Origin of the sequence: Streptomyces sp. NPDC086835 (assembly GCF_044745705.1) — a bacterium.
GTDB lineage: Bacteria > Actinomycetota > Actinomycetes > Streptomycetales > Streptomycetaceae > Streptomyces.
Genome location: NZ_JBIVAU010000003.1, coordinates 402,040 through 622,142, shown reverse-complemented (window position 1 = coordinate 622,142; position 220,103 = coordinate 402,040). Strand labels below are relative to the sequence as shown.

Annotated in this window: 168 protein-coding genes and 16 pseudogenes (1 of these 184 running past the window's edge); 94 read left to right on the top strand and 90 right to left on the bottom strand. The window is 70.9% G+C overall.

Translation table 11 applies throughout. From position 1 onward, the window contains the following. From ACIPJI_RS14240 to ACIPJI_RS14185, 12 genes and pseudogenes are all read right to left on the bottom strand, one after another. Positions 1–473: pseudogene (locus ACIPJI_RS14240) on the bottom strand (hypothetical protein); the annotation flags it as partial. 46 nt (positions 474–519) lie between these two features. Further along, positions 520–1,296, bottom strand: coding sequence for a polyketide synthase (locus ACIPJI_RS14235; RefSeq protein ID WP_356622829.1), 777 nt, complete (start codon positions 1,294–1,296; stop codon positions 520–522). Beyond that, positions 1,293–2,045: an enoyl-CoA hydratase/isomerase family protein gene (locus ACIPJI_RS14230; protein WP_356622830.1), complete on the bottom strand. Its 753-nt coding sequence runs from the start codon at positions 2,043–2,045 to the stop codon at positions 1,293–1,295. Before ACIPJI_RS14230 ends, ACIPJI_RS14235 begins: the two co-directional genes overlap by 4 nt. Then, on the bottom strand, positions 2,042–3,292 hold the full coding sequence (locus ACIPJI_RS14225; RefSeq protein WP_307710994.1) for a hydroxymethylglutaryl-CoA synthase family protein: 1,251 nt from the start codon (positions 3,290–3,292) through the stop codon (positions 2,042–2,044). Before ACIPJI_RS14225 ends, ACIPJI_RS14230 begins: the two co-directional genes overlap by 4 nt. Positions 3,293–3,326: 34 nt before the next feature. After that, entirely contained in the window at positions 3,327–4,595 is a 1,269-nt protein-coding gene (locus ACIPJI_RS14220) for a beta-ketoacyl synthase N-terminal-like domain-containing protein (RefSeq protein WP_307710993.1), read from the bottom strand. Then, positions 4,592–4,843 carry an acyl carrier protein gene (locus ACIPJI_RS14215; protein ID WP_005321585.1) on the bottom strand — a complete coding sequence of 84 codons (252 nt, stop codon included), beginning with the start codon at positions 4,841–4,843 and terminating at the stop codon, positions 4,592–4,594. The genes ACIPJI_RS14220 and ACIPJI_RS14215 overlap by 4 nt, the downstream gene beginning before the upstream one ends. Positions 4,844–4,860: 17 nt before the next feature. After that, positions 4,861–12,351: a beta-ketoacyl synthase N-terminal-like domain-containing protein gene (locus ACIPJI_RS14210; RefSeq protein ID WP_402246405.1), complete on the bottom strand. Its 7,491-nt coding sequence runs from the start codon at positions 12,349–12,351 to the stop codon at positions 4,861–4,863. After that, positions 12,348–27,779, bottom strand: coding sequence for an amino acid adenylation domain-containing protein (locus ACIPJI_RS14205; protein ID WP_402246403.1), 15,432 nt, complete (start codon positions 27,777–27,779; stop codon positions 12,348–12,350). The genes ACIPJI_RS14210 and ACIPJI_RS14205 overlap by 4 nt, the downstream gene beginning before the upstream one ends. A 21-nt stretch (positions 27,780–27,800) precedes the next feature. Beyond that, a complete protein-coding gene (locus tag ACIPJI_RS14200) occupies positions 27,801–29,801 on the bottom strand; it encodes a thiamine pyrophosphate-dependent enzyme (RefSeq protein ID WP_402246401.1) in 2,001 nt (666 codons plus the stop codon). A gap of 175 nt (positions 29,802–29,976) precedes the next feature. Next, positions 29,977–30,834, bottom strand: a complete 858-nt coding sequence (locus ACIPJI_RS14195) for a BTAD domain-containing putative transcriptional regulator (protein ID WP_402246399.1) — start codon at positions 30,832–30,834, stop codon at positions 29,977–29,979. A gap of 177 nt (positions 30,835–31,011) precedes the next feature. After that, complete coding sequence (locus ACIPJI_RS14190; protein WP_307710988.1) at positions 31,012–31,890, bottom strand: HemK/PrmC family methyltransferase; 879 nt, start codon at positions 31,888–31,890, stop codon at positions 31,012–31,014. Further along, entirely contained in the window at positions 31,887–32,258 is a 372-nt protein-coding gene (locus ACIPJI_RS14185) for a chorismate mutase family protein (protein WP_307710987.1), read from the bottom strand. The genes ACIPJI_RS14190 and ACIPJI_RS14185 overlap by 4 nt, the downstream gene beginning before the upstream one ends. A 51-nt stretch (positions 32,259–32,309) precedes the next feature. On the opposite strand from ACIPJI_RS14185, the gene ACIPJI_RS14180 reads away from it, so the two are divergent. Further along, complete coding sequence (locus ACIPJI_RS14180; protein ID WP_402246395.1) at positions 32,310–33,191, top strand: prephenate dehydrogenase/arogenate dehydrogenase family protein; 882 nt, start codon at positions 32,310–32,312, stop codon at positions 33,189–33,191. 83 nt (positions 33,192–33,274) lie between these two features. Here ACIPJI_RS14180 and pabB read toward each other — a convergent pair whose 3' ends face one another. From pabB to ACIPJI_RS14165, 3 genes are all read right to left on the bottom strand, one after another. Beyond that, a complete protein-coding gene (gene pabB / locus ACIPJI_RS14175) occupies positions 33,275–35,425 on the bottom strand; it encodes an aminodeoxychorismate synthase component I (protein WP_402246393.1) in 2,151 nt (716 codons plus the stop codon). Positions 35,426–35,446: 21 nt separating this feature from the next. Then, positions 35,447–36,646 (bottom strand): cytochrome P450, encoded by a 1,200-nt coding sequence (locus ACIPJI_RS14170; protein WP_402246391.1) that lies wholly within the window; start codon positions 36,644–36,646, stop codon positions 35,447–35,449. A gap of 113 nt (positions 36,647–36,759) precedes the next feature. Further along, positions 36,760–37,815 (bottom strand): ornithine cyclodeaminase family protein, encoded by a 1,056-nt coding sequence (locus ACIPJI_RS14165; RefSeq protein WP_307710983.1) that lies wholly within the window; start codon positions 37,813–37,815, stop codon positions 36,760–36,762. Between the two features lie 238 nt (positions 37,816–38,053). Between ACIPJI_RS14165 and ACIPJI_RS14160 the strand changes: the two genes are divergently transcribed. Genes ACIPJI_RS14160 through ACIPJI_RS14150 form a run of 3 tightly spaced genes read left to right on the top strand, consistent with a single transcriptional unit; the run spans position 38,054 to position 41,299 of the window. Continuing rightward, on the top strand, positions 38,054–39,805 hold the full coding sequence (locus ACIPJI_RS14160) for a (2,3-dihydroxybenzoyl)adenylate synthase (protein WP_307710982.1): 1,752 nt from the start codon (positions 38,054–38,056) through the stop codon (positions 39,803–39,805). Continuing rightward, positions 39,802–41,070 carry a DegT/DnrJ/EryC1/StrS aminotransferase family protein gene (locus ACIPJI_RS14155; RefSeq protein ID WP_307710981.1) on the top strand — a complete coding sequence of 423 codons (1,269 nt, stop codon included), beginning with the start codon at positions 39,802–39,804 and terminating at the stop codon, positions 41,068–41,070. Before ACIPJI_RS14160 ends, ACIPJI_RS14155 begins: the two co-directional genes overlap by 4 nt. Before the next feature lie 43 nt (positions 41,071–41,113). Next, a complete protein-coding gene (locus tag ACIPJI_RS14150) occupies positions 41,114–41,299 on the top strand; it encodes a 4-oxalocrotonate tautomerase family protein (protein ID WP_307710980.1) in 186 nt (61 codons plus the stop codon). 665 nt (positions 41,300–41,964) lie between these two features. Here ACIPJI_RS14150 and ACIPJI_RS14145 read toward each other — a convergent pair. The 9 genes from ACIPJI_RS14145 to ACIPJI_RS14105 all read right to left on the bottom strand — a co-directional run bounded on the left by ACIPJI_RS14145 (position 41,965) and on the right by ACIPJI_RS14105 (position 53,557). Continuing rightward, positions 41,965–43,503: an MFS transporter gene (locus ACIPJI_RS14145; protein ID WP_402246388.1), complete on the bottom strand. Its 1,539-nt coding sequence runs from the start codon at positions 43,501–43,503 to the stop codon at positions 41,965–41,967. A gap of 306 nt (positions 43,504–43,809) precedes the next feature. Next, the gene (locus tag ACIPJI_RS14140) at positions 43,810–45,393 is read right to left on the bottom strand and encodes an acyl-CoA carboxylase subunit beta (protein WP_402246386.1); all 1,584 of its coding nucleotides are present in this window, start codon (positions 45,391–45,393) and stop codon (positions 43,810–43,812) included. 142 nt (positions 45,394–45,535) lie between these two features. Continuing rightward, a complete protein-coding gene (locus tag ACIPJI_RS14135; protein WP_307710977.1) occupies positions 45,536–45,742 on the bottom strand; it encodes an acyl-CoA carboxylase subunit epsilon in 207 nt (68 codons plus the stop codon). A gap of 479 nt (positions 45,743–46,221) precedes the next feature. Continuing rightward, positions 46,222–46,392 (bottom strand): DUF5302 family protein, encoded by a 171-nt coding sequence (locus ACIPJI_RS14130; protein WP_402246384.1) that lies wholly within the window; start codon positions 46,390–46,392, stop codon positions 46,222–46,224. 343 nt (positions 46,393–46,735) lie between these two features. Further along, positions 46,736–47,380 (bottom strand): ScbR family autoregulator-binding transcription factor, encoded by a 645-nt coding sequence (locus tag ACIPJI_RS14125; RefSeq protein WP_356625567.1) that lies wholly within the window; start codon positions 47,378–47,380, stop codon positions 46,736–46,738. A gap of 335 nt (positions 47,381–47,715) precedes the next feature. Further along, on the bottom strand, positions 47,716–48,606 hold the full coding sequence (locus tag ACIPJI_RS14120) for a BTAD domain-containing putative transcriptional regulator (RefSeq protein WP_402246382.1): 891 nt from the start codon (positions 48,604–48,606) through the stop codon (positions 47,716–47,718). Between the two features lie 270 nt (positions 48,607–48,876). Further along, a complete protein-coding gene (locus tag ACIPJI_RS14115; protein WP_356625564.1) occupies positions 48,877–49,494 on the bottom strand; it encodes a ScbR family autoregulator-binding transcription factor in 618 nt (205 codons plus the stop codon). A gap of 449 nt (positions 49,495–49,943) precedes the next feature. Next, complete coding sequence (locus tag ACIPJI_RS14110) at positions 49,944–51,245, bottom strand: cytochrome P450 (protein ID WP_402246380.1); 1,302 nt, start codon at positions 51,243–51,245, stop codon at positions 49,944–49,946. Positions 51,246–52,870: 1,625 nt separating this feature from the next. Further along, positions 52,871–53,557 (bottom strand): ScbR family autoregulator-binding transcription factor, encoded by a 687-nt coding sequence (locus ACIPJI_RS14105; RefSeq protein ID WP_307711198.1) that lies wholly within the window; start codon positions 53,555–53,557, stop codon positions 52,871–52,873. Positions 53,558–53,923: 366 nt separating this feature from the next. Between ACIPJI_RS14105 and ACIPJI_RS14100 the strand changes: the two genes are divergently transcribed. Continuing rightward, a complete protein-coding gene (locus tag ACIPJI_RS14100) occupies positions 53,924–56,230 on the top strand; it encodes an acyl-CoA dehydrogenase (RefSeq protein ID WP_402246378.1) in 2,307 nt (768 codons plus the stop codon). A gap of 422 nt (positions 56,231–56,652) precedes the next feature. Here the strand turns inward: ACIPJI_RS14100 and ACIPJI_RS14095 are convergent, their stop codons facing one another. Beyond that, positions 56,653–57,258 (bottom strand): hypothetical protein, encoded by a 606-nt coding sequence (locus tag ACIPJI_RS14095; RefSeq protein WP_402246376.1) that lies wholly within the window; start codon positions 57,256–57,258, stop codon positions 56,653–56,655. Positions 57,259–57,423: 165 nt separating this feature from the next. Between ACIPJI_RS14095 and ACIPJI_RS14090 the strand changes: the two are divergent. Beyond that, positions 57,424–57,686, top strand: a pseudogene (locus ACIPJI_RS14090) (transposase); the annotation flags it as partial. A gap of 206 nt (positions 57,687–57,892) precedes the next feature. Here the strand turns inward: ACIPJI_RS14090 and ACIPJI_RS14085 are convergent. The 6 genes and pseudogenes from ACIPJI_RS14085 to ACIPJI_RS14060 form a co-directional block, all read right to left on the bottom strand. Then, positions 57,893–58,645: a hypothetical protein gene (locus ACIPJI_RS14085; RefSeq protein ID WP_402246375.1), complete on the bottom strand. Its 753-nt coding sequence runs from the start codon at positions 58,643–58,645 to the stop codon at positions 57,893–57,895. Between the two features lie 242 nt (positions 58,646–58,887). Continuing rightward, entirely contained in the window at positions 58,888–59,328 is a 441-nt protein-coding gene (locus ACIPJI_RS14080) for a hypothetical protein (protein ID WP_402246373.1), read from the bottom strand. A 382-nt stretch (positions 59,329–59,710) separates the two neighbouring features. Continuing rightward, positions 59,711–59,950 (bottom strand): annotated as a pseudogene (locus ACIPJI_RS14075) (transposase); the annotation flags it as partial. 9 nt (positions 59,951–59,959) lie between these two features. Next, a pseudogene (locus ACIPJI_RS14070) lies at positions 59,960–60,280 on the bottom strand (histidine phosphatase family protein); the annotation flags it as partial. A 143-nt stretch (positions 60,281–60,423) separates the two neighbouring features. Then, a complete protein-coding gene (locus ACIPJI_RS14065) occupies positions 60,424–60,765 on the bottom strand; it encodes a hypothetical protein (RefSeq protein ID WP_402246372.1) in 342 nt (113 codons plus the stop codon). A gap of 892 nt (positions 60,766–61,657) precedes the next feature. Then, positions 61,658–61,891 carry a hypothetical protein gene (locus ACIPJI_RS14060; protein ID WP_402246371.1) on the bottom strand — a complete coding sequence of 78 codons (234 nt, stop codon included), beginning with the start codon at positions 61,889–61,891 and terminating at the stop codon, positions 61,658–61,660. An 817-nt stretch (positions 61,892–62,708) separates the two neighbouring features. Here ACIPJI_RS14060 and ACIPJI_RS14055 point away from each other — a divergent pair. The 5 genes from ACIPJI_RS14055 (at position 62,709) to ACIPJI_RS14035 (ending at position 72,135) form a co-directional block, all read left to right on the top strand. Beyond that, a complete protein-coding gene (locus ACIPJI_RS14055) occupies positions 62,709–62,939 on the top strand; it encodes a hypothetical protein (RefSeq protein WP_402246369.1) in 231 nt (76 codons plus the stop codon). A 235-nt stretch (positions 62,940–63,174) separates the two neighbouring features. Beyond that, complete coding sequence (locus tag ACIPJI_RS14050) at positions 63,175–65,982, top strand: hypothetical protein (RefSeq protein WP_402246367.1); 2,808 nt, start codon at positions 63,175–63,177, stop codon at positions 65,980–65,982. Then, positions 65,979–68,114 (top strand): WD40 repeat domain-containing protein, encoded by a 2,136-nt coding sequence (locus ACIPJI_RS14045; RefSeq protein WP_402246365.1) that lies wholly within the window; start codon positions 65,979–65,981, stop codon positions 68,112–68,114. Before ACIPJI_RS14050 ends, ACIPJI_RS14045 begins: the two co-directional genes overlap by 4 nt. After that, the gene (locus ACIPJI_RS14040) at positions 68,111–71,596 is read left to right on the top strand and encodes a hypothetical protein (protein WP_402246363.1); all 3,486 of its coding nucleotides are present in this window, start codon (positions 68,111–68,113) and stop codon (positions 71,594–71,596) included. The genes ACIPJI_RS14045 and ACIPJI_RS14040 overlap by 4 nt, the downstream gene beginning before the upstream one ends. Before the next feature lie 137 nt (positions 71,597–71,733). Continuing rightward, a complete protein-coding gene (locus ACIPJI_RS14035; RefSeq protein ID WP_402246361.1) occupies positions 71,734–72,135 on the top strand; it encodes a transposase in 402 nt (133 codons plus the stop codon). A 928-nt stretch (positions 72,136–73,063) separates the two neighbouring features. Here the strand turns inward: ACIPJI_RS14035 and ACIPJI_RS14030 are convergent. Beyond that, positions 73,064–73,701, bottom strand: a pseudogene (locus ACIPJI_RS14030) (transposase family protein); the annotation flags it as partial. An 848-nt stretch (positions 73,702–74,549) separates the two neighbouring features. On the opposite strand from ACIPJI_RS14030, the gene ACIPJI_RS14025 reads away from it, so the two are divergent. The 3 genes and pseudogenes from ACIPJI_RS14025 to ACIPJI_RS14015 form a co-directional block, all read left to right on the top strand. Beyond that, positions 74,550–74,951, top strand: a complete 402-nt coding sequence (locus tag ACIPJI_RS14025) for an ester cyclase (RefSeq protein ID WP_356624158.1) — start codon at positions 74,550–74,552, stop codon at positions 74,949–74,951. A gap of 14 nt (positions 74,952–74,965) precedes the next feature. Further along, a complete protein-coding gene (locus ACIPJI_RS14020; protein ID WP_356943113.1) occupies positions 74,966–75,592 on the top strand; it encodes a hypothetical protein in 627 nt (208 codons plus the stop codon). Between the two features lie 101 nt (positions 75,593–75,693). Then, positions 75,694–75,801: pseudogene (locus ACIPJI_RS14015) on the top strand (IS5/IS1182 family transposase); the annotation flags it as partial. A gap of 9 nt (positions 75,802–75,810) precedes the next feature. On the opposite strand, the gene ACIPJI_RS14010 reads toward ACIPJI_RS14015, so the two are convergent. From ACIPJI_RS14010 to ACIPJI_RS13980, 7 genes are all read right to left on the bottom strand, one after another. After that, a complete protein-coding gene (locus ACIPJI_RS14010; RefSeq protein WP_402246359.1) occupies positions 75,811–76,542 on the bottom strand; it encodes a hypothetical protein in 732 nt (243 codons plus the stop codon). A 679-nt stretch (positions 76,543–77,221) separates the two neighbouring features. Beyond that, complete coding sequence (locus ACIPJI_RS14005; protein ID WP_402246358.1) at positions 77,222–79,081, bottom strand: peroxidase family protein; 1,860 nt, start codon at positions 79,079–79,081, stop codon at positions 77,222–77,224. A 65-nt stretch (positions 79,082–79,146) separates the two neighbouring features. After that, positions 79,147–79,518, bottom strand: coding sequence for a hypothetical protein (locus ACIPJI_RS14000; RefSeq protein ID WP_402246356.1), 372 nt, complete (start codon positions 79,516–79,518; stop codon positions 79,147–79,149). 108 nt (positions 79,519–79,626) lie between these two features. Continuing rightward, positions 79,627–80,037, bottom strand: coding sequence for a hypothetical protein (locus ACIPJI_RS13995; protein WP_402246355.1), 411 nt, complete (start codon positions 80,035–80,037; stop codon positions 79,627–79,629). 991 nt (positions 80,038–81,028) lie between these two features. Then, positions 81,029–81,487, bottom strand: a complete 459-nt coding sequence (locus tag ACIPJI_RS13990; protein WP_402246352.1) for a hypothetical protein — start codon at positions 81,485–81,487, stop codon at positions 81,029–81,031. A gap of 433 nt (positions 81,488–81,920) precedes the next feature. Continuing rightward, positions 81,921–86,000 (bottom strand): trypsin-like peptidase domain-containing protein, encoded by a 4,080-nt coding sequence (locus ACIPJI_RS13985; protein WP_402246350.1) that lies wholly within the window; start codon positions 85,998–86,000, stop codon positions 81,921–81,923. Next, on the bottom strand, positions 85,949–86,296 hold the full coding sequence (locus ACIPJI_RS13980; protein ID WP_402246349.1) for a CU044_2847 family protein: 348 nt from the start codon (positions 86,294–86,296) through the stop codon (positions 85,949–85,951). The genes ACIPJI_RS13985 and ACIPJI_RS13980 overlap by 52 nt, the downstream gene beginning before the upstream one ends. Before the next feature lie 375 nt (positions 86,297–86,671). Between ACIPJI_RS13980 and ACIPJI_RS13975 the strand changes: the two genes are divergently transcribed. Both ACIPJI_RS13975 and ACIPJI_RS13970 read left to right on the top strand, forming a co-directional pair. Then, entirely contained in the window at positions 86,672–87,136 is a 465-nt protein-coding gene (locus ACIPJI_RS13975) for a group II truncated hemoglobin (protein ID WP_402246348.1), read from the top strand. Positions 87,137–87,398: 262 nt separating this feature from the next. Continuing rightward, positions 87,399–87,650, top strand: coding sequence for a VOC family protein (locus ACIPJI_RS13970; RefSeq protein ID WP_402246346.1), 252 nt, complete (start codon positions 87,399–87,401; stop codon positions 87,648–87,650). A gap of 4 nt (positions 87,651–87,654) precedes the next feature. Here the strand turns inward: ACIPJI_RS13970 and ACIPJI_RS13965 are convergent. Together ACIPJI_RS13965 and ACIPJI_RS13960 are read right to left on the bottom strand one after the other, a co-directional pair. Then, positions 87,655–87,747: pseudogene (locus tag ACIPJI_RS13965) on the bottom strand (transposase); the annotation flags it as partial. Between the two features lie 57 nt (positions 87,748–87,804). Beyond that, on the bottom strand, positions 87,805–88,656 hold the full coding sequence (locus tag ACIPJI_RS13960) for a (2Fe-2S)-binding protein (RefSeq protein ID WP_402246345.1): 852 nt from the start codon (positions 88,654–88,656) through the stop codon (positions 87,805–87,807). A gap of 246 nt (positions 88,657–88,902) precedes the next feature. Here ACIPJI_RS13960 and ACIPJI_RS13955 point away from each other — a divergent pair, with 246 nt between their 5' ends. The 4 genes from ACIPJI_RS13955 (at position 88,903) to ACIPJI_RS13940 (ending at position 94,960) form a co-directional block, all read left to right on the top strand. Next, entirely contained in the window at positions 88,903–90,093 is a 1,191-nt protein-coding gene (locus tag ACIPJI_RS13955) for an acetyl-CoA carboxylase biotin carboxylase subunit family protein (RefSeq protein ID WP_402246343.1), read from the top strand. Then, a complete protein-coding gene (locus ACIPJI_RS13950) occupies positions 90,090–91,868 on the top strand; it encodes an IucA/IucC family siderophore biosynthesis protein (RefSeq protein ID WP_356624142.1) in 1,779 nt (592 codons plus the stop codon). The genes ACIPJI_RS13955 and ACIPJI_RS13950 overlap by 4 nt, the downstream gene beginning before the upstream one ends. A gap of 93 nt (positions 91,869–91,961) precedes the next feature. Beyond that, complete coding sequence (locus ACIPJI_RS13945; RefSeq protein ID WP_402246341.1) at positions 91,962–93,731, top strand: IucA/IucC family protein; 1,770 nt, start codon at positions 91,962–91,964, stop codon at positions 93,729–93,731. Next, positions 93,728–94,960, top strand: a complete 1,233-nt coding sequence (locus ACIPJI_RS13940) for a type III PLP-dependent enzyme (RefSeq protein ID WP_402246339.1) — start codon at positions 93,728–93,730, stop codon at positions 94,958–94,960. Before ACIPJI_RS13945 ends, ACIPJI_RS13940 begins: the two co-directional genes overlap by 4 nt. A 2-nt stretch (positions 94,961–94,962) precedes the next feature. Here ACIPJI_RS13940 and ACIPJI_RS13935 read toward each other — a convergent pair whose 3' ends face one another. Next, positions 94,963–95,397, bottom strand: a complete 435-nt coding sequence (locus ACIPJI_RS13935; RefSeq protein WP_402246337.1) for an ATP-binding protein — start codon at positions 95,395–95,397, stop codon at positions 94,963–94,965. A 141-nt stretch (positions 95,398–95,538) separates the two neighbouring features. Between ACIPJI_RS13935 and ACIPJI_RS13930 the strand changes: the two genes are divergently transcribed. Together ACIPJI_RS13930 and glpK are read left to right on the top strand one after the other, a co-directional pair. Further along, positions 95,539–96,303 carry an IclR family transcriptional regulator gene (locus tag ACIPJI_RS13930; protein WP_356624137.1) on the top strand — a complete coding sequence of 255 codons (765 nt, stop codon included), beginning with the start codon at positions 95,539–95,541 and terminating at the stop codon, positions 96,301–96,303. A 41-nt stretch (positions 96,304–96,344) separates the two neighbouring features. Beyond that, a complete protein-coding gene (gene glpK / locus ACIPJI_RS13925) occupies positions 96,345–97,859 on the top strand; it encodes a glycerol kinase GlpK (RefSeq protein WP_402246335.1) in 1,515 nt (504 codons plus the stop codon). Between the two features lie 515 nt (positions 97,860–98,374). On the opposite strand, the gene ACIPJI_RS13920 is transcribed toward glpK, so the two are convergent. Continuing rightward, positions 98,375–99,085, bottom strand: coding sequence for a TetR/AcrR family transcriptional regulator (locus tag ACIPJI_RS13920; protein ID WP_402246333.1), 711 nt, complete (start codon positions 99,083–99,085; stop codon positions 98,375–98,377). 119 nt (positions 99,086–99,204) lie between these two features. Here ACIPJI_RS13920 and ACIPJI_RS13915 point away from each other — a divergent pair, with 119 nt between their 5' ends. From ACIPJI_RS13915 to ACIPJI_RS13900, 4 genes are all read left to right on the top strand, one after another. Then, positions 99,205–99,948: a DUF4386 domain-containing protein gene (locus ACIPJI_RS13915; protein WP_402246331.1), complete on the top strand. Its 744-nt coding sequence runs from the start codon at positions 99,205–99,207 to the stop codon at positions 99,946–99,948. Positions 99,949–100,443: 495 nt separating this feature from the next. Further along, complete coding sequence (locus ACIPJI_RS13910) at positions 100,444–102,843, top strand: FHA domain-containing protein (RefSeq protein ID WP_402246329.1); 2,400 nt, start codon at positions 100,444–100,446, stop codon at positions 102,841–102,843. Positions 102,844–103,003: 160 nt separating this feature from the next. Then, positions 103,004–104,653 (top strand): zinc ribbon domain-containing protein, encoded by a 1,650-nt coding sequence (locus ACIPJI_RS13905; protein WP_402246327.1) that lies wholly within the window; start codon positions 103,004–103,006, stop codon positions 104,651–104,653. A gap of 13 nt (positions 104,654–104,666) precedes the next feature. Then, positions 104,667–106,337 (top strand): serine/threonine-protein kinase, encoded by a 1,671-nt coding sequence (locus tag ACIPJI_RS13900; protein ID WP_402246324.1) that lies wholly within the window; start codon positions 104,667–104,669, stop codon positions 106,335–106,337. Between the two features lie 240 nt (positions 106,338–106,577). Here the strand turns inward: ACIPJI_RS13900 and ACIPJI_RS13895 are convergent, their stop codons facing one another. After that, positions 106,578–109,367 (bottom strand): SpoIIE family protein phosphatase, encoded by a 2,790-nt coding sequence (locus tag ACIPJI_RS13895; protein WP_402246322.1) that lies wholly within the window; start codon positions 109,365–109,367, stop codon positions 106,578–106,580. 326 nt (positions 109,368–109,693) lie between these two features. Here ACIPJI_RS13895 and ACIPJI_RS13890 point away from each other — a divergent pair, with 326 nt between their 5' ends. Together ACIPJI_RS13890 and ACIPJI_RS13885 are read left to right on the top strand one after the other, a co-directional pair. After that, positions 109,694–109,996, top strand: a complete 303-nt coding sequence (locus ACIPJI_RS13890) for a hypothetical protein (RefSeq protein ID WP_402246320.1) — start codon at positions 109,694–109,696, stop codon at positions 109,994–109,996. 166 nt (positions 109,997–110,162) lie between these two features. Beyond that, the gene (locus tag ACIPJI_RS13885; protein WP_402246318.1) at positions 110,163–112,268 is read left to right on the top strand and encodes a SpoIIE family protein phosphatase; all 2,106 of its coding nucleotides are present in this window, start codon (positions 110,163–110,165) and stop codon (positions 112,266–112,268) included. 352 nt (positions 112,269–112,620) lie between these two features. Here ACIPJI_RS13885 and ACIPJI_RS13880 read toward each other — a convergent pair whose 3' ends face one another. Together ACIPJI_RS13880 and ACIPJI_RS13875 are read right to left on the bottom strand one after the other, a co-directional pair. Continuing rightward, positions 112,621–112,833 (bottom strand): hypothetical protein, encoded by a 213-nt coding sequence (locus tag ACIPJI_RS13880; RefSeq protein WP_402246316.1) that lies wholly within the window; start codon positions 112,831–112,833, stop codon positions 112,621–112,623. A 67-nt stretch (positions 112,834–112,900) separates the two neighbouring features. Next, on the bottom strand, positions 112,901–113,221 hold the full coding sequence (locus ACIPJI_RS13875; RefSeq protein ID WP_402246314.1) for a hypothetical protein: 321 nt from the start codon (positions 113,219–113,221) through the stop codon (positions 112,901–112,903). Positions 113,222–113,758: 537 nt separating this feature from the next. On the opposite strand from ACIPJI_RS13875, the gene ACIPJI_RS13870 reads away from it, so the two are divergent. The 3 genes from ACIPJI_RS13870 (at position 113,759) to ACIPJI_RS13860 (ending at position 117,184) form a co-directional block, all read left to right on the top strand. After that, the gene (locus ACIPJI_RS13870) at positions 113,759–114,025 is read left to right on the top strand and encodes a hypothetical protein (RefSeq protein ID WP_356624127.1); all 267 of its coding nucleotides are present in this window, start codon (positions 113,759–113,761) and stop codon (positions 114,023–114,025) included. Between the two features lie 3 nt (positions 114,026–114,028). Continuing rightward, positions 114,029–115,546: a SpoIIE family protein phosphatase gene (locus ACIPJI_RS13865; protein ID WP_402246312.1), complete on the top strand. Its 1,518-nt coding sequence runs from the start codon at positions 114,029–114,031 to the stop codon at positions 115,544–115,546. Positions 115,547–115,720: 174 nt separating this feature from the next. Then, positions 115,721–117,184, top strand: a complete 1,464-nt coding sequence (locus ACIPJI_RS13860) for an MFS transporter (protein WP_356624125.1) — start codon at positions 115,721–115,723, stop codon at positions 117,182–117,184. A 615-nt stretch (positions 117,185–117,799) separates the two neighbouring features. On the opposite strand, the gene ACIPJI_RS13855 is transcribed toward ACIPJI_RS13860, so the two are convergent. Together ACIPJI_RS13855 and ACIPJI_RS13850 are read right to left on the bottom strand one after the other, a co-directional pair. Next, entirely contained in the window at positions 117,800–118,423 is a 624-nt protein-coding gene (locus ACIPJI_RS13855; RefSeq protein ID WP_402246310.1) for a hypothetical protein, read from the bottom strand. Between the two features lie 18 nt (positions 118,424–118,441). Further along, positions 118,442–119,440 carry an inorganic phosphate transporter gene (locus tag ACIPJI_RS13850; RefSeq protein ID WP_356624121.1) on the bottom strand — a complete coding sequence of 333 codons (999 nt, stop codon included), beginning with the start codon at positions 119,438–119,440 and terminating at the stop codon, positions 118,442–118,444. Positions 119,441–119,680: 240 nt separating this feature from the next. On the opposite strand from ACIPJI_RS13850, the gene ACIPJI_RS13845 reads away from it, so the two are divergent. Next, a complete protein-coding gene (locus ACIPJI_RS13845) occupies positions 119,681–120,169 on the top strand; it encodes a group II intron maturase-specific domain-containing protein (protein ID WP_402246308.1) in 489 nt (162 codons plus the stop codon). Positions 120,170–120,410: 241 nt separating this feature from the next. Here ACIPJI_RS13845 and ACIPJI_RS13840 read toward each other — a convergent pair whose 3' ends face one another. Then, complete coding sequence (locus tag ACIPJI_RS13840; protein WP_356624120.1) at positions 120,411–120,923, bottom strand: GNAT family N-acetyltransferase; 513 nt, start codon at positions 120,921–120,923, stop codon at positions 120,411–120,413. A gap of 186 nt (positions 120,924–121,109) precedes the next feature. Next, positions 121,110–121,489 (bottom strand): annotated as a pseudogene (locus tag ACIPJI_RS13835) (helix-turn-helix domain-containing protein); the annotation flags it as partial. A 567-nt stretch (positions 121,490–122,056) separates the two neighbouring features. On the opposite strand from ACIPJI_RS13835, the gene ACIPJI_RS13830 reads away from it, so the two are divergent. The 4 genes and pseudogenes from ACIPJI_RS13830 to ACIPJI_RS13815 all read left to right on the top strand — a co-directional run bounded on the left by ACIPJI_RS13830 (position 122,057) and on the right by ACIPJI_RS13815 (position 123,783). After that, on the top strand, positions 122,057–122,350 hold the full coding sequence (locus tag ACIPJI_RS13830) for a hypothetical protein (RefSeq protein ID WP_402246306.1): 294 nt from the start codon (positions 122,057–122,059) through the stop codon (positions 122,348–122,350). Between the two features lie 147 nt (positions 122,351–122,497). After that, positions 122,498–122,620 (top strand): annotated as a pseudogene (locus ACIPJI_RS13825) (transposase family protein); the annotation flags it as partial. Between the two features lie 49 nt (positions 122,621–122,669). Then, a pseudogene (locus ACIPJI_RS13820) lies at positions 122,670–123,130 on the top strand (transposase). Between the two features lie 68 nt (positions 123,131–123,198). Next, complete coding sequence (locus tag ACIPJI_RS13815) at positions 123,199–123,783, top strand: hypothetical protein (RefSeq protein ID WP_402246611.1); 585 nt, start codon at positions 123,199–123,201, stop codon at positions 123,781–123,783. 219 nt (positions 123,784–124,002) lie between these two features. Here the strand turns inward: ACIPJI_RS13815 and ACIPJI_RS13810 are convergent, their stop codons facing one another. Further along, the gene (locus ACIPJI_RS13810; RefSeq protein WP_402246304.1) at positions 124,003–124,566 is read right to left on the bottom strand and encodes a hypothetical protein; all 564 of its coding nucleotides are present in this window, start codon (positions 124,564–124,566) and stop codon (positions 124,003–124,005) included. A 178-nt stretch (positions 124,567–124,744) separates the two neighbouring features. On the opposite strand from ACIPJI_RS13810, the pseudogene ACIPJI_RS13805 reads away from it, so the two are divergent. Together ACIPJI_RS13805 and ACIPJI_RS13800 are read left to right on the top strand one after the other, a co-directional pair. After that, a pseudogene (locus ACIPJI_RS13805) lies at positions 124,745–125,041 on the top strand (hypothetical protein); the annotation flags it as partial. Between the two features lie 69 nt (positions 125,042–125,110). Beyond that, entirely contained in the window at positions 125,111–125,611 is a 501-nt protein-coding gene (locus ACIPJI_RS13800; RefSeq protein WP_402246302.1) for a hypothetical protein, read from the top strand. Positions 125,612–126,107: 496 nt separating this feature from the next. Here ACIPJI_RS13800 and ACIPJI_RS13795 read toward each other — a convergent pair whose 3' ends face one another. Next, positions 126,108–127,154, bottom strand: coding sequence for a GlxA family transcriptional regulator (locus tag ACIPJI_RS13795; protein WP_402246300.1), 1,047 nt, complete (start codon positions 127,152–127,154; stop codon positions 126,108–126,110). A gap of 135 nt (positions 127,155–127,289) precedes the next feature. Between ACIPJI_RS13795 and ACIPJI_RS13790 the strand changes: the two genes are divergently transcribed. The 3 genes and pseudogenes from ACIPJI_RS13790 to ACIPJI_RS13780 all read left to right on the top strand — a co-directional run bounded on the left by ACIPJI_RS13790 (position 127,290) and on the right by ACIPJI_RS13780 (position 130,556). Then, positions 127,290–128,120, top strand: coding sequence for a dienelactone hydrolase family protein (locus ACIPJI_RS13790; protein WP_402246298.1), 831 nt, complete (start codon positions 127,290–127,292; stop codon positions 128,118–128,120). A gap of 525 nt (positions 128,121–128,645) precedes the next feature. Then, positions 128,646–128,820, top strand: a pseudogene (locus ACIPJI_RS13785) (MarR family transcriptional regulator); the annotation flags it as partial. 173 nt (positions 128,821–128,993) lie between these two features. Beyond that, complete coding sequence (locus tag ACIPJI_RS13780; RefSeq protein WP_356624116.1) at positions 128,994–130,556, top strand: FAD-dependent monooxygenase; 1,563 nt, start codon at positions 128,994–128,996, stop codon at positions 130,554–130,556. A gap of 207 nt (positions 130,557–130,763) precedes the next feature. On the opposite strand, the gene ACIPJI_RS13775 is transcribed toward ACIPJI_RS13780, so the two are convergent. Then, entirely contained in the window at positions 130,764–131,453 is a 690-nt protein-coding gene (locus tag ACIPJI_RS13775) for a helix-turn-helix domain-containing protein (RefSeq protein WP_402246296.1), read from the bottom strand. 198 nt (positions 131,454–131,651) lie between these two features. Here ACIPJI_RS13775 and ACIPJI_RS13770 point away from each other — a divergent pair, with 198 nt between their 5' ends. The 3 genes from ACIPJI_RS13770 to ACIPJI_RS13760 all read left to right on the top strand — a co-directional run bounded on the left by ACIPJI_RS13770 (position 131,652) and on the right by ACIPJI_RS13760 (position 133,667). Continuing rightward, positions 131,652–131,819, top strand: coding sequence for a hypothetical protein (locus tag ACIPJI_RS13770; RefSeq protein ID WP_402246294.1), 168 nt, complete (start codon positions 131,652–131,654; stop codon positions 131,817–131,819). 210 nt (positions 131,820–132,029) lie between these two features. Next, positions 132,030–132,887: a phosphotransferase enzyme family protein gene (locus ACIPJI_RS13765; RefSeq protein ID WP_402246292.1), complete on the top strand. Its 858-nt coding sequence runs from the start codon at positions 132,030–132,032 to the stop codon at positions 132,885–132,887. Positions 132,888–133,058: 171 nt separating this feature from the next. Beyond that, on the top strand, positions 133,059–133,667 hold the full coding sequence (locus ACIPJI_RS13760; protein WP_402246290.1) for a DUF6461 domain-containing protein: 609 nt from the start codon (positions 133,059–133,061) through the stop codon (positions 133,665–133,667). Here the strand turns inward: ACIPJI_RS13760 and ACIPJI_RS13755 are convergent. Beyond that, positions 133,660–133,896, bottom strand: coding sequence for a hypothetical protein (locus ACIPJI_RS13755; protein WP_402246288.1), 237 nt, complete (start codon positions 133,894–133,896; stop codon positions 133,660–133,662). The genes ACIPJI_RS13760 and ACIPJI_RS13755 overlap by 8 nt on opposite strands. Before the next feature lie 180 nt (positions 133,897–134,076). Here ACIPJI_RS13755 and ACIPJI_RS13750 point away from each other — a divergent pair. After that, a pseudogene (locus ACIPJI_RS13750) lies at positions 134,077–134,831 on the top strand (transposase); the annotation flags it as partial. Here ACIPJI_RS13750 and ACIPJI_RS13745 read toward each other — a convergent pair. Beyond that, positions 134,828–135,250: a hypothetical protein gene (locus ACIPJI_RS13745; protein ID WP_402246286.1), complete on the bottom strand. Its 423-nt coding sequence runs from the start codon at positions 135,248–135,250 to the stop codon at positions 134,828–134,830. The pseudogene ACIPJI_RS13750 and the gene ACIPJI_RS13745 overlap by 4 nt on opposite strands. 184 nt (positions 135,251–135,434) lie before the next feature. Here ACIPJI_RS13745 and ACIPJI_RS13740 point away from each other — a divergent pair, with 184 nt between their 5' ends. Continuing rightward, on the top strand, positions 135,435–136,970 hold the full coding sequence (locus tag ACIPJI_RS13740; protein WP_402246285.1) for a fused MFS/spermidine synthase: 1,536 nt from the start codon (positions 135,435–135,437) through the stop codon (positions 136,968–136,970). A 10-nt stretch (positions 136,971–136,980) separates the two neighbouring features. Here ACIPJI_RS13740 and ACIPJI_RS13735 read toward each other — a convergent pair whose 3' ends face one another. After that, positions 136,981–137,187 carry a hypothetical protein gene (locus ACIPJI_RS13735; RefSeq protein ID WP_402246283.1) on the bottom strand — a complete coding sequence of 69 codons (207 nt, stop codon included), beginning with the start codon at positions 137,185–137,187 and terminating at the stop codon, positions 136,981–136,983. Positions 137,188–137,303: 116 nt separating this feature from the next. Between ACIPJI_RS13735 and ACIPJI_RS13730 the strand changes: the two genes are divergently transcribed. Then, positions 137,304–137,720: a hypothetical protein gene (locus ACIPJI_RS13730; protein ID WP_402246282.1), complete on the top strand. Its 417-nt coding sequence runs from the start codon at positions 137,304–137,306 to the stop codon at positions 137,718–137,720. Between the two features lie 265 nt (positions 137,721–137,985). Here ACIPJI_RS13730 and ACIPJI_RS13725 read toward each other — a convergent pair. The 4 genes and pseudogenes from ACIPJI_RS13725 to ACIPJI_RS13710 form a co-directional block, all read right to left on the bottom strand. After that, a pseudogene (locus ACIPJI_RS13725) lies at positions 137,986–138,234 on the bottom strand (transposase); the annotation flags it as partial. Positions 138,235–138,370: 136 nt separating this feature from the next. Beyond that, positions 138,371–138,781: a RidA family protein gene (locus ACIPJI_RS13720; RefSeq protein ID WP_356624110.1), complete on the bottom strand. Its 411-nt coding sequence runs from the start codon at positions 138,779–138,781 to the stop codon at positions 138,371–138,373. Positions 138,782–138,872: 91 nt separating this feature from the next. Then, entirely contained in the window at positions 138,873–139,337 is a 465-nt protein-coding gene (locus ACIPJI_RS13715) for a GNAT family N-acetyltransferase (RefSeq protein WP_356624109.1), read from the bottom strand. A 155-nt stretch (positions 139,338–139,492) separates the two neighbouring features. After that, positions 139,493–139,801 carry a hypothetical protein gene (locus ACIPJI_RS13710; RefSeq protein WP_402246280.1) on the bottom strand — a complete coding sequence of 103 codons (309 nt, stop codon included), beginning with the start codon at positions 139,799–139,801 and terminating at the stop codon, positions 139,493–139,495. Positions 139,802–140,204: 403 nt separating this feature from the next. Here ACIPJI_RS13710 and ACIPJI_RS13705 point away from each other — a divergent pair, with 403 nt between their 5' ends. The 9 genes and pseudogenes from ACIPJI_RS13705 (at position 140,205) to ACIPJI_RS13665 (ending at position 148,381) form a co-directional block, all read left to right on the top strand. After that, a complete protein-coding gene (locus tag ACIPJI_RS13705; protein WP_402246278.1) occupies positions 140,205–141,101 on the top strand; it encodes an alpha/beta hydrolase in 897 nt (298 codons plus the stop codon). A gap of 208 nt (positions 141,102–141,309) precedes the next feature. Further along, the gene (locus ACIPJI_RS13700) at positions 141,310–142,455 is read left to right on the top strand and encodes a serine hydrolase domain-containing protein (protein WP_402246276.1); all 1,146 of its coding nucleotides are present in this window, start codon (positions 141,310–141,312) and stop codon (positions 142,453–142,455) included. 465 nt (positions 142,456–142,920) lie between these two features. Beyond that, on the top strand, positions 142,921–143,499 hold the full coding sequence (locus ACIPJI_RS13695) for a dienelactone hydrolase family protein (protein ID WP_402246275.1): 579 nt from the start codon (positions 142,921–142,923) through the stop codon (positions 143,497–143,499). A 299-nt stretch (positions 143,500–143,798) separates the two neighbouring features. Next, a pseudogene (locus tag ACIPJI_RS13690) lies at positions 143,799–143,951 on the top strand (helix-turn-helix domain-containing protein); the annotation flags it as partial. Between the two features lie 225 nt (positions 143,952–144,176). Beyond that, positions 144,177–144,977: a TetR/AcrR family transcriptional regulator gene (locus ACIPJI_RS13685; protein ID WP_402246273.1), complete on the top strand. Its 801-nt coding sequence runs from the start codon at positions 144,177–144,179 to the stop codon at positions 144,975–144,977. After that, positions 144,974–145,351, top strand: coding sequence for a hypothetical protein (locus tag ACIPJI_RS13680; protein WP_356624103.1), 378 nt, complete (start codon positions 144,974–144,976; stop codon positions 145,349–145,351). The genes ACIPJI_RS13685 and ACIPJI_RS13680 overlap by 4 nt, the downstream gene beginning before the upstream one ends. 441 nt (positions 145,352–145,792) lie before the next feature. Continuing rightward, positions 145,793–146,509 carry a hypothetical protein gene (locus ACIPJI_RS13675; protein WP_402246272.1) on the top strand — a complete coding sequence of 239 codons (717 nt, stop codon included), beginning with the start codon at positions 145,793–145,795 and terminating at the stop codon, positions 146,507–146,509. 122 nt (positions 146,510–146,631) lie between these two features. Continuing rightward, a complete protein-coding gene (locus ACIPJI_RS13670) occupies positions 146,632–147,126 on the top strand; it encodes a hypothetical protein (protein ID WP_402246270.1) in 495 nt (164 codons plus the stop codon). 370 nt (positions 147,127–147,496) lie between these two features. Continuing rightward, positions 147,497–148,381: a serine protease gene (locus ACIPJI_RS13665; RefSeq protein WP_356625544.1), complete on the top strand. Its 885-nt coding sequence runs from the start codon at positions 147,497–147,499 to the stop codon at positions 148,379–148,381. A 398-nt stretch (positions 148,382–148,779) separates the two neighbouring features. Here the strand turns inward: ACIPJI_RS13665 and gap are convergent, their stop codons facing one another. Together gap and ACIPJI_RS13655 are read right to left on the bottom strand one after the other, a co-directional pair. Next, positions 148,780–149,778, bottom strand: coding sequence for a type I glyceraldehyde-3-phosphate dehydrogenase (gene gap / locus ACIPJI_RS13660; protein WP_356625546.1), 999 nt, complete (start codon positions 149,776–149,778; stop codon positions 148,780–148,782). Positions 149,779–149,885: 107 nt separating this feature from the next. Continuing rightward, positions 149,886–150,842, bottom strand: a complete 957-nt coding sequence (locus ACIPJI_RS13655) for a GlxA family transcriptional regulator (protein WP_402246267.1) — start codon at positions 150,840–150,842, stop codon at positions 149,886–149,888. A 310-nt stretch (positions 150,843–151,152) separates the two neighbouring features. Between ACIPJI_RS13655 and ACIPJI_RS13650 the strand changes: the two genes are divergently transcribed. Beyond that, positions 151,153–152,265, top strand: a complete 1,113-nt coding sequence (locus ACIPJI_RS13650; protein WP_402246265.1) for a DUF6183 family protein — start codon at positions 151,153–151,155, stop codon at positions 152,263–152,265. A gap of 7 nt (positions 152,266–152,272) precedes the next feature. Here ACIPJI_RS13650 and ACIPJI_RS13645 read toward each other — a convergent pair. After that, a pseudogene (locus tag ACIPJI_RS13645) lies at positions 152,273–153,133 on the bottom strand (IS630 family transposase); the annotation flags it as partial. A gap of 70 nt (positions 153,134–153,203) precedes the next feature. Between ACIPJI_RS13645 and ACIPJI_RS13640 the strand changes: the two are divergent. Beyond that, entirely contained in the window at positions 153,204–154,655 is a 1,452-nt protein-coding gene (locus ACIPJI_RS13640) for a membrane-associated oxidoreductase (RefSeq protein ID WP_402246264.1), read from the top strand. A gap of 183 nt (positions 154,656–154,838) precedes the next feature. Then, positions 154,839–155,698, top strand: a protein-coding gene (locus ACIPJI_RS13635) for an IS5 family transposase (protein ID WP_402246609.1) whose coding sequence is annotated in 2 segments (ribosomal slippage) — positions 154,839–155,184 and positions 155,184–155,698 — 861 coding nt in all. Because the reading frame shifts where the segments join, the coding sequence is not laid out codon by codon here. A 127-nt stretch (positions 155,699–155,825) separates the two neighbouring features. Here the strand turns inward: ACIPJI_RS13635 and ACIPJI_RS13630 are convergent. Beyond that, entirely contained in the window at positions 155,826–156,338 is a 513-nt protein-coding gene (locus tag ACIPJI_RS13630; protein ID WP_402246262.1) for a hypothetical protein, read from the bottom strand. 379 nt (positions 156,339–156,717) lie between these two features. Between ACIPJI_RS13630 and ACIPJI_RS13625 the strand changes: the two genes are divergently transcribed. The 7 genes from ACIPJI_RS13625 (at position 156,718) to ACIPJI_RS13595 (ending at position 164,173) form a co-directional block, all read left to right on the top strand. Further along, positions 156,718–157,221 (top strand): GNAT family N-acetyltransferase, encoded by a 504-nt coding sequence (locus ACIPJI_RS13625; RefSeq protein WP_307704561.1) that lies wholly within the window; start codon positions 156,718–156,720, stop codon positions 157,219–157,221. A 1,661-nt stretch (positions 157,222–158,882) separates the two neighbouring features. Next, a complete protein-coding gene (locus tag ACIPJI_RS13620) occupies positions 158,883–160,013 on the top strand; it encodes a hypothetical protein (RefSeq protein ID WP_402246260.1) in 1,131 nt (376 codons plus the stop codon). Positions 160,014–160,301: 288 nt separating this feature from the next. Beyond that, positions 160,302–160,796, top strand: a complete 495-nt coding sequence (locus ACIPJI_RS13615; protein WP_402246258.1) for a transposase — start codon at positions 160,302–160,304, stop codon at positions 160,794–160,796. 31 nt (positions 160,797–160,827) lie between these two features. Next, positions 160,828–162,294, top strand: coding sequence for a membrane-associated oxidoreductase (locus ACIPJI_RS13610; protein ID WP_402246256.1), 1,467 nt, complete (start codon positions 160,828–160,830; stop codon positions 162,292–162,294). 69 nt (positions 162,295–162,363) lie between these two features. Further along, positions 162,364–162,927 carry a GNAT family N-acetyltransferase gene (locus ACIPJI_RS13605; protein WP_402246254.1) on the top strand — a complete coding sequence of 188 codons (564 nt, stop codon included), beginning with the start codon at positions 162,364–162,366 and terminating at the stop codon, positions 162,925–162,927. Positions 162,928–162,993: 66 nt separating this feature from the next. After that, positions 162,994–163,530 carry a GNAT family N-acetyltransferase gene (locus ACIPJI_RS13600; RefSeq protein WP_402246252.1) on the top strand — a complete coding sequence of 179 codons (537 nt, stop codon included), beginning with the start codon at positions 162,994–162,996 and terminating at the stop codon, positions 163,528–163,530. 451 nt (positions 163,531–163,981) lie between these two features. Further along, on the top strand, positions 163,982–164,173 hold the full coding sequence (locus ACIPJI_RS13595; RefSeq protein WP_307704566.1) for a DUF6381 family protein: 192 nt from the start codon (positions 163,982–163,984) through the stop codon (positions 164,171–164,173). Positions 164,174–164,431: 258 nt separating this feature from the next. On the opposite strand, the gene ACIPJI_RS13590 is transcribed toward ACIPJI_RS13595, so the two are convergent. Then, positions 164,432–165,034, bottom strand: coding sequence for a hypothetical protein (locus ACIPJI_RS13590; RefSeq protein WP_356621612.1), 603 nt, complete (start codon positions 165,032–165,034; stop codon positions 164,432–164,434). Between the two features lie 179 nt (positions 165,035–165,213). On the opposite strand from ACIPJI_RS13590, the gene ACIPJI_RS13585 reads away from it, so the two are divergent. Next, positions 165,214–166,608, top strand: a complete 1,395-nt coding sequence (locus tag ACIPJI_RS13585) for a helix-turn-helix domain-containing protein (RefSeq protein ID WP_402246251.1) — start codon at positions 165,214–165,216, stop codon at positions 166,606–166,608. Here the strand turns inward: ACIPJI_RS13585 and ACIPJI_RS13580 are convergent. Genes ACIPJI_RS13580 through ACIPJI_RS13570 form a run of 3 tightly spaced genes read right to left on the bottom strand, consistent with a single transcriptional unit; the run spans position 166,557 to position 168,541 of the window. After that, the gene (locus tag ACIPJI_RS13580) at positions 166,557–167,294 is read right to left on the bottom strand and encodes a DUF3618 domain-containing protein (protein WP_356621616.1); all 738 of its coding nucleotides are present in this window, start codon (positions 167,292–167,294) and stop codon (positions 166,557–166,559) included. The genes ACIPJI_RS13585 and ACIPJI_RS13580 overlap by 52 nt on opposite strands. Then, a complete protein-coding gene (locus ACIPJI_RS13575) occupies positions 167,270–167,740 on the bottom strand; it encodes a phage holin family protein (protein ID WP_307704570.1) in 471 nt (156 codons plus the stop codon). Before ACIPJI_RS13575 ends, ACIPJI_RS13580 begins: the two co-directional genes overlap by 25 nt. 3 nt (positions 167,741–167,743) lie before the next feature. Continuing rightward, positions 167,744–168,541: a hypothetical protein gene (locus ACIPJI_RS13570; protein ID WP_402246249.1), complete on the bottom strand. Its 798-nt coding sequence runs from the start codon at positions 168,539–168,541 to the stop codon at positions 167,744–167,746. 280 nt (positions 168,542–168,821) lie between these two features. On the opposite strand from ACIPJI_RS13570, the gene ACIPJI_RS13565 reads away from it, so the two are divergent. The 9 genes from ACIPJI_RS13565 (at position 168,822) to ACIPJI_RS13525 (ending at position 173,630) form a co-directional block, all read left to right on the top strand. Continuing rightward, positions 168,822–169,199, top strand: coding sequence for a gas vesicle protein (locus tag ACIPJI_RS13565; RefSeq protein WP_402246247.1), 378 nt, complete (start codon positions 168,822–168,824; stop codon positions 169,197–169,199). 108 nt (positions 169,200–169,307) lie between these two features. Next, positions 169,308–169,748 (top strand): gas vesicle structural protein GvpA, encoded by a 441-nt coding sequence (locus tag ACIPJI_RS13560; protein WP_356621621.1) that lies wholly within the window; start codon positions 169,308–169,310, stop codon positions 169,746–169,748. Then, positions 169,745–170,464 carry a GvpL/GvpF family gas vesicle protein gene (locus ACIPJI_RS13555; RefSeq protein ID WP_402246245.1) on the top strand — a complete coding sequence of 240 codons (720 nt, stop codon included), beginning with the start codon at positions 169,745–169,747 and terminating at the stop codon, positions 170,462–170,464. The genes ACIPJI_RS13560 and ACIPJI_RS13555 overlap by 4 nt, the downstream gene beginning before the upstream one ends. Positions 170,465–170,467: 3 nt before the next feature. Then, a complete protein-coding gene (locus tag ACIPJI_RS13550; RefSeq protein WP_159694737.1) occupies positions 170,468–170,704 on the top strand; it encodes a gas vesicle protein GvpG in 237 nt (78 codons plus the stop codon). After that, a complete protein-coding gene (locus tag ACIPJI_RS13545) occupies positions 170,701–171,087 on the top strand; it encodes a gas vesicle protein (RefSeq protein WP_402246243.1) in 387 nt (128 codons plus the stop codon). Before ACIPJI_RS13550 ends, ACIPJI_RS13545 begins: the two co-directional genes overlap by 4 nt. Further along, positions 171,084–171,938 carry a GvpL/GvpF family gas vesicle protein gene (locus ACIPJI_RS13540; protein ID WP_356621624.1) on the top strand — a complete coding sequence of 285 codons (855 nt, stop codon included), beginning with the start codon at positions 171,084–171,086 and terminating at the stop codon, positions 171,936–171,938. Before ACIPJI_RS13545 ends, ACIPJI_RS13540 begins: the two co-directional genes overlap by 4 nt. After that, positions 171,935–172,159 carry a gas vesicle protein gene (locus tag ACIPJI_RS13535; RefSeq protein ID WP_307704577.1) on the top strand — a complete coding sequence of 75 codons (225 nt, stop codon included), beginning with the start codon at positions 171,935–171,937 and terminating at the stop codon, positions 172,157–172,159. The genes ACIPJI_RS13540 and ACIPJI_RS13535 overlap by 4 nt, the downstream gene beginning before the upstream one ends. Beyond that, positions 172,156–172,464 (top strand): gas vesicle protein K, encoded by a 309-nt coding sequence (locus ACIPJI_RS13530; RefSeq protein WP_356621625.1) that lies wholly within the window; start codon positions 172,156–172,158, stop codon positions 172,462–172,464. Before ACIPJI_RS13535 ends, ACIPJI_RS13530 begins: the two co-directional genes overlap by 4 nt. A gap of 104 nt (positions 172,465–172,568) precedes the next feature. Continuing rightward, positions 172,569–173,630 (top strand): NAD(P)/FAD-dependent oxidoreductase, encoded by a 1,062-nt coding sequence (locus ACIPJI_RS13525; protein ID WP_402246240.1) that lies wholly within the window; start codon positions 172,569–172,571, stop codon positions 173,628–173,630. A gap of 104 nt (positions 173,631–173,734) precedes the next feature. Here the strand turns inward: ACIPJI_RS13525 and ACIPJI_RS13520 are convergent, their stop codons facing one another. Together ACIPJI_RS13520 and ACIPJI_RS13515 are read right to left on the bottom strand one after the other, a co-directional pair. Continuing rightward, positions 173,735–174,325: a hypothetical protein gene (locus ACIPJI_RS13520; RefSeq protein WP_307704580.1), complete on the bottom strand. Its 591-nt coding sequence runs from the start codon at positions 174,323–174,325 to the stop codon at positions 173,735–173,737. A gap of 153 nt (positions 174,326–174,478) precedes the next feature. After that, positions 174,479–175,324: a UdgX family uracil-DNA binding protein gene (locus tag ACIPJI_RS13515; protein ID WP_402246238.1), complete on the bottom strand. Its 846-nt coding sequence runs from the start codon at positions 175,322–175,324 to the stop codon at positions 174,479–174,481. Between the two features lie 34 nt (positions 175,325–175,358). On the opposite strand from ACIPJI_RS13515, the gene ACIPJI_RS13510 reads away from it, so the two are divergent. The 6 genes from ACIPJI_RS13510 to ACIPJI_RS13485 all read left to right on the top strand — a co-directional run bounded on the left by ACIPJI_RS13510 (position 175,359) and on the right by ACIPJI_RS13485 (position 181,343). Next, positions 175,359–175,697 carry a DUF3140 domain-containing protein gene (locus ACIPJI_RS13510; protein ID WP_356621630.1) on the top strand — a complete coding sequence of 113 codons (339 nt, stop codon included), beginning with the start codon at positions 175,359–175,361 and terminating at the stop codon, positions 175,695–175,697. A gap of 72 nt (positions 175,698–175,769) precedes the next feature. Further along, entirely contained in the window at positions 175,770–176,000 is a 231-nt protein-coding gene (locus ACIPJI_RS13505; protein ID WP_356621631.1) for a DUF6480 family protein, read from the top strand. An 82-nt stretch (positions 176,001–176,082) separates the two neighbouring features. Continuing rightward, positions 176,083–176,571, top strand: a complete 489-nt coding sequence (locus ACIPJI_RS13500) for a DUF5709 domain-containing protein (RefSeq protein ID WP_356621632.1) — start codon at positions 176,083–176,085, stop codon at positions 176,569–176,571. An 87-nt stretch (positions 176,572–176,658) separates the two neighbouring features. Next, positions 176,659–177,309: a phosphoribosyltransferase family protein gene (locus ACIPJI_RS13495; protein WP_356621633.1), complete on the top strand. Its 651-nt coding sequence runs from the start codon at positions 176,659–176,661 to the stop codon at positions 177,307–177,309. Between the two features lie 289 nt (positions 177,310–177,598). Next, complete coding sequence (locus ACIPJI_RS13490) at positions 177,599–180,259, top strand: SpoIIE family protein phosphatase (RefSeq protein ID WP_402246235.1); 2,661 nt, start codon at positions 177,599–177,601, stop codon at positions 180,257–180,259. 436 nt (positions 180,260–180,695) lie between these two features. After that, positions 180,696–181,343 (top strand): hypothetical protein, encoded by a 648-nt coding sequence (locus tag ACIPJI_RS13485; protein ID WP_402246234.1) that lies wholly within the window; start codon positions 180,696–180,698, stop codon positions 181,341–181,343. A gap of 72 nt (positions 181,344–181,415) precedes the next feature. Here ACIPJI_RS13485 and ACIPJI_RS13480 read toward each other — a convergent pair whose 3' ends face one another. Next, positions 181,416–182,498, bottom strand: a complete 1,083-nt coding sequence (locus ACIPJI_RS13480; protein ID WP_402246232.1) for a class I SAM-dependent methyltransferase — start codon at positions 182,496–182,498, stop codon at positions 181,416–181,418. 245 nt (positions 182,499–182,743) lie between these two features. Then, complete coding sequence (locus ACIPJI_RS13475) at positions 182,744–183,259, bottom strand: GNAT family N-acetyltransferase (protein ID WP_402246230.1); 516 nt, start codon at positions 183,257–183,259, stop codon at positions 182,744–182,746. A 129-nt stretch (positions 183,260–183,388) separates the two neighbouring features. Between ACIPJI_RS13475 and ACIPJI_RS13470 the strand changes: the two genes are divergently transcribed. Further along, entirely contained in the window at positions 183,389–185,440 is a 2,052-nt protein-coding gene (locus ACIPJI_RS13470) for a penicillin acylase family protein (RefSeq protein WP_402246229.1), read from the top strand. Further along, entirely contained in the window at positions 185,430–186,023 is a 594-nt protein-coding gene (locus ACIPJI_RS13465) for a GNAT family N-acetyltransferase (RefSeq protein WP_402246227.1), read from the top strand. The genes ACIPJI_RS13470 and ACIPJI_RS13465 overlap by 11 nt, the downstream gene beginning before the upstream one ends. A 46-nt stretch (positions 186,024–186,069) precedes the next feature. Here ACIPJI_RS13465 and ligA read toward each other — a convergent pair whose 3' ends face one another. Then, entirely contained in the window at positions 186,070–188,211 is a 2,142-nt protein-coding gene (gene ligA, locus ACIPJI_RS13460; RefSeq protein ID WP_402246225.1) for an NAD-dependent DNA ligase LigA, read from the bottom strand. 278 nt (positions 188,212–188,489) lie between these two features. Between ligA and ACIPJI_RS13455 the strand changes: the two genes are divergently transcribed. Beyond that, positions 188,490–189,929 (top strand): SpoIIE family protein phosphatase, encoded by a 1,440-nt coding sequence (locus tag ACIPJI_RS13455; RefSeq protein ID WP_356621815.1) that lies wholly within the window; start codon positions 188,490–188,492, stop codon positions 189,927–189,929. A 146-nt stretch (positions 189,930–190,075) separates the two neighbouring features. Here the strand turns inward: ACIPJI_RS13455 and ACIPJI_RS13450 are convergent, their stop codons facing one another. Further along, a complete protein-coding gene (locus ACIPJI_RS13450; protein WP_402246222.1) occupies positions 190,076–191,569 on the bottom strand; it encodes a hypothetical protein in 1,494 nt (497 codons plus the stop codon). A gap of 232 nt (positions 191,570–191,801) precedes the next feature. Between ACIPJI_RS13450 and ACIPJI_RS13445 the strand changes: the two genes are divergently transcribed. Beyond that, positions 191,802–192,929, top strand: coding sequence for an aminoglycoside phosphotransferase family protein (locus ACIPJI_RS13445; RefSeq protein ID WP_356621645.1), 1,128 nt, complete (start codon positions 191,802–191,804; stop codon positions 192,927–192,929). Positions 192,930–193,110: 181 nt separating this feature from the next. On the opposite strand, the gene ACIPJI_RS13440 is transcribed toward ACIPJI_RS13445, so the two are convergent. Beyond that, positions 193,111–193,497 carry a VOC family protein gene (locus ACIPJI_RS13440; RefSeq protein WP_307704596.1) on the bottom strand — a complete coding sequence of 129 codons (387 nt, stop codon included), beginning with the start codon at positions 193,495–193,497 and terminating at the stop codon, positions 193,111–193,113. Positions 193,498–193,807: 310 nt separating this feature from the next. On the opposite strand from ACIPJI_RS13440, the gene ACIPJI_RS13435 reads away from it, so the two are divergent. Both ACIPJI_RS13435 and ACIPJI_RS13430 read left to right on the top strand, forming a co-directional pair. Next, positions 193,808–195,730: an N-acetylmuramoyl-L-alanine amidase gene (locus ACIPJI_RS13435; RefSeq protein WP_356621816.1), complete on the top strand. Its 1,923-nt coding sequence runs from the start codon at positions 193,808–193,810 to the stop codon at positions 195,728–195,730. Between the two features lie 209 nt (positions 195,731–195,939). Beyond that, positions 195,940–198,144, top strand: a complete 2,205-nt coding sequence (locus ACIPJI_RS13430; protein ID WP_402246220.1) for a germacradienol/geosmin synthase — start codon at positions 195,940–195,942, stop codon at positions 198,142–198,144. A 103-nt stretch (positions 198,145–198,247) separates the two neighbouring features. Here the strand turns inward: ACIPJI_RS13430 and ACIPJI_RS13425 are convergent, their stop codons facing one another. Further along, positions 198,248–198,748: a hypothetical protein gene (locus tag ACIPJI_RS13425; RefSeq protein ID WP_189472805.1), complete on the bottom strand. Its 501-nt coding sequence runs from the start codon at positions 198,746–198,748 to the stop codon at positions 198,248–198,250. 166 nt (positions 198,749–198,914) lie between these two features. Between ACIPJI_RS13425 and ACIPJI_RS13420 the strand changes: the two genes are divergently transcribed. Continuing rightward, entirely contained in the window at positions 198,915–199,274 is a 360-nt protein-coding gene (locus ACIPJI_RS13420; RefSeq protein WP_307704598.1) for a hypothetical protein, read from the top strand. Positions 199,275–199,382: 108 nt separating this feature from the next. Here ACIPJI_RS13420 and ACIPJI_RS13415 read toward each other — a convergent pair whose 3' ends face one another. The 5 genes from ACIPJI_RS13415 to ACIPJI_RS13395 all read right to left on the bottom strand — a co-directional run bounded on the left by ACIPJI_RS13415 (position 199,383) and on the right by ACIPJI_RS13395 (position 203,761). After that, positions 199,383–199,598, bottom strand: a complete 216-nt coding sequence (locus tag ACIPJI_RS13415) for a DUF397 domain-containing protein (RefSeq protein ID WP_402246607.1) — start codon at positions 199,596–199,598, stop codon at positions 199,383–199,385. Between the two features lie 134 nt (positions 199,599–199,732). Continuing rightward, positions 199,733–200,899 (bottom strand): thiolase domain-containing protein, encoded by a 1,167-nt coding sequence (locus tag ACIPJI_RS13410; RefSeq protein WP_307704599.1) that lies wholly within the window; start codon positions 200,897–200,899, stop codon positions 199,733–199,735. After that, the gene (locus tag ACIPJI_RS13405; RefSeq protein ID WP_402246605.1) at positions 200,889–201,881 is read right to left on the bottom strand and encodes a thiolase domain-containing protein; all 993 of its coding nucleotides are present in this window, start codon (positions 201,879–201,881) and stop codon (positions 200,889–200,891) included. The genes ACIPJI_RS13410 and ACIPJI_RS13405 overlap by 11 nt, the downstream gene beginning before the upstream one ends. 101 nt (positions 201,882–201,982) lie before the next feature. Then, positions 201,983–202,927, bottom strand: a complete 945-nt coding sequence (locus ACIPJI_RS13400) for a Zn-ribbon domain-containing OB-fold protein (protein WP_402246218.1) — start codon at positions 202,925–202,927, stop codon at positions 201,983–201,985. Between the two features lie 12 nt (positions 202,928–202,939). Continuing rightward, positions 202,940–203,761, bottom strand: a complete 822-nt coding sequence (locus ACIPJI_RS13395) for a crotonase/enoyl-CoA hydratase family protein (RefSeq protein ID WP_307704602.1) — start codon at positions 203,759–203,761, stop codon at positions 202,940–202,942. A gap of 224 nt (positions 203,762–203,985) precedes the next feature. Here ACIPJI_RS13395 and ACIPJI_RS13390 point away from each other — a divergent pair, with 224 nt between their 5' ends. Next, positions 203,986–205,641 carry an acyl-CoA synthetase gene (locus tag ACIPJI_RS13390; RefSeq protein ID WP_402246216.1) on the top strand — a complete coding sequence of 552 codons (1,656 nt, stop codon included), beginning with the start codon at positions 203,986–203,988 and terminating at the stop codon, positions 205,639–205,641. 125 nt (positions 205,642–205,766) lie between these two features. Further along, a complete protein-coding gene (locus ACIPJI_RS13385) occupies positions 205,767–206,558 on the top strand; it encodes an inositol monophosphatase family protein (protein ID WP_402246214.1) in 792 nt (263 codons plus the stop codon). Between the two features lie 40 nt (positions 206,559–206,598). Here the strand turns inward: ACIPJI_RS13385 and ACIPJI_RS13380 are convergent, their stop codons facing one another. Continuing rightward, entirely contained in the window at positions 206,599–207,129 is a 531-nt protein-coding gene (locus ACIPJI_RS13380; RefSeq protein ID WP_402246212.1) for a VOC family protein, read from the bottom strand. A gap of 151 nt (positions 207,130–207,280) precedes the next feature. Then, complete coding sequence (locus ACIPJI_RS13375) at positions 207,281–208,801, bottom strand: alpha/beta fold hydrolase (protein ID WP_402246211.1); 1,521 nt, start codon at positions 208,799–208,801, stop codon at positions 207,281–207,283. 264 nt (positions 208,802–209,065) lie between these two features. On the opposite strand from ACIPJI_RS13375, the gene ACIPJI_RS13370 reads away from it, so the two are divergent. Beyond that, positions 209,066–210,298, top strand: a complete 1,233-nt coding sequence (locus tag ACIPJI_RS13370) for an MFS transporter (protein WP_402246209.1) — start codon at positions 209,066–209,068, stop codon at positions 210,296–210,298. Positions 210,299–210,502: 204 nt separating this feature from the next. Here the strand turns inward: ACIPJI_RS13370 and ACIPJI_RS13365 are convergent, their stop codons facing one another. The 5 genes from ACIPJI_RS13365 to ACIPJI_RS13345 all read right to left on the bottom strand — a co-directional run bounded on the left by ACIPJI_RS13365 (position 210,503) and on the right by ACIPJI_RS13345 (position 216,144). Then, positions 210,503–212,938, bottom strand: a complete 2,436-nt coding sequence (locus tag ACIPJI_RS13365; RefSeq protein WP_356621659.1) for a hypothetical protein — start codon at positions 212,936–212,938, stop codon at positions 210,503–210,505. A 39-nt stretch (positions 212,939–212,977) separates the two neighbouring features. Then, complete coding sequence (locus ACIPJI_RS13360; protein WP_356621660.1) at positions 212,978–213,694, bottom strand: PQQ-binding-like beta-propeller repeat protein; 717 nt, start codon at positions 213,692–213,694, stop codon at positions 212,978–212,980. Positions 213,695–214,055: 361 nt separating this feature from the next. Next, positions 214,056–214,283, bottom strand: coding sequence for a hypothetical protein (locus ACIPJI_RS13355; protein ID WP_402246207.1), 228 nt, complete (start codon positions 214,281–214,283; stop codon positions 214,056–214,058). A 307-nt stretch (positions 214,284–214,590) separates the two neighbouring features. Beyond that, positions 214,591–215,823: a hypothetical protein gene (locus ACIPJI_RS13350; protein ID WP_402246205.1), complete on the bottom strand. Its 1,233-nt coding sequence runs from the start codon at positions 215,821–215,823 to the stop codon at positions 214,591–214,593. A gap of 39 nt (positions 215,824–215,862) precedes the next feature. Then, complete coding sequence (locus ACIPJI_RS13345) at positions 215,863–216,144, bottom strand: hypothetical protein (RefSeq protein ID WP_356621665.1); 282 nt, start codon at positions 216,142–216,144, stop codon at positions 215,863–215,865. A 564-nt stretch (positions 216,145–216,708) separates the two neighbouring features. On the opposite strand from ACIPJI_RS13345, the gene ACIPJI_RS13340 reads away from it, so the two are divergent. Continuing rightward, the gene (locus tag ACIPJI_RS13340; RefSeq protein ID WP_356621666.1) at positions 216,709–217,425 is read left to right on the top strand and encodes a sulfite exporter TauE/SafE family protein; all 717 of its coding nucleotides are present in this window, start codon (positions 216,709–216,711) and stop codon (positions 217,423–217,425) included. A 361-nt stretch (positions 217,426–217,786) separates the two neighbouring features. On the opposite strand, the gene ACIPJI_RS13335 is transcribed toward ACIPJI_RS13340, so the two are convergent. Both ACIPJI_RS13335 and ACIPJI_RS13330 read right to left on the bottom strand, forming a co-directional pair. Continuing rightward, positions 217,787–218,473, bottom strand: coding sequence for a response regulator (locus ACIPJI_RS13335; protein ID WP_402246203.1), 687 nt, complete (start codon positions 218,471–218,473; stop codon positions 217,787–217,789). Continuing rightward, a complete protein-coding gene (locus ACIPJI_RS13330; RefSeq protein WP_402246201.1) occupies positions 218,470–219,774 on the bottom strand; it encodes a sensor histidine kinase in 1,305 nt (434 codons plus the stop codon). Before ACIPJI_RS13330 ends, ACIPJI_RS13335 begins: the two co-directional genes overlap by 4 nt. Before the next feature lie 214 nt (positions 219,775–219,988). Between ACIPJI_RS13330 and ACIPJI_RS13325 the strand changes: the two genes are divergently transcribed. Continuing rightward, positions 219,989–220,103: the start of an ABC transporter ATP-binding protein gene (locus tag ACIPJI_RS13325; protein ID WP_307704618.1), read on the top strand. 593 nt of this gene lie beyond the right edge of the window; only the first 115 of its 708 coding nucleotides appear in the window; it begins with the start codon at positions 219,989–219,991; the stop codon falls past the right edge of the window.

The window sequence follows — 220,103 nt, the reverse complement described above, 5'->3', positions numbered from 1 at the left end:
GACGACGCGTCCGCCACGCCGGGCGCCGCAGGCACGGGACGCGACGGTGCGTCGGCGGCACGGGCCACCGGCACGCCGCCGTCGCCCGCAGGCGCCGGGCCGCCCGTACCGGGACGCCCCTCCCCCGCCGCCGCCCGCAACAACGCGGCAGCACGGTCACGGTCCACGGCGCCGGCCGCCCCAGGCAGAGAATGTGACGACGCGTCCGCCACGCCGGGCGCCGCAGGCACGGGACGCGACGGTGCGTCGGCGGCACGGGCCACCGGCACGCCGCCGTCGCCCGCAGGCGCGGGGCCGTCCCCATCGGGACGCCCCTCCCCCGCTGCCGCCCGCAACAACGCGGCGGCGCGGTCACGGTCCACGGCGCCGGCCGCCGCGGGCGCGGGGGCCGGGGTGGGGTGGAGGAGGGCGGTGGCGGACGCGGTGTCCAGGGTGCCGTTCTTGTATCGGGTCAGGATCTCTTTCGCGTCCATCGGTTCCCTCGGGTCCTCGCGTGGCAGGGGGCGGGCGGTCGTACGGTCAGCGGCCGGTGTCGCCGTATGCGGCTTCGATGCGGTCGAGCACCTCGGGCAGCCGGAAGCTGGTGCGGTGCAGGTCGGCCTCGCGGGCTATCGCCTCGGTGGTGGCGGCCAGCAGCGGCGCGGCCAGTTCCTGTTTGAGGAGTTCGACGGAGGTGCGCGGCGGCCCGCACACCGAGCGGGCCACCTCCCGTGCGGTGCGCGGGACGTCCGCGTGGGGCACCACGCGGACGGGGGCGCCGCGTTCGCGGAGTTCGGCGCCGCGGTAGTTGCGGGCGGTGTAGAGCATCTCGGTGCCCAGTTCGCGGCCGAAGCGGGCGGGGAAGAGGTGGGTGGCGCCCATGCCGGGGGTGAATCCGTAGCGCATGAAGTTGCCCGCGTACAGGGAGCGTTCGCTGAAGACGGCGAAGTCGGCGTAGAGGGCGAGGACGAGGCCGCCGCCGATGGCGTGGCCCTGGAGGGAGGCGATCACCGGCAGGGGGCAGCGGGCGAAGACGCGGAAGAAGTCGTCGGTGTCGAAGCTGCCGTGGCCGCGGGCGAAGTTGACGAGTTCGCGTTGGGTGCCGCCGGCGCAGAACAGTTCGGGGCGGCCTTCGACGAGGACGGCGCGGGTGTCGGGGTCGGCGGCGGCGCGTTCGACGCAGTCGACGAGTTGTGCGGTCAGGGCGGGCGAGAAGGTGTTGCGGCCCTCGGCGTCGTCGAGGGTGACGACGGCCACCGGTCCTTCCCGGGTCAGCCGTACGACGGGCGCGGCGGCGCTGGTCGCGGGGGTGGTCATGCGGCACGCTCCGGGGCGGTGACGCGGCCGAGGAGCCGGTGGACGTGGGGGTCGGTGAGGCGGCTGAGGAAGGTGTGCGCGGCGTCGGCGCCGAGGTGTTCGTCGCGGGGGAACAGCCGTGTCCGCCAGGTCTTGAGCGCGCCGGTGGTGGACCGGTCGACGCGGCTGAGGTGGACCAGGGTGCGGCGCAGTGCGCCTTCGGCGTCGTCGGTGGCCTCGTCGGCCAGGCCGCAGGCGTGGGCGGCGGCCGCGTCGAGGTCCTCGGCGAGCAGGGTCGCGGTGAAGGCGCGCTGCTCGCCGGTGCGGCGGGCCACGAACGGCAATGCCATGGCGGGCACGAGGCCGACCAGGGCCTCGGTGAGCCGGAAGCGGGCGCGGGGGCCGGCGATGACCAGGTCGCAGGCGGCGGCCAGTCCCACGCCGCCGGCGTGGGCGTGGCCGTCGACGACGGCGACGGTGACGACGGGGGTGCTGGTGAGGCGCTCCAGCAGCCGCCAGTACGGGAGTTCGCCGGTGTCACCCGGGGCGGGCAGGGTGTCGGGCACGCCGCCCGACAGGTCGGTCCCGGCGCAGAAGTCGTCGCCGCCGGCGGACAGGACCAGGACGCGGCAGCCGGTGTCGGCCTCTGCGGCGTCGAGGGCGGCGTGGAGGTTGTCCAGGAGCAGGGGGGTGATGGCGTTGCGGCGTTCGGGCGCGTCGAGGCGGGCGCGGATGACGCCGCGGGCGCGGGTGAGGGTCACGGCGGTCATCGGGCGCCTCCGTCGAGCCACACGTACTCGCGGTGGTAGTCGCGTACGGCGGCGAGCACCAGGCGGCGTCCGCCGGTGAAGCGTTCCTTGGTGATCTGCGGGAAGCGGTCGAGGTCGAAGGTGAACTCCCGCATGCCGAATTTGAGTTCGGCGGTGGCGGTGAGCAGCGCGTCGTACTCGTCCATGCTCAGCTCGTAGCGTGCGTCGAGTGCTTCGCGGATGCCCATGGCGCGGACGGCGGCCTGGGAGGCGGGGGTGATGGTGACGCTGTAGAACTCGGAGGCGCAGCCGGAGCCGTAGGAGAAGACGCCGACGCGGTGTTCGCGGTCGATGACGGCGTTGTCGATGGTGGAGGCGAGGGCGAGGTGGACGGTGCCGGCGTAGATGTTGCCGACCTGCTGGGGATAGCGGATCGCCGGGCCGAGGCGGGTGGTGAAGTCGTCCTCGACGGCCTGGGGGGCCAGACCCTTCTTCAGTTTCCGCAGGGCGGCCCGGTGGGCGCCCTTGACCATGCCGGGGAAGGGGGTGTGCATGGCGAGCAGGTCGAAGGTGTCGAGGAAGTCGGCGCCCTCGACCTTGCGGGCGTAGTCGGTGAAGGAGCCCTTGAGGCAGTCGATGTAGGTGAGCAGGGACAGGTCGGTGTCGCCGGCCTCGGCCTCGGGGTCGGGGCGGCAGGTGTCCATGACCTCGTAGGAGTGGAAGCCGTTGGCGCCCGGGTCGAAGGCGGCGACGACGGGACGGTCGCCGACGAGCATGGCCACCGCTCCGGCGCCCTGGCTGGGTTCGACATAGGTGTGCGGGACGGGGCGGGCCACGTCGCTGCTGATGACCAGGGCCTTGGTGCCCTCGAAGGGGCTGGCGGCGACGGTGGCGGCGGCCATCTGGAGGGCGGCGGTGCCGCTGTAGCAGGCCTGTTTGGTCTCGAACAGGCGGCAGCTGCGCGGCAGTCCGAGGTGGTCGTGGACGTAGGTGGCCAGCGACTTGCCGAAGTCGACGCCCGACTCGGTGCCGACGATGAGCAGTTCGATCGCGTCGCGTTCGCTGTCGGTGAGGGCGTCGATGATGGGTTTGGCGGCGTTGACGGCGAAGGACACGGCGTCCTCGCAGTGCAGTGCGACGCTCTTGCGGGCCATCATCAGGTTGCCGATCCGGCTGTCGTCGAGGCCGCGGGCCGCGAACAGGGTCGGCACGTCGATGTAGGTCTCACCGCAGTAGGCGTTGATGGCTTCGATGCCGACCTGCTTCATGGTCTTCTCTCCGTAACTACAGGTTCTGGTGGCTTCAGGGCCGGGGGTCGGGGAGGCGGATCACCACGGAGGCGTTGATGCCGCCGAAGGCGAAGCTGTTGCTGAGTGCGGTGCGCAGCGGCAGGTGTTCGGCGGTGCGGCCGGCCAGCGGCACGGTGGTGTCGGGCTGTTCCAGGTTCACGTTGGGGTGGACGGTGCCCGCCCGCAGTTGCGCGACGGTGGCGGCGGCCTCGATCAGGCCGGCCGCCGACAGGCAGTGGCCGGTCAGCGGTTTGGTGGAGTTGACGCGCAGCGAGGTGCGGGCGCCGAACACCTTGGTGAGGGAGGCCGCTTCTGTGGTGTCGCCCAGGACGGAGCCGGTGCCGTGCGCGTTGACGTAGTCGATGTCGTCGGGCTCGAGGCCGGCGGTGGCGAGGGCGGCGCGCATGGCGGCCGCCTGGCCGTCGGCGTCGGGCTCGGTGCCGCGCCGGGCGTCCAGGCGCTGGCCGTGCCCGGTGATCTCGGCCAGGACCGGGGCTGCGCGGCGGCGGGCGGCGTGCGGGTGTTCCAGGACGAGCGCGGCGGCGCCCTCGCCGCGGACGAAGCCCTGGCGTGCGGCGTCGAAGGGCCGGCACATCCGGGCGGGTTCGTCACGGAAGTGCTCGTGGGCCATCGCCCCGGTGCGGCGCAGCGCCTCGGTCTCCACCGGGGACAGTTCGGCGACCGGGGCGACGACCAGGACGCGTTCGGCCCAGCCGGCGGCGACGGTACGGGCGGCCTGGATGAGGGCGAGGGTGCCGCTGGCCGAAGCGCCGCCCAGCGCCCAGCCCTCGCCGCGGATGCCGGTGAGCTCGCTGACCGCGCCGACCGTGTCCACGTCGAGGTGGGTCAGCGCGTAGGAGGCGCGCAGCCGGCCGGGGGCCCGGTCGTGGCCCAGGACGGTCGCCGCCTGGTGGGCGAGGGCGAGGTTGCTGCCGGCGACGATCAGCGCGGTGCCGTCGGCGAGTTGCTCCCCGGTCAGCCGCGCGTCGCGCACGGCGCGCAGCGCGACGCAGGCGGCGGTGCGGGCGGGCAGCGCGGCCCGGCCGGCGACCTTGCGCAGCCGGGCCGCGGTGGCGTCCTCGCCGGGCAGGTGCCGGTCGGCCCAGGCGGACAGGTCGAAGCCGTCGAGGGCGGCGACGGGCAGGGCGCCGGTGTCCTCGCCGCCGAGGGTCACCGCGCTGCGGCCGGCGAGCAGGGCGGCGGTGAAGCCGTCCAGGTCCTCGGCGAGCGGGGTGAGGACCGCGGCGGCGGTGACGGCCACGGGGCCGGGCAGCGCTTTCACGCGTGGGTGCTCAGGTGCGAGCGGAAGACGGCGACGAGCGAGCGCAGGTCCTCGGCCCGGGTCAGGGCGGCGCCCGGCACGGTGATGCCGAGCTCGTCCTGGGCCGCGATCACCACGTCCATGCGGTCGATGGAGTTGGCGCCGAGGTCGCGCATGCTGTGGTCGAGGGTGATGTCGATGCCGGCCGTCTCGGGCAGTACGTCGACGATCTGGGCGCGGATGACCGCGAAGATCTCTTCCTCTGTCATGGTCTGTGGTCGTCCTCTCAGGTGTGCTGGGGCAGGAGGGCAAGGGCCTGCTCGACGGTGAGCCGGTTGTCGCGTACGGCGGCCAGCAGCGCGTCGAGGTCGGCCGCGCTGACGCTGCCGGCCGGGACGGCGCCGGCCGTCTGCGAGGTGGTGCGGGAGGTGATGTGGGCGGCGAGGGCGGCCAGGCTCGGGTGGTCGTAGAGGACGCCGGCCTTCTCGTCGAGGCCGTAGGCGTTGTTGAGGAACGCGACGAACTCGACGCCGAGGATCGAGTCCAGGCCCAGGCTGTTGAACGTGGCGTCGGTGTCGATGTCCCACACGTCGCAGTACAGGGTCTGGGCCAGCTGCTCGCGCAGGGTCTCCAGGACGGCCGCCGTCCGCTCCCCCGCCGGGACGGGCGCCGCCGGAGCCGGAGCCGGGACGGGCGCCGCCGGGGCCACCGGCGCCGGGGCGGGGGTGGTCGCGTGGGGTGCCGGGGCCGGGGCGGACGGTGGTGTGCCGCCCAGCGTCGCGGCGACATGGCGGGCGAACGCGGCGGGCGTCGGGTGGTCGTACAGCTCGGTGGCCTTGATGTCGGTGGCGTACTTGGCATTGACCAGGGCGATGAACTCGACGCTGAGGATCGAGTCGACGCCGAGCATCTGGAAGCTCTGTTCCGGGTCGAGATCGGCGGGCTCCATGTAGAGCACCCCGGCAAGCACTTCGCCGACCTCCTCTGCGACCCGGTCCGCCACCGCCGGGTCGACCGCGACAGCGACCGGGGCGGGCGCCGGGGCGACGGGGGCCGGGGCGACGGGGGCCGGGGCGACGGGCGCGGCGGGGGCAGCGGGCGCTGGTGCGGGGGCGGGAGCCGCCGCGGACGCCGGGGTGGGCGCCGTGCCCAGCGGCCGGAGGGAGATCTTGCGGTCACGGGTCATGGGTGGAATCTCCTGTGGGTCGGGCCGGTCGGTCGCGGGCAGCGGCACGGGGCCCGGCGCCGCCGGCGGGGACGCCGGGGCCGGGCGGGGCACGAGGGCGGGTGCGGGACGGGTCGCGGGCTCCGGCGCGCGGCGCGGCGCAGGCGCCGGCTCCGGTGCACGGCGCGGTGCAGGCGCGGGGTCCGGCGCGGGTGCGGAGTGCGGTGCGGGTGCGGAGTGCGGTGCGGGTGCGGTATCCGGTGTGTGGGGGCGGCCGAAGTCGCGCAAGTGGGGGCGGGACAGGGCCGGTTCGCCCGTGACGGTGCCCAGGCCCTTGTGGTGCAGGTGCTCGATCTGCAGGTCGTACCAGCAGCGGATGCGTTCGAAGGGGTAGTGCGGCAGCGGGATGCGGCGGGCGCCGGGCCCGGCGCCGCTGACCGTGGCGCGGTCGATGCGGCCCCCGTCGAGCCACACCCGTACCGGGTCGTCGGCGGCGGCCTCGGTGCGCCGCCAGGGGCGGGGGCGGCCCGCCGCGAGGGCTTCGAGCGCGGCGAGCAGCGCGTCGAGGGAGTCGGCGGCGAGGGCGGCCCGGCGTTCCAGGGCGGGGCGTCCGACGGCGTAGGTGTGGGCGATGTCGGCCAGGCGCGGCTCCTGGCCAAAGGCGCGGGCGCCGGTGAGGTGGCGGTGCAGGCGGCGTGCGGTGTCGGCCAGGGCCTGGTCGGTGCGGGCGGACAGGAACACCACGACCTGCTGGGGCCCGCTCGGCGGGCGGGGCGCGGTGGGGGGCGGGGACTCGACGACGATGTGCGCGTTGGCGCCGCCGGCGCCGAAGGAGCTGATGCCCGCCCGCAGCGGGCGCGGTGACCCGTCGCGGGTGTGCCACGGTGCGGTGCTCTGCTGCACGGTGAACGGGACCCGGCCGAAGTCGATCTCGGGGTTGGCGGGGGTGGCGTGCAGGGAGGGCACCAGGGTGCGGTGCCGCATCTGCAGCAGGACCTTCGCCAGCGCCACCGCGCCGGCCGCCGACTCCAGGTGGCCGACGTTCGACTTCACGGACCCGATCGGCACGTCGCCGGGGCCCTTGACGCCGTCGCGGGCGAACGCGGAGACCAGGCCGCGGATCTCGATGGGGTCGCCGAGCGCGGTGCCGGTGCCGTGCGCCTCGACGTAGTCGAGATCGCCGGCCGCCAGGCCCGCGTCGCGCAGCGCCTTGGTGACCAGGTCGGCCTGGGCGCGCGGGTTGGGCACGGTGTAGCCGTTGGTGCGGCCGCCGTGGTTGGCGGCGGTACCGCGGATGACGGCGTGGATGTGGTCGCCGTCGCGCAGCGCGTCGCCGAGCGGTTTGAGCACGAACGCGCCGACGCCCTCGCCGGGGACGTAGCCGTCGCCGCCCGCGCCGAAGCTGCGGCAGCGTCCGTCGCCGGCGGCGAACCTGCCCTGGCCGAGCATGAAGTACTTGTTGGGGTGGATCAGGACGTTGACGCCGCCGGCGACGGCGACCTTCGAACTGCCGGCGCGCAGCGACTCCACCGCGAGGTGGATCGCGGTGAGCGCCGAGGAGCAGGCGGTGTCGACGGCCGTGCTGGGGCCCTGGAAGTCGAAGAAGTACGAGACACGGTTGGCGATGGACCAATAGGCGCTGTTGGCCAGGACCGGGTTGCCGCGCAGCCGCTCCTCCGCCTCGTGCAGCTGGTACTCGCCGTACATGGCGCCGACGAACACGCCGACGTCCTTGCGGTGCACGGGGTCGCCGGTGTTCACGAGGGTGTCGGGGGTGTATCCGGCATCGTCCAGCGCGGCCCAGCAGGCCTCCAGGAAGAGCCGGGCCTGCGGGTCGACGGTGCCGGCCTCGCGGGGCGAGATGCTGAACAGCGGTGCGTCGAAGTTCTCCACGCCCTGAAGGAAGCCGCCCCACTTGGTGTAGGTGCGGTCCACGCGTGAGCGGTCGGGGTCGTAGAGGGCCTCGGCGTCCCAGCGTTCGCGCGGCACCTCGGTGATGCTGTCGCGTCCGGCGAGGAGGTTGGCCCACAGTTCGTCCAGGCCCTCGGCCTCGGGGAATCGTCCGGCGACGCCGATGATCGCAACAGCCCGCGGGTCGATGTCCCCGCTTGCGTCGGGCAGTTCGGCCCGCCCGGTGGAACCGGCCGGCGAGGCGGGCGCGGGCGTGGTGTCCAGCGGGGCGGTGGAGGAGGCGGGCGGTTCCGCTGCCGGCGGCGGGCCGGCGGGCGCGGGGGCCGGCCCGGTACCACCGGCGGTCGTGGTGTCGGTGGTGGTGCCGGTGAGTTCGGCACACCGCTCGGGGAACTCCTCGAGGAGGTGCTCGGTGAGTTCGGCGACCGAACGGCACTCGAAGAGCAGCGTCTTGGAGAGCCGGCCGAAGTCCTTCTCCAGCAATTCGACGACGCGGATGGCGAGCAGGGAGTCGATGCCGAGGTCGTCGAAGGGCCTGTCGGGGGTCACGTCGGCGACGGGGGTACGGGTGGCCTCGGCGACGGCGGCCCGCAGCCGGTCCTCCAGCGCCCCCGCCCCGGCGGCCACGACAGCCACCGGTACGGCCGCGGCAGCCACGGGTACGGCCGGGGCAGGGGTCGCCGGTGTCTGGGCGGCGGGGGCCGGTGTGGGCTCGGGGCCGGTCAGGAGCGGGAAGGAGGCCCGCAGTTGGGGCAGGTCCCCGTACAGGACGACGGGCGCGGGTGCCAGGTCCTGGTCCTGGTCCTGCGGGGTGCCGAGGAGCATCTCGAGGACGGCCAGGCCCACGTCGGCGGGCATCGGGCGCATGCCGAACGCGCCGAGGATCTGTTCGGCGTCGCCGCCGGTGCGCATGGAGCCGTCGGTCCAGTAGGGCCAGGCGATGGAGAGCGAACGCCCGTGCCGGGTGCCGGCGGTGACGCGGCGGGCGCGGCGGGTGAGCAGTTCGTCGGCGGCGGCGTTGGCGAAGGCGTAGTCGGCCTGGCCGGGGCTGCCGAGGGCGCCGGAGACGGACGAGTAGACGACGAAGCAGTCCAGCGGCCAGTGGGCGGTGGCCTCGTCCAGTGCGGCGGCCGAGGTGAGTTTGGCGGCGATCACGGCGTCGGCGTCGGCGCTGTCCTTGCGCAGGACGAAGGAGTCGCGCAGTGTGCCGGCGCAGTGCAGGACGCCGTGGACGGTGCCCTCGCCGTGCAGGCGGTCGGCGAGGGCGCGTACGGCCGCCGCATCGGTGCTGTCGAGCCGGTAATAGGTCACCGATCCGCCGGTGCGGGCCGCGCGCCGGGACAGGCGGGCGATCTCGGCGGCGCGTTCGCCCTCGGCCGGGGAGCGGCCGGTCACGACGATGTGCGCGGCGTAGGTGTCGGCGAGGTGGCCGGCCAGCAGCGCGGCCAGGGCTCCCATGCCGTTGATCCAGTAGCGGCCGCCGTGGCGGAACGCCGGTCGGGCGGGTGCCGGGACGGCCAGGGGGCGCAGCACCGGCTCGGTGAGGGCGCCTTCGTGGCCGGTGCTCAGCCGGCGTGCGGCGGGCGGGTGGGCCGCCGCTGCCCGCACGGCGCGGGTCAGGGCGGCGGGCGTGGTGCCGGGGTCGAGGGCCAGGGCGGTGAGGTGGAAGCGCGGGTTCTCCCCGGCGAGTGAACGGCCCAGGGCGGCCAGGCCGTTGCCGGTGACGGCGGCCGCGTCGTCGAAGGCGCCCGCGGGGTGGGGGACGACGATCCGGGCGCCGCGCCTGGCGAGCGGGCCCAGCAGGGCGCGCAGCAGGGCCAGCACGCGCAGCGCGTCGGATCCCGGGCCGGGGGCGGGGGTGGTGGCGGGCAGTGGCCAGACGATGACCGGCACGCCGCCGTCGGGCAGGCGGGCGGCGAGGTCGGCGCCGGTGGCCGCGGCGGCGTCGGCGTCGGGCGGGTCGGGCAGGCGCAGGTCGGCGCCCTCCAGGGGGGTCTCGCCGATGACGACGAGCGGCCCGCCCCACCCGGCCGCCCCGGCGGCCGGGTCGGTGTCGGGGGTGAAGGGCACGTCGGCGGGCGTGAACAGGTGCACCCCGGCGGGCAGTCCGGTGCCGGCCGGCACCGCAGACCCGGCGGAAACGACGGACCCGACAGGCCCGGCGGATGCGGTGGGTGCGGTGGGTGCGGGTCCGGTGGGGCGCAGGGCGAGTCCGGTGAGGGTGAGGGCCGGTGTCCCGTCCGGTGCGCTGACCGTCACGTCGTACTTGCGGACCTGGCGGCCGCCGCCGGCCAGGCGCCGGGGGCGTACCTGCACCCACACCTCGTCGGGCAGCGGGCCGTGGACGCTCAGCGCGTCGACGGCGAACGGGATGAACGTCTGCCCGCCGAGGTCCTCGCGCAGCACGCAGCCGATCACGGTCTGCAGGGCGCCGTCGAGGACGTACGGCGAAAGGATCTGCCCGTCCACGTCGGGGGCGGCCGCGGTCGCGGTGACCCTGGCGAGGGCGCCGCCGGGGCCGTGCCGCAGTTCGCGCAGCACCTGGAAGGCGGGGCCGTAGCAAACGCCGTTGTCCTCGAAGTAGCGGTACAGCTCGGCCGGTTCTGCACTGTCGGGGTAGGCGGCGGACAGGGCGGCCACATCGAGCGGTGCGGGCGGCGCGGCGGGGGCGGTGACGACGCGGGCCTGGGTGTGGGTGTGGTCGGAGACGATGCGCAGGGTGTCGCCGTCGGCGACGGTGCGCAGGGTCACCGGGGCGGTGACCTCCACCGGGCGGTGGAAGGCGATGTCGGCCAGTCCGGTGGCCTCGGGGGTGCTGCGGCGGGCGGCCCTGAGGGCGAGGTCGAGCTGGGCGGCGGCGGGCAGCACGGGCCGGCCGGCCACCACATGGTCGGCGGCCACCGGTTCGTCGGGCCGTACGGTGCGTGTCTGTCCGTCGTCGCCGGGGCGCGGCCAGCGGGTGCGGGCGAAGGGGTAGCCGGGCAGCCGGACGCGGCGGGCGGGGCGGCTCTCCGGTCCGGCGTCGGGCAGCGGCCCCTGGCCGGTGAGCCAGGGGTGCAGGTCCTTCGGCGCCTCGTCGGCGGCCAGGTCCCCGCCGTCGGCCACGGTGCGGAGTTTGGCGGCGAGTTCGCCGGGGGTCGCGGCGGACAGGGCGCAGCGCACGCGCCGGTGGCTGCGGCCGGTGCGCAGGGTGTGCACGACGTCGGCGAGCGGCAGCCGGCCGGCCGGGCCGGCCAGCGCGCCGGCCCAGGTGCGCAGCGCGGTCTCGGTGTGGGCGGACAGCAGGGCCCAGCGCACCGGGCCGTCACCGGCGTCCTGCCCGGCGTGCTCCATCTGTTGCGGCTGTGCTGTCTGTCCGGTGTGCGGGGGCTGTTGCGGGTGGGTGGTGGGTGGGGCCTGTTCGAGGACGGCGTGGGCGTTGGTGCCGCCGATGCCGAAGGAGCTGACGGCGGCGCGGCGCGGCCCGTCGGGCACCGGCCAGCCGTCGGCGGTGGCGTCCTGGGAGGCGATGCGCAGGCTGCCGGTGCCGCCGAGGGCGCGGTTGGGTGCGGTGAAGGGGACCTGGCGGGGCACGGTGGCGTGTTCGAGGGCCAGGACGGCCTTGATGACGCCGGCGACGCCGGCGGCGGTGTTGAGGTGGCCGAGGACGGACTTGACCGAGCCGACGGCCGCCGGGTGCGGGCGGTCGCCGCCGTAGACCCGTTCCAGGGCGGCGAATTCGATCGGGTCGCCCATCGGGGTGCCGGTGCCGTGGGTCTCCAGGCAGCCCACCGAGTGCGGGTCGACGCCCGCGACGGCCAGCGCCTCGCGGATCACCGCCTCCTGCCCCTCGGGGGAGGGTGCGTGGTAGTCCATCTTGCGGGCGCCGTCGTTGCCGACGGCGCTGCCGCGCAGCACGGCGCGCACCGGGTCGCCGTCGCGCAGCGCGTCGGCGAGGCGGCGCAGGACGAGCGCGCCGCCGCCGTTGCCGAACACGGTGCCGTCGGCGGTGTCGTCGAAGGGCCGGCACTCGCCGCTCGGCGAGAGGATCATGCCGGGGGCGGCGAGGTAGCCGGCCTGCGGGAAGTGCAGCGACGCGCCGGCCACCACCGCGAGGTCGCACTCCTCCGCGAGGAGGCCCTCGGCGGCCAGGTGCAGGCCGACCAGGGTGCTGGAGCAGGCGGACTGCACACTCATGCTCGGTCCGGTCAGGCCGAGTTTGTAGGAGATGCGGCCGGCCGCGAAGTCCTTGTCGGTGGAGGAGAAGCGCATCATCCCGGCGGCGTCGAGCTCGGTGATCCGGACCGGGGGGTGGACGGGCTGGCCGACGGAGGCGTACACGCCGGTGCGCAGCCCGGTGGCGTCGGGGGCGAACCCGGCGTCCTCCAGGGCGTGCCAGGCGACCTCCAGCAGCAGCCGCTGCTGGGGGTCGAGCCATTCGGCGTGCTGGGCGCTGTAGCCGAAGAACTCGGCGTCGAAGGCGTCGGCGTCCTCAAGGACGGCCCCGGCCGGCACGAACGCCTCGTGCCGCACGGTCCGCGGGTCGTGGCCGAGGGCGATCAGCTCGTCGGCGCTGTAGCGGCGGATACCGGTGCGCTGCTGCTCGAGCAGTTCCCACAGCCGTTCGACGGAGGTGGCGGGCCCGAACCGGCAGGCCATGCCGACGACGGCGACGGCGTTCGGGTCCTGCCCGAGGTCGGGGCCGCTGGGCGGTGTGGTCATCGTTCGTCTCCGAGTCGAAACGCGCGCCGCAGCTCACGGCGGGAGGGGCGGGCGGGCACCGGGGCGGTTCCCGGCCGGTCGGCGGGGGCCGGACCCGTGTCGCCGCCCAGGCGGGCGGTGAGCAGGCCGACGAGGTCGTCGAGGGTCGGCCGGGCGAACAGGTCGGCGAGCTCGAGCGCGGCGCCGGGATAGGCGTCGTCGAGGCGGGCGAAGAGCCGCCCCAGCAGCAGGGAGTTGCCGCCCAGGTCGAAGAACCTCCGGTCGCCCGGTACGTCGTCGAGTTCGAGGAGCTCCCGCCACAGGGCGCCGACACGGTCCGCGATCTCCGCACGCCCGACGGGCGCCGGTGCGGCAGCGGGTGCGGCAGCGGGTGCGGGCGCGGCGTCGGCCGGGGCGGATGCCGTGACGGGTGCGGTGAGGGGCGCGGCGTCGGCCGGGGCCGGCGTGGGTGCGGGTTCGGGTTCGGGTGCGGGTGGTGGTGTGGTGGTGTCGGCGAGGCGTGCTGCCGCCTGCCGGTCGACCTTGCGGTTGGGTGTGAGCGGGAGTTGTTCCGCGGCGACGAGGCGGTCGGGCAGCATCCACGGCGGCAGCGCCGCGGAGGCGTACTCGCGCAGTGCGCCGATGTCGGGCAGGGCGGTGCCGGCGCGCGGTACGGCGATGGCCAGCAGCCGGGCGGAGGGGCCCTCACCGTGCACGGTGACGACGACGCGGGCGAGCGCCGGGTGGCCGCCCAGCACGGTCTCGATCTCGCCCAGTTCCATGCGGTGGCCGCGGACCTTGACCTGGCTGTCGGCCCGGCCGAGGAAGGTCAGCCGGCCCTTGTCGTCGCGGCGTACGAGATCGCCGGTGCGGAACCAGCGGCCGCCGCCCTCGGGCCGCAGCGGGTGACCGGTGAACCGTTCGGCCGTCAGCTGCGGCCGCTGCCAGTAGCCGCGGGCCACGCCGGGCCCGCCGATCCACAGTTCACCGCTCTCCCCCACCGCCGCCTCGCGGGTCACGGCGGTGTCGGTGACGAGCAGGTCCGTGGCGCCGACCGGCTCGCCCAGATGGACGGGACCGCCGGCCGTGACCGGTCCGATGGTGGACCAGATGGTCGCTTCGGTGGGGCCGTAGACGTTCCACAGGCTGCCGGTGCGTTCGGCGAGCGCGGCGGCGAGGTTGGGCGGCAGGGCTTCCCCGCCGCACAGTGCGGTCAGTTCACGCCGGCCGCTCCAGCCGCCGTCCACGAGCAGCTGCCAGCCGGCGGGGGTGGCCTGCATGGCGGTGACGGCCCGCTGCTCGAGCAGCCGGCCCAGCCGGCGGGCGTCGATGACGTCCGCGCGTTCGGCGATCACGACGGTGCCGCCGGCCAGGAGCGGGAGGAACAGTTCGAGGACGGAGATGTCGAAGCACAGGGTGGTGACCGCCAGCAGCCGCCCGGGGGCGTCCTGCGTGATGCCGACCGTGCGGGCGATCGCCTCCAGGGTGTGCACGACGTTGGCGTGGGTGACCGGGACGCCCTTGGGCCGTCCGGTGCTGCCCGAGGTGAACATCACGTAGGCGAGGTCGTCCGGCGCGCACACCGCCGCGGCCCGCGCCCGCCCCTGTCCCGCCGGCGCCCCGGCGCCGACGAGGGCGGCGGTGGGGGCGGTGGGGTCGACGATCCGCAGCCGCTGCGGCAGCAGCCAGGTCAGCTCGCGGTCGGCGACGGCCACCTCGCATCCCGCGTCGCCGACGACCAGCTTCAGCCGTTCGCTCGGGTAGGAGTCGTCCAGCGGCACATAGGGGCGTCCGCTCTTGAGGATGCCCAGCAGGACGGCCGGCAGCCGCATGCTGCGGTGCATCAGGACGGCTACGGGGGCGCCGGGCTCGGCCAGTTCGGACACCCGGTGCGCGATGTCGTCGGAGAGCGCGTCGAGTTCGGCGTAGCTGAGGCTGCCGTGCGCGTCCTCGACGGCCGTCGCCTGGGCGCAGCGGGCCACGGTGGCCGCGAAGCGTCCGACGAGGGTCCCGGCCGCGGGGTCGAGCAGCTCCCCCACCGTGGCGGGGCGGCGGGCCAGTTCGGCCGCCGTGCGCCGCAGGTCCTCGACGAAGGCGTCGACCTGCGCGGCGTCCAGGACGGCGGTGCGGTGGTTGGCGAGGATCTCCGTGCCGGCCGGGGTGTCGGTCACCTCCAGGCCGAGGTCGAAGTGCCCGCGCTGCCCGCGCCGGTACACCGGCTCCCAGCCGTCCGGTGTCCGGGCGCCGCCGGTGCGCTCCCAGTTCTGGTAGGCGAGCGTGACGGTGGGCACGGCGTCCTCGCCGCCCGCCGCCCGGCACAGTTCGACCAGGCGCGGGTAGGGCAGCCGGGCGTGCCCGAGCGCGCCGCGTACCTCCTGGTTCAGGTCCTTCAGCCAGTCGGCGACCGGCCGGCCGGGATCGAGGTCGATCCGCAGCGGCACGGTGCTGACGAAGCAGCCGACGCTGGTCTCCTCCTCGCGCGAGGTGCGCCCGTAGGTGGGGACGGCGACGAGGAACGAGCGGTGCCCGGTGGTGCGGGACAGCGCCGCGGCGAACGCGGCGAGCAGCGCCGTGAACGGCGGCACGCCGGCGCTCTGCGCGACCTGCGCGAGGCTCTGCGACAGGGCGGGCGGCATCCGGTACTCGCGGTGCGCTCCCGCGGCCCCGGCCCGCTCGCCGCCGCCGGGGAACAGCACGCCCTTGGCCGCGCCGCCGGCCAGCCGCTGTGTCCAGTACCGCTCGTCCTCCTGGGCGTCGGTCGGGCCGGCCTCGAGCTCGCGGCGCAGCGCGCGGGCGAAGGGGACGGCCGGCGCCGGCGCGGGGCCGCCGTGCGCGGCGGCGGCGTAGAGGGCGGCGAGGTCGTCGCGCAGCAGCTCGGCGGAGCGGCCGTCGACGGCGATGTGATGGGTGGTCAGCTGCAGGACGGGGCCCTGCCCGCCGCCGTCCTGCGGCTCCCACAGGACGGCGCGCAGCAGCGGCCCGGCGGAGGTGTCGAGCCGCCGGTCCGCCTCGTCCCTGACGGCCTGGCCGACAGCGTCCTCGGCGACCACGCGGGTGACGAGAGCGGCCGTGTCCGGGGCGGCGGGGACAAAGGCGGGGGCGCCGTCGTGGGGCCGTACGCGGCAGCCGAGCACCGGGTGCCGGCGTACCAGGGCGGCGACGGCGTCCCGCAGGGCCTCGCGGTCGGTGGTGGCGGGCAGCCGCCACGCCAGGCTGATGTTGTACGGGGCGTGGGGCGCGGCGCCCTGGTCGGCGGCCCACATGCCCACCAGGCGGTCGGGAAGCACGGCGGTCCGCTCGTCGTCGACACCGGCCGCGGCCGCGGCCGCGGGTGCTTGCGGGGCGGCCGCCGTGGCAGGGGCGGGTGCAGCGGTGGGGGCCGCGGCGGCCGGCACCGGGGCGGCGGGGGCGGTGTCCGCGGCGACGGCGGCGGTCAGCTGCGGGCCCCTGTCGGTGAGCAGACGGTCGGTCAGTTCCCGCAGGCTGGCGCTGTCGAGCAGGACGGACAGGGGGATGCGGCCCAGGTCGTCCTCGAGCATGCGGCTCAGCCGCATCAGGGAGATGGAGTCGACGCCGTAGTCGGTGAGCGGGGCGTGCGGGTCGATCACCTCCGGCCGTACGCCGACGGCCTCGGCGACGCGTTCGCTCAGCCAGCGCAGGGCGGCCTGCGCCGGAGCGGCCTGCACGGGAGCGGCCTGCGCCGGGGCGGCAGCGGGCGTGGCTGGCGTGACCGGCGCGGGCGCGGCGGCGGTTGCCTCGACGGCGGCGGCGCTGGTGGTGGACAGGGCCTGGTCCCAGACGGTGTGGTCGCCGGCGACGAGGGCGATGTAGGCGGTGTCCGGGGTGGTCGCCGCGGCGAGCCGGGGCCACAGGGCCGCCACCGCGTCGCGGGTGGCGACCGGCTTGAGGCCGTAGGCCTGTTCGAGGTAGCGCAGGGTGTCGGGGGCGGGGGCCGTGCCCGCGTCGGCGAGGACGGGCCAGCCGGCGGTCAGGGTGCGGCCGGGGCGCAGGCCGCGTGCGGCCCACCGGGCGCGCTGATGGGCGAACTGGTCGAGGAAGCCGTTGGCGAAGGCGTAGTCGCTCTGGCCCTGGTTGCCGACGAGGGAGGCGAGGGAGGAGGCGAGGAGGAAGAAGTCCAGCGGGTGGTCGGCGAGGGCGGCGTCGAGGTGGAGCGCGCCGAGTATTTTGCTGCGGCACACGGCCTGGACCGCTTCGGGTGTCTTGCCGCGCAGGAACTGGTCGCGCAGTACGCCGGCCGCGTGGACGACGCCGTGCAGGCGGATGCGGCTGTCGGCGAGGTGGGTGGCGAGGTCGGCGACCTGCCGGGGGTCGGTGGCGTCGCAGCGGCGGTAGACGATCCGGTCGTCGCCGGCGGCGGCGCGGCGCAGGGCCTCGAGGGCTGTCCCGTCGGGTTGTTCGGAGCGGCCGATCAGGACGAGCCGTGCGGTGGGGGCCCGGTGCAGGATGCCGGCGGCGATGTGCCGTCCCAGTCCGCCCAGTCCGCCGGTGATCAGGTAGCTGCCGGCCGGGTCCAGCAGGGCGGTGTCGGTGTCGGGGGCCGGCTCGGGTGCGCGGGTGAGGACGGCGGTGCGGCGCAGGCCGGCGGGGCCCAGGCGGGTCCAGTCGCCGTCGTCGGCGGCCGTTTCCGTCAGGAGGGCGGTGTGGGCGGCCTGCGGGTGCGCCGACGCCCAGGCGGCGTCGAGGGTGACCAGCCGCAGGGTGAACCGGCCGGTCTCCCCCGCGGCGGTGCGCATCAGGCTGTGCAGGGCGCGCACGAGGGGGGTGAGGTGGCCGTCGGTGCCGGTACGGGTGACCAGCAGGATGCGGGCGCCGTCCAGGGCGCGGCTGCGTACGAGGGTGCGCAGCAGGGTGAACAGGGGGGTGAGTGCGGTGGTGGTGAAGTGTTCCCAGGCGGCCGCGGTCTGTTCGAGGCGCAGCGGGGTGGTGCCGAGGCCGGGGTGGTGGGGGTCGGTGAGGTGGGTGAGGTCGATGAGGACGGTCGCCGGTGTGCCGGTGCGGGCGGCTGTCTGTTCGAGCTGCTTCTCGTCGAGGCCGGGGCCCGGTTCGAGCAGGGCGGCGGCCGGGATGCGGCTGCGGGTGTGGGCGGCGAGGGTGGTGGAGCCGTCGCCGATCAGCCACAGCGGCCCGTCGGTGCCGGCGCGGGTGTCGTCGCCGACGGGGACGGTGTGCCAGCCCAGGCGGTAGCCGGCCAGCGGCACGGGCGCCGGGTGGGGCGGTGCCGGGGCAAATTCGGGGCGTGCGGTGGTGGCGGCGGAAGGGGCGACGGTGTCCACGCGGACGCGGAAGCCGTCGATCTCGGCGAGGACTTCGCCGCTGCCGGGGTCGATCAGGCACAGGTCGAAGACGTGGACGCCGGCGGCGTCGTCGCGCCTCACGCGGCGTGTGTGGACGTAGGCGCCGGTGGTGGCGGGCTGGTGGACGGTGAGCCGGCCGATGGTCAGGGGGCGCAGCCGGCGGGGTCCGGGCGCCTCGGTGAGCAGCAGGTACGCGGCGCTCTGGCAGGCGCCGTCGAGGAGGGCGGGGTGCAGCACATGGCGTCCGTCCGTGTCCTCGCCCGGCGGCAGGCGCAGTTCGGCGGTGGTCTCCTCGCCGTGCACGGCGGCCCGCCGTACGGTGCGGTACAGCGGCCCGTAGGTGAAGTGGTGGGCGGCGAAGGCCTGGTAGAAGGCGTCGGTGCCGGTGTCGTGGCCCTCCAGGCGGGCGTCGAGGTCGGCGGGCCGGTAGACGAGGTGGGGGCGCAGGGGGGCGGTGGCGCCGGGGGCCGGCCGGGGGCGGGTGGTGCCCTGGGCGACGACGGTGCCGTCGACGGTGGTGGTGAAGCGGCGGCCGCCGTGGGTGTCGGGTTCTTCGAGGTGGGTGGTGACGGTCATGGGCAGCCCGGTGGCGGGCTGCGGCCAGGCGAGGTCGCAGATCTCGGTGCGGTAGGGGTTCTCGTCGGCGGCGATCAGCGCTTCGTGGACGAGTTCGGGGTGGAACGCGCCGGGCAGCAGCATCTGTTCGTCGACGATGTGGTCGCGTACCCAGCGGGAGGCGCCGCCGAGGCGGGCGGTGACGGTGCGGGCGGCGGGCACGCGGACGGTGTCGGTGAGCGGCATGTGGGAGGGCCGCTCGGCCGCCGGGCGGCCGGCGCCGGGGACGGTGCAGGGGATGCGGGCGAAGGGGGTGGGGGGCAGCGGCACCCGCCGTGCCGGGCCCGCGGGGGCCCGGTAGGTGCCGTGCGTGACCCAGGCCCGCGCGGCACTGTGTCCGCCGTCGCCCTCGACTTCGTCCGCGTGGCCGGCTGTGTCGGGGCCCAGGTGGTCGGCGGTGGTGAGGGCGGGGTGGGGGGTGTCCTCGGCCAGGGCGCGCAGCGCGGCGCGCAGTTCGGCGTGGTCGTGGGCGGTGACGGCGGCGCGGTGGGGGCCCACGTCACGGCCGGTGGCCAGGGTGTGGGCGATGTCGGCGAGTGTGGCGCCGGCGGCGTCGACGGTGTCGGCGAGTCGGCGGGCGACGGTGCGCAGCCGGTCGGCGTCCGGCGCGGCGAGCGGCACGAGCACAGGAGAGGGGGTGGCGGCGGGCCGCGGCGGCATCCGGTACTCCTCCAGCACGGCGTGGGCGCCTGCGCCGCCGGCGCCGAAGGAGCTGACGGCGCAGCGGCGCGGCCGTTCACCGCTCCAGGGTTCGGTGGCCCGCTGGATGTGCAGGGGGGCGTCGTCCAGGTCGAGTTTCGGGTTGAGCTGTTCGGCGTTGAGGGTGGGCACGAAGCGGTGGTGGCGCAGTTGGAGGATCGCCTTGGTCAGTCCGGCGATGCCGGCGGCGGCCTCCGTGTGGCCGATGTTCGACTTGACGGAGCCGATGCGCAGCGGTTCCCGGGCGGGCCGGGTCTCTGCGAACGCCAGGGCCAGGGCGCGTAGTTCGACGGGGTCGCCGAGTTCGGTGCCGGTGCCGTGGGCCTCGAGGTAGCCGATGCCGGCCGCATCGAGGCCGGCGTCCTTGAGGGTGGCGTCGATGAGGGCGGCCTGGGCGCGCGGGTTGGGGACGGTGTAGCCGCCGGTGCCGCCGCCGTGGTTGAGGCCGGTGCCGCGGATGACGGCGTGGATGGTGTCGCCGTCCGCTTCGGCGCGGTCCAGGCGTTTGAGGACGACCGCGCCGGCGCCTTCGCCGGGCACGAAGCCGTCGCCGCCGGCGCCGAAGCTGCGGGTGCGGTCGCCGCGCGAGGGCATGCCGAGCGCGCACAGGCCGGTGAACCGGTCGGGGTGCAGATAGAGGTTGACTCCCCCGGCCAGGGCGAGGTCGGCCTCGCCGTCGCGCAGGGCGCGGCACGCCAGGTGCAGCGCGGTCAGCGAGGAGGAGCACATGGTGTCGACGCTCAGGCTCGGGCCGCTGAGGTCGAAGGCGTGGGAGACGCGGTTGGCGACGGAGGCGGCGGCGGTGACCGCGTACTCGGGGTTGTCGGCGCCGGCGGTGCGGGCGTCGCGCTGGGCCAGCAGGTGGCTGTTGGCGGTGACGCCGGCGAACACGCCCACCCGCGGGCCGCCGTGATGGCCGGTCAGGGTGGGGCGGGCGTAGCCGGCGTGTTCGAACGCCTCGCGGGCCACTTCCAGGAACAGCCGCTCCTGGGGGTCCATCAGGGCCGCGTCCCTGGGGGTGATCCGGAACAGGGCCGGGTCGAAGGTGTCGATGTCGTCGAGGAAGCAGCCGAAGCGGGCGTAGCCGCCGCCGGCGGTGCGGGCGGTGCGCCAGTCCCAGCGCTCGGCGGGCACTTCGCGTACCGGGGTGCGGCCCGAACTCAGCAGTTCCCAGAAGGCGTCGAGGTCCTGGGCGCCGGGATAGCGGCCGGCGAGCCCGACCACGGCGATCGGCGCGCCGGGCGCGGGGGCAGGCGTACCGGCCGGCGGCGCGGAAGGTACGGCGGGGGCGGTGGTGAGCGGGGCGGCGGGCAGGTCGGCCCGGGCGGTCACGGATGCGGCCGGCACCACGTTCCCGGGCGGCGCGGGCGGTGCGGTGGGTGCGGGGGCGAGGTGGCGGGCCAGGGCGCGGGGGGTGGGGTGTTCGAAGATCAGGGTGGCGGGCACCGGCCGGTCGGGGAACATCTCGCGCAGCCGCTGGGTGAGTTCCTCGTGGAGCAGCGAGTCGACCCCCAGGGCGGGGAAGTCGCTGTCCGCGTCGAGCAGGGCGGCGTCCTGGGCGGTGAGTTCGGCGACCAGGGCCGTCAGCTGTGCCGCTGTCCGATCCCAAGCGCCGTCCTCGTTCCCGGGGGTCTCGCGCCCGGTGTCGCCGTGCGGGGTGTTGCCGAGGGGGGTGTCGTCGTGCGGGGTGTCGCCGAGGGGGGTGTCGTCGTGCGGGGTGTCGCCGAGGGGGCGGGGGCCGGGGCGGGTGGAGTCCTCGTGGGGTGTGGGGGTGTCCGGGGCGGCGCGGCGGGCGAGCATCCGGGCGAGGTCGTCGACCGTGCGGTGCTCGAACAGGGCGGTCGCGGGGACCGGGCCGTGGCTGCGGGAGACGGCCTGGACCAGTTCCATGTTGAGGAGCGAGTCGATGCCCAGCTCCTGCCAGGGCAGATAGCCGGGGACGGTGGCCGACGGGTCGCCGAGCAGGTCGCGCACGATCCGGCGCAGCCCCTCGGCGATCTCCTCGGTGCGGTCGGTGCCGGCGGCGGGCGGCCGGCAGGTGAGCAGGGCGACGCAGCCGGGCGCGTCGCGCAGGTGGGCGGTGTCCGTCAGGCTCCAGCCGCGCGCCGTGAGCAGCGAGCGCCAGCGGGCCACGTCCAGCAGCGGGCCGTGGGGCATGCGCCGGTCGGTGTCGACGTAGCGCCACCAGCCGTCGGTGAGGCCGAAGGTGAGGGTGTAGACGGCGGCCGGGGCGACCATCTCGACGAGCAGCAGCCGCCCGCCGGGGGCGAGGAGTTCCTCGATGTGGGCGAGGGTGCGGGACAGGTCGCGGGTGGCGTGCAGCACGTTGCTCGCCACGACCAGGTCGAAGGTGTGCGCGGCGAACTGCTGGGTGCGGGGGTTCTTCTCGATGTCCAGCAGCCGGGGGGTGATCCGGTCGCCGAAGCGGCGGCGGCCGTGCTGCAGGAAGGCCGGTGACAGGTCCGTGTACACGTACTCGAAGCGGGTGACGCCGCGGGCGTCGAGGGCGTCGAGCGCGGCGGCGGTGGTGCCGCCCACGCCGGCGCCGATCTCCAGGATGCGGGCGGCGTCGGGCACCTGGGCCGCGGCGTCGGCCAGGGCGTGGGCGGCGGCGGTGTTGACCGGGTCGAAGAGCTGGTTGCCGCTGTAGACGGCGCTGACGGGTCCGAGGTCGCCGCCGGGGAACAGGACGGCGGTGGCGGGCACGTCGCCGCGCAGCACCGGGCCGTAGGACTCCAGGGCACGGTCCAGGAGCGTGAGGTGGCCGGCAAGGTCGGGGTGGTCGGCGAGCAGCGCCCGGCGGGTGCGGGCGAGTTCGGCGGGCCGGGGCACCGGCCGGCCGGCGCGGTGGCGGCCGGCGAGGAGGTCGAGGACGGCGGCCAGCAGCAGCCGGTGCTCGGGGACGGCCGCCAGCGACTGGGCGGCGCTGTGCACGGTGGTGGCGGGGTCGGCGGCGAGCGCCGGAGTGAGGCCCAGTTCGCTCATCCGGTGGGCGAGCGCACCGCCGGCGTAGTCCTCGAGCCGGTGCGCCGCGTCGTCGGCGGCGGCCGACGGTGCGGGCGCCGCGGGGGCCGCGGGGGTGGCGGGGGGTGCGGTGAGCGGGCGCAGCGGTTGTGGGTCGCCGGCTACGGCGACGATCTGAGGTCGGTTGCCGGACATGCCCGCTTCCAAGGCGGCCACTCCCCTTTCCGGGTCGAATGCGGTGAGGCCGGGGTACTCGCGCCGGACGTGGGCGCTGTAGCGGCGGGCGAGGCCGGTGTCGCGCCACAGGCCCCAGTCGAAGGCGCGGACGGTCAGCCCGGCGTGGTCGGTGGCGGCGGCGTAGTGGCCGAGGAAGGCGTTGGCGGCGGCGTAGTTGAGGCCGCCGGTGCTGCCGAAGAGGCCGGCGACGGAGGAGAACAGGACGAGCGAGCGGGGCGGCGTGCCCGGGGCGTGTTCGTGTGCGCGCAGGGCGCGGGCGAGGCCGATGACCGCGCTCACCTTGGTCGCCAGGACCTCGTCGAGGTCGTGGGCGGTCAGCTCGTGCAGGGGGGCGGCGCTCACCGAGCCGATGCTGTGCACGATGCCGTCGAGGCGGCCGTAGGCGTCCTGGCAGTCGGCGAGGACGCGGGCGACGTCGTCGTCGCGGGTGATGTCGGCGCTGCGGTAGCGGGCGTGGCCGCCTGCCGCGGTGAGGTCGGCGAGCAGGGCGCGGGTGTCCTCGCCGGCCGGTGAGCGGCCGACGAGGAGCAGGCGGGCGCCGTAGTGGGCGGCCAGGTGGCGGGCGACGGCGGCGCCGATGCCGCCGGTGCCGCCGAACAGGACGTAGCTGCCGCCGTGGACGAAACCTTCCCGCTGCCCGGCGGCGGGCGGCGGGGCCTGTTCGGTGTACACCTGGCGCAGCCGCCGGCCGTCGCGCAGGGCGGTCAGCGCGACGGTGTCCGCGCACGGTTCGCGCAGCGCCGCGGCCAGGTCGCCGGGTGCGGGTGCGGTGTCCAGGTCGACGGCCGCGCAGGTGAGGTGGCCGGCTTCGCGGGGCAGGGTGCGCAGGGCTCCCAGGAGGGCGCCCTGCAGGGCGGCGCCCGGTTGCGGGGCGCCGGAGGCGGGCGCGGCAAGACCGGTGGTGATCAGGGTGATGCGTGCCGGGCTGTCGCCGCGGGCCAGGACCTGGCCCACCGTCAGCAGTGTTTCGAGCCAGCCGCGCAGGGCCAGGGCGCCGGTGCGGTCCTCGCTCCAGGACGAGCCGTCGACGAGCAGCGCGATGTGCGGCGGCCGCCGGTTGTCGAGGCTGTGCAGGGCCCGGGTGAAGGTGTCCGTGTCGAGCCGTCCGCCGCTCAGCGCGCACCGCACGGCCCCGGCCCCGGTGGGGTCGGTGAGGTCGGCGAGGTGGGTGCTGGCGTCGTCGTGGACGAGCAGGAGCGGGCCGCCGGGGCCGTCGTCGGGCGCGGTCGGCGGCTCGGGCATCCACTGCGGGGCGAGGAGCCGTACGCCGGAGTCGGCGGGCACGCCGGAGTCGGGCGGCACGGGAGCCGGCGCGGCGGCGGACTGCGGTGCGGGGGCGGGCTGCGGTGCGGGGGTGTCCCATTCGGGTACGAGGACGCGCAGGGAGGCGACGGCGTCGGCGACGGCCTGTGCGTGGGCGTCGTCGGCGGGTTCGCCGGCGGCCGGTGCCGTTTCGCGGGCTGCCGCCGCGCGTCCGGATGCGTCCGGCACCGCCTCGTCGGCGGGGCCGTGCCCGGGGGTGGGGGCGGCGGGGTGCAGGCGCAGTCCGGTGACCCGCAGGACGGGGGTGCCGTCGGGGTCGGTGGCCTGCAGGTCGAGGACCGCGTGGGTCGGGCCGGTGCCGACCCGGTGGACGGTGAGCTGCGCGGTGGGCGGGATGTGGCCGCTCCACTCGATGTGGTCGGCGGCGGCCGCCACGCGGGGTCCTTCGCCGTCCAGCAGGGCGCACGAGACCTGCAGTGCGGCGTCCAGCCAGGCCACACGGCGGGTGCGCGGGTCCGTGGCGGCGGGGGCGGTGATCCGGGCGGTGACACGGGCGCCGGTGCGGCGCACCTCGTGCAGCAGCCGGTAGACGGGGCCCACTTCGACGCTGTTGCGGGCCAGGACGGCGTCGAGGTCGACGTCCTGGCCCGGCCCCTCGGCGGTGTCGGCCTCCCGGGGCCGGGCGGCGGGCGCGGTGGCGGGGACGGCGGTGGCGCAGATGTGGCCGTCGTGCTCCAGGTGCAGGCGCGCCCCGGCGTCCGCGGGGGTGGTGCGGCGGGTCAGGTGCACCGTGCTGCCGGCCGGTACGGGCACGGGCCGCAGCAGCCGCAGGCGGCTCAGGGCGACGGGTCCGCCGTCGGCGAGGGCGTCGATCACGGCGGCGCCGGGCAGCACGGTGCGACCGGCGACGCGGTGGCGCGTCAGCGGGTGCCCGTCGTCGAGGGTGTAGCGGGGCGTGCCGGGCCCCTCGCCGGGGGCGGTGCCGGGCTGCGCGGACAGGGCGGCGGGCCGGGGCACGGGGGCGGGGGTGGGCAGCCAGTAGGACTGCCGCTCGAAGGGGTAGGGCACCAGCGGCACCCGGCGGGGTGGGGCGCCCTGCGGCCACTGTGCGGCCCAGTCGGCGGTGGTGAGGTCGCTGCCGTCGAGCCAGTCGCGCAGCCGGGGGTCGGCGGGCCGGGGGTGGTGGCCGTCGGCGGCGAAGCGGTGGGCCTGTTCGGCGAGTTGGGCGAGGTCGGTGACGCTGAAGAGGGCCCGGTGGGCGAAGTGGCGGCGGCCGCTCTGCAGGGTCCAGGCCAGGGCGTCGAGCGGGGGTGCGTCGTCGCGGGCGGCCAGGCGCGCGATGCCTTCGGCGAGACGGGCCAGGGCGGTGGGGGTGGCGGCCGACAGCGGCACCACCCGCGGGACGGCGCCCCGGTCGGCGGCGGGGGCGGGGCGGGTGGCCGGCGGTGCTTCTTCCAGGACGACGTGGGCGTTGCTGCCGCCGAACCCGAACGCGCTGACCGCCGCCCGCCGTGGTGCCCGGCCGGGTTCGGCGGGCCAGGGCACCGCGTGCTCGGCGACGGCGAGCGGGGTGTCCTCGAGGGCGATGTGCGGGTTGAGGCGGGTGAAGCCGGGGGTGGCGGGGATGAGTTCGTGGCGCAGCACCTGGACGGCCTTGACGAGTCCGGCGAGTCCCGAAGCGCCTTCGAGGTGGCCGATGTTGGCCTTGGCCGATCCGACCCACAGGCGGCCGCCGGGTCCGGCGGCCCGCCGGGGCATGCCCTGCGGATCGTGGGCCAGCACCTCGCGTACGGCGTCGAGTTCGATCGGGTCGCCCAGCGGGGTGCCGGTGCCGTGCGCCTCGAGGAAGCCGAGGTCGGCGGCGTCGAGGCCGGCCGCCTGGAGCGCGCCGCGGATCAGGGCGCTCTGGGCCTTGGGGCTGGGGGCGGTGAGCGAGGCGGCCCGACCGCCGTGGTTGACGGCGCCGGCGCGGACGACGGCCAGGACCGGGTCGCCGTCGGCGACGGCGCGGCGCAGCGATTTCAGCACGACCCAGCCGGCGCCCTCTCCCCGCACGAAGCCGTCGGCGCCCTGGTCGAAGACTTTGCTGGTGCCCTTCGGGGAGAGCATGCCGGCGGTGCGGTAGGCGCGGGCGTTGAAGCCGTTGCTGATCAGGTTCGCGGCGCCGGCCAGGGCGATCTCGCAGGTGCCGGCGCGGATCGCGGCCTCGGCGAGGCTGAGCGCGGTCAGGGCGCCGGAACAGGCCGTGTCGAGGGTGATGCTGGGGCCGGTGAAGTCGTAGAGGTGGGAGACGCGGTTGGCGAGGAAGGCGGGGAAGGTGCCGGTGGTGGCGTAGCCGTCGGCGGCCGCCTCGTGCTGGACCAGCTGCTCACGGTAGTCGTAGCTGCAGGCGGCGGCGTAGACGCCGACGCCGGTCCCGGCGAGGGTGTCGGGGCTGAGGCCGGCGTGTTCGAGGGCGTGCCAGCTCAGTTCGAGCAGGGCCCGCTGCTGGGGGTCCATGGAGGCGGCCTGGCGCGGTGTCATGTCGAAGAACGCGGCGTCGAAGAGGTCGGTCCCCTCCAGCAGTGCGGCCCGCAGTCCTTCGGGCACGGCTCCGGCGAGGCGGCCGGGCGGCACGTCGTCGATCCGGCACTCGCCGGCGGCGAGCAGCGACCAGAAGGCGTCGACGTCGTCGGCGCCGGGCACGCGTACGGCCATCCCGATGACGGCCACCTCGTCCCCGCCCGCCGGCCCCTCCACGGCGGCGTCCGTCCGAGCGCGCACCACCGCTGCCGGGGCGCTCACCGATGCCGGGGCCGGGTCCGACGCGGCATCCGGTGCGGGGGCGGGTGCGGGTGCGGGGAGTACGGCGGCCAGGGCGCGCAGGGTGGGGTGGCGCCAGACGGCGGTGGCGGGCAGGTCGGTGCCGAAGGCGGTGCGTATGTCGCGGACCAGGCGCAGGGCGCGCGCGGAGTCCAGGCCCTGTTCGCCCAGGGGCCGTTCGGCGTCGACGGGGTGTCCGAGGATGTCGGAGGCGAGGGCGGTGAGCCGGTCGGTCACCTGCGCCCGGTCGGGTGCCGGCCGTGGCGGGGCGGCGGGGGCGTCCGGCAGTTGTGCCGGGCCGGCGGCCCGGCGGATCGCGTCGTGCAGGGCGTCGAGGTAGGCGGCCGCGTCGCTTCCGTTGAGCACGGTGTGGTCGAAGGCGAGGACCATGCGCCGCACGGGGGTGGTGCCGGTGTCCTCGACGGCGCCGAGGAACAAGGTGGCCACGGCGGGCGGTACGACGACCGGCACGGCCAGGGTGGTGCCCGTGCCGCCGAGGTGGGACAGGATCAGGGTGACGCGCGAGTCGGCCCGGGAGGCGCCGGTGAGGGCGTCCTCGACGGCCTGCGCGTAGCGCTCGTCGAACGTGGCGGCGTCCAGGGTGTCGGCGCCGCGCACCACGGCGGTGGTGAGGTCGCCGTCGTCGGTGGCGCAGGCGATGCCGAGGTCGACGTGGTCGTGGACGCGCAGCCGCCTCTCGTCCAGGCGGCGTGAGCGCAGGGCCGGGGCGGCGGCCGCGGTGTGCGCGGCGAGGTGGGCGAAGGCCTGGAAGACGGTGGCGAACCCGGTGCCCTGGTGGGCGCGCCGGGCCCGTTCCAGGACGTCCTCGGCGACGACGCCGGCCACGGCGGCGGGCACCACCGTCTCCCGCGAGGCCCGCAGTGCCCGGTTCAACTCGCGCTGCCGCGGCGACTGTTCGACGTCCGCGAACCCGCCCCCGGCCCGATCCCCGGCCGGACGCGCGGTCTTGAGGGCCTGCCCCGCGTCCACCGGGGTCGCGGCGGGCGCGGCGTCCGGGGCGGGTGGGGTGGGGTGCGCTGCCGCCGGGGCGGTGGTCGCGGCGAGGTGGCGTTCGAGGTCGGCGGGCATGAGGCTGGTGCCGGCGGCGGGGATGGAGGGCAGGGTGGCCTCGTCGATGCCCAGGCGGCGGGCGTGGGCGCGGGTGCGGGGAGGTATGCGGCGGGTGCCGGCGGGCTGGGGGCGGCCGGGGACGCCGTGCACGGACGCTCCCGCGGCGGGCAGGGCCGCCGGTCCGGTTCCGGCAGTCGTGTCCGTTCCCGGTCCGGCCGCGGGTGCGGCCTGCGCGGCGGGTGCGGGGGTGATGCGGGCGACGGGGGCGCCGATCGCGACGGTGTCGCCTTCGGCGACGAGCCAGGTCTCGAGGGTGCCGGCGGTCGGGGACTCGATCTCGACGGCTGCCTTGTCGTGTTCCATCTCGTAGACGACCTCGTCCTTGGCGACCGTGTCGCCGGGCTGCTTGAGGAGCCGGACGATGCGCACCTCGACGATCCCCTCGCCCAGGCGCGGGACGGACAGCACGGACTGGCTGGTCATCTGCGGTTCCTTCGTCATGCCTCAGGCGAGAGTGGATCGGACGGCCGCGACCACGTCGTGCGCGGTGGGCAGGACCGCGCGTTCGAGGTCGGGGTGGAAGGGGACGTGCACGTCGTCGCGGGTCACCAGGCGCGGCGGGGCGAGCAGGGAGTAGAAGTCGTCGTCGGCGCAGAGCAGTTCGCTGATCAGGCCGGCGCCGTAGCTGCTGGTGCGGTTGTCCTCCTGGACGACGACGAGGCGTCCGGTGCTGCGCAGGGAGTCGGCGACGGCGGCGCGGTCGAGGGGGACGAGCCAGCGCAGGTCCAGGACGTGGGCGGTGATGCCGTCGGCGGCGAGGGTGTCGGCGGCCTCGGTGGCCAGTTCGGTGCCGTTGCCCCAGGTGGCGATGGTGACGTCGGTGCCGGTGCGCAGGGTGCGGGCGCCGTGGGCGGGGGTGGGGCGGGCGGCGGGTTCCTGGCGGCGGCGCATGAGGTGTTTGGGCAGCAGGATCAGGGTGGGGTCGTCGGCGGTGAAGGATTCGAGGAAGGCGGCCTCGGTGTCCTCGGGGGTGGAGGGGACGACGACGCGCAGTCCGGGCAGGTGGGTAAAGAGGCTTTCGTTGCTCTGGCTGTGCCAGATGCCGCCGCCGGGCAGGTAGCCGCCCCAGGGGGCGTAGATGACGACGGGGCACTGCCAGGCGGAGGCGGTGCGCCAGCGCAGGGTGGTCAGCTGGGCGGCGATCTGGTTCCAGGCGGGTCCGGCGAAGTCGACGAACTGCAGTTCCACGACGGGCCGCATGCCGGCGGCGGCCAGTCCGACGGCGGCGCCGATGATGGTGGCCTCCGCGAGGGGGGCGTTGGTCATGCGCTCTCCGGCGGCGGGGCCGAGTCCTTTGGTGAAGCCGAACACGCCGCCCTTGGGGTCGTCGATGTCCTCGCCGAACAGGACGAGTTCGCGGTGGCGGGCCAGTCCGGTGGCGAGCGCCCGGTTGACGGCGGCGACCATGGTCCCGCCGCACGGCGCGACGCTCACCTCCTGCCCCGCACCCGTGCCCGTGCCGGTGGTGGTGGGGCGGGGGGCGTAGAGGTGGTCGGTGATGTGCCCGGGGTCGGCGGTGGGTTCGGTGGCGACGCGGTCGTAGATGTCCTCGATGTCGCGGGCGAGGCGGGTGCGGATGTCCTCGAGCCGGCCGTCCTCGAGGGTGCCTTCCGCCCTGAGGCGGGCGGCGAAGAGGTCGATGGGGTCGCGCAGGGCGGCGAGGTCGGCGGCGCTGCGGTAGACGCGGTGGTCGTCGGAGGAGGTGTGGGACTCCAGCCGGTCCAGGCGGCACCACAGGACGGTGGGGCCTTCGCCGGCGCGGGCGGCGGCCAGGGCGGCGGCGGAGGCGGTGTGGACGGCGTCGGGGTCGGCGCCGTCGACGACGGTGGTGCGGGTGGGCGGCAGCAGGCCGAGCGCGTGGGGCGACATGGTGTCGGTGGGGGTGGAGATGCCGTAGCCGTTGTCGGCGACGAGGAAGACGACGGGCAGCGTCCGTTCGACGGCGAAGGCGAGTGCTTCGAAGAATTCGCCCTGCCGGGTGGAGGCGTCGCCGATGGAGCAGACGACGGCCTGGGTGGTGCCCCTCAGCCGGGCGGCCCAGGCGGCGCCGACGGCCGGGAGGCACTGGCTTCCGGTGGGGCTGGCGATGGAGAACACGTTTCCGGGGCGGTGGCCGAAATGGGCGCTCATATTACGGCCGGCGGAGTGGGACTTCTCCTTGGCCATGAGGTCGCGGGCCTGTGCTTCCGGGTCCATTCCGCGGGCCAGCATCAAGGCCCGGTCGCGGTAGTGGGGGAATATCAGGTCGTCGGGTTCCAGCAGTTCGCACAGGGCGGCGAGTGCCTCGTGGCCGGCGGAGGAAATGTGGAACCAGGCCTCGCCCTGGCGCAGCACGATGCCCGATCTGCGGTCGCATTCCCTCGAGAGCAGCATCAGTTCGAGAAATGCGGTCCTCCGCTGTGCGGGTATGCCGGAAGTCCCGTTTTCCTTCGTCGGGTTCGTCACGGACGAATCCTGCCGGTCGGGCCGCGGTGGAAACATCGCCCCCAGGGGCCAATAAGGCGGTGGTGGAATACGGCGGGCGGGGGGTGATTCACCGTCTGCGGCTAGGGAGAAAGGATGAGGTGTCCCTCGCAGGAGCCAGGGCTCGGGGGCGGGGTGCATGTCCGGGGCCGGCCGATCAGTCGACCGTGGCGGCGGGCCAGCGCCCGGCGGGCCGCCCGTCCTGGCGCCCGGCGACCGGGGCCGGGGCGGCGGGGGGTGCGGGGGTTTCGGGGCCGGCGGTCAAAAGGGAGCGCTGGAGCCGGCTGAGCTGGGCGGAGGGTTCCAGGCCCAGTTCGTTGACGAGGGTGGTGCGCAGGCGCTGGTAGACGCTCAAGGCCTCGCCGCGGCGGCCGGAGCGGTGCAGGGCGAGCATGAACTGGCCGTGCAGGCTCTCGTGGAGGCGGTGGCGGCCGACCAGGACGGTCAGTTCGGCGAGCAGTTCGCGGTGGCGGCCCAGGCGCAGGTCGGCCTCGATGCGCTGGTCCAGCGCGCACAGGCGGGCTTCTTCGAGGCGCTTGGCCTCCAGGGTGAGGCGGGCTCCGGCGGGTACGTCGGCCAGTGCGGAGCCGGTCCACAGGGACAGGGCGTCGCGCAGCCGTTTCGCGGCGGCGGGGTAGTCGCCGGCGTCCATGGCCCGGTAGCCGGCGCCGGCCCGGCGTTCGAACTCGCAGAAGTCCAGGGTGCCGCCGCCCACGTCCAGGCGGTAGCCGCCGGGGCCGGTGGCCAGGATGTCCTTGGCGGTGCGGCCGGTGGCGCCGTGGCCGAGGGCGCGGGTGATCAGTTCGCGCAGCTGGAGGATGTAGGTCTGCACGGTGGTGCGGGCGCTGCGCGGCGGTGTGTGGCCCCACAGTTCCTCGCTGAGGGCGGACATCGGCACCACCTGGCCCGCGTTGAGCGCCAGCAGGGCGAGGACCTGGCGTGGTTTGGGTGCGGTGGGTGTGACGGTGATGTTGTTCTCGCGCGCCGAGAGCGCGCCGAGTATGTCGATGTCCATGGCGTTTCGTCTTCCCCCTGGGCCGTGGCGTGGCCGGGACCGGTGTCGCGGTCTCCGGTGCGGCAGGACCCGGGGTCTGGTTCCGGGTCCGGCACCCCGCCATTAAAAAAACGGCACGGTCGGTTTGTCAATGGCGTAATGTCGTTGTCGACAGGCCGGCCGTGCCGTGACGCCCGGTCAGGCGGGTGGTGCGGGGGTGTGGTTGCGTACGGCGGTCAGGCAGCCGTCGTTGCAGGTGGGACGGGAGGAGGCGTGGCTCCAGCGGCCGGTTGCGTGGAACAGGGCGGGCACGGTGGCGAGTTGGTAGGAGCCGTGCTCGAGGAGCAGGACGCCGCCGGGGGCCAGCAGCCGGGCGGCGGTGCGTTCCATGGCGCGGATCATGCCGAGGCCCTCCTCGCCGGCCCACAGGGCCAGTGGGGGGTCGTGCTCGAGGACTTCGGGGGCGGAGGTGCGCAGTCCGATGGGGATGTAGGGCGGGTTGGTGACGACGAGGTCGGCGGTGCCGGTCAGTTCGGGGAAGGCGTCGCGGGCGTCGCCCTGCACGATGTCGGCGCCGGTGCCGCGGGCGTTGCGGCGGGCGGCGCGGGCGGCGGCCTGGGAGAGTTCGATGCCGTGGACGCGGGCGGCCGGTACGTGGCGGGCCAGGGTGACGGCCATGGTGCCCGGTCCGGCGCACAGGTCGACGACCAGCGGTGCGGGGGTGCCGCGGCGGATGAGGGCCTCCAGGCGGGCGATGGCGTCCCGGGTGATCTCCTCGGTCTCGGGTTTGGGGACGAAGACGCCGGGGGCCAGGTCGAAGCGGTGGCCCATGAAGTAGGCGTGGCCGACGATGCGTTCGGCGGGTTCGCGGGTCAGGCGGCGCCGGACGTAGTGCCAGAACCGGGGCGGCACGGGGCCGGCGAGGCAGCTGTCCAGATCGTCGGGGGCGACCTGGCAGGCGTGGGCGGCCAGCAGCCGGGTGTCGGCGCGGGCGGCGTCGGCGGTGATCCCGGCGCCGGTCAGCTGCCCGGTGGCCTCGTCGAGCGCCTGGGCGAGGGTGGGGGCGGCGGCGCTCACGACGCGGCCCCCTGCGCGGGGGCGGGCGCGTGGGCGGGGGTGCCGCCGGAGGCGATCCACTCGTCCTCGAGACGGCAGGTCTCGGTGATGATCGTGTCGTACAGGGTGCGCAGGAAGGCGGGGTCGATGCCGTGGTCGGCGGCGTAGCGGGCGGCGTTGGCGTGGACCTGGGCGATCCGGTGGGGCTGCATCATCGGCACCTGGTGGAGGCGTTTGTACTCGCCGATGCGCAGGCAGATGTCCAGGCGCGTGCGGACCGCGTCGAGCAGGGCGGCGTCCGCGGCGTCCAGGCGGGCGCGCAGCGCGGTGAGGGTGTCGGTGCCGGGCCCGGTGGCGGGCGGGGCGGCGGGGATGGCGGGCGGGGTCATGGGTTTTCCTCCGTACCGGGGGGATCGGGTGAGCGGATGAGGGGTGGTTCGGTGTTCGAGCGGTGTGTGGTGGTGGGCGGGGCCGGTGCGGTGGGCCGGATGTTCAGCCACTGGCTGGTGCGTTCGGGGGTGGCGGTGACCTGGCTGGACCTGGACGTGGCCGGTGCCGGTGGGGTGGAGGGGGTGCGGGTGGTGGCCGGTGATGTGCGGCGGCCGGGGGCGGAGGCGGTCGCGGTGCTGGCGGCGGCGGACGTGGTGGTGCTGGCGGTGCCGGAGCCGGTGGCGTGCGAGGCGGTGGGGGTGCTGGCGGGGGTGATGCGGCCCGGTGCGGTGCTCGCGGACACCTTGTCGGTCAAGACCCGGATCGCCGGGCGGCTGCGGGAGGCGGCGCCCGGTCTGCAGGCGGTGGGGCTGAACCCGATGTTCGCGCCCTCGCTGGGACTTGAGGGGCGGCCGGTGGCGGCGGCGGTGGTCACCGACGGGCCCGGTGTCCGTGCCCTGGTGGAGCTGGTGGCCCAGTGGGGGGCGCGGGTGGTGGAGATGCCCGCGGAGCAGCACGATGCGCTGACCGCCGTGCAGCAGGCCGCGACCCATGCCGCGGTCCTGGCCTTCGGGCTGGGTCTGGGTGAGCTGTCGGCGGACGTGGGGGCGCTGCGTGACAGTGCCCCGCCGCCGCATCTGGCGATGCTGGCGCTGCTGGCCCGGATCGCCGGCGGGGCCCCGGAGGTGTATTTCGACATCCAGGCCGCCAACCCCGGCGCGCCGGCCGCGCGGCAGGCGCTGGGCCGCGGTCTGGTGCGGCTGGGGCAGGCCGTCGAGGCGGGCGACGAGGAGTCGTTCGAGGCCCTGTTCGCCGAACTGCGGGGGGTGCTGGGCGAGCACGGTGCACCGCTGGAGCAGTTGTGCGCGCGGATGTTCACCGCCCTGCGCTGACCAGCACCCGCCGCCGCACGCCGCCCGCCCCGCCGCCGCTGTGCGGGGCGGCGGGCCGGGGGCGGGGCACGGCGGCGGGTGGGTCACCGCAGGCTGCCGGCCAGCAGTTCGCGGTCGGGGGCGGCGGTGACGGCGTGTGCCTGGCGCAGGGCGGCGAGGGTGGTCTGCGCCTTGAGGAGCATTTCGCGGACCTCGTCGTCGGGGTCGGACAGGGCGACGACGGCGCCGCCGACGCCGATGGTGGCGGCCTCCTCGGTGGCGACGATGGTGCGGATGACGATGCTGAAGTCGGCCGCGCCGCTGAGGGCGAAGTAGCCCAGCGCGCCCGAGTACACGCCGCGCGGGCCCCTCTCGAGCCGGTCGATGAACTGCATGGTGCGTACCTTGGGTGCGCCGGTCATCGATCCGCCGGGGAAGGCGGCCCGCACCGCGTGGGGGCGGGAGACGTCCGGTGCCAGCCGGCCGCGGACCGTGCTGACGAGCTGGTGGACGGTGGCGTAGGTCTCCACCTCGAACAGGCCCGGTACGTGGACGGTGCCGATGTCGCAGACCTGGCCGAGGTCGTTGCGGACCAGGTCGACGATCATCAGGTTCTCGCTGCGGTCCTTCTCGGCCGCGGCCAGGGCGGCCTTGACGGCGGCGTCCTGGGCGGGGCCGGCGCCGCGGGGGCGGGTGCCCTTGATGGGTTTGGACTCCGCCCAGCCGTCGGCGCCGATGCGCAGGAACCGTTCGGGTGAGGAGCTGAGCACACTGGCGCCGGGGAACTGCAGGTAGGCGGCGTAGGGGGCGGGGCTTGCGGTGCGCAGGGCGCGGTAGGCGGTGAGCGGGTCGATCCGGCCGGGCACCCGGAGCATGTTCGTCAGGCACACCTCGTAGGTTTCGCCGTCGGTGATGAGGCGGCGGCATTCCTCGACCAGTTCCCGGTAGCGGGGCAGGCTGTGGCGGTAGTGGACGTCCAGGGTGGGCAGTTGGTGTTCGGGCAGCAGGGTGAAGGGCGGGCTCGGGGCGGTGGCGGCGAGCGTGCGGGCGCCTTCGGTGAGCCAGCGTTCGGCGGCCGGCGCGGTCGCGGGGCGGCGGGTGCTGCTGAGCGCCAGGAGCCAGGCGCGGCCCTGTTCGTGGTCCAGGGCGAGCATCCGGTCGGCGAACATGAACGCGCCGTCGGGCAGTTCGCCGCGGTGGGCGTCCTCGCCGCCGCTGTCGGCCTTGGTCTCGTAGCCGAGGTAGCCGACGTAGCCGAGGTTGAACTCGAAGGGCAGGCCGGCGGCGGGCAGGGCGCGGGCGGCCAGTTGGTGTTCCAGGTGGTCGAAGAGGGTGCCGGGCCGGCGGGTCTCGCCTCCGGAACTGTCCTTGACGCGTACGGCCTGCTCGGCGACGTCGTAGGTGATCTGTTCGCCGAGCGGGCCGGCGGGGGCGCCGAGGAAGGTGAAGCGGGACAGGCCCGGCTCGACGCGGCTGCTGTCGAGCCAGAACCGGGCCGGGGCGTCGGCGAACAGGGCGGTGAACGCGGCGTCCGCGTCGGGCACGTGGGCGACCTCGCGCACATGCAGCCGGTACTCCCCCGCCCCCGGTCCCGTCTGTGTCCTGGGTGCGGGCGCGGGTGGGGGGGTCGGGGGGATGCGTTCGGTGTGCGGGGGGCGGTGGCCGGCGGCGCGCAGGGACACGTCGCGGAAGTTGGCGAGCATCCGGTGGCCGTGTTCGCTGCTGATCGACTCGGGGTGGAACTGCACGCCGAAGCGGGGCCGGTGGCGGTGGGCGACGGCCATCAGCTGCCCGTCCGGGGTGTGGGCGGTGGCGCGCAGGTCGGCGGGCAGGTTGCGGACGGTCAGCGAGTGGTAGCGGACCACGGTCAGCGGGGAGGGGATGTTCGCGAACAGGCCCTGCCCGTCGTGGCGGATGTCGCTGGTCCTGCCGTGCACCGGTTCGGGTGCGTGGACGACGGCGGCGCCGGCGAGCAGGCACAGGGCCTGGTGGCCCAGGCACACCCCCAGCAGCGGCAGGTCCCATTCGGTGAGCACCCGGCGGCTGAGGCCGAGGTCGGTGTCGGTGGCGGGGTGGCCGGGGCCGGGTGAGACGACGACGTTGTCGAAGTCGCCCGGCGCCAGGGCCTGCCAGGTGCGGGTGTCGTCGTTGCGGACGACGAGCGGAGCGGCGCCGTTCACCTCGGCCAGCATCTGGAAGAGGTTGTAGGTGAACGAGTCGTAGTTGTCGATCAGCAGGGTTCGCACGGTGCGCACCAGGTGGCCCCCTTATCTGTGTCAGCCGCGCCGTACGGTCAGCGGCAGGTTCTTGACGCCGAACAGTCCGTCGCGGTGGTAGCGCAGGGTTGCGCCGTCGGTGGGCGTGAAGTCGGGGAAGCGGTCGAAGAGGGCTTCCAGGGCGATGCGGCCCTCCAGGCGGGCGAGCGGGGCGCCCAGGCAGTAGTGGATGCCGTGACCGAAGGCGATCTGGCGGCCTTCGCGGGCGAGGTCGAGGCGCTGGGGGTCGGTGAAGACCTGTTCGTCGTGGTTGGCGGACAGCAGGGAGGGCACGACCATGCGGCCGGCGGGGATCTTCACGCCGGCGAGGGTGGTGTCCTTTGTGGTGACGCGGGCCATGACGGTGATCGGCGGCCGCAGCCGCAGCACTTCTTCGATCACGGCGGGGATCAGGGACCGGTCGGCGCGGGCGGCGGCCTCGGTGTCGGGGTGGTCCTTCAGGCACAGCACGGTGTTGCCCAGCAGCATGGAGGTGGAGACGTGGCCGGCCATCAGCAGCAGCGCGCCGAACTCGACGATCTGCCGGTCGGTGAGTCGTTCGCCCTCCACGCGGGCGGCGACGAGTGCGGAGATCAGGTCGCTGCCGGGGCGGGCGCGGCGGTCACTGACGTGGCCCTGGAGGTAGGCGTGCATGTCCCGCATGGGTTGTTTGACGAGGCGTTCGTAGTCCTCGCCCGCGTCGTCGCCGAACTGCATGTCGGCCGGGTCGGCGACCTGCATCTGCAGCATCCGCTCGGACCAGGAGCTGAACAGGGTGCGGTCGGAGGGCGGCACGCCGAGCAGTTCGGCGATCACGATCACGGGCAGCGGGTAGGCGAAGTCGGTGATGAGGTCGAACGTGTCGCCGTCGACGGCGTCCAGCAGTTGTGCGGCCAGTTCGGTGACGCGCGGTTCGAGGTCGGCGACGGTGCGGGGAGTGAAGGCCTGGCTGACCAGGCGGCGCAGGGTGCGGTGCATCGGCGGGTCGATGACCGACAGGATCTGTTCACTCAGTGCCTGCGAGCCGGGCCGCAGCCGGCTGAGCTGGGAGGAGTAGAGGCCGGGGTCGGAGGCGACGGTGAGGACGTCCGCGTGCCTGAAGACGTGGAAGGCGCCGTACTCGTCCTCGTGGACGGGATGGTGCAGGCGCATGTCGCGCAGCCAGGCGAGCAGTTCACGGCCGCCGTCGTCGGTGGTGGTGGGCCGGGGGGTGGGGGGCATCGTCTCTCCTCGCGAGGGCGTCGTCGGTGCCCCGGCCCGGCCGGGCATGGGGGCCGGCGGAGGAAGGGCCGGGCCGGCCGGGCGGGGGTCTGCACAAAAAGAGGGAGGGGGGGTCAGCGGGCCGGGGCGGCCAGGGGCTGGAGGGCATAGGGGTCCAGGGCGTCGCCGGGGTGGTGTTCGATGCCCACCCGGATGCCCAGGTCCTGTTCGGCGGCGGCCTCGAGGAACACTTCCATCGCCAGGGCGTCCTCGAAGGCGAAGCCGGTCGAGTCGAAGACGCTCAACGTGTCCTGCCGGCCGGCGGCGGCCGTCGGGTCGGCGCACAGCTGGGCCAGCTGCGGGCCCAGCCGGTCTGCCGCAAGGCGCTGGCACTCGCCCTCGCGCAGCGCCTGCTCGGGGTGGTCGGCGGTGACGAACGCCCGCTCGAGCAGGCCGAGCGGCAGCTCCGTCTTGCCGACGAGGTCCGCGCCGACGGCGTTGATGTGCAGGTGCTCGCGGACCTGCGTGTCGGGCAGGACCGGGCCCTGGCCGACGGCCACCGAGGTGGCGGTGGTGATGACGTCGGCCTCGGCGGCGATCCGGCCGGGCTCGGCGATCTCGATGCTGACGCCGGTGAACGCGGCACGGCGGGCGAAGCTTTCCCGGTGCGCCGCGTCGGTGTCCCACACCAGGGCCCGCTGCAGGGGCAGGACCAGGGACAGGGCGTGCAGCTGGGTGACGGCCTGGGCGCCGGTGCCGATCAGGCCCAGGGTGCGGCTGTCGGGGCGGGCCAGCAGGCGGGAGGCGACGGCGGAGGCGGCGCCGGTGCGCAGGGCGGTGAGCAGCACGCCGTCCATCAGGGCGGTCAGCGCGCCGGTGGTGTCGTCGTAGCGGGCGACGGTGCCCAGGATGGTCGGCAGGCCGAAGCGGGCGGGGTTGGCGGGGCTGTAGCCGACGGTCTTGAGGGTGATGTGGTCGCCGGGTTCGCGGTGCGGCATCCATTCCCAGATGCCGGGCACCGGTTCGCTGCGTTCCAGCCCGCCGCGCAGCGGGGACAGCTGCCGTTCGCCGCGGCCGATCTCGGCCAGTCCGCCGGCGAGGCGGTCGATGATGCGGCGCATCAGTTCGTCGCGGCCGACGGCGGCCACCACCTCGGCGACGTCGCGCCGGCCCAGGACCCAGGTCTCCATCGGGTGCTCCCCTTGATTGTTTCTCGCTCGTGCGTGGTTCCGGTCCGCCGGTCGCCGGCCCGCTGTTCGGGCGGCCCGGGTGCCGGGCCCCGTGGGCGGCATCCTGTCCGGCCCGGCTGACGCCGCCCTGATCGGCTCCTGACGGAGCGGCGGTGCGCGGGAGCGGCGCATCAGCGGCGTGTCAACGCCGCTGCGGACACTGGGCGCGACGCGAGGACGAAGCCGGAAAGGACCAACGATGCTGGACGGATGCGTTCCCTGGCCCGAGGATGTGGCCGCGAAGTACCGGGCGGCCGGCTACTGGCGGGGCGAGCCGCTGGGTGGGCTGCTGGGCCGCTGGGCCGAGCAGTACGGCGAGCGGGAGGCGCTGGTCGGCGCGGACGGCCGCTCGCGTGTCACCTACCGTGCCCTTGACCGGTGGTGCGACCGGCTGGCGGCGGGGTTCGCGGCGCGCGGGATCGGCGCCGGTGAGCGGGTGCTGGTGCAGCTGCCCAACACGCCGGAGTTCGTCGCGGTCTGCTTCGCGCTGTTCCGTCTGGGCGCGCTGCCGGTCTTCGCGCTGCCCGCGCACCGTGCGAGCGAGATCGGGCACCTGCTCGACCTGTCCGGCGCCGTCGCCCACATCGTGCCGGGCACGGGCACCGGCTACGACCATGTCGCAGCGGCCGCCCTGGCCCGCGCCCGGCACCCGCGCCTGGCGCAGGTGTTCGTGGCCGGCCAGGCGCCCGCGGTGCTGCCCGAGGGGTTCACCGCGCTGGCCGACGTGGACGGCGATGCGGTACCGCTGCCCGAGGTGGACGCCTCGCAGGTGGCGTTCTTCCTGCTGTCCGGGGGCACGACCGCGCTGCCGAAGCTGATCCCGCGGACCCACGACGACTACGCCTACCAGTGCCGGATCACGGCCGAGATCTGCGGCCTGGACGAGGACAGCGTCTATCTGGCGGTGCTGCCGGCCGAGTTCAACTTCCCCTTCGGCTGCCCGGGCATCCTGGGCACCCTGCACGCCGGCGGGCGGGTGGTGTTCGCGCTGTCCCCGCAGCCCGAGGAGTGCTTCGCGCTGATCGAACGCGAACGCGTCACCGTCACCTCCGTCATCCCCACGATCGTGCACCTGTGGCTGGCGGCCGCCGCCGAGGACCACGGCCGTGACCTGAGCAGCCTGGACCTGCTGCAGGTCGGCAGCGCCAAACTCCACGAGGAGCTCGCCGCCCGGATCGGCCCCGAACTGGGCGTGCGGCTGCAGCAGGTGTTCGGCATGGCCGAGGGGCTGCTGACCTTCACCCGCGACGACGACCCGGCGGAGGTGGTGCTGCGCACCCAGGGCCGGCCGGTGTCCCCCGCCGACGAGATACGCGTCGCCGACCAGGACGGCCGGCCCGTGCCCCGCGGCGAGACGGGTGAACTGCTCACCCGCGGCCCCTACACACTGCGCGGCTACTACCGTGCCCCCGAACACAACGCCCGCGCCTTCACCGAGGACGGGTTCTACCGCAGCGGTGACCTGGTGCGGCTCACACCGGACGGGCAGCTGGTGGTGGAGGGCAGGATCAAGGACGTCGTCATCCGCGGCGGCGACAAGGTGTCGGCGACCGAGGTCGAGGGCCACCTGAGCGCCCACCCCGACGTCCAGCAGGCCGCGGTCGTCGCCATGCCCGACGCGGTGTGGGGCGAGAAGGTCTGCGCCTACATCGTGCCCGCGCCCGGCCGCACCGCGCCGCCGACCGCGGCGCTGCGCCGGCTGCTGCGCGCGAGGGGACTGGCCGACTACAAGCTTCCCGACCGGGTGGAGGTCGTCGACGCGTTCCCGCTGACCGGCCTCAACAAGGTCGACAAGAAGGCCCTGGCCGCCGACATCGCCGCCAAGACCGCCCCCGCCCGCGGCACGGCCGGCGACAGCACCACGGCCGGTGACGGGATGTCCGGCAGCGGCGTGTCCGGCGGTGGTGCGGCCGGCAGCGGCCTGTCCGGCGGGCAGGGGGAGGCGGCGTGAGCGGGCCGGGGCCCCAGGGCGGCTACCGGGTGCCGTTCGCGCGGCGCGGTTCGGTGGTGGGCGAGGCGGACCTGGCGGCGCTGGGCGAACTGGTGCGCTCCGGCCGGTCGCTGACCTCGGGCGTGTGGCGGGAGAGGTTCGAGGAACAGTTCGCCCGCCTGACCGGCGCCCGGCACGCCCTCAGCGTCACCAGCGGCACCGTCGCGCTGGAGCTGGCGGTGCGGATGCTGGACCTGGCGCCGGGCGACGAGGTGATCGCCACCCCGCAGACGTTCCAGGCGACCGTGCAGCCGCTGCTCGACCACGACGTGCGGGTGCGGTTCTGCGACATCGACCCGGACACCCTCAACCTCGACCCGGCGGTCCTGGAGACACTGATCACCGACCGCACCCGGGCGATCATGCTCGTCCACTACGGCGGCAACCCGGCCGACATGGACCGCATCATGGCCCTGGCCCGCCGGCGCGGCATCATCGTCGTCGAGGACAGCGCGCACGCGCTGGGCGCCGTGTACCGGGGGCGGCGGCCGGGGGCGCTGGCGGACATCGGCTGCTTCAGTTTCCACTCCACGAAGAACATCACCACCCTCGGCGAGGGCGGCATGATCACCCTGTCGCGTGACGAGTGGGCGCAGCGGGTGGGACGGATCCGCGACAACGAGGCCGACGGCGTGTACGCGGCGCTGCCGGACACCGCCCGGGCGGATGCCCCGGCGCTGCTGCCGTGGATGAAGTTCGCGGACAGTGTGTACCGTCACCGGGCCGTCGGGGTCCGCGGGGCGGGCACGAACGCGACCATGTCGGAGGCGGCCGCGGCGGTGGGCGTGGTCCAACTGGCGTCGCTGGAGCGGTTCGTGGCCCGGCGCCGGCAGATCGCGCAGCGCCTGGACGAGGCGATCGCCGCGGTCGCCGGCACCCGGCTGCACCGGGCGGCGTCCGACAGCCTGCACGCCTACCACCTGTACACGTTCTTCCTCACCGGCGGACGGCAGGTGCGCGAGCGGTTCGTGCGCGCCCTGGACCGGCTGGGTGTCGAGGTCCAGCTGCGGTACTTCCCGCTCCACCTGTCGCCCGAGTGGCGGCTGCGCGGCCACGGGCCGGGTGAGTGCCCGACGGCCGAACGCATCTGGTTCGAGGAGCACATGAACCTGCCGTGCCATCCCGGCCTCAGTGACGCGCAGGTCGACCACATGGTCGAGGCGGTCACCCGCGCCCTGCACGAGGCCCACGGCACGGCGGCCCGGGTGGCGGCCGGGCACCTGTGAGAGCGCCTCACGGTTTTTTGTTGACGAGAGAAGAGGCGGGCGTATGCCGTTCATCGAAGTGAAGATCTACGACCGGCGGCTCGACGAGGAGTCGGAGCGTGCCCTGATCGAGCGTCTGACGCAGGCCACGGTCGATGTGTTCGGCGAGGACATCCGCGAACAGACCTGGATCGCTCTGACCCCGGTCCCGCCACGCCGCTGGGGCCTGGGCGGCGTCCCGGGCGAGTGAGCGGGGACGGGCGGCCGCGTTTGCCCACCGGCCCGCGCCTTCCGCGGCCGCCGGCCTTTGCGTGACGGCCGGCCCGCTCCCGCTCCCGTCGGCCTTTCCGTACGGGGCCGCTGCTTGCCCCTGCCCGGGCGCCGTTCTCCGCACCGGCCCGCGCTTTCCGTGCCGGCCGGGCCTTTGCGTGACGGCCGGCGCCGCTCCCCCGCTCCCCCGCTCCCGTCGGCCTTTTCCGTACGGGGCCGCTGCTTGCCCCTGCCCGGGCACCGTTCTCCGCACCGGCCCGCGCCTTCCGTGGCCGCCGGCCGGGCCTTTGCGTAACGGCCGGCGCCGCTCCCCGCTCCCCGGCTCCCCGGCTCCCGTCGGCCTTCCCGGACGGGCCGCTGCTTGCCCCTGCCCGGGCACCGTTCTCCGCACCGGCCCGCGCCTTCCGCGGCCGCCGGCCGGGCCTTTGCGTGACGGCCGGCGTGCCGGCGTCTTCCGCGCCCGGCGCCGCTCTCTGTCCCGTCGGCGGTTTCTGTACCGGCTGGCGTTAGGGGCGGTCTGCGTGCGGGGGTTGTCGGCCGGGTGGGCGGCTGCACGGCAGCGACGGCCCCGCCCTGGCGGTCCTGTGGGGTGACCTGAGGGGCGGGGCCGTCGGTGGGTGCAGCGCCCTGCGGCGGGCGGGGTGGTCAGGCGGTGGTGGTGGGTTCGGGGGCGGGTGTGTGGGGGTGGGGTGCGGCCTTGCGGTCGGCGCGGTGGAGCAGCAGTGCGGCGAGCAGGCCGCCGGTGAAGACGGCGGCGGCGCCGATGAGCTGGCTGGTGTTCACCGCGTCGGCGAACGCGTCGTGGACCTGCTGGGCCTGCTGGGGTGTGGTGGCGTCGCGCAGGGCCTCGTCGAGGGAGCCGGTGCCGGTGATGGCGGCGGGCAGCTGGGAGGCGAAGCGGGAGCCGAGGACGGCGCCGAGGATCGCCACGCCCAGTCCGCCGCCGAACTCGGTCAGGGTGCCCTGCACGCCCGCTCCGGCGCCGGCCTTGGCGGGCGGGATGGAGGACATGACGGCGGTGGCCATCGCGGGCATCGCCAGCGCGATGCCCGCGCCCATCAGGAGCAGGCCGGCGAGCATGCCGCCGTAGCCGGCGTCGGGGCCCGACCCGCCGACGGCGACCGCGCTCAGGCCGGCGGCCAGCAGCGTCATGCCCAGGGCGATGCTGCGGGCGGTCCCGAGCGCGGCCAGGAGTTTCGCGCCGACGCCGGCGAGGTTGAGAGCGACGATCGTCAGGGCCAGCGGCGCGGTGCGCAGACCGGCCTGCAGGGCGTCGTAGCCGAGGACGAGCTGGAGGTGCTGGGTGAGCAGGAACAGGGAGCCGGCCATGCCGAAGGCGACGAGCAGCCCGCCGGCGACGGCGCCGTTGAAGCGCCGGTCGGTGAAGAAGCCCATGTCGAGCATGGGGTGGGGGGTGTGCAGTTCCCAGCGGACGAACGCGGTGAGCGCGGCCGCGCCGACGGCGGCCGGCAGGAGGACCTGCGGGGCCGTCCAGCCGTGTTCGGGGCCGGAGATGATCGCGTAGACGACGCCGACCATGCCCAGGGTGGACAGCACGGCGCCGATCAGGTCGGGGCGGCGGCCCTGCGGGTTCTTCGTCTCGGGCACCAGGCGGGCGACGGCCAGCAGGCCCAGCAGCGCCACGGGCAGGTTGATCAGGAAGATCGAGCCCCACCAGAAGTGGTCGAGCAGGGCGCCGCCGAGCAGCGGGCCGGCCGCGAAGCCCAGCGAACTGGCCGCTCCCCACAGGCCGATCGCCCGGGGGCGTTCGTCGTCGTCGAAGACCTGCATGATGACGGCGAGGGTGGTGGTCGCCAGCAGCGCGCCGCCCACTCCCATGCCGGCCCGGGCGGCGATGAGCTGGGCGGAGTCCTGGGCGAAGGCCGCCCACGCCGACCCGGCGCCGAACAGCACCAGTCCGAGCATCAGCAGCCGCTTGCGGCCGTAGCGGTCGGCGAGACTGCCCGCGGTGAGCAGCAGCCCGGACTGCACCAGCGCATAGGCGTTGATCATCCATTGGATGTCGGCGGTGCTTGCGCCCAGGTCGGTGGTCAGGACCGGGATGGCGACGTTGAGGACGGTGTTGTCGAGCAGGACGACGAGCTGGGCCAGGCAGATCACGCCGAGGATGACCCAGCGCCTGGGGTCACGGTCGGCCGCGGGCGCGGGCCGGGTGCTGTGCAAGGGATGTCTCCAGGGGGTAGGGGCCCGCTGGTCGTGGGACCGTGAAGTCCGCACGGGCCCGGAGCGGTTGTTCTCTTCGTGCGGTGCCGGGGCCGCCGGCCCCGGCACCACCCCCATGGCCCGGCAGGCCCGCCAGGGCCGTGGGGCAGGGGGTCCCCGTCTTTGCGGGAGGCTTGCCGGCCAGGGCCGGCCGAGCACCGGCCACCGCGTGGTGATCGCCGGCCACCGCGTGGTGATCGCTGGCCACCGCCCCGGGGTTGCCGGCCCGGGCCGGCCGACTGCCGGTCGGGGCCGGGGGGTTGCCGGTCACTGCGGCGGGTTGCCGTGCTTGCGGGAGGGCAGGTCGGCGTGCTTGGTGCGGAGCATCGCGAGGGACCGGATGAGGACCTCGCGGGTCTCCGCCGGGTCGATGACGTCGTCGACCAGGCCGCGTTCGGCCGCGTAATACGGGTGCATCAGCTCGGCCTTGTACTCCTTGACCATGCGCGCCCGCATCGCCTCGGGGTCCTCGGCATCGGCGATCTGCCGACGGAAGATCACATTCGCCGCGCCCTCCGCGCCCATCACCGCGATCTCGTTGGTCGGCCAGGCGTAGGTGAGGTCCGCGCCGATGGACTGCGAATCCATCACGATGTACGCACCGCCGTACGCCTTGCGCAGGATCAGCGAGATCCGCGGCACGGTCGCGTTGCAGTACGCGTACAGCAGCTTCGCGCCGTGGCGGATGATGCCGCCGTGCTCCTGGTCCACCCCCGGCAGGAACCCGGGCACGTCCAGCAGCGTGACGATCGGGATGTTGAACGCGTCGCACATCTGCACGAAGCGGGCCGCCTTCTCGGACGCCTCGATGTCCAGCACCCCGGCCAGCGACTGCGGCTGGTTCGCGACGATACCGACCACCTGCCCGTCCAGCCGGGCCAACGCGCAGATGATGTTACGGGCCCAGCGCTCGTGGACCTCGAGGAAGTCACCGTCGTCGACGAGCTCCTCGATCACCTGATGCATGTCGTAGGGGCGGTTACCGTCCGCCGGCACCAGATCCAGCAACACGTCCGAGCGACGGTCGGCCGGGTCGCCGGCGGCGGCGGTGGGCGGGTTCTCCCGGTTGTTCGACGGCAGCATCGACAGCAGGTACCGGACCTCCGCGATGCACGTCTCCTCGTCGTCGTAGGCGAAATGCGCCACACCCGAGGTCTGCGCGTGCACATCCGCACCGCCCAGACCGTTCTGGGTGATCTCCTCACCCGTGACCGCCTTCACCACGTCCGGACCGGTGATGAACATCTGCGACGTCTCACGGACCATGAACACGAAGTCCGTCAGGGCGGGACTGTAGGCCGCACCGCCCGCACACGGACCCAGCATCACCGAGATCTGCGGAATCACCCCCGACGCACGCGTGTTGCGCTGAAAGATCCCGCCGTAACCGGCGAGCGCGCTGACACCCTCCTGGATCCGGGCCCCGGCACCGTCGTTCAACGACACCAGCGGCGCACCCGCCGCGATCGCCATGTCCATGATCTTGTGGATCTTCGTGGCATGCGCCTCACCCAGCGCACCACCGAAGATCCGGAAATCATGCGCGTAGACGAACACCGTCCGGCCCTCGACCGTGCCCCAACCGGTGATCACACCATCGGTGAACGGCTTCTTCGCCTCCAGACCGAAACCCGTCGCCCGATGCCGGCGCAACTGCTCCACCTCACGGAACGAGCCCTCGTCCAGCAGCAGAGCGATCCGCTCACGAGCCGTCAACTTGCCCTTCGCATGCTGCGCCTCGGTCGCCCTCTCACTCGGCCCCCGCACAGCCTGCTCACGGATCTCGTGCAGCTCGGCCACCCGGCCCCGGGCGTCGGTCGGCCCCGCGTCGGCGGGGATGTCCTTCAGCATCACCACGACTCCTCGTCCCTTCTCTTCGACCGGGGCGGCCGGCGGGCCACCCCCACACAATAACAAACCGCTTGCGCGGTTTTTGGTGTGTGGGGGTGGGGATGGCCGGTCCTCGCCCGTGAACCTGTGTGCGGGCGGGTGGTCATCGCCAGCTGTGCGGGGCGCGGAAGGCGCCGGCGGGCTGCCGGCGCCAGTACGCGCGGGTGTGTGTCGTGTCCGGTTCCCGTGGGGGGCGGCGGGTGGCGAGCAGGGAGAACAGCGTCGCGGTGACGGCGGCGAGTTCTTCGGTGCTGGCCACTCCGCGCTCGACGCGCAGGAGGGCTGCGCTGTGGTCGTCGGCCGGTGTCATGTCGTCCCCAATTCCTTCGGCGGTGCGGCTGCGGCGGGGCCCGGGCCCCGCGCGTCCCCCGGCCGGGTCTCGGCCGGGGGACGCGCGGGGTACGGGCGGGGCAGGGCCCGGGTAGGGCCCTGCCGGAGCCCCGGTGGGACCCGGGTGGGGCCTGGATGGGCGCCTGGCAGGGCCCATGGGTGGCCGGGGCCCGGCCGGTGGGTGCGGTCGGGCCCGGTTCCCGGCCGGGTCCGGTCCGAATGGACCGGGTGGTTCGGTCGGGTCCGGCCGGTGGGGCGGCCCGGTCCGTTTTCCGGCCGGGTCCGGCCCGGATCGGCCGGTGGGTACGGCTCAGGTTCCGGCCGGTGTGGGCCGGTCGGGGCGGCGGCCCCACTGCGCCGGCCGGTGTGGGCCGGTCGGGGCGGCGGCCCCACTGCGCCGGCCGCGCCGCCCGGACGCGGGCCCGGGCGGCTGCCCCGGCGCGGTGGGGCGGGGTGGGGTCAGCCGGTCTTGCGTCGGTGGAAGGTGCGGCGGCCGGCGTGGCGGGCCTTGACGCGGCTCTCTTCCTGGGCCGCCTTGGCCAGCGCGTTGTGTTCCTTGCGCTCCAGCGCCTGCCGGAACCGGCGCTTGGCCTCCTGGGCGGCCTCGTTGCGCTCGGGTGTATCGGTCATGGATGCCTCCTGGGCTGGTCGACGGCGGCGCGAGCGGCCCGCTCCGGGGGGCGGGCGAGGAGAGGGAAATGTCCCCGCCCGGCCGGGCGGCCGGTGCGCCCAGCCCACCGCGCCCCGCTCGAGAACGGGTCGACGTCGACTCGTGACGCCGCCGGGAACCACCTGCACCCCACCCCAGCCGGCCCGTCCTCGTCCCCTTCTCCCCCTCCGCGCCGGGGCAGTTTCTTCGGCGGCGGCACGGCCGCGCCCGCCCCCCGGCGCGGGAAACGCAGCCGGCCCGCCTCCGTACCGGGGCGGGATGCGCACCGGTACGGGGACGGGCAGGGCGGGGCGGGGTGTGGGGTCAGGCGGCGTGGGCGGGGCGGGTGTGGGTGGCGGGGGGGTGGGTGCGGTAGCGGGGGGTGTGGCCGGGCGGGACGAGGGCGGGCAGCAGGGGCTGCCACAGGGCGTGGACGCGGTGGGCGAGTTCGGTGGGGGTCAGGCCGGTGCCGGCCAGGACGCCGATGCCGCAGACGGCGGCGGTCAGCAGGCTCTGGCCGCCTTCGCCGGCGGCGTCCTCGCGCAGGTCGCCGGCGGCGGCGGCCTGGCCGAGGAGCCGCAGGACCTCGGTGATCCATGTCTGGTGGAAGTCGGTGGCGGCCGGGTGGCGGCCGGCGCGTTCGTTGGTGATGCGCAGTCCGGCGCGTACGACGGGGTCCTGGTAGAGGGCGTCGGCCAGCCAGTGGGTGAGGTCGATCAGGGCCTGCAGGGGGGCGGCGCCGGCCTCCCACTGCTGCTGGAGGAAGTCGCACAGCAGTTGCCGGCCGCGTTCCTGGACGGCGTCGGCGAGGCCTTCCTTGGAGGCGAAGTGGAAGTACAGCGCGCCTTTGGTCATGCCGGCGGCGCCGGCGATCTGGCCGAGTGTGGCACTGGCGTAGCCGTACCGGTCGAACATCTGGGCGCCCGCGAGGACCAGCCTGCGGCGGGTGCGTTCCGATCTGGCCTGCATCCCGGTTCCCCTCTCTTCCCTTCACCTGCCCGGCCCCCATCGGCCGGCCCCTTTTTTGCCCCGTGACCCGGCCCCGGCGCCGCCGCCGGCGTCGCCTGTGTGTGTCCGTGTCCGTCCGGGGTCCCGTGTGCTGTCTGTCCTGTCCGTGAGCCGCGCGCCCGTACGGCCGACCGTACTCCGCGTCCGGCACCTTCCGTACTCCAGGCCCGCCTTTTGGCGTACTCGGTGCCGCACTGCGTACCGGACCTGCCGTGCTCCGGGCAGGGTGCCGGACTCGGTGCCGGGCCGGGCTGGGCTGCCGGGCCGGGTGTGCCGGGTTGGGCCCGGGGTTTTCGTCAGCCGGCCCGGCTGAGCCGCTCGCCGGTGCGGGGGGCGGGCTCGAGCTGCGGTTCGGGGTGGGCCATCAGGATGGAGCGCTGCAGGCGGCGCAGGGCGGCGGAGGGCTCCAGGCCCAGTTCGCGTACCAGGGCGCCGCGCAGCCGCTGGTAGACCTCCAGTGCCTCGCTGCGGCGGCCCGAGCGGTGCAGGGCGAGCATGAACTGGCCGTGCAGGTTCTCGTGGGTGCGGTAGCGGCTGACCAGGACGGTCAGTTCGCCCAGCAGCTCGCGGTGGCGGCCCAGGCGCAGGTCGGCCTCGATGCGCTGGTCCAGTGCGCACAGCCGGGTCTCCTCCAGCCGCCGCGCGTGCATCTCCAGCAGGACCCCGGTCTGCACCCCGGCCAGCGCGGAACCGGTCCACAGCGCCAGTGCCTCCCGCAGCTGGCGGGCGGCGCCGGCGAAGTCCCCGGCGTCCATCGCCCGGTATCCCTGCCCGGCCAGCAGCTCGAACTCGCGCACATCGCTGGTGCCGCCCGAGGTGTTCAGCAGATAGCCGCCGGGCGAGGTCACCAGCACGTCCTTGGCGCTGCGCCGCCCGCCCTCCGGCGCGTCCTGCCCACCGCTCCGCGACGTGCCCGGCGGCGTGCCGTGGGGGGTGCGGGGCAAGGTGTCGTGGACCAGCGCCGCGGAGATCAGCTCCCGCAGTTGCAGGACGTAGGTCTGCAGCGTGGTGCGCGCGCTGCGCGGCGGCCGCTGGCCCCACAGTTCCTCGGTGAGCGATGCCACCGGCACCACCCGGTCGGCATGCAGCGCCAGCAGAGCCAGCACCTGGCGCGGTTTGGGCGCCGTCGGGGTCACCGAGACCCCGTTCTCTCTGACGGCCAGCTCCCCCAGCACATCGATGTCCACGCCGTCTCCCCTGTGTCGAAATCGCGCACGCCTTCACCGCAGCACGCCGGCCGCAGCTCACGGCCCGCCGCGTAGCAGCCGGACACCACCGAGTAAAAAACAGGGCGGACGGTTTGTCAATACGAGACCGCTCGTGCTGTTTCTGTTGGCGTGCGGGACGTCGCTCCCGCCTGAACGGCCAAGCGGGACAGGGGTGAAAGTGGGGCAGTGCGGGCGGATTGGTAGGGGTGGCGTCCGACTGAACGCAGGGGAAACAGGGCGGGTGGTCTGCTATGGGGTGGTGGTGCCGTGGCCGGCGGGGACGATGGGCCGGCCGGGGGCGAGGCGGGGCAGCATCAGTTCCCAGAAGCCGGTGATCTTGGGTGCGGACAGCCATTCGCGGTCGGCCGCGCCCAGGACCTCGAAGCCGACGGTGGCCGCGACGACGGCGGGGGCGGCGCCGCGGGAGGACAGACCCTCGGCCAGGTGGCCCTCGCGCTCGGCGTCGTGCAGCATCCGCTCGACCCAGCCCCGCCACACCCCGCGCAGGTCCGGGCCGCCGGCCCGGGAGACGTCCGCGCTCAGATCGAACCCGGCCCGTACCACCACGTCGTCCGCCAGCGCGCCCATCAGCGCGTGGGTGGCGTCCACCAGCGCCTGCAGCGCCCCGCCCGGCAGCGCCGGACGCGGCGAGGTGATCCGCCCCAGCCGCTCGGCCGCCTCCTGCTCCACCGCCCGCGCCAGCGCGTTCTTGTTCTCGAAATGGAAGTGCAGCGCCCCGTTGCTGACCCCGGCCCGGGCACTGATCACGGCCAGCGAAGCAGGCGCGAACCCCTCCCGCGCGAACACTTCGGCCGCGGCACGTACCAGCGCCTGCCGCGTGCGGGCCGCACGCTCCTGCTTGACCATCGCAGCGATCCCCTCACTGACGGACGGCGGGCCGCACACACGCCCCGCCCCTGTGCCCACCCCGCACGGCGGACGACCCGGGCACCGGGCGGCACACGCCATGCCCCGCTCCCCCACCGGCCGCGGGACGACATCCAAAGATTAACAAACCGCTTACGCGGTTTGTAAGTGGGTGAGGGGATTCCGCTGCACCCCGCCCCTCCCCCGGTCCCCTCCCCGCCCCGGGCCGGGGACGGAACAACCGGCCCGGATACGGAGAACGGCCCCGGAACACCCCGCCCCCCGGGAGGTGAGGCCCGGCGCCCCCCGCGGGGCGGGGAGGCCGGGCCGGCGGTCACCGGCGGTCAGGGGACCCGGCCGGGGTACGCGGCGCGGGGTGTTGCGGGGGCCGGCGGTCACGGGACCCGGCCGGGGTGCGCGGCGCGGGGGGTGTGCGCGGGGCTGGGGGGTCAGGGGGTCGGTGGGGTGGGGGGTCCGAGGTGGACGGGCAGGGTGCGGTAGCCGCTGATGATGAACGACTCGAGCGGCTGCAGTTCGCCGACCGGGCGGGCCAGGCGTATGCCGGGGAAGCGGGTGAAGAGCGCGGACAGGGCGATGGTGGCCTCCAGGCGGGCCAGCGGGGCGCCCAGGCAGTAGTGGACGCCGTGGCCGAAGGCGACGCTCTCGCCGCGCGGACGCAGCAGGTCGAAGGTGTCGGCGTCCTTGCCGTGCCGGGCGGGGTCCAGGCCCGCGGCGGCGAAGGACACGATGATCACGTCGCCCTTGCGGATCAGGACGCCGTCCAGGTCGATGTCCTCGACGGCGTAGCGCAGGGGGATGTAGGCGGCGGGGTTGTGGGTGCGCAGGGTCTCGGCGATCACGTCGGGCCAGTCGGCGCGGCCCGCGCGCAGGTGCTCGAGTTGGCGGGGCAGGGAGAGCAGGGCGGCGACCGCGTTGCTGATCAGGTTGCTGGTCGTCTCCTGGCCGGCGCCGATCATCAGGTTCAGGGTCGAGATCAGTTCCTGTTCGCTCAGCCGTTCACCGCCGTCCCGGGCGGCGATCAGCGCGGAGGTCAGGTCCGGGCCGGGCTCGGCGCGCCGGGTGGCGACCAGGGCGGCCAGCAGTTCGGTCACCCTGTCCTGGGCCCTGGCCATCTCGTCGGCCGGGACCGAGGTGCCCAGGGTGGTGTCGATCGCCGCGCACAGGGCCTGCCGGTCGGGTCCTTCGACGCCGAACAGTTCGCAGATCACGCGCATCGGCAGCAGCTTCGCGAACGCCGTCCGCAGATCCACCACCCCCTCCTCCTCGCCCTTGGGGCCGGTGGCGTGGGCGGCGGAGGTCATCTCGTCCAGCAGGGCGGCCGTGATCCGCTCGATCCGCGGCGCGAGTTCACGGCTGCGGCGCGCGGTGAACGCCCCCGCCACCAGCCGCCGCAGCCGGGTGTGTTCCTCCCCGTAGGCGAACAGCATCGTGGGCGCCGACACCCAGTGGTACAGCGGCCACTGCGGCGTGATCCGCCCCTGGACGAACGCCGGCCAGTGCCGGCCGGCGTCCTTGGAGACCCGCCGGTCCGTCAACAGCCGCTTGAGCGGCTCGTGTCCCGTCACCGCCCACGCCCGGACCCCGCCCGGCAGCACCACCCGCGCCGCCGGCCCCTGCTCCCGCAACAACGCCGCCTCCCCCGCCAGATCACGCCCCGTCACATCGAGCACATACGGACACCCCACCCCGGCCACGCCCGTCTCCCCGTCCCTGTCCACATCCACGTCCATGTCCAACTCCCCCTGTTTCGTCCAGGCTTCTACCGGCCGCGCCCCATGGCACGCACCGCCACCCTGCCCACCCCCACGCCCCCGCACCCCCACACCCCACCCCGGACCACCGGACCCCGACCCCCGGGCCCCGGCCGCCCGGAACGGGCCGCCGGTCGCGGGCACGAAGCCGCCGGACCGCCGGCCGCGGGCCGCGGACCGGAGCAGCGGGCAGCGTGCCACGGGGAGCCGGGCGCGGGCCGGAGCAGCGGGCAGCTTGGGCGCGGGCCACGGGCAGTCGGGCGCGGACAGCGGCCCGGGCAGCGCGGGCCGGGGGCAGCGGGCCGGGGCAGTCGGGCGGCGGCGCATGCCCGGGCGGTGAACGGCGGCAGCCTGCGCGCCCACCGCCGGGCCGGCCGCACGGACACGCCACCGTCCCACCGCGCCACCGCGCCACCGCGCCGCCGGGCCGCCGGACCGGGGGCGGACGCAACTCCCGTGTTCCGGCCCGGTACAAGGCGCCGGAGATGCCCGGGCCACGGGCACTCGCCTCCGACCGCCGGCAGCCCACAGCCCGCAGCCCGCAGCCCGCAGCCCGCAGCCCGCAGCCACAAGGGGGCCGGCCGTCCGAGACGCCGGCCACCGGCACACCCCGGACCCGGCACAGCCGCACCGACCCCGACCGGTCCCGGACCCGGACCCGGATCCCGGTCCGGGGCCTGGTAGCCCGGCGCGGCCTGCCGGGTCCGTGTGACGCAGCGACCGCGTGACGAGCTACACCACTCCCAGGCGTCGCAACACCACGGGAACCGGCGTCAGGCACCCACGGCACCGGACACACAAAACCCGGCGCACACCCCGAAGTTGCCGACCCGGACCACGTACCGGCGGAAGGGCGCCCGGCCAGGTACGGCGGCCCGCGGCCGGTACGGCACGAGAACACGCGGCAGCCGGGGCCGGAAGAGCGGCGCAGGAACGGAGGTCGCCCGGCCGGGCGCGGCGGCACAGAGGCCGGAGCAACCGGAACAAGGGGCCGGTCCGGGGCCGGGGCCGGGGAAACGGTGGCGCAGCCAGGTAGCGCCTGGGTGCGGGCACGGCAGGCCTTGAACGGGCCTGAGAGAACCCCGGACAGCCCCTCCGCACCGACCCCAGGGCAGAACCATGGGGGGCCATGGGGGCCACGGCGGGACAGGCCGCCCACGGCAGGGAACAAAAAGCCGAACGGCCAACGGCAGACGGTCCGTACGACCGGGGCACGGGGCCGGGGCTGCCCGGCCCCGTGCGCAACGGCCCGGCGCGGCAGCACGACCACAACGGCCCGAGGACGCCGGCCCGACGGCCCGGGCGCCACCACTGGGCCGGGGTGAGGCCCGCAGAGCCCGGCCAGGGTGGCCCGAGCGCGGCCGCCGCGGGAGGGCGGGGCAGCGCGACTGCCGGACCACGGCTGGGGGCTGTGACGGCCGGGGGCTGTGGCGGCTGGGGGCTGTGACGGGTCGATCTGAGGGTGCCCGCACGCCCGGCCGGCGCCCGGCGCCCGCCCGCGGGCGGGCGGGTGTGCGGGCCGGCGCCGCCCGTGGGCGGGGCAGGATGTGTGTCGGGCCGGCGCCGCCCGTGGACGGCGGCGGCGCAACGCCGGGGAGCGGGGGTCAGTGGGCGGCGGGCTCGGGGGCGGCGTCGCGGCGGCGGAGGGCCTCCTCGTAGGCGCGCACCCCGCGGCCGGGAGAGAAGTCCAGGCGTACCAGCACCCCGGGCACGGCGATCGCCGTCATCAGGAACCGGTACAGATCGGCGACCCGCTCGGTCATGTCCTGCCGGCCGGTCATGATGTTCGACAGCACCTGCACCCCGGTGAACGCGCCCACGAACGTCTTGGCCGCCCCCACCAGGTCCACATGCGGCAGGATCTCCCCGGCCGCCTGCGCCTGCTCGAACAGCACCTGCGTCTGCTCCATCCACGCCTGCATCGGCACCCGCCGGTCCAGCCCGTCACGCAGCGCACCCTGCTCCACCGTCAGGCGCACACTGCCCCGCACGATCGGGTCCCCGGTGTCCCGGCGCAGCAGATGCGCCAGCAGCAGCGCCCGGTCCACCGCCGTCTGCAGCATCAACTCGCCCTCCGGCAGGTCCGGCAGCGCATGCACCTGCTCCGCCAGCACCCCCTGCGCCAGCTCCTCCTTGGAGGCGAAATGGAAGTACAGCGCCCCCTTCGTCAGACCCGACCGCTTCAGGATCTCGGAAATGGTCGCCGCCTCGTAACCGACCTCGTCGAACACCTCGGCCGCCGCCACCAAAATCGCCCGCCGCGTCCTCACGGCCCGCTCCTGCCGCGCCATCACCACCACCTCCGACATCCCCGCACCAACGAAAAGAAACCGGCGGGTTCGTATCTTAGCAGCCCAGCGCCCTGCGGCCAGCCCGCGAACACACTCGGGCCCGTCACCGGGCACCGGCCCGTAAACACCCGGTAACCAAACCACCATGCCGGTTTTACGGACGGGGGCTAAAGGTCCCTTTCAAGCGGAATGATCGCGTCCGACCAGCAACGGAACCCGGCATATGCCGTCACCACGGTTCTCCGGTGTGACGCACGTCACCCTGAAACCCGCCTAACGCCTTGAAAACAAAACCGGTGGGTACGTATCTTTGGGGCCCTGCGCTTCCCTAAACCACCGGACGACCCCTATCCCGCGGGAGAGGCCATGACCCTGCTGACCCAGCCCATCCAACCCCCCACCCCGGCCACCGGGCAGGACACCCCCACCGCACCCCCCGCCACCCCGGACACCACCGCCACCCACACGGCAACGGCCACGGGCGCAGGCGCGGCTGCGGGCACGGCGACCCTCACCACCGGCACGGGCACGGGCGCAGGCAGCAGCGCAACCACCAAGGCCCTCCTCACCACGGCCACGGCCACGGCCACGGCCACCCTCGCCACGGCGGCCATCACCACGGCCACGGCCACGGGGGCCATCGGCACGGGTGCGGGCGCCGGAACAGGGACGGTGACCGGCGGGGGGACGGCGGCCGGGGCGGGAGCAGGGGTGGGGACAGGGACGGGCGGCAGACCGGCGCCGATATCGCCCGTCACCGCCCCCGCCCCCACCACCCGCTTCCCCCCGCCGCCGGCCGCCGCCACCCGCCGCCCGGCCGGCCGGCCCACCGGCGGCGACGACACCGACCAGAACACCACCGACGCCGTCACCCGCGAACTGCGCCACCTGCTGTTCGACGGCGACGAACAAGACACCCTCCACACCCCCTGGCGCACCCTGATCACCCACGACGAATTCCTCACCCACGACGACGACCTCACCCCCGCCCAGCGCACCGCCCGCTCCTACCAGCGCCTGCGCCTGCTCAACGACACCGTCGCCGGCGACCCCCTCGCCCTCGCCCGCGACCCCCGCCGCCTCGCCGCCCTCCACGAATGGACCGGCATCGCCGACAGCGCCCTGGGCACCCTCGCCGGCATCCACTACAACCTCTTCCTCGGCACCCTCCTCGACCACGACCACCCCGAACACCGCGACCTCACCCCCTACACCACCCTGAAGCACACCGGCACCTTCCTCGTCACCGAACTCGCCCACGGCAACGACGCCGCCCACCTCGAAACCACCGCCCACCACCACCCCGACACCGGCGAGTTCACCCTCCACACCCCCACCCCCGGCGCCGCCAAATTCATGCCCAACACCACCACCACCGGAGGCCCCAAAACCGCCCTCGTCGCCGCCCGCCTCATCACCCACGACGGCACCGACCGCGGCATCCACCTCTTCCTCACCCCCCTCCACGACGAGAACGGCCCCCACCCCGGCATCCACATCACCCCCCTCCCACCCCGCCACCTCCCCCACCCCGTCGACCACGCCATCACCACCTTCACCCACGTCCGACTCCCCCCCACCGCCCTCCTCCAAGCCCCCCACACCCGCCTCGAGGCCGACGGCACCCACCACACCACCCACGGCAACCCCCAAAAACGCTTCCTCACCACCATCGACCGCGTCACCCTCGGCAAACTCTGCATGAGCGCCGCCGCCACCGGCACCGCCCGCGCCGCCCTCACCATCGCCGTCCACTACGCCAACCACCGCCACACCACCCACCACAACACCCCCACCCCCCTCATCACCCACCGCGCCCACCACGCCCCCCTCATCGACCACCTCGCCACCACCTACGCCCTCACCCTCCTGCACCGCCACACCCTCAACCACCACACCCACCACCACCACGGCACCCCCCCACCCCCCACCCCCACCCACCCCCGCTACCCCACCGACCCACCCCCCACCAAAGAACAGACCCACCACCTCACCGCCCTCACCAAAGCCTTCACCACCCACCACGCCCGCACCATCACCACCACCTGCCGCGAACGCTGCGGCGCCTGGGCCCTCCACCCCCACAACCCCCTCGCCCACTACACCCAACACCTCGAAGGCACCATCACCGCCGAAGGCGACAACCTCCCCATCACCCTCAAAGCCGCCACCCACCTCCTCCTCAACCCCCCACCCCCACCCCCCACCACCCCCACACCCCCCAACCCCCTCACCAACCTCACCCACCTCAAAAACCTCCTCCACCACGCCCAACACATCTGGCACACCCGCACCAAACAAGCCCTCCACACCCCCACCACCCCCCACACCCCCCACACCCGCTGGAACAACGCCACCCAACCCGCCCTCACCATGACCCACCTCCACACCACCCTCCACACCACCAACGCCCTCCTCACCACCCTCAACCACACCACCCACCCCACCACCCACACCCACCTCAAAAACCTCACCAACCTCTACCTCCTCAACCAACTCACCCCCCACACCGCCGACCTCATCACCCACCACCACCTCACCCCCCACCACCACAACCAAATCCACACCACCATCAACCACCTCCACCACACCCTCCACCCCCACCTCACCACCCTCACCAACGCCCTCAACCACCCCCACCAACACACCCCCACCCCACCCCCACACCACTAGACACCACACACAACGCCACACACAGACCAACAACGACCACACCACAAGCACCAAGCAGCAGGCAGCAGGCAGCAGAACGAGTCGGGGGTGGCAGACACTCGACAGCGCAGTGCGCAGTGCGCAGTGCGGAGGCCGCGACGGCACGGCGGCCGGCCTCCACGAGACCGCACAAGCGACAGTCGAAGCCCGGAAGGCCGGGACGCCGCGACGGGGAGGGGGACGGGGCAGGGCGCAGGGACGGGGGCGGCGGCACAGCGCCGGAAACAGCGCAGCCGCAGCGCGGCGAACTCGCCCGCCGTGCACAAGAGTTCGTGGAAAAATTCGTCACCGAGGACCTTGTGGCGGCCTGACCGGCCCGTACGCGCCCCGGTCCCCCCACCCGTATCCGTGCGCCGGCTGTCCCTCGCCGTGGGAGGCGTCCCTCAGGGGCGCAGGCCAGTGTGTGCGAGGGCGACCGCGCTGAGGGTGGCGATGGCCTCCTGGTCGCCCCGGCGCCAGGCGTCGGCGAATCCGCCGGGCGGGGTGGGCAGCTTGACGAGGGCGGCCGGCGAGCCGGTGAGCGCGCGCAGGGCCAGCAAATCGGCGCCGCCCGGCGCGTCGGCCAGACGGCGGACGATCACACTGCGGCGAATCCAGAGCAGGCGCGGGAGGAGCCACAGAACCAGGATGAGGAGCACGGGGAGGACGATCAGAACCGAGGCCGTCACGTCCGCGACCTGGGCGACGCTCTCCTGGAACGATGCGCCGGCGTCCGCGAAGCCGGTACTGGCATCGGCTGCCGACTGCAGCGGCTCCCTCAGGACATCACCGATGAGCGGTACGTCTGACGCCGCGTCCCCGGCCTTGCCGAGTTCCTCGGCAAGGCCGTCTCCGGAACTCTCGACCTTCCGCCCCGGCTCGGCAAGCAGCATGATCACCCCACGGACGAAGAAAGCCGCCCACACCGTGAAGACGATCAGGGCCACAGCGACAAGGTCCACGAACACCTGACGGTTCCGGCGTGCGGGAATCTCGGCGTAGAGGCGCAACAGCAGGCTCCTGCTCCGTTCAGAACGACGAAGAAAACCGGCCGCCCCGCCAACAACTCGGCCGACCAGCCCTCGGGACCAACTCCCCCACCCCACCCCCAAACAAACATGCAAACCGCGAACCACAGCCCACACCGCGCCGCGACACCCCACGCACCGGCAACACGTTCGGGATCGAAAATCCACCTGATCACCGACCGCAACGGACCGCCGCTATCGCTCGGCATCTCCGGCGCCAATATGCACGACAGCCAGGGCCTCGAACCGCTCGTGCGCGGCATCCCGCCGATCCGCTCCCGGCGAGGGCCCGTCGACGACGCCCTGGCAAACTCCATGCGGACAAGGGCTACGACTACGGCCACCTGCGCCGATGGCTCCGCGAGTGCGGCATTGGGCACCGCATCGCCCGCAATGTGGAATCGGCTCGTTGGGCTGTTCATGGGGCGGGGTACGTGGAGTTGGATTGTTCCGGACGGGCTCGGGAGTCGGACCGCTGTTATTCGGACCGAGGTGGCCGAGGCGGCCCGAACCGAGCTGGACAAGTACCTGACGGTGATCGCCGTCTGACGACGGAGTCCGATCACCCACCGGCCCGAGGGTGAAACCGTGGGGGGATCAGGCGGGTGGCGAGAGGTCAGCCCTGCGCGGCGGCCACCAGCGCGGTGAGCATGCGATGGGTCTTGCTCTCGGGGACCTCGGACAGCGTCACCCCTCGTTCAAGCACCGCCTCTTCGAGTTCGCGCTGCTTCCGCTCGGCCCGTTCCTTGAACTCCTCCTCATCGTCCCCGCGCTTGGGCTTCACGCGGATCGAAGCCTCCAGGAACTCCAGGCCGACGGCTGACCACGCCTCCAGGTCGACCTCCAGGTCGTCGAGCGACACGTCGTCCACCTTGGTCGAGAAGATCGGCCCCAGAGCGACCAGCCCGTCGAACCGGACATCGCGCGCACAGGCGTGCAGGAACTGGTCCTGCACCTCGTCGATCGACGCGGAGGGATCGGCCCCGGGCGCAACGGCGGCGTCCAGCAACCCCGGCAGGTGAGTGTGCACCAGGGAGGCCGCCAGCACGCGGCCGCGCCTCGACCAGTCCTCCTCGACCCTGTACGTGAACGGCTCTACTTCGAACGGGGCAGAGAACCGGCCGACGAGCTGTTCCCGGGTGCAGGGACGCAACTTGACGACCAGGTCGTCCGGACCACCACCGATCCTGAGCCGTATGATCACGCCGCCGTCCAGGAGCGGTGCCTTCCCCTGCGCCACACCGTCCCTGTCCTCGGCGAACCAGATCTGACGCGACATCAGCGGGCCCTGCGAAGCGGTGAGAGCCGACAGTGCCGCTGGCACGTCGCCCTCGATGTTGACCTTGATTTCGACCGGAAGCAGGTCCATGACCTCACTCCTGCGCGCGTCTCAGAAACCCATGAAACTCTCCCTTCCAGGATATCGAAACCGCTTGTGGCCCGCAGTCCGGGTCTTTTCCGCGCACACCGCACTGACCTGCACGGTCACCGACCAGGCGTACACCAGCACGCGGCCGGGGCGCCCGTAACAAGGGCCCCGGCTGGCGGGCCGGCGGACCACGCCATCGGCCAGTCCGGAGGCCTCCCGCGTGATCCGAGAGCAGAGATCGCCTAATCCTTGGGGGTGAGCACCACATAAGTGACGGCTGTCCCGTCATCCATGACACCCCTGAAGAATTGTTCGTTCAGCAAGGGCGAGGTGGTGAGAACGGATGCCAACACGCCTGCGGCCGAAGCGAGGAATTCCAGAACCGCAGGTGCCCCCACGAAGAGCGCGTCTTCAATTGCTTTCTGACCGGTCTCCGTGAGGAGGTCCGTGAGGAGCTCGCTGATGGATTCTTCGACCTCACTTGGCGGGTCAGGCGGGCCGTTATAGATCTGCACGTAGTAGCCGCGCTCCTGACGTGGACTGACCGTGATGCGTGCATCGTCTCGAATCGGCTTGCCCTGCGGCGCCTGTGACGGTATCGGGATCAATGTGCCGTCCGGGTCAGGCGCGGCTTCGAATCGGGTCGTGTTGTCGCTTGCCGGGTTGGGAAGTGTGTCTGCCATGTCAGACCCTCCGATGTTCGCCTAGCGCAATGATTGAGCCGAGCAGCAGCTTCCCTTGGCGTCTTTGGGTCCCGAATGGGGTTGTTCAAGGAGCCACCAAACACACGCTGCCACCCGGGCCGTTGGGCCCTCAATTCGCACAAGAGAGGGGTAGGCTCGACGCCGGCATGCCGAAATGAAACTACTTCGAACGTACACCCAAGGTGTGAGAGCCGCTCGGCAATATTCGCCCGCTGTGTTCAGAATTCAATTGGTGACCGGTCAATCAGCTCATCCGACAAGCTCGGCTCCCGCGACGGCCAGCTACCGCGCTCGACCCGGTCGGCTACCGCGAGCGCCTTGGGGTCGACTGCGGGATCGACGGCGTTCTCGATGCACGGCCCTTCTGCCAGGCCCGTTTGGGCACCTTCGCGGCCAGGGCATCCGCGCGGAACTCCCCTCGCGCCGGTGGTGAGTTCATGTGAGCAGGCGACGGCCAGTACGTGGCTGACCTGGCGATCTCCAGCGCGGAGCGCAGCTTCGGGTTGCCGCCGTAGACCTCGTCTGCCGCGACCCAGTCGGCGCGGTGCCCGGCACCGAGAAATCGGCCGATCACGCGGGCGGCCAGATCCGGCTTGGTCGCGACGGGCCACGTCGCGAACAGCTCACGCTTCGTCATGTAGGTGGCGTCCCCATAGTGCTGCTCGCACAACAGCTCGGTGACATCGGCGGTGCGCCCTGGCAGGACCAGTTCCGCGGTGTCCCGGGCCCGCCGGTACGGCGAGGAGTGCACGTGTGGGTCGCGGCCCGCGAGGTGCTCGAGCGCGGTGCGCAGCCACTGGCACTGGCGGAAGCCGCGCGGTGTCAGCCCGACGAGGTCACGGGACAGGGCGTGCGCGGCCTGCGGCGGTCCAGGGGCGCGGGCACTGGTAGAAGCCGGTGTGCTGCGTCGCGTTCTCGGTCGACTCGGCATGGCGTACGACGGTGAGAAGCATGGTCACCCCCGGTGAGGATGGTCGGCCGGCAGCCCCAAAGGGCTCGCTCGGCACAAGGAGGTCGGCACATGACGGCTGCGTTTACCACACGATAGAGAAACCCTATACGCACACCTCTGTATTAGGTTTTATGGCCGATATTAGGTTCATGGCCGATGGTGAGGCCGCGCAGCCGGTCGACGAGCCGGTCACCTCGGGCCAGCAAGGGCGGGGAGGCGCGCGGGGCGCTGATCCAGTGCGCGCACGGCGCGCCGGGCCCGGTGGTAGGCATCAGCAGCTGGCGGCCGGGCCCGAGTACGCGGACACCGGGCAACTCCTCGGCCCCTGCGACGCTGCCCGGCGCCACCAGCACGTACAGCTCGTTCTTCACCGCGAGGTCGGCCAGGACGGGATAGCCGCGGTCCGGTGCCAGGCCCATCCGTTCCAGGGCCTCCAGACCCAGACCCAGGGGCCGGACGGCCACCGCGTCCCAGTCCCGCCCGCACGCCACCCACAGGGGCGTGTCCCGGCATCGGACCCACAGCCGCCGCCGGCCCGCCGTCGGGCGCCCGAGCCGGCGCTAGGCGGGGACGGTGGTGGGCGTGGCAATAGCCGCGGTGCCGCTCTCCCCTGCCATAGCCGCTCTCCTGTCTGGTCGTCATGGTGCGTCCACGCAACCAGCAGTCGGACCGCCACTGCGACGCCGGACCGATGCAAGAACGATGAAACTCGCCCCTGCACGGGGTGGACCTCGCCCAACTCCCGGGCAGGACACAGACGGGAGCGGTACGGTCGCCGCACCCGCCCCGTCGGACACGTCCGGAGTCGGTACGGCAGTCCACCGAAAGATCCCCAACGCCCGGCTGCGTGCGGTGCGCGAGAACGAGTTCCAGATGTCCCGCCACGAGTTCGCCAAGCTCGTCGTCACGACCGGCGAGAGCATGGGCGAGGCGGTCGGCTGCACTGCACGGCTGGTCGCGGCCTGGGAAGACGGCAACGTACGCCTCCCCCGGGCCGTCTACCGGCGCATCCTCACCCGGATGACCGGGCGCACGATGCGCGACCTCGGCTTCGCCATCCGGGAGGCAGCAGTAGGCGTCGCCGCACCGGCCGCCACGATGGGACCGCCCGAAAGCGAGGAGCCGATGGACCGCCGGAGTCTGCCGGCCGACGGCGCGGGCGCCGCCCTGTCGCTCGCCTTGTTCGCCGCCGCCCCCGACAGGGCACCCCGGCCGGATCGGTGCCGGCGACGTCCGCAGCGTCGACCGCGCCGTCCACACCCTCCACGCCCACGACCACAACCACGGTTCGGCCGCCCTGCGCCGCGACGCCTCCCGGGCCCTGCACACCGCCTACCAATGGCTGCACAACGGCACCTACACCGACAAGACCGGCAAGCGCCTTCGCTCTGCGACCGGGCACCTGTCGATCGCGGCCGGATGGCTGTCGTACGACTCGGGCCGCCCGCCGACGCCCGCTCCCTCTACAACGAGGCCCTCGCGGCCGCCAGAATCGCCGGTGATCCTGGCCTGGAAGGGCACGCCTTGCAAGGCGGTGAGCTCGAGGGCCGGAACCTCCAGCGCGGTGATCAGTTCTTCGGGTATCTCCATGGGGAGCCTCTCAGGCGACGGGGCACCGGGGCCTCATCCAGCTACACGGTGCGTTCGGTCAGTTCATGAACTGCGTCGATCACTGCCCTAGTGGGGTCGTGCGGGCCTGCCCAGTGAACCGGTGACCGGATGGTCCACCCACGATCCGGCCGTCGGTAGCGCCGGCAAGGCAGTCATTGCCTGGACGGCGGGCGGGGTGCCGAAGGTGTGGCCGGCGCGGTGGACGTCACCGACACCGGTCTCGCTCACCTGCAACCTGCCGGTTCCACCACTCGATTTCGGCCGGGAATCGGGATCCATAGCTGCCCATTCCGAAAAGCGCGGTGCTCAGTACCCGAGGACGGCCATGGTCAGCCGGTGTTTTCTCCATAGGGCAGCGTCCGCTTCCCCGGAGCTGATCGCCGACGCATCCACCGCAGCCTGGCCACGGGCGAGGGAATGCTCGTCAACCACGCCTGAGCCGCTTGGCTGCCTCAGTACTCACAGCGCCAGCCAACTCGGTCAGGAGCTTAGTTGAGATCCGATCCGGCACACTCTCCTCGCACTGCCTTCCCGTCAACTCCCCACTAGATGCAGCTAGCAGCCTGTGCAGCTCGGGCAAGGCGTGACGCGAGCTGCACTCGCGCCGCGGGCCATGTTGCGGGTTGCTGCAGCCATGGCATCCTGGAAATGGGAGAAGAGGAGCCGACCGCTTAACGGTCGAGCAACTTCCAGCGTGGTGACTGTCGTCCTGGCTATAGCCAGCCGCATTCGGCTAGTTTTCCGGATGCTTTCTGTACGCCGTTGAATTGGCAAAGTAGCGTGACGGGGGGCTGCCATGCTCTTCGACTTCAATGTCGTGGCCAATTCGATTGGGACGGGAGGCCGGGGCAGAGGAGTCGCCTTCGTTTTCGATGGCGCCTCCGCCAACTCCCGCCTGATCCTGGGCCTGAACAAATTCGTCGCGTCCGGCGGAGGTATGCCGGACGGGGGCGCCACGGGAGGCGGTGCCGTAATGGACCCGGACGGGCGCCAGTTTCTGGGGACCGTCACCTGGGAGATCACGTGATCGCATCCGAACCGTGGAAGTGGGGTATCGCGAGCGGCTGATGCCCTTCTGGCGGCCCGAGTTCGTCGACGGGTGCGGAAGCCAACTGCTGCGCGTCCTCAGCAGTTGCGTGACTGCCCCAGATCGAACAGAAGAGCCAGGTACTTCGGGAACCCCAAGAGGCAATAATCAGACGCGTCAGTGAATACACCTGAGCTGAGTAGCATCCCGCATCCAGGTACGGCCGGTGGTTTTCATGCCGAACTTTCTCCTCGTCAGATCCGCAGATCATGTGCTGCTCGGTGTCAGCTGTACCGGCCTGACCATCACCGAGAGGCGCCCTGACGGCATACCCGTACTGAAGGCGGTGACCGGCGACGCTCGGCTGTTGGTCACCTTTCCGCCTCAGCATGTGGCCGAGGAGACGTCACTGCGCGAAGAAGAGGCGCCCCAGACGCTGCCTTCGGGCTCCGGTACGCTTGTGCCGGTCTGGCGGGCCGCCCTCTCCGGGCCGAGCAGAATCGCCTTCCATCTGCCGCCCGGCACCATGCTCGTCCCGACGGTGGACGGCATCCTGCAAGCCCTGAGCCAAGGCCGACCGATCCAGCCGGCTGTGCCTCCAGGGGGCACGGACACGGCTCTGGAACTGCCCTGGCGGATGATCTTCTCGGTGGAGGACCGCCTGGGCGGTCACGAAGTGACGTCCGTCCATCCCGTGCTTCCCATGACCATCGCGGGAGTCACCGGCCTCTGGCGAACTCGCCTTGCCGCGGACCGGCCGCCGCCGGGAACGCCTGTCCAGGACGCCTCACTCGGGCTGCGTGCCATCGACAAAGGGACCGCGGAAACGGCCGATCCTGGGTTCTCCATCCCGCTGGGCATGGCCGAGAGGACGCGGCTCGCCTCCGAAGCCCGTCTGCGACCCGCACAAGCCACAAGGCTGGAACTGAGCGCCCTGGGTGGCACCCTGTCAGCGGTCGGTCTGTGGGAGAACTTCCAATGGGAGCACGAGGCAGTGCTCGGACGGGACATGCGAGTCCGCACAGTGACCTCCGGCGTGCTCTATCCGCTGGGCCACCGGGCGACCTACACGGAACTCAGCGAACGGATCTTCGACCAGTCAGCCGGGAACGCGGCGGTACTCCGTAGCGAGTTCGTCCTCACGGTCACCGAGCCGGTACGCCACCCGCCCCCCGAGGGACCCGCTGCTCGTGCCTTCCCGTTCGGGGACGTCGAGATCACCACCCTCTGGTATTCCGGCGTCGAGGCAGAGTGGCAGGACTTCTCGCACCCCGTGACCGGGCAAAGTCACCGCGCCGTCTTTTTCGAACCGACAGCGCTGGACGGGCCGATTTCCTTCCCCGTGAGGTGCGCGACTGCCGACGGCGACGTCCGCTTCGAACTGCCGTTGTTGTTCGTAGCCGATGTGTCACAGCCGGGCTTCGTCTCACTCACCGACCCCGCCCTGACCCAGCATCTCGACAACGTATACGGACAGCGCTCCGTCCCGCTTCCCGGCACTCCGCTCGACCTGGTCCGGGCGGCGGCGCGCAGCGACGGCGACGTCCACGAGGTGCATGGCATAACCATCGGCGGCAGCCTGCACTCCACCGGGTACCGTCCGGCTCTCAGCGCCTTGGACGTGCGGCTGCCGGCGCTGCGGACCCTGCTGGGCAGCGATGATCTGCGAGAGGTCCGCTTCACGGCGGAGTACCTCAGCCGGGGCGCGGCCCAGGACGTCCTGCTGGATATGGTTCCTCTCGACATCAGTTTTGTCGGCCGGGCCGACCGGTCTGGCGGACTCGTGGCACCCCACTTCGCGGCCAACGCGCTGTCCCGCACGAAAGGCCTCGTCGATCGGGTGGCCCTGCCCGCCCCAGGGGCGGAACTCATAGACCCGGGGCGCCTTTTCCCCAGCGATGCCACCCTGCTGGGATTCGCTCTGAAGGATCTGATCACCGAGCTCAAGGAACCGCCGAAGATCACGTCTGTGCCGCAACCCGGCCAACCGCCGACCGTGAAAATGGAATGGACGGGCGTCAAGCTGAAGGAGAGCGGCACCTTCCAGCCGGCCGGCCAGAGCACCCTTGACCTGACCGTGACAGCGTCGGCCACAGGCAGCGACATCCGTTGCTCGGTACGCGACTTCGCGCTGATGCTGCCCACCCCAACCAAACCCCTGCTGAAACTGCAGTTCGCGTCGCTGACCTTCACTCACCACAGCGGAGACCATCCCAAGGTTCAGGTCGGCGGAGTCAAGGTGGAGTTCCTCGGCGAACTGCAACTGGTCCAGCAACTGGGCGACGCCGTCGACCTGAGCGACCTGACCCCGGACATCACCGTGACGCCGGCAGGTCTCGTCGCGCACTACTCCTTGCTGTTGCCCTCGGTCACCGCAGGCGCGTTCGTGATGCGGGACCTCGCGGTGAACACCGAGATCGCCATCCCGTTCGACGGGAGGCCGGTTTCGGTGTCCTTCGGCTTCGCGAGCCGGCAGAACCCGTTCCGACTCGCCGTGCTGATGTTCGGCGGCGGCGGATACCTGGAACTGCAACTCGACCACACCGGACTGCGAAGGCTGGAAGCTTCTTTGGAGTTCGGCGCGACGCTGGCCGTCGACTTCGTGGTCGCCAGCGGTGAGGTCCACGCCTTCGGTGGGGTCCGGTTCGAGCTGGCCGACGGCGAGGTCACGGTCACCGGCTATCTGCGGATCGGCGGGTGCGTCGAGGTCCTCGGGCTAATCTCCGTGTCGGTGGAACTGTGCATCACATTGGCCTACCAGTCCGCCACCAAGGCCCTGGTCGGCCGCGCGACCCTCGTCATCGAGATCGACCTCACCCTGTGGTCGGACAGCGTCGAACTCGACAGCGGCACATGGGTACTGACCGGCGGCGGGAGCGGAGCCCAACCCTTCGCCTCGCATGACAGCGGCACACGGATGTTGGCCGCCAACGGGAGCGGAGGTCGAGCGATCCCCGCCGCGCGCGACGCCGCTGACGGCCTGGCACGCTGGCGGGAATACCAGGCCGCGTTCGTTCCCGTTACGACAGGAGACCAGCCATGAGCGAGATCGGTGAGGTCCTGGTCACAGCAGCTCTCTCCTTCGAGCCGTGGGAGGTCATGTGGAGCGGGGACGGGCAGAGCCTGTTCGCCGATGGCGGTAGCAACGGTCTCGTGAATCTGAACGCCGCGACAGGCGAGGAGCGATGGAGGGGCCCAGGAGGCGGGGTTATCAGCCCCGACGAACAGGCGGTGGCGCTCACAGGCGGGGGCGGGACGGAACCGATCGAGGAGTTCGAGGAGCCCTGGGACTGCAGCGAACTCCCGCACTCGATGCGCCAGGCATGCGAAAAACACAACCGGGAAGATGTCGGCTGGCATGTCGTCGGTCACAAGGAAGTTCCCAGTTGGATCCAGGTGCGAGCCCGCGAATCAGGCACCGGGCTGTGGAGCCGGTCCTTTCCCTCGACAGAGGTGGTACAGCATCCCCGTTACAGCCCCGACGGCAAGCTGCTGGCTGTCTCGGGGAATCACACCCGCCTGTTCGACTCGGTCAGCGGCGAGGAGCTCGTTGAGCTCGAATCCCACGCCTCGTCCCTGTCACCAGCCGTCTTCAGCCGGGACTCCCAGCGGCTGGTGACGGCTGACTCCACACGCCTGGCCCTCATCGACGTCACAGTCAGCGGTATCAAGTGGGTCACTTCCCTCCCCGCACCCGTCACGCAGTTCGCCTTCACCGAGGACGGCAGCATGCTCGTCGTCGCTACGGAGCATCAGGCGCTCACTCTCAGCGCCGAGGACGGTTCCCTCGTGACGTCGGTGGATCTTCAGGATCCACTCCCGGATCGTCGTCTGACCGTGCTGAGTCCCGACCGTCGGCGACTGGTGATGGTCGGAGCGGAGTCGATGGCCCTGTGGGACGTGGCCGACGGCAGCCGGCGTTTCGAGACGCCGGTGGGGGACTCTGCCCGAGTCCGGTTCAACCCCGTTCTCCCAGAGATCGCCATCGCATCGGCCACGGGACTGCTGGTGGTGAACTCCAGGTTCGGCACTACGGTGTGGGAGCAGGCCACGGACCCCCTGAGGGACCTCGCGTTCTCCGCGGACGGACTGCACCTCGCGCTCTGCGGGACGTCGGCCCCGGGCTCCGGATTCGTCCAAGTACGCAGCATGAGTCCAACGAGCGTGTCCCATCGGATATGCGATGGTCCGGTGACAAAGATCGCTCTGAGCTCCTCCCCAGGCTCTCTGGCCGTCGCGGCGAGCCACACCCCCGAAGCGAAGGCGTCGGTATTCCGCGCCGACACCGGCGAGCTGGTGCTGGTAAAGGCCCATCCCGGAGTGATCAATGCCCTGGCGCTCAGCCGGGACGGCCGCCACTTCGCCACCGGCGGCTCCGACGGCGGTGCACGGCTGTTCACCACTCTCACAGGGGAGAAACGGTGGCAGGTCACCCATAACGCACCGGTGAACGCGCTCACGTTCCTTGCCTCCGACGGTGGCGACGACGTGATCACCGCCGCCGTCGACAAGACCGCGCGCTGCCTCGCCCACGACACCGGCCAAGAGCGGTGGAGACTCAGCCACCCGCAGGCGGTGACCCTCGTGGCCGCCAGCCCCGACGGCCACCTCGTCGCCACGGCCTGCGCGGATCGTTCGACGAGGATCTTGAACGCGGTCACAGGCGAAGAACTCTTCCGCCTCTCCCACGACGGGAAGATCAGGGCGATCGCCTTCAACCCGACCGGCTCGATGCTGGCCGCCGGCGGAGACGACGGAGAGGTGCTGATCATCGACACAGCTTCCGGCAGGGTTCTCGCGAAGTCCCTCCACACCCGCGAGGTGACCGCCGCCGCGTTCAGTCACGATGGAAGCCTGCTGGCGACCGCCGGCAAAGACCACGCCGTCCACATGCTCGATGCCAGTGCCGACCCACCGAAGCTGGTGTCGAGCCATGCTGACACGCAGACGCTCACCAGGCTCGCCTTCCATCCGGCTGAGCCGCAGCTGGCGCTGGTCAACGACGAGCCGAACCCTGCCGTGACGATCCTTGATCCCGCCGCGGGCACTGAACTGAGCCGACTCCGCCATCCGGCCCCCATCAACGACCTGGCGTACAGCCCCGACGGAAAGCTGCTTGCGACCGCCTGCGAGGACACGTTGGCCCGTGTCTACCCAGGGAGGCGAGGAAATTGAGCACACTCCTGTGGGTGGCGGTGCCCGCCGGGCTTTCCTCGCCGTCGACCGCCCGGATCCGCGTCGTAGTCGTTCCCCGGCTGGGCGATGGCTCCCTCTCAGACTTCGGCTTGCAGGACTGGCCCGCCCTTCTCGCCGACGCCTCGTTCGAACTGCAGGTCAAGTCCGACGACGGCATCCATGAGGCGGACCGCGCCCCGGTCTACGATCCGGTTGCCGACAGCGACGCCTGGCACGCGTTCTTCGACGGCGGTGCCGGGGCGGTCAACGCGTGGACCCCGAAGAGACAGCCCGCTCCCGAGGTCCGCCCGACCTATTCCGACGCACGGGCCGTGGTTACGTCTTACCGGGAGTGCACCAGCATCCTGACCGTCCCCGCATCCGACGGCGAGGCAGCCGTCCGGCAGCGGATCGAAGGATGGAACAGCCCACCCTCACCGTCCGTAGGGGGCGAGGAGCCGCTCCCACCCCTCCCCCCGGCGATCGACTTCCACCGGGTCGTCGCGATGCTGCGCGAACACCCTGTGGTGCTTCAGGCACTCGGGCTCGTCTTCGAGCTGTCCGCAGAGGTGGACACCATGGACGTAGGCACCGGTCCGCGGTTCCTGCGAATCCGAGGTACGGACCTACCACTGAGCATCACCTCTCCCTGGACCAGGTACGACCTTGCCGAGAACGCGTTCTGGCCCGCTCCCGCCGACAGCTCCGGCGATATCCGCAGGGGTCTGCTGGACCTGACCGGGGTCGGCCTGCTCGACTGGGCAGGTGCCACGACCCCGCGGTGGGCGCTCAGCACCATTGACGTCGACGGAGCCGTAGACGGACTGCGCGCCGAAGCCAGAGCACTGGACGCCGACAGCGAGCGCCGGCCTGTGCTGCCGGGCCTGCGGACGGACGGGCTCAAGCTGATCCGCCCCGACCGTCAGTCCGACTTCACCGCCCGAGCCGACATCGCTGCAGGCCGGGTCGGAGACACCCTGGCCAACGCCGAGCTCGCAGCCGAGGACCTGGTACTCGGCTACCGGGTCGACGTCCGCGTCGAAGACGACTCCGACTGGCTTCCGCTGTGCGATCGCCAGGCCACCTACACCGTCGAAGACCCCGAAGGCCGGACGATCACGCTCAGCGACGAAGTCGAAGAAGGCCACATCAAGCCCTATGCAGCGGTGAGGGCCCCGGACGGACGCCTGCACGCCGATGAGGTCGTGGCCCGCTGGGACGGGTGGAGCCTGGCAGCGCCGTTCATGAACTTGCTCGGTGACGATCCCAAGCCCGAACCCGACCCTGCGCGGCAACCCCCGTACACCTTCCGCTGGTCCTTCAGTCCGCCGGCCGGCAGCCTGCCCCGACTGCGGTTCGCGACCCGCTACCAGATGCGGATCCGAATCCGCGACCTCACCGGCGGCGGACCAGGTCTGGAGGACTCGCAGGACACCACCGGCGCCACGGACACGATCTTCTACACCCGCAGTGACCCCATCCAGCCGCCACGGCTCAGCCACACCGGCACATTCAGCACCGGCGCAGCCATCGACCACATGGTCATCCGCAGCGACCGCGGCATGGACGCCACACAATTCCATGCCGCGCACCCTCAATACCCTGCGGTCGAACAGCGCACCCTTCACCCACCGACCGTCAGCTTCGCGATCGCCGAGCAACACGGCAAGTTCGATCCTCAAAACCCCGAGGACGCCAGCCCGCAGTTCACCGAACGCACCTGGAAATGGGCCCTGCGCGCGCTGTCCGCCGAGGCAGCCGGCGACCCCGTAGGCGCGCTTCCCGACCCCGCCGCCAGCGGGGTCAGCGCCCACATTCCCTCCGCACCCGGCGGACTCAGCACGTCGCTGACCGAGCGGACCGACTGGCAGTCTTGGCCCTCGGCCGCCCCCAAGGGCGTCCAACTCTCCGAGAAACTCACCGCAGATCCCCCCATCCGACTTGAGAGGGCGGGCGACACGCTGGACATACAGCTGGCGAAGGCCGAAGAAGCGGTCTTGGAACTGTCTTCCACCGTCCGTGGCAACTTCATCGACCACTTCTCCGTCAACTCCTGGCTGCTCCGGCCGGTCGATACCGGCGATGTCCCCCTGCCGATCGACCAGTGGCAGGTCACCGTCCTCAACGGGCGGCATCCGCTGCTGTCACCCGTCCGCAGGATTCACCTGGTCCACGCCGTCAGACGGCCGCTGGCAGAGCCACACTGGGAGCTTCCCGCCGACCGCGTCACCCGTGACAAGCACGACACCAACGCTGTTCTGCGGCCTGTCTTCCCGCCCACCGGGTTGAACACCGACAGCACCGGACGGCTTGAGGTCTTCGCGACGTGGCGCGAGTGGACCAACGACGGCGACCATCAGCACCCTGTCGCCCACGTGCACGGGGAGACCATCGCCCGGGGCGACCCGCCCGCGCTGACGGTCCGCCACGAGTTCGGCGACACCAAACATCGCACAGTCACCTACACGCTGAAGGCGATCAGCCGCTTCCGCACGTACTTCGACGCCGCCGACCCCGACGACGCCTTTCAGCTGAGTCGCGATCAGGCACTCGTCACCATCCCCTCCAGCGCCCGCCCCCCGGATCTGGCGTTGCTGTCGACGACGCCTTCCTTCCGCTGGCAGAGCCAGGCGACGTCCACTCGGATCGAGCATGTGCGTTCATCCCAGCGACTGCGAGTGGAACTTGCCGGCCCCTGGTACGAGACGGGAGAAGGCGAACGCCTGGCCGTACTCGCCGCCGCCGACGGCTCCGCGCCTGCGGTCCCGGTGACCCAGCTCGGCAGAGATCCCGTCTTCGCGTCCGCGCCGCTTCCGCCGAACGCCGCCAAAGGCTGGTTCCACGGCGTCAGCGAGCCTCCCGTCCTTTCCGCCGAGTCGGACCTGGGCCCCTCGGTCTGGCTCGTTCCTTACACCGTCACCCGCGAAGGCGACCGCTGGTACGCCGATGTTGAGATCGTCCCGCCCCAGACGGCACCTTCGTACGCGCCATTCGTCAGGCTCGCACTCGCCCGTTTCCAGCCTGACAGCCTGCCCGGACTGGCTCTGTCACCCGTTGTCGTGTCCGACCCGGTACGGCTCCTCCCCGACCGCCGTCTGATCGTCGAGCAGACCGGCCCTGATATACGGGTGTCCCTGCTCGGAACGGGACCGAACCCGCCCAACCGCCTGGAAGCCACCCTGGAGGAGGCACACCTCCCCTCCGGAGTCCACCCGGGCTCGGTCGACCTGGTCGACCTCACCGAGCCACCCTCCGCCGACATTCCTGCCTGGCGTCCACTGCCCTCCCACACCTTGACGTCAGATCAGCCGGAAACCCCCTCTACGCTGCCGATACCTGACGGCACGGCCCCTCTCCGGCTCCGCGTCCGTGAAGTCGAACGGCTCGACGCTCCTTTCCCCCCGCCATCACCTGCGGAACTCCAAGGCCGGACAGTGTTCGTCGACACAGTCGCCCTGCCCACCAGCTGGCGGCCGAGCTGACCACTCCTGACGTCCTCGGGTGGGCATGGTGACGACTACTGACTTCGGCTCGTCAGAGTGATCCTTCGTGAAAGTACTGATATGGCCGGAGTGTTGGCTGTATTCCGTGGTGTGTGAGGTATGCGGATGGAGGCGGGTTGACGCCTGCGGAACTTCAGCGCCGCGAGGCCGTACGGACACAGGCGGCCGAGTTGTTCGAACAGAAGATCAAGCCGCCAGAGGTCGCACGGCGCCTGCGGGTGAGCCGGAAATCGGCCTATCAGTGGCACCAGCTGTGGCGGGACGGCGGCCCAGGGGCACTGGCGTCCCGTGGCCCGAGCGGATCATGGTGCCGTCTGTCCCTGCGCTGCCGGGAGAAACTCGCCGCCCTTCTCGAGCTGGGCCCGGCCGCGCACGGCTGGGTGGAGGACCAGGTGTGGACCGCGGCGCGGGTGGCCACTCCGATCGGCAGGAAGTTCCACATCTCCTACAGCGTCTCGGGTGCTACGAGGTTGATGCACCGGCTCGGCTTCTCCCTCCGGTGCCCGCCCGACGGATAGCCGAACGCGATGACCAGGCCGTGAGCATGTGGAAGGAGGTGACCTGGGCGGAGGTAAAAAAACCGGGCGGCCTGCGAGGGCTACATCTGCTTCGAGGACGAGGCAGGCTTCACCCGCCGTCCGCCCCAAGGGCGTACCTGGGGCCGGCGCGGCGTGACGCCGGTTGTGACGATCAGCGGGCGCCGTTCGGGACGCCTGTCGGTGGCCGGGCTGATCGCCATGCGGCCCGGTTCGCGCACCCGGCTGTGCCTATGGGCGAGCGGGACTTCATCGTGCTGATTGACGGCGCCCACCAGCTCGTCCGTGCGCCGAACGTGTTGGTGTGGGACTGGCTGAACACCCATGTCTCCCGCCGAATGCGGGGGTTGATCGACCAGCGCGAGTGGCTGACGGTGTTCCTGCTGCCCGCGGGCCCAGGGTGCCGAGCGGGTGGGCCCGGTCGGGGATGCCGGGGAAGCTGACATGCAGAACCGCCTCGGCTGCCGCGTCCCCTTCGTTCTTGACGGTGAACGCGTACGAGCAGGGGTTGGACGTGCACAGGTAGGGGCTGGTCAACGTGGTGACGAAGTTCGGGCGGCCCTGCAACCTGGCGGCCTGCGCGTCCGACGAGGGGGGAACGGCGGCCGCCGCGGCCTCGGCTGCCGCGGCCCGGGTCGCATCCGTCTCCTTGTCCGTGGCCGGTTTCGGTACCGCGACGAGGTACGGGTTGGAGAACCTGCCGTCGTCGCCGTCGTCGACAGGCACTACCCGGTGGCCGGCGCTCACCGCCAGGGCATCAACGGCAGGCTGTCCATGCCAGGCCGCTGTCGTGACCGGCCGCGCACTGGCAGGGTTGAACCCGATCGCAACCAGCGTGTACGGGGCATCCGAGGTAACGAGCTGGTGCGTGATTGCTGTGAAGACGTGGGGGCCTGAGCTGGGGTTTGTGTCAGCGGGTGGCGGTGGTGCGGTCGGAGACGAGGTTGGCGATGGCTCGGTAGGTGGTGGGCAGGGTCTCGCGGCGGTGGTCCAGCGGAGCAGTTGTTTCCAGCGTTTGTGGTCGGCGAGGGCGTGTTCGACGGTGATACGTTTCGAGGCGTGCCGGTGTCGGGCTCGTAGGCGGGCTTCGAGGACCTCGGGCGGGCTGATCTTGTTTCCCTTCCTGGGCGGGGTCACCGCCTGGCCGGGATGGTCACGGCGGAGGCCGAGGTAGCCGTCGTCCAGGAGGATCTCCACGTCGGGGAAGTGCCGGAAACAGGTATCGATGCCTTCGTTGCGTGCGGCGGTCGCGTCATGCATTCGCCCTGGTCGCATGGCGTCAGCCCAGAGCGTGCGGCCCTGGCCGTCAGCGACGATGGTGGCCTTCATCGTGTTTTGGTTCTTCTTGCCCGAGACGAACGCGCGCCTGCCGCCGCGGCCGGCCAGGGGGCGGCGGACCTGGATCTCGGTGGCGTCCAGCCGCAGCTCGATGCCCCCGGCCTGGGCGTAGGCGAACACATCCGCCAGGGTCCGCAGCCGCAGGCCAGGGCGATCGGGGACCGCACATCCACGCTCGGCCAGAAGAGCGCGGATCTCACCGATCGCGCGGTCGTCGTCCAAGGCGAAGGGGATGGGGATGGGGAAGTTGACCCCGTCGAGAGCGTTCCGGATGTCCTGCACCAGTCGTGTGGACCGCGACTTCTTGTTGGTCTCGCCCACGGACGCGAGCAGGGACGCGGTGGCTGCCGTCTTGACGTAGGCCGCGTACTGGCTGGGGTCCGCGTTGTCGTTCTCCATCAGAGAGACGATCAGTGCAACGTCGTCGGGATGATTGATTTCGCTCGGGGTGGGAGTCGAGTCCCCAGAAAGGCACGTGGCCGTCTTCTCTGACTTCGCCCTCGTCGAAGTCTTCCCAGACGACGCCGTACCGGAACACATGGAGGCTTGGGGGAGCTCCCACACCCCGGGATCGGCGACTCAGATCGGCGGAAGTGACGAGAACATACGGCTCCTCCGACGCGGAAGATTCGTTGATTTCCTCAAGGCATTTGATGCTCTTGAGGGTGATGGTGAGACTCATCTGCGAGTCCTCTCGGGTGAGCTGAAAGAGCCCCAGCTGGATTTCCGGCCCTGGGCCAGTGGCGGTCACGGCGCAGTGGCGGGGCCAGCGGAAGGTCGAGCCGCGTATGGCGGAGATCGCCCGAGGGGCAGTGGGCGGGCAACACCGTCCGCGACGCGATCCGCAACATGCAGGCGGCGGTCGCGACGGTCACCACGGTCGCCGCCGTCACCGCGGCGACCTGAGCGCGGACGGGCCGCAGAGCCGAGACCTCCCGGCTGCCGTCAGAGAACTCCGGCATGGTGTCCTCCAGGTGGCGGGCACCACCGGGCGGCCGCCGAGCGGCGCGATGGACGAGACCATAGATTCGGTCCTGTCGTCCCACAGAGGAGCCCCCATGACAGCGGAGTCCGACAAGGCACTCGTCCGCCGATTCTTCGAGGAGGTGTGGAATCAGAACAATCTCGAAGCGGCGAGGGAGATCGTCCACGAGAACTACGAGTCGCCCGAGGGGCAGACCTTCGCCGGGCTTCCCGGGCTCGACATCCTCGCGGCGGACCTGAAGCTGTACGAATCGCTCTACCGCGATCTGAAGTTCACGATCGATCGGATGTTCGTCGAGGACCACGCTGTGTGGACGGTCTGGCAGGCGACGGGCGAGTCGAAGATCCACACCTTCACCGACCGGCAGGGCAACAATCGACCGCAGGAGTTGGGTGCCAATGGCGTGAGCCTGACCGAAGTACGGGACAGCAAGGTCGCCTCGCATCGGCTTCTCTGGCCCCTCACCCATCCATAGAACGGAATCCATCCATGGCATCCGCAGAGCGCACCGTGATCGCGCTGGAACTCCACCCCAAGAACGGCGTGACGCCCGAGGACATCAAGAGCGCCGTGGTGAACCACGTTGTCAGCGCCATGCGCGAGCTTGGCCGGTTCGGCAACGTCAGCGCGGTACGCCTGCTGCAGGACCGCGCCGACAGCCGCCACCTTCTGCTGGTGTCCACGGACAGCTCCTGGAACCCGACCACCACGATCGGGAACCTCGGGGCTATCACGCGGATCGACCACCTGGGCTCGTTCCACTTCGTCGCTCTGGCCTCGCTCGACGGCACGGAGACCTCCGGGCAGACCGACCCCGGCCGGGACCTCGGCAACGACGTCCGCCTCTTCGAGCTGCGCCCGACCTCCGGCCGTACCGCCGACGACCTCGCCGAAGCGGTCGACACACAGCTCGCCACCCGTGTCGGCGCACCCTCCACCCGAAGCGGAAACGTCCTGAACGTCTCACTGCTCCGGCAGAACGACGCCGACCGCCATCTCCTCTTCTTCGGCGTGGACACCGGTACGTCACCCAACAACGAGAGCCGCCTCGCCGCCCTCCGCGACACCGCGGACGTCAAGGAACTCGGCTCGTTCATCCAGCAGCCCCTGCCCTAACGAGCTCGTGCATGGTTGGCGGTGAGACGTCGAGGGCCCGGCCGGGTTGGGTTTTCAGCTCGGTCGTGCCAGGTCGAGGTCGGCTGTCTGCTGGTGCGAGAGCAGGCCGGCGACGGCCTGGACACCGCTACGAGCGCAAGGCTGAACACTTCCTCGCCTTCGTCGGCATAGCTGCTGCCCTCATCTGCCACCGCCGCCTCACCAAATGAAACGACGTCTCAGTGGGGTATCGGAGCGGTGCCCAACGATGCGGTGATGCTGCTGGTGATCATGGCTGTGTGGTACATCATGAAGCCGATACAGGCGTGCGCGTGCGCGCCGGCGTCGGAGTCGGGGAAGCTCGGCACGTGCGAGAAGCTGTTCGTCGGCATGAACCGGTAGCCCGCGGGCGGGCTTTGCCGGAACCGCTGGGTGTAACAGCTGGATACGGCGCCGGGTGAGGGGGTCAGCTCCGCAGGTTCGGTGAGGATGAAGGGGCTGTCCAAGTCGATGACTTCGCGTATGAGTCCCGAGGGTTTCATCGCGGCAATAAACTTCCGCATGGCCTGGATGCCGGAGCTGAGCGAGGTGACGCCGACGTTCGTGAGATTCGGCGGCGGGAGGAACGGGACGAACGCGGCCTGGATGGCCGCTGTGATTTTGCTGAGGGTCGCGACCGGGTCGATGGAGAACATGTTCTGCTCACGGTCAGCGCCGAGCGCGGCCATGGTGGTGAATGGGACTAGCAGCGGAACACGCCGGACGGACGCCAACTGGCTGCCCTGAAGCGCGATGTACCGTTGCAGGCTGCCTGACCAGCCGCCGGTGAAGGTGTGGTAATCGGCTTCCGCGGCGTGGACGATCGGGGGCTGCGGCGGGGGCCGGAGCTGGACGACTGTCGGGTGGAAGAAGACCTGTATCTGCGAGAAGTCGGTGGTGCCGAACGGTACCGCGACACCCACCCAAAACACGTGGCTATCCTTGGTGACCTTGAACAGGAATTCATGGATCGTCGCGGTCAGCTGTACCTCTTCGAGGAACTCACCCTACATCACCGGTTTGATCACCGGTTTGGTTACGACGTGCGGCATCGTCAGGGAGAGCGGATTGGTTTGTGTCACCGTGATGTTCACGGTCATCATCTCACTTATCGATCCGGAAGTACGCCTGCCCCTGTGGACTTCCGTCGTTGTCCATCACCGCGCCAGGACTAACTCCCCGCCTATCCAAGTTCTCGTGCGCCGTCCCGGTTACCGGGAGCATCGTGATCCGCTTCGAGTCGTTCACTATTGGAGGCACGCGGGGCGTGGGACACCGCTGCCGTCCTATGCGTCCTCGCAGCAGTACACAGGATCCATTTGAACCGCCCCCTCACAACTTCATGAGACACCGGCCACTTGGCACCCGCAACTGCGGTCGCCACGATGGAAAAGTTGTCAAGCCAACAACTCACGGAAGTGGCTGCCGACGCCCTGCCTCGGCGTCTGGCTTGGCCGGCAACGCGTACTGGGCCAGGCGAACGCCTTGAGCGCGGAGCGAGTAGCTGCCCTTGACTCTCTTGACATGCTGTGGGGTCATCCCCGGGAAAGAGCGGGCCACCGACGAAAATTGCGAGGCCACGGCCCAGCACCCGACGGGCACCGGGCGTGATCACCGCGCGGGTGAGGACGCCTTCCAGGGGGCGAACGCGTTGTTCACCGACTTCATGGACGAACGCAGCTCGGGGAAGTGCCGCAGCAGCACGCTGACCATGCTGTTGTTCTCGATCCAGTCCAGCCCGGTCTGCGTGTACACCTGAGGCGTGTAGTCCTTGGTGAGGAAACGGTCGCTGTTGAGCCGGCGGGACGCCATGAGGACGAAGATCCGGAAGGCCGTGTCGCTGAAGGCGAAACCCTTCGGCCGGGGCTCGGCGAACATGCCCACCATGAGGTCGACGCGTTCGATGTCGCCCTCGTACAACCGACGCAGTTCTTCGGCCCAGACCGGGTCGTCCGTGAGCGAGTCGAAATCCTCCGCCGGGGGAAGATGAAGCAGGCGTCTGAATTCGTTGTACCGCGGTACGCCGAGTTCCCGGATCCGCAGGATGTCGACCGCCCCGAGGTCCATAAGCTTGCCGTCGGGGCGCTGGAACTCCTGCAGGAACTTCGGGTAGTTGTGCAGGGTCACCAGACCCGGGTGCGAGGTGCCGAAGGAGTAGAAGAGATCCGGCAGGGTGTGTTTGCCGAGGATCTCATAGGCCTGCCGCCCGGCCAGCTCCCGGAACGTCGCCTCCTGCAGCAGGGAGTCGTCCGCGACCGAGCGGAAGCTCCAGTCGTCGGGGACCAGGGGATGCATCCGGTAGACGGCCACGAACTCCTCGGTCAGGGCGTAGGGGACGCCGAAGTGGTCGGTACGCCCGCCCACGATGCCACTGAGCACCTCGCTCGAGCTGACCCGCCCGAGCAGCCGGTGCACACGCTCACCGAGGATGCCGAACCAGTTGACGCGCATTCCGGTGACCATCGTCGGATGGCTGATGACCGCCGGAGTCCATTCGATGGTGTGAATCTTGGCGATGAGTGCCGCCGTGATCAGGCGCGCCCTCTGGAAGATCTCCTCGTCCGACCAGCCGGGGTATTCGCCGCGCAGCCTGTCACAGATGGCGTTGTGCTCCAGGATGAACAGGGTGTGCATCATGGCGAGGCCCACCCAGAACCCGGGCACGCTCGCCGGGTCCCGCTCGGGGTCGTCCGAGAACAGCGATCCGTTCCGGGGGACCTTGAGTTTGCCGTCCTCTCCCGTCCGTAGCTGCCGCTGGGCGGCCAGGTCGTCGCCGTAGAGCTGGGACGCGTCCCACCAGTGCGATTTCTCGTTGATGTACGTCGGCGGCAGCCCGTCGTCACTGTCCGGGCGGGTCGGGTCGGCGAGCGTCCGCGGCACCACCATCGGCCGGGCGGGCCAGGGGTCGTCGTCGACCAGCTGGATGTGCCAGGAGCGGTCCACCGTGCCCTGCCCATGGCTGACCCAGTCCCGGATCACGAACTGCAACCACGCCGCGACAAGGGCGTTGACCGATTCCGCGGGGACGAACTCATGCCTCGTGAGGACGGCTCGACTCACCTCACGTGGGCTCGGAGACATGATCTGCGGCTCGGTTTCGGGGAAGCTCCGCTCCGGCGGGGCGTTGCGGCCGAAGCGCGAACCGGCCATACCCATACGAGGGTTCGCCAGGTCGTTGTACGTACCGTCGGCTGTGCGCTCGGTGAGGTGCCGCGGTTCCGACGGCCCGATCGGTGGCAGGTTTTGTGTCGGGTAAGTGCTGGTGTCGAAGAGGTTCTTCCGGCGCAGATTGTTACGGAGACCGATGAGGGTCAGCATGCCGACCGACTTCGGCAGGTTCTGCCAGCCGACCTTGTGGTCGACGGCCAGCGCCAGCTTGTTGTGCAACTGGACGAACCAGGACCCGGTTCCGGTCTCGCCGGCACTTCGCGGTGTCGTGCGGCCCGCTGAGTCGTCGTGAGCTCTGCCCATCGTGGAATTCCTTCCGGCGTCCGGTGCGGGTGTTCATGAAGGCATGGTCAGCGCGTAGCCAGACGTCAGCAGTTCCGCCGGTGGGCCAGAAAAGTGAGGGCGACGTTGACCGTCGAGATCGCCGTGGCGGCCATCGCCGGCCGCCGGGCGAGCGTCCCTTCCTGCCCGGCCCAGGCGGCTGACAGCGCATCGCTCGTATGGATGAGCGTGCCGACGCGCAGTGCCCGGTCGAGCTCGTCCGGGTCCTTGAGGAAGAGCAGCTCGGCGCCCAGGACCACGGTTCGCACACCGAACATCCGCAGCACGTAGATCAACGCCGGCCGGCTCGGGTCCGCCCCCAGCCGGCGGGCCACCACCTGGGGGGCCAGGAGTGCCGCCACGCCGTTCACCAGCCGGATTCCGGCAAGGCTGTATCGCGCGACTGTGTGGCCGTCCATGGTCATCGCCTTTTCCCAAGGGGTAGTGAATGCCACATATGACGCTAGGGCATGCCCCGTCGGGACGCGCGCCGACTGCTCCGCGTGGCCGAGCCGTGTCAGGTGCCGTCACCGGGGTCCTCGTGCAGTGTGCCGTTCATTCGATTGCCCGAGCCCGGAGAGCCGGAGATAGATGGCGCGGCGGGCGCGGTTCTGGTTGCCCCGGGGCCGGTGCTCGGGCAGCGCGTGCCAAGGGTTGAAAGACGGCCGGTCGGCAAGGGCAAAGTGTTGCGTCGCGTCGAAATCCTGTCTCGGCAGCCGCAGCGTGGCCCACGGGAATGAACGAGGAGAGCCGTTCGGGCCAGCTACCGAGGCGTTCTCGATCGGCATCCGATGCGGATCGGTTTGCCATTGGATGAGGAAGTCGAAGGTGAGGTCGCGTTCACGCAACGACGTGGCCAGCGCCTCCCGCAAGTAGCCGCCGGCGGGTTCCCCCACACCCGCGTGCGTTCCATCGCGCGGGACCAGGAAGTACTGCATGGCCTGGCCCTCACGTAGCAGATACGGCGTGCAGCTCCAGTACCGGGCCTCCAGTGGACTTGAGTGCGTTTTGGCGTACAACCCCTGCATCACCATGTCGCACAGGGGCGGGTCGCGAGGGCTCAGGAAATAATGCAGGAGAGGGTGCCGTCGAAGACATGCCGCTGCAGTTTGAGGTTCTCCACGACATCCGGAGTGGCACCGGCCGGGCTGACCGCGCCGACGGCGGTGAACGGGGTTCTGTACGACGAAGCCCTCGTATGAGGCGAGCTCGCGCACATGGTCGCGGTCCGGACGCTTCCGGCTGGGAACGTCACGACGTTCATGCCATCTCACCAGCACGGCCCAGACCGGCAGAGCGACACGAGGAAGGGCAACAACGCCAGCCCGGCCAGCGGGACACCGACGAGATGGGCCGCCTGGCGGATCCGCCAGCACAGGGCGGGCCGCGCGGGCCGCGAACGCGCCCAGGCCAGGTCCTCGCGACCGGTGACGTATTCCTGGACGGCGGCGCGTGTGCGGGTGGGGACTCCTACCCGACAGACGGATATCCGGCGGGCGGGCCTTCGGAAAGCGAGCGGATCGCTTGGCTGTGGTCGCGTTGCGTGCCGTGCGCGACCTTCTATGTCAATACCGTCGGCAGGGGGCGGCGGCAGATGCTGAACGAGGCCCGGCTGCGCGAGGCGATCGAAGAGTTTCTCGACCGGCACGCTGCCGCATGTAGACGACGCTGGCCGACAGCAACGCCCCGGCGCTGTCAGAACCTTGGGGAACAAGAACCAGCCGCGCGAAATGGACCCCCTCCACCTCGGCGAACCGGAAAACCTCACCCGCTGCCTTCCGGTCGGCCTCTTCGAGCACCTCCCGCATCATCGACCCGGGCCGAGGGCACGGTGGCCAGGACCGTTACTGCCGACTGGTGCGGCATATCCGGCACCTCCCACCAGCCGCGCGGCTGACGGGCCGTCGCCGCGGTGTGTAGCAGGACGTTTCAGGTATGCGGACCGGCGAAGTGCAGGGAGAAATTGAGGATCCTGCGCCGCCCCCAGTAGACGATTCCCAGATAGAGATGGGGGCCGACCTGGCGGATCTCGTCACGTATCCAGTGCGCGACAAGCGAGGTGCGGGAATAGTCCAGGACGGTGCATTCGCCGCCGTCCAGCAGGCTTTCGTCCTGGTAGACCTTCGCACGTATCGCCCGGATGCCGAAGGGCGTGACCCTGTTGCGCAGACCGCCGCCGTCGCGGTCGAAGACCTTCCCCTGCCATGCGAGGAGACGCGCGAGCGCGGCCACTGTCTTGGACACCTTCGCACCGCGCGCCGTAAGCACGGTGCCACGTCCCTCACCTCGAGGTACCTCCCCGGGATGACTGGCGCGGAACAGCCGGTCGAGCTCCGGCCGCGACATGGTCAGCAACTCGTCGACGTCCGCACCCGTGTCGTGGCTCATCGCGCACCTCCAGGGCGGTCCCATGCGTCACACCATCCTATTTCGGTTCGCCTTTCCCGGCATCTCAGAGCTACGGCCAGGCCGGTGTGACCAGCCGTGCGCCCAGCCGGTCCGGCCGAGGTGTCCCACGCCGCAGAGTCATCCCGCCGGCGGCCCCCGACCCACGCGCAACCGGCCGGCATCGCGCCACGGCCCCAATCGCGGCCACGCCGCCACCTGATGACCGCCACCCACTACCGCGCCGAGATGACCGTCCGTTTCGCCACCTGGACCAGATCGCCGGCATCACCGGCCTGCCTGCCGCGGCCTCAGGACGGACCCGTAATACGGCCCCACCACACCCGACACACCATCAGGCACTCACACATCCAACAACGTGAACAGCGCCTCTGACGATCTCTACCGAACCCGGGACGGTTCACGGTGTCCGCCGTCAGTCCGAGGGGCAGACGGGTTCGTTTGATTTGTCGGGGAGGTAGGCCGTGCGCTCTGCTGGGGTGAGCTCGCGGTTGAAGGTGCGGCAGATGTGCTTGATTGCCTGGGCTGGTTTGAGGGAGGTGTTGATGTCCCACAGCCGCGCTGTCCCGTCGTACCTGGAGGTGGCGAGGGTGCGGCCGTCGGGGCTGAAGGCCAGGGAGAGCGTTTCTCGCATCGGGTCGGTGAGGCTGGTGCGTGTATTGCCGGTGGACGGGTCCCACAGGCGGATGGTTCCGTCGATCCCGATGGTGGCGACTGTGTGGCCGTCGGGGCTGAACGCCACCCCTGTCACCGCTCCGGTGTGCCCGGTCAGAGTATGGCGTTCTTTGCCGGTGGCTGCATCCCATAGGCGTGCAGTTCCGTCGTCCCCGGCGGTGGCGAGTGTGTGGCCGTCGGGGCTGAACGCCACCGACCACACCGCGCTGTCATGCCCTTTGAACGTGGTGCGGGTTTTGCCGGTGGACGGGTCCCACAGGCGGATGGTTCCGTCGTTCCCGATGGTGGCGAGTGTGTGGCCGTCGGGGCTGAACGCCATCGACAACACCGTGCCGTCGTGTCCTTTGAACGTGGTGCGGGTTTTGCCGGTGGACGGGTCCCACAGGCGTGCAGTTCCATCGTCGCTGCCGGTGGCGAGTGTGTGGCCGTCGGGGCTGAACGCCACCGACCACACCGCGCCGTCGTGTCCTTTGAACGTGGTGCGGGTTTTGCCGGTGGACGGGTCCCATAGCCGGATGGTCTTGTCGTCGCTGCCGGTGGCGAGTGTGCGGCCGTCGGGGCTGAACGCCACGGTGTTCACCGCCTCGTTGTGTCCGGTAAGTGTCGTGGGCTCTTCACCGATCGCCGCGTCCCACAGGCGTACCGTCTTGTCGAGGCCGGCGGTGGCGAGAGTACGGTTGTCCTGGCTGAAGGCCAGCGAGAGAACCACGTTCGCGTGTCCGGAGAGGGTGGCTCTAGGGGACCCAGTGGCTGCATCCCACAGTTGAACAAGGCGGTCGCTCGCTGTGGCTAACGTCTTACCGTTCGGACTGAAACCCACAAGGCGCCCTGAGGTGTTGGCGAGTGTGCTGCGTTTCCTGCCGGTGACCGCATCCCTCAGGAGAACGTCGTAGTCATCCGCTGTGGCGAGGGTGCGGCCGTCGGGGCTGAACGCCACAGACGTCACCGTCTGCGTGTGCTCCTTAAGCGTGGTGCGGGTTTTGCCAGTAGTTGCGTCCCATAGTCGGATGGTCTTGTCGTCGCTGCCGGTGGCGAGTATCTGGCCGTCGGCGCTGAACGCCACCGTGTTCACCGCCTCGTTGTGTCCTTTGAACGTGGTGCGGGTTTTGGCGGTGGAGGGGTCCCATAGCCGGATGGTCTTGTCGTCGCTGCCGGTGGCGAGTGTGCGGCCGTCGGGGCTGAACGCCATCGACAACACCGTGCCGTCGTGTCCTTTGAACGTGGTGCGGGTTTTGCCGGTGGAGGGGTCCCATAGCCGGATGGTCTTGTCGTCGCTGCCGGTGGCGAGTGTGCGGCCGTCGGGGCTGAACGCCACCGACCACACCGCGCCGTCGTGTCCGGTGAGCCTGGTGCGGGTTTTGCCGGTAGTCGTGTCCCACAGGCGTACCGTTCGGTCGGTGCCGACGCTAGCGAGGGTGCGGCCGTCGGCGCTGAACGCCACCGCGCGCACCACACCAGCGTGCCCGGACAGGCGACGATGTGCGGGCAAGGCTGCGGCCTTCTGCAGGCTGTCAAGTGCTTCGGGCGTGTGGCTGGTGCGGTATGCCTTGACGGCCAGCAGTGCGGCGAGTTCCGGATTCGTGTCGATGAGTTCGTTGGACTGGGCGGCAAGCTGTCGGGACAGGTCCGCTTGTCGTGCGGCAATGACTGTTCGCCACTGCCAGATCGCGCCTCCCGCCGCCACGAGCGCGAGGGCCAGCAGACCGCCGAGGATCACGTTCAGTCGTCTGCTGCGGCGGATGGCGGCCCGTTGCCGCTGCTTGCTGGCGGTGAGGAAGGCTGTGATCTCGGCCGGCAGGCGGCGTCGCCGTGACCATTCGAGGCCCTCTGCGAGTGCTGTCCCGCCCAGGAGGTCTTCCGGGTCCTTTCCCGTGGCCCAGTGGGTCTGCCGCTCGCGGGCGTGGTCGAGCCACTCCTGGAAGCGGTGGTCCTGGTCGACCCATTCACGGAGTGCGCCCCAGTCACGGATGAGCGCCTCGTGGATCAGTTCGGCGACCGGTTCCCCAGGACGAGCGCTGGGTTGTTGCGGGACCCGAAGTGTTTGGGTGGTGATGATGCGATGGCGTGTGAGGGCGGCGATGACGTCGTCGACTGCCGTCTTCTCGCCGTTGGGGGTGTCGCGCGGGTCGGCTGCCAGCTCGCGCAGCTCGTCGAGGGGGACCTGCGTGCGGACGGCTCTGACGTTGTTGCTGGGGTCAGCGGGGTGCACCAGGGACGTCAGTGTCCGTTGGGCGATGGCCCGTTGCTCGGGGGACAATTCGCTCAGTGCGCTGTCACACCATGTGGTCACGCTTCCGCTGACCGCTCCGATGCGGCGGTATGCCTCATGGGTGAGGTAGCCGTCCTGCCGCCGGAGCCACAGCTGGCTGAGTGTCATCTCCAGCAGGGGCAGCACCGTGACGGGCGCCTGGCGGGTGGTCGCCGCCTCGGGGGTGGTGGCCATGACGTCGGTGATGATCTGTTCGGCCAGTCCCGGCTGGAAGCGGAGCCCCACGTCCAGGGCGGGCAGGGTGATGATGTCGTGCAGGTCTTGTTGGCTGAGAGTGCCCGGCACATTGAGGAGTCCGGGCATCGCGGCTTCCAGCAACTCGGGTTCTTTGGCGGCGAGCTGAGGGTAGAAGTCGTCGCGCATCACCAGGATCACACTGAGCTGGGTGTGGGAGCCGACCGCTGTGATGATCTGCTCGGCGGCGGCCAGCTGGAGTCGCTGTCGGCCGTTGCCCGGCTGGGTGAAGAGTTCCTCGAACTGGTCGATGATCAGCAGGATGCGCTCACAGCCGGGTTCGGCTGTGAGTTTCCGGCTCACCGCCGCCGCGATCCCCTCGTCGCTTGCCCCTGGCAGGCCGGCACGTTCGATCTCAGTGAGCATGTCCTGTCTGGGCCGGGTGAGCACGGGCAGCCACCGGTCACTGCCCGGCAGTTCCCCCGCTGCCAGCGCGCGCAGCACACCTGCCTGGATCAACGAGGACTTGCCCGACCCCGACGGCCCGAGGAGCAGCGTCAGCCGCCGTTGCTGGGCGAGGTTCGCCACGACCTGCCGTACCGCCTCCTTCCGTCCCTGGAACCACCGGGCGTGCTCGGCGGTGAACGGCTCCAGCCCCCGGTACGGGCACACCTCCCGCTCGGCCAGCTCCGGCAGAATCCCCCGCAAGGTTTGCGTCGGAGTGACGTAGGCGATGTCCTGCCCCCGCTCGTAGTCGTCGGGGGCGGTGATCTCGGTGAGCATGCCGATGACCAGGCCGGTCACCTCGTCGAGGACGGGTCCGCCGCTGAATCCCGTGGTGAGGTCGTTGGCGGCGGTCAGCTGCAGATGCGCGCCCCTGCCATCCGGGCGCGGCAGCAGATCGCCGACCGCGCCGAAGCCGAAGTGTCCCTCCGGCGGGGCCTGGGCGGGGAATCCGAATGAGCGCACCTGGTGGCCCCGGCATCCCTCAGCGGAGCCCAATGGCAGCGTCCGCATACCCGTCGACGTACTGCTCAGCCGGATGAAGGCTACGTCCTCGTCCTCGGCTGCACGCCACAGCTCACCCAGGACGTGCCCATCCACCCGGTCCGCACCCTGCACGTGAGGGAAGGCCAGCAGGACACTTTCCCCGCGCCCGGCCGCGGCCGCGGCGACGACGTGCGCACAGGTGACCACGACACCCTCGGCCACCAGGAATCCCGCCCCGGCCACCGCCCCGTCCGGCCCCAGGACCTGGGCCACGGCAGCGAGAAGGTCCGATGTGATGCCGCCGCCCGGCTTCCTCTCCCCGCTGGTCACCGGGATCAGCTCGTACTCTCGCCCGCGGGCGGGTGACCCAAGTCGTCGTTCTGCCATGACATGGTCACCTTCAGGTGGCAACTCGCCTGACTCTTGGTGATCACGGCCCCGGCCTCGAACGCAAGGTCGACACCAAACTCGATGGTGATCTCGTCGGGACGGGCTTTGCGTAACTGGCCGAGAGTGGCGTGTGCGGCCTCAGTGACCGGCTCCAGTGCCGCTTGCAGGGTTCCCGGCATCTCGCGCACCGCATCGCCGACGCGGCCGGCCTTCACCGGCCCGTCCCCTGCGGCGGGTTGCTCGACCAGAAGAAAGCTCCCGCCATCCAGCGGAATCCGTGCTGTAGGTGCCAAGACGTCCCCTCCGCCTCTCGCATTCGTCCTCCAGGAACCCCGCCAGCATCCGCCAGATCCGTTACATACCGCATCTCGAGGTGAGCCGTACGGCCGCGCCCGCGCACGCCTGTGCCAGCCACAAGCGCAGCGAACGGACGTTTCGCGAGACGCCGCCACCGATGGAGCCGACCGATCCGGCATGGCCAGTGGAGCCAGTGAGGCAGGACCCTGATCCGGTCGACGAGATCCCGCGACCAGTCGCGGGTGTGTCGCGCATCCGGGAGTCGGGAGCATCTATGTTGGGCAGGGCCGCCTGGGCCGCCCGCCGTGCCGCGGCAATCCTGGGACGGAGCACAACTCCGCAGCACCGCTCCGTACGAAAGAGGTTTCGCCATGAGCGGGCCCGACGGGCGTCCCGAGACGTTGCATGAGGCCGTGGGCGGCACGCACGCGCTGCGCAGGCTGAGCAACACCTTCTACGAGGCGGTCCTCACCGATCCGCTGCTCGCCCCCGTCTTCGCCGACTTCACCTCCACCCATATCGAGCATGTCGCCGTCTGGCTGGCTGAGGTCTTCGACGGACCTGCCGACTTCACCGCCGCGCTGGGCGGCCACCAGAGGCTGCTCCGGGTGCATCTCGGGCTCTCGATCACGGAGGAGCAGCGGCTGCGCTGGATGGAGCTGATGAGCGAAGCGGTGGCGAAGGAGCTGCCGGACGACGACGTGCTGCGCCGCCGGGTGGTGGAGTACTTCGACTGGGGTACGAAGATCGCCCGCGAGGTCTCGGCCGTCTCGGCCGGCACGGACCTCGGCGACCCGGGTCCGACCCCGCGCTGGGGCTGGAACGGCGTGCGCTGAGCCGCGGCGGAACGGGCTGGGGCGAGGCAGGTCAGGGCTGGCGAGGCGGGCGGACCGGTCTGTTGCGAGGACTGCGACACCGGGTCGCCTCGTGACGGACGGCGGCGTTCTTGCGGACGGACGAACACACTGAACGCCATGACGGCCCTACGAGCGTCCGCACATCCCGCCGCTCGTCCCTGCTCGCCCAACGGCACAGACACCGAGTCGCGGTCGCCGGCCAAGAGCTGCATCGGGCACGAAGAGCCGGGAACAGCCATCGTTGCCGCCTCCCCTCAAGGACCGTGCTGCGTTACAGCAGGCGGAGGGCTACCGGGTTCCGGTGTGGCCCCCGGCCGACGGCGACCAGCGCCTGATGATGCACTTCGACTTCCAGGTCGGCGACCTGGACTCAGCGGTCGCCGAGGCGGTCCCTCTGGGCGCCACCGTGGCGGACTTCCAGCCGCAGGAAAACGTCCGGGTGCTCTTCGACCCGGCCGGCCACCCTTTCTGCCTATGCCGCGACGATGACTGAATCCGGCAGCGTTTGCCCTACTGACGACTTGGTGCAGGCGTTCGCCGGCGGCGTGTTGGTTCCGCCAGATGATGTAGCGGCGGATCATGCTGCCCTGAACCCTGATGCGGCACCAGTACGCCGCGTTGCCGGCCCGCCGTCGCTTCCGCCACTGTCAGTCCGCGTCCTCCAGCCTCCGCAGGCGCTCCGCGTCACACGTTCGGGGACACGTCGAACACGCCTGGGCGGCGTCGAGGGTGTAGTACATGCAGCAGCCGAGGCGGGTGCGGGTCGGGTGCCGCCGCCCGTTGCGACCTGCCAGCCGGCGGAAGTCTGCGCCGCCGGGGAAGGGCGGGATCGCCGTCGGGAGCAACTCGGTCGCGGCCTGGATGGCTCGATCTTCCTGGTCGAGCATGCGGCCGAGGTACCAGATCCCGGAGACCAGGTCGTCGGCGGCCATGCCCCACAAGGCCCTTGGCCTGCGGCGCGCATGGGGCCCGACAGCCGCCAGCAGAGGTCCTACGTGGTCGGCGACGGCGGCACGCAACTCGGCGCGCAGCGCCTCTTCGTGTGCCACCACCCGGACACCGGGCATCCCGGCCGCCGGGTCGTCGGACAGGCAGGCGAAGCCGGAACCCGGGACGATCTCGAACGCGGCCGCCGCGACGTCGATGCGGACATCCTGCGGGGCGATGCGCGGCACGCGCCGCTCCAGGTACCAGGCTCCGCTCATCAGCAGAGCGACGGACCAGAGGTAGTCGTGCAGGGCGCGGGAGGCGGCAACGTCCCTGCGGGGAGCATGTCTGTGATGTTCCCGGATGCGGTCGGCCTCGGCGTCGATGAAGGCATCCAGTGCTTTCTCGCTCCGCGTCAGTTCGGCCCCGTTGAGAAGCACTTGAGATGCCTCGGAAGCGATCCGCACGTTCAGCGCTTCGCATGAGGCCACGAGGTCGAGGTAGGTGCGGGCGAGCATGGAGGCCGCGGTCACGGCGGGGTCAGCTGTCGCGGCCCCTGTGGCCATGGTCATCGGCAGTCCTTCACGAAGCGGCAAGCTCGGGTGTCACAGATGAAAGGTAAGCCTTACCTTATTCAGACACCCCGCCCCCGCGATCAAGGGGGTCGATTTCCGCGAGGCAAACGGAAGTTGATAACTTAGGGTCGCCTAACTTCGGCTGCCGCGCCGAGGACGAAGGCCGGTCGGTGCCTGCGCCGCCGCCGATCTCTCCCCACGCCGCCGTCCCCACGTCCTCGACTCGGAAGGGGCCACTCGCCCATGCGGTTGTACCTGCTCGCACTGAACCCCACCGACTCGGTCACCGAAGGCTTCCTCCCCGCCGCGGCCCGGCTCGGCCTCGACGTCACCGTGCTCACCGACCAGCCCCGGGCCCATCGCCGCACGCACCCGGACATCGAGGTCCTGGAGTGCGACGTACGCGACTTCCGCGCGGTCATCACCCGGACAGCGACCCACCGCTCGCCCGACGCGATCTTCACCAACAGCGACCACCTGCAGACCCAGGCCGCCCTCGCCGCCGACTACTTCGGGCTTCCCGCCAAGCCCTGGCAGGCCGCGCTGCGCGCCAAGGACAAGGCGCACATGCGCCGCCATCTCGCCGCGACGGGGGGCGACACGGTGTGGTCTACCGAGCTGGCCGCCGGCCAGGACCCGGCCGTACTCACCGGCCTCGACGTGCCGTTCCCATGCGTCGTCAAGCCCCGCGAGGGCGTGGCCAGCGAGGACGTGGTGCTCGCCGACGGCCCCGAGGACCTCCTGCTGCGCTGCAAGGAGATCCAGGAACGGCGCCCGGAAGCGGCGCTGGTCGTCGAGGAGTACCTGGCCGGTGAGCTGTACACCCTCGAAACTCTCGGCGACGGTCGCATACGCCACGTCCTGGGCGGCTTCCACACCGAACTGTCCGCCCCGCCGTACTTCATCGAGGAGCGGATGACCTTCGTGGCCGCTCACCCCGAGCCGGTCGTGGGGCAGGTCCTCGCCCAGCTCGACGCGCTCGGCGTCGGCTTCGGCGCGTGCCACACCGAGTTCGTGGTGCACGAGGGCCGCGCCCGCATCATCGAGGTCAACTACCGTGCCATCGGGGACCAGTGCGACCTGCTGCTGGCCCAACTGCTGGGCATCCCGCTCTTCGAGCACATACTCCGTACGCACCTGGGCGAGCCGCTGCCCGCCGACCTGGGCGCCCGTACCGACGGCGCAGCCCGGCTCGAATGCCCTTGCGCCGACAGGGCCGGCACGCTGACATCGGCCCCCGCGGCCGCCGATCTCGTCGTGGACGGTGTGAACCTGACGTACCGGCCGCTGCGCGAAATCGGCGAGCGGCACGGTCTGTACCACACGAACCGTGACTACCTCGGCGTGGTCCGGGCCACCGGCACCGAGCAGGAAACCGTCGACCGGGTCGTGGCCGACTTCCTCGCCGCTCAGCGCTGGGAGTTCACCCCATGACGGTGACCACCACAGCCGTCGACACGGAGGCGGACCTGCTGCTGCGCGTGCTCGGCGCGCTGCTGCGCGAGGACGTCGCGGGCCTGCGCACCCGCTCCACGCCGGTGGAGCGGGAGGACGGCCTCTGGCTGCGGCTCCCCCACGACGCGGACGGTGACGCCCTGCTGCTCCCGGTCGTCGAGGACGGCTTCCAGAGCACGTACACCGCGCGACTGCCGCTGCTCGTACGGGAGTCGGACGGCCGTGAGCTTGTGTCCCACGACGACGTCCTCGCCGCCATGAGCGCACACGCGCACCCCGCCGACCGGGCCGGCTTCGGCGCCTTCGCCGAGGAGTGCCACCAGACGCTGGCCACCATGCGGCTGCACGCCCGCACCCGCGAGGAGGTCACCGGCCGTCTCACCGACCGCCACGGCGCCGACCCTGCCGAGTGGACGGGCCTTGCCGGCGGGCTCGCCCACGACACCCTCGCTGCCCGCCATGACCACCCGGTCTACCCCACCGCGCGAGGACGCTCCGGCCTGGACGAGGAGCAACTGCGCGCCTACGCACCCGAGTTCCACCCCCGCTTCGCGCTGCGCTGGATCGCCGTGCCGCGCGAGGCCGTCACCGTCCCGGGTGGCACCGCCCGGCTTCCCGACCGGTGGCCCACGCCGGCGATCCTCGGCCTCCCGGAGCTCTTCCGGAGCCATATCGCCCTCCCCGTCCACCCGCTCACCGTCGGAGCGCCCCTGCGCGAGGCACTGCGGGCGACGGGCCTCCAGGACCGCGCCGTGCTCGCCGACCCCCCGTATCTCGAGGCCGTACCGACCCTGTCGATGCGTACGGTGGCTCTCGCCGCCGACCCGGCCCTCCACCTCAAGCTGCCGCTCGCCACCGCCACCCTGGGCCTGCGCAACCGCCGCACCATCAAGCCGGGCACCCTCGTCGACGGCGCCGCCTGCCAGCGCCTCCTGGGAACGGTGGTCGCCCGCGAGCCGCGCTTCCGCGACACGGTTCTGCACGCCGACGAGACGGTGTACGCCCACGCCGGGCACGAACTCCTGGCCGTGCTCGCCCGCCGCTACCCCGCCGGACTCGACACCGCCGTCGTCACGCCCATGGCCGCCCTGCTGAGCGAGGCACCAAGCGGCGCAATGGTGATCGACCACCTGGCCGACCGCTTCTACTGCGGCGACCCGATCGCGCTGCTCGACGCCTGCCTCACCCTGCTCTTCGACTGGCAGACCACGCTCTTCGGCTACGGCATCGCGCTGGAGTCCCACCAGCAGAACATCTCCGTCGTCCTGGACCGGGACGGTAACGGCCGAACCCGCCTACGGCTGCTGCTCAAGGACAACGACGGGCCGCGGATCAACACCGCCCGCATGCGAGAGGCGCTGGGAGCCGACGCCCCGGAGCCGTCCGACTTCGACGACGCCCGGATCTTCGGCGAGGACGACAGGCCGGTCACCGACCTGTTCACCACCATTACCGTCCACCTGTGCACCGGGGCCTACGCCTTCGGGCTCGCCCGACGGGGCCGCGCCCCGCTGGGGACGCTGCTCGACCTCGTACGCGACCGGCTCGCCGAGGCCGTCGACCGGCTCGGTACCGGGGCCGGGGAGCCCGGCGGGATCCTGCGCGCCCATGTGCTCGACGCTCACGAGCTGCCGGTCAAGGCGATGGTCACCGCGGGAACGCTGCTTACCAAGGAGCGTTCGGGGGCAGCGGACATCAACAAGCACTACACCACCGGCCCCAACTACCTCCTGAGGGCGGCGATGGCACGATGAGCGCCCCCGCACCACCAACGCCCCGGCCGGCCACGGGAAACACGGCCCTCCGTCCCTGAACCTCCGCTCTCTCCGCATCCGCTGGAGCCGTTTATGTCGCTGACCGATTCGATCGGTACCACCCCCGTTGCCGCCACCCCCAGCGGGCTTCCCACCGCGGACGACGCCGTGGCCCACACTCTCCTCAACTGCCTGTTGAGAGAGATGCCCGGCCCTGAGCACCGGACCGCCGTCACCGACGGCCACCTGCTGCTGCGTCTGCCCCGCCGCGGCGTACTGCTGCGCGTCGCCCTGCGCCGTACGTCGCTGCTCGGCGCGCACCGCTTCACCGGGCCGGTGAGGGAGCAACGCGACGGCGACTGGACGGAGATCGGCTGGCGGCGCCTCGCCACGTACACACAGGACGAGCTGTCGTCGCGCACAGGCGTGCGCAACGAGGAGTTCCTGGACCAGATCGCCTCCAGCCACCAGGCGGTCGCGGCCGCCCTCGGCGTACGCGCCGCACGGCCCGAGCCGCGCGCCGGCGTCACGGACGGGCTCGCCACCTATCTCGCCTCCGAGCAGTCGCTGCTGTTCGGCCATCGCTTCCACCCCACCCCCAAGGCACGCAGCGGCGACGCCGCATCATGGCTGTCGTACGCGCCCGAGACCGGGGCCTCCTTCCCACTCCGCCACCTCGCGGTGCGCGAGCATCTCGTCGCGCAGGAGACCGCCGAGCACGGCTCAGCCGACGTGCTCGACCAACTGCGCTCCGACGTCCCGGCCGGCTACCGGTTGCTGCCCGCCCACCCATGGCAGTACGAGATGCTGAGCGGACACCCCGGGTTGCGTGAGGCCGTGGAACGCGGCGACATCCTCGAAATGGCCCCGGCCGGGAAGCCGTTCACCGCCACCGCGTCCGTGCGCACCCTGTACGACGGCGACACGTTCCTGAAGTTCAGCCTGAACGTCCGGATCACCAACTGCCTGCGCAAGAACGCCGGTTACGAGCTGTCCGGGGCGGTGGCCATGACCCGGCTGCTGGAGCCGGTCCTGAACGCCCTGGCCACCCGCTTCCCCGGCAGCGCCGTGCTCCGCGAGCCCGCCTACCGAAGCCTGCTTCTGCCGGGGCCCGACGGCGCTCCGGACCGCGCTCTGTTCGAAGGCTTCGGCGTGATCGTCCGCGAGGGCCTCGCGGCGAGGCTGTTGCCGGGCACCACCCCGCTGCTCGCGGCGGCCGTCGCCGACGAGTATCCGACCGGCCCCGGCCACATCTCCCGGCTCCTCGAAGGGGCAGGACCCCGGACCGCCCTCGACTGGTGGTCGGCGTACCTGAAGCTGCTCGTCCCACCCGTCCTGGCCGCGTACTTCGACCACGGCCTGGTCCTGGAGCCGCACTTGCAGAACGTCCTCGTCTGCGTCGACGAAGAGGGCATGCCCGCCCAGGTCATCTTCCGCGATCTCGAGGGCACCAAGCTCGTTCCCGAGCACCACGCCGACGCCCTCGACGGGCTGCCCGCCTCGGTCGCCGGTCCCATGACGTACGACGCGCAGCGCGGCTGGGACCGGGTCGTCTACTGCCTGCTCGTCAACCACGTGGCCGACATGCTCGCCGCCGTCGCCGACCTCCATCCGCAGACCGAGCGCGCCCTGTGGGCCGAGGTCCGGGCCACCCTCCAGGCGTACGCGGACCGGTACGGCTGCCCGCCGCGGCTCGCCGCGCTGCTCGCGGGCGTACCGCTGCCCGCCAAGGCCAACCTGCTGACGCGCTGGCAACGCAAGGCCGACCGCGAGGCCGGTTACGTCCGTCTGCCGTCCCCGTTCGCCGAGGACGTGCTGTCCGAAGCGGTCCATGACCACGACACCTGGAGCGACGCACGATGACCGCGCCCACCGCCGCGGTGCGTGACCGCGTCCTGTCCCTGCCCGCCGAAGAGCTCCCGGCGTACGTCTACGACCTGGCGGCGCTGCGCGAGCACGCAGCCGCCGTGCGGGCGGCCCTGCCCGAGCGCGTCGAGCTGTACTACGCCGCGAAGGCCAACCCGGAGCCGGAGATCCTGGCCGCGCTCGGCCAGTACGTCGACGGCTACGAGGTCTCCTCGGGCGGGGAGCTCGCCCACGTCCGCAAGGCGGTACCGGGCCGCCCGCTGGCCTTCGGCGGCCCCGGCAAGACCCCGGCGGAGATCACCTCGGCGCTGGAACTGGGCGTGGAACGCTTCCACGTCGAGAGCGTGTACGAGCTGCACATGCTGGCGGAGCTTGCGCGGCGGGCGGACGCGAAGGCCGGGGTGCTGCTCCGCTTCAACCTCGCGGTGTCCGACGGCTCCCTGGCGGACAGCTCGCTGGCGATGGGCGGCCGGCCCACCCCGTTCGGCCTCGACCCGGGCGACGCCGACACGGTCGTCCGCCTGCTCAGCGACGGAACGGACCCGCATCTGCATCTGCGCGGCGTCCACGCCCACCTGGCCAGCGGTCTGCGCGCCCCCGAACAGCTCGCGGTGGCCGAATCCATCGTGACGTGGGCGACGGAGCTGGCCGCCCGCCACCGCGTCCGCCTCGCCGAGGTGAACGTCGGCGGCGGCATGACCGTCGACTACGCCGCGCCCGACCAGCGCTTCGACTGGACGGCGTACGGCGCCGGGCTCACCCGCCTCACGGCCGCCCACCCCGACCTCACCTTGCGCATCGAGCCGGGCCGCGCCCTGACCGCGTATTGCGGTTGGTACGCCACCGAGGTGCTGGACGTGAAGCACAGCCACGGTGAGGAGTTCGCCGTGGTCCGCGGCGGCACGCACCACCTGCGCACCCCAGCGACCAAGGGCCACGACCAGCCCTGCTCCATCCTCCCGGTGGACACGTGGCCGCACCCCTGGCCCCGTCCGGCCGCCCAGCAGGACAGGGTCACGCTGACCGGCCAGCTGTGCACCCCCAAGGACCTCCTGGCCCGGCATGTCCCGGCACCGTGTCTGCGGGCCGGCGACCGGGTGGCATTCGCCCTGGCGGGTGCCTACGCGTGGAACATCTCGCACCACGACTTCCTCATGCACCCCCGTCCCGGCTTCCACTTCCTCGATCGACGGAGGCCTGACCATCACTCTCCGGCGGCCCGGTGACGTCATCTCGGGCCGACGACCACGTCTGCCCACCAGGTGGATCCGTCGGAACGCTCTCGCACGCCGTGCCTGGCCGACAGCGCCATGACGATTCCGATGCCTCGGCCGTGCTCGTCCGGATCGAGCCCGGAAGCCGGCCGGTCGGCCGGAGCCGCCGGGCCCGTATCCGTCACCTCGATGCGTACGGCCTTGTGAGCGTCCACCAGGACCTGCGACACCCGAAGCGTCGCCGGAGGCAGGGCGTGGGCGATCGCATTGGTGAGCAGCTCCGACGCCAGCAGAACCACGTCCTCAGCGACGTCCGCGGACAGGTCCCAGTCGGTGAGGACCGCGCGCACGCGCCGACGCATGACCGCGGCCGCCTCGGGGGCGTGCGGCAGGGGAAAGACATACGTGACGTCTTCGGGAAGCTCTGCGCTGAGCTGCGCCACTGACATGGTCCATCCTCCTCCGGGAGCGCTGCCGGCCGGTGCCGGGCGTGAGGAAACGCTAAGGAGGTGGAAACGGTCGGTCAATGAACGACGGTCGGCATTACCGAACGGAGGTCCTGGGGCGAAGACCCGGACTACGATCGTTCTATGGTCGGCCCGGTGCAGTCCATAGAACGGGCGGCGGCGATCCTGCGTCTGCTCGCCACCGGTCCCCGCAGGCTGGGACTGGGCGAGGTGGCGTCCTCGCTCGGACTGGCCAAAGGCACCGCTCATGGCATTCTGCGCACCCTGCAGCACGTGGATTTCGTGGAGCAGGACGCTGCCACCGGGAAGTACCAGCTGGGAGCGGCTCTGCTCCATCTCGGTACCAGTTACCTCGACGTCAACGAGTTGCGGTCGCGCTCCCTCAACTGGGCGGACGCCCTGGCCGCCCGCAGCGGGGAGGCCGTCCGCCTGGGCACGCCCCTGGAGGGGAAGGTGCTCATCGTCCACCACGTCTTCCGGCCGGACGACACCCTGCAGACCCTGGACGTGGGGGCGCTGCTGCCCCTTCATGCCTCCTCGCTCGGCAAGGTCCTGCTGGCCTTCGGGGCCGCGCCCGTCGAGCCGCTGAAGGCCGGACTGGAGGCCTACACGCGGCACACCCTGGTGCTCCCGGAGGATCTCGACCGGGCGCTCGGCGAGATCCGAGAGCTCGGCTGGGGCTCCGAGGTGCAGGAAATGAGCATGGGTGACGCCGGGATCGCCACGCCGATCCGGGGGCACGGCGGCCTCGTGGTGGGCGCGCTCGGCATATCCGGCCCGGTCGAGCGGATCTGCGACACAGGAGGCCGGCCCCGACCGGCCCTGATCACCGTGCTCCGGGAGGCCGCACGGGCGATCTCCAGAGACCTGGGCGCGGCGCGCTGGTAGGCACCCGCCGCTCCGCGACACATCGGAAGGCAGGCCCGATCATGGTGGCACGGTATGTGATGTCCATCGACCAGGGCACCACCTCCACTCGATGCATCCTGTTCGACCACCGCGGGGGGCTGGTGTCCGTCGCCCAGCGAGAGCATCGCCAGTATTTTCCTCAGCCCGGATGGGTCGAGCACGACGCTGTGGAGATCTGGCGCAATCTGCAGCGCGTGGTGCCGGAGGCGCTGTCCCACGCCGGCGTGGACGCCGGGCAGATCGCCGCCATCGGGATCGCCAACCAGCGGGAGACGACCGTGCTCTGGGACCGGCGGACCGGTGTGCCGCTGGGGAAGGCGATCGTCTGGCAGGACACCCGCACCGCTCCGCTTGTCGACGATCTGAGAAACCGGCCCGGGGAGGAGTTCTTCCTCGAACGCTGCTGCCTGCCTCCCTCGACCTACTTCTCCGCGCCCCGGATCCGCTGGTTGTTCGATCACATCGACGGGCTGGAGCAACGTGCCCGGGACGGCGAGGTGCTGTTCGGCACGATGGAGAGCTGGCTGATCTGGAACCTCACCGGTGGAAGCAGCGGCGGCCTGCACATCACCGACGCCACGAACGCCAGCCGCACCATGCTCATCGACATGCGCACGCTGACCTGGGACGGCGAGCTCATGGAGTTCTTCGGGGTCCCGCGCCAGATGCTGCCGGAGATCCGTCCTTCCTCCGAGTGCTACGGCGAGGCCCGCTCCGTGCTCCCGGGGGTCCGGATCACGGCCGCCCTCGGCGATCAGCAGGCAGCCCTGTTCGGGCAGACCTGTTTCTCGCCCGGCGAGGCGAAGTGCACCTACGGGACCGGCAGTTTCCTGCTGATGAATACCGGCTCCGACGTCGTCCGGTCCCGGCACGGGCTCCTCACCACCGTCGCATACAAGATCGCGAAGCAGCCCGCGGTCTACGCCCTGGAGGGGCCGATCGCCGTCACCGGCTCGTTGGTCCAGTGGTTCCGCGACCGACTGGGTCTGATCAACACGGCACCTGAGATCGAGACCCTGGCACGCACCGTCGAGGACAACGGCGGCTGCTACATCGTCCCCGCGTTCTCCGGTCTGTTCGCACCCCATTGGAGAAGCGACGCCCGCGGCGTCATCGTCGGCCTCACCTCGTACATCACGAAGGGCCACTTGGCCCGAGCCGTCCTGGAAGCCACCGGCTGGCAGACACGGGAGGTCGTCGACGCGATGAACGCCGATTCCGCGCTCGCCCTGAAGGAGCTCAAGGTGGACGGGGGCATGACCTCCGACAACCTGCTCATGCAGTTCCTCGCCGACGTGCTCGACGTTCCCGTGGTACGGCCCCTGGTGGCCGAGACGGTGTCGCTCGGCGCTGCCTACGCCGCCGGCCTCGCGGTCGGCTACTGGTCGGACATGGAGGTTCTGCGCCGCAACTGGCACCGGGCAGCCCAGTGGCTGCCTGCCATGGACTCCGAACGGCGGGAGAGCGAATACGACTGCTGGCAACGAGCTGTCGAGCGGTCCCTGGGGTGGATCCAGCCGCCGAGGCGGTCATGACACCCGGCCGGCCTTCGACCGGCCCGCCGTCCTGGTGAGATCAACCTGAAGGGCACCTGACGAGCAAGTTGGGTCCCTCATTCGGTGAACTCCTCTCGGCAGGGAATTCGGACGTGCGAGGGCTCTGTGCAGGGATGTTTTGCGGGTGCTGGGAATTGCGGCTCGTGCCAGGAACGCGGCCGGCGCAAGGGCCGGCGGACTGCACCGGAGCGGCGAGGCGGCCGAGACCAGGGAACGGCGGACGCGAACGCCCCGCTCTGTGGCGAGCGCTCCATTCAGATGAGCTTGTGTCTACACGCGCGCCGGACACGAAATCGCGAGAGAACGACAGATCGCCTCATCACGGCACTAGTTGCTCGACGGTCGCCCGAGCACCAGCGCTGTGCGGGGACGCCTTGATATGCAACCCGGCACTCCGTACGGTCCAGCGCGCTTCGGCCACTGGGTCGTCAGCACTGCTGGGCGGTGGCTTCGAGGTCCCTTCATGGCTCCGTACGCCCCCCGCCCGTTCGACGTCATCGACCCTTACCCCGCGAGCGGCCCGCAGAGGACCACCCCTGCTGCCGCAGCCTCTCGAACCCGTCCAGCAGAAGATCCAGCGCGAACTCGAACTCGAACTGGTCGTCACACCCCTGACCCACCACGGACCTCTCGTCATGAGCCACCGCGCCGGCCAACTCCATCACGTACGGGAACTCCCCCGCACCCACCTGAGGCGCAACCGCCTGGGCTTGCGAATCGCGGCCGGGCGAAGCGTCGAACAGCTCCTGCGTGATGCCCATCATCCGGCTGCCCAGAGCGTGCATCACATGATGTGTCAGATCGACGGAGAAACCACCGGTCCGGAACATACCGATCACAGAGTCCATGTACGCGAGCACGACCGGTGTCGGGCTGCTTCGCGACTGAAGCACCTGAGCCGCCCACGAGTGTGCGAGGAACGCACGTCGCGCCGAAAGGATCCTCCGGCGAACCGCGCCCTTCCAGTCGGCCCCCGGAGCCGGTGGATCGATCTCGCCCATGACGACATCGACCATGCCGGTCAGGAGCTGCTCCTTGTTCGCGACGTGCTTGTAGAGGGCCATAGGCACGACGCCCAGCTCCTGCGCCAGCCTGCGCATGCTCAGTGCTTCGATCCCGATGTCATCGGCGAGCGCGACAGCCGCCCTCAGCACCCGGTCCCTGGTCAGAGGGGTGCGGCGCACCGCCTTCGACTGCTGAGCCATATCGCGACAGCCCCCTCAATGCTCCGCCGTATCCGCACACCGCTTGACGAGTGTACGACGTACACCTACCGTGAGCCTTCGGTGTACGCCGTACACCTTTCCTTTGGGGGTGGGTGCTGGTGGAACCAGCCAGAAAAACCGCGATCGTCGCAGGTGCGTTCTTCCTTCTCACCGAAGTCGCCGCGATCGCCGGGCTCGCGCTGTACGACCCTGTCCTGCACGACACGCACTACATCCTCGATCCTGGCGCCGACACGCGGGTGTTCCTCGGCGCACTGTTCGAGATCGTCCTCGCCGCGGCCGTCATCGGCACCGGAGTCGTGCTGTTCCCGGTCCTCAAGAAACAGAACGAGGGTGCGGCGCTGGGCTACGTGTGCGCCCGCCTCCTCGAAGCCGCCGTCATCATCGTCGGCATCATCAGCGTTCTGTCGCTCGTGAAACTACGGAAGGCCTTCGAAGGGGCGGCGGACAGCGATACCGCCTCGCTCCTCACAACCGGCAAGACCCTCGTGGCCATACACGACTGGACGTTCCTCATCGGGCCCAACTTCATCCTGGGGGCGAACTCGCTGATCCTGGCATGGCTGATGTACCGCGCCAAGCTCGTCCCACGATCCATCGCCGTATTGGGGCTCGCAGGCGGCGCCTTGATCTGCACCTCGGCAACCGCAGTGATGTTCGGACTCTACGAACAGATCTCCGTAGCCGGGTCAATCGCCGCCATACCCGTCTTCACATGGGAAGTGGCCCTCGCCATCTGGCTCATCACCAAAGGCTTCAAACCAACTACCCCCTCGACACGGACAACAACAACCACACCACCCCCCACCCCACAACCGAATGACGGACCATCACCCACGTGAATGCTCCAACTCCCCTTGGACGGCTCAAGCAACGACGACCCACCCGAACTCCACCAACTGTTCGGGCTCGTCACAATCCGGCCCCCTCCGCGAATCGCACCGGCCGAGACGATCGACCGCCTACGCATCGACACCAGCAACTTCGACGAAACCGACCGCCCAGACTCACCAGGCGCACCCGCCGCAATGATCCCGCTCCAGACGACGATCGATCCAAGCACCACGCCGGACGCTACCCAGCGGACCAAACTGCGCAGTCAGTCACAACCACGCCTCAGTTGCTTCACGTGCGGTCATAGCACCTTGCCCGGAAGTGGCCACATCGATGGACTGGAAGACGCTACGCCCCGGCGAAGCCCTGGGCGTAGCGTGACCCCGCCTGGCACATCGCGGCCATTTCGCCTGACCGACACCAAGGCGGCCCCCGGTGCTGTCGCCGGGGCCGACGGCTGGGACGGCCGCCCCTGCAACCGCTTCCCGCAATACACTGGCCTCATGGGTGGAAATCCTTCCGTACCCATCGCAGACGAACTCGTGCTCAAGACCGGCGACCGGTCGCAGACGCTGAGTCCGAGCCAGTGCTATCGCGTCGGGCGGGACCCCGCCAGCGATATTGCTTTTACCGATGCTCGTGTGTCGTGGCATCACGCAGTGCTGCGCGTGGAGGGCGGCGGCTGGGTGGTGGAGGACGCCGGCAGCACCAATGGGACCTTTGCTGACGGTTACCGTGTGCAGCATTGCGGGGTCGGCCCCGGCACGTCTCTACGTTTCGGCGACTCCCAGGACGGGCCTTGGGCTGCCTTGTCCCGCGTCTCCCGGCCAAGGCGCCTCTCCCGTGCGGAGGAGTTGTCCTACCGGCCCGCTGACTTGGTGAGTCACGGATTCCGCCAACCAACCACTGTGCGGCGCTTGTCCGCTTCCACTCTGACGATCGGCCGCAATCCCGAGAACGACCTGGTCATCAACGACCTGATCGTCTCCCGTCGTCACGCTGAGCTACGAGCGATGGACGACGGTCGGCACCAGATCGTTGACCTCGACAGCCACAACGGCACCTACGTCAACGGACAACCGGTGACCGCCCGCTTCCTGCACCCCGACGATGTGGTGGGGATCGGGCGCTCCACGTTCCGGCTGGTCGGCGACCGCCTGGAAGAGTTCGTCGACAGCGGCGCCGTGTCGTTCTCGGCGCGGCACTTGGCCGTAAGCGTGCAGCACAAGGGCCGGATGAGGACCCTCCTCGACGATGTCAGCTTCGGGCTGCCGGAGAAATCGCTGCTGGCGGTCATCGGACCGTCGGGTTGCGGCAAGTCCACCTTGCTGCGGGCGCTGACCGGTTACCGCCCCGCCGACCACGGCGAAGTGTCCTACGACGGCCGCAACCTCTACCAGCATTTCCCGGCGCTGCGCCAGCGGATCGGGCTTGTGCCGCAGGAGGACATATTGCACCGGGAACTGACGGTGCGCACCGCGCTGGCGTACGCCGCCCGGTTGCGCTTTCCCGGTGACACCGAGCCGGCCGAACGCGATCATCGCATCGACGAGGTGCTCGGCGAGCTGCGTCTGCACAAACGCGCGGATCACCGCATCACGGCCCTGTCCGGCGGCCAGCGCAAGAGGGTGTCGATCGCGCTGGAACTGCTCACCAGGCCGTCGCTGCTCTTCCTTGACGAGCCGACCTCCGGCCTGGACCCGGGGATGGACCGGGAGGTCATGCAGACGTTGCGCAGCCTTGCCGACGAGGGCAGAACGATCGTAGTGGTGACCCATTCGGTGGCCGAACTCACGGTGTGCGACCAGCTGCTGGTGATGGCGCCGGGTGGTGTGGTGGCGTACTTCGGTCCGCCGGACGAAGCCCTGGCTTTCTTCGGCCGCCGGTCCTGGGCGGATGTCTTCCAGGCGTTCGAGGAGCGGCCCGGCGACGACTGGGCCGGCCGCTACCGTGCATCGCCGCAGTACGCGATGTACTCCGCCGACGTGGAAGCGGCAGCCACCCCGCCCGCACCCGTTCCGGAGGAACAGCCGCAGCCCGTGAAGCCGCAAAGCTGGGGCTCGCAAGTGTGGACGCTGATACGGCGCTATGTGGCGGTGATCGCCTCGGACAGGGGCTTCATAAGCCTGATGGTGCTGCTTCCCGCGATCCTCGGCGGGGTGAGCGTGCTGGTCCCGGCGGAGTCCGGTCTGGCCGCACCGCAGCCGCCGGAGAGATTCAACCAGGACAGCGGAACGATCCTGCTCATCCTCGCGATCAGCGCCTGTTTCTCCGGCTGCGCCAACTCCGTCCGAGAGCTGATCAAGGAGCGGGTGATCTATGAACGCGAACGGGCGACCGGACTGTCACGCTCCGCGTACCTCGTTTCCAAGATCGCCGTGCTGGGGATGATCAGCACCCTTCAAGCCTTGATCATCTGCTTCATAGGCTTCTCCCCGCGGAAACTGCCTGCTGAGGGCCTGATCATCAAGAGCGCACCCGTCGTCGAGATGACGATCGGCATCATGCTCCTCAGCTTCGCGTCGATGATGTGCGGACTTGTCATCTCGGCACTGGTGAGAACAGCCGAGAAGACCATGCCGCTGTTGGTGATGTTCTGCGTCGTCCAGGTCGTCTTCACAGGCATCCTCTTCCAGATCTTTGGTAAACCCGTCGTTGAGCAGCTCGCCTGGCTCATGCCCGCGCGCTGGGCGGTCGGCATGGAGGCCGCGACCACCGGTCTGTCCCGTCTGATGCCGCCGTTCAACGGCGAAGACCCGACGGCGCTGGACCCCCTCTGGCAGCAGACGGCGGCTCAGTGGTGGACCAACGCCATGATGCTGATGCTGATCGTGACTGCTTGCGGAGTCGCCGTACTCAGGCTGCTGAGGCAGCATGAACCCGAGGTCATGCGCCGTCGCTGACCACCGCGTCGGCCCGCCTTGACCCCTCGTCGCATCCGGGTCCAGCGTGGATAGAGAGATCTCTACGGCATGACCGAACGAGGGAAGCGCACGAGCGGAGTCCGCAATGACCACCGCATCACCCCACCGCCGACAGAGTCGCTGCCTCCCGGTGGTCCGCGTGCCTGTCGCCATGCTGCTGCTCGTCGCCATGCTGCTGCTCCTGGGAGGCAACGCCTACGCGGGCGCAGCGTCGGCAGCTGACTCCACCGACGATCCGAGCCCGCCGCCCGCGTCCGAGCATCATCCGACGGCTCCCAACCTCCCGGATTCCGATCAGCGCACGGAGCCTCTGCCGCACGAATCGCCCGACGGTCCGAGTCCACCGGCCTCCCATACGCCCGGCGGGCACGCCACCATGCAGCCCGACAGGATTCCGCCGCAGGACTACGCCGCGGACGCCGTCGCCCGAGTCGAGGTCACGGCGCACGTGGACGTCGCCGTGCACTGGGACACGATGCGCCAGTACCACTTCAAGTCGCTCGTCGATACAACGGCAGGCGGCACGGGCGTCTTCGTCAACCCGAGCGGTGGTCTCGTCACCTCCGCCGAGGCCGTCGAACTGAACCAGGAACGGGTCACCGTCTACGCGGTGAACCAGGCATGGCATCGGGCTGCGGGGGTGCCACTGCCCGAGAACCCGTACGAACGCATGCGCGTGCGAGACGACCCGAAACTCGATGCGGCCGTCAACAGCTGCTACCAGCCCAACAGCCCGAAGGCGGAATGCGCCGTCTTCATTACGCCCGAGGTCAGGGTGCACCCCTACACCGCGGCCGAGAAGCCCCAGGCGCTGAAGGCGGTCGTCATGTCCACCGCTGGGGGTGTGGCGGTGCTTTCCGTCGCAGCCCCGGGCAAGACGGCCACGGTCGCGCTCGCGGCGGACCCGCAGGCCGACAAGACCTGGACGTCGGCCGGCTGGCCGACCACACCCGCCGCAACAGCGAGACTGGCCACCGTGCAGGGCCGCTACGACCGTCAGGGTGAGGTCTCGGACCAGGACATCGACAAGCTGCGAAGGCAGCTGGGAACAGGGATGCCCGGCTCGGTGCTCGTCAACGATCGCGGCGCCGTGACCGGCATGCTGAGCCCCGCTGACCGCTCGGTGGACGTACTTCGACCCGCTCAGATCACTGCGGCGCTCGACAAGAGCGGTACGCAGGCCGAGCGTGGTCCTGGCGACTCCAGCATGACCAACGGGCTGGCGCTGTACGCGAAACACGAGTACCGCCATGCTGCACCATGGCTGCACAGCGCAGCGGACGACACCGGGCAGGGAGCGACGGCCGTCCGCTACCACAAAGCCGCGCACGCCAGCACAGGCAAGCCCAATGACATGAGCGACGAGGCCGACGCACACACCGGCCACGACGCCTCCGGCAACGGCACCAACTGGGCCCTGTTCGGACCACTCATCGGGCTGACGGTTCTGGCGGTGGCGGGCGGAGTTCTGTTTGTGCTCAAGCGCCGCCGGCAGGGCCCCGCCGACGAGACAGGCCCGGAAAGCCCACCGCCGCCCGCCCCGGACCCGACCGCACCGACCGCCACGCACGTGGCCGGGCCCCCAGCAGGGAAACGCCCACCGCTCACAGTGACACCACCCTCGAAGCCTGAGAACCACGAGCAGCGGGCCACCGACCGGCCAGACTCCCACCAGGAAGATGCCGACCGTCCGGCAGCCCAAGGTACCTACTGCGGAAACTGCGGTGCCCTCCTGTCCCCCGGTGACCGCTTCTGCTTCTCCTGCGGCACCGCCTTCCACGGCCCTTGAGGACCCGACCGAGATGCCCACACAACCACGCATCACGCTGGAACCCGGTGAGGAGCTGGCCGGCTATCGCATCGAGTCGTACATCGCCCGTGGCGGCATGGCCGTGGTGTACCTGGCCCGGGATTTGTCCCTGGGACGGCCCGTAGCCCTGAAACTACTCGCCCCCGAACTCACCTCCCACGCGAACTTCCGGGCCCGCTTCGTGCGGGAGTCAGAGCTGGCGGCCTCAGTTGACCACCCCAACATCCTGCCCATCTATGGTGCGGGCGAGGCCGACGGCGTGCTCTACATCGCGATGCGGTACGTCGACGGGGAGGACCTGGGCCAACTTTTGAACCGGCGCGCCCAGATGCCGCAGAGGCACGGCCAACTGACAGTGGCCGAAACGATGTCCCTATTCACCCAAGCCGCAGGCGCGCTGGACGCCGCGCATGGAGTGGGATTGGTCCACCGAGACGTCAAACCCGGCAACATCCTTCTCTCCGGCGCCGACGAGCCGGTCCCTGCGCGCCATGTCTACCTGACGGACTTCGGCCTGACCAAACGTTCAGCGAGTCTGACCGGCTTCACCACCACCGGCCACTTCCTCGGAACGATCGCATACGTGGCCCCAGAACAGATCGCCGGCCGCGCCGCCGATGGGCGGACGGACATCTACTCGCTGGGATGCGTCATGTTCCAGGCGCTCACCGGCCAGGTGCCCTTCGCCCGCGACGACGACGCCGCTGTCCTGTGGGCCCACATGTCCGCAGCCAGGCCGAAGGTGTCCGACTACCGGGATGACCTCCCACAAGGCGTGGACACGGTGCTGAATCGCGCGATGGCATCCGACCCGGAGGAACGCCAGCCATCCTGCCGAGCGGTCATCGAGGAGCTGAGGCGGGTACTCCGTGCCACGCCGCCGATCACGGGCCCCCGGACGATCAGAGCCGAACCACGTACGCCGCCACCGATCGCCCCGCGCCCCCAACCAGCTCCGAAACCGCCCTCACCTGACCAGGGGGCCGGAGCCGAGGACCAACCTCCCCGGCGACAACCGACCCGACCGCATGCGCCCCGCACCCGCCCCCCACGGCGTGTACTGGCGCTGCTCGCCGCCCTGATCGTCCTCGTGGCCGGCGTGGTCACCGCCGTGTTCACCCTCCAGTCCGACGACTCCTGGGTTGATACAGGAGCCCAGGCAGCCCCCTTCCGGCTCGAGCATCCCCCGAACTGGAGCCACCATCCGGCTACCGGCGCGGTGATGTACGCCGACACCCCCGACCATCTCATCGGCATCTTCACCGACGGCGACAAGGGACAATGGCAGCGCGCCGGGAAGGTCGTCGGCGAATCCCCGGCCAAACTGGCGGGCATTATGCTCCGCTTCACCGAGGAGCCGTTGAACCTCAGCACATCCGCCCAAGCAGCCGACGCGATCCGCGCCATCCCCGCATTTCGTCAGACACGCCTCGGCAACCCGGTGCCCGACCGCGTAGACGGCGTCAACGGCTGGCGTCTGGACGGGACACTGGCGAACCCCAACAGCACAGGCCCGCCCGACCGGATCGCCTACAGCTACTACTTGTTCAGCGTCCCGAGCGGCACGGCCCATCTGGTCTTCTTCGCACTGCCCGACCGCATGGAAGCGCAGGACGACACATTCGCCCGGGTACGCAGCACGATCCAGCTGCCCAAGAACTGAAGCAGCCCTTAGCTTGCTCTGGAAGGTCGCCCTGGTCCTCGCCCTCATCCTCTTCGGAGCCGCCGCCCGCAGCCTGTTCGCCAAGCCCTCCGCCACGCGGCCATCCAGGACTCCCGGGGCGCAGGCTCCCCGCAGACGATCTTCCCCGCCCCACCACACCGGACAGCCGCCCCGGCCCGCACAGAAGTTGACTGCGCACATGGTCCGATGCCGCAGCCCGGTGCGTTCGGCTCCCGCTGGTCAAAGGGTGTCGTCGCTCCATTGGTCGAGGAGGGTGTCGTCGGGGAGCCCGGCGGGTTCTGGCGGACCATGGAGGGATTGTTCGGCCCAGATGACTTTGCCGGCCGGGGTGTACCGGGTGCCCCAGCGTTCGGAGTACTGGGCGACGAGGAACAGGCCGCGGCCGCCCTCGTCGGTCGTCTTGGCGCGGCGCGGATGGGGTGAGGTGCTGCTGGCGTCGGAGACCTCGCAGATGAGGGTCCGGTCGTGCAGCAGCCGGACGGAGATGGGCTCGGCGCCGTAGCGGATGGCGTTGGTGAGCAGTTCGCTGAGGACGAGTTCGGTGGCGAAACCGATCTCCTCCAGACCCCAGTCCGCCAGGCGGCGGGCGCAGGCGGCGCGGATCGGGGCTACCGCCGAGGGATCGCGGGGTACCTCCCAATGGGCGACTCTCGCGGGGTCGAGCCGACGGGTGCGGGCCACCAGCAGCGCGATGTCGTCGCTGGGCCTGGCGGGCACCAAGGCCTCCATCACCGCGGAACAGGTGTCCTCCGGGTTGCGGCCGGTCCCGGTCAGGGCGTCTCGCAGGATCTCCAGGCCGGTGTCCAGGTCCCTGTCGCGGTCCTCGACCAGCCCGTCGGTGTAGAGGACCAGGCGGGAGCCCTCGGGCAGGACCAGTTCAGTACTTTCGAACGGGAAGCTGGCGCTCAGGCCCAAGGGAGGCGAGACCGTGAGCTGGGGGAAGTCCACGGTTCCGTCGGAGTGGACCACCGCCGGACCCAGGTGGCCGGCGGTGGCGGCTGCCACCCGCCCGGAGACGGGGTCGTAGACGGCGTACAGGCAGGTGGCCCCGGTGATCCCGTCCCCGTCGTGCATGTCGTCGGCGGTCTCGTTGGCGTCGATGTGGGCGACCAGCTCGTCAAGGTGGCTCAGAAGTTCGTCCGGAGGCATGTCCAGGGTGGAGAAGTTGTGCACGGCGGTGCGCAGTCGGCCCATGGTGGCCGCGGCGTGCAGGCCGTGGCCGACGACATCGCCGACCACGAGCGCCACTCGGGCACCCGACAGGGGGATGACGTCGAACCAGTCGCCGCCCACTCCGGCCTGGGCCGGCAGATAACGGTAGGCCACGTCCAGCGCGTTCTGCTCGGGCACGCCTCGGGGCAGGAGACTGCGCTGAAGGGTGACGGCCATGGTGTGTTCACGGGTGTAGCGGCGGGCGTTGTCGATCGCGACCGCTGCCCGGGCGGCCAGTTCCTCGGCGAATTCCTTGTCCTGATCCTCAAATGGTGCGGACGCGCCTGCCCGCCAGAAGTCCGCCACTCCCAACAGTGCCCCCCGCGCCCGCATCGGCACCACAAGGAGGGAGTGGAGTCCCTGATCCAGGACTCGCTGCACATGCTCCGGGTCGTGGGCCCGCCAGCCGTCGGCGGTGCTCAGATCGGCCTGCAGTACCGCTCGGCCACTGATCACCGCGGCCGCGACTGGATGCGTGGGAGCGAACCGGACCAGCTCACCGACCGGGTAGAGGGAGTGATTCCCCTCCGGGCCCAAGGAGGCGGTGCGACGCATCTCGGTGCTCGCCTCTGGTGGCTCCTCGCCACGCAGTACCGGCTCCAGCAGCTCGACGGTGACGACATCGGCGAACTGCGGAACGGACACGTCCGCCAGCTCTTCGGCGGTACGGGTCACATCCAGTGTGGTGCCCATCCGCGCCCCTGCGTCGTACAGCAGCTTCAGCCGCTCCCGCGCCGACTGGGCCCGCCCGGTGACTGCGGCCAGCTCCGTGGTGTCCCGCAGCGTCACCACGCTGCCCGCCTGTCCCCCGTAGGGGGCCGTGGGCCGCTTGTTCACCGCCAGCAGCCGGTCCCCGACCAGACGCACCGCATCCGTGACCGGCTCGCCCGATGCCAGCAGCGTCGCCGTCTCCCCGTCCAGCCCCAGGTCCACCACGCGCCGCCGCTCCGCGTCCGCCGGAAGGTCCAGCAGCCGACACGCCTCGTTGTTGGCCAGCAGCACCCGCCCCTCCGCGTCGATGATCAGCACACCCTCACGCACCGCATGCAGAACGGCGTCGTGGTGCTCGTACATCCGCGTCATCTCCGCCGGGCCCAGGCCATGCGTCTGCCGCCGCAGCCGCCTGGACACCAGCGCGGTCCCGGCAGTGGACAGAACGAGCGCGGCCGCGCCGGTGCCGATGATGATCGGCAGTTGCCGTTCGACCAGGTCTCCCACGTTCTCCACCGTGATCCCGGCGGACACCAGGCCGACGACCGAACCGTCGGCCCCGAACACCGGGACCACTGCTTGGACGGCCGTTCCCACACCGGCGGGCAGAGGCGGCCCGCCTGCGCGCTCGACGACGGTGCGGCCTTCCAGCGCCGGTTGGATGGTGCCGACGAACTTCTTCCCGATCTGCGCCGGGTCGGGGTAGGTAAGGCGAATCCCATCCGTGTTCATGACGAGGACGAAGTCCACGCCCGCCCGCTTCCAGGCCGCTTCGGCGCGCGGCTGCAGAACGGCTGTCGGATTCGGGCCCTCCAACGCCTCAGCGGTGCCCGGGGCATTCGCGAACATCTCGGCCGCCGCCAGCGACAGGCGCGCGGCCTCGCGCTCACTGCCACGGTTGGCCTGTACGACCAAGGCCGTCACCGCGGCCGCCACCAGCAGCAACACGATTCCGACCTGCAGCGCGAACACCTGCCCCGCGGCGCTGCGCAGGTTCAGCAGGGAACGCAGCCCCTGCTTCCACCCACGACGCGCGGCCGTCGGGCCGCCTCGATCGGGCTGTGGACGCGAAGATGCTCGCCGCATGGGATATTTTGGGCCGAAAAAGCCCTTTTCCTTCATGGTCAATTTCTAGCACCGCTTGCCGCCACGGGGTGAAACACCCGGTGCATACCTTTCTGGGGCCGGGAGTCGGTGACGTCCAGCTTCCGCTGTACCACCTCCGCAGGCCGGTCGCACGCCTGCGTGGCAAGCGAATTCGACGCTCGCCCCTCCGTCGCGGCACGTCGCCCGCTCCACCCGGGATTCGAGATGAGCAGCATTCGGGAGCCGGCCCCGGTGCGGCTCACTCCCTCGGGGGGTGCGGTCGTCCAGGTCGAGGCCGAAGAGATCGCGCGCGGCGGAGCCGGTACTTGAGCGTGCTGGTGGATGGTGAGGCGGCGGGCCGCCTCACCGATGTCGCCGACCGCGTCCAGCCAGGCGGCCACGGAGGCGGCGTGCGCGTGCGCCGAGGACTGGTGCCGTTCCTGCTGGACATGAAGGCTCTCCAGCGCATCGGCAAGACCACGTACGGCAGATTGACCGGCCTGAGCCCGCCGCCGGCCTGCTCGCCGTCGGTCCTCATCACGCAGACGCCCTCGGTTCTGCAGGTGACCCGAACCGCACCGGTCGTCACCGACGGCATCGGCGCTGCCCGGGTGGAGTCACGGCGCTGACGGGCCCCATGGCGCGGCACAGCACCGGCCGTGCGAGGCCACGATCTCCTCGGGCGTACGCTGAGGCTCGACCTCTGCACAATGGACGAAAAGGACGTCTTGCCCTCGCCCCGCCGAACGCGGGCACGCGAAGGGTGGGCGCCGTGCAGGAGAAGGGGACAGTCACGTGCCGTCGGACCGGTCGGGGGACGAAAAGGGCCCTACGCCTCTCCGGTCCGAGCCCGGGACACTGCTGGAGCACGTCCCGGTAGCCGTCTTCGGAATGGATGAGGACGACCGGATCTGCTATTGGGGCCCCGGCGCGAAGGACCTCTTCGGGCACGACTCCGCCTCCGCGCTGTCCCGACCCGCCGGCATGCTCTTCCCCGAGCCACTCGAGGGCGAACCGCCCGCGTCCACGCGGCTGGGAGAGCGGGGCAGGACACTCGGATACTGGCGGGTCCGGCACCCCGCTCGGCACCAGGACGGCACGGTCTTCCCGTGCGGCTTCCGGGCCTTCCCCGTGACCGGGGCCGGGGCCGGCTCCGTCGTCATGGTCCTGGCGAGCCGCGGCGATGACCTCGACCGGGTGAAGACCAACCTGGCCTTCCTCGACGCCCTCTTCGAGACCTGCCCCATCGGCCTGGTCATGTTGGACGAGGAGCTGCGGTACGTCCACCTCAACCATGCGCTCGCCGACATGGACGGGCTCCCCATCGAGGAGCACCTCGGCCGGCGCATGGACGAGGTCATGCTCACCACCGACGGAGGAGAGTATCTGCGGATGCTCCGCGCAGTCGCCGCCGGCGGCCCGCCCGTCGTGGGCGCCCTGGTCGGTCTGCGCACGCCGGGCCACCCGGACCGCGACCAGGTGCGGTCGGTGAGTCTGTTCCCCCTGAGCCAGGCAGGCGACACCCGACCCGGCGTGGGCGGGTTGCTGGTGGACGTGACCGACCGCGAACAGGCCATCGTCGAAGCGACGGCGACCCGACAGAGGCTGGCGCTGCTCGACCGCGCCACGGCCCGCATCGGCACCACCCTCGACGTGGAGGTGACCGCGCGGGAACTCGTCGAAGCCGCAGTACCGGACTTCGCCGACGCCTGTGTCGTCGAAGTCGTGCAGTGGATGGACGCGCCCGAGGTGTTCGACCCGAACCTGCCGCTGATCACCCACAGAATCGCCTCAGGAACGATCCTGCCCCCGCCCGCCACCGAGCTCGTGAGCGGTCTCGAGACGGTGACCTACCCGCCGGGCTCCAGCATCCACCGGATGCTGCACACAGGCCGGCCCGCCTCCGTCGAGGTGGACGCGGACTTCGTCACCACCACAGTGATGCACCGGGACCGAGCCCAGCTCCTGATCGACAGTGGTCTGAAGCGCATCCTCCTCGCACCCCTCGTCGCCCGGGGCACAGTCCAAGGCATCGCCATGTTCGGCCGCTCCGCCACCCGCCCGCCCTTCACCGAGCAGGACCTCACCCTCGCCGGGGAGCTCGCCTCCCGGGCCGCCCTGTGTCTCGACAACGCACGGCTCTACAGCCGGGTCCAGCACATCGCGCTCACCCTCCAACGCGCGCTGCTGCCCACCGCCCTCGCGGCCAGCCCCTACGTCGAAGTCGCCCACCGCTACGTACCGGGCAGCCACATCACGGAAGTCGGCGGCGACTGGTACGACGTGATCAACCTCCCGGACGACCGCGTCGCACTCGTCGTCGGCGACGTCATGGGACACGGAGTGCCCGCCGCCGCAGCCATGGGCAGGCTGCGCATCACGGCCAAGGCACTCGCCAGGAGCAACCAGGAACCGGACACTCTCCTCGGCGAACTGGACGCCTGCGCAAAGGAAGCGGGCATCGAACTGGCGACCTGCCTCTACATCCTCTACGACCCCGCAACCGGCCGCGCCCGCATCGCCAACGCCGGCCACCCGCCGCCACTCGTCCGCCATCCGGACGGCACTGTCACGACGATCAGCGAGGTGCTGGGAATCCCCCTCGGGGTCGGCGGCCTTCCCTTCGGGACGACCGACATCGACCTGCCCGACGGCGCTGTTCTCGCGCTCTACACCGACGGCCTCATCGAAGCCCGCGGCCAGGACATCGAGGACGGCATCGCCGCGACCCGCGCCGAACTGCGACGCGCACCGGCCGATCTGGAGAAAGCGGCGGACACCATGCTCTCCCGTCTGCGGCCCGCCCCTCCCGACGACGACACGGTACTCGTCCTCGCACGCGTGCACCGGCGGCACCAGTACGCCCCCAGCGCGAGCCCCACCCCGGGAGCAACTCCATGACCGTCCCCGCCGCCTCGCCGTCCACCGACTGCGGCCTGCGCCCCGACGACGGCCCGCGCTGTTCGTCAACCGCACCGGTAAGCGCTCCCCGGGGTCGGTGGGCGGTCCCTAGCGCAGGACGTTCCTGGTACGGGCACCGCCGAGGACGTGCCGCAGCGCCAGATCCGACACCGGCGGGTACGCCGCGGCGCCATTGCCTCCCGGATGGAGCGTGGCCTCGCCCGCCACCCGGATGCCGGTCTCCTGACCGGATCTGACCCACACAGTGCCCGAGACACGGACATCCACCGGATGTCGAGGCCCTGCACGGTCACGGTCACCTTGGCGTCGTGACCGTAGAAGCAGACGTCGGTCACCGTAGCCGCACCGCCTGCGCCGTGTCGGCGTGGGCCAGCCGCAGCTGCTCGGGGCGCAGCACCACCCTGCCCCCGCCGCCCGTCCGGTGGTGAGGCCAGCGCCAGGTGCCCCCTGGCTTTGCTTCGAGCACCAGGTACTGCAGACCTCCGATCGCCCAGAGGGCATCGAGGCCGTTGCCGGTGGTGCGTTCGGGCCGCTGTCGGCACAAGGGCAGGGGTCGGTTGCCCGATGTTCTGCCTCCACATTGGGTCCCGTTCCGGAAGAAGCCGCCGCACTCAGGTCCTGTCGACGTCACCTCTGCCGTTCTGCTGAGCAACCTCGACGACGGTGGTCAGCAAGTACTCCAGCACCTCGTCACTGAAGGCCGGCCTGTCCACCTCCTCGACGAAGAAGACAGCAGCCCACAAGTAGTCGTGCCAGTTCGTGTCAGTGACAAAGCCATCTTCGGCCTGCACGAAATCCGAACGCCGCACGGCACGCAGCAACGCCACAGCACCGACATCGCCCCGAGCCGAGAACAAAGCAGCCGCCTGCGCCAGAACCCGCTCACCAACCTCCAGCTCTTGCTGATCCCCGCCCACCATCCACTCCCCCACTCACCCGCACCCAGCGCCCCACAACGCCGCCCGGGGCCCCGCCGCCGGCACGGCGCGTCCCGCCCACCCAGCTTTCGCCCCGACCACAGCACCCTCGTACGCGACACAGCAAGCAACAGGCAGCGAATCCCTGCGCAAATTGACAGGTGCCTCCGTGCTGGAACTTCGACAGCTACCGGGCCCATGGCACCGGGCGGACGCGCACCGCGGCCGTCATGCGTTCCTGGATGCGCTACGGCACCCCTGTGCCGGCTCGGCGACCTTCCTCCCCACCGGACCGTGCATGTCGCGCTGCCCGCCGCCCCGCTTCCGGCGGCACTTGGCTTGCTGGATCTGCTGCGCGACGCCGCTGGTTGAACCTGGCTGCTGTCACCGTCTCCCGCTTCCGCCGCCGTTGCCTCTTGTCCGTTGGAAGATCCGGATCCGCAACCGCTGATATCTGCGGAGTTCGAGGATGCCTCGGACACCGCACACCAACAGATCTCAGCTCGGCCAGCATGACCTCGGAAAGCCGGCCATGAGGACATGCCACCCACCGTGAGCCAAGCGCTCGGCCAGGGCGTGAGGCAGCCGAACGTGCTGGTCACCGCGATGCTGCATGACGAGAGGCGCGAGATCCTCCAGCGCGAACCACTACTGGCCGAGGACCCGGCATCGTGCCTTCCGAGGACGCTCCTCCTCTTCGCCGGCGTTGGCGTGCACGCGGGCGACAAAGGGGGACGATGGAATAGCCGGGATACCGGCGCCGGCACATGGTCCGACCGGCAGGGCGGCAGCCTGATCGGCGGCCGGAAGGGAGCCTGAGGAATGGGAGCGACCGAACCCGTCCGGGGTGATTCCGGCGAGGCGGGTGTGGTTGCGTCCGGGCCGGGGGGCCTGCTGGATGTGCTGAATGTAGCCGCCGTCCTGCTCGACTCCGAGGGCAGGATCGATCTCTGGAGCCCGCAGGCGGAGACCCTTTTCGGCTACAGCGCCGAGGAGGCTCTTGGCCAGTACGCGGGCCAGCTGCTGATCGACAAGGAGCACCTGGACACGGTGCTGGAGCTGTTCGCCCAGGTCATGCGGGACGGCGAGAGCTGGGCCGGGGTCTTCCCCGTCCGGCACAAGGACGGCAGCTCACGGCTGGTGGAGTTCCGCAACATGCGGCTCCAGGACGACCAGCGCGATTACTGGGCGCTGGGTCTGGCCACGGACCAGGCGACGCTGCGGGGGGTGGAGCGGAACCTGTCCCTGTCCGCCCAGATGGTGTCCCAGTCGCCGATCGGGTTGGGCATGCTGGACACCGATCTGAGGTACATCGCCGTCAACCCCGCGGAGGAACGGATGAACGGCGTGCCGGCCGCCGAGCACATCGGCCGCCACGTCCACGAGGTGCTGCCCTTCCTGGACCAGTCCTTCGAAGGTGCCATGCGTGAGGTTCTGGCCTCCGGAGTCCCGATCCTGGACCAGTACACCGTCGGCCGCACCGCAGCCGACCCGGACAACGATCACGCCTGGTCGATCTCCTTCTACCGGCTCGAATCCCCCAACGGGAAAGTGCTGGGAGTGGCCACCTCCAGCGTCGACGTCACCGACCGGCACCGCGCCGTGGAAGAACAACGCCGTACCGCCCTCACCCTCCAGCGCAGCCTCCTGCCCCACCCCCCTCCACAGCGACCGGGCCTCGACGTCGCCTACCGCTACCGCCCCGCCCAGGCCACCATCGAGATCGGCGGCGACTGGTTCGACGTCATCCCCCTGAACGGCGACAAGACCGCCCTCGTCGTCGGCGACGTCATGGGCAGCGGCGTCGGGGCCGCGGCCACCATGGGCCAGCTGCGCACCGCCACCAGAACCCTGGCCGATCTCGATCTGCCCCCCGATCACGTCCTGCACCACCTCGACCACATCACTGACGGCCTCGACACCATCGCCACCTGTGTCTACGCCGTCTTCGATCCCCACACCGCGCAATGCCACGTCTCCCTCGCCGGGCACCTGCCGCCCGTCCTCCTTCGCCCGGACGGCACACGCGAGCTGCTCGACCTGCCCACCGGCGCGCCCTTGGGCGGCTGCGGCATTTCCTTCGACTCCACCTCCATCGACTTCAGGCCGGGGGACCAGCTCGTCCTCTACACCGACGGCCTCGTCGAGACCCGCGACCAGCCGATCGACGCACGCCTGGAGGCCCTCCTCGACGTCCTCGATGACCCCAACCGCTCCCTCGGCGCCACCTGCGACCTGCTGTTGCACACGCTGCGTCACAGCGGAGAACACGACGACGCAGCCCTGCTCATCGCCCGGGCCGGCCCCGGCCCTGTGGGCGAGGCGATCAGCAAGGAATGAGGATCCAGGGGGAGCGGCCAACTGCCCCTACTGGAATCCCGGGTGTTGATGACGGGACGGCGACAGCCGGCTGTATAGGGTCTTGGCGAGTGTCGGCTGCCGGCGAGGACCTCCCTGCCTGAACGCCCCGCAGGCCGTATGCGCATAGCTGACTGATCATCAGGAGTGCTGCCGTTGCGCCCCATCGAGACGTCGTCCGCGCCAGACGGTCTGGGGTGGAACCGCGACACCGCGACTCTGGTGCTGCTGTCCTTCGCCATGCTGATCGTCTCGCTCGACCAGTACATCGTGGTCGTGGCGCTGCCCGACATCGCACGCGACCTCGGGTACTCGGCGCAGACGCTCCAATCGGTCATCATCGCCTACGCCGTGGTCTCGGCGGGCTTCCTGCTGTTCGGCGGCCGCGCGGGCGACCTGCTCGGACGCCGCCGCATCCTGGCCACCGGCCTCGGCCTCTATGCGGGCGCAGCGCTCGCCGGCGGACTCGCGACCGGGCCCGAGATGCTACTCGCCGCCCGGGCCGTCCAAGGTCTCGGCGGGGCCCTCGTCTTCCCCACCACCTTGGCTCTCATCAACACCACATTCGCGGAAGGCCGGCTGCGCAATCGCGCGTTGGGAGTCTGGGGCGGAGCCGGCGCTGCGGGACTCGTGATCGGTGTGCTGCTCGGCGGAATTCTGACGCGGGTGTTCGGCTGGGAAGCGGTGTTCCTGGTCAACGTCGTCCTGGCGGGACCCGCACTGCTGCTTGCCTTCGTGCTGATCCCCCCGGACGGCGAGCGGGACAGGGGCCGGAAGTTCGATCTGCCCGGTGCGCTCAGCGTCACGCTGGGCGTCACGTTGATCGTGTTCGCGCTGGTGCAGGGCCCCGGATGGGGTTGGCTCTCGCCCGGCATCCTCGTCAGCGCGGTGGCGGGCGTGCTGCTGATCGCAGTCTTCGCCGTCGTCGAGCGGCGCAGCGACGACCCGCTCATGCCGCCCCGGCTGCTCGCCAACCGCAACCTCGTCACCGGTGTCGCCATTGCGTTCATGTTCATGGCGACCTTCGGCTCAGTGCTCTACTTCCTGTCCCTCTACTTCCAGGAGATCCTGGGCTACGACGCCTTGCAGACCGGCGCCGGCTTCCTCATCCCCACGGCAGTGGTGGTCGCGGGCTCGACGACGGCAGGCCATCTGGTGACGCGGTTCGGCCTGCGGGGCACACTGATCGCCGCCCTCGCCGTCGGTGCGCTCGGCGCGGTAGGGCTCGGCCTCGCGATCTCGCCGCACGGCGCGTACGCCGAACTGATCCCCGGCCTCGTGGCGCTCAGCATCGGTGACGGCATCGTCTTCACCGCCATGTTCATCGCCGCCGCCACCGGAATCCCCGACCGCGACCAGGGGATCGCCTCAGGGATCGCGTCCACCGGCTCGGGCGTGGGCGCTGCTGTCGGACTCGCCGTCCTCGTTCTGGTCGCGACGGCCGGTCTCGACGGCCTCTCCGGCGAACAGCTGCGCATCGCCACCGCCGATGGGATCAGCACGACCTTGTTCGTCGTCGCAGGCGGGATCGCGCTGACGCTCCTCGTCGCCTTGACCCGCTGCCCGACACCGACCGAGCCGGTACCCATCCCCGTGCCCTACCAGACCCGCCGTTGCTGACGGCGTTCGCGAACGCCGCTTGATGCGGCGAGGCCTCGCGTGGCCAGTGCTCCGCTCAGAACCTTGGCCTTTGAACTGCCCTTTGTTGCGTGGTCTGCCCGCTGGGGTGCCGGCGACCTGAATCAGGAGGAAATCGAGCCGTTCCGGTCCGTAGCGGGGGCGGTGTCTCGGCGCTCGGGAACTTCACGTCGGTGGGCAGCACGAACATGGCCTGGTACAGGGCAGGCCGCTCGGTCGCGCGCATTCCAGATACGTTCCACCGTGCGCCGGCTGATGCCCACCGCCGCAGTTGCCGCCCTCGCCCGGGCGCTTGAGTCTCCAGCGGCTGGAGGGTCCAGGATCTCGCCCATGGAAGACGAACGCCCCGACGTGCTCACCATCGGCCAGCTCGCGCACCGCACCGGCCTTCCGGCCGCGCACCGGGCGGCGGCTCCACGACAGCAGCCGTGGGCCTCGCACCGGCACCCGCTCCGGCGGCCTCCGACCGCAGCGACACGGTCCAGCAGCGGCCACAGCCGGCGGCGGCCACCGAGGCACGGACCAGAGAGCGGCCCAACCGGGCCCCCGCCCCGCCGACCCCATCGGGGCTGCCTGCCCGGCTTCGCAGACCGGGATTCATCCGCGCTGCGAGGAGGTCTCCGCGTGGGTCGGTGCCTGCTCCCTGGCGGTTCGGACCCGGGCCTCGGTCACAGCCCGGTGGAGGAGCTGGGACAGGCGCTGGTCGGCGTCGGGGGCTGTGAGCAGGACGCGGAGGGCGTGTTCGAGGTGGTGGTGGCCGGGGCCGTGCCACCACAACACGTCGGCGATGCGGGCCGGTGTCGTCGCGGTACGGGCTCCGGCGAGCCGGTGGGCCCGGGCGTGACAGGCCGCGCTGCGCCATTTCAGGCGCCGAGAGTCGGGCCGCACACGGCGGGCGGCCTCCACCACCGTGCCCACCAATAGCGGACCGTAGGCACGGTCGGCGGGGTCCGCGTCGGCAAGATCGGCGGCCAGCGGCCACAGGGTGTGGCGGGTGGCGTCGTCGACGGCGTCGTTGACCGCACGGGCGAGCGCGGCGAGTACCGGATGGGTGCCGGGCGGCCTGTCGGTGAAGCGGCCGGTAGCCAGCAGGGAGGCCTCCTCCATCAGGCAGGCGCCGTCGTCGGGGTGCAGATGGCTGAAGCGGCCTGGCACGGGGAGGCCGTCGGGGAGGCCGGCGCCTGGTGGCCTGCCCGACGTGGGAGTGGGTGGGGTGGGCATCGGGGGCCTCCGCTGCGGTCACAGGCCAGTGATGGCGTGCAGGATCAGGTAGAGGGCGGCGGCGGGCAGCCCGGCTCCGGGGAAGGTGAGGATCCACGCGGTGCCGATGGAACGGGCCACCTGCCAGCGCACGGCCGAGATGCGCCGGGTCGCGCCGGCGCCCAGAATGGCCGCGGTGATCGTCTGGGTGGTGGAGATCGGGGCCTTGAAGACGAACGCGGTGGTGTAGAGGACGGCCGTGGCGGCGGTCTCGGCGGCGAAGCCGCGCGGCGGGTCGAGGTGGACGATGCGCCGGCCCAGCGTGGTGATGATGCGGCGTCCGCCGCTGTAGGTGCCGGCGGCCATCGCCGCGGCCACTGCCGCGATCACCCAAAGGGGTACGGAGAAGTCGTCCTGCCATCCCGCCGTGACCATGGCGAGGACGATGACGCCCATGGTCTTCTGCGCGTCCTGCAGTCCGTGTCCGAGGCCCATGGCGGCGGCTGACAGGGTCTGCGCCATACGGAAGCGGCGGGTGATGGGGCGCGGGGCGGCGCGGCGGAACACCCACAGGATGATCGTGTGCAGTGTGTAGCCGAGGGCCACGCCGACCAGCGGGGACAGCAGCATGGGCAGCAGGACCTTGTCCACGATGCCGGTCCAGTGCACGGTGGCGGAGGCGGCGAGGGCGGCACCGACCAGTCCGCCGATCAGGGCGTGCGAGGACGAGGTCGGCAGCCCCCGCCACCAGGTGAAGACGTTCCAGCCGATCGCGCCGATGAGCGCGCACAACACCAGCAGCAGGCCGGACAGTTCCTGAGGTGCGCCGATGATGCCGCTGCCGACGGTCTTGGCCACCTCGGTGCCCAGGAAGGCGCCGAGGAAGTTCATCACGGCGGCCATGGCCAGGGCGATGCGGGGCGTGAGGGCCCGGGTGGAGATGGAGGTGGCAATCGCGTTCGCGGCGTCGTGGAAGCCGTTGGTGAAGTCGAAGGTCAGCCCCACGATGATGATCAGCACCACCAGAGTGAGCTCCATGGCCGGATCACCTTTCGTCACGCACACGGTCACGGCAGCGGACGGCCGCAGGCGCCCTCGCCCTGTCTCCATCCTGGCGCGAAACCCCCGCGGTGGCCGGGCACAGACACGCGACACGCACACAGCCGATGAACGTCCCTCTGCATGGACTGGAACAGGCCACTGGGTGCCTATACACGGTGCGGGCCGGGCGCGAGCCCGGCGCCATGCCGGGCACTCCGGTGCTCGTGAAGTGTGCCGATGATTTCGTCGTGCTCTGCAACGCCGAAAGAGATGTGTACCAGGTCAGGGCCCGGCTGGTGGACCGGTTGGACGCGAGGGGCTTCGCTTCAACGAGGAGAAGATCACGGTCGTCCGCCTCGACGAGGGTCGACTTCCTGCGCACTCGAGGACCTGCACGGGTCCCATGCCGAGGCCGTGTTGCGCAGACTGATCCCGATCGTTCGCGGTTGGTCGACCTCCTACCGGGCGGTGGCGTCCTCGACGGCGTTCTCGTCGCTCGATCACTACATGTGGCGGCTGACCTTCAAATGGCCCAGGCGTCGCCACTGCAGACAATTCGAGGTACTGGGTCGTCGACCGGTACTTTCGACGGTTCCACCGTCCCGGCGTGACCATGGGTGGTCGGCGACCGCGACAGCGGCGCCTTCCTCGTCGAGTCACGCCTGGACCGGCATCGTCCGCCACCAACTCGTCACGGACGGGCGTCCGCGGACGGCCCCTCGCTGACCGGATTGGCAACACCGCCGCCGGCAGGAAGCGCCACCGCCGAAGGACGAGACCCGTGGGCGAGCACGGCCAGGGTGATGTGCCGGTACCAGCCGATGCAGCGGCGGACCTCGTACTGGTCCGAGCCCCGCTCGTTCTTCGCCGTCTGGAAGCACTCCTCGATCTGCCGGCGACCCGAACCAGGTCGGCCACCGCGGTCTCCCGTGGGGCGTAGGCAAGGAAGTAGGTGATCTCCTCGGTGCTACAGCGGGACGTGAATGTCGAGGACGGGTCCGACGGCACGAGGGGGCGACGCGTCCAGACTCTCCAGAACGTGGAGCATCGGGACGTTCTGCGCAGCGACTGTCGCGGTCAAGGTGTGGTGGCCCGCCCGGCGGGCCACTTCGGCCGCGTGTGCGGCCAGGGCGGTGCCCAGCCCCTTGGACTGCCAGGCGTCCTCAACCAGAACGGCGAGCTCGCCCACCCCTTGCCGGTCGGTGCACATCACGTTGGTCATGGCGATGATGTGGTCCATGCGCTGGGCCGGGGTGGTCACCAACGTGGTGCCGCGCTCCGGGTCGGACAGCAGGCGCCATCCGGCGGGAGAGAGCTGGGGTTTGCCTGCGTGGTAGCGCAGGGCCCGGCTGCCTGGCGAGCAGCGGCGGTGCAGTGCCTGGATCGGTTCGAGATCGGCGGGTGTCACTTCGCGGGTCCGGGTGGCGGTGCCGTCGGTCAACGTGATCGGGTGCGCGGTGTCTTGGCCGACGTCGGGCATGCGATGGTCTCCTGACAATGGCATACGTGACGGGCGTGCGGGCGGACCCCTCGGGCGGATGTCCGCTTGGCACACGAGCAGTCTTTTGCCACTCCCCGCCCGACTCAAGGCGGGTTTGCGCCAAAGCGATTACGCTTCGCACTTAGTACGTCACTCAACGGAGTCAGGGGGTCAGGGAGAACGACGGATGTTGCCGCGCTTCTTGATGTCCACGTGCACCAGCTCGCCGGGCTCGGCGCGTTGGCAAGGACGCGGTGGACGGTCGAGGGCACCAGTCCGAGCAGGTGCGCGATGCGCGCCGGGCCCCACCGGCGCAGGACGCGGACCTTGATGATCCGGCGTTCGATGCGGGTCGGGGTCCGGCGCGGGCTCGTGTGCGGGCGGGAGGAACGGTCGGACATGCCGGCTTCGCTGAACTGCCGGTAGCGCTCGGCCCATCGCTGGGCCGTGGTGGGTGAGACCTGGAAGCGTTCGGCGGCCCGCCGCAACGGCCGGCGGTCCTCGACCACGCAGCGGGCCAGACGCAGGCGTCCGGTCTCGGTCAGGGGTGCATTACGGTGGACCACGAGGGCCTTTCTGGTTGGTGTAGACGTCGCAATCCACACCGCACCGGAAGGCCCTCACCTGTTCAAGATCCCTCAGCCGAGACCTGGCTCACCCGTCCACAACCTCCCCGGACAGAACACCTAAGGGCTGTCCCGTAACTACCCTGCGTGCGCGGTCCGCAGGCATCCCGGGTCCTCACTGATGGACGCCGCGTACGACATGTGGCCCAGTCAACAACGGGCAACCGGATCCACTACACCGCGGGTGAGACGATCTCGCTGTGGCTGGTGTGATCATGGTGTCGGAGCCGTCCTAATCCGGTGGTAGCGACAGCCCTGAGAGGCGTACGCCCAAGCTCTTCGAGTGGCAGAGGTTGGTCGCGATGGCGGTCACGTGGGTGTCGGGCTGAGGCCCAGCGCAACCTCTTCAACCGCATGATCGGCCAGCTCTACCACTGTCTCCAGCACGGCGAACGGTTCGACGAGCTTGCCGCCTTCCCCCACCGCCCTCGGTGGCCGAGACAGCTGCTGCCTGACCTGCGGCAACGCGCCTTGCTCAGGTCGCCCACAGCAGTCGATCATTCACACATGAGACCCGAAGTCCAGGCGTTCGTCGCCGACGGCCATCTCCCCGACTGGGACGCCGACGAGGAGGAGATCGACCGCCGAGTCAATCAACTCGAAGCCATCTCCGCGCCCGTCACAGCCGACGAGGCGCATGCTTTGGCTGCCTGTTTTGGCCCCGACGACTGCTACGGCGTCGCCTGGTCGCTGCTGCACCTGATCGAGACCAGCCCGGGGCCGGTGCCGCCGGTGACGCTGCCCGCAGCCGATGCCACCGAATGGCATCGCACGCTCTGGAACCGCTGGGGAAACCGGTGAACTCAACGATGAGGACTTGACGCGTTAGAGCCCTGAGGTGTCTGGATAGCCCCGTTCACCGGGCTGAGCCCGCGCCAGTTCGGCAAGCTGATCACTGCGCTGCGCCGCGAGGGCGCGGACTCGGTTCGCAGAGGTCGGCCGTGGAGCATGCCGCTGGAGGACCGTGTACTGCTGGTAACGGCCTACTGGCGGACAAACTTGACGCTGCGCCAGCTAGCGCAGCCGTTCGGCGTGTCAAAGTCGGCGGCCGACCGCATAGTGGGTCACCTCGGGCCGTCCCTGGCACTGTATCCGCGCAGACGCTTCCGCCCTGGACGCTGTGCTGATCGTGGACGGCACCCTGGTTCCCACCCGCGACCACACCATCGCCGAACAGTCGAAGAACTACCGCCACTCCACCAACCACCAGGTCGTGATCGACGCCGACACCCGGCTGGTCGTCGCCGTGGGCCAGCCGGTGCCGGGCAACCGGAACGACTGCAAGGCGTGGGAGCTGTCCGGCGCGAAGGACGCAGTCGGCCGGACCATGGTCATCGCGAATGGCGGTTACCGGGGCACCGGCCTGGCATCCCGCACCGCCGCGAGAAAGGCCAGTTCGAACTCCCGGCCTGGAAGGAGGAGCACAACGCTTCCCACCGCAAGGTCCGCGCCCGCGTCGAGCACACCTTCGCCCGGATGAAGGGCTGGAAAATCCTCCGCGACTGCCGTCTGAAAGGCGACGGCGTCCACCACGCCATGTTAGGCATCGCCCGCCTGCACAACCTCACCCTCGTCGGATGACAGAGAAACCAGCAGGTCAGCCATCATCCCGTAGATCATTTACTGGGCAGTCTTTAGCATCGCTGGTCATGACTACAGTGATCGTAACCGTTGGGCTGGCGTTCATCGGCTACCTGACGACCTATCTGAACGGGCTACGTCTGGCGCAGAGACAGGCCCGCCTCACGCGCGTCAACCAGCAGCTAAGTGACTTCTACGGACCGCTGTTCGCTCTTATGGAAGCCAACAGCCGCACCTATGACACCTGGTCAGAGAGGTACGCCCGTCCCGACGGCCGCGACCCCTTTTGCCACGACATTCCTCCCAACGAGCAGGAACTTGCGGAATGGCGCACCTGGGCCACAACCGTCTTCATCCCAAACATCCAGGCTATGCGAGACGTCGTGGTCGCCAAGGCCGACCTCCTCATCGAGGAAGAGATGCCTCAGGCCCTCCTTCAGCTTTGCGCCCACGTCTCGGGTTACGAGATCACGGCTGCGCGCTGGGCTCAAGGCAACTATGAAGAGCACCTGTCGGTCATATCCTTCCCGGGCCGGGCGCTCAGGGAGTACATCCGCGACAGGTTCACACAGCTCAAGAGGGAGCAGGCGCGATTGCTCGGACATAGCCGAGCTAGCAGCAGGAACCGATGGACAAGCCTCGTCGGCCGATGAAATGAACCCTGCTGCCCGCCCAGTCGGCTCATTGTTGGACAGCCCTTAGGTCGCCGGGCAGCGCCCGGAAAGAGGGTCCTGTATGAGGAAGCGCTGCAGCGCAGCAAGTTGTTGATCCGGCCGCCAGCGGCCGTTGCCCGCGCTGACGCGAGAGAGACGTCGAGCGTGCCCCCGATTGATTGGGCGCGGCAGCTGATTGGGCATGGCAGCTGGCGGCCTCTATTGGAGGCTGTCGTGCACAGAGTCCGGCCACGGCTCGAGGTGTCCTGCCGACGGGTCGTGGTCGCCGTGGAGGACGTCCTGGGTATCCACACCGGCGAAAGGGTTCGGTCCGGCTGCGGGGGGCTCGGGGTAGCGGGGGGTGTCCTGGCCCCAGGCGGCGAGTCGGTCGATGGCGTACCAGCGGTAGGGAGTGTCGCGGGCGGCGAGTTCGTGGCCTGCGTCGGTCAGGGCGGGGATGTGATGCGCCAGTACCGGGTCGGCGAGCGTAGGCAGGATCGCAAAGAGGGCGGCGTCGTGGACCTGCTGTTCACTGTCGCCGAGGAACGGGTGGACCGCGTCGTAGAGGGCTGGCCGGGTCGCAAGGAAGGCATCGATGTCTTCCTGCTCGCCGGGCGGCCACTCCGGCGGATGGTCCATGTCCTGGGCAGTGCCCCCGAGCCAGCCGAGCAGAAGCACCCGCAGCAAGGACAACTGCTCACCGTACTGGTCGATCTCCCACGGACTCTGGCATGTGACCATCGCCAGCGTCCGCGGATCGCCCAGGATCGCTGCGACGAACAACGCAGCCGGCGCCGTGGCGTTGTAGAAGGACCCTGGTGCGTCACCGCGCCGTACAAATCCCCCACCGCCGCGCCTTGGAATCGCGGATCGTCATCAAGCAGCTGTCGAAGGATCACCGGCGTCATCGGCGCCACATGGGGAACAGCGCACGCTTGGAAAATGACGCTCGCCGCCAGTTGGAGCGGCGTCGTGGTCCCCGCAGCGGCGGGAGGCGTATGCGAACGAGCAGGGCGCGCACACATCCCTCGTCGCCGTCACCGCGCGGTCGAACCGCCTGAAGGCGGACCAGGACCCGGCCGAACGGATGCCGCCGGCGGCGGACGTCCACTGCCGGTACGTCAGCGAGTGGGTCGTCATGAAGCTCCGGTGGGCCCTGTCGGTAGACCAGGCACAGCTGGGGGATGTTGCTACCGGACGTGGGTGCAGCCAGGGCTTGCCCGGGCCCCCAGGGGCGGGTCGCCGGACGGTACGGTGAGGAGGGCCACTCCCCGTGCCGGGGGCTGCGGCCTTCACCGCTCGACCGTGCAGCAAGGGGCGTCCGACCGTGGGCGACGACTACTTCGGAATCCGGGACTACCGGCCCGTCTGGCAGCAGGGCCGCGATGCCGCTGCTGCGCATGGCAAGCACCTGGCCCGTCTCGCCGGGCGCACCCTGACGCACGCCTGGCTGCTCTGGGACGTCCACGACGACGAGTGGTTCGCCGACGCGCCGGTCCTGCTCGACTTCGAGGGCGAGCAGTTGGAGATCCAGCACAGCAAGTTCGACGACCTCTCCCTGACGTGGAACACAGTCACCACTGACACCAACCCTTTCTCCTGGGCGGACTTCACGCTGCGCTGGCGCAACGACGTGGTTGCCGGGTCAGGCGAGGCGGTCTCGGCGGTCGAACTGCTGGAGTGGCGCGGGCAGGACATGGCACGCGGCATGGTGGCGGTCAGCATCGTCCTCGCGCACGGCCGGGTCACGGTCCACAACGCACTCGACGAGAACGGGCTGGCCTTCGGCCCGCCCGGGCACGAGTACCACGCTCTCCCCCTGCAGTGAGCGATGCCACGGAACACGCGGCCGTAGCCGGCGGATAGCAGCGATCCGGCCTTATGTGAACTCCAGGCCCGCGCCGCCGCGGCATCACCTGCCCACCTGACCCCCACCACGTACCGCGAAGGGGCACGACACGGCCCCCGCGACGGCGCAACGGCTGCTGAGCAGTGCACACCGCGGGGTGCCAGGCCGACGTGGGCTGCCATCTGTTCGCCCCGCCGGGCGCCCGTCGGTCATGCGCCCGACCGCTCGTGTCCGGCGCCGCGCCGAAGACTTCGAGGGCTCGTAGAACACTCCGGCTTCGCCCCACATAGCCCCAGGGGCAAGCAGCCGATCTCGAGGGGCGGCCGCTGGCGCAAGACACCACCACTTGGAGAAGTCACCGGCCCGGGATCACAGGAGGCAGCTCTCGAGGACCGGCTCCGGGCCGCCGGAAGCTGCGGACCGTTGCCTTGCTCCACGACCCACCGAACCGCCCGCTGCACCGATCGTTGCGCGGCTAGACGCCGCCGTCCGGGGCGGACGCCCGGGCCGTGCGGCGGAAGGTGGCCCGGTAGGCGCTCGGGCGGTGGCCGGTGTGGCGGGCGAAGAGGGCGGCGAAGGTACCGGGGTCCTGGTAGCCGACTGTCGCGGCGACGGCGGCGACGGTGCGGTCGGTGGTCTCCAGCAGATGGCGGGCGCGGCGGACGCGGGAAGCCTGCAGATGGGCCAGCGGGCTGCGTCCCGTCTCTTCGGCGAAGCGGCGCAGCAGCGTGCGGGTGCTGACCCGGAAGGTGTCCGCGAGCGCGGCGAGGTCGTACCGCTCGGCGAGGTTCTGGTCGAGCCGCCGCATGACTCGCTGGGAGAACTCCCGGCCGGGCTGCGGGAGGAGCCGGGGGTCGATGTACGGGGTCTGGGAGGTCCGAGCGTCGTCGACGAGCGCCAACCGTGCGGTGGTGCGGGCCACCCGGGCGCCGTTGTGTCGGCGGATCAGGTCCAGCGCGAAGTCGTACATGGCGCTGAAGGCGGCCGTGGTCGTCACCCCCGTGTCGGTGACGACCAGGTGCTCGGGCCGCACGTCGGCGTCCGGGCAGCGCCTGGCCAGTTCGCCGGCGTGCAGCCAGGAGGTGGTGGCCCGGCGCCGGTCGAGGAGCCCAGCCTCGGCGAGCAGGAACGCGCCGACACAGAGGGAGACGACGGCGGTGCCGGCGGCGGCCTGCGCGCGGATCGCCGCGATCTCGGGGGCGAGCCGGGCGAGCCGCGCGTCGAGGTCCGTGTCCGGGCGCAGTTCGAAGCCGGGGACCACGAGGACGTCGACCTCGCGCAAGGGACGCACGTCCAGGCTCGCGCCACCCGAGGCGGTGACCCGGCGGCGGGGCGAGACGACCGACACCCGGTAGCCGGGCGCGTCCGGTCCGGCGACATGCCCGGCCATCGTCAACAGATCGGGGACGCCGAACACTTCGGACGCGAAGCAGTCCGGGTACGCCAGGACCCCGACCCGCAGCGCACCCGACCCGGCACCCGGACCCGCACCTTCCTCTGCCTCCCGCGTCGCCTCCAGCATCGCTCCGTACCCCCTGGTGTCCCGGTCCCGGGCCGGCCGCGTACCGCCCGACTCTCTTGCGTGTGGCGAGATTACCCCTGGCCTTGGCGATCTCGCCCCTCACCCGGCGGCAGCCCCCGGGACCAGGCTGGCCCCATGAGCGACGACGATCCGATCACAGACTTCACCCGCCGGAGCGTGGCCGTGGAGGGGGTGAAGAAGACGGTCTACGTAGCCGGGGCCGGGCCCGCGGTCGTGGTGCTGCCCGAGATGCCGGGCATCAGTCCCGACGTCCTGCGGCTCGCGCGCTGGGTGCGGGACGCGGGCTTCACCGTCCACGTGCCCTCCCTGTTCGGGACGGACGGAGCCTTCCCCACGGTCGAGGGCGGCCGGGAGGTCGTCCGCCGCGCCTGTGTCAGCGCCGAGTTCCGCGCCTTCGCCGGCGGCGGCACCAGCCCGGTGACAGTCTGGCTGCGCGGCCTGGCACGCCAGGCCCACACCGCGTGCGGTGGGCCCGGGGTGGGCGCGATCGGCCTGTGCTTCACCGGCAACTTCGCCCTCACCATGGCCCTGGAGCCGGCAGTGATCGCCCCGGTGGTCAACCACCCGTCGCTGCCGCTCGACGACCCCGGCGGCCTCGGACTCGACCCGGCGGACGCGCGCGCGGTGCGCGACCGGCTCGACCGCGACGGACTCACCGTCCTCGCCTACCGCTTCGAGGGCGACCGCTGGTGCACGGGACAGCGCTTCGCCGCCTACCGATCGCTGCTCGGCGACGCCTTCGACGGGCGCGTCCTCCAGGACAGCGCCGCCAACCCGGCCCCGCCGCCCTTCTTCGCCGACCTGGTCGGCACCCCACACAGCGTCGTCACCGCCCATCTCGTCGACGAGGCCGGCCACCCAACGGTCCGGGCCCGCGACGAGATCCTCGCCTTCCTCACCGACCGCCTGCACCCGCACGGGAACCCACCGCTGCCCGCCACCTGACCGGCCCCGGCTCGCTGGACACCGCTACCTCGCCGCCATCACCCTCACTCAGTGCTCGAGTGCGCAGCTACCAGCGCATACCGAGTTCGACGAGCCACAGACTGCCGTCGAACATGCGGCCAGAAGGTCCGGCGTGTGCTGGGCGAACCACCTCGGACGGGGAACACCTCACGTCCACCTGTGACTGAGCTCGGCACTTGGCCTGGTAGGACAATTTCAATGCACAGCACCGGTTGTTGTCCCGCCCGGCGCGCGAACCGGGTCACCATCGTGCGCGCAGCACGCCGTCGCTGTCCGGCAGGACAGCGCGGAGCAGCTGCAGCGGCACGGCTCGTACCGCCCCGGAGTCCCCCGCGGCACCTCCGGGCCCTCGGTCGTCAGGGCCAGGTACCGGCCCGACGACTCCCCAAGACGCCGTTGCGGTCGACGAATCTCACCTCCAGCGCGGAAGCAGCGGGATCACACAGCCGCGGCGGTCTCTCCTAGGCAGCGCCGAGAGGGACCCCGGGTGTCGTGGCATGTGTCGCGCACCTTCGACCCGCGGCTCAGGGCATGAGCTGATCGCCGCCGGCGCGGAGACAGCCCCCATCCCGCCCGCATCTGGGGCGGGACACCCGCCAAGGACCTGGCCGCCGCCGGCCGCGTCCTCGCCCTGGTCACTGAGCGCGTCAGCTCGGAGCTTGCAGCGCTGACCGCCTGACCGCCCGGCCACCTGATCGAGCCGATCGAGGACCAGCCGGGACACCGGCGGGGGCGGGTGAGGTAGCTGAGGAGGAGCGCGGACGGCCCGCTTCCCGGCCCTCCTCGCGGGGCTGGCTCCTTGACACCGCGGCGCCTTTTTGGCCTTCTCGGCCCTCGGTCATAGTCGGCGCCATGGACTATGACGTAGTGGTGGCCGGAGGCGGCCCGGTCGGACTGATGCTGGCCTGCGAGCTCCGGCTCGGAGGCGCGCGGGTGGCCGTCCTGGAGCGCCTCACCGAAGTGGACCCGACGATCAAGGGCGGGGCGATCACCACGCCCAGTGCCGAGGCGCTCTACCGCCGGGGCATGCTGCCCGCGCTGGCCGAGGTGCAGCGGCAAGCGATGGACCGCTTCCAGGCATTCATGCGCGAACGGAACGGCGGGGACGGAGGCGGGGCAGCGGGCCAAGGGCTCGGGTTCGTCGGGCACTTCGCCGGAATCATGCTGCGCGCCGACCTGGTCGACCGTACGGAGCCGGGCCTCGGCGACGCCGGACCCGCCGCCGAGATCGCTTTCGTGGCGCAGCAGGACATCGAGCGGCTGCTCGGCGGGCGGGCGGACGAGCTCGGCGTCGACGTGCGCCGGGGAGTGGAGCTGACCGGCTTCGACGCGGACGACGGGGCCGTCACGGTGCGGACCAGCCACGGGGCCATACGCGCCGGCTGGCTCGTGGGCTGCGACGGCGGCCGCAGCACGGTCCGCAAGCTCGCGGGGTTCGCATTCCCCGGCACGGACCCGGAGATCACCTGTCACCAGGCGGTCGTGGAGATGACCGGCGCCGAGGACCTGACGGTCGGCTGGACCGCCACGGACACCGGGGTCTACGCCCACGGGCCGATGCCGGGCCGCATCGTCACCGTGGAGTTCGACGGCCCGCCGGCCGACCGGGACGCGCCGGTCACCACCGAGGACCTCCAGGCGAGGCTGCGCCGCGTCTCCGGCGTGGACGTCACGATCACCGGGGTGCGGACCGCGACCCGCTTCACCGACCACGCCCGCCAGGTCACCGAGTACCGCAAGGGCCGGGTGCTGCTGGCGGGCGACGCGGCGCACGTGCACTCCGCATTCGGCAGCCAGGGGCTGAGCCTGGGTATCGGGGACGCGATGAACCTCGGTTGGAAGCTCGCCGCGGTGATCTGCGGCCGGGCGCCGGAAGGGCTGCTGGACACCTACACCGCCGAACGGCACCCGGTCGGCGCGGGGATCCTTGACTGGACCCGTTCCCAGGTCGCGGCCATGCGCCCGGACCCGCAGTCCCGGGCACTGCGCGAGATCGTCAGCGACCTGGCGGAGACGGTCACGGGTACCACGTACCTCACCGCCCGGCTCAACTGCGCCGGGCTGCGCTACGAGCTGCCGGACGAGCACCCGCTGACCGGCCGCAGCACCCCGGACCTCGAACTCATCGACGGCAGCCGCCTCGCGGACCACCTCCACGGCGGCCGGGCGCTCCTGCTCGACCTCACCGACGACCCGGAGCTCCGGGCCCTCGCTGCGGGGTACGCCGGCCGCGTCGACACCCTGACATCCGGCTCCCCGTCCCGCCCGGAACTGGCGGCGGTCCTCGTCCGTCCGGACGGCTTCACGGCCTGGGCGGCCGACGCGGGGGCGCAGGCGCCGACGTCGACGGCCGGGCTGGCGGAGGCGCTGGAGGAGTGGTTCGGAGTGCCAGAGGGTGCGGTGACGCCGGGCTGATCCGCCGCTGACTCGAACCACGAGCCGATTCCACCCACGGCCGCCGCACCCACCCGGTGTGGCGGCCGCCCGCACCCCAGTCCCGGACCAGCAGCAGCCCGGAGCTCTCACCGGCCGCCTACCGCACCCGCCGCCACGCATAGCCGCCACGCCCTCCGCCGGTGTTACGGCTCCCGACACCCTGCGAGCCGATGACCAGTGCAAACGTCACCGCCGGGCCACCCCGGCGGTGAGGGTCACCGCACCTGGCTCACACCTCTTCGGCCGCGTCCCGATCGCGGAGCGGGAGACTTTGGCGAGGTGGACGTCGTAGGCGGTCAGGTAGGCCAGGGACCCGCCGCGGCCGTAGGCGTGGTTCACGCGCATGGCGCGGGCCTGTCCCGGCGCCAGGGTGGGGGGGCAGCGGCAGCGGGCCTGGATGGAGGTCTTCTCGTCCGCGCTGATGATGTACTCGCTCTCGCCCAGGGGGCGGCCCTGCCAGGTGCGGGCGTACAGGTCCAGGACGCGGGCGGCCTTGGCACGGAAGTCGGGGTCGGTGATGAAGATCCACGAGCGGTGCTGCCACGGCTTGATCGCGTCCCGGGCCAGCCAGCGGCGCACGGTGGACGCGGACACGGTCTCGGCGATGCCGCGCTTCTCGGCCTCGTAGGCCAGCTCCGGGCACGACCAGCGGGACAGCGGGGTGTCGGTCTCGGCGGGCAGTTGGCAGGCCAGCGCGGTGACCTGGGCAGCCTGCAGCGCGGTGAACACGGGCGGGCGGCCCGAACGCCTGCGGTCGGCCAGCCCGGGCAGGCCCTGCTCGGCGAATCGGCCCCGCCAGGTGCGGACGGTGTCCAGATGCAGGCCCGTCTCGCGGGCGATGCGCGCGTTGGTGCGGCCCCGCGCGGCGTGCAGCACGACCTGCGCGCGTATCCGGGCCTGGTGGGGGTCTTGTGACCATAGGCCATCTTCTTTAGCCGGTGCCTCTGCGAGGCGGCCAGGGATATCGGGCGGGCGGCGGCAACGGGCAAGGCAGGAAGGCCGATCAGCAGAAGTGGATCTTGTCGACTGGAGCATGCCGCAGCCCCCAGCGTGACGACCAGGCAGGGTGACCCCATGCCCACCGTGCCGGAGTCGGCCAAGTCCTCCCGCGCCCAGAAGCTGACCGCACGCATCCGTACCGCCTGGCCCCAGCTCACCGGCGTGGCCATCCGCCACCGCGGCCAGTTCGCCTACGTGGACGGCGAACTGGCCGACGGCGAACGCGTCAAGCTCATGCCTTGATGTGGATCCCCATCACCCCCCTGCACTACGACGGCTCCGCTTCGCTCCGGGGCTTTGCGTTCTACCTCGCCAGCAGCGACAAGTACGGGGACAGCATCCTTCCCACCGGCAAGCCCGCACCCCCGAAAAAGAAGCCCTGGACTGTGCCTGCGGCCTCTACCTTGGCTAAACCCCCAGTTCCCTGATGGCCGTTCGAGAGGATCAACACCCATGAGCCCCGATTGGGACCAACGCCTCCTGTCGCTGCTCGCCCCGTGGAACCTTTCCGCCCCGCGACTCGCCGCCGAATTGACCGATCTCGGAGATCGCTCACGGGTATGGAGGGTGGAGAGCAACTATGGCCCGTACGTCGCGAAGCTGACCTTCGACGGCCCTGCATTCGTCGAACCCGGGCTGCGGATCGCCGCCGTGCTCGACCGCGCCGGCATTCCTACCGGAGCGCCGGTCCCCACCGTCGACGGAAAGCTGTGCCGCCCCGTTGACCGGCCCCAGGACTCTCCCTGGACGCTTGCCCTGCATACCTTCATCCCCGGCGCGCCGCTGGACCTGACCACCGACACAGCCCCGGAGCAGGCCGGTGATCTCCTCGGGCGCGTCCATCACGCCTTGATGACCTTTCCGGACGTGCCGCAGCCGGCCGGACACATGCTCGACTACTACAAGGGTGAGGCCAAACGACTCGGCAGACGGCGCGGCGCTGCCCTGAGAAAAGCACTGACCGCCATAGCCGACTTCCGCACCAGTGCGCCGCTGAGCGAGGGCGTGCTCTACGGCGACCCGGCACCGGAGATCCTGCAGGACCCCGGCTCCACTGCACTCGCGCTGATCGACTGGGGCAGCCCCAGCTGGGGCCCGCTGCTCCACGACGTTGTCAGTTGGCAACTGTTCCTGACCGCCCGGCAACCGCCGGAGGCCGCGCCAACCGTGGAGCGGCGCTTCCTCACCGCCTACCGGGCGCGGCGCCCGATCAGCGAGCGAGAGATGGACGGCCGGGATCTGCTTCTCGACCTGCACCGCGCCATTCAGGACGCCTGGACACCGGAACCGCCCATCGACGCGTTTGGATGATCCGCCCACGTTTCAGAGGGTGCGCTCACGTTGGTTAAACCCATACCTCGCCGCCCCCCCAACATCTGACCGGCCGCCACGCATGACACCGGCCCCGGAGTCAACCCCCGAAGGACTTCAGGAGCCAACCACTAGCCACCGGTGTCAGTGGCATCAGAGAGGATCGCGGGCATGACTTCGACTGCTGCCGATTACGTGTGGTTCGAGGAGCGCTGCCCCGAGCTCGCAGAGGCATACTGCTTCACCCTGGTACACAGGCTGCCGCCTTCAGAGGTTCTCCGCCGTCTCCAGGGACGTGACGAGTCTCCGCGGACCGGGGCGGAGCAGATAGTTGCGGCGGCCTTTGACCTCCTGGACTCCGACGACGCCCGACAACTGATCGCTATGACGACGATCGGGGACTGGACGCTGCTGATCGAACCCAATGGCTATCTCGGCGTCACCGAAGAGAAAGCCCTTCCGGCATCCGCCGGCACCAGCTGGATCTCGCACTTCGTCAACATCAACGGCGTCGACTCGTTTCTCTGGGCCGAGGACACGACGAACCGCCTGGCCTTCGAGCCCGGATTCCCGGATAGCCGATGGGGAACGACCCCCGACGAACTCCTGAAGGCCATGAACGACATCGGCTTCCAGTTCTGGGAGGAGACCTCCGACACCGCGGAGAACGTATCCGCACCAGCAGCGTTCGCCCTGGCCGAGCATCTGACCGACATCCGCATCACGCCAGAACTCCTTCAAGAAACGACCTTCACCTGCGGCAGCGCGAAGATCAGGTGACCCGGTCGTGGCCGCCAGTCCCGACGGCCATGGTGACCACGTGATGCTCAATCGGTTCGACGAGTGCGCTTGCGACCAGGGCGCGGAGGGCCGGCGACGGGATGCCGCCCTGCAGCGCATGCACGTTAGCCGCCATGTCGCGCAGCTCTTCATGGAGTGCGTCCACTGCACTGCGCCGGGTCGCTCCCCGGATCCGCTCGCGGTAATCCGCCTCCCAGGCCCCGGTCACCCATAAGACCGCCCCGACTTCGTGGAGCCCGCAGTCGACACGGTCGACCAGATACGGCCCGCCCCCCACGACGGCATCGCCCGGTGTCCGCGACCGCACATGGACGATTCAGAGAAGTTCGTGCTCCTCGACGTCGCCCACAACAAGCCGCAACACACGCCGCGGGTCAGCCCCTGCCGCCAGGCGCCGCCGCTCCTCGCCCGCCAGATGGGCCCCAACTGCCCGGACCGCGTCCGCTCGCTCAACCATCCGGATCCGGCCGTCCTGAACTTGCTGGAGCGGTTCTCGGGTCACCGGCCCAGATCCGTATGGCCGGCCGCCGACGGCTGGTCACGCTGTTACGGCCGAAGGCGCCGCGGATGGCCGAGCGGCTGGTCGAGGAAATCTTTCCGGCTCTGGACGAGCAGACCGTGACCGTTCCGGGGACCGAGGCGGCCGCGCTGATCGTCCCGAGCCTGGCCGATCCCTGGCCGCTGTCCTTGACCGGCGCAAACTCCTGGCCGGGCGGATCGAGGAACTCCTGGAGGCTCACCCTCTTCAAAGTTCCTGAGGTCAATGCCGGGAGTCGGCGTCAGGACCGGAGCCCGCATCCTGATCGAGGTCGGCGACGGCAGCACCTTCCCGACCGCCGGCCACCTCGCCGCCTACGCCGGACTCGCGCCCGCGACCCGCAGTTCAGGGTCCTCGATCCGCGGCGAACAGCCCTTCCGGCAAGGAAACAACAAGCTCAAGAGGGTTTCTTCCTCTCCGCGTTCGCGGCCCTGGGCGACCCGGCATCCCGGACCTACCACGACAAGAAGATCGCCCAAGGGAAGCACCACACCCAGGCTCTGCTCTACCTCGCCAGACGCCGGGCCGACGTCCTCTTCGCGAAGCTCCGCGACGGAACCTTCTACGAACCGCGGCCAGTTCGGGCCGTCGTTCCGCAGACCTAGACCATGGTCAGGAGGTGATCCGTGGGGCCGTAGTCGATCTTCCAGTCGGCATAGACCCCCGCGGCACCGTCCTTCTGGCACCGCAGCCCAACGGTCACCCAGCGGACCGACCCGTCACCGGCGAGGGAGAACGCGACCGCGGTCTCGAACTCCTCGCTCCCGCACGGGCAGCAGGCCTCACCAGGACCCGCGTCCTCCCAGAACTCCTCGCTATCCGCGATGAACGCACGGCCGCCGCAACCAGCGCACACCCGCTCGGCTCCGCCCTCGACATCGTCGACGAGCACGAAGAACACGCGCCCGCCACACCCGCCACAGACGGAAGGAACGATCTTCACCGGACGGCTGTCGCCGGCGTTCCGGAGAAACACCGCGAGCTCCGCAGAGACACCCTCGCCAACCTGATCATCAGCATGCACAGGCACATCGTTCCGGACGCCCGAACCAGCACCCATCCACCTTGACCAAAGAGATAGGGGCACTCCCCCGGCGAACTGCGACTCGCAGTCGGTCGTCCAGGATCCGCAAAGTTGGGGGCTGGAAGCGACCGGCGGCTTCTCTCAACTCCTGTCTGTAGATGAGTCACATGCAAGGATGTCGCCCGTGACCAGATCGTCTTCCTCGCCTGTCGCAGAGGGCACGCCTGGCAACCACGGCCTGGGCCCCCGTGCCGCTGCCCTGCTTGTATTCGGGTCCTCGGCCGCAGTCCTGGTGGTCGAGATCGTCGCTTTGCGGCTGTTGGCTCCCTACCTCGGCCTCACCCTCGAGACCAGCACCATGGTGATCGGCATCGCCCTCTCCGCGATCGCCGTCGGCTCCTGGCTGGGTGGGCGCATCGCCGACCAGGTCAACCCACGCCGGCTCTTAGGCCCCTCGCTCGGGGTGTCGGGAGCGGTCGTGGCGCTCACCCCTGCCGTGCTGCGCACCACTGCGGAGTGGGCAGCACCGATGCTCTTGTTGATCGCGTCGCTGACCATCCTCGTGCCGGGCGCGCTGCTCTCCGCAGTGACGCCGCTCGTGACCAAGTTGCGTCTCACCAGCCTCGCCGAGACCGGAACGGTTGTCGGCCGACTGTCCGGCGTCGGCACCGTCGGCGCCATCGTCGGCACCGTCCTCACCGGCTTCGTCCTCGTATCGCGGTTGCCGGTCAGCGGCATCCTGATCGGCCTCGGAACACTGCTGGTGGTCGGCGCCGCGCTGGTTGAGTGGCGAACGCGCGGGTGGAGCGGCACCCCTGTCCTCGCACTCATGGTCGTTGCCGGCGGCCTCGCCACCATGGTCGCGCCCGGTGGCTGCGACACGGAGACCAAATACCACTGCGCACGGGTCGTCGCAGACCCCGACCGGGGCAGCGGCCGCACACTCGTTCTGGACGGCTTGCGGCATTCCTACGTCGACGTCGACGACCCGACCTTCCTGGAGTTCGAGTATGTCCGCGCCATCGCGTCGGTGGTCGAGGCCGCCTTTCCCGAAGGTGAGCCACTTGTTGCCCACCACCTGGGCGGCGGCGGACTCACCTTTCCCCGTTACCTCGCGGCCACGCGGCCCGGGACGAGCAGCCTTGTGTCCGAGATCGACAGCGGGGTCGTGCGCATCAACCGCGACCAACTCGGTCTGAGATCAGGAGCCGGTATCGACGTACGCGCCGAGGACGGCAGGCTCGGCCTGCGGCGACTGAACGCCGGCAGTCGTGACCTCGTCGTCGGCGACGCCTTCGGGGGCGTCAGCGTGCCGTGGCACCTCACTACGGTGGAAGCGATGACTGACGTCCGGCGGGTGCTCAACGAGGACGGCCTGTACGTTGCCAACCTCATCGATCACGGTGGTATGGCCTTCGCACGTGCCGAAGTAGGCACCCTCAGCGAGATCTTCGAGCACGTCGCCGTCGTCGGCGAACCCGCCGATATCGGCCTCGACCCGACCGCCACCCCCGAGGGGGGCAACCTGGTGGTGCTCGCCTCCGACCGACCAGTCGACCTACGCGAGACCCAGGAAGCGCTGGACGCCCGGCATACCGGCTGGAAGATCGCCACCGGCGACGACCTCACCTCCTGGATCGGCGATGCCCAACTGCTCACCGACGACTACGCACCCGTCGACCAACTCCTCCAGCCCTACAGCCCACGAAGCAGGCAGTGACAGGACAAGGTCAGATCGGCCCGTGCGGGCCCTTGGCGCGCAGGTGCTCGAGGTGAGTGGCGATGACGGGGACGGTGTCGGTGTAGTCCCACCAGCCGTCCTGCTGCCGCGTCGACGGGCGGCTGCCATCCGTCGTCGGTGGACCAGCGGTCTCCGCGCCATCGCGACATTGCGGAACAGCCCTTGAGAAGCGCGACCAGAGCATCAGTATGATCATCGGTCGATGCGGCCCATGAGGGGTCGATGACCTGAGGGGGGAACCACGTGCGTAGTCGGTGGACCAAGATCGCAGCCCTGGCGGCTGGGTTGGTGTTGTGGAGCGCCCAGTCGGCCGTGGCGAGCGACACGGTCGGCTGGAAGACCGTGTCAACGAATTCCAACTGGTACTGCGGTGCCTACGTGGACCACACGAGCACCTTTATCTACCCCTCCTACAAGATAAAGTTCAAAGCCTGCACCGTCGTGAACAACAGTGGCGGCGCGCAGGCGGTCCTCGTCGTGCAGAACACGCATCTGACGGACGGGTACTACATGGAGATGGGGCGAGTCGTCTTCGAATCTCAGCGCGGTGGCGACGTGTGGTGCGCGCCGTCCAACCTCTCCGCTGGCATGACCCGCGGCTGCTACGGGCCCACTGTTCCGGTCGGCAAGTGTTACCACCCGATCGCTCCGAAGGTAGAGCTGAAGATCAAGGGGAACACCGACGTCGCTTACGGCAGGACCGACGCTGAGACTGGCTGCGACTTCTAGAGGTTGTCCCGAGCGTGGATGCAGCCCGCCCCCTGCGGCTTGGAGAGAAGCAGGGGGCGGGGTCAGCGCGCTGTACGTCCATCAGCAGCTGGTTGGAAATCTGCTGCAGAATGGCCGCGAGCGCGGCTTGGTCGTTCGGACTGAGGTCGCCCTTCATGTCCGCGACCACGTCCTCCACTCCACGACTGATCTGGCAGTACCGCAGAATGAACGCGTTCCGCTGGGGGCGTCCGGTCGCGTGAAGGCCACGTCCATGACGGCGGCCCCGTCGTGCCACGGCAGCGTCGATCCGACCGTGATTGAGCCCGCCGTACATCGCTCCGTGCCCGCGGCGGTGCTCGGGCAGCAGCGTCAGGTCCACCGCAGCCTTCACCGCCCCGTCCATGCACAGCATGGCATCCGACAGTTCGAACAGCTCATCGCGCCGGGCGGTCAGACACTTGTAGAACTCGCCGCGGAAGCGTGACGCTTCCGCGAACGCTTCCCTCCGGACGGCATCAGGCAGCAGACTCACCCTCACGGCCTTCGTCGTGGCCACGTGCTCCTTGGTCGGAGCACATGATCAGACGAAGGCCGCTCCCATCGTCCGGCGAATCCCCAGGCGAGCTACCTCGTTCGAGACGCCGTTCGAAACCTGGAGACGAAGAGATTCAGTCGGGCAGCGCCACGGTGAGGTCCACCTCAATGAGCTGCCCCTCGAAGCCGAGTTGCGCAACGCCCAACAGCGTGCTGGCGGTTGTGAACGCCGGCCCGAGAGCTGAGTCGGTGAGCCGACGCCAAGCGACGCCCAGAATGTCTCTGTCGTCGCTCCGCACATAGATCACCGAGCGCACCACGTGTTGCGGCTCGGCATCAACCGCAGCCAAGGCCGTGAGTGCGTTCGCGACAACCTGGTCGACTTGCACCTCAAGCGATCCGGAACCGACGAGGGAACCACTCCGATCGAGAGGGCACTGCCCCGCCAGGTAGGCCGTACGACCGGTCTCCACCACGGTGATGTGGTGATAGCCAGGCGTCTCATGCAGCTGCTCCGGGTTGATACGAGTGATCTTCGCAGTCATGCTTGCGAGTTTGACCGGCATACTGCCGGTGCGCATCACAATTTGTTCCACCGAGCAACACTCGCAGCATCCAGAAGGTTAAAGAACAAGCTTAGAGGGTGTAACGGAACATGTGCAGGGTCCAGGATGGCTCGGCGGTCGGCTTCGTCGCATACTGCACGGCCCCCATGGCTGCGTAGAACGGAGCGGCGTTCGGATCCGAACCCACGATGAACTCCGATCTTCCAAGCTCGCGCGCAGTCTGGACCGCATGCTGCCAGAGAAGCTTGCCGTAACCCTTGCCGATCTCATCGGCGTCGACAAAGAGCTTGTCCAGGAGCAGGTCACCGTCCTCCTCGGTGAAACCGTAGAAGCCAAGGCTCTTGCCATCCTCCTCCAGGACGAAGACCGGGTTGTTCCGGACATAGGTATCCGGAATCGCCCGAGCGTCACCCGCCCAGTCGAAGTAGCCCGGTGGGTAGCCCCAGTGAGTCGACGATCGTTCCTGGAGCCCTTCGAGCTCGCCCGCCTCGTCAGGTTCGGCGCGTCGGATCCGCCAGGCATCGTTGGTTGGCACGGCACGGACCACCCTTCTCGATCGCTACCTGAAACCGTCGATCCGACTGGATCACGGTCCATGCCCGGCGAGCCACACCACCACCCGGAGAAGAGGACCAGCGCCGTCTCCTACGCGAGCCGACAGGCAATGAGGCAGCAACACTCACAACGTGATCAACTTACTTCTTGACGCATGACAGTTGCCGGAAACCAGGCCGGGTCCCTGGTGGTGGCCAGGATGACGCCCACGTCGGCGAGCGGTGCCGCTTTCACCGGACGGGCCGGGCAGACCAGGCCGCCGATCCGGTCGAGCGGGAGCGGCGAGCGTACGGCGACGACGTGGACCGGCAGGTCGGCGGCGAACCCTAGGAGCCGTAACGCCCGTGTTCTGGCTGCCTCATCGCTGGCGGAGCTGATCGCCAGTTCGACGAGGGCGGGGGCGGCCCTGGTGGTGCGGGCCGGGCGGTACCGTTCGACGGTCACCGGGACGTTCCAGCCACACCGTGCCGAGCTTCTCCTCGTCGAGGGCGATCGGCGCCGTGGTGGACGCCGGTGACGGCGGGGTGGACGCTTCCGTGCCGTGGGGCGAGACGCGGGCCGCCCGTCCCGTGCCGTGGAGTCGTATCCCGGCGACGCACTCGGCCAGGCCCGCCGAGGCCCGGCCGAGTGCCGGGAGATCTACCCGTCCGCGCATCAGTGGGTCGTGGAACGCGACGATGCGCATCGTGCCGTCGACGTGCGGAGCCAGCCCCCGCAGCCGTGAGGCCAGTGCCTCCACGGCAGAAGGACAGAAGGACAGGGGCGCGCCGATCGGTGCATGATCGGGATGGGATGCGCGACGGATGGCGGGTGACCCCTCGGGGGGACGGCCGTGAGGATGGCCGTCATGGATCCCGAACTCGAAGCATTCATCCCGTTGTTCCCCCGGACCGACCTGACTGACCCGGTCACCGCGCGCAAGAACTTCGCCGAGTTGGCCGCCGCGGTGCCGGCACCGGACACCACGAGCATGGCGGTCGAGGACCGTACGGTGCCCGCCGACCCGGACGTGTCGGTACGGATCTACCGACCGCACCAGGCGCAGGGTGCCGTCGTCTGGCTGCACGGCGGCGGATTCGTCATGGGGAACCTGGACACCGAGCATCCGTGGGCCACCCGGATCGCCGAGAGCTCCGGCGCGGTGGTGATCTCGGTGGCCTACCGCCTCGCCCCCGAGCATCCGTTCCCGGCCCCCTTGGACGATGCCTATGCGGTACTGACCTGGACGGCCGAGCACGCGGCCGAACTCGGCATCGACCCGGCGCGGATCGCGGTCGGAGGCCACAGTGCCGGTGCCGGGCTCGCGGCCGCGGTGGCGTTGCGGGCGCGTGACGAACAGGGGCCCGCGATCCGCTTCCAACTGCTCAACCAGCCGGGACTCGACGACCGGCAGGAGACGTGGTCGGCGCGGAACTTCACCGACACGCCCTGGTTCGATCGCGACAAGGCCACCGCAGCCTGGCGGCACTACCTGGGCTCCCGGCCCGCCACACCGTACGCCGCCCCCGCGCGGGCCGCCGACCTGTCCGGCTTGCCACCGGCCTACATCGCCACCGCGGAACTCTGTCCGAACCGCGACGAGGACATCGCGTACGCGTTGCGTCTGCTGGAGGCGGGCGTGTCGGTCGAGCTGCACCAGTGGCCCGGCACCTTCCACGGGTCGCAGGCCATTCTGTCCGCCGAGGTCTCGCAGCGGCAGAACGCCGAACTCGGCGCCGCTCTGCGCCGCGCACTGGCCGAGTGAGCCCTGGACGTCCGCCGGCGCGGGGAGCGTCCCCGTTGAACTCATTGATCACGAAAGGACGGATGCCTTGAAGATCCGACTGGTGTTGTGTGCAAGCGTGGCCGCGCTGAGTGTGTGTGCGGGCACGGTGGCGGCAGGTCCCGCGCCCGACGGGACAAGGGCCGAGTCGGCGGGCAGGACGAGCCCGCCGACCGGCTTCGATCCCACTATGCTGAAGTCCGCCATGGACGGTGTCCACCGTGCGGGGATGCCGGCGGTGTACGCCGAGGTGCGCGACGCCGGCCGGACATGGCGCGGCGCGTCCGGGGTCGCCGATGTCAGGACCGGCCGTCCCGTCAGGCCCGACATGCGTCAGCGCGTCGGCAGCATCACCAAGACCTTCACCGCCGCCGCGGTCATGCAGCAGGTCGAGCAGGGCCGGATCCAGCTCGACGCGCCCATCGGCCACTATCTGCCGCGGCTGGTACCGGGAGAGCGCGGCAGGAAGATCACGGTCCGGATGCTGCTCAACCACACCAGCGGCATCCCCGACTACCTCCGCTACGCGTTCCCGTCCCTCAAGGAGTTCCCCTCCCTGCCGGACATCTCGCCAAAGAGCCTGGACGACAACCGGTTCAGGCAGTTCCGCCCGGCCGAGCTGATCGAGATGGGGCTCACGGCGCCTCCCGCCGGCGAGCCCGGCGGCCCGACAGGGGTGTACTCCAACACCAATTACCTGCTCCTCGCCCAACTCCTGGAGCAGGTCACCGGCACCACCGCCGAGGAGTACATCACCCGGCACGTCATCGAGCGCGCTGGGCTCCGGCACACCGAGTTCCCGTCCGGGCCGCGTATCAAAGGACCGCACTCGCGGATGTACGAGGCGATGTACGGCCTGATCGACCCGCCACGCGACTACAGCGTCTACAACATGTCCTGGGTGGGGCCGAGCGCCGCACTTGTATCGACCATGGAGGACCTCAACCGCTTCTACGGCAAGCTGCTCGACGGCAGGATCGTCAACCGGTCGTCGCTGGCGCAGATGCAGCGCACCGTCCCGGTCATCGCCCTGGACGGGACGACGATCGACTACGGCCTCGGTCTGCACAGGGTCAGCATCCCGGACTGCGGCACCTTCTGGGGCCACGACGGCTCGGCCTGGGGAGCCGGAACGGTGTCCATGACCCGGGCCGACGGCAAGCGCCAGATGTCCGTTGCGATCAACCTCATGAGGTGGAACAAGCCGGACTCCTCGGGGCAGCCGCAGCACCACCCCATCGACGACGCGCTGGAGACCCTGCACCAGCAAGCGATGTGCGGCAACGGAAACCCCCGGCCCAAGAAGGCCTCGCAGGTCCCGGCGTTCGTCCCGTAGCCGGAGTGCCGCACGCTCGCCGCCAAGGGCGGCCGTCCTTCGGCGTCTCCTCGAGTGTGTTGACGATCATCCGCTCGACGTCCGCGGACGAGGTTCGTCGTTCGGACCGTCCAGCCGACACTCGAGGAGACGCCGACGCCACGTGCCAACCGTATCGGCAGTGATCCGCAACCGCCGGGCTCCGCGATCGCATGCCCCTGCGCGCACTCCAGCACGATCCGCGACCGCGTAGCCAACGCATGAGCACTCGAACGGCGACGCACCCACGGCTGCAGCATCTCTGGCTCGACATCACTCAGCACCATCGGCGGGAACTTCGGTCAAGGACGACTCGCATCAGTCACACCGGACCAACGACAACTCTCCGACCCAGGACCCCGTCCGACTACGACCCGCAGATGTCAGTGGCGCGGGCCATACTCGTGCTGCGGTGCCGCCCTGGCACCGCAGCACGAGGGGCGCGAAATGGCTGAGGTACTGGTTTTCCACCACGGGCACGGACTGACCGTCGGCGTCCGGCAGTTCGCCGAGCAGCTGCGACGGGCCGGACACACCGTCCACGTCCCGGACCTGTTCGAGGGGCAGGTATTCGACAGCCTCGGGGAGGGCATGGATTACGCCGAGGACGTCGGGTTCGGCACGGTCATCGCGCGCGGAACCGCCGCCGCCGAGGACCTGCCTGCGGAACTCGTCTACCTCGGGTTCTCGCTCGGCGTCCTGCCGGCGCAGAAGCTTGCCCAGACCCGCGCCGGCGCAAAGGGTGCGCTACTGCTGGAGGCATGCGTCCCGGTCGCGGAGTTCGGCGGCGCCTGGCCCCACGGTGTCCCGGTCCAGGTCCATGGCATGGACGCGGATCCGTTCTTCGCCGGGGAGGGCGATGTGGACGCAGCCCGGTCGCTGGTCGCGACGGTGGCGGATGCCGAACTGTTCCTCTACCCCGGCGACAGGCACCTGTTCACTGACAGCAGCCTGCCGTCGCACGACGAACACGCCGCAACGCAGGTTACCGATCGAGTGCTGGACTTCCTCGACCGCATCGAATAGCCCGGCATTCCGGTGAGGACTACCAAGGCCAAAGGCAGCCTGCTCCAACCTCCGCTTCCAAGGCCGGCGAACGCTTCCCACCAGTCACCGAACCCCTGCGCATCCAGACACAGCACCGCTTCACCTGGGCCCGCATCGGCCCATGGGTCCTGTCGACCTTCACGCGCTACTGCCCCGAGTGCCTCGCCGGGGACGGGTCCGTGATCCAGCAGCGGCACGGTGGCCCCTGGAAAGCGGGCGCGGCCAGCACATCAACGCCCTGCTGCTGACCCTCCTGTTCCGCTGCATGCGCCCACACGGATCCGTTCGGTCGGCAGGTGAAGGTATCCCGGGGCACGGTCGACCGGTGGACCTGTGATCATCGCAGCGGCGGGTGCGTCGCACTGGCCCCGAGCCACGCAAGGCCATCCCCAGGACGCCGCCGGAGGTGCTGGAGCCGGCGGCCGCGCTGAGCGGGAGAACCCGGCCCGCACGGCGCGCAGTTCCAGCGGATCCCTGCGCACGACGCAGGGCTGGTCACCGACCGAGGGCACGCTGCACCGGAACTTCGTCAACGCGGGCCTGACCGGCCCCAGCGGCGCCAACAGCGTCTTCGGCCGGTTCGAGGCCACCCGCGGCAACGAGTGGGGACCGGTGACGCCCTGCACGGTCCGAAGGTCGGCGGCCGGAGGACGTACGTGTTCGCTTTCATCGACGACCATTCCCGGGCGATCGTAGGGCACCGGCTCGGGTTCGCCGAGGACACCGTCCGCTGCGCGACGGGCTGCGGCTGCGGCTGCGGGGAGGTCTGCGTCGTCGGCGCCGACCGGTGCGCGGCCCGGACGAGCACCGGCGTGGCCGAAGCCGAAAGCCCGTCAATATCCCAACGGGTCGTCCCGTATGGTTATTCCATGACGCTGCCCAGCGCCCCGCGTGGGCGTCCCAGAGACACTCGTGCTCATCAGGCGATCCTGACCGCTACGACCGAGTTGGTGACCGAAGTCGGGTACGCCGACACCTCGATCGGGGCGGTGGCGGCTCGGGCCGGCGTCGGCAAGGACACTGTTTACCGGCGTTGGTCGGGCAAGGCTGAGCTGGTGTACGAAGCGGTCTTCACCGAGGCCGAGGCGGTTCCGGCACCGGACACCGGCACGCTGGCCGGTGATCTGACGGCGCTGCTGGAGGCCCTGATCCAGGAGTTCTCTGCTCCCGCCGCCGCTGCCGCCCTGCCGGGTCTACTGGCCGACTTTGCCGCCGACCCGGCCTTGCAGGCCCGCATCCGCTCCCAGTTCCTGGCCCCGGCCAAGGCCCGCTTGGTGGCGGTGTTCGAGCGTGCCGTCCGGCGCGGAGAGGCCGACCAAGACGTGTCGGTCGATCTGGTTCTGGACACACTGGCTGGGGCGGTCTTCTTCCACGTCGGCCTGGTGGGGGCCCGGCCCAGCCTCCGGCTGGCCACGCAACTGGCGGCCATCGTGGGCCGCGGAATCGAGACCCGATGAACACCTGGTTCCTCGCCGCTGGGACAACCGCCGGCGCGGTCGCTGCCATCCACGCCATCGCGGGTGGTCGGGATGTCGTCCGACCCCTGCTGGCCGGCAACCTCCCCGATGAACCCCGCAGTGTCCTGCACGCGGTCTGGCACATGGTCACGATAGACCTGATGCTGGCTGCCGCTGCCCTGATCTGGCTGGCCCTGGACGACCGTCCCGGCGGTGACACCATCGCCTGGCTCTTGGCCGCCCACTTCGTAGCCTACTCAGGCGTGTTCCTGGTGGTGTCACTGGCGGCGAGTTGGTCGAAGCCCTGGCTGCGCTTGCCGCAATGGATGCTGCTGTTGCCGGTGGCGGTTCTGGCGGCGGCCGGCGCAACGTGAACCCCCGGGGCGGGCGGGCAGCATGGGACGCGCGCCGATTGTCGTGCACCGGCCCTCTGCCGGCGGGCGTGACGAAACCCTGGGGACGGCTACTTCGACCACGACTTCGTGGTGTTCCCTGCAAGCAGCTGGATCGACCACCCGGGCGCTGTCATGGATGCCCCCTCCAGTGGGTGGCGTGGTGAGGTGGCCGCCCGCATCAGTGCGACGCAGAACACGCTGCCTTCCAGGGCACCGGCCGCCGCCCCGATCTGCCGCACGCACAGCTGAGGTTGTGGCAGCGCCCGCGGGGCACGCAGCAACACGTGGGGCAGTCCTCGAGGCTGCGCATGAGTGTGGCCGCCCAACAGCCCGGTGCCATGAATCACCGCATCGGACGTACCCTGCATCACAACAACCACAACGTCTGTCAGTGACAGCCCACCCCGCAGGGAGCGAATCATGACCAGTGACCACAGCATCGCCACCACAACCGCCATGCTCCAGGCCGAACTTCCCCAACTGGAAGAGCACCAACAGGCGCTGCAGAAGGAACTGGAGCAGGTGACCGAGCGGCTGGAGTCCGTGCGCGGTGCCCTGACCGCGCTCAACGCCTTGGCCGGCACCACGCTCCCCCAGCCGCGAACCGAAGTCCCGGCGCCCACCGACACAGCCGTGCAGGAAGCCACCGAACCGGCCGACGACCCGACACCCGAACCGGCACCGGCACCGGCACCGGCACCGGTCGACGAGGCTCTGCCGCCGAACGACACCGCCGTGCCTGCACAGAAGAAGGCAAAGAGCCCGCGCCGCTCGCCGAACAAGGCTGCGGCGGCTCCGCGCAGGAAGGCCGCTCCCAAGGCGGCCGACGAGCCGGCACCCAAGCGCCGCCGGACGAAGAAGGCCACCGGCGGCAAGGCAACCCCGGCCAAGACGGCCCAGGAGACGGCGCCGGTCGAAGCCGCGACCCAGGACGCCGGCGGGCTCACCGAACAGGTCATCGCCGTGCTGGCCGACCGCCCCGACACCCCGCTGCGTGCCCGCGACGTCGCTCAAGCACTCGGCCGTGACGACACCACGGGCAACATCAACACCGTACGCAGCACCCTCGACCGCCTCGTCGCCACCTCCCGCGCCCACCGCGCCGGCCGCGGCCTCTACCAAGCCCCGACCAACTGACACAGCTGCGTCAGGCCGAGCCCAGGTGGCAGGCCGCCCGCGCCCTGCCTCGGTCTGAGACGTTGCTTCTCGGTGGTCGCCCTGCGTCACGGCAGGCGTCGGCGTCCTGCTGGAACCCCGTCATGGCATACAGGTTCACCACTCGTGTGGTGGCGGCAGAGGCCGACCCGGACAACGACGTAGTGCGGGCCGGTGTCTCCGAGGACGAAGAGGGCGAGGGCTTCTTCCTGTTGTTCACGAGCAACATCGGCGAACCGTCCCGCCAGAACGTGTCCCTCGGTCTCGACAGCCATTGCCTGGTGACGCAAGACCGGGGGACGGCCTGTGGCTGTGTCCGTGAGGTAGCTCTGTCGGACGGGCTGCTCACTGTGTCGCTGGACCCCGCTTCGCTGGACGATCTGGGACTGGATGACGCTGAGATCGAGGCGGAACTCGCCGCGCCGGACGAAGACATCGAGCGGATGCGGGAGGTGCTCGCCCACGTGCCGGTGGGAGGGAAGATGCTCGGCCCTGGCGTGTCGACCTGTAGGTGCAGGTCTGCTCATGGTCGGCGGTGGCAGAGGAGGACTGCGGCTATGCCGACGAAGGCGAGGGAGTGTTCCGTCTTCAGCTCGTAGCGTCGGAAGCCTGCCAGCCAGGACACGGTCTTTCGACCACGAATACGGCGCCGACAGGAGGCCGCCGGTGAGAGCCGGGGCAATGCCACCTTCAGGTGGGCCCAGCATCCATCCGGGCAGGTCCATCTCCCGCTCGCCGAAGTCATGGTCCGGGTGGGTTAAGAGCCGGGCCGCAGCGTCGTGCAGGCCGACTCTGCGGCGGGCCCACCGCACGGCGAGCACGAGTGCGTCACGTCGGCCAGGAAATTCCGCCGCCGAGTGAACCTCGGCGGCATTTCCACAGTCTGAGACCACAGCACGTGCCGAAGGGCCAACGACCGTATCAGCCCGGCCCTTTGGCAACCGACGTCTAGATGGAGACCAACCCCCCATGAGAGATTTCCTGCCCCGTCGCCACGCCCGCCGGATAGCCTCCGTCGGACTGGCCTCGAGTGCGGCGCTGGCACTCGTCGCCACGGCCGCGGCCACGGCCCAAGCGGCGCCGTCCGACGAACGGTCCAAGCCCAGCATCAGGATCATCGGCGGCGTGGAACAGCCCGACTCCGCCTACCCCTGGATGGCGGCCCTGCTGTCCAAGGGCGTGGAAAGCCCGACGAAGCGCCAGTTCTGCGGCGCCAGCCTGATCAGCCCCGACGTCGTCATGACGGCCGCCCACTGCGTGACAGGCACCAAGGCGAAGGAGATCGAGGTCACCGTCGGCCGCACCGTGCTGTCCGACAAGCGGCAGGGTCAACTCCGTAACGTGACCAACATCGTCTCGCACCCCCGCTATCTCAAGGGAGACGAGGCATACGACCTGGCCCTCCTCGAGCTGGCCAAGCCGGTCACCGGCATCGCCTCCGTCAAGCTGCCGACGCCCGGCACCGACGCCCTCCTGCGCCCCGGCGCCCAGGCCAAGGTCATCGGCTGGGGCAACACGGACACCGAGCTGCCCAGCTTCCCCGACCGCCTGCGCGGTGTGAACGTGCCGCTCCTCTCGCACCCCGAGTGCACGGCGACGTATCCCGGCTACAACAAAGCCGTCAACATCTGCGCGGGCGTGGAGGGCAAGGACTCCTGCCAGGGCGACAGCGGCGGCCCGCTGTTCCGCAAGGTGTCCGGCCGCACCTACCAGATCGGCATCGTGTCGTACGGCGAGGGCTGCGGCGAGCAGGGCGCCCCCGGCGTCTACACCTCCACCAGCTCGGCCAAGCTGTGGAAGACGCTCGCCGAGTCCCCCGCGGGCAAGCGGATCAAAGAGAAGCTTGGCCGCTGACCGCAACAGCGTGCCAGGCACATCGGCGGCCTGAAACGCGCTGCCGTCGCCGCAGGTGCGGGTGAGGCGCAAAGAGACCGGAGCCCCCCACGAGACCCTCGTGGGGGGCTCCGGCGTCCGCCTGCGTTGCCGTCAGCGTTGTCGTTCTGCCTCCAGCCGAGAAGCGAGACGATCGAGATCGCGGCGCAAGGCTCCGACCCGCCGGATACGGTCGGAAGCCTCGGACTTCAGTAGCCGCCATAGATCCACTTGCGATTCGAGTCGCGTACCCGGCAATCCGACCGTCGAGGGTGAGGAGTTGAGAATTCCAGTCCTGTAGATCGGCCCGACCGGTCAACCGGAGCGCCCCAAGGAAGTGAAGTCGGCGCAGTCGCCGGAGGCGGGGCCCCGGCGTCCGGTCAGCGGGTGGCGAGGAACTCCAGCGTGTCGATCACGCGGTTCGAGAAGCCCCACTCGTTGTCGTACCAGGCGACCACCTTGACGTGGCGGCCGTCGACGCGGGTGAGGGCCGAGTCGAAGATCGACGAAGCGGGATTGCCCACAATGTCGGAGGAGACCAGCGGGTCGTCCGAGTACTCGAGGACGCCGGCGAGCGGCCCCTGTGCTGCGGCGCGGTACGCCGCCAGCACGTCGTCGCGCGTCACGTCGCGGGCGACGGTCGTGTTGAGTTCGACGATCGAGCCCACCGGCACCGGTACGCGGATCGAGTCGCCCGACAGCTTGCCCTCCAGGTTCGGCAGCACGAGGCCGATCGCCTTGGCGGCGCCGGTCGTGGTCGGCACGATGTTGACTCCGGCGGCTCGGGCGCGACGGGCGTCGCGGTGCGGACCGTCCTGGAGGTTCTGCTCCTGCGTGTAGGCGTGCACCGTCGTCATGAACCCGTGCTCGATACCGGCGAGTTCGTCGAGGACCGCGGCCAGCGGCGCGAGCGCGTTGGTGGTGCAGGAGGCGTTCGAGACGATCGTGTGCACGGCCGGGTCGTAGACGTCGGTGTTGACCCCGAACGCGAGCGTGACGTCGGCGCCGTCCGACGGCGCGCTGACGAGTACCTTCTTCGCACCCGCGTCGAGATGGGCCCGGGCGGCCTTGGCCGAGGTGAAGCGGCCGGTGGCTTCCAGGACGATGTCGACGCCGAGTTCGGCCCACGGCAGCTGCGCCGGTTCGCGCTCGGCCAGCACCGTGATCCGACGGCCGTCGACGACGAGGGTGTCCCCGTCGACGGCCACCGGGCGCCCGAGCCGGCCGGCCGTGCTGTCGTAGGCGAGCAGCCGGGCGAGAGTGGCGGGCTCCGTCAGGTCGTTGACGGCGACGATCTCCAGGGCGCTGTCGCGCTCCAGAAGAGCGCGCAGCACATTGCGTCCGATGCGGCCGAATCCGTTGATGGCGATGCGAGTCATAGGTGATGTCCCTTCCCTTCCACACCAGGCTCGCCCGCGGCAGGCGCCGCTGACAGTGGCGGGATCGCCACGGTTCAAAAGGATCCCGCCACGCGGCGCCGGGCGGGTCACTCGCCCCGGGTGAAGGTGCGCCGGTACTCGCTCGGTGTGGTGCCGAGGATGCGCTGGAAGTGCAGGCGCAGGTTCGCGCCGGTGCCGAGCCCGACGTCGGCGGCGATCTGTTCGACGCTGCGCTGCGAGCGCTCGAGCAGTTCGCGGGCCAGGTCGATGCGGGCGCGCATCACCCACTGCATCGGCGTGTAGCCGGTCTCCTCGACGAAGCGCCGGGAGAACGTGCGCGGCGAGACCCCCGCCTGCCGCGCCAGTACGTCGAGGGTGAGGGGCTCGCCGAGCCGGTGCAGCGCCCACTCGCGGGTGGCGGCGAACCGCTCACCGAGCGGCTCGGGGACGCTGCGCGGCACGTACTGGGCCTGGCCGCCGCTGCGGTAGGGGGCCGCGACCAGACGCCGGGCCGCGTGGTTGGACGCGGCCACTCCGAGGTCGCCGCGCAGGATGTGCAGGCACAGGTCGATACCGGAGGCGGCGCCGGCCGAGGTGAGCACGCTGCCCTCGTCGACGAACAGCACGTTCTCGTCGACGTGGATGAGCGGATGCCGGGCCGCGAGTGCCCGCGTGTAGTGCCAGTGCGTCGTGGCGCGTCTGCCGTCGAGCAGGCCCGTGGCGGCGAGCGCGAAGGCGCCCGTCGAGATGGCGGCGAGCCGCGCACCCCGGTCGTGGGCGGCGATCAGTGCCTCGACGACGGCCTGCGGCGGGTCGTCGCGGTCCGGGAACCGGTAGCCGGGGACGAAGACGATGTCGGCCCACTCAAGCGCGTCGAGGCCGTGGGCGACGTAGTACGCGAGGCCGTCGCCACCGGTCACGAGACCGGGTGCCGCCCCGCACACCCGCACCTCGTACGGCATGCTCGCGCGGGTCGTGAAAACCTGCGCGGGAATGCCGACATCGAGCGGCTTCGCGCCCTCGAGCACGAGGACGGCGACGCGATGCAGGCGGGGTGCAGGCACAGGAAGAGGTTACGTGGGGCGTGACTTCGACTTGCCGAGGACGGCCGCGTCGTCGCCCCACTTGCCCCAGGACCTGGGACAGACGGGTGCGCCGGCGCGGCACCACGGCGGTGATCCCGGCACCCGCTGATCAGATCGCCAACCGTAAGCGGCGCGGCTCGCGAGACGGCCGCCCACTCCGGTCCGCCCGCCAGGCATACAACACCGCCACACCGTCAGTAGCAGCAGCTTGTTCCTACTTCTCGCCCACATGTGCCAGGGCTTCGCCCGGTCCCACCTGACCCCGGTCAAGGCCATAGGGTGACCAACTGTGAACGATGAAGCGCCCGAGCGCCAAAAGCTCGTATGGGAGCAGGCCGAAGCACGTGCGCGGCAGGGCGACATGGCTCACGTCCGGGAGCTGGGCTCGCGGCTCTCCAAAGAGCTGAATGCCGCCGTCGAGCAGGTGCGAGAGCTCGACCATGGCCTCACCCGTGCGGTGCGGATGCTCGCCCTTACACCTGGCCGGGACAGCCTGGTGCAGCTGATCCGTCTCATGGACGAGGACGGCCCGTTCCGGCGCTCCGGCACGGAGCCGCGCGTCATCGCGTCGCTCCTCGCCGAGACACAGCAGCCCGCCGACCTGTCCGAGCTGCTGTACGACCGTACGGGACGGGACGAGCTCGACGAGCTGCGTTCGTGCCTGTTCCACGAACTGCTTCTGCGTGGCGTGGCCACGGAGGACTTTCGGCCGCTTCGCAGCTGGCCTGTGGTTCGGCCCGGCTGGCATACGCTGTCGTGGCTCCCGACGGAACTTCGCCCGTTCGAGACGGCCTCCCGCTCCCTCGGCCGGTCCGCCCAAGGCGGCGTGGGGGGACCGGTGACCGGACACACCGACGAGGACCGCCTGGATCCGCCGACGCCGCGTACCACCGAACGCTCGCCGCTGCGGGACGTCGCGACCGCGGAGGTGCATGAAGCCGTCGTCGCGGCGCCGAACGGGGGCAACTTCGGAGACTTCGGGGCCTGGGCCTTCGCCCTTGACGCGCCGGTGGATCCGATTCTGGTACCCGCCCTGGTGCCCACTCTGCCTATGGCCTGCGTGGATGGGCTCGGCCCATCAGCCCGCTTCGAGATCGCGCGCCGCCCGCTGACGGACATATGGCAGATGCTTTTCAGCACCGCGTCGATGGGCGGCGTGTACGGCCCCGGAGCCCACGGCGCCTTCGGCCGACGGGCGACGTGGTGGTCCCTGGCGGGACTCGGCGGCGCCTCGGTCGGTGCGAGCTGGGAGGAGGTGGAGCGCTGTGCGGTGGAGAGCACTTGGTTCCACTTCGAGTGCGACTCGGACTGGTTCCACAACGAAATCTACGACTACGGGATCGCAGCGCTCTCCCCGGACCGCCGCCGGATCACGGTGCTGGCAGCGACGGACACGGACTAGTGCCGTATCAGGCAACGTTCGCCCTGTTCACGACCGCGCGGAGGCGTTCGTCTGCGGCGTGCTTGTTCCGCCAGATGATGTAGCGGCGGATCATGCTTCCCTGCTCCCTATGGCTGGCGTGATCAGTGCCGTCCAGTGCGAAGTAGCGCAGGGCGGTGAACTGGGCCTCGATCCGGTTCAGCCAAGAGCTGTTGGTCGGCGTGTAGGCGAACTCGGAGTTGTTCGCTGCAGCCCAGTCGCCGACGCGGGTATCCCTCTTCGTGGTCAGGTGCGGGGAGAAGTTGTCGAGCACGATTGCGATGCGGATCTCGGGCGGGTAGAGGCTGCGCAGGTAGCGACAGAACTCCAGAAATCTCGCCCGATTCTTCTTCGGCTTGATGTGGCCGTAGAGCTTGTCCTTGCCGAGGTTGTAGGCGGCGAACAGGTGCCTGACCCCGTGCGGCCGGGTGTAGGTCGCCCGTCGGCGCGGCCGGGGTTCCCGGTCGGGGTCCTTGTGCCGTCCACCACGCTCGGCCCACTGCTGCCCGGAGTGGGGCTGGAGGTTGAGCGGGCCGAACTCGTCCAGGCATAAGACGACTTCGGGTTCGCCGTCCTCGGGTATGACCTCGCCATCGGCGATCGCGTAGAGGTGCTCGACGCGGGCCTTCTTGGCCGCGTGGTCAGGGTCACGAGAGGTCTTCCAGGTCTTTATGCGTTGAAAGGACACGCCCTCCTTGCGGAGCAGAACCCGAAGGCCCTCGTGGCTGATGTCGTCGACCACCCCCTCGGCGACCAGGAAGTCGGCCAGCTTGGCCAGGCTCCAGGTCGAAAACGGCAGTCCGTGCTCGGCTGGCTTGGACTTGGCGATCTTGTATTTCGGGTAGAGAGCCAGGCCGCTTGCGAGACCAGAGAGCCATCTCCTCCCGGATCGCAGGGCATCAACGGATAAGGTCCTGCGGATGGACATCACAGGCCTGACGCCTCTCGAGCGTCGCATCTGGCAGGCGTTCCCTCGTGGTGCGGCGACCGACGTCCGCCGAGACGAGAGTGAGGACCCCGCGACTATTCAGGGCGCGGAACGGACTGTTCGGGCTGAGGTCATCCGGGCCCTCCTCCTGGGAGGTTCATCCGAACCCGGCGAAGCGCCCGCTCTGCGCATCACCGGAGCGAGCATCACCGGCGTCCTCGACCTCCAGCACGCAGAGATACGCCACCCAATCCGTCTAACCTCTTGCCACTTTCAGCACTCCTTGGAACTCGACGGGACGCAGACCCGCCAACTCGACCTCACTGGGTCCTACCTTCCCGCTCTGGCGGCTACGTCCCTTCGCGTCGACGGCGCACTCCGGCTCACGAACTGTCGGATAGCAGGAAGTGTCCAGCTGAGCAACGCCGAAATCTCCAGCGGGATCTTCCTGGACCACGCGCACATCGGAACTGGTGGCGGATGGGCGCTCCAGCTCGATCACGCCTCTGTCGGCGCCGATGTATGGGCACCCGGCCTCGTGGCACTGGGTGGGATCCGCCTCAGCACGGCGCACGTCGAAGGGGCTGTCGATCTAGAGGATGCGCAGGTCAAGAACGCGAATGGTGATGCTCTCGACGCCGCGCGACTCACCGTCGGAACCGTCCTCAACGCGGGTGGCCTCACAACCGAGGGCCGGGTCAGGCTCACCGGTGCCAAGGTCGCAGGCTGGATCTCCTTCATCGAAGCCCAGCTCAGCAACCCGGGCGGCGTCGCACTGGGCATCAGCAGCTGCGAAGCCACCCAACTGACGCTGCGAGATGCTCAACCAGTCTCCGGCGACGTCAACATGCACTACGCCAGCTTCAAGGTCATCGAGGCTGCGCCACAGGTCTGGCCGGCCACGGTCCGCCTGGAGGGACTGACGTACGAGGCGCTCACCCCGCGCCTTCCCGCCGCGGACCGACTCGCCTTGCTGCAGCGTGATGCGGACGGCTTCGTCCCTCACAGCTACGAGCAGCTCGCGGCCTCCTACCGCCGCGTCGGTGATGACACAGACTCCCGCGCCGTCCAACTCGCTAAGCAGCGTCGACGCCGGGCCACTCTGCCCTGGTACGCCAGGCTATGGGGTTATCTCCAGGACGCGACCGTGGGCTATGGCTTCCGTCCCACCCGTGCCGGTGGCTGGCTCCTGGCTCTGCTCCTTCTGGGCTCCGTCGTGTACGGAATGCACCACCCACTCCCGGCCGAGCACGGCAAAGGCCCAGAGTTCAATGCCCCCATCTACACCCTGGACCTCCTGCTGCCGATCATCGACTTCGGCCAGCAGCGTGCCTTCACACCCACCGGCGTTTACCAGTGGTTGTCCTACCTACTGATCGCCGTCGGTTGGGTCCTCGCCACGACCGTCGCCGCCGGGATCACACGCACCCTCAGCCGCCAATAGCGCCTGCTTGCATTCATGCTCTCCGTCAGGAGGCACTCGGCGTGTCCTGCGGAAGTCCGGGCAACAATTCGGTGCCGCCCGGCGCAGCAACCGAGCGACACGTCGCAACGGGGCGAACCTTGCCTGATGCGGCACTAGGGTCCGTCTTCAAATGATCGTTCGATGGTGGATCATGGTGCCGTGATTCGCCGTCATGAACTGACCGACGCTGAGTGGGAGTTGCTGGCTCCTTGGATACCGAGTGCCGGCAGAGGTCGGCCTCGGGCGGAGGACCGCCGGGTCATCAACGGGATGGTCTACAAGATCCGGACCGGGGCTTCCTGGCGTGACCTGCCGGAACGTTACGGCCCGTGGAAAACGGTCTACACCCGCTTCCGCCGCTACGCCATCGACGGTGTGTTCACCCGGGCCTTGCAGCAGATCCAGGCCCAGGCGGACGCCGCCGGTGACATCGACTGGCTGGTCCAGATCGACTCCACCATCGTCCGCGCCCACCAGCACGCAGCCGCCACCGGCCGAAAAGGGGGAAGCACCGGACGGACGAACCGGACGATCACGCCCTCGGCCGATCCCGAGGAGGCCTGACCAGCAAAATCCATCTCGCCTGCGACGGCCGCGGTCGGCCCCTGGCCATCCTGCTGACCCCGGGCCAACGACACGACGGCATCTGCGCACGCCCGCTCCTCGAACGCATTCGAGTACCCCGCACCGGCCTTGGCCGGCCCCGCTGCCGACCGGATCACGTGATCGCCGACAAGGCCTACAGCTCGCGCGGCTTCCGCGCCTACCTGCGTAAACGCGGTATCGGACACACAATCCCGGAAAAGGACGACCAGAAGCACCACCGCCGAAACCGAGGCCGCCGAGGTGGTAGGCCGACAGGCTTCGACCGCGAGATCTACCGCCGCCGCAACACCGTCGAACGCTGCTTCAACCAACTCAAGGGCTTCCGCGGTATCGCCACCCGATACGAGAAGACCGCCACCTCCTACGAAGCAGCGGTCACACTGGCATCAATCCTGCTCTGGGCAAGATCGATTTGAAGACGGACCCTAGTCAGCGGCTCCGCCAGTAGGCATGGACAACGACGCGAGCGGCTTGCGCAACTGACTCATTTGCTCGTTCACGTCAGCGTCCATGAGGCGGGCGCCGTCGGCGGCGGTCCGTGCGTCAACGGCGCGGCCAGGAGTAGGTGGGATCCTCGGTGATCTTCACCTGTTGCGGGGCGTCTCGGGGGAACGTCCAGATGCGGCCCGCGGTGCTGGTGGCGGTCACCGAGGTCGCGTCCAAGGTGACCCTGGTGAACGGGTTGGAGGAGCAGGAGACCGCCAGCCACTCCAAGGCCCCTTCGTCGTCGTCCTGGGCCAGGGCGACCCAGCCGATACTCCCGTGATCCACTCCCTCGCCGCTCAGGGCACGGCTGCCGAGGTAGGTGCACGAGGCGTGCGTAGCGTCGATGCTCATCCAGTCTCTGGGGGTCCACGCGGTGGCTCGTAGGAGCTCCCACCACTGCCAGTTCTCGGCCCGGGGGTCATCTCGTCGGTCGGGCGGGGAGAACCGCATGAGACTCATCACTGACAGGGAGCCGTCGGAGAACACGATGAAGTCGCCGAAGGGCGCCTCGCGCGCACTCCAACGTTCAGGTACCTGGTTGGTGTCGGGTATCGCGTCGATGGAACTCACGCCCACCATGATGACAGCGAGGACGGATCGCGGAGCGATGGCCTCAGAACGGTAAGAGGTTCTGCCGGTAACTCATCGGATGCGGGGGCTACGTGAGCGAGACAGAGTACTGACCAGCGCAACTGGCCGCAGGGCACCCCGGCGTCGCGGCATCGGGTGACGCAGAACCCGCCCACGACTGCGTGCCTGCACGCTGTTCCGTAACTCTTCGGATCGCTCACCGGTGCCTGATGAGCCCCCTCTATGTGACAGCTGCTGGCAAGGTCGCGGACCGGGGCGGAACCGAGCGAGGAGACCGGGCAGCGATGGCTCACCGGGCCCCTGGTCGAGTTAGTACTCCAGCTGTAGTTCGTGATGATCCGCGGGGCAAAGTGAGGGCATGACTACGTACGAGACGATGCCGTTCCACCTTGAGACCGAGCGGCTGATACTGCGGCCGTGGGCCGAGTCGGACGCCGCTGAGTTCAGCGCCCTCCTCTCCGAACGCGGCAAGGGGACCCCCACGGTTGAGCACATCCGGACGTCCATCGCGGAGCTGCTTACCGCGACGGCGACTACGGGGATCGCCCTGTTGCCCATCCAGCGCCGTGACGAAGGCGACTTCATCGGCTACTGCGGGCTGATCATCGGCCGCTCCACCATAGAGGAGCCTGAAATCGCGTATGAGTTGTTCCAGCGCGCGCATGGGCGTGGCTACGCCACCGAGGCGGCCGGCGCGGTGCTGGATGCCGCTGTCGCGACCGGGCGGAAGCGGCTCTGGTCGACCGTTGGCGCGTGGAACACACCGTCGCTCCGTGTCCTTGAGAAGCTCGGGTTCGAGCGGGATCACGTTTCCACGGAAGACAACGGTGAAGTGGTCTGGCTCACACGCTCGTTGCCGTGACGCGAGAGCACGCTCCCGGGGCTTCACGCTCACTGCTCGGCCTCCGGGGGGGGAGAACCGCGCCTTCGGCGTCGAAGGCAGCGTCGCGTGGTCCGGGTCGGGCGGCTCGGGCGGGAAGTGCCGCTCCAGGATCCGCGCCCAGCGGTGCAGCGTGACGAAGCCGGTGGTGCAGGAGAGTTGCGTACGCCACGTTTCGAGCCTTGGTTGAACACCGCCTCGCCCCGAGGCCGTTTGATTCGGTAACCGGTGCTCCACCTACAGACCGGTCAGTGAGGTTCGCACATGCCAAGGATCCTTTCGCAAGGCACGAAGCACCGCCGCCGGACAGGGGCCGGCGACCAGCCAGGTCGGCGGGCCACGGTTCCCTGCCGCCGACCCATCTCTGAGCGGTCGATCCCATGAACTACTGCATCCCCTGCCGTCGCCCCCTCAACGGCACTGTGACCTGCCCGGAGTGCGGGGCATACGAGCCCGAGACGGTACCGGCGAACGAAGGGAGCGACAGCGCTCCGGCAGCCGACACGGCAGCGCTGGACCGCCTCTTCAGCGAGGGGCCGGGCTCCTCCGAGCCCACCGACGTTTCCTCGTCCCCCACAGCTGAAGTTCCGGCAACCCGACGCCGCTGTTCGCCGCGACTGAAGAAGTACGGCAGTCGGACTCTTGCTGCGGCCACCTTCGCCATGCTCGGCAGTCTGGCCACCGCATTGCTACTGCCCCAGCAATCCGCCGGCACCCCAGGAGCAGCGCCGAGCCCGGAACAGGCATCCCCTGACGAGCCTGATGTCCGCGTCACCGAACCGCCGCGGGCCTCACGTTCGCCCGAACGTGCGGCCGCACCTCCGGCCAGGGTAGACGCCGGAGACCGGAACGGCACTGGGCGGCGTCCTCGCGCAACGGCCACCGAGCGGGATACACCGACTCCCCGGGCTCCCGCTGCCACCATCGGTCCACCGCCACCCGTGAAGGCCAGGCCGACCCCCCGCCCTTCCAGTGGCCGCCCCAGCAAGCCGGCCTCCTCGCCGTCGGCGACCCCTCCCCCAAGTCCCCCCAGTAGCCCCAGCGCCTCACCTACGAGTAGTCCCCTGCCGAGCACCACAGGTGTGCCGGAGACTGATGGGCAGGCGCGATCCTGACACCGGGACCGCCCCTGCTACCAGGGCAGCAACACCTCTGGATTCATCCGCTCCTTGATGGAGTTCGGTCACCGTCGCGTTCTTCAGGCGCCGATCGTCGGGGCGTGGGAGGTGGCCGCGGGCGGACCACGGCGGGACGGGCCTTGGGGTCTGCGTGGTGGGGTGGTCCTGGACCTCCAGGGCACCGCGCGGCGTGGACGGTGTGCCGGTGTCACAGCACGCTTCCCGGCCCGTGCCGACGCCGGTGCAGGGTGCGGGCGTGGACGGATACAGCCCCCATGTGGCACGCCCTGGGTGAGGCCGGCACACCTTCGCGGCACTGCGCCGTGGTCCGCCCCCGCGCAGGCATCCGTGAATCCGGTGTGCCGGGTCAGCGGACTCGGACGGTGCGGCCTTCCTCCCGCCCCGTCCGACTGGTACCTGCGCGCAGAACCGGGAGAGCGCACCCGCGAGGCGTACTGCCCGGAGCGCGGCATGTGAGTCCACACCGAGCGCGACGGCCCACAGCGCCTCGGTTACCCTGCGGCGGTGACGATTCAGCAGGTCTCGGACGACGGTGACGGTGACGGTGACGGAGCCTGGGCCGCACTCTTCGAAGGGTTCACCCCCTCCGCAGGCGTCACCGGGGCGTGGCTGTGGGGCCTGGGCCTCAACCGAGCCGCACCGGCAGAGGTGTTGATCAGTATCTTCGACGCCGGAAGGGCGGATTTCCTGTTCCGCAAGGACCTTCCTCCCGGTGTCCTCGATGCGGCAGTCGTTCATCCGGCGAAACGTGTCTGGGGAACCGCCGCAGATTCCGGAAACCTTTCGCCCGCGCAGTGGGACCGGCTCCTCGCTGCCACCGCGGACCTGCCGGTCCACGGACTTCTGGCGGAGATGGCAGCGGAGGGGGCCGCAGACCGGCGACCGTACGCCGGCGTCGGTATCGGCCGCCCGCCGCACCCCGAGTCGCAACCACCCGCAACACCGACCGAGATCGCCGCGATGGCCGGCGCGGTTCCGGCGACAGCTCCGGATGACCGTACATACGCCTTGTGGTGGGTCGCCGCCCTCCACGACGACCCGGACGCCATGCGACAACTCGCCTCGTACCCCAACCTCTGGATCCGCCGCAGCGTGGCCCGCGCGCGGCGCCTTCCGCAGGACGTCGTGCGTCTCCTCGCCCACGACGAGGACCGCGTCGTGCGCCTGTTCCTCTCCGAGTCCTGCGACGACGCCCCGGCGGATCTGCTCCTGGATGTGTGGAGCTGGTGGTCCGGCAGCCTCTCGTTCCCCGGCCGCCCCCGCAACCATCCCAACTTCCCCCGCGGCGGCCTGCTCCGCTTCGTGGACGCCCCGCAGCCCCGCATGCGTCTTCTCGCACTCGACGACCCCGCGTCGACGCACGCTCTCGTCGAGCAGTTCAGCCACGATCCCGACACTTGCGTGCGCAGGCGAGCGGCCGAGGATCCGCGCCTGTCACCTGAATCCGCTGTCAGGCTGGCTGATGACGCCGACCACGCTGTGCGCCGCCTCGCCCGGAAACACCCGGCCCTGCCGCCAGTGAAGTTGGTGCCCTTGCTCCTCGACGAACACAGCGCCGAAGACACCGCCGAGAATCCCGCAATCCCGGTGCCGGTCATGCGCCGCATGGTCGCAATCGCCGCTGCACACGCCTGACCCTCTGCGCCGGTCGAGCCCGGCAGGCGTACTGCCCGCCGATGTCTTTCACGGGCACGGTCTTCACCACTGCGCGGGGTGCGGCTTCTCCGCCGGTCCGCCCGGCAGTTCCCTGACTGGGTCCGCGATCAAAGCCGTGACAGGGACGGAATGCGTGGGGCCGAAATACCCAAGTGCCTGTCAGAGGGCGTTCTGCGAGTCTTGAGCGGTTCTTGTAGTGCTTGAAGCTAGGTTGTCCGGTTCCCAGCCTTGCGGTTCGCCGCCGCTGCGGTGTGCTGGTGGACGTGGGTGAGCGGCCGCCGTACCCGAGCGACCTGTCCGGATGAAGCCTGGGAGCTGATCCGGCCGGTCATCACCGCATGGAAGGCCCGCCATCCTTCGGTCAGCGGGCACACGGGACAGTACGAGATGCGGGAGATCGTCAACGCGATCCTGTACCAGGCCCGCACCGGCTACCAGTGGCGCTACCTGCCGCACGACCTGCCGCCGAAGAGCGCGGTGTACTACTACTTCGGAAAGTGGCGCGACGACGACACCGCCGAGACCATGCACGACCTGCTGCGCCGGCAGGTGCGCGAGAGCAGGAAGCGGCCGCGAGGACCCCACCGGCGGCGTCCTGGACTCCCGGACCGTGCGAGCTTCGATGAACGCGCCGAAGGACACGACCGGGCTGGATGCGGGAAAGAGGAGCCCGGGCCGAAAAAGAGGCATCCCCACCGACGTGAGCGGGTCGAGGAGCCGGCGGCAGGGCGAAGAACATGGCGTGCTGCGTCCGGCAATTGACAGCCCGAACGCAGCACGCCAGAGTCCCGGCGTGAACGAGACCAACGATCTGACGCCGGCCGAGGTACATATATGGCGGGCCTTTCCGCGAGGCGAGTCCGTGGACTTCCGCGCCGCCGAGAACGAGGATCCGGCGCTCGGCAACACCTGGGGCGCTGAGCGGACCGTACGGGCGAGTGTGCTGCGGGCGCTGCTGATCAAGGCTCCGCAGGAGGAGGGGGAGATCGCCGCGCTCAAGATCACGGGGGCGCGGATCACCGGCGTATTGGACCTGAAGTACGCCACGATCGAGGCCGCCATCCGGCTGAGCCACTGCCACTTCGACGGTGTTCCCGACCTGTACGGTGCCCAGCTGCGCCAGCTCAATCTGAGCAAGTCCGTTCTGCCGGGCCTGACCTCGGCGACCTTGCGGGTCGAGGGGGTGCTGCGGATGACGGACTGCCGTATGCGGGGGCCGGTGCAGCTTGGCGGGGCGCAGATCTCCGGGGCGCTGTTCATGGAGCGCGCGGAGTTCACGGCGCCGGACGACTCCGAGCCGGTGCTGCAACTCAACCAGGCCGCGATCGGGGACGACTTGTGGGCACCAGAAATGCGCGCACACGGACAGGTACGGCTCACTGGCGCCTCCGTCACCGGGCGGATCAACGTTCAGGACGCCGAGTTCAACAAGCCCGATGGCACCGCGCTGGACGCGCAGAACCTCAACGTGGGAGCCCATGTACGGGCGCGGTGCGTACATGCGCAGGGCCGGGTCGAGCTCCGAGGCTCGCGCATAACGGGCCGTCTCGACCTGCTCCACGCCCACCTGTCGCATCCGGGCGACACGGCACTGCGAGCAAGCAGTTGTGTCATCGGTGAACTCTGGCTGCGCAGGGGCGATCGCATCGAGGGCGCCCTGAATCTACGGCGTTCTCAAATAGAGATCCTGACCCTTGAACCGGAGATGCTGCCGGACCAGGTGTATCTCAGCAACCTCACGTACACCGTACTCACCCCGCACGAGCCCGCCGAACGCCGCCTTCCGATGCTGGAGCGGGACGGCGAGCGGTATGAGCCGCACAGCTACGAGCAGCTGACGGCGGCCTACCGCCATGTCGGTGACGACGACGCGGCCCGGCTCGTCCAACTCGCCAAGCAGCGCCGCCGACGCACGACGCTCACCTGGTACGGGCGGCTGTGGGGGTACGTCCAGGACGCCACTGTCGGCTACGGGTTCCGCCCGTTGCGCGCAGCCGTCTGGCTGCTGTCCCTTACGGCGATCGGATCGATCGCGTATGGCCTGGACCACCCACGCCCCATCAAGGCGGGCGAGGCCCCTGACTTCAACTCCATCTTCTACACCCTCGACCTGCTCCTGCCGGTCGTCAACTTCGGCCAGGAGCCGGCGTTCGCCCCTGACGGCTGGCACCAGTGGCTGTCGTACGCCCTGATCATCACCGGCTGGACCCTGGCGACGACGATCGTCGCGGGCGTGACCCGTACGGTCAGCCGCCAATGACCCTCTCCAAACCTCACGAAAACCTCGCAGAACGCCCTCTCAGAGCAGGCGGACTGAGATACTCCGGCCATGGATTCCGGGGTGATGGGGAACGGGACACGCTCGGACGTGCCGGTGCCGGTGCCGGCGACGGTACGGACGACGTCGGCGCACGGCGAGGGATGGGTGCTGCGTCCTGCGGGGGCGGCGGACGTCGAGGTGATCGCGGAGTTGCGGGCCACGGTCATGCGGGCGGACCTGGAACGCCTCGGCCGCTACGACGAGCACCGGGTGCGGCAGCGCTTGCGGGACTCCTTCTCGACGCGGCACACATCGGTCCTCATGATCGAGGGCGAACTCGCAGGATGCGTCACGGTCCGGCCCACCGAAGGCAGGCAGTGGCTGGAGCACTTCTACCTTGTTCCGCATCAGCAGGGCCGGGGACTGGGATCCGCCGTCCTGCGCACACTGCTGGAACGGACCGACGCGCAGGGCATGACCGTGGCCTTGAACGTCTTGCAGGGCAGTGCTGCCCGTCGGCTCTACGAGCGCCACGGATTCGTCGTCGAAGCCCAGGACGCGATCGACGTCTTCATGGTGCGCCCGCCGGGGGCGCGCAACAAAGTCGTGCTCGCCCCGCAGACGGAGCTCTGACCGACCACCGGCCGAAGCGCTTAGGCGGCACGACTTCGCTCGCGGACCGAGTCGTAAGCTTCCGCCGTGAACGACGACACCACCACACACGGCATACGGATCAGACAGGGCAGCTTGGCCGACGCACCGGCCATTCTGGACATGCTCGACTCCGCGGTGGCCTGGATGAACGATCGCGGCAACACCGAGCAGTGGGGCACGACTCCGTATTCCCTGACGCCTGGTGGGGTGGAGCGGGTCGAGCGGTACACGACCGAGAACGCCCCGTACATCGCGGAGTTGGACGGGGCCCCTGTCGGAGCCCTGGTGCTGGACTCCGGACCCAGCTCGCAGATGCCGATCGCGGCGGCCGAGGAACCCGAGCGGTACGTCCGGCTGCTGGTCTCCGATCGGCGGCACGCCGGTCTGGGCATCGGCGCGGCGCTGCTGGCCCATGCCGCCGACGAGACCCGGCGGGCAGGCGTGGAACTGCTGCGGGTCGACTGCTGGGCAGGCGGCGGGGGCGACCTGGTCGCCTTCTACGAGCGCAACGGTTTCACCCCCACCGAACGCTTCCTGTCCGGTGCCTGGCCGGGGCAGGTACTGGCCCAGCGGGTCCGCTGACGACCTGGCAGAGCACCGGCGGCCACGAGCAGCAGCGCGCCGTTGCCGACGAGATCGCCCGCTCGTCGGCAACGGCCGGTCCGGTCACTACCGGGCGCCTCGGCGGGCCCCAGATCCTGCACCCACCATGGGCCGCCGGGCCCGAAGTCGACTCCCACGCCCATGTCCTCGAAGCCGCACTCCAGGATGCTTTCGCGGTGCTCGGGGCTGCTCAGCCGGTCGGCCACCACGGTTGAAGGGGCCTCGGGGCCGCGGTGGATGTTCTCGGCCCATCGGCTCCAGTCGTAGCAGGCGGCGGTCATACGCTCGCCTGTGTTGGGCACATCGGGGGATGCCGAGCGTCGTTGAACTGCGCCGGTCACAGCGGGTGACGCTTCGGGATGCGGTTGCCGTCCGGCGCTGGTTCGCTGGTCGGGCCCGCTCTTCCGAGTTACCGCAAGGAGCGATGATCATGAGCGTTGCAGGTGAGTCCGGCGGCCGTGCCCGTCAGATGCGCGAGAAGGCGCAGGAGCTGAAGCAGGCCGCGGAGCGTGCGTCGGATCCCCAGGAGCGTCAGCGCCTGGAGGAGAAGGCCAAGCGGCTGCAGTCGCAGAGCGAGCAGGAGAGCAGCATGGGCGGCGGCGACATCTACCCGCCGGAGTAGCCGCCGCAGCAGTCGGCCTCGACGCTGCCCGGCCGTTCGGTCCGTGAAGGACCGAACGGCCGGGCAGCGTCTTGTGAACTCACCGACTGCTCGCCGGGCAGGAATCCCGGCGAAGGCGCCGCTGCGGGGCGACGGCTTGCCGTGAGGGAGGACGGGCGCAGTCGGTCGCCGTCGTCACCGGGCCGGCCCCCGCCCCCGTGGTGCGGAGGCCGGCCCAGGGTCGGGGGGCGGTCGGCGGGACCGAGTCCTGTGTGCGGGTCAGTAGAGCTTGGCGACAGCGACGGCCGTCGTCTTCTTGAAGCCCGCCACCGGCGCCCCGTCGAGGTCGCCCAGCTGGCTCCACTCGACGACGGTCACGGCGCGGCCGTCGCGGCCGACCGAGTACAGGGCGATGTCCGTGGAGCCGACCTCGGGGTGGGAGGTGTCGATGCTGTAGACGTGTGCGCCTTCCTCGACGTCGATGCCGCCGTGGTAGAAGGCCTCGCCCTCAAGTCCCGGGTCCTCGGCCTTCAGCCGGTCGAGGCAGGTCTCGATCGACGAGCGGAGCTTCTCGGCGATCGCCTTCGCCTTGGCGGTGGTGGACGCGACGGTGGTCGTCTGGCGGGCAGTGGTGTCCAGCTCCGTCCGGAAGTCGCGGTAGCGGGTCGAGGCTTTCGGCGTGACGCCCGCCGTGCACATCGAGCTCACCTCCGGCAGTCCGTTGCGGACCGGGTCGGCGTGCCAGGGAGTGCTGGAGGCGGGCAGTTGCGCTGCCGAGAGGAAAGCCGGCAGCGGGGCGGCCGCGGCGCCGGCCGTGATGAACGGGACGGTGGCCATGGCCATGGCCACCGTCGTGACGGCGGCGAGACGGATGTGGTTCATGGATGTTCTTCCCCCAGTCGTTCTGTCGCTGATCGACCGCCAGACTGGGTGCCGGGACGGGCACTTGCAAGGACCGGGGCCCGTTTCGGGAACGGTGGAACCATTCCACCCCCGCCGACGTGGCCTTGGTCGAGCGGGGTGAAACGCCTCCTGAAACGGCCGGCACGGGAGGAGCGGGTGTGACGGAAGCCCCGATGGACGACGCGACGGAGGCGGCTGAGCCGACAGAGGCGTTCGCCCGGAAGCTGAGCGAGCTGCGGGAGCGATCCGGCCGGAGCTACGGTTCGCTGGCGCGCCGGGTGGGAGTCGGCGCGTCGACGCTGCACCGGTACTGCTCCGGGCGGACCGTTCCGATGGAGTTCGCGCCGGTCGAGCGGCTGGCGAGGTTCTGCGGGTGCCGGGGCGAGGAGCTCGTGGCGCTGCACCGGCTGTGGGTCCTGGCCGACGCCGCGCGCGGCACACGTCAGGAACGAACGGCACAGGCGGCATGGGACACGGACGGCGACGCGCTCCGAGAACGGCGCGCCGAGCAAGAAGAACAGGAGCAGGAGCAGCCGCCGGCGGTACGGAAGTCACCGGCGCCGGAAGCGGGACAGGTCGTCGCGGCGTCACCGTCCGCGCGCTCACGCAGCCGCCGCCACACGTACGCCGCCGCCTTCGGGGCGGCTGTCGTCGTTCTCGCCCTCGTCCTCGGGTTCGGAGGGTTCACCTTCGGCCCCGGCAAGCAGCGCACGACCACGGCGGAGGCCGAAGGCGGCGGGCCTGCCCCGCTCCGCTCGGCGGACTCGTGGCCGACGCCCGGCTCGCCGTCCGGACCGCCCTCCCCGCCGGCTTCACCTGCGACGTCCGCAACGGCCTCCCCGGTTCCTGGCTCGCCGAAGTCTCAGGGGCCCGTGCCGACCGGTGCCGGTGCGCCGTCGCCGCCCGCGCCGTTCGCCGGTACACCGTTCACCTGGGTCACGGACGATCATGTCTGGCGGCACGGATGCGGCCACGCGTACGTCGTCGACCGGTCCCCGGCGGACGTCCCGCCGCCGCCCGTCGAGGCGGATGCCGAACAGTGGTCGCGCGCGCTCGGAGCCGGCCACGCGGGCGAGACAAGGGTCCGTATCACTGTTCAGGGCAAGGGCCCCGAAGCGGTGGTGCTCGAGTCGCTCCAGGTCCGTGTGGCGGCGCGCCGGGCGCCGGAACGGCACAACGTGTACCGGATGGACTCGGGCTGCGGCGGTTCCCTCACGCCCCGGATGTTCGACGTCGACCTCGACAAGTCACGGCCCGTGGCCCGCTCGGTGGCGGGCAACGACGCCGGTGAGCCGATCCCCGCCGTGTCGTTCCCGTACCGCGTCTCCGCCTCGGATCCCGAGGTGCTTCTGGTCACCGGACGGACCGTGACGTGCGACTGCGAGTGGTACCTGCAGCTGCGGTGGTCCAGCGGCGGACGGACGGGCACCGTACGGATCGACGACGGAGGTCGGCCGTTCCGTACGGATGCCCTGGCTGACGGTGCGGTTCACGAGTACGACTACGGCTCGCGTGGCTGGGTTCCTTCCGTGCCCGCCTCGCGCAGGCCCTGAGCCGTGTCCTGTCCTGCGCCGCGTGCCTCCTCCTTCGTGGTCTGCGCCGCGCCCTGTGCGGCGCTCTTGACCGCCTCGACGGCTTCGTTGGCCGGGCCTCGCATCCCTTCCTGCATGTCGTGGGCGGTCTGCTTGACCGGTTCGAGGAGCTCTCCGGAGTGCTCCTTCAGTTGCTCGCCGACGCGTTCCTCCGCCTTGGACGCCGGCAGGAACGCCGCTGCCAGCATGCCTGCGCCGAAGGCGATGACACCGGCCGCGAGGGGGCTTCCCTGGGTCTGTGCCCTCATCCGGGCGGGCGCGTGCTGAGCGGCGCTGCCGAGCTGACCGGCCTTGCCCTTCGCCCTCTCGGCCTTCTCCTTCGCCCGGTCGGCGGTGTCCTGCGCCTTGCCGGCCGCCGTGTCCCTGGCCCTGCCGGCGGTGTCCTTCGCCTTCTCTCCGACCTGTCCCGCGCTCTGTCCGGCGCTGCCCGCGACGTCGTCCGCCGTGGAGGACAGGCTGCTCCTTGAGTCCTTGGCCGAGCCCATCACGTGCTCCTTGATCCCCCTGAGTCGGTTCTGAGCCGAATGCGCCTTCCGGCGGGCGACCCTGCGGGGTGCCACCCTCTCGGCAAGGAGGTCCACATTGCGCGCCAGGTGGGCGCGCGTGTGTTCCACCTCGCTCCTCAGCTCATCGGGTTGCGTGCCCATCGGGCGTCCTCCTTCAGAGTTTCCAGGGTCTGTTCCGGTTTGAGGTTCACGTGCCGCATCTGTTTGCGGCCCCGTACGAAGAGCACCGCACCCACCACGGCCCAGACGGCGGTCACGATGAGTGCCGCCCATGCCCAGTCCATGAGGTTGGCCAGCGCGAAGACCGCGGTCAGACTGCCCAGGAGGAGGACGAGGTGCCCGGCGTAACCGGCGCCGGCGAACATGCCGGCGGCCTTGCCGGCCTTCGTGGTCTCCTCCTTGATCTCCGCCTTGGCCAGTTCGATCTCCTCACGCACCAGCAGCGACAGGTCCTTGCTGATTTCTCCGACCAGCTCGCCGACCGACGGTTCCTGGCCCGGCTGGACGGCCGCCGGTTCGACGACCCGTCCCGTGTCCGTGCGGCGTCGCTTCGCGGTGGGCGCCTGATCCGTGTAGATGGTGGCCACGACTCAACTCCCTTGTGCCGGCGGATTCCCGTCCTCGTCCCGGCTGCGGGGGTACGCGGGCGGAGTGTGCGGGGTCGCCACCGGACCAGGAGGCTCGCCGGAGCCGTAGCCGGGTGTGTAGTGCGGTGGCTGTGACTGGCCGTAGGTGTCCAAGGGATCCGGTTGGCCGAGTCCTGCCCGGGACGATTCGGACAGGGCGCCGGTGTCCGCGCCGCCCGCCCCCAGGCCTTCGTCGCTGTACTGGCCGCCCCTGAGGCTTTCGTCGCTGTACCGGCCGCCGGAGTCGCCGCCGTCGGAGCCCGCGGCGCTGATGCCCTTACCGGCGCGCGCGACGGCAAAGCCGGCGAGCGCCGCACCGGCGAGGAACACACCGGGCTTGCGCCTGGCGAAGTCCTGGAGGTCGCCGAGCAGGCCCTCCGGGCCCCGGCTCTCGATCCGGGAGGCCACCTGGTCGCCGCGCTTGGCCACCTGGCGCACCGCACCGGCGACGCCGGATTCGGATGGGGCGTTCCTGCTCATCTCCATCAGCTCGTCGGAGACCCGGTGGAGACCGGAGGCCAGGCTGTAGGTCCGGGACTGCGCCTGCTCACGGAGCTGTCCACGCACCTGGCCCGCCAGGTCCTTGGCCTGGGAACGGGCCTCGCCTGCGACCCCCGCCGCCTGCTGCTTGGCGGTGCCTGCGACGCCGGAAGCGTTCTCCTTGACCACTTGGGCGCCCTGCGCCGTCCTGTCCTGTACCGCGCTCGCTGCTGCCGCGGCCTTGTTCTGGTCCCTGCGGTCGGGGCCGTCGATGTCAGTCAAGACTCCTCCTGCGTCACACGATGCGGATCTTGCATTCGTGCGGGTACCCCTCCGCGGCCATTGCATTGAGATATTTCTCCACAAAAATCAGCGAACGCCTGAAAGTGGACGAGACATGCACATATGCCCTGAAAGGGGATCTCCTGGCGAGCCCGTCCCCGACCACCGGTAAGCACCGTCGGCATCGCCCTGATCGGCGCTCATGCGCCGTTTCCTGGGAGGGCAACCCCCATAGGGGTTTGGGAGCGGCGGGGCCGGATACCCGCTGTCTGAGGCAACTATGGGACGAACTTCAGAGAACACAGCGGATACAGAGAAGGCATCGGACACCGAGAGCGCGGAAGGCGCGGCGAAGTCGGAGAACAGCAGTTCGGACCGGGGACGGGGCAGCAGACCCCTCCGGGCGGTGGAGGTGCTCCGCGCAGCGGGGGCCCAGCTGGCCGAGCTGACAGGAATGGCCCCGGAAAGCGTGTCGTCGTTCTCCCGGACGGAGGACGGCTGGCAGCTCGTCGTCGAAGTGCTCGAGCTCGCCCGCGTACCCGACACCGCCAGCCTCCTCGCCTCCTACGAGGTCGAGGTCGACGGTGACGGCGAACTGATCTCCTACCGGCGGACACGGCGGTACGAGCGCGGACGGGCCGATCGTCCGTCTTCCTGAGGCCCGGGCACCTGCCCCGGCCTCCGACATTCCACCCACACATGACCCGGCGGGCGCCGGACACGTTTCGCGCTCCCGCACGGCCTCACACAGGGAGGGCACAAAGCAATGACCGTTGTCCCGGCACAGCAGAGCTCGGGCAGCCGCGGTGGCAGCACCGGCCTGTACGACGTCCTGGAACTGATACTCGACCGAGGGCTCGTGATCGACGCCTTCGTCCGTGTGTCCCTGGTCGGCATCGAGATCCTGAAGATCGATGTGCGGGTCGTCGTGGCGAGCGTCGACACCTACCTGCGGTTCGCGGAGGCGTGCAACCGTCTCGATCTCGAATCGGGCAACAGCAAGAACCCCGGACTCCCCGACCTCGTCGGCGAGATCACCGAGTCCGGTGCCCGCGGCAAGTCGCAGGGCGCCTTGGCCGGCGCCGCGCAGAGCATCTCGGAGGTCTTCAGCGGCGGCCGTGACGACGAGGAGGAGAAGGAGAAGGAGTCCAGGCCTCGGGCACGGCGAAGCACCAGCAGCTCGCGACGTAAGGAGGAGCAGGAGTGAGCACGTACGTCTACGGGATCGCCCGCAACTCCCCCGCCCTGGAGCGCGCCTCCCGCACCCCCGGGGTGGGAGACCCGCCGCGGCCGGTGCGTGTGCTGAGCCACGGGCGGATCGCGGCCCTGGTCAGTGACGTGACCGAGGAACTCAGGCCCAAGCGCCGCGATCTGCTCGCGCATCAGAACGTCCTCACCGAGGCCGGCACGGCCGGGGCCGTGCTGCCCCTCCGGTTCGGCGGTATGTCACCCGACGACGAGGCGGTCGCCGCCGCGCTGGCCGAGCGGGAGGAGCACTACCTGGAGCGGCTCCAAGCGGTGGACGGCAAGGACGAGTTCAACGTGAAGGCCGATCACGACGAGGAGGCGGTGCTGCACCGCGTGCTCGCCGACGACCCCGAACTGCGCGCCATGGGCCTGGCCCAGCAGGCCGCCGGTGGTGGGAGTCAGCAGGACAAGATGCGGCTGGGCGAACTGATCGTGGAGGCGGTGCGGCAGCGCGAGGAGATCGACCGTACGGAGGTGCAGCGTGCCCTTGAGGGCGCTGCCGTCGACTCGGCGCCGGCTCCCGAGGGTTCCGGCCGGGTGGCGAACGTGTCGTACCTGGTGGAACGGGACCGCGCCGAGGAGTTCCTGACGGCGGTGGCCGCGTTCCAGCAGGCCAACCCGCAGCTGCGGCTCCAGGTCAACGGTCCGCTGCCTCCGTACAGCTTCGTGGAGTGAGCGATGGGCCTGCTGGGAGAACTGCTGCTGCTTCCGCTCGCGCCGGTCCGCGGCACGTCGTGGGTGCTCCGGCAGGTGGTCGCGGAGGCGGAACGTCAGTACTACGACCCCGCCGCCGTGCAGCGTGAACTCGCCGAGCTCGTCGAACGGTTCGAGGCGGGCGAGATGGACGAGGCAGAGTTCGACCGGCGCGAGGACGAGCTGCTGGAGCGGCTGGCGGCAAAGGGAGGCCCACAGTGACGACAGCGACCGGTCGGTATCCGAGCCCGTACGACTCCGGCGGCGGGACGGACCTCGCGGACATCCTGGAACGGGTCCTCGACAAGGGCATCGTCATCGCCGGTGACATCCGCATCAACCTGCTCGACATCGAGCTGCTCACCATCAAGCTGCGGCTGATCGTCGCCTCGGTCGACAAGGCCAAGGAGATGGGGATCGACTGGTGGGAGCACGACCCCGCGCTCTCCTCCGACGCCCGCAGCCGTGAACTCGAAAAGAAGAACGCCGAGTTGGAGCGCCGCGTGGCCGAATTGCAGGCCCTCTCGCAGCCGTCCGGCCAAGAGCCGGCGGGCGGACGGGCCGGGACTGCCGAACACTATCAACGGGAGCGGGACGCATCATGAACGAGCTGCTCTACGTGTACGCCGTCGCCCGGCCCCTCGAGGCGGGCGTGCCCGCCGCCGCGACGGGCGTCGGCGGCCTGCCCGCCCGCCCGGTCGAGCACGACGGCCTGGTCGCCGTGGTGAGCGACGTGAAGGCCGAGGACTTCGAGGAGGCGCCCCTGCGCGAGCGCCTGGAGAACCTCGAATGGCTGGCCGAGACCGCCCGGGCGCACGAGTCGGTGGTCCGCGCCGTCAGCGCGGTCACGGGTGTGGTTCCGCTGCGGCTGGCGACCGTGTGCCGCGGCGAGAGCGGGGTGCGCCGTCTCCTCGACGAGGGGCGCCATCGCTTCACGACGAACCTCGACAGACTCGAGGGGCGTGTCGAGTGGGGCGTGAAGCTGTACGCGGAGCCCGAGCCCGAACCCGCCGCGACACCGGAAGCGGCACCGGGACAGCAGACCCAGGGCGGGGACGGGGCGGCGTCGCCCGGCCGTGACTATCTCCGCCGGCGGCTGCGCAGCCGGCAGTCCCGTGAGAAGAGCTGGGCCCACGCCGACGCGCTCGCCCGGCGGCTGCACACGGAGCTTTCGCGCTGCGCGGACGGTCAGCGGCTGCACAAGCCCCAGAGCGGTCAACTGGCGCGGGCGTCCGGTGTGAACGTCCTCAACGCCGCCTTTCTCGTGCGCCGTGAGGAGAGTGACGCGTTCGTCGGGCAGGTCGAGCGGCTGACCCCGCGGGATGCGGGTGTCCGCGTGGAGCTGACCGGCCCTTGGGCGCCGTACTCGTTCGCGGATCTCTCCGATCCACCGGACGCGCCGCAGCAGGGCCGCCAGGAGATGCAGGAGGCGCATGAAGGACGGGCCGGGGCATGACGGTGACCGGCGGAATCGACGACACCTCGCCGGCGGCCCGGCGGGAGCTGGCGCTGGTCGACCTGCTGGACCGGCTCCTCGCCGGCGGCGTGGTCCTGACCGGCGACCTCACCCTGCGGATCGCCGACGTGGACCTGGTGAGGATCGATCTGTCCGCGCTGATCAGTTCGGTCGGTCCGCTGGTGCCCTCGCCGTGGCCGGACCTGGAGGAGGACCGATGAGCGCGAACGGGAACGGGACCGAGAGCCCGCGCCGCCGGGTGGAACTCGATCCGGACACCGTGGAGCGTGACCTCGCCAGGCTGGTGCTGACCGTGGTCGAGCTGCTCAGGCAGCTGATGGAGCGGCAGGCACTGCGCCGCGTGGACACCGGCGAGCTCACGGAGGACCAGGAGGAGCGCATCGGCGTGACGCTGATGCTGCTCGAGGACCGGATGGAGGTCCTGCGGGACAAGTTCGGCCTGGAGCCCGGAGACCTGAACATCGATCTCGGCCCGCTCGGTCCCCTGCTGCCGCGCGGCGATTGACCCCTGGCCTCGCCCCCGGGATCGATCTCGTTGCCGTTTCGGCAAGTAACTTTGCAGCACGGCATGCGGCGGGCGCAGTATCTCCTCGAACGGAGGTACACCACATGTCCACAGTTCAGACTCTTGCCGGCGGCCTCGCCGCCGATGTACCCGCCCGCCCGCGATACGACGTCGTGGTCGTCGGCGGCGGCGCCGCCGGCCTCAGCGGAGCCCTGGCGCTGACCCGGGCCCGTCGTTCGGTGCTCGTCGTCGACTCGGGCCGGCCGCGGAACGCCCCGGCCGGCCACGTCCACTCGTACCTGACCCAGGAGGGCGTGGCGCCGTCGCAGCTGCTGGCCACGGGCCGCGCCGAAGTGACACGCTACGGCGGCGAGCTCGTCCGGGGCAGCGTCGCCACCGCCGAGCGGCTCGCGGACGGGCGGTTCCGTCTGGTGCTCGACGGCGGGACGGCGGTCGAGGCCGACCGGCTGCTCGTGACCACCGGCCTGGTCGACGAGCTTCCCCCGGTGCCGGGACTGGCCGAACGGTGGGGCCGCGAGGTCCTGCACTGCCCGTACTGCCACGGCTGGGAGGTGCGTGACCAGGCCATCGGCCTTCTGGCGACCGGCCCCATGGCCGTCCACCAGGCCCTGATGTGGCGGCAGTGGAGCGACGACGTGACGCTCTTCCTGCACACCGGCCCCGAACCGTCGGAGGAGGAGTACGAGCAGCTTGCCGCCCGCGGCATCGCCGTCGTCGACGGCCGGGTGACGTCCGTACAGGTCACGGACGACCGGCTGAGCGGCGTGGTGCTGGAGAGCGGTCATGCGATCGCCCGGCAGGCGCTCGTGGTCGCGCCGCGGTTCACCGCCCGGGCCACGTTCCTCGCCGGGCTCGGTCTCGAGCCGAGCGAGCAGGAGGTCAACGGCGTGGTGATCGGCACCCGTATCGCCGCCGACCCGACCGGTGCGACCGCGGTCCCCGGCGTGTGGGTGGCCGGGAACGTCGCCAACGTGACCGAACAGGTGATCGGTGCCGCCGCCGCGGGAGTCCGCGCGGCAGCTGCGGTCAACGCGGATCTGACCGCGCAGGAGACCCGGCAAGCCGTCGAGCGCTACCGGCGTGACGGCCTCGCGGCGCCCGTGGGCGCGGAGCGGCGCGGGCACGGGGCTCCCGCGGCCCGCTGACCCGGGGGCTCCGGGGCCCGGGTCTCCGGGTCTCCGGGCTCCGACGTGAGCGCGCCGACGTGCCTCCTGCCCTGCGCGACGACGCCGGCGCGGTGGACGCGAGCTCACACGAACACGGTCACCGCGGCGGTCGCCGCACCCAGGCCCGCCCCGGCGGCGGTCTGGGCCGCGGAATGGTAGCCGAGCGCGACGCGGGACCAGCAGACCGCCGCCACGAGGACGTACCCGGCGGTCCACCACGGCGAGTGGATAGCGGCGAGCAGAGCGGTGACGGCGGAGGCGACCGCCGAGTCGACGCTGATCTTCCAGACGGTGTTCACGGCGAGGAGGACGACGGTCATCGCCCACAGGGCGGTCATCGCAACCAGGATGCCGACGGGGGCGTCGCCGAGGACCATGACCAGGGCGCCCACACCTATGGAGCCGAGGATCACGAAGAAGATCGGGGCGCGCTGCCGGCGGTCGACGACATGCCTGTCGCCCCAAGTGCCACGGCGGCGCTCCCGCTCGATGTACGCGGCGGGCACGATGCCCGCGCACAGAGCACCGAGCAGGCCCCACGGCAGGCCGGTCCAACTCCCTGCGGCGGCGAGGCCGATTCCGAGCATGCCGAGAAGCAGGACGTTGCGGGGCTGGAGGACGTCCGTGACCGTGCGGGCAAGGTCGGTGGTCTTCTGCGCGGCGCTGGCCGACATGCCGGTCCCTTCAGGGATACGAGGAGGCCGCCGACACCGTCCCGGAGCCGGCGTCCATGATCGTATCCGTCATCCGCATCGGCCCTCCGCGCTTGGCCAACAGGCAAGGGAGCCGGCCCCGGACGGACCGGGGCCGGCCGGGGAGCCCGGCGCTCAGGCGGCGAGCACGTCCGCCGCCACCCGCAGGTCCGTGACCATGCCTCGGTAGGCCGCGCGGCGGTCGTCCGCGCGCAGAACCGCCGACGGGTGGATCGTGCCGACCACGCAGCCGTGCGCGGCGGCCTCCTCGGCCGGCATCCCGTCGGCCCCGGACACGTCCGTGCGGCCGAGGGCGTCCCAGGGCGGCATCGGCAGCAGCAGGCCGCGCTGCTCTGTGATCCGGAACGAGCCGCCGAGCAGGGCCTTGCCCGCGGTGGCGCCCAGGGCCAGCACCAGTTCGGGTTCGATCACACGCAGCTCGGCGGCCAGCCATGGTCGGCACGCCGACATCTCCCTCAGGCTGGGCGACTTGTGGATCCGGCGCTTCCCCCGCGCCGCGGGTTCGAACTTGAAATGCTTGACGGCATTGGTGAAGTAGGCCGACTCCTCCTCGATGCCCACTTCCTCGAGCGCCTCGCGCAGCAGCTTGCCCGCCGGTCCGACGAAGGGCGCCCCCTGCCGGTCCTCCTGGTCGCCCGGCTGCTCCCCCACGACGACGACGCGTGCGGAGGACGGGCCGGCGCCGAACACCGTCTGACCGGCGTTGCGGAACAGCGGGCACCCCTCGCATCCGGCCGCGGCCTTGCGCAGGGCCGGCAGGCCGCCCCGCTGCGGAAGGAAGGGACCGGCGTCGTAGCCCTGTCCCGCTTCCTTCCTGTCCCCGTTGACGTCGACGGACACCGTCCTCGCCTCCTGTTCCGGCAGGTTCGCGCTGGTGGACGGCGGGTACCCGTGCGGCTCGGCGGTACTCGCGCGGTGCGCCGCCACCGTGGCGGCAGGCCGTCGTGTCCGCGTACGCATGCAGCTCCATGAACAGGTACCGGGAGGCCCGCCCATGACGAACGCCCTTGAACTGGACGCGCTCTGGGACGAGTTCCACAGCGTCGTCAACATGACCTCGCAGGAGCTGAGCGCCTGGCTGCAGACCCAGGACGCCGGTGAGGACACCGAGCCGCTGCCCGACCGGGCCGGTCCTGTCACCGGCCGCCACGTTCTGTCGATCCTCCAGAAGCGCCGCACCGACCTCACCGACGAGGACGTCCAGGTCATGTACGAGGTGGTGGACACGGTCGAGTCGGAGCGGCAGGAACAGGGTGCGGCCGGGACGGCCGACGACACCCGTCGGCGACACCGGCTGATGAGCCTCGGGCACGACCCCCTGAGGGCCGGATGACGGCTGTTCCGCACGTGGCGAAGACCTGTGATCCGGACTGTTGATTCGGTGGATTTCGGGCACTCGCCCGGTATGAACAGTCAGCCCTCTGATCCTGACCCGCGGAACACTTCAGGCGTCCGCCCCGGGGGCACGGTGCCGCCCGGTGAGACGCCGCCCGGCGAGGGGAGCACCGGCTCCGAGACCGGCCCGCACGGCGACACGTCACGCGGCTGGGCAAAGGGTCCGATGATCGCCATCGGCCTCGTGGTCGTGGTCTTCGCCGCGTTCTTCCTGGCCTACGCGCTGATCATGATCCTTTGATCAGACGTCCGGCCGGCCGGACCTCATCGCCATGAACTGTTCGGCCGCGCAAGTCTTCGACCACGTCGCAGAAAGGAACACGATGTCCGACGAAGCAGCTCAGCACGAAGAGGCGCGGGGCGACAACGTCTACCAGCCGGAGCACTCGGACGTGCAGAACCGCCCCAGCGACGACCTCGACATGCAGAACGTCATCGGCGAGCGCGGTCTCGACGACACGATGGCGGAGGGCTACTCGCCGCCGGAGCGTCCGCTGGCCGTCGGCAAGTACGGCACCACCGGCGAGGAGCAGCAGGAGGGTGAGAGCCTCGAGCAGCGTCTCGCACAGGAGCGCCCCGACGTGGAGCCACCCCGGGGCGACGGCATTGGCGACCTCGAGGACGGCGCCGGCGAGCCGGTCGACGACGAAGCCGGCGGCCCCCGGGCCGGGCGGCTCACGCCCACCGACGACCCCGCTCCCCGGCGGCCGAGCGACACGGTGGCCCGCGATGTCGGCATCGACGGCGGCGCTGCCTCCGCGGAGGAGGCCGCGATGCATGTCACCGACGACGAGAACCTGGGCGAGCGCTAGAGCCAGTCCCACCGGACCGGGCCCCGGCGACATCCGCGAAGAGCAGCCCTGTGCGGCTCCGGGCGGCAGGGCGGAAGCGAGCAAGGCATGTTGTTCCACGATCGCAGGGAGGCCGGGCGCGATCTGGCACGGCGGCTCCTCGAGCGTGCCGAGGGGGTGCCGACCGACCCGTTCGTGCTGGCGCTGCCGCGCGGCGGGGTACCGGTCGGCGACGAGGTCGCCCGGGCGCTGGGCGCTCCGCTCGACGTTCTCGTGGCACGGAAGATCGGCGCACCGTACAACCCGGAGGTCGGTGTCGGCGCGCTGGCCGGCGAGGGACCCCCGCTCTACGACGAGCGGACGCTCGCCATGCTGGAACTGACGGCCGAGAAGCTGAGCCCGCAGGTCGCCAGGGAGCGCACGGAGCTGCACCGCCGGGAGGACCTCTACCGGGGCGGCCGTCCTGCGCCCGACGTGACGGGCAGGACGGTCCTCGTCGTGGACGACGGTCTCGCGACCGGAGTCACGGCCCGTGCCGCGCTGCGCGCGGTCCGGGAGATGAAGCCGGGCCGGGTGATGCTGGCCGTGCCGGTGGGCTCCCCCGAGGCGGCGCGGGCGCTCGCGGCCGAGGCGGACGAGGTGGTGTGTCCGCACCAGCCGCAGCCGTTCTACGCGGTGGGCCAGTGGTACGAGGAGTTCGACCAGGTCGGTGACGACGAGGTGATCACCATCCTGCGGGGGCACGCCGACGGCCGTTGAACAGAGCCCGCGGACAGACCTCGGGAGGGGTGTCCGGGCCCGGACGCACCCCGGCGCCCTCCGTGGGGCGTACCGGGTCGCTCCGGCGGCGCCGGGACATTCGAATCCGCCCGGATTCCGCAAAGACCTTGGGTACGGCCACCTGCGTTGGCATGCTTGAGCAACTCGCGGCAGGGTGGGGCGTACGACCGTCCACGCCCCGCTCCGTGCGGTTCGCCCGGCTCACGGCGGAGGTGTAGAAAGACTTATGGCCGCACCACGCTCCGGCCGCCCGCGCTCGGTTCTGCGGATGCGAACTGTCGCAGGTCAGGTCTTCCTCCTGCAGGTGGCGATCGTGGTGCTGCTGGTCGCCGCGGCCATGGCCGCGCTCGTGTTCCAGTCCCGCGCGGGCAGTGAGCGTGAGGCCCGCAACCGGTCGGTCGCCGTCGCGGAGACGTTCGCCAACTCCCCTGGGATGGAAGAGGCACTGGAGAGCCCCGATCCCACCGCGGTGCTCCAGCCCAAGGCCGAGGCGGCACGCGAGCGTTCCGGCGTCGACTTCATCGTCGTGCTGAACACCGAGGGCATCCGCTACACGCACCCGTTGCAGGACCGCATCGGGAAGAAGTTCGTCGGCGATCTGAGCCATGCCCGGAGCGGCGAGGTCTTCACCGAGAAGATCACCGGCACCATCGGCCCGCTCGTGCAAGCCGTCGTCCCCGTCTTCGGACGGGATGGAAAGGTCGTCGGCATGGTCTCCGCCGGCATCACCATCGAACGGGTGAGCGGCGTCGTCGAGGAGCAGTTCCCCCTGCTGTTCGGTGCCGCGGGCGGCGTGCTGCTGCTGACCACGGGCGGCACGGCCCTGGTGAGCAGGCGTCTGCGCCGCCAGACGCACGGGCTCGGGCCCGCCGAGATGACCCGGATGTACGAGCATCACGACGCGGTGCTGCACGCCGTGCGCGAGGGAGTGATCATCGTGGGCGGCGACGGCCGGCTGCTGCTCGCCAACGACGAGGCGCGCCGGTTGCTCGGACTGCCCATGGACCTGGACGGGTCCGCGGTCACCGAGCTGGGGCTCGATCCGCTCGCCGCCCGTCTGCTGTCGTCCGGGAAGATCGTGACCGACGAGGTCATTCCGGTCGGGGACCGGCTCGTGGCCGTCAGCCAGCGCTCGACGGACCAGCACGGCGGGCCGCCCGGCAGCGTCGCGACCCTGCGGGACACCACGGAGCTCCAGACCCTGACCGGGCGCGCCGATGTGGCCAGAGGGCGGCTCAAGCTGCTCTACGACGCGGGCACCGAGATCGGCACCACGCTCGACGTCGTCCGCACGTGCGAGGAGCTCGCCGAGTTCGCCGCGTCGCGGTTCGCCGACTTCGCCACCGTGGACCTGGTGGAGGCCGTGCTGCGCGGTGAGGAGCCGACCGCCACCGGCCCGGACACGGACATGCGGCGCACGGCTTTCAGCGGTTCCGGGGACACGGCGCTCTATCCGCTGGGGCATGTGATCCGGTTCGTGCCGACCACGCCGATGGGGACCGGGCTGCGGAAGGGCGAGGCGGTCCTTCAGGCGGACCTGACCCGTCTCACCGGGTGGCAGGAACAGGACCCGGATCGGGCGCGCATGCTTCTGGAGCGCGGACTCCACTCGATGATCGCGGTTCCGCTCAGGGCGCGGGGCGTGATCCTTGGCGTGGCCATGTTCTGGCGCGGGAGCAACCCGCAGCCGTTCGAGGAGGAGGACCTGTCTCTGGCGGAGGAGCTCGTGGCGCGTGCCGCCGTCAGCGTCGACAACGCCCGTCGCTATACGCGGGAGCACACGATGGCGGTCACGCTCCAGCGCAGCCTGCTCCCCCGTGTGCTGCCGGAGCAGAGCGCCCTGGACGTGGCTTACCGCTACCGTCCCGCGCAGGCCGGGCTGGGCGGGCTCGGCGGTGTCGGCGGTGACTGGTTCGACATCATTCCGCTTCCGGGGGCGCGGGTCGCCCTCGTCGTCGGCGACGTCGTCGGCCACGGCCTTCACGCCGCAGCGACCATGGGGCGGCTGCGTACCGCCGTCCACAACTTCTCCAGCCTCGACCTGCCGCCCGACGAGCTGATGTTCCATCTGGACGAGCTGGTGGCCCGCATCGACCAGGACGAGTCCGACGACGGCGCGGACGCCGGGGTCACCGGCGCCACGTGCATCTACGCGATCTACGACGCGGTGTCGGGCACCTGCAGCATGGCGCGGGCCGGGCACCTTCAGCCGGTCGTGGTCCACCCGGACGGCACGGCCGAGTTCGCGGACGTCCCCGGCGGGCCGCCGCTGGGGCTGGGCGGTCTGCCGTTCGAGACGCTGGAACTGCGGCTGCCGAAGGACAGCCGACTGGTCCTCTACACGGACGGGCTCGTCGAGGACCGGGAACGGGAGATCGACGAGGGCCTCGAGCTGCTGCGCCGCACGCTGGCCGAGCACCCCGGCCAGGGGCCGGAGGAGACCTGCGAGACGGTGCTGGGCGCGCTGGTGCCGGAGCGTCCGCGGGACGACATCGCCCTGCTCGTAGGGCGCACGCGGGTCCTGGCGTCCGACCAGGTCGCGGAGTGGGAGGTGCCGTCGGACCCGGCGGCGGTGGCCAGGGTGCGGGCGGCGGTGGCCGAGCGGCTGGCGGAGTGGGGTCTGGAGGAGGAATCCTTCACCACCGAGCTGATCCTGAGCGAGCTCGTCACCAACGCCATCCGTTACGCCGCCGGGCCGATCCAGGTGCGGCTCATCCGGGACCGCGCGCTGATCTGCGAGGTGTCCGACCGCAGCAGTACGTCGCCGCACCTGCGGCAGGCGGCCATCACGGACGAGGGGGGCCGGGGCCTGTTCCTGGTCGCGCAGTTCGCGGAACGCTGGGGCACGCGGTACACGGCCGACGGCAAGGTCATCTGGACGGAACAGCCGCTGCCCGGCGGGCAGCTTCCCGGCGGATCGGGCTTCTGACAGGCCGGTGGCGGTCCGGCATGTGACGTGCGACGGGCGGGGCACCGGCGGTGCGGGGCGCCGGACGCTCACCCGCGGACAAGAATCGGGGGGCCGGCTGCTGAGTGGACGACAAGAAACGGGCTGCCGGCGGCCGGGGCCGGGATTTTTGAAATGCCGCCCTTGCCTCCCGGGTTACCCGTCCGTAACGTCTCTCTCGCGCAACGGTCCGGGGCCGGGCGGGATTTCGGCCGGAATTCCCGCGAACAAGCCGCGGACATGTCTCCCACGCACTTTCTCCGATTGAGTTCCGTGCGCTCCCCCGGCGCCCGAGTACACACATCGAAGACCGCACCGATCGCCGCAACAGGCACCGCACCGATCGCCGCACCATTCCAGTTTCCTCATTCCCCGCGTCTGCGCGCCTTTGCCCGCAGCGCCGAATCCTGGAGCCGTGATGAAGCGTCCGAAACTCGCGCCGTCCCGAGGGCGAAGAGCCGCACTTCGTGGGGCCGTCGCCCTCACCGCGGGGCTGGGACTGGCCGTCGCCACCTCGGGGCCCGCCCATGCTGTGCCGATCCGTCTCGACTATCCGCTGACCGGCAGCACGCACCTCGAGGGCACCGGCTCCGACCTGGCGCTGGGGCCAGGAGTCCTGAAGGTCACCGCCGACCTCAAGGCGGGGACACTTCTCGCCGACACCGTTCTCCCGCCCGCGCCTGGCTCGTTCAAGATGATCGGCGCGATTCCCGTGAGTGTCACGACCGAGTTCATAGAGACCGAGCCGACCACCGGCACGATCGACCTGAAGACGGGTGCCGTCAAGAGCACCACGAAACTCACCCTGCGGCTCAAGGACCTCCGGGTCGCGGGCATTCCGACCCCCGTGGGGAGCTCGTGCCGCACGGAAGTTCCCGCGGTGCTCGATCTGACGTCGGAACCGGGATTCAACGCGCTCAAGGGCGGCACGCTGTCCGGCTCGTACACCATCCCGAAGTTCGAGCACTGCCTGCTCGCCACTCCGCTGATCAACATGATCATCCCGGGTGACGGGAACACGGTCCGGCTGCACATGGGGCAGCCGGCGCCGCCTCCCGCCTCCTGAACCGCCGGCGTTCCAGGCCGGCCCCCGATGTCCCGGTGCGCGCGGCGGCGCGCACCGGGCGCAGGCCCTGCGTCAATCCTTGCGCGCCACGTAGTAGACGTTGAGCGGGTCGCCTTCGACGGTCCGGACGTCGACGCGCGTGAAGCCCGCCTCCTTGAGCATCCGGACGGCTGTCTCCTGCCCCCAGACGGTGCCGAGGCCGGCTCCGCCGGTGCTGAGCGACGTCGTCATGCAGTAGAAGACCGAGAAGCCGAAGAGAGCAGGCCCGAAGGGGTGACCCACGTTCTTCTCGAGCCTGCTGGACGCGGCGATGTCCCCCATGAGGAACGTGCCGCCCTCCTTCAGCGAGCCGGCGATCGCCGCGAGCGTGGCGTCCGGCCTGGCGAGGTCATGGATGACGTCGAACGCTGTGATCAGGTCGTACTCACCGCCGACCTCCGCCGAATCGCCGATCGTGTAGCGCACGTTGCCGAGCCCGAGCCGGGCCGCTTCCGCACGGCCGGCCTCCACGCCTGTCTCCGACTGGTCGAGACCGTGGAAGCGGCTGCGGGGGAAGGCCTTCGCCAGCACGACGGGTGCGTGGCCCTGTCCAGTGCCCACGTCGAGGGCGTCGATCCCGGCGCGCAGCCGCTCGGGGAGGTCGGGCACGAGGGGGACGATGGTGTCGACGAGCGCCTGGTCGTAGACCCTGGCCGTCTCCTCGGCCTGGAGGGCCTGGAAGCGCGGATATGCCGAGTACGGCACTCCCCCGCCGTCGCGGAAGCAGCGCACGACCTGCTGCTCGACCTCGCCCATCAGCGCGATGTACTGCATCATGCCGGCCAGGTTGTCCGGTCCGGCCGCGGTGGTCAGCGAGGCGGCGTGCTCGGGCGGCAGCACGTACGTCTCGTGCTCGGGGTCGTATTCGACGATGCCGCCGACGACCATGCCGCCCAGCCACTCCCGCACATAACGCTGGTCGAGCCCCGCCGACTTGGCGATCTCGTCACTGGTCGACGGTGGCAGACCGGCGAGGGTGTCGAACAGGCCGGTCTGGTGGCCGACGCTGATGAGGAGCGCGAGCGCGCCCTTGTTCAGTACGTCCACCGCTTCTCCGGCGAACGCCTCCTGCTTGGCGAGGTCGGGGGACGTGCGCCGCGTATCGAGATCCGACATGGCCGCTCCTTCCGCCGGGCTGCGGGGCGGGCCGCCGACCTGGGCCCGCATATTTCACATTACGCCGCAATCCGACACGAGATCGGCAATCGCCGACGGCCAAGATCATGGAGCTGGCGACCGGACCGGGGCAGTTCCAACCACCGCACATCTACCGGGGCTTGGGCGGATGCCGGGCACGATCCACCGACGCCCGCGAGCGGCCTTCGTGCCGGGCGGGCACCGTGGCGGCGCTCAGCCGACGGCTAGACCGGGAGCAGCAGTTCAGGGCGGTCCCACATGACGGCCGGCGGGCGAGCGGGCACGGTGCCGGTCCTCCGGGCGCCGACGCTCAGATAGAAGCCCTCGGCGGGCGGATGCGCCACGACACGGACGGCGTCGAGACCTGCGGCGCGGGCGCGTCCGCGCATGTGCTCGACGAGCAGTCGGCCGATGCCCAGCCCTTGGGCGTCGTCGGCCACGAACATGAGGTCCAGTTCCGGCATGAGGTCCGACCCGGGCGGCGACAGCACGAGGGCGTAGAAGCCGAGAATCCTGTCGTCCTCGCCGGTGGCGGCGAAGACATCGTGGGTCTCGATGTAGTCCGGCCCCACCCGGTAGCCGGCGACCATCGAAGCGTAGTGGCCCTGGTAGGCACCGGAGCCGCGGACCAGACGGGTGAGGCGCTTCGCGTCCCGTGCGGTCGCCCGGCGGATCCCGGGGGCCGCGGGACCCTTGCGCCGGGACCGGCCGGCGCCGGCTGATGTCAGGGGCGACGTCATGGAACGAGTATGACGGGCCCGTCGGCGGCCGTCACTCGCCCCGGTCTCGACCCCTTCCCGCCATGGCCGGATTGTGTCGCAAAGGACCGTAGATTAAGTTAGGCCAGCCTAACCTAAAGGGGAATCAGTGTGAGTACGACGATCTACCGGGACCCGTGGGGAATCCCGCATCTGCGGGCAGGGGACGCGCACGACCTCGCCTTCGCCCAGGGCCGCAACGCCGCCGTCGACCGGGCCTGGCAGATCGAGGTCGACCGGCACCGGTCGCAGGGCACCTCCGCCGCGTTCCTCGGCGAGGAAGCCCTCGCCTGGGACAGGTTCGCCCGCATGTCGCGCCTGGACGACACCGCACAGCGGTGCTTCGAAGCGCTCGACGAGGAGACGGCCGCATGGATCGGCCGCTACGTGGACGGCGTCAACGACGGCCTGGAGGCCGGTGCCGCACGCGACCCCCGCTTCGCGGAGGTGTCCCTCTCCCCCGGCCGCTGGCAGCCGTGGACACCGCTCGGCATCTGGCTGGCGACCCACATCCTGTTCGCCGGATTCCCCACCAAGCTGTGGCGCGAGGAGGTCGCCAGGGCGCTCGGCGACGAGTCGGTCGAGCTCTTCGCGACCGACGGGCCGGGCACCTCGGGGAGCAACGGGTGGCTCGTCGGGGGCGACCGCACCGCCACGGGCGCCGCGCTCATCGCCGGTGACCCGCACCGGTTCATCGAGGACCCGGGCATCTACCAGCAGATCCGGCTGGCCTGCCCCGAGTTCGACGTGGTCGGACTCGCCGTGCCCGGCGTCCCCGGCATCGCCCACTTCGGCCACACCGGCACCGTCGCCTGGGCCATCACCAACGCCATGGCCGACTACCAGGACCTCTACCGCGAGCGGCTCCGAAGACACGGGGACGCCGTCGAGGCGCTCGGCCCCGACGGCTGGCGGCCCGCGCACAGGCACACCGAGTCGATCGCGGTGGCGGGCGGCGATCCCGTCGAGATCGAGGTGATCGAGACGGAGCGCGGGCCGGTGATCATCACGACCGACGACGGTTCGGAGGCCGTCAGCCTGCGCTGCCCCGTACGCGCGGGAGCGGGCATCGGCTTCGGCGCGCTGCCGGCGCTGCTGCGGGCACGGACCGTCGACGACGTGGACCGTGCCGTCGAGCAGTGGGTGGAGCCGGTCAACGTCGTCCAGGCAGCCGACACCGGCGGCGGACTGCTGCACCGCGTGGCCGGCCGGGTACCGCGGCGCGACCGGGCCAACCGGCTGCGCGTGGTGCCCGCGTGGCAGTCCCGGTACGCCTGGCAGGACGCGTACGAGCCCACCCCCCGCGCGGATGTCGACGGCTTCGCCGTGATGGCGAACGCCCGGGGCCTGGCCGCTCCGCTCGGGATCGAATTCGCGCCCCCTCACCGAGCCGACCGCATCCGGCAGTTGCTGGGCGAGGCAGCGTCCTGGTCCGCCGGGGACATGCCGCGCATCCACATGGACACTCACCTGGCGTCCGCCGCCCCGCTGCTGGACCTGCTCGCCCGGCTGGAGGGGCTCGGTCCAAAAGCCGCCGCGCTGCGCGACCGGCTGGCCCGCTGGGACCGCCGTATGGACGCCGGCAGCACCGACGCGGCGGTGTACGCGGCGCTGCGCTCCGCGGTGGTGCTCAAGCTGTCGGCGAGCCCCGCGCTGGCCGGCCTGGCCGAACTCCCCCGCCTTCCCGAGGTGTTCCTTCCCTGGCTGGCCCTGGTGCCCCGCGTCGCGTTCGCGCTCGAGCGGCTGCTGTCCCCCGGTGCGCTTCCCGGTCTCGACGCGGAAGCGGCGGTGCGGGAGGCCGTGGAGGAGGTGGCGGCGGGCGCGCGGTCCGGCGTCTGGGGGGACACGCACCGGCTCGCCCCCTGGCAGGCGCTGCCCGCGTCGGCGCCCGAGGAGTGGCCCGCGGTGTCGGGCGACCACGACTGCGTGCTGTCGACGGCGAGCGTGCCCGGCATCACCGACCGCAGCGCCCGGGGCCCGGCCGCCCGCTACGTGTGGGACCTGGCGCAGCGCGAGAACAGCCTGTGGGTGGTTCCGTTCGGCGCTTCCGGAGTGCCCGGGCACGTCCACCGGCGCGACCAGCTGCCGCTGTGGCTGGCCGGCGAACTCGTCCCCGTGATCACCGACTGGGACAGCCTTACCGAGGAGAGAGATGACCACTGAGACCACCGCGCACCGCCGAGCGGCCGTGTACGAGCACCCCGCCGACGGGTTCGGGACGGTGCGGCTCGTGCCGGTGGAGCCCGCCGCCGACGCCCCGCTGATCCACGGATGGGTCAGCGAGGAACGCGCGCGGTTCTGGGGCATGCTGGGGCAGAGCTGTGAACAGGTGCGGGAGACCTACGAGTTCGTCGACTCCCTCACCACGCACCACGCGCTCCTCGCCGTGCTGGACGAGGAGCCGGTCGCGCTGTTCCAGACGTACGACCCGGACGCCGACCCGGTGGGCGAGTGCTACGACGTGCGGCCCGGGGACTTCGGCCTGCATCTGCTGATCGCGCCTCCGCGGGAGGGCACACGCCCCGGTTTCACGGGCGTGCTCATCGGGGCCCTCATGGCCTATGCGTTCAGCGACCCGGCCCATCTGCGGCTCGTGGTCGAACCGGACGCGCGCAACGAGAAGGCCATCGGTCGGATGGTCCGGTCCGGGTTCGTGCTCGGGCCGGAGATCGACAAGCCGGAGAAGCGGGCCCGGCTGGCCTTCCTCGAGCGTGAGTCCTTCGAACGGGGCCTCGCGGCCCGGTGAGGTACGAGCGGCGGCCGCTCCTTGGGGACCCGGCCGCCGCTCCGCCTCAGGCCGCCATGTCGAGGAAATCGGCGACGATCGCGGCGAACTCGTCCGGCGTGGCGATCCGGGTGCCGAGCTGCTCGGCCTTGTCCCTCTTGGATCCGGCGTTCTCCCCGGCGACGAGGAGCGAGGTCCGCTTGGACACACTGGAGGAGGACTTACCACCGGCGCGCTCGATGAGCTCGTTCATCTGGTTGCGGCTCAGCTTCTCCAGGGCGCCGGTCATCGCCCCGGTGACGACGACGGTCATGCCGGAGAGCGGGCCTGCGCCGGCAGCGGTCCCCGCCCCGGTGTCCTCCGCGTGCTCTTCGACGCCGGTCCCCTCCCCCGCCCTCGCGGCGGGCGGCGTCGCACCCGGTTCGGTCATGTTGACGCCCGCGGCCACGAGCCGGTCGATCAGCGGGGCCAGCTCCTCGAGTTCGGCCACGACCGTCCTCGCCTTCTCCACGCCGATGCCGTCGACCTGCTGCAGGGCCTCGGCGTCGGCGGCGCGTATGTGCTCCATGGCCGCGAAGTGCCGGGCGATCCTGCGGGACATGGAACGGCCGGTGCCCCGAACGCCGAGGGCACAGAACACCCTTGAGAGCGGCCGGGTCCTCGCCGTGTCGATGGCGGCGAGCAGGTTGTCGGTGCTCGTCTCTCCCATGCGCTCCAGAGCGAGCAGCTGCTCCCGGGTGAGAGTGAACAGGTCGGCCAGGTCGCGGACCAGTCCGGCGTCGACGAACTGGACGACACGGGTGACGCCGAGCCCTTCGATGTCGAGCTGGTCGCGCCCGGCCGCGTAGGAGACGGAGGCGACGACGTGGCAGTCGCGGCCGCGCACACAGCGCCAGCGCTGCTCGGAGGTGTCGATGTCCGAGCCGCACTGGGGGCAGACCTCGGGGAAGACGACGGGCTGCTCCGCGCCGGTCCGCAGATGGGCCACCGGCGCCTCGACGCGCGGGATGATGTCCCCGGCCTTGTAGACCATCACCTTGTCGCCGGTGCGCAGATCGCGGCGGGTGATGTCGGCGGGGTTGTGAAGTGTCGCGTAGGTGACGGTGGAGCCGTCGATCTCCACCGGCTCGAGCACGGCGCGCGGGGCGATGATCCCGGTGCGGCCCACGTTCCACTCGACGCCGAGCAGGGTGGTGACCTTCTCCACGGCGGGCAGCTTGTACGCGACGGCCCAGCGGGGCGCCCGGGAGCCACAGCCGGCCGCGGCCTGGTCCGCCGCGCTGTCCGCCTTGATGACGATCCCGTCTATCCCGAACGGCAGGTCGGGGCGTGCGGCGGCGATCTCGTCGATGCGGGCCTGGATCGCCTCGGTCGTGGTCAGGACGCGGGGGGCGACGGGGGTGCTGTCGGCGGTGTGCACGCCGAGGCCCGCGACGTAGCGCATGATGCGGCTGTGCGCCCATTCGCCGAGCCGGCCGGTGAGCTCCGCGCCGGACGTGGGCAGCGCCAGTGCCCCGTACCCGAAGAAGGTCATCTCCACCGTGTACGCGCGGTCCTTGGCCCGCAGGGTGCCCGCCGCGCCGTTGCGGGGATTGGCGAACGGGGCACCGCCGTGCTCGACGCGGACGGTGTTCGCCTGTTCGAACTGTTCCTCCGTCATGAGGACTTCACCGCGTATCTCGAGCGTGACGGGCTCGGCGAGCGTGCGCGGCAGGCCGACGATCGTGCCGATCGCGTGCGACACGTCCTCGCCCGCGGTGCCGTCCCCACGGGTGATCAGCCTGGTCAGATGTCCCCGTTCGTAGCGTGCGGCGACGGCGAGGCCGTCAAGCTTCGGTTCGACGCTCCACTCCTCGACGGGGCGGCCCGTGCGTCTCTCCACGGAAGCGGTCCAGGCGACGAGTTGCTGCGCGGAGAAGACGTTGTCCAGGGACAGCATGGGAACGGTGTGGGGGACGTCGCCGGCCATCACCGCCCCGCCCGCGACCTTCCCGGTCGGGGAGGCGGGTGACGTCTCGTCAGGATGTTCCTGCTCGTATGCGGCGATCCCGCGCACCAGCCGGTCGTACGCGTCGTCGTCGAGGGTGCTCTCGCCGGTCTCGTAGTATGCGGCGGAGGCACGGGTCGCGGTCTCGACCGCCGCGGCGTAGGCGGCGGCGTCGGCGAGAACGATGGCAGGCGCGACGGAAACGGCAGGTGAAGTCGTCATGGCGCTATCCTGCCGCCCACCACTGACAACCCCCCGGCGCCAGGTCGCCGGCCGCCCGCCGGTCTGCCTGCTCCGGGGTTTCCACGCTGCCGGTCACGGCGACGCGCCGGCCGCCGGGCGGACACCGTGCCCGGACCCGGACGCCTATGGCATATGACAAAGGCACCACCGGATCGAGTGTTGCCAAATGGCTTACGGCCGCCTCCTCGCTGTGCAACCCTCGTATTCGGTCCCTGTTCCAGACCCTGGCCGTGGCCGCGCCTGTATCGGAGTACGACATGCCGTCCCATGTGTTCGCGGACCGTCCCGCCGAGCCGCCCGAGCGTGGAACCGTAGACGCGCTGATCAGCAGGACGCGCAGACTTCGCGGAGACGTCGACGCCGTTCGCCCGGACGGTGCCGTGACGGAGGACGATCCGCGCGGGCGCTGGCAGCGCGCCCTGTGTGACCTGGCGCTCCATCACCTCGACGATCTCGGCGCCCACTTGGACCAGCTGAAGCAAGGGTTGCCCCCCGAGGCCGCTGACTCCTTCGCGGACGATCTCACCGAGTACGAGGCGGACAGCGCGGCCGCCGGCGGCTCGCTGCTGAGCCGGGTCGGCAGCGCCGAGTGGAATCTCCTCACCGACGAGGTGAGCTGGTCCGAAGAGCTGTACCGGATCCTTGGACGCGACCCTCGCAACGGCCCGATGTCGCTGGACGAAATGCCCTCGGTCGTCTTTGCCGAGGACCAGCCCATGCTGACGGCGATGGTGACGGACTGTCTGGTGGACGGGCGCCCCATCGACGGCGAGTTCCGTCTGGTGCGTCCCGACGGCCGGGTTCGCACGGTGCACATGATGGGTGAGCCGGTCCTCGACGCCGACGGCTCCACCGCCTCGATGTGGGCCGTGCTGCGGGATGTCAGCGAACTGCGCCGCAGCCAGCGGGCCGTGCGCGAGACCCGCGACTGGGTGCAGCGGCAGCGGCACATGGAGCAGACCGAGCGCCGGCTCGCGGCCGAGATGCAGGAAGCGGTGCTTCCCGCGCGCAGCGGCCCGCTCCGGACCCCGCAGGACGGCCCGGGCGCCCTGGACGTCGCGGCCCACCACCTCCCCTCCCCGGTCGGCGCGCCCATCGGCCGCGACTGGTACGACACCCTCCGACTCCCCGACGGCAGCACCCTGTTGAGCGTGGGCGACCTGACGGGTCACGGAGTGGGCACCACCTCCGCCATGGCGATGCTGCTGGGCGGGCTGCGCGGCATGGCGGTGGCGGGCATCCGGCCAGGACCGCTCATGACGCACCTCAACCAACTGCTCGACACGTCCTCGCAGCCCACCCTGGGCAGCGCCGTGTGCTGCACCTACACCCCGGGGACCAGGACGCTCTCGTGGGCGCAGGCCGGCCACCCGTCCCCCCTGCTGTTCCGCGAGGGGACAGGGACGGGTGAGGCCTTGACGGCACCGGACGGCGTGCTGCTCGGCGCGACGAGCGGAGCGGTGTACGAGCAGGCCGAAGTGACCCTCCGGCCGGGCGATGTGCTGGTGCTGCACACCGACGCGCTGACCCGCACGGGCACGGCGACCGAGCTCGGTGCGGACCGGCTGACGGCACTGGCAGCGCGGTTCGCCCGGGCCACGAACGCCCAGGAATGCGTCCGCGCGGTCGTGGAGGAGCTCGGTGAGCAGGAACGAGAAGGGGACGCCTGCGTGATGGTGGCGAGGGTCACCGCCTGACCGCACCGCTGCACGGGCCGGTCGACGGCCCGAGCGGCCGGCCACCACAGGGACGGAAGTCCGCCGCTGACGCCGGCTCCTGGCGATCCTCGCCAGGCGTCGGCTTCCCTTGGGCCTCGCTCCGGTACCAGATCCCCTTGCCGGTACTAGATCCCCTTGGGCTTCGGCTTCGCCGACACGCTGCCCGGCATCGCGATCTCGATCTCCTCGCGAAGGTCCTCGATCTTCGCGTAGCCGGCGTACTGGCCGGTCAGCCGGTACATCTCCCGGAGCCGGTCCCATGTCCGGTGCGAGGAGGTCTCCCCCATCGACACCAGCGCCAGCCTCGCGTAACGGTCCGCCTGCTCGGGGTCGTCGGCGATGAAGCACGCGGAAGCCAGCGAGATGTAGTCGAAGATCTTCGAGCGCTGCCGGCCGCCCTCGCGCAGTTGCAGAGCCTGCTTCGCGTGGCTCTGCGCGACGGCCGCGGCCGACGGGTCGTGGTCGGCCAGCGTGCGGTACGCAAGCGCCTGCATGCCGTGCAGATCGGCCTCGTCGAACATCTGCATCCAACTCGGCGGCGGCACATCGCCCTTGTCGGAGACGAACAGCTCCTCCGCCTCGCCCAGGGTGCGGCGCATGGCCTGCCCCTGGCCCATGGACGCCTGCGCCCACGCCTCGATGGTGTGCAGCATCGCGCGGGTGCGGGGCAGCGTCTGCTCTCCCGAGCCCGACTTGGCGAGCTTCATCAGGTCGAGCGCGTCGTCCGGACGGCCCAGATGGACCATCTGGCGCGCCGCCCTGGACAGGGCCTCTCCGGCGCGTGGCCGGTCACCGCCCTCGCGGGCCGCGTGGGCCGCGATGACGAAGTACTTCTGGGCGGTGGGTTCGAGGCCGACGTCGTGGGACATCCAGCCCGCCAGTACCGCGAGGTTGGCCGCGACGCCCCACAGGCGGCGCTGCAGATGGTCGGGGTGGCGGTAGGCGAGCATGCCGCCGACCTCGTTGAGCTGTCCCACCACTGCCTTGCGCTGAAGGCCGCCGCCACGGGCGGCGTCCCACGCGCGGAACACCTCTACGGAACGCTCGAGCGCCTCGATCTCCTGCGACCCGATGGGGGCGGCCTCGTAACGGTCGTACCCGGCGGGGTCGGCGTGCAGGACATCGGAGGTGCGTGCGGCGTCCTGGGAGATCGCCGGATCGGTCTTGAGCCAGTCGTGCATGGCGCTGCTGAGTGCTGAGCCCGCGGCAAGCGCCGCGCCCGCGCCCACCAGGCCGCGTCGGTTGAGCATGAGGTCCATTCCCGTGAATTCGGTGAGGACCGCCGCCGTACGGTCGGGCGCCCAGGGCAGACCGTCAGGGTTCTCTGTTCCCTTGACGTCCCGCCGCTTACCCGCTCGCCCGCTCCGTGCGAACCCGAGGTCCTCGATGGTCACGACACGACCGAGTCGCTCGGTGAACAGAGCTGCCAGCACCTTGGGCACGGGATCGCGCGGGGTCTCCCCCAGGTCGATCCAACGCCGGACCCGCGAGGTGTCGGTCGCCAGCTGCGGATGGCCCATGGCCGCCGCCTGCCGGTTCACCAGCCTTGCCAGCTCGCCCTTCGACCAGCCGGCCAGGCCGAACAGGTCGCACAGGCGGGTGTTGGGTTCTCTGCTCACGTCAAGCCCCCAGGTTCTCGGCTGAGTTGACAGTAACGCGCTGTCATGGGGCAGGCGACTATTCGCCAGGGTTCGCCAGGGTTCGCCAGATGGTGTGCCACCCGCGATGCGGTGTCAGGTAGGAAAGCGCCACCTCGCCCCGTCTGCCGGGGCACATTCCCCAGGGTGTTGCTCCTGGCATATGGGGCGGGGCGCGCACGCAACTGTCGGCACACGAAGGGATCTGTCTCCCATGTACACAGCATCGTCCTCCGTGTCCGCTCCGCCCCGGCTGCAGCAGCGCAACGCGTTCCCCGCCGGCGCCGGTCCGTATCTCGACCGCGCCGACCCCGGCCGGACACGCAGGACGGCCGGTGCGACGGGCCGGCCGCCCCTCAGCGGGAGAATCGACCTGTCCGGCCCTCAGGGCGCGCAGCTGCGCAAGGCTGTCGCGTCGGTGCACCGGATCTGCCCCGAGTTCAATCCCGTGCAGGTGCTCCGCCGCAGCGGACGGTCCGTACTGATCGTCGGAACGACGGGGCGCACGACGGCGGTCGCCAAGTGCTTACTGGACCACTCGCCGGCGTGGGCCGAGCGGCTCCGGCACGAAATAGCTTCGTACCGCGCCTTCGTGCGGCACCGCCCACCGGTGCGGGTCCCGCGGCTCATCGCCGCGGACCCCGAGAACTGCACCCTGGTGATCGAGCGGATGCCCGGAAGGGCCGCGGCGCTGACCCGGCATCCGGTGGAGGCCCCTCCGCGCGGGGATCTGCGCGCCGTGCTGGGGGCGGTCGTGCGGCTCAACAGCTGGCGTCCGCCGGCCGGGATGTTCGACGCCCCGCTGGACTACGGCTCGCGGATCTCGCGCTACCACGAGCTGGGGCTGTTCACCGACCGTGACCTCGGAGACCTGCAGAAGCTGCTGCACGGTCTGGCGCAGGCCGGCGGCCGGCACGGGATGGGGCAGTTCTGTCACGGCGACGCGCTGCTCTCCAACATCCTGCTGTCGCCCACCGGTCCGGTACTGGTCGACTGGGAGCACGCCGGCTGGTACCTGCCCGGCTACGACCTGGCGACGTTGTGGGCGGTGCTGGGAGATGCCCCGGCGGCGCGCCGGCAGATCAGCCAGCTCGCCCAGCAGGCGGGCACGGCGGCCCGGGACGCGTTCCTGGTCAATCTGATGCTGGTGCTGACCCGGGAGATCCGTACCTACGAGACCGCCGTGCAGCGCACGATGCGGGAGGCGCCGCCGGTGGTGGGCGGCCAGGCGCAGGCCGGCGGTCCTACGGCCGGTGAGGAACAGCGGCTGCTGCTGAGGCGGCTGCACGATGACTGCGCAATGGCCCGCAGGGCCGTGCGCGCGGCGGTCGGCACCCGCTGACCGGCCGCAACCGAGCGGCAGGTTCGTTCGATCCGCCGCCACAGAGGGGGAAGCGCGCTGCGCGTCCGGTGCCGACACTCCGGGCGCGCAGCGCACTGTGCTTCTCCCGCTCGTCCTGCGCCGGCGGACACGGTCGCAGCACCGTCGTCGTCCTGCTCGCCTGACCGGGCGCTGCCACGCATCACCGCTCGGGTGACGCCGCCAAGGAGAAGGAGTGCCCGGCCGGGTCGGAGAAGACGCGTTCCTCGCGAGGCCCCCGCCGATTGTTGGTGTCGACCGGCCGGGCCCCCAGGCCGATCGCCTCCCGCTCCGCCTCGTCCAGGTCGTCGCGGGCGACCAGGATGCGCAGGTGCGACTGCTGGGAGTCCTCCGGTCGCGGCCAGCTGGGCGGCGCGTAGCCGTGGTCGCGGCGCATCGCCAGGTGCACTCCACCGTGGCCGACGACCTCCACGAAGTCGGGGTCGCTGCCGACGCGTACCTCCGCGCCGAACAATCCTGCGTAGAACTCCGCCAGTTCCATCGGTTCGGCGGCGTCGAGGACGAGAACGCTGGTCTTCTGGGTGGTCATGCACAGCGGCTACCCCGTGCCACGTCCGCCATACGGAGCGCCCAGGCAATGGGAAACGGTCCGTCGCCCGGCGGCCATTGGTCCACTCCACTGACGCGCCGCAGGCCGGGGGACCGTCGCCGCGAAACTCCGCGACACGCCCTCTGACGTGCAAATACCGGGCCGCGAGGCACGATTGACGGATCGTCCGTGAGCCGATACCCATGGGGCGTGTCCCGCCCCTCGGGGCCCGTTCGCGCGTCACCCGTCACTGGAGGCCGCATTGCCAGGATCAGCTCCCGCACGTCCGAGAAGTGCCCGTCGTCGTGCGCTGACGGCAGGTGGCGCGGTGGCGTGCGCCGCCCTGCTGCTGCCGCTGCTGTCGGCCGGTCCGTCCGCGACCGCCGAACGCGCTCCCGCGGACTCGATGCAGGGAACGTTCGCCGCCGCGGCCGCCGAGTACGGGGTGCCGGAGAGCGTGCTGCTCGGCGTCTCGTACCTCCAGTCCCGCTGGGACGCGCACGGCGGCGCGGCGAGTGTCACCGGCGGCTACGGTCCGATGCACCTGACGGACGCGAGGACCGCGATCGCCGAGGCGCCCCACCACTCGCACGGTGCCGAGGACGCCCGCGGTGACGACGCCCGCCCCGCCCGTTCGGTCGTCGAGGCGGCCCTGCCCGATCCCGGCGAACTGCCGCCGCGGCTGCGGACGCTGGAGCGCGCGGCCGAGGTGTCGGGCATCGGCGCGGACGAGCTGCGTGACAGTGCCGCGGCCAATGTGCGGGGCGGGGCGGCCCTGCTCGCGCAGGCCCAGCGGGAGCTGGGCGCGCCCGCGAGTGCGGATCCCGAGGACTGGTACGGCGCCGTGGCGCGGTATTCCGGCGCGGACGACGTGGCGACGGCGACGACGTACGCCGACGACGTCTTCGACGTCATCCGCACGGGCCAGTCCCGCACGACGGACAGCGGTCAGCGGGTGGAGCTCGAGCCGGACCCGGCCGTGTCACCGGACCGGACGCAGGTGCACCGGCTCGGACTGCGCACCGCCGACGCGGGCCGCACGGAATGCCCGCCGACGGTGGCGTGCGAGTGGATCCCGGCCCCGTACGAGGAGTTCGGCGACGGCGACTACGGCAACCACGACCAGGCCGAGCGGCCGGCGTCCCAGTCGGTGGACTACATCGTCGTCCATGACACGGAGGCGTCCTGGGACACCACCCTGAAGCTGGTGCAGAACCCTCAGTACGTGTCGTGGCAGTACTCGCTGCGTTCGTCCGACGGGCACATCGCTCAGCACGTGCCTCTCGAGGACGTCGCCTGGCACGCCGGGAACTGGTTCGTCAACGCCAAGTCGGTGGGTCTGGAGCACGAGGGTTTCCTGGTGTCCCCCGACGCCTGGTACACGGAGGCGATGTACCGCACGTCGGCGCGCCTGGTGCGGTACCTGGCCAAGCGGTACGACATTCCGCTGGACCGGCAGCACATCCTGGGTCACGACAACGTCCCGGGCACGACGACGGCGACGATCCGCGGGATGCACACCGACCCCGGGCCGTACTGGGACTGGGCGCACTACTTCAAGCTGCTCGGCAGGCCGTTCACACCGTCCGCCGGGCCGGACAGTTCCGTGGTCACGATCCGTCCCGAGTACACCCGGCACCAGCCGCTGTACACCGGCTGCACGAAGGCCGGGGAGGCGTGCGCGCCGCACGGCTCCGGTGCCGTGCGGCTGCACACGGCGCCGAGCGAGAGCGCCCCGCTGGTCAAGGACATCGGTCTGCGCCCGGGCGGGCAGGACTCGACGACCGGTGTGAACGACACGGGGGCGCGCGCCTCGACGGGTCAGCAGTACGCGGTGGCAGAGCGCCGGGGCGACTGGACGGCGATCTGGTACCTCGGGCAGAAGGCATGGTTCCACAATCCGCGGTCCCAGCCGGTGGCGGTCGGTGCCCGGGAGCAGGTGCTGACACCGAAGGACGGTCTCGCCGAAGTGCCGGTGTACGGCAGGGCGTACCCCGAGGCGTCCGCCTATCCGCCGGGGGTTCCGGTGCAGGCGGTCTCGCCGCTGCCGTACAAGCTGCTCGCGGGCCAGAGGTACGTGGTCGGTGACCGGGTCCCCGGGGAGTACCTGTACGCGACGACGTTCGACACGGCGGGCCACAAGGTGGTCCGGGGCGAAGAGATGTACTACGAGATCCAGTTCGGGCACCGGGTCGCCTTTGTGAAGGCGTCGGACGTGCGGGTGCTGGGCTGAGGCCCTTCGTCCGGGCCGCGACCGGTCCGGACGAAGGCTCTCGGCGGGGTGGTGCCACCGGTCGTGGGGTCCGGTGGCACCACCCCGCACACCGGGCCGCTTATGTGACTATTTGCCGGGGTGAGTGGGCCGTACGGGCGAGGGGTAGGCCTGGGCCGTCATGACCGTCCGCGCCTTGTGCGCGGCTGCTCTGAAAGGCCCTGGCGCACATGGCACAGCCCTTCGTACTGCCGGACTTCTACGTCCCGTATCCGGCCCGCCTCAATCCGCATGTCGAGGAGGCACGGCGGCACACCAGGAAATGGGCCCGGCGGATGGGAATGCTGGAGGGGTCCGGCATCTGGGAGGAGAGCGATCTCGAGGCCCACGACTACGCCCTGCTGTGCGCGTACACGCACCCGGACTGCGACGCGGCGGCCCTCGGTCTGGTCACCGACTGGTACGTGTGGGTCTTCTTCTTCGACGACCACTTCCTGGAGGTCTTCAAGCGCAGCCAGGACCTCGCGGGCGGCAAGGCGTATCTGGACCGGTTGCCGGCCTTCATGCCGATGGACCTGTCCCGGAGGACACCGGAGCCGACGAACCCGGTCGAGGCGGGTCTCGCCGACCTGTGGGAGCGGACGGTGCCGAGCATGTCCCCCGCCTGGCGGGCCCGTTTCGCCGAGTCCACGAAGAACCTGCTCAACGAGTCGATGTGGGAGCTGGCCAACATCGACGCCGGCCGGGTCGCCAACCCGGTCGAGTACATCGAGATGCGCCGGAAGGTCGGCGGCGCTCCCTGGTCCGCCGGCCTGGTGGAGTACGCGGCACAGGCGGAGGTGCCGGAAGCGGCCGCCGCGACACGTCCGTTGCGGGTGCTGCGCGATTCCTTCTCCGACGCGGTGCACCTGCGCAACGACCTCTTCTCGTACCAGCGCGAGGTGGAGGACGAGGGCGAGAACAGCAACGGCGTGCTGGTGCTGCAGCGCTTCCTCGGCTGTACGACCCAGGAGGCGGCGGACGCGGTGAACGACCTGCTGACCTCGCGGGTGCAGCAGTTCGAGAACACGGCGCTCACTGAGGTCCCCGCGCTGTGCGTGGACAAGGGCCTCACCCCGCAGGAGTGCACCGCGATCGCCGCCTACACCAAGGGTCTTCAGGACTGGCAGTCCGGCGGTCACGAATGGCACATGCGCTCCAGTCGGTACATGAACGACGGCGTGGGCGATGCGGTCGGACCGTCGTCCGTCGCCGGGGTGCTCGGGACGTCGGCGCTCGACATCCGCACGCTGTTCGGCCGTCCGGCGGCAGCACGGCTGCGCACGCTGACGCACCGGCCGCGACAGGTGGGGCCTTCCCTTCTCCCCGACTTCGCCCTGCCGTTCCCCCTCACTCTGAGTCCGCACCTGGACGACGCCCGCAGGAAGTCGGTCGACTGGGCCGGGCGCATGGGCCTGCTGAACGACATCTGGGACGAGGCCAAACTCAAGGGCTTCGACCTGGCGCTCTGCGCGGCGGGGCTCGACCCCGACGCCACGCCGGAGGAACTGGAGCTCAGCGCGGAGTGGCTGACGTGGGGGACCTACGGCGACGACTACTACCCGGTGGTCTTCGGCGCACCCCGCGATCTCGCCGGGGCCAGGCTCCTGAACGACCGGCTGAAGGCCTGTATGCCGGTGGACGCCCCGGAGGCGGGCGCCGCCGTCGCGGTCGCCCCGATGGAGCGCAGCCTCGCCGATCTGTGGGCGCGCACCGCGGGGCCGATGTCGGCGGCCGCCCGCGGGTCCCTGCGCGCGGCCGTGGACGTGATGCTGGACAGCTGGCTGTGGGAGCTGCACAACCAGGCGCAGCACCGGGTCCCCGATCCGGTCGACTACATCGAGATGCGCCGTCTCACATTCGGTTCGGACATGACCATGAGCCTGTGCAGGCTGCGCCACGAGGGCGAGTTGCCGGCCGAGCTCTACGCGAGCGGCCCGGTGCGCGCCCTCGAGAACGCGGCCATGGACTACGCCTGCCTGCTCAACGACCTGTTCTCGTACCAGAAGGAGATCGAGTACGAGGGCGAGATCCACAACGCGGTACTGGTGGTGCAGACGTTCTTCGACTGCGACTACCCCACGGCCTTCGCGATGACGGCCGATCTCATGCACTCCCGGCTGGAGCAGTTCCTCCATGTGAAGGAACATGAACTGCCCCTGGTGTGCGATGAGTTCGGTCTCGGCGAGAACGGCAGGGCGGCCCTCGCCTCATATGTGCGCGAGCTCGAGGACTGGCTCGCCGGCATCCTCAACTGGCACCGGAAGGTAAGGCGTTACAAGGAGGAGGATCTGCGGGGAGGTGCTGCCCTGTGGCGGCTGGGTGCGCCCACGGGGCTCGGCACGTCCGCCGCCCGGATCTCGTTGCCGGCCCAGCGGTCGGCGGTCAGGGTGTAGCGCGAGGACCAGGGGGTCGCGCGACCGATGTGCCAGGACGCAGGAAAAAACTGCCCGGGCCGGGCCCGGGCAGCAGGTCGAAGAGGGGTCGGTCAGCCGGCGGTCAGCCCTGCTGGAACAGCTCCGCGGGCAGCGGCTTGAGCAGCGCGTAGAGATCGTCGGTGATGGGCCGGTCCCAGCTGGCGATGGTGACGAGCACATTGTCGCTACGGTCGAACTGTACGCAGGAGATGCGGCTTTCCGACAGCTTCAGACGGCGCACGATCAGCAGGTTGTCCCCCTGCATGACCGGAGTGTCCTCGACACCGGTGACATGGACCGGCTCGTCGTTCTCCAGCGCGACCAGGAGCTGGCCGACCTCGAAGGGGATCTCGCCCTCCTCCACCTCACGGGCGGGCGATCCCTCGGGCAGATTGCCGATGATCATCGCGGGTCCGCGGCCGCCGAACAGGTCGTAGCGCAGGAAGACCCCCTGGCAGCTGCCGTCCGGCGCGGGCAGCAGGCCGGCGCCCAGATTTCCGGGCCAGTCGCCCGGGTCCATGGCCAGGACATCGAAGTCCGGGCCCGCGGGTGTGGCGGCGCTGCGGCGGCGGAGGAAGGACATACCCGCAATGGTACGGGTACGGACCGACCCGGCCGAGCCGGGGCGCGGCGGCGTTGAACGCCCCGGCCGCCGCCTCCGTATCCCTGTGCGCACCGGTGCCCGTGCGCACCGATGCCTGTGAGGAGCAGCGTCCCGCGAGATTCCGTACCGACGTGAGGATCAGTCCATGAACGACCGCACCACTCCTCCCCTGCAAGCCCTTCCCGACGGCGAGGCGGAGCTACGGCTGGTGGTCCGCCTCCATTGGGAGGACGTCGCCGCGCTCGGGCAGGAGGCGGGGCGGCTGGCCGCCCAGATGCAGCGGCCCGTGACCCTGGACGAGGCGGCCGGGCACCGATTGCGTACCCGCTCCGCCGTCCACGCCAAGCCCACGACGGCATCCGCGTCCGGATCCGCGCCGGCCGGGAGTGCGCCGCATCTGCCTCCGCCCACGTCCGTCTCCTCGCTCACCGCCCGTACGCCAGGTGAGCATGCGCGGCAGGCCATCGAGAAGATCAACGGCACGGCGGGCTCGGCCGTGATGTGACACAGACGCCCGCGTGAGCCGTGCCGTCGCTTCCCCCTCCCACGCCGGCGGGAGGGGGCACGGCGCTGCTCACCGGCCGGGGTGCGACTCCCGTCGGTGGTGTCGTCGTCAGGTGAGGTCGAACTCGCCGTCCCGTGCGTTCAGCACGAAGACACGCCACTCGGCCGGGGTGAAGATCAGCGACGGGTTCTCCGGGCGGCCGCCGTTACGCATCGCGATGAACCCTTCGACGAACGCGATCTGCACGTCCCCGGCGCCCTGCGTCCCTGATCGCCAGTCCGCGTTGCTCAGGTCCAGGTCCGGCTTCTCCCACCCCGAAATCATGTGCGTGGTGGTAGTGGTGGTGCTCTCGGCCACGTCCCTGCTCCTCCCGCGTCGTCTCCGGGGCCAGCCTAGCGACGACGCCCCGTCACGGACAGGGTGCCGCACGTGACGGCCCGCCCGGGTCCCGCCGATCGTCAGGTGGCGGGCGGCTCCGCGCCGACCAGCCACATGGCGAAGAACTGCGCCCCGCCCCCGTAGGCGTGTCCGAGCGCCTTGCGCGCGCCGTCGACCTGGTGTTCGCCCGCCTGCCCCCGCACCTGGAGCGCGGCCTCCGCGAAGCGGATCATGCCGGACGCCCCGATGGGGTTGGTCGACAGGACGCCGCCGGAGGGGTTGACCGGCAGCTCCCCGTCGAGTTCTGTCACGCCGGACTCGGTCAGCTTCCAGCCCTCGCCCTCGGCCGCGAAGCCCAGGTTCTCCAGCCACATGGGCTCGTACCAGGAGAACGGCACATACATCTCCACGGCGTCGATCTCGCGGCGCGGGTCGCTCACACCGGCCTGCCGGTAGACGTCCGCGGCGCAGTCCTTGCCGGCCTGCGGCGACACGAAGTCCTTCCCCGCGAACATGGTGGGTTCGCTGCGCATCGCCCCGCCGTGCACCCAGGCGGGCGGGCGCGGCGAACGGGCCGCGCCCGTCCGGCCGGTGAGAACCATCGCGCAGGCGCCGTCGGAGGAGGGGCAGGTCTCCGAGTAACGGATCGGGTCCCACAGCATCGGTGAGGCCTGGACCTTCGCCAGCGTGATGTCGTGCTCGTGGAGGTGCGCGTACGGATTCTTGAGCGCGTTGCGTCGGTCCTTGTACGCGACCAGGGACCCGACGGTGCCGGGCGCGCCGGTGCGGCGCATGTAGGCGCGCACGTGCGGCGCGAAGAAGCCGCCGGCGCCCGCGAGCAGCGGCTGCTGGAAGGGGACGGGCAGGGACAGGCCCCACATCGCGTTCGACTCGGACTGCTTCTCGAACGCCAGTGTGAGCACGGTGGTGTGTACGCGCGCGGCCACCAGGTTGGCGGCGACGAGGGCGGTGGAGCCGCCGACGGAGCCCGCGGTGTGGACCCGGAGCATCGGCTTGCCGACCGCGCCGAGGGCGTCGGCCAGGTACAGCTCCGGCATCATCACGCCCTCGAAGAAGTCGGGGGCCTTGCCGATGACGACGGCGTCGATGTCGGCCCAGGTCAGTTCGGCGTCGTCGAGGGCCCGCCGGGCCGCCTCGCGGACGAGGCCCGCGATGGACACGTCCCGGCGGGCGGCGACGTGTTTTGTCTGGCCGATACCGACGACGGCCACGGGCTCAGCCGGCATGGGCCTCTCCTTCGAGGACGGCCACCAGGTTGTGCTGGAGGCAGGGGCCGGAGGTGGCGTGGGCGAGGGCCCGGTCGGACTCGCCGCCGTGGATGCGGGAGGCTGCCTCGCCGATCCTGATGAGCCCGGCGGCCATCACCGGGTTGGCGGCGAGCGCTCCGCCGGACGGGTTGACCCTCACGCCGGCGTCGAGGTCGAGACTTCGACGCAGGACGAGCTCCTGGGAGGTGAAGGGCGCGTGCAGTTCCGCCGTGTCGACGGGCCTCTCGAAGAGGCCCGCGTGTTCCGCGGCGAGGCGGGTGGAGGGCGAGCGGGTGAGGTCCCGCACGCCGAGGCCGTGCGCCTCGATGCGGTGGTCCATGCCGCGTATCCAGGCAGGCCGTTCGCACAGGTCGCGGGCCCGGTCGCCGGCGGCCAGGACGACGGCGGCGGCGCCGTCGCCGATGGGCGGGCAGTCGGAGACCCTCAGCGGCCGGACGAGGTGGCGGCCCCGCGGAACCTCTCCCTTCAGTTGAGCGTGCGGGTTGGCCGCGGCGTCCCGCCGGCTGCGGGCCGCGACACCGGCGAACTCCGGCTCGTCCGCCTCCCCGGCGTCGATCAGTGCCTGTGCCTGGAGGGCGGCGAGGGCCACCGAGTCGGGCCAGAGCGGGGCCGTGTAGTAGGGGTCGAGCTGGCGGGTGAGCACATCGCGGAGTTCGCCGGGTGACGACTTCCCGAACGCGTAGACGAGCGCGGTGTCGCTCTCGCCGGTCAGCAGCTTCACCCACGCCTCGTACAAGGCCCAGGCGCCGTCCATCTCGACATGGGACTCGCTGATCGGGGGCCAGGCGCCGACACCGTCGAGCGCCATGGTGAAGGAGAACGCCCGCCCCGCGAGGTAGTCGCTGGATCCGGAGCAGGTGAAGCCGATGTCGCCGGTGCGCAGCCCGGTCTTCGACAGGACCTGGTGGAGGACCGGCATCAGCATCTCCACCTCGGACATCTCGTCCGTGCGGCGTGTGTGGCGCGTCTGGGCGAAGGCGACGACGGCGATGTCCCTGCCGTGCCGGGCTCGGCTCGTCGTACCGCGCCCGGCAGGGCTGGTCACAGCAGCTCCTTGTAGGTGTCGTAGGCGGCGTCCGGTTCGCCGGACGGCCGGTAGTGGTCGGGGTGGCGGGAGCCTTCGCGCCACACCGGCTCCACGCGCAGTCCCATGCGCACCTCGTCGTAGGGGATGCCGCCGATGCGTCCGTGGAGGGCGAGGCCGGCGCCGTCGAGGGCGATGTGGGCGTAGACGTAGGGCACCTCGATGTCCAGGCCCTTCGCCTTGATGTTGACGATGCAGAAGGTGGTGACCGTGCCGCGGGGGCCGACCTCGACCTGTCCCTCGGTGGCGACTCCGCAGGTGGGGCAGGCGCCGCGGGGCGGGACGTAGACCTTCCGGCAGGACGGGCAGCGTTCGCCGACGGTTCTGCGCCCGTCGAGCGCGGCTAGGTGGCGGCTCTGGGCGCGGCCGGGGGTGCAGGTGTAGTCGAGCCTGGCCGGGGTGACGATGCCGGTGACGGGTTCGGGGAAGCTGCCGCTGTGGGGGTGCGGCGGGCCGGCGGGCTCGCCCTCGTACGGTTCGAAGCAGGCGATGTCGGTGATCGCTCCGGTGCGTTCGGCGGCCCACCGGACGCGTACGCGCATCCCGGTGCGCACGGCGCAGGGGCCGGGGGCGTCGAGGACGTGCAGCAGGGAGGTGTCCGCGCCGTCCAGGCGGACGAGCACCCAGGCGAAGGGGGTGGCGAGGGGCTGGCGGGGCCGTGGGTGCTCGTTCCACGCCCAGGTGGTGACGGTGCCGGTGGCACCGACCTCGACGAGGTCGCGGATCTCCTCCGCGGTGACGGGGTCGTATTCGACGGGCGGTACGAGGACCCGGCCGTCGGCGGTGCGTACGCCGAGCACTGTTCGTTCGCGCAGGCCGGTGAGGAAGGCGCTCTGGACGGGGCCCAGGGACCGGGTGAAGGGGAACTCGACGACGAGCGGAGCACGGAGCACGGGGGGCACGGGGCTCTCCTCTCAGGCGCGCCGGTAGACGGGGTCGCGCTTCTCGGCGAAGGCGAGGGCGCCTTCTTTGGCGTCGGCCGTGTCGAAGACCGGCCGGCCCCGCTCCAGTTCGGCGGCGAGTCCTTCGGCCTCCGTCATCTCCGCCGTCTCGTAGACCGCGGCCTTGACCGCCTCGACGGCGAGCGGGCCGCAGGCGTTGATCCGTTCCGCGATGCCGAGCGCCGCGTCGAGGGCGGTGCCGTCGGGGACGACGCGGCCCACGAGGCCGATGCGTTCGGCCTCGTCGGCGGTGTAGGGGCGGCCGGTGAGCAGCATCTCGAGGGCGTGGGTGTGCGGGATCTGGCGCGGCAGCCGCACGGTCGAGCCGCCGATCGGGAAGAGGCCCCGCCGGACCTCGAAGAGCCCGAAGGTGGCGCCCTCGCCCGCGACCCTGATGTCCGTGCCCTGGAGGATCTCGGTGCCGCCGGCGACGCAGTACCCCTCGACGGCGGCGACGACCGGCTTCCTCGGCCGGTGGTGGCGGAGCATCGCCTTCCAGTGCAGGTCGGGGTCGGCCTTCATCCGGTCGCGGTAGTGCTCTCCCGCCATACCGCCGCCCGCCGCCAGGGCTTTGAGGTCCATGCCGGCGCAGAAGGAGCCGCCGGCTCCGGTGATCACCACGGAGCGGACGGTGTCGTCCGCGTCCGCCGCGAGCCATGCGTCGTACAGGCCGACGAGCATCGCGAGCGAGAGGGCGTTCTTCGCCTCCGGCCGGTTCAGGGTGAGGATCAGCGTGGCGCCCTCGTGTTCCACGGTGAGGTGTTCGGTGCCCGTGCGGCCGCTGTGCCGTGCCATGTGCAACCTCCCGTCGCGGATCGGTCACGGGGTCCGTCGCCGGACCCGTCACCGGATCTGGAACAGGTTGCAGCAGGCGGGCCGCCAGTTCAATAGTTTTCTGACAGTCAGTCAGATTTCCTCGCCGGTGGCCCTTCCCAGTTGTGCAGAGCGGCGCTCTAATGACGGCCGAGCCGCAGTGCACCGGGTTCACGTCCGATGTCCCGCCGGGGTCAGGAGGAGCGGTGGAGTACAACCTTGCCGACCTGTTCGAATCGGTGGTCGACGTCGTGCCCGACCGCGAGGCACTCGTGTACGTCGACCACCCCGGCACCGGCGAGGAGCGCCGGCTCACCTACGCGGAGCTCGACGCGGCGGCCAACCGTGTCGCCCACCATCTGCTCGACGCGGGCATCGCACCGGGCGAGCATCTGGGCCTGCATCTCTACAACGGGGTCGAGTACCTCCAGACCGTGCTGGGCTGTCTGAAGGCCCGGATCGTGCCGGTGAACGTCAACTACCGTTACGTCGCCGACGAGCTGGTCCACCTCTACCGTGACGCCGACCTCGCGGCCCTCGTTTTCGACGCGGAGTTCACCGAGCGGGTGGCCGCGGCCCTGCCCCGCACCGAGAAGCTGCGGCACCTGGTGCGCGTCGGCGTGCCGCCGGACGGAGCGCCGCCCCTCGACGCCATGGCGTTCACCGACGCCGAAGCTGCCGCCTCACCGCTGCGGGGCTTCGCCCGACGGTCGGCCGACGATCTGTTCATCATCTACACCGGTGGGACGACGGGCATGCCCAAGGGCGTGATGTGGCGTCAGGAGGACCTGTTCTTCGCCGGTCTGGGCGGCGGGGCCCCGACCGGCGAGCCCGTGTCCCGGCCCGAGGAACTGGCCGAGCGGGTGGCCGCAGGCGGCGACGGGATCACCTTCTTCCCCACTCCCCCGCTGATGCACGGCACTTCGACGCTCACCGCCTTCATCGGCTTCAACTTCGGCCAGCGGATCGTCATTCACCGCAAGTTCGTGCCGCACGAGGTGCTGCGCACCATCGAGCAGGAGCGGGTCACCAGCGTGTCGCTGGTCGGTGACGCGATGCTGCGCCCGCTGATCGACGCACTGAACGGGCCGCTGAAGGGGTGCGACCTGTCGTCGGTGTTCAGCGTCTCCAGCTCCGGGGCGATCATGTCGGACACCGTGCGCGAGCAGTTCACCGCGCTGGCCCCGGACGTCCTGCTCCTGAACAACTTCGGCTCCTCCGAATCCGGCTTCAACGGCACCGCGACGGACGACTCGGGTCCCGCGGCCGGGTTCCGGCTGCGTGTCAACGCCCGTACGGCGGTGGTCGATCCGGTCACCTACGAGCCGGTGCCGCCGGGCGGGACGGGCCGGGTCGCCCAGCGCGGACACGTACCCCTCGGCTACTACAAGGATCCGGCGAAGTCCAAGGAGACCTTCTTCCGGCGCGGCGGCGAACGGTGGGTGCTCCTCGGCGACATGGCCACCGTGGACGAGGACGGCATCGTCACGGTCCTGGGCCGCGGCTCGCAGTGCATCAACACGGGCGGGGAGAAGGTGTACCCCGAGGAGGTCGAGCAGGCGCTCAAATCCCATCCTGACGTGTACGACGCCCTGGTCGCCGGCGTCCCCGACCACCGGTGGGGCAACCAGGTGACGGCCGTGGTCCAGCTGCGCGCGGGGGTGGCCGCACCGACACTCGCCGCCATCCAGGCCCACTGCCGCACCCGGCTGGCCGGCTACAAGATCCCGAGGCGACTGGTGATAGCACCGGAGATCCAGCGATCGCCGAGCGGCAAGGCCGACTACCGCTGGGCCCGGGCGGTCGCCACCGAGGCCGCGGCGGACACCGACGGGGCCGAACCCGCCGGGGCCGGGGCCTGACCGCACCACCACCCATGGGCATCGTGGCGACCCGTTCGACCCGTTCGACTCATCCGGCTCGTCCGGCTCGTCCTGCTCGTCCTGCTCGCGGAAAGAGCCTTTTCACCGCCGATACCATGCGTGACATGATCAACTCATATGCGGAGCTCGACGACGCAGGGGTCGCGACGGCAGCGGCCCGGGCCGGCGCGGAAGTCGTCCGCGGCATGTACGGCCGGCGGCTCGCCCGTATCGACAAGGGCGCCGGGGACTTCGCCACCGCAGCCGATGTGGAGGCCGAGAAGGCGATCCTCGGCGTCATCCGTGCCGCCCGGCCCGACGACGCCGTCCTCGGCGAAGAGGGCGGACAGCAGGGTGCCGTTGAAGCCGCGCGCCAGTGGTTGGTGGATCCCTTGTGCGGCACGCTGAACTACGCCGTCGGCAACATGGTGGTCGCCGTCAACGTGGCGCTGCGCAACGGGGCGGCGGCGGTGGCCGACCCGTTCACCGGCGAAGTCTTCTTCACCGACGGTGAAACCGCCCGGGTGCGGTACGACGGCGCCGATGCCCCTTTGGCGCCCACGGCCGCCACCCGACTCGTGGATGTCAATCTGGACCCGCCGTTCCCCGGCGCGCCCGGCTTCCGGGCTGTCGACCTGCTGGCCGATCCCCGGTTCGGCGAATCGCTTCGGCCACGGGTCGTCTCCACGACGCTGGCGTTGGCCTGGGTCGCCGCCGGCAAGCGCGCCGCATACGTCACCGACGGCGGCGACCTGTCCCAGAGCGTGCACTTCGCCGCCGGCATCGCCCTGTGCCGGGCAGCCGGCTGCGTGGTCACCGGGATCGACGGCGCCCCGGTCGGACCGGCGGGACGCGGGCTCGTCGTGGCTGCCGACAGTGACACTCACGAACTGCTGATGTCGATGATCCGCAGCTGACGTCGGCGCCAGGTCGTCCGATCCGGCAGGAGCGGCTGGGTCAGCCTTCCGCGCCCGGCAGGATGCGCTCGCCGTTGAAGACGCCGAGCCGTTCCCGGTACAGCTCGAGCGGTACGCCGTTGGGGTCGCGGATGTAGAGACTGTCCTTGACGCCACGGTCGGGGCCCAGGTACTCGATGCCCGCCGCGTCCAGCGCCTCACGGGCGGCGGAGAACTGCCGCGCGTCGACCGACAGCGCCAGATGCTGCACCCCGCCGACCGTCTCTGTGGCGGGCGGATGGTCGTGGCCGGGGAAGTCGAAGAACCCCAGCAGGTTGTTGTTGCCGATGTCGAAGAAGAAGTGGGTGGAGCCGCGGTAGTCACGGTTCTCCACGATCTCCACGAGAGGGAACCCCAGGAACTCCTGGTAGAAGCGGACGGTCTCCTCCACGTCACGGCAGATGAAGGCCACATGGTGGACGCCGTTCGCCGTGGTCGCGGGCCGGTCGCCCGCTTCGCGCAGGTAGCGTCGTCGCACCTCCTCCCGACGGGCGCGCACGGCCTCCAGATCGGCTCCCTCTGGCTGAGGCATCGCGGACTCCTTCACCTGTGGTTGATTGCGGGATTCAACTTCCCGTCCCGCAATCTTCCCCGCAACCACCCCGCGACGCGCTCCCCCTGACGACGGCGGCGGCCGCAATCGTCCGGATGCACCAGTGCGACGTGCGACGGCAGGCGGCGGGTCAGATACCGAACTCCTTCAGCGCGGTCAGGAAGTCCTCCGGGCGGCTCTCGTGCACCAGGTGTCCCGCGTCGATGGTCACCAGCCGCCCGCCCGGGATCCGGCCGGCCAGCTCCGCGAGCTGGTTCTGCGGCACATGGCTGGTCGGACCGCCGCCGATCACCAGGGTCGGGGACGTGATGTCCTTGAGCTCCTCCCACCAGGCCGGATCGGGCTCGTTGAGTTCGCGGTCGGTGGCCGGCACGACCGGCCAGTCGAATCCGAGCGGCTCCTCGCCCCGCACGGCAGGCGGTCGCGGCGGGTCGAGCGGAAGCAGCGGCGGCGCGTCCTCGACGACCAGCCGGGCCACCAGCTCCGGCCGCCGTTCGGCGAGGAGCAGCGCGGCGGCGCCGCCCATGGAATGGCCGACGATGTCGACGGGCGCGAGCCCGAGGGCGGTGACGAACAGGCTCAGGTCGTCCCTGAAGGTCTCGAATCCGTAGCTGCCGGGCCAGTCGCTCAGGCCGTGTCCTCGAAAATCGGGGGCGTAGACCCGGCGGGTGGCGGCGAGTTCCTCGGCCACCCGGGCCCAGTCGCTGCTGTCACCGCCCCGCCCGTGGGCGAGGACGACGGGCGGGGCGTCCTCCCGGCCCCACACGCGATAGGCCAGCGTGACGCCCTGTGCCGTCACGCTGTGCACCTGAGGCTCGAGGAAGGCGGCGACGGTGCGGGTGAAGGCGCGGGGGTCGTCGAGCCAGGGGTAGTGACCCGCGCCGGGCTGGATCACGGTCCGGGCCGCCGGGAACAGTGCGGCGAGTTCGGCGGCCTTCGCCGGGAGCGGGCCGCCGTCGAGCTCACCGGCGAGCACCAGCACCGGGGCGTCGACGTCCGCCGGCGCGGCCCTGGTCGCGGCCGGGTCGAGCGCTCCGTCGGCGTAGAAGGCGTGTGCCACCGCCAGGTCCGACTGCTCGTCCTCCTCGGCGGCGTGGGCCGGGGCCGCGTCGTCCCAGCGGCCGTACGTGAACGGCCTGACGGCCTCCCACACCTCGCGCGGGTCGCGCCCGGCCGCGATCTCGTCCAGAGCGGCGCGCCCCTGGCCGAACCAGGGCTCGTGGGAGCCCAGGCCGGCCGCTTCGCACCGGTCGCCGTCGGTGATCGGGAGGCCCACGGCGCGGGTGCCGGGGGTGACCAGAATCAGGGAGCGGACCCGGTGCGGCCGGCGCGCGGCGTACATCACGGCGAGGTCGGCCGCCGCGGAGTGGGCGAGGACATCGATGCGGTCGAGTCCGAGGTGTACGCGCAGGGCTTCGACGTCGTCGACCTGCCGGTCGCAGCGGTAGGTGGCGGTGTCGACGGGCGTGGCGGACGCGCCGGTGCCCCGGGCGTCGAGCACGATCAGCCGCCGGTACCGGGACAGCCCGCCGAGGTCCCCCAGGTAGGCGGAGCCGCGCATGGGCCCGCCCGGCAGGCAGATCAGCGGATCGCCCTCCCCCTCGGAGCGGTAGGACAGTTCGGTGCCGTCGTACGTCAGGAAGGTCGCCATGCGGCGATCTTCGGCGGTGGCCCTGCGGGACGCAACGTGTGCTGCGGAGCCACGTGCCGTGCGACCGCCGCGGCAATCGAGTCGAGAGTGCTCGCTCCATGAGAAGAAGCCAGCTCCGATGCGCACCATGGTGGGACCGATGTTCTGCATCATCAGGGAAAGGACCGAAAACCCTGCCGTGCAGGGTGTACGACTCCGGCTACAGAGTGATGCTCACCAACAGTGCGGGCCCCCCACCTGTAAGGACCAGGCAGACTGCCGGGAATGAACGAGATCGTGCCGCCCGCCGCCAACGCCGGCGACGAAAATCAATGGCTCACGCCCGGCGTCAAAGGCATCGGATGCGCCAGTCTCCTCGCCGATGTCGGCCACGAGATCCCCACCGCCCTGCTGCCGTCCCTGCTGACTTCCCTCGGCGCACCGGCCGCGGCTCTGGGCGCGATCGAAGGGGTCTCCGACGCCTTGGCCGGCGCGGCCAGGTTCGGTGGCGGCGTCCTGGCGGACGATCCGTCCCGGCGTCGCAAGGTCGCCGTCGGCGGTTACGTGGCCACCGCCGTGCTCGGCGCCGCGACCGCCGGGGCGACCACGGTCTGGCAGGTCGGCCTCCTGCGGGCCGCAGCCTGGACCGCCCGCGGTCTGCGCGTCCCCGCCCGCAACGCCCTCCTGGCGGACATCGTCCCCCCTGCAGCCTACGGACGCGCATACGGCTTCGAGCGGATGATGGACAACCTGGGCGCGATCTTCGGCCCCCTTCTGGCCCTCGGCCTGGTCGCCTGGCTCGGTGTCAGGTGGGCCATCGGCCTCTCCGTCATCCCCGGCCTGCTGGCCGCGGCTGCGATCGTCTACGCGATCCGCCGGACACCCCGTCCCACCAGCCAGGGCAGGGTGCCGCTCAAGATCCGGATCAAGCCGGTCCTTCGAGGCGACCTCGGCAGGCTGATGGCCGCGGTGACGGCCTTCGAGGTCGGCAATGTCGCTGCCACCCTGCTCATCCTGCGGGCGTCCGACCTGCTCGCGGTGGAGCGCGGCGCAAAGACGGCGACCACAATCGCGCTCGGCCTCTACATCGCGTACAACATCGCCGCCACGCTCGTCTCCGTCCCCGCAGGCCGACTCTCCGACAGGCTCGGACGCCGCGGCCCGGTCGTCGTCCTCGCCGGCGGCATCGCCGGCTTCGCCCTCTCCTACGGACTGTTCATCGCCGACGCCACCGCCATCGTGCTCCTCGCCATCCCGTTCGTCCTGGCCGGGATCAGCATCGGCGCAGTCGAGACCGCCCAGCACTCGGCCATCGCGGCCCTCGCCCCCGAGGACCTGCGTGGCTCCGCCTTTGGCATGCTCGCCGCCGTCCAGTCCTTCGGCAACCTCGCCGCCTCTACCCTCGCCGGCATCCTCTGGACCGCCTTCTCACCCGCCGCCGCCTTCGCCTACCTCACAGCCTGGATGATCCTCGCACTGGCCGGACTGACCGTCACCTCCCGCACACTTCGAGGCTGAGCGCCGTACGAAAGCAGAAGCCCCGGACTTTCCGGGGGCTTCTGCGGAACCTCGTACCGGTCAGGCCGGATTCGGAGAGCTCGGCCTTACAGGCCGGCCGCCAGACGCCCGGTGGAGCCTGTCAGAGCGGCCCAGAACAGGCTTGCTGCGCTCCGCCGACGTCCTGAAGAAGCCGGCCTGACGACGGCAGACGATCAGGTCGCCTTACGGGATCGTCGACAGGTCGATCCGGAACATCCCACGGCCGTGAGTCACACAGACGAGCGTCTCGTCCATCCAGAACAGGTCGTCGACCGAGCAGTTGGTCGGACCCTCATTCGTCGGCGACCAACTCGCCCCGGCGTTCTCGCTGGCGAACAACCCGACCTCGGTGCCGCAGTAGAGCAGCTGCGTCCGCCGCGGATGCACCGCCACGGCCCGGATCGGAGCGAGCGGCAGAGCGGTGGCGAGGTTGGTCCACCGCGCGCCGCCGTCCGTGGTCCCCCACAGGTTGCCGCGCTCGTATCCGCCGAACGCGACGTAGACGGTGTCCGGGTCCGTCGGATGCACGGTGATGCAAGTGCAGTAGCGCCGTGGCGTCAGCGGATTTGGGCCATTCACACCGACGCGCTCCCAGGTGGGCGTCGGCGCGGTGCTGTTGGTCGTACGGAAGACCATGCCGTCCTCGTGGCCCGCCCACACCACGTCCGAGTCGCCGCGCGCCACCGCGATCGCGCTGATCAGCGAGCCGGCGTTGGGCTTGATCGCTTTCCAGGTCGGCCCGCTGGCGGCGGTGTTCGGCTGCTTGGCATTCATTGTCTGCCAGAGTGACACCCCGCCTGCCAGGATCCGATTCTCGTTGTTGGGATCGAGCACGAACGGTGCGATGAAGAGCGCGTCCTCGTTCTTCGCGTCCGTGATGCGGAAAGGCACCTGCTTCCAGTCCCAGTCGCGTATCGCGAAGTTGAAGAACTGGCCGCTGATGTAGCGGTCACCCTGTGTGTCTTCTGTGGTGCAGCCGTCGGTGTTGCGGTGGATGTTCAAGAAGACGTACTCGCCGTAGAAGACGTTGGAGTCGGTCGGGTCGGAGGCACACCAGCCGCCGTCACCGCCGAAGAACGGCCGCCAGTCCTCGGTGCCGAGCGCCGGAGTGAAGACCAGCGAGCCGTTGTCCTGCGTACCGCCGATGATCTTTCCGCTGCCGACGTGACCGGCGCCGGCGTAGAACTGGGTCACTCCGTAGTTGTTGACCAACTCGGTCCAGCCGGTTACGAACGGAGGCTGCGGCTCGTTTCCGACGGCCGTCAGGTCCGCCGCCTTGAACACTCCACCGTCGTTGCCGAAGAACACCGTTCGGTTCGTGGCCCCGTCGTATGAGGGATGCGAGACGATGGCGTGCTGGTCGGCGTGGGCGGAGCGGGGATCCCACCACGTGCTGATCTCGGCGAGATGGTCACCGCCGTCCGTGCTGCGCCACAGGTTGACGCCGCCGACAAGCACCAGGTCCGCGTTTGTCGGGTCCCCGGCCCAGATCGTGTTGTCGTACCAGCCCTGCCTGCCCAGGTAGTCCGCCACGACGCCGTTCGGGGCCAGCGTATTCCTGCTCTGGTAGGTCGCGCCGCCGTCCTGCGACCTCCAGATCAGGCCAGTGGTCATCTGGACCGACGCGTAGACGATGTCCGGGTCCTTCTCCGCGTACGCGAGTTCGACCCGGCCGGTCCACGGGCCGCTGTCCGCGAGGTCCCAAGTGAGACCGCCGTCCCGGCTGAACCAGGCCGCACCGTCCCGAAGCGATCCGGCAACCGCCTTGCTGCTGTCCTGCGGATCGAATCTGACGTCGCCGAGCGGATTGTCAAGGACTTGGGTCCAGGTCGCCCGCGCGGAATCGGCACTGCGGAAGAGTCCGGCGGAGGTGGCCGCGAGGACGACATCCCCGGATCGCGACACCGCGATCCGGGAGACGAACTGGAAGTCCGGGATCTGGGTGGCCGCGATCGGCTTCCAGCTCACCGCATCGGTCGTGAGGAAAATGCCGTTGCCCCGGATGGCATCCAGATTCTGGAACGCCTCACCGGTCCCCACGTACATCGTGGACGCGTCGGACGGGTCCATCGTGATGCAACTGCACGCGAGGTTCGCCAGGAAGTCGTCGACGGGCTCCCACTGGGCGCCGCCGTCCTCGGTGTGCCACACGCCGCCGCCGGCGCTCACGGCCCACATCCTGTCCGGTTGCACCGGATCGATCACAATGCCACGCGTGCGGCCTCCGACATTTCCCGGGCCGAGCCACACCCAGTTGGCCAGCTGCATTCCGGCCGTCGGGGCCGGCCCTCCCTGGTGCCGTTGACCATTCGGACCGGTGGGTATGCCGGCGGTCAGCGGCTGTGCCCCGCGACTCAGCAGCGTCTCCGCCTGGCCGTAGGCCGTGCCCAGACCGAGCGGTCGGACGCTTCCGTCGTCGCTGCGCTCCTGCTTGAGGCGGAAGAGCCCACGGGCCGTGGGAAGGTCGGGATAGTCGAGGCGGAGCAGTGCCCGCCGCACTGCGGCTTCGGGCAAGGCTGCGAGCGTCTCGTTCGTCGTACCGCGGGCCCGGCACAGCAACTGCACCTGCGCGACACTGATGTTCTTCGACTGAGCCAGCTGTTCGTCCGAGATGGTCATGATGCGCCCCTGGTCGGGATCGAAATGTGTGGGGTGTGGCTAGGGCGGAAGCTTGGGCGCCCGCCTTGTGGTCGCACGGTCCAGTTCCACCTCCCACTTGACCGCGGCAGTGCGGAGATCCACTGCTCTGAGGACGACGGCGCCGGAGTCGGGGCGGAGGGTGAGCTCCACGCGCATGTCACCGACTTGGCTCTGGTCCAGTACATCGGGGTCCGGCGACGGCTGGGGAGCCGCCGGTGGCAGGAGAGCAGGCGCATCGACGTCGGCAGGTTCCGGTAGCACTTCCGCCTCGGGCAGCACCTCCACCGGAGGGCCTGCCGGATCGACCCGCAGGGCGCCGTGCGCCTCTCGCCGGGATTCCTCCAGGACCCGTACGCTCGGTGCGGCGCCACCGCCGTACCAGGTACGGGCGACCCAGCGGATCACCACGGCATTTTCGTCCGTCTCGGTGCGCAGCGTGAAACCGCGGGTGTCGTCGAGGGTGAAACGAGCCCATGGCGGCAAGTCGGCCGGCTCCGACGTCCAACGGACCTCACCAGTTTCGGCATCGAGCACCACAACCACCAGCGTCGGCGACGGACTGCTCCGCAGGGCCACGACCGAACCGGCGAGCAGAGCGCACGGCCGCAGACCGGGGCCGTGGCGCCACAGCAGCGCGCCGGTCTCCAGATCCAATGCCATCAGAGCACCTTCGTGATCGTGTACGACGGCGTGTCGACCGCGCGCATCAACCACGCCGCGAGGGACTCTCACCATCCGGCCCCCCAAGTGTGAGCGCAGGAACGGGGATTCGGAATCACGGGCCGAGGCCGTAACGCGTGCGGGCCGCCACGAAACGACCTCGAAGCCCGCGGCCCGCGTGGGCCCCAGCTCCCTTCCATCGTCCCTCCCGCGGAGGAGGGCAGCAACCTAAACTGCTTTGCCCGCAGGACAGTTGACGAATACACAACCCGCAGTCGCGGCTGACACGGTTTGCATCTTCTCAGCGCCTGCCCACGGCGCCTTCTTCGACCGGTGTGAGGAATGCGGCATCGCGGCCGACCCGCGAACGGCCATGCGGCCGGAGCGCGGAGCGACCGTGCCCTGGCTCACCTGACCGACGGCCACCAGGGTGCGCTCACAGCGCAGGCAGCAGCACCGTGTCCGTGAACACCGTGCGCTCGGTGACCTCACCCGGTGTGGCCGACCGCAGGAACGCCCCGGGGCGGGGCTCCATGTTGGGGATGAGCTCCACTTCGCGGACCCGCACCCGGGACGGACCGGAGTCCGACGGCAGGAAGAACTCCGTCGTCCACTCCTTGAGGACCGGTGAGAGACCTGCCCGTTCGGGCGCAGGTCTGTGCACGGCCGCACTCTGCCACGCCGATACCATGAGGTTCATCTCTTTGGAGGCATGAGCGTGCACGAAACAGCGCCATGCCGTGCCACTGACCGCGGCCGGGACCGTTCACCCATGGTGGGCGGTGGCCTTGGCCGGGCTTCATGGCCGGAGGCGGCCTTACCAGGGGACACGTTCGGCCCCCGGCTTCGAACGCCCCTCGACACGGCTCGCCCCACTGGAGCGGTCGTGCCGTGGGGGCATCACCGGCGACTCCTGGGAGGACAAAGCCCGGCGGCAGGGCGGTGGACAGCCGTGCGGTGCGCAGGGTAGGTCAGCCGACGCCGAACTGGACGTATTGCGGTTCCACGAAGTGCCGGTCACCGCCGCCTTGCAGCGTATAGCCGGAGGCCACCCACTCGGACGCCTCCGGGTGGTACCGGTGGCAGGTGAGGTAGTCGCCCCAGGTGCCGGTGTCCGGGCCCTGAGTGCTATGGCGGGTAAAGCTCAGACGCCAGTCGGGACCATCGCGGAAACCGACGACATGGCTCGGATGCAGTGGGCCACCGCCCATGGCAAGACTCACGCCGATGACGCCTTGGGTGTTCGGGCAGGCCGCTGGGAAGGCGTAGGCCGACTGCTGGTTCCAGATGTCGGGTTCCTCGACCAACGCCTGCGTCGTGACATCGACGACCGCGCCCTTGACGTAGGGCACGGGACGGCCGGCGCGTGCCGCGGCAGTCCAAAGGAAGCCGGCACGGGTGCCACTCACCCAAGCGCCGGTGATCCGGGAGTCGACCCGCTGGGCGAGCCAGTCCCTGCCGTCGGGTCCCTGAGATTGGTAGGGCTCTCGGCTCCACGGGCTGACGGGGACGTCGAACCAGCCCACGGTGTTGGAGTTGTCCGGCCAGCCGTGCACTCGAAGGGTCGAGGTGCCGTTGTGGGCGGCGAAGAACATACTCTCGGCGGAGCCTTGGGTGAGCCGCAGCGAGCCGTGCTCCTTGGTCGACCACCACTGGTAACCCAGGGAGGTCCCTGCCCTCAGGATGTCCAGAGGGAACTTGAAGACGAAGGCACGTTGCCAATCGCGGGCGGCGTTGAAGGCGTTGAACGTGACATAGAGGTGGTTCGCGCTCGTTGCAGCGTCCGGGTAGTCGAACCACAGGTCCCGCCAGTCGGCGCTGAGGGAGATCGGGGCGATATCCCACCAGTGCCAGGCGGCCGGATCCGTACCGGGGGAGACCGCCACTCGGAAGACGTTGTTCCGGACGCCGTTGGAATCCTCGTGCGTGCCGTACTGCAGTATCCAGATCCAGATGTCTCGACTCGGCTCGTACAGGACGATCTGGTCGCAGCAAAATCCCCCGGCCGCGGAGGGCAGAACTGTGAAGGGGTCCACCAGCTGCCATTCCTTGCCGGACGTGGTGCTGCGGCTGGCGAACCAGTTACCTGTCACGAAGACGTTGCTGTTCGACGCCGCGGCGGTGGTCTCGTTGATGGTGCTCGTCTGGGTACTGGTCGCGTGGTCGTCCAGGCCGATGTTCTGGACGAGGCGAACTGTTGCCATGACTGCCGTCCTTCCAGGAAGTCACGTCGCTGCGGTTGCTCACGGTTCCTGGGCTGCAGGCGTGGTGCTCGACTGTTCGTCGGAGGGTGGGGTGGCGTCCTCGGGGATGGTTTCGGGGACTTGGTCGGGGGTCGGACCCATCGGCTTGCGCGGTTGGGTGAACCTTTCCTCACGTTCGTCCAGCATCCGCTGCCGCTCGTCGGGCTCGACATCGGACCGGGGTGCCACTTCCTGATCGGCGAGCGACTGCGCCGGGCCGACTTGGGCCAGAGCGGCGTCTTGGGCCTCGTATTCCCGGCCGCTGCTCTGTTGGTTCGGCATGGGAGAGCCTCCTGCTCGTGATGTCGTGTCGTCCTGGACCGAGGCGGGACACCGTGGTCCGGCCAAGGCCGTTCATTTTGTCCGGAGTCTCTGACTCTGTGCCCTCGCGCCCTTCGCTGCGAGCAGCGAGAAGAAGGATCGGGTTGACCGCAGAGGTAGTGATTTCCATCCGGGTGGGCATGCGCACGTTTCGCATCATGAAGGACGCCCTTGGAGATGACGTCCCTCCCGGACCTCAAGGGTCCCCTTCCAGTACACAGCAGGGAACGTTGACGAGCAACTCACCCTCGATGGCGGCGGTTTGGTTCTGTTTCACATTTTTCTGGGTCAACGACATGACGGTTTCGCATTCATATTTTGTCACGTCAACGACTCTCGAAATCTGATGGGGTTGCGGGGTCCTCGGGACCGGTAGGAGCCTGGTGGTATCCCTTGTTCGCGATTCGTAAGCGCCCCAAGGAAATCCCTCAGAAGAGGACTGCGATCACGGCTCGGAAGCTGAGTGGAGAAGGCGCCGAAATCGGTCACGAGGAGACTGGCGGTCGGAACGACTGAGGAGCGCTGATGGATCCATACCTGCTTCCAGTGGTGTTCGTGGCCGTAGCTGCCGCGTTCACGCTGTCTGCTGCGGCAGGGTTTGGGGGAAGTCTGATTCTTGTTCCTACGCTGGCTCTCGTGCTCGGGACAAAGTCCGGAGTGGCGCTGGCTGCACTCCTCCTGGCCGCCAACAACTGTGTGAAGGTCTTCGCGTACCGCAAGACGCTCCCTTATCGTCAGGCCGCCCTCGTCATCTGCCTTGTCGCCGTGGGAACGTTCCTGGGCGCGAAGTTGTTGGTCTCCGCACCCGAACGAGCTGTAACCCTCGCGGTCATCTTCTCCTTTGCTGCCGCGTTTCTGGTCGAGTCGTTCGATCTCACTCGCTGGCGGCGAGCCAGTTCACCATTGATGGCGTTCGCTGCGGGAGCGACTTCCGGATTCAGTGGCACGTCCGGTCCCCTCAAGGGGCTTGCTGTCCGAGGACTCGGCCTGGACCGCCTCCACCTCGTCGGCGCACTCTCCCTCACCTCACTCGTCGGAGATGTTACGAAGACCGCTGTCTGGACGGATGCCTCCTTGCTCACGGGCAAGGACTACCTCGTTGCCTTGACGTGCGTTCCACTGATGCTCTCCGCAACATTTCTGGGAAGGCGCTTCAATACCAGAATCGGTGAACGCGGATACGCAGGCCTGTTTTGGGTCGTAATGGTGGGGTATACAGGGCGCCTGCTAGCGGGCATATGAACTTGTGTTGCACCGACGGTTCACCGGGCGACGCAAGTTGCGCCACTATCCGCTGAGAATGCCCAGTGCTCGATTGTCCACCTGCCCGGGGCGTACCGAGCCGTCCGGATGTCCCAATGGGCGACCCGGCGTTGAGTGAGTGGAGCGGGGGTGAGGGCGGGCACGCCTTCGCGCGACGGGGCGGCCGAGGACAGGCGTCGCGCTGGACGACGTCGGCCTGCTCCGCCGCATCGCGTTCCAGCGGCGGCCCGGCTCGGGTGTTCAGCCAGGAGTTCATGCGGGACCGGCCCGGCACCGCGGCGGACGCGGACATCGGGCGACCCTGTACGACGGTTCACAGGCCCGAAGTCCTGGCTTCGGTCTACGTCTGCTCGGCGGCCTCGCCTGTGCCGGCGCTGACCAGCCCGGTCTCGTAAGCCACGATGACGGCCTGGACGCGGTCACGGAGTCCGAGCTTGGCGAGGATGCGGGCGACGTGCGTCTTGACGGTCGCCTCGGCCAGGTGGAGGCGGGTGGCGAGTTCGGCGTTGCTCAGTCCTCGGGCCAGCAGGCCGAGGACCTCCAGTTCGCGCGGGGTGAGCGAGGCGAGGTCGCGGTGGAGGGCGGCGGTGTCGCTGCCTCGCTGCGTGAACCGCTCCACGAGGCGGCGGGTGATGGCGGGCGCGAGGAGGGCGTCGCCGGTGCGGACCGTGCGGACGGCCACGGTCAGATGCTCGGGGGTGACGTCCTTGAGGAGGAAGCCGCTGGCCCCGGCGGACAGTGCCGCGTAGACGTACCGGTCGAGGTCGAAGGTGGTCAGGATGATGACGCGGGGTTCGCCGGGGGCGCCGGTGAGGATGCGGCGGGTGGCCTCCAGGCCGTCCATCTCCGGCATCCGGACGTCCATCAGGACCACGTCGGGACGTGTGCGGCGGACCGCTTCGACCGCTTCCGTTCCGTTGGTCGCCTCGGCGACGACGTCGATGCCATCAGCACCGAGGATCAACCTGAAACCGGTACGGACCAGGGTCTGGTCGTCGGCGAGGAGCACACGTAGCGGCTCGGTCACGGTGTCTCCAAGGGGATCAGGGCCTCCACACGGTAGCCGCCGGTCAGACGTCGGCCGGTGTTCAGGGTTCCGTCGTGCACGGCGAGGCGCTCGCGCAGGCCGATCAGGCCCCGGCCGCTTCCGGCGGCCGCGCCCGGGTGTCCACCGGTGTCGGTGACTTCCACCCGCAGCCGTTCCGGGCCGTATTCGACGGTCACGGCGGCGGTGGCGCCGGACGCGTGCTTGACGGTGTTGGTCAGGGCTTCCTGGACCACACGGTAGGCGGCGAGTTCGAGGCCGGGCGGGAGGGGACGGGGCAGGCCGGTCACGGTCAGGTCGACGGGCAGTCCGGTGTCGCGGACCCGTCCGACCAGCGTTTCCAGCTGGTCCAGGCCCGGTTGCGGGGCCGGCACCGCCGTCGTGTCGGCCGGGTCCGCACATCCGTCCGTGCCCCCGCTCTCCTCGGCCATGGTGAGCAGTCCCATGACGTGGCGCAGCTCGGTCATGGCGGCCCGCCCGCCCGCCTCGACGGCGAGCAGCGCCTCGCCGGCCTGCTCTGGGGAGGTCTTCATGATCTTGCGGGCGGCGCCCGCCTGGATGATCATCACGCTGACGTTGTGCGTGACGACGTCGTGCAGTTCGCGGGCGATCCTGGCCCGCTCATGCTCGACGGCCCGGCGCAGCGCCTCGGCCTGTTCGCGTTCCAGGGCTGAGAGCCGGGTGCGGCCCTCGTCGGTTCGGAGTTTCCAGGTACGCAGACCGACGGCGGCCACGGCCATGGGGACCAGGATCAGCAGGGCGATGTACTCGTTGGGGACGATCGGTGTCACCGAGTTCCCCGAGGTGCCGACCAGGGCGACGGACACCGGCAGCGCCGCCAGGGTCGCCACCCGGTAAGGGCTGTACACGGCGGCGCTGTAGACGGCGATGACGAACGCGTAGAAGGTCAGCCGCATGACGCTCTGCGGTGTCGCCAGTGTCGCGGCCGTCACGATGCACAGCACGGCGAGCGGGTAGCGGCGGCGCAGCGCCAGGGCGCTCGAGGCGACGGCCGCGAGGGTCACCATGAGGGCCAGGCCGCCGGGGCCGGACGGGCGGGGCAGGACGCGTTCCACGCCGGGTGCGATCTCACGCACCACGACGTTGTCGACGTTGTCGATGCCGTAGTAGACGGTGGCGATGCCGAGTGTCAGTGCCACCAGCACGTCGAACTGCCAGGCGCGCCGGGTGGGCCGCAGCGGCGGACCGCTCGGAAGCCTGGCGTCGCGGACCGCCTGGCGAGCGGCTTCCCGCAGCCGCGCCGGTGTCGTACGTGCGTCCATCACCGGTTCATTGTCACCGCCGCGCGGATACGCGGAGTCCGCCCCGGTGGTCATTCGCACCGCACCGGATACATCACCCGCCTACATCGCAAGGATGACGTTTGCGGGGCTCGTCCCAGCGCGGTACCGGAATGGGTTCGGGCGGGCGACGCGTGCGGGCCGGGCCCGCTCCTAGCGTTCACGCAGCCGACTGCCCGTACGCAAGGAGCCTCTTATGACCATGCCGGTGATCGAACTGCGCGAGGTGAGCCGCCGGTACGACGACGGCCCGCCCGCTCTGCACGAGGCGTCGCTGACCGTGCAGCCCGGGGAGGCCGTCGCGATCCTCG

Excerpts from the sequence above, each read along its gene's own strand:
- ACIPJI_RS14235 (WP_356622829.1), bottom strand. The coding sequence starts at position 1,296 with ATGACCACCCCCGCGACCAGCGCCGCCGCGCCCGTCGTACGGCTGACC.
- ACIPJI_RS14230 (WP_356622830.1), bottom strand. The coding sequence starts at position 2,045 with ATGACCGCCGTGACCCTCACCCGCGCCCGCGGCGTCATCCGCGCCCGC.
- ACIPJI_RS14225 (WP_307710994.1), bottom strand. The coding sequence starts at position 3,292 with ATGAAGCAGGTCGGCATCGAAGCCATCAACGCCTACTGCGGTGAGACC.
- ACIPJI_RS14215 (WP_005321585.1), bottom strand. The coding sequence starts at position 4,843 with ATGACAGAGGAAGAGATCTTCGCGGTCATCCGCGCCCAGATCGTCGAC.
- ACIPJI_RS14210 (WP_402246405.1), bottom strand. The coding sequence starts at position 12,351 with ATGACCACACCGCCCAGCGGCCCCGACCTCGGGCAGGACCCGAACGCC.
- ACIPJI_RS14205 (WP_402246403.1), bottom strand. The coding sequence starts at position 27,779 with ATGACCAGCCAGTCCGTGCTGTCCGTCCCGCGCCTGGGCGAGGGGATC.
- ACIPJI_RS14195 (WP_402246399.1), bottom strand. The coding sequence starts at position 30,834 with ATGGACATCGACATACTCGGCGCGCTCTCGGCGCGCGAGAACAACATC.
- ACIPJI_RS14185 (WP_307710987.1), bottom strand. The coding sequence starts at position 32,258 with ATGACCCCGCCCGCCATCCCCGCCGCCCCGCCCGCCACCGGGCCCGGC.
- ACIPJI_RS14170 (WP_402246391.1), bottom strand. The coding sequence starts at position 36,646 with ATGCCCCCCACCCCCCGGCCCACCACCACCGACGACGGCGGCCGTGAA.
- ACIPJI_RS14165 (WP_307710983.1), bottom strand. The coding sequence starts at position 37,815 with ATGGAGACCTGGGTCCTGGGCCGGCGCGACGTCGCCGAGGTGGTGGCC.
- ACIPJI_RS14160 (WP_307710982.1), top strand. The coding sequence starts at position 38,054 with ATGCTGGACGGATGCGTTCCCTGGCCCGAGGATGTGGCCGCGAAGTAC.
- ACIPJI_RS14150 (WP_307710980.1), top strand. The coding sequence starts at position 41,114 with ATGCCGTTCATCGAAGTGAAGATCTACGACCGGCGGCTCGACGAGGAG.
- ACIPJI_RS14140 (WP_402246386.1), bottom strand. The coding sequence starts at position 45,393 with ATGCTGAAGGACATCCCCGCCGACGCGGGGCCGACCGACGCCCGGGGC.
- ACIPJI_RS14135 (WP_307710977.1), bottom strand. The coding sequence starts at position 45,742 with ATGACACCGGCCGACGACCACAGCGCAGCCCTCCTGCGCGTCGAGCGC.
- ACIPJI_RS14130 (WP_402246384.1), bottom strand. The coding sequence starts at position 46,392 with ATGACCGATACACCCGAGCGCAACGAGGCCGCCCAGGAGGCCAAGCGC.
- ACIPJI_RS14125 (WP_356625567.1), bottom strand. The coding sequence starts at position 47,380 with ATGCAGGCCAGATCGGAACGCACCCGCCGCAGGCTGGTCCTCGCGGGC.
- ACIPJI_RS14115 (WP_356625564.1), bottom strand. The coding sequence starts at position 49,494 with ATGGTCAAGCAGGAGCGTGCGGCCCGCACGCGGCAGGCGCTGGTACGT.
- ACIPJI_RS14110 (WP_402246380.1), bottom strand. The coding sequence starts at position 51,245 with ATGGACGTGGATGTGGACAGGGACGGGGAGACGGGCGTGGCCGGGGTG.
- ACIPJI_RS14105 (WP_307711198.1), bottom strand. The coding sequence starts at position 53,557 with ATGGCGCGGCAGGAGCGGGCCGTGAGGACGCGGCGGGCGATTTTGGTG.
- ACIPJI_RS14100 (WP_402246378.1), top strand. The coding sequence starts at position 53,924 with ATGACCCTGCTGACCCAGCCCATCCAACCCCCCACCCCGGCCACCGGG.
- ACIPJI_RS14085 (WP_402246375.1), bottom strand. The coding sequence starts at position 58,645 with ATGGACCTGCTTCCGGTCGAAATCAAGGTCAACATCGAGGGCGACGTG.
- ACIPJI_RS14080 (WP_402246373.1), bottom strand. The coding sequence starts at position 59,328 with ATGGCAGACACACTTCCCAACCCGGCAAGCGACAACACGACCCGATTC.
- ACIPJI_RS14060 (WP_402246371.1), bottom strand. The coding sequence starts at position 61,891 with ATGGAGATACCCGAAGAACTGATCACCGCGCTGGAGGTTCCGGCCCTC.
- ACIPJI_RS14055 (WP_402246369.1), top strand. The coding sequence starts at position 62,709 with ATGCTCTTCGACTTCAATGTCGTGGCCAATTCGATTGGGACGGGAGGC.
- ACIPJI_RS14050 (WP_402246367.1), top strand. The coding sequence starts at position 63,175 with ATGCCGAACTTTCTCCTCGTCAGATCCGCAGATCATGTGCTGCTCGGT.
- ACIPJI_RS14045 (WP_402246365.1), top strand. The coding sequence starts at position 65,979 with ATGAGCGAGATCGGTGAGGTCCTGGTCACAGCAGCTCTCTCCTTCGAG.
- ACIPJI_RS14025 (WP_356624158.1), top strand. The coding sequence starts at position 74,550 with ATGACAGCGGAGTCCGACAAGGCACTCGTCCGCCGATTCTTCGAGGAG.
- ACIPJI_RS14020 (WP_356943113.1), top strand. The coding sequence starts at position 74,966 with ATGGCATCCGCAGAGCGCACCGTGATCGCGCTGGAACTCCACCCCAAG.
- ACIPJI_RS14005 (WP_402246358.1), bottom strand. The coding sequence starts at position 79,081 with ATGGGCAGAGCTCACGACGACTCAGCGGGCCGCACGACACCGCGAAGT.
- ACIPJI_RS14000 (WP_402246356.1), bottom strand. The coding sequence starts at position 79,518 with ATGGACGGCCACACAGTCGCGCGATACAGCCTTGCCGGAATCCGGCTG.
- ACIPJI_RS13995 (WP_402246355.1), bottom strand. The coding sequence starts at position 80,037 with ATGCAGTACTTCCTGGTCCCGCGCGATGGAACGCACGCGGGTGTGGGG.
- ACIPJI_RS13990 (WP_402246352.1), bottom strand. The coding sequence starts at position 81,487 with ATGAGCCACGACACGGGTGCGGACGTCGACGAGTTGCTGACCATGTCG.
- ACIPJI_RS13985 (WP_402246350.1), bottom strand. The coding sequence starts at position 86,000 with ATGGCAGAACGACGACTTGGGTCACCCGCCCGCGGGCGAGAGTACGAG.
- ACIPJI_RS13975 (WP_402246348.1), top strand. The coding sequence starts at position 86,672 with ATGAGCGGGCCCGACGGGCGTCCCGAGACGTTGCATGAGGCCGTGGGC.
- ACIPJI_RS13960 (WP_402246345.1), bottom strand. The coding sequence starts at position 88,656 with ATGACCATGGCCACAGGGGCCGCGACAGCTGACCCCGCCGTGACCGCG.
- ACIPJI_RS13955 (WP_402246343.1), top strand. The coding sequence starts at position 88,903 with ATGCGGTTGTACCTGCTCGCACTGAACCCCACCGACTCGGTCACCGAA.
- ACIPJI_RS13950 (WP_356624142.1), top strand. The coding sequence starts at position 90,090 with ATGACGGTGACCACCACAGCCGTCGACACGGAGGCGGACCTGCTGCTG.
- ACIPJI_RS13945 (WP_402246341.1), top strand. The coding sequence starts at position 91,962 with ATGTCGCTGACCGATTCGATCGGTACCACCCCCGTTGCCGCCACCCCC.
- ACIPJI_RS13940 (WP_402246339.1), top strand. The coding sequence starts at position 93,728 with ATGACCGCGCCCACCGCCGCGGTGCGTGACCGCGTCCTGTCCCTGCCC.
- ACIPJI_RS13935 (WP_402246337.1), bottom strand. The coding sequence starts at position 95,397 with ATGTCAGTGGCGCAGCTCAGCGCAGAGCTTCCCGAAGACGTCACGTAT.
- ACIPJI_RS13930 (WP_356624137.1), top strand. The coding sequence starts at position 95,539 with ATGGTCGGCCCGGTGCAGTCCATAGAACGGGCGGCGGCGATCCTGCGT.
- glpK (WP_402246335.1), top strand. The coding sequence starts at position 96,345 with ATGGTGGCACGGTATGTGATGTCCATCGACCAGGGCACCACCTCCACT.
- ACIPJI_RS13920 (WP_402246333.1), bottom strand. The coding sequence starts at position 99,085 with ATGGCTCAGCAGTCGAAGGCGGTGCGCCGCACCCCTCTGACCAGGGAC.
- ACIPJI_RS13910 (WP_402246329.1), top strand. The coding sequence starts at position 100,444 with ATGGGTGGAAATCCTTCCGTACCCATCGCAGACGAACTCGTGCTCAAG.
- ACIPJI_RS13900 (WP_402246324.1), top strand. The coding sequence starts at position 104,667 with ATGCCCACACAACCACGCATCACGCTGGAACCCGGTGAGGAGCTGGCC.
- ACIPJI_RS13895 (WP_402246322.1), bottom strand. The coding sequence starts at position 109,367 with ATGCGGCGAGCATCTTCGCGTCCACAGCCCGATCGAGGCGGCCCGACG.
- ACIPJI_RS13865 (WP_402246312.1), top strand. The coding sequence starts at position 114,029 with ATGGGAGCGACCGAACCCGTCCGGGGTGATTCCGGCGAGGCGGGTGTG.
- ACIPJI_RS13855 (WP_402246310.1), bottom strand. The coding sequence starts at position 118,423 with ATGCCCACCCCACCCACTCCCACGTCGGGCAGGCCACCAGGCGCCGGC.
- ACIPJI_RS13850 (WP_356624121.1), bottom strand. The coding sequence starts at position 119,440 with ATGGAGCTCACTCTGGTGGTGCTGATCATCATCGTGGGGCTGACCTTC.
- ACIPJI_RS13845 (WP_402246308.1), top strand. The coding sequence starts at position 119,681 with ATGATTTCGTCGTGCTCTGCAACGCCGAAAGAGATGTGTACCAGGTCA.
- ACIPJI_RS13840 (WP_356624120.1), bottom strand. The coding sequence starts at position 120,923 with ATGCCCGACGTCGGCCAAGACACCGCGCACCCGATCACGTTGACCGAC.
- ACIPJI_RS13830 (WP_402246306.1), top strand. The coding sequence starts at position 122,057 with ATGAGACCCGAAGTCCAGGCGTTCGTCGCCGACGGCCATCTCCCCGAC.
- ACIPJI_RS13815 (WP_402246611.1), top strand. The coding sequence starts at position 123,199 with ATGACTACAGTGATCGTAACCGTTGGGCTGGCGTTCATCGGCTACCTG.
- ACIPJI_RS13795 (WP_402246300.1), bottom strand. The coding sequence starts at position 127,154 with ATGCTGGAGGCGACGCGGGAGGCAGAGGAAGGTGCGGGTCCGGGTGCC.
- ACIPJI_RS13790 (WP_402246298.1), top strand. The coding sequence starts at position 127,290 with ATGAGCGACGACGATCCGATCACAGACTTCACCCGCCGGAGCGTGGCC.
- ACIPJI_RS13780 (WP_356624116.1), top strand. The coding sequence starts at position 128,994 with ATGGACTATGACGTAGTGGTGGCCGGAGGCGGCCCGGTCGGACTGATG.
- ACIPJI_RS13770 (WP_402246294.1), top strand. The coding sequence starts at position 131,652 with ATGCCCACCGTGCCGGAGTCGGCCAAGTCCTCCCGCGCCCAGAAGCTG.
- ACIPJI_RS13765 (WP_402246292.1), top strand. The coding sequence starts at position 132,030 with ATGAGCCCCGATTGGGACCAACGCCTCCTGTCGCTGCTCGCCCCGTGG.
- ACIPJI_RS13760 (WP_402246290.1), top strand. The coding sequence starts at position 133,059 with ATGACTTCGACTGCTGCCGATTACGTGTGGTTCGAGGAGCGCTGCCCC.
- ACIPJI_RS13735 (WP_402246283.1), bottom strand. The coding sequence starts at position 137,187 with ATGATCATACTGATGCTCTGGTCGCGCTTCTCAAGGGCTGTTCCGCAA.
- ACIPJI_RS13720 (WP_356624110.1), bottom strand. The coding sequence starts at position 138,781 with ATGACTGCGAAGATCACTCGTATCAACCCGGAGCAGCTGCATGAGACG.
- ACIPJI_RS13705 (WP_402246278.1), top strand. The coding sequence starts at position 140,205 with ATGGATCCCGAACTCGAAGCATTCATCCCGTTGTTCCCCCGGACCGAC.
- ACIPJI_RS13700 (WP_402246276.1), top strand. The coding sequence starts at position 141,310 with ATGCTGAAGTCCGCCATGGACGGTGTCCACCGTGCGGGGATGCCGGCG.
- ACIPJI_RS13695 (WP_402246275.1), top strand. The coding sequence starts at position 142,921 with ATGGCTGAGGTACTGGTTTTCCACCACGGGCACGGACTGACCGTCGGC.
- ACIPJI_RS13680 (WP_356624103.1), top strand. The coding sequence starts at position 144,974 with ATGAACACCTGGTTCCTCGCCGCTGGGACAACCGCCGGCGCGGTCGCT.
- ACIPJI_RS13675 (WP_402246272.1), top strand. The coding sequence starts at position 145,793 with ATGACCAGTGACCACAGCATCGCCACCACAACCGCCATGCTCCAGGCC.
- ACIPJI_RS13670 (WP_402246270.1), top strand. The coding sequence starts at position 146,632 with ATGGCATACAGGTTCACCACTCGTGTGGTGGCGGCAGAGGCCGACCCG.
- ACIPJI_RS13665 (WP_356625544.1), top strand. The coding sequence starts at position 147,497 with ATGAGAGATTTCCTGCCCCGTCGCCACGCCCGCCGGATAGCCTCCGTC.
- gap (WP_356625546.1), bottom strand. The coding sequence starts at position 149,778 with ATGACTCGCATCGCCATCAACGGATTCGGCCGCATCGGACGCAATGTG.
- ACIPJI_RS13640 (WP_402246264.1), top strand. The coding sequence starts at position 153,204 with ATGGACATCACAGGCCTGACGCCTCTCGAGCGTCGCATCTGGCAGGCG.
- ACIPJI_RS13625 (WP_307704561.1), top strand. The coding sequence starts at position 156,718 with ATGACTACGTACGAGACGATGCCGTTCCACCTTGAGACCGAGCGGCTG.
- ACIPJI_RS13605 (WP_402246254.1), top strand. The coding sequence starts at position 162,364 with ATGGATTCCGGGGTGATGGGGAACGGGACACGCTCGGACGTGCCGGTG.
- ACIPJI_RS13595 (WP_307704566.1), top strand. The coding sequence starts at position 163,982 with ATGAGCGTTGCAGGTGAGTCCGGCGGCCGTGCCCGTCAGATGCGCGAG.
- ACIPJI_RS13590 (WP_356621612.1), bottom strand. The coding sequence starts at position 165,034 with ATGAACCACATCCGTCTCGCCGCCGTCACGACGGTGGCCATGGCCATG.
- ACIPJI_RS13580 (WP_356621616.1), bottom strand. The coding sequence starts at position 167,294 with ATGGGCACGCAACCCGATGAGCTGAGGAGCGAGGTGGAACACACGCGC.
- ACIPJI_RS13565 (WP_402246247.1), top strand. The coding sequence starts at position 168,822 with ATGGGACGAACTTCAGAGAACACAGCGGATACAGAGAAGGCATCGGAC.
- ACIPJI_RS13560 (WP_356621621.1), top strand. The coding sequence starts at position 169,308 with ATGACCGTTGTCCCGGCACAGCAGAGCTCGGGCAGCCGCGGTGGCAGC.
- ACIPJI_RS13550 (WP_159694737.1), top strand. The coding sequence starts at position 170,468 with ATGGGCCTGCTGGGAGAACTGCTGCTGCTTCCGCTCGCGCCGGTCCGC.
- ACIPJI_RS13540 (WP_356621624.1), top strand. The coding sequence starts at position 171,084 with ATGAACGAGCTGCTCTACGTGTACGCCGTCGCCCGGCCCCTCGAGGCG.
- ACIPJI_RS13535 (WP_307704577.1), top strand. The coding sequence starts at position 171,935 with ATGACGGTGACCGGCGGAATCGACGACACCTCGCCGGCGGCCCGGCGG.
- ACIPJI_RS13530 (WP_356621625.1), top strand. The coding sequence starts at position 172,156 with ATGAGCGCGAACGGGAACGGGACCGAGAGCCCGCGCCGCCGGGTGGAA.
- ACIPJI_RS13525 (WP_402246240.1), top strand. The coding sequence starts at position 172,569 with ATGTCCACAGTTCAGACTCTTGCCGGCGGCCTCGCCGCCGATGTACCC.
- ACIPJI_RS13520 (WP_307704580.1), bottom strand. The coding sequence starts at position 174,325 with ATGTCGGCCAGCGCCGCGCAGAAGACCACCGACCTTGCCCGCACGGTC.
- ACIPJI_RS13515 (WP_402246238.1), bottom strand. The coding sequence starts at position 175,324 with ATGCGTACGCGGACACGACGGCCTGCCGCCACGGTGGCGGCGCACCGC.
- ACIPJI_RS13510 (WP_356621630.1), top strand. The coding sequence starts at position 175,359 with ATGACGAACGCCCTTGAACTGGACGCGCTCTGGGACGAGTTCCACAGC.
- ACIPJI_RS13505 (WP_356621631.1), top strand. The coding sequence starts at position 175,770 with ATGAACAGTCAGCCCTCTGATCCTGACCCGCGGAACACTTCAGGCGTC.
- ACIPJI_RS13500 (WP_356621632.1), top strand. The coding sequence starts at position 176,083 with ATGTCCGACGAAGCAGCTCAGCACGAAGAGGCGCGGGGCGACAACGTC.
- ACIPJI_RS13495 (WP_356621633.1), top strand. The coding sequence starts at position 176,659 with ATGTTGTTCCACGATCGCAGGGAGGCCGGGCGCGATCTGGCACGGCGG.
- ACIPJI_RS13490 (WP_402246235.1), top strand. The coding sequence starts at position 177,599 with ATGCGAACTGTCGCAGGTCAGGTCTTCCTCCTGCAGGTGGCGATCGTG.
- ACIPJI_RS13485 (WP_402246234.1), top strand. The coding sequence starts at position 180,696 with ATGAAGCGTCCGAAACTCGCGCCGTCCCGAGGGCGAAGAGCCGCACTT.
- ACIPJI_RS13480 (WP_402246232.1), bottom strand. The coding sequence starts at position 182,498 with ATGTCGGATCTCGATACGCGGCGCACGTCCCCCGACCTCGCCAAGCAG.
- ACIPJI_RS13475 (WP_402246230.1), bottom strand. The coding sequence starts at position 183,259 with ATGACGTCGCCCCTGACATCAGCCGGCGCCGGCCGGTCCCGGCGCAAG.
- ACIPJI_RS13465 (WP_402246227.1), top strand. The coding sequence starts at position 185,430 with ATGACCACTGAGACCACCGCGCACCGCCGAGCGGCCGTGTACGAGCAC.
- ligA (WP_402246225.1), bottom strand. The coding sequence starts at position 188,211 with ATGACGACTTCACCTGCCGTTTCCGTCGCGCCTGCCATCGTTCTCGCC.
- ACIPJI_RS13455 (WP_356621815.1), top strand. The coding sequence starts at position 188,490 with ATGCCGTCCCATGTGTTCGCGGACCGTCCCGCCGAGCCGCCCGAGCGT.
- ACIPJI_RS13445 (WP_356621645.1), top strand. The coding sequence starts at position 191,802 with ATGTACACAGCATCGTCCTCCGTGTCCGCTCCGCCCCGGCTGCAGCAG.
- ACIPJI_RS13440 (WP_307704596.1), bottom strand. The coding sequence starts at position 193,497 with ATGACCACCCAGAAGACCAGCGTTCTCGTCCTCGACGCCGCCGAACCG.
- ACIPJI_RS13430 (WP_402246220.1), top strand. The coding sequence starts at position 195,940 with ATGGCACAGCCCTTCGTACTGCCGGACTTCTACGTCCCGTATCCGGCC.
- ACIPJI_RS13425 (WP_189472805.1), bottom strand. The coding sequence starts at position 198,748 with ATGTCCTTCCTCCGCCGCCGCAGCGCCGCCACACCCGCGGGCCCGGAC.
- ACIPJI_RS13420 (WP_307704598.1), top strand. The coding sequence starts at position 198,915 with ATGAACGACCGCACCACTCCTCCCCTGCAAGCCCTTCCCGACGGCGAG.
- ACIPJI_RS13415 (WP_402246607.1), bottom strand. The coding sequence starts at position 199,598 with ATGATTTCGGGGTGGGAGAAGCCGGACCTGGACCTGAGCAACGCGGAC.
- ACIPJI_RS13410 (WP_307704599.1), bottom strand. The coding sequence starts at position 200,899 with ATGCCGGCTGAGCCCGTGGCCGTCGTCGGTATCGGCCAGACAAAACAC.
- ACIPJI_RS13405 (WP_402246605.1), bottom strand. The coding sequence starts at position 201,881 with ATGTCCGAGGTGGAGATGCTGATGCCGGTCCTCCACCAGGTCCTGTCG.
- ACIPJI_RS13395 (WP_307704602.1), bottom strand. The coding sequence starts at position 203,761 with ATGGCACGGCACAGCGGCCGCACGGGCACCGAACACCTCACCGTGGAA.
- ACIPJI_RS13385 (WP_402246214.1), top strand. The coding sequence starts at position 205,767 with ATGATCAACTCATATGCGGAGCTCGACGACGCAGGGGTCGCGACGGCA.
- ACIPJI_RS13380 (WP_402246212.1), bottom strand. The coding sequence starts at position 207,129 with ATGCCTCAGCCAGAGGGAGCCGATCTGGAGGCCGTGCGCGCCCGTCGG.
- ACIPJI_RS13375 (WP_402246211.1), bottom strand. The coding sequence starts at position 208,801 with ATGGCGACCTTCCTGACGTACGACGGCACCGAACTGTCCTACCGCTCC.
- ACIPJI_RS13370 (WP_402246209.1), top strand. The coding sequence starts at position 209,066 with ATGAACGAGATCGTGCCGCCCGCCGCCAACGCCGGCGACGAAAATCAA.
- ACIPJI_RS13365 (WP_356621659.1), bottom strand. The coding sequence starts at position 212,938 with ATGACCATCTCGGACGAACAGCTGGCTCAGTCGAAGAACATCAGTGTC.
- ACIPJI_RS13360 (WP_356621660.1), bottom strand. The coding sequence starts at position 213,694 with ATGGTGAGAGTCCCTCGCGGCGTGGTTGATGCGCGCGGTCGACACGCC.
- ACIPJI_RS13350 (WP_402246205.1), bottom strand. The coding sequence starts at position 215,823 with ATGGCAACAGTTCGCCTCGTCCAGAACATCGGCCTGGACGACCACGCG.
- ACIPJI_RS13345 (WP_356621665.1), bottom strand. The coding sequence starts at position 216,144 with ATGCCGAACCAACAGAGCAGCGGCCGGGAATACGAGGCCCAAGACGCC.
- ACIPJI_RS13340 (WP_356621666.1), top strand. The coding sequence starts at position 216,709 with ATGGATCCATACCTGCTTCCAGTGGTGTTCGTGGCCGTAGCTGCCGCG.
- ACIPJI_RS13330 (WP_402246201.1), bottom strand. The coding sequence starts at position 219,774 with ATGGACGCACGTACGACACCGGCGCGGCTGCGGGAAGCCGCTCGCCAG.